Consider the following 217,977-nt stretch of genomic DNA (forward strand, 5'->3'; position numbering starts at 1 on the left):
TTGGCTTCCTCGGCGCGGGTCTTTTCTTCGGAATATTTTTCGGCGAGGTCGGCCAGTTCAATGGCCTGCCGTTCGAGCGCGGTCTGCGAACGTTTCAGGTCGATCACGGTGGCGCGCAGGCGCAGGTCGTTTTCGACCAGCTTCTGCTCGTGTTCCTTGATGCGGGTGATGTCGGTGCCGACCGAGACGTAACCGCCGTCCTTGGTGCGGCGTTCGCTGATATGCAGCCAGCTGCCGTCGTCGAGCTGCGCCTCGAAGGTGCGCGCGCCGGGCGACTGGGCGCCGGCCTCGTGCAGCCGGGTGCGGACCTCCGGCATGCTGCCGACCTCGATCACGGTTTCATAGGATGTGCCCGGGGTGACCGCCGAATCCGGCAGCCGGTGCAGGCGCTGGAAATGCGAGTTGCAGAGCACCAGGCGGTCGCCGGCGTCCCACAGCACGAAGGCTTCCGGGATGGTCTCGATCGCGTCGCGCAGCCGCAGGTCGGCCTCTACCGTCTTCTCGGCCAGGCTCTTTTGCTCGGTAATGTCGACGGCGATGCCGATCAGATGCAGGCCGGCATCACTGGCGCCCTGGCTGAGCTCGCAGCGGACCCGCAGCCAGATCCAGTGGCCGTCGGTGTGCTGCATGCGGAAGGTCTGGTCGATGTGGTCGATCTTCGAGGAAATAAGCTGATCGGCGATCGCGAACAGATCGATGTCGTCGGATTTCACCAGCGCGTTGACCTCGCCGAACGTCAAGAGGTCGCTGCGGGTATCCAGCCCCAGCAACGTGAACATCGACTGCGACCAGAAGATCCTGCCGCGCGACAGGTCCCAGTCCCACAGTCCGCAGCGTCCGCGATTGAGCGCGGTATCGATGCGGCCGCGCACGGCGTCATTGATGAGATCGCCTTCGCGCGCGCGGGTCGATTGCCAGTGGAACGCAAAACCCAGGATCAGCACGACGAAGCCTGTCGTGGCCGAGAGCGTAACCGACAGCGCCGCATCCGACCGCCAAAGCGATTCGACCCTTTCCTGGATGACAATGACCTGGCCGGGCAGCGATTTGACGACGTGCTGAACCGCCAGAGCGCTATTGCCGTTCGGCAGGGTAATATCGGTCACGGCTTGCTGCCCCGACGCGGTCAGCGGCAGCGCCGCACTGATGATGTCGAGAATGCTGCTGGTGTCGCCAAGAGCTGCTTCGCTCGGAACCCGGGCGAGAATCCGCTGGTCGGCGCCGATGACGATGACGTGCCGGCCAGCGGCGACGCCCCATGACGGAATGAGGCCGGGCAGCAGCAATTGCAGACGATAGAACGCGGTTGAGCGGTTCTCGCGGATTGAAGCGATGTGATCGAGGCGTTCGGCGAGAAGATCGGCGACCGCCGCCAGATCCCGCTCGATCGATGCGCGCTTTTGCCGGTTCTGATCGACCACCTGCACGAAGGCGCCGAGGCAAATGGTAATCAGGAAGGCGATGATCAGGGTGGGCACAGCGCGGCGAAGCGCGGGCTCCGCAATCAACAGCCTATGATAGGCCGGTTTCGCGATCGACTGCGCCAATCCCTTGATCGAATCGGATTGGACGCACGCGCCGGTCGCCGCGTGTGCGCGCGCCATGCCTTTAGCCCCTCGGAAGTCTATTGCACTCTGTCCGGAAGAACCCCAAGTCACTTCCGAATCACAGCGATTTGAATCCAGTTTTGCCGGGCTGTCGAGAGTCAACGATTCGTTAATGCAAATAAATCTTGTCCAACGAAGAAATCGGGACTGCAAAACACCGGCAAAGCGAGTCCGAAACGGGAACGCGCGGTGCGCAGGATTTTACTGCGCGTCCGGCGGTTCGGCGTGGCTGATGACGCGCTTGACGGTCGGGAACGCGCGGCGCAACGCGCGTTCGATCTCATCGACATTCTCGTGGACCCTGATCACGCTCATCGACGGCGCGGCGCGGCAATGGAAGTTAACGATTTCACCGGCGTCGGTGTTGCGCACCCGCACGCTGTGGATGTCATGGATCGCGCCGTCGGCGGCGAAGCGCGACAGCGCGGTCTTGATGGTCTCGACGCGGTCGGGCGCGGCATCGGCGCCGAGCGGCAATTCGGGTTCCAGCGGCTCGATATGAGTGTCGACCTCGACGTCCTCGCCGAACTCGTCGCGGATGTTCCGCTCCAGTTCGTGGGCGATATCGTGGGCCTCGTTGAGCGCCATATCGCCATCGACCTCGAGGTCGATGCTGACGGTGAGCCTGCCGCTGAGATCGTGCACGGTGACGTGGTGGACGGCCACGCCGGCATTGCGGGCGATCACCATGATGCGTTCGCGCACGCTCTCGTTGTCGCGCGCCACCGGCACCGCGGTGAAGGTCAGGTCGGCATCGCCGAGCGCCCGGGTCACCGCATCCTGAGCCTTTCGCTTGATCTCCTCGACGCGGTCGATCGGAAAAGTACGCGGCACCTGCACGATGGCGTCGATGAAGTGCGTCGCTCCGACCATCCGCACCCGCAGCCGTTCGACATCGATCACGCCGGGGACCGCGCTGATGGCGGCTGTGGCTTTCTCCGACACGCCTTCTGGCGCACGATCGACCAGGGTTTCCACCGTGGAGCGCGCCATCCTTAGGCCCAATAGCGCGATCGTCACGGCGACGCCGATGGCGGCGGCGGCGTCGCCCCAGGCATAGCCCAGTCCCGAAAGGGCAAGTCCGATGATGACGGCGATCGAGCCCAGCACGTCGGAGGCAAAATGCAGCGCATCGGCCGCCAAGGCCTGGCTTTTGGTGTCGTGCGCCGCGCGATGCAGCGCCCGGGCGCGCCAGAAATTCACCGCGATATCGATCAGCAGCACGATAAACGGGATTGCCGAGATCGTCGGCGGCGGCGCGCCTTCGCGCAGGCGGCTCCAGGATTCGACCAGAATGCCGCCTGCCAGTACATAGAGCAGTGCGATCACGCCCAGTGCAGAGACGCTCTCGAGCTTGCCATGGCCGTAATGATGTTCCTTGTCGGCAGGGCGGTCGGAAACCCGCACCACCATCCAGGTGATGACGGTTGCGACCACGTCGACCGAGGAGTGCAGGGCCTCCGAGATCAGCGCCAGACTGCCGATGGCGATACCGACCACGAATTTTGCGACCGCCATGCCGGTGCTGGCAACGACCGAAATGGCCGCGACGCGGGATTTGATGGTGTGATCGGGGTGATTCATGGGCGGCGGTTTAGCAGCCCGCCATGCGACATCAAAGTGCCGATCGGATACGCAATTGCCAATCGTTTGCAGCGGCGGCTGTTGCGAATTATTCCGACTAAAATAGTGTCCCACATGATCATCAAGTCCGATATGTTGGGCTTCATTGCCCGCCCAGGGGACATTTTTTGAGCGGTGAACGCGTGGAACGGCGGTTGGCGGCGGTACTGGCGGCGGATGTCGCCGGCTACAGCCGTTTGATGAGCCGCGATGAAGAAGGCACGCTGGCGAATCTGAAATCGTTCCGCAAGACGCTGGTCGATCCGCAAATCGCCGCGCATCGCGGCCGCATCGTCAAGACCACTGGCGACGGCATGCTGGTGGAGTTCGCCAGCGCGGTGGACGCGGCGCGATGTGCGTTTGAAGTCCAGCGCGGCATGGCCGGGCTGAATACCGATGTGCCGCAGGAGGTCCGGATCGAATTCCGGATCGGCATTCACGTCGGCGACATCATCATCGACGACGACGATATCTTCGGCGACGGCGTCAACATCGCGGCGCGGCTGGAAGGGATCGCGGAGCCGGGCGGGGTCTGCATTTCCGACGATGCGCAACGCCAGATCCGCGGCAAGGTCGATATCGGCTTCGACGACATGGGTCCGCAGACCCTGAAGAATATCGCCGAACCGATGCGGGCGTGGCGAATGCAAATCGATCCGCACTTGTCTTCGACGACGGCGGCAAAACCGCTGACCGAGGCCGCGCAACCCCTCGCGCTTCCCGACAAGCCCTCGATCGCCGTGCTGCCGTTCCAGAACATGTCGGGCGATCCGGAGCAGGAGTATTTCGCGGATGGAATGGTCGAGGACATCATCACAACGCTATCGCGGATTCGCTGGCTGTTCGTGATCGCCCGCAATTCGAGCTTCACCTACAAGGGTCAGGCCGTCGATGTGAAGCGGGTCGGCCGTGAACTCGGCGTGCGCTATGTGCTTGAGGGTTCGGTGCGCAAGGCCGGGACAAAATTGCGCATCACCGGCCAATTGATCGATGCCCTGACCGGCGCCCATCTCTGGGCGGACCGAATCGACGGTTCAATGGAGGACGTGTTCGACCTGCAGGACAAGGTCGCGCTCAGCGTCGCGGGCGTGATCGAGCCGGCACTGGAGGCGGCGGAGATCAGCCGATCCATCGCGCGGCCGACCGCCGATCTCAGCGCCTATGATTTTTACCTGCGTGCATTGCCGCTGACGCGGCTCTGGGGCGAGGAGGGGGCCGTCCAGGCGCTCGGCCTGCTTCGGCAGGCCATCGCGCGCGACCCGAATTATGGCCTCGCACTCGGGGCGGCGTCGTGGTGTCAGGCCCAGCTTCTCCTCGGTGGCTGGGCGACAGACCGCGAGAGCGTCCGGCGCGAGGGCATCGAATTCGGCCGCCGCGCCGTGCAGGCCACCCCCGACGATCCTAACGTGCTTGCGTGGGTAGCCGGAGCGTTTCACGGATTTGAGGAGTCGATCGATAGCGCCATCGCCCTGATCGACCGCTCGATCGCCCTCAATCCGAGCGGAGCTTCCAGCTGGTTCTGGAGCGGCTTTCTAAGGCTGTTCGCAGGATCGACCGATCTGGCGCTCGCTCACTTCGAGTCCTCGTTGCGGCTCGATCCTCGTACGCCGCTGCGGCCATTTCTCGATACCGGGGTCGGCGCGTGCTATTTCTTTCAGCATCGCTTCGAGGAAGCGGTCGCATTGCTGGCTCCTTCGTTGCGGCAGATACCCACTTACGTCACCACCGCCTGGGTTCTGATATCCTGTTATGCCCATATGGGGCGGCTGGACGAGGCACGCGAGGTCGTCGCCCACCTGCGCAAGGTCACCCCTTCCGTGATGCCGCGAAAGAAGCTCCTGCACGATCCCGGGCAACGCGAATTCTTCCTGGCGGGCCTGCGCCTTGCGGGGCTTGGCGAATGAGCACAACGCGCCGCCTCGCCGCCATCCTTGCCGCCGACGTGGTCGGTTATTCCCGCCTCGTCAGCGCCGATGAAGCCGGCGCGCTGGCGCGGCTGGCTACGCTACGGCGCGAAATTATCGAACCAACCATCGCCGGACATTCCGGTCGTCTGTTCAAGGTGATGGGCGATGGCTTTCTGGTCGAGTTTGCCAGCGCGGTTCAGGCTGTCACCTGCGCGATGGCGATTCAAAGGGAAACCGAAGCGGCGGCGGTTCCGCTCGACGACGCCAAAAAGATGCGGCTGCGGATCGGGATCCACGTCGGCGACGTGATGGTGGAAGGCGATGATCTGATGGGGGACGGCGTCAACATCGCCGCGCGGCTGGAGGGCATCGCGGCACCCGGCGGCATCTCCGTCTCCCGCGCCGTGCACGACCAGGTCCGCGACCGGATCGATGTCGGATTTGACGATAAGGGCGAAATCACGCTCAAGAATATCGGGCGGCCGGTGCAGGTGTTCGCGGTCGGCGGTGCAAAAGGCGCAACCGAAAAGCCGGCGGCTGAAGCGTCACCAATGCTCGCGCTTCCCGACAAGCCCTCGATCGCCGTGCTGCCGTTCCAGAACATGTCGGGCGATCCGGAGCAGGAGTATTTCGCCGACGGCATGGTGGAGGACATCATCACGGCGCTGTCGCGGTTCAAGTCGCTGTTCGTGATCGCGCGCAATTCAAGCTTTACCTATAAGGGCCGCGCCGTCGACATCAAACAGGTCGGGCGCGAACTCGGCGTTCGCTATGTGCTGGAAGGAAGCGTCAGGAAAGCGGGAAATCGCGTTCGCATTACCGGTCAGCTGATCGAGGCCACCACAGGCCGGCATCTGTGGGCGGACAAATTCGACGGCGCGCTGGAGGACGTGTTCGGCCTTCAAGATCAAATAACCACAAGCGTTGTGGGCTTGATCGCGCCGACACTGGAGCGGGCCGAGATCGAGCGAACAAAACAAAAGCCTACCGACCGACTGGACAGCTATGACTTCTACCTGCGCGGGATGGCGCTGGCGAACAGGGGGAGATCGCTGCCTGAGGCGCGCCAGTTTTTCAAAAAGGCTTTTGAGCTGGACCCGGAATATGGCGCCGCCTACGCGATGGCGGCCTGGACGCTCATGATGCAACAGACGATCAGCGGCGTGCCTCTATCCGCCGAAATGCGATCCGAAGGCATTCGGCTTGCCCATCAGGCATCGGCGGTCGGAAGCGACGATGCTTTTGCGCTGGCCCGATCCGGGCATGTCCTGACCTATCTCGGGCACGAATATGATCGGGGAGCGTCGCTGGTCGAGCAGGCGGTCGCGCTCAATCCGAATCTCGCCATGGCGTGGCACGCCAGGGGTTGGGTCTCTTTGATGTGCGGCGATGCGGAACGCTCCGTCGAGAGCTTCGAGCGGATGATCCGGTTGAGTCCGCTCGATCCATTGCGGATCGGGGCCTGGAACGGGTCTGCGTTCGCGTTTTTTCATCTGCGCCGGTACGAAGAGGGCTGCGCGGTGGCGATGAAATCAATCCAGTTCGCCGCCAACGCGCATACGCTCGGAGCATTGATCGTGAATTTGGCTGGCGCCGGACGTGAAGTTGAAGCGCGCGAAGCGGTCGCGCAACTCGTCAAATTGCAGCCTGATTTTCGCGCTTCGCATGTCCACGAAGCTTTTCCGATCCGCTCAGCCGACGAGCGCAACCGGATGGCCGCCGCACTTCGCGAAGCGGGCTTGCCGGACCAGCGCAAGATGGTTTTAAGTTGAATCGGTGCCCTTCACCTCTCCCCAGCGGGGAGAGGTCGATTTGCCAACGGGTCGGCGCGAAGCGCCGCCCGATGATAAACTCAGCAAATCGGGTGAGGGGGTGCTGCACCAACGATAGACCGTAACCCCTCACCCGGCGCTACGCGCCGACCTCTCCCGATGTGAGAGGTAAAGTTTCCGCTGCGTCGCAGATCAATCTAACTTCATCTCATCACGCTTTAGCGCGCAGGGCGGGCAAAGCCTCGGTCCCGCGCCCGAAATGAGATGGAAGCCCCAGGAAAAGATCGAGAAGATCATTGATGGGCTTCGGCTCGCGGGGCTTCCGGAATGACCGTCCGTAACGTCCCAGGCGTGAGGCTGCATCGTCAGGCTATTGCAGCCGGTCCAGACGAAGCCGCTGACGGTCGTCGGTAAGACGCCACGCCGCCAGATAGGATGCGGCCAACGCCGATAGTCCGCTGCCGCCCGACAACAGGAACATCAGGAGGATCTGATATTTGACGGCCTCGAGCGGATCGAGCCCCGCAAGAATCTGTCCCGTCATGATGCCCGGCAACGTCACGATTCCGGCGGCCGACATTTGATTGATGATGGGCAACAGGCCGCGCCGGATGGCCTCGCGCACCAGCGGCGCGATGGCTTCGCGGTAGCTTTCGCCGAGCGACAGTCGCGCTTCTATGGCTTGCCGCTCGCGCCGGACCGAGCCCAAAAAGCTGTCCAGCGACAGGCTGGCGGAATTCAGAACGCTGCCGAGAATGATGCCCGCCAGTGGGATCGCATAATGTGGATCGAACCAGGGCTGCGGCCGGATCGCCGTGGTCAACGCAAGAATCGACGTGACAAACGTGGCAAAGCCGACGCTGACAAACCCGATGACGATGTTTGAATGATCCCTGAACCGGCGTTCTGGCCGGGCCGCGACCTCGCGCGCGGCGACCAGCACCATGACGAGAACGAGCAGCAGCGTGGCCGCCGGGTTGTTCAGCGTAAAGATGAAACGGAGCACATAGCCCACCGCGACAAGCTGGACGACCATTCTTGCCGCGGCGAAGCCGATCTGCCGATGCAGCCGAAGCTTGAGCCAGATTGACAACGCCGCATCGAGAATGATCAGCGAGGCGGCGATGGAGATGTCAAACGGTGTCAGCAGTATCGGGTTCATGGCGTTTGCAGCTGTCCCGCCACCATGCGATAGCGCTGATCGCCCAGGCGTTCGGCCTGGTTTGGATCGTGCGTCACCAGCAGGATGGACGTCCCGGTTGCCTTTCGTTCACGCAGCAGCGCTTCTACCTTGATGACCGACTCCTCATCCAGGGGGCCCGTCGGTTCGTCCAGAAGCAGGACGGGCGGGGATTGCAGCAAGGCCCTGACAAGCGACAAGCGTTGCTTCTCACCGGTGGATAATTGCGCGACCGGTGCGTCCATGAGGTCGGGCCGAAGTCCAAGGCGGGCCGCCAGGGCTGCGACCTCGCTTCGCCTGTTGACGTCGAAATGTTCGATCACCCGGTCCGCCCACCAACCGGATTCTGCGGATACGTAGGTCGTCTGTCTTCGCCATTGCGGGGCGGGGATCGAGGTGCGCTCTGTTCCATTCAGCCAGACCTGGCCTTCGTTGGGATCGAGGTCGGCAATCATGCGAAGAAAGAGGCTCTTGCCGGATCCCGACGGGCCGGTGATGGCGGCGCACGCGCCCGTTCCGAGCTCCAGCTCGAACGGGCCGGCGAACGCCGTGCGGAGATCTTTTACAAGGAGCACCGTCGCCATCGAATTCCCTTGTCTTCAGCGGCGAGGACGCCTTGCCGATACGGTTGAGCTTGAACACCTTGTCGATCGACAATTGCGGATGCCTCGCAGTCCGCTACTCCACCTTCTCGATGGCGGCGCCCTCGATCACTTTTTTCCATTTTTCGGTCTCGGCGACGATCATCGCGCCAAAGGCCTCCGGCGTGCCAATCAGGGGATCGCCACCCAATTCGACCAGCCGCTTCTTCATTTCCGGTTCGGCCAGCACCGCATTGATATCCTGGTTCAGCTTCTCGATGATTTCTTTCGGCGTGTCCTTGGGCGCGCCCATGCCGAACAGCGCGCTGGCCTCATAGCCCGGCACGGTTTCGCCGACGGTCGGCGTGTCCGGCAACTGGGAAGACCGTGTCGCAGAGGTCACGGCCAGCACGCGCAAGGTGCCGGCGCGGACGTGCTGGATGATCGAGGGCATGCTGTCGAACATCACCTGGACCTGGCCGCCGAGCAGATCGTTGATCGCGGGTCCCGAGCCGCGGTAGGGCACGTGCTGCATCCTGGCATCAGTCATGGCCATGAACATTTCGCCGGACAGATGCACCGACGTGCCGTTGCCCGCTGAGGCCATGTTGACCTTGCCCGGGTTGGCCTTCACGTAGGCGATGAACTCGGCGACCGTCTTCGCCTCGACTTGCCCATTCACCGTCATCACGTTCGGCACCCGCATGAACGACGCGACCGGCGCGATATCGCGCGGGAAATTGAAATTCAGTTTGGAATAGAGGGAGGTGTTGATGAAGTTGGCGGGATTGACCAGCAGCACGGTGTAGCCATCGGGTTTGGCATTGATCACCGATTCGGTGGCGATGTTGCCGCCGGCGCCGGGCTTGTTCTCTATCAGGAATTGCTGGCCCAGCCGCTCCGACAGCCGCTGGCCGATCAACCGCGCAATGATGTCGTTGGAACCCCCGGGTGCGAAGCCGACAACCCAGTGTACCGGCCGCGTCGGATAGTCCAAGGCCGAAGCGCCGCCGATCGAAGTCATTGCCGAAACGCCAATCGCGATCAGACAAATAGCGGTGCGACGCAGAACCACGCAAGTCTCCCCAACGGACATTCTTGATGCGGTCCGCTCTTGTTGAATGGACAACCGCCCGCGTCATTACGGGCAAAGCCTGACGCGGTCAGCCTACAGCGTCACCACGATCTTGCCGAGATGCTTGTTGGCTTCCATGTGCTCGAACGCCTTGCCGATATCGTCGAAGGCAAACACCTTGTCGATCGGCAATTGCAGCTTTCGAGATTCAACCGCACCCCAGATATCCTTGCGGACTTCATCAAAAATCTCGCGGATTTCCTCGATCGAGCGGGTGCGGAAGGTGACGCCGATATAGTTGATGCGGCGCGCGGCGTGCAGGTCGAAGTTGAAATCGGCGTGGGTGCCGCCGAGCCGGCCGACATTGACGATGCGGCCCTTGACCCTGGTGGCCGCGAGATTTTGGCTCGCGACCTTGCCCGAGACCTGGTCGACGATCAGGTCGACGCCTTCGCCGCCGGTTGCTTCCAGGACTTGCTTGACCCAGCCGGGATCGCTGGAATCCACCGCCAGATCGGCGCCGAACTCCTTCAGGCGGCCACGGCGTCCCGCATCGGTCGATGAGCCGATCACGAGTTTGGCGCCCTTGAGTTTTGCGATCTGCAGCGCCATCAGGCCGACGCCGGAGCTTGCGCCCTGGATCAGGACGGTCTGGCCGGGCTGCAAGGCGCCGTTGGTCACGACCGCATTGTGCATGGTGGCCAGCGCGACGGGGAGGGTGGCCGCTTCCTCGAAGTTCATGTTGGAGGGTGCGCGAAACAGCCGGCCGTGATCGGCCAGGGTATATTCGGCGAATGCGGCGCCGCCGGAGCCCATCACCTTGTCGCCGATCTTGACGCCCTTGGCCTCGGGTCCGAGTCCGGCGATCTCGCCCGCCCATTCCATGCCCAGCACGGTGCCGGCGCCGCCGGCACTGCCATGCGCGTGACCCTTGGTCATCCCGAGGTCGGCGCGGTTGAGGCCGCAGGCGTGCACCTTCACCAGCACTTGCGTGCCCTTCGGCGCGGGTTTTGCCACGTCGCTGATTTCAGCGCCGTTGGCGCCGTAGACATAAGCCTTCATGGGATCATTTCCGGTTGGTTGTTGAAGCGAAGCCGCTTATTCCGCGGCCTGACGCCGCGCGCCCGACATCATGCCTTCGAGCCGGCTTCGAATGATGGCCTCCGCGTCGCGCATGATGCGCGACACCAGTTCGGCGCAGGTCGGAATGTCATGGATCAATCCCTGCACCTGCCCCGCGGACCAGATGCCTTCGTCGGCGTCGCCTGACGCGTAGACCATCTTGCCGCGGGCGCCGGCCACGAGATCGCGGACCTGCTCGAAGGTAGCACCCTCCTTCTCCAAGGCGACGACCTTGGTGCTGACCGCATTCTTGGCGACGCGCGAGGTGTTGCGCATGGTGCGGAAAATCAATTCGGTCTCGCGTTCGTCGTTGGCGACGATCTTCTTCTTGATCAACTGATGGATCGGGCTCTCCTTGGTGCACATGAAACGCGTGCCCATGTTGATGCCTTCGGCGCCGAGCGCCAGCGCTGCGACCAGGCCGCGGCCGTCGCCGAAGCCGCCCGAGGCGATCATCGGAATTTTCACTTTATCGGCGGCGACGGGAATCAGGATCAGGCCCGGCGTATCGTCCTCGCCGGGATGGCCGGCGCATTCAAAACCGTCGATCGAGATCGCGTCGACGCCCATGCGCTCGGCCGAGAGCGCATGGCGGACGCTGGTGCATTTGTGCACGACCACGATGCCGTGCTTCTTGAATTCGGTGACGTGTTCCTGCGGCTTGTTGCCGGCGGTCTCGACGATCTTGATGCCGCTTTCGATGATGGCCTGGCGATACTCCGCGTAGGGCGGCGGCTTGATCGAGGGAAGAATGGTCAGGTTGACGCCGAACGGCTTGTCGGTGAGCGAGCGGCAGCGCGCGATCTCTTTTGTCAGGTCCTCGGGCGTCGGCTGCGTCAGCGCCGTGATGAACCCGAGCGCGCCGGCGTTCGCAACGGCTGCGACCAGTTCGGCCCGGCCGACCCACTGCATTCCGCCCTGCACGATCGGGTGTTCGACCCCGACGAGTTCGGTAAACCGCGTTTTTATCATTGCCGTTCCCTGATGGTTTGCCCCGGCGCGTAGCGCGCGCACTATCCGTTTCGGATTTTCGCGGGGCAGGATGCCGTCGCGCCCGGCAAATGTCCACCGGGCGTACCGCCGATCAGGGCAACACGATCATGCAAAAACCGGGGTTTTTGCGGGGGCCGGCCGATGGTCACCATACAGTCCGGCGATTTTCGCGCGCTGGGCAACCAGCGCCAGCACGGCGTCCAGCGCCGGCGTCGGAATCCCGGTCAACAAGCCCATTTCCTGAACCACCGTCACCAATGGATCGATCTCCATCGGGCGTCCGTGTTCGAGATCCTGCAGCATCGAGGTCTTGTGGGCACCGACCTTGCGCGCGCCCTCGATCCGCCGCTCGACGTCGACGCGGAACTTGACGCCGAAGGTTTCGGCGATCGCCTGGGTTTCCAGCATGATCGCCTTCGAGAGCGCGCGCGTGGTCGGATCGGAACAGATCACGTCAAGCGTGGCATGGGTCAACGCGCTGATCGGATTGAGGCAGACGTTGCCCCACAGCTTGAGCCAGATCTCGTCGCGGATGCGCTCGAGCACCGGGGCCTGCAACCCTGCCGCGACGAACAAGGCGGAAAGCCGCTCGACGTCCGGACTGATCTCTCCCGACGGCTCGCCCAGGGGAAAGCGGTTGCCGTAGACATGGCGGATCACGCCGGGCGCCTCGATTTCGGTCGCGGGATAGACGATGCATCCGATTGCGCGCTGCGGCGTCAGCTCGCGCCACTGCCGGCCGCCGGGGTCGATGCTCTCCAGCGTCGCCCCCTCGTGGCGGCCGCCGTGCCGGTAGAAATACCAATAGGGAATCCCGTTGACCGCGGTGACGATGCGGGTTCGCGGGCCGAGCAGCGGCGCCATCGCCTCGATCGCGCCGGTGATGGAATGCGCCTTCAGGCAGACGATCACGACATCCTGCGGCCCGAGCTCGGCGGGGTTGTCGGTGCAGCGCGGCCGCACCACGCGTTCCTCGCCATCGATCAGTAATTTCAATCCGTTGGCGCGCATCGCGGCGAGATGGGCGCCGCGCGCGACGAGGCTGACATCGGCACCCGCGCGCACCAACTGCACTCCGAGATATCCGCCGATCGCGCCGGCGCCGTAGATGCAGATTTTCATGAAATCTCTCGAACGGAATGATGGAAAATTTCAGCGCAGCTCACCCGCCGGCTTTGAGCATTTCAAAGCCGGGACGATGACGGACAACCGGAAGCTTTTGTCAGGCGGCCGAGTCGGTTCGCGTCGCAGCGATCGCCTCGTTGTCGAACGCGGTCGAGATGTCGCGGATACTAACCACGCCGATCAGGCTGTAATTGTCGATCACAGGCAGATGGCGGATGTGTTTTTCGTTCATCAGGTGACGGGCGTGTTCGAGCGTATCGGCCGAACTGCAGGAGACCAGCTGCTGCACTGAAATCAACTGGGAGACTTTCAGATTGACGCCGGCCGCGCCGTGCTCGGCGATCGCGCGAACCACATCGCGTTCGGTAAACATGCCGACCGCGGTGTTGCCTTCGGTCCGGACGACGTCCTTGACCACAAGCGCGCTGATATTGCTGGCGCGCATCAGTTGGGCGGCAATGGCGACGGTTTCGTTCATTCGAACCGTTGCAACGCGGGCAGTTTTCTTGCGCAGGATGTCTCCGACTTGCATCGCAACCTCCTTCAGATGAGCCGCAGGGCGTCTTCAATGATGGTCACAGTGGTATACATTATGCCAATTGTCAACTTAAAATCGGAGTTATTCAACCGTGCGTCGATCGCAAAAAGCGGCAGTAATATTGACATTTTCGTACCTCCGGAAAAACCTGGCTGCCCAGATCCCGCTTGCATCCGGACGGGCGCAATCCGTCCTTGTATCTTGTATGCAGGCAGGTAGGCGGCAAAAAAAGAGGCGCAACGGCGTGCGCCTCTTTTCAACGAATGTGCGGGGGATATCAGGCGGCTTTGACGTCTCGCGCCCTGGCGTCGGTCATGGCTTCATTGCCGAGGATAAAGGCGCGCCGCATCGGTTTGATCACGAACAGGGCCAGCAGTGCGGCGGTGGCGTTGAGCGCAACCGCGATCGCGAACACCGCCTGCCAGCCGTAATTGGCCGCGACGATGCTCGCCAGCGGCACCAGCAGCGAGGCCGTTCCCTTCGCCGTGTACAGCATGCCGTTGTTGGTGGTGGCGAATTTCACGCCGAAGGTATCGCCGCTGGTGGCGGGAAACAGGCTGTAGATCTCGCCGAACACGCCGAAATATACCGCGGTCGCCAGCACGAAGACGATCGGAATGTGACCGTACACCGACAGCGTCAGCACCATCAGCGCGGCCGTTCCGAACGCGATGAACATGGTGTGTTCGCGGCCGATGGTGTCGGAGACCCAGCCGAAGAACGGCCGGCCGAAACCGTCAAAGATGCGGTCGAGCGAAATCGCAAAGGTCAACGCGGCCATCTGGAAGCCGAGAATGCCGACCGGTTCGTTGGCGATCTTGAAGTCGTGGGCAATCGGCGCGATCTGCGCCGCAGTCATCAGGCCGCCCGCCGCGACCATCACGAACACCAGATACATTATCCAGAAGATCGGGCTGCGCAGCACCTGGGGCGGGGTGAAGTCGATCTTGGTCTGCGGCAGGTTGAGCTGCTTCTTTTTCGCCGGCATCACGCGCGACGGTTTGCGCAGAAAAAATGCCAGGATGAAGACGATCACGCCTTGTCCAATGCCAAAGGTCAGGAACGCGTGCTGATAGCCGCTGGCCGCAATCATGTTCGCAATCGGCACCACGGTAATCGCGGCGCCGGCGCCGAAGCCGGCCGCGGTCGCGCCTGCGGCCAAGCCGCGGTGGTCTGGAAACCATTTCAAAGCGTTGCCGACGCAGGTTCCGTACACCGAGCCGGCGCCGATTCCGCCGACGATCGCAGCAATATAAAGAATCACCAGCGAATCGGCGTAGGAATTCAGCACCCAGGCAATCGCGATCATCACCCCGCCGAACGCGATCACGACGCTCGGGCCGTACTTGTCGACGAACCAGGCTTCGATCGGTACCAGCCAGGTTTCCGTGACCACGAAAAGCGTAAAGGCCAACTGGATCGCGGCTCTGCCCCAGTGATATTTGGCGTCGATCGGATCGACGAACAGCGTCCAGCCGTATTGCAGATTTGCGATCATCGCCATGCAGACGACACCCATCGCAAGTTGCATCCAGCGGAAATACGGGGCTTCTGCCGCAGCTGTTGGTTGTGTGGCGGTGGTGGTCATGGTTCCTCCCGAAGGCACGCTTCTGCTTAAACGATGAGCGTTACCGGTCGGGGTATTTTGGTATGTGATATGCCAGAGCGCAAGCCATTCTTTTGGCAGGAAGCGGGCCGGCACAAGATGTCGCAGTTGCCCCCGGTGAGGCGAGGGGCGGGTCAGATTTATGAGCGAAAAAAATGACCCCGGAAAATCGGGGCCATAGGGGTCGGTAGTTCTAGTTGCAGCTCCAACTCAGCCGCGGCGGAGATGTTCCGCTGCAGCGCATTGACAGCCTAAAGACCGGGATGGGGAGGCTCGCAGTTGCGGATGGCGATCATGGCGCTCGCCATCAGCAGACGATCGAGGGTGGCCATGAAGCGGCCAAACAGGGTGGCGGAAGGCGCAAAGCCGATCGAAGCAGTCTTGGACATCTTGTCCCCTTATCGCGGTTGAGTGGATCGCTGAGTTCTACTCTGTCTAGGCATGCCAGATACCAGCAACAATCCATTTGTTTGCATGGCAGCATATTCCGTATTGCAACGCAACATAAGGGCGCCGGTATGGCGTCAAACAAAAAGGCCGCCGGAAAACCGGCGGCCCACAGATGCAGGAAAGGGTGGTTGCTTATTCGGCGGCGACCTTCCGCGGCGGATCGAGCGCGCCGGAATCGCGGATCTCCGCGACCTGATGGTCGGTAAAGCCAAGAACCTGGCGCAGGATTTCGTCGGTATGTTCGCCGAGCAGCGGCGAGCGCAGCACTTCGGTGGGGCTGTCCGACAGTTTGATCGGATTGCCGACCGACAGATACTTGCCGCGTTTGGGATGATCGACCTCGACCACGGTGCCGGTGGCGCGCAGCGACTGATCTTCCGCCAGCTCCTTCATCGACAGGATCGGGCCGCAGGGAATGTCGTCCTTGTTGAGGATCTCCATCGCCTCGAATTTTGTCTTCGTCATCGTCCATTGCTCGATGCGGGCGAAGATCTCGTTCAGGCGCGACAGCCGGGCAGGCGGCTTGGCGTAATCCGGATGGGTCTTCCAGCCGGGCTCGCCGATGATGTCGCAAATCTTCTCCCAGACCGGCGCCTGGGTGATGAAGTAGATGTAGGCATTTGGATCGGTCTCCCAGCCCTTGCACTTCAGGATGCGGCCCGGCTGGCCGCCGCCGGAATCGTTGCCGGCGCGTGGCACGGCGTCGCCGAACGGAATGCCTTCACCGAACTGGCTGTACTCCTTGAGCGGACCATGGGCGAGGCGCTGCTGATCGCGCAGCTTGACGCGCGCCAGGTTCAAAACCCCGTCCTGCATCGCGGCGGTGACCTTTTGGCCCTTGCCGGTGACGGTGCGCTGATAGAGCGCGGTGACGATCCCGAGCGCCAGATGCAGCCCGGTGCCGCTGTCGCCGATCTGCGCGCCGGTGACCAGCGGCAAGCCGTCGCGGAAACCGGTGGTCGATGCCGCGCCGCCGGTGCACTGGGCGACGTTCTCATAGACCTTGCAGTCCTCGTAGGGACCAGGGCCGAAACCCTTGATCGAGGCAACGATCATTTTCGGATTGATCGCCTGAATCTTTTCCCAGGGAAAGCCCATGCGGTCGAGCACGCCGGGGCCGAAATTTTCCACCAGCACGTCGCAGCTCTTGATCAGGGCAGTGAGGACTTCCTTGCCCTTCGGGTTCTTGGTGTCGAGCGTGATCGAGCGCTTGTTGTGGTTGAGCATGGTGAAATACAGGCTGTCGACATTCGGCACATCCTGCAATTGACCGCGCGTGATGTCGCCGACGCCGGGGCGCTCGACCTTGATCACGTCGGCGCCGAACCATGCCAGCAACTGCGTGCAGGTCGGTCCTGACTGGACGTGGGTGAAATCGAGAATGCGAACGCCCTTCAGCGCCTTTGTCATGGTGGTGCTCCGTTAGAAACTATGTTGGTCGTCACGCCCACGAAGGCGGGCATCCAGTAATCGCTGCTGGTTCGGTCGGCGTACGGTCTTCATCTCACGATCGTTCGTTGGTCACCGGATTCCCCGCCTAAGCGGGGAATGACGCCTGGGGTACTTATTTCTTCTTCAGCATGCTTTGCGGGTTGAGGTTGCCGATGCGGCCGCTCTCGGAGCCCGCCGCCGGGTCGATCACCGCGTTGATGAGGGTCGGCTTGCCCGAGTCCATCGCCGCGTCCACGGCGCGCTTCAACTCGTCGGGCGTCGTCGCATTGACGCCGACGCCGCCGAACGCCTCCATCATCTTGTCGTAGCGCGAGTCCTTGACGAATACGGTGGTCGCGACATCGGCGCCGCCGGTCGGATTGACGTCGGTGCCGCGATAGATGCCGTTGTTGTTGAAGATCACGACGCAGACCGGCAGGTTGTAGCGGCAGATCGTCTCGACTTCCATGCCGGAGAAGCCAAAGGCGCTGTCGCCTTCGACCGCGAGCACCGGCTTGCCGGTCTCGATGGCGGCTGCGATCGCAAAACCCATGCCGATGCCCATCACGCCCCAGGTGCCGACGTCGAGGCGCTTGCGCGGCTTGTACATGTCGATGATGCCGCGGGCGAGATCGAGCGTGTTGGCGCCTTCGTTGACGAGAATGGCGTCCGGCCGCTCCTTGATGACGTTGCGCAGCGCGCCGAGGGCGCCGTGATAGTCCATCGGCGACTTGTTGTTCATTAGCCGCGGCGCCATCTTGGCGATGTTTTCTTCTCTCTTGTTATTGACGGTGCCGACCCAGTCGGCCGGCGCCGAAGGCCAGTTGCCGCCCATGCCCTCGAGCAGCGCGGCGACGCAGGAACCGATATCGCCGACCAGCGGAGCCGCGATCTCGACGTTTGAGTCCATCTCCCTGGGCTCGATGTCTATCTGGATGAATTTCTTCGGGGCCTCGCCCCATGTCTTGCCCTTGCCGTGCGACAGCAGCCAGTTGAGGCGGGCGCCGATCAGCATCACGACGTCGGCGTCCTTCAGCACCGTCGAGCGCGCCGCTCCCGCGCATTGCGGATGGGTGTCGGGCAACAGGCCCTTGGCCATGCTCATCGGCAGGAAGGGAATGCCGCTCTTCTCGACCAGCGCGCGGATATCGTCATCGGCCTGCGCGTAGGCCGCGCCCTTGCCGAGGATGATCAGCGGGCGTTTTGCACCTTTCAACACATCGAGCGCGCGCTTGACCGAAGCGGGCGCGGGAATCTGGGCAGGAGCGGGGTCGATGACCTTGACCAGCGACTTGGCACCAGCCGTGGCGTCCATCACCTGCGAGAAAAGTTTGCCCGGCAGATCGAGATAGACGCCGCCCGGGCGGCCCGAAACGGCGGCGCGGATCGCGCGCGCCAGGCCGATGCCGATGTCCGCCGCATGCAGGACGCGGAAGGCCGCCTTGCAGAGCGGCTTGGCGATCGCCAACTGGTCCATCTCTTCGTAGTCGCCCTGTTGCAGATCGACGATCTCGCGCTCGGACGAGCCGGAGATCAGGATCATCGGAAAGCAGTTGGTAGTGGCATTGGCCAGCGCCGTCAGGCCGTTGAGAAAGCCCGGGGCCGACACCGTGAGGCAGACGCCGGGCTTTTTGGTCAGGAAGCCGGCGATCGCCGCGGCATTGCCGGCGTTCTGCTCATGCCGGAACGAGATGACGCGGATGCCTTCAGCCTGTGCCATCCGGCCGAAGTCGGTGATCGGGATGCCGGGCACACCGTAGATCGTGTTGATGTCGTTGAGCTTGAGCGCGTCGATGACGAGATGAAAGCCATCCGTCAGATCCTGCTGTGCTTCTTCCGCGGTGGAGGTCTCGGTCTTGGCTGCGGTTTTCAGCATCGGTTAGTCTCCCTGATCGTTTCTTGATGAAGACGACTTCGTCGTCCTCTAAGTCGCCGTTCCCAGTGAACGGCCGGTTATTTAGAACAGCTCTTGGCCGTGGGCTTCCACATAAGCGGCCAGGCCGAGCGTGTGATCGCGCGCCCGCTTTTCCGCAAGCTCGGTATCGCGTTCCTCGAGTGCTTCGATGATCGCCATGTGCTCGGGCAACGACGTTGCGGTGCGGTCGACGCGTCCGATCGTCAGCTGCCGGTAGCCGCGCACGTGCAGCAGGATGTCGTTGGTCATATCGACCAGCACCGGCGACTCGCTGAGCGAGATCAGGGCCTGATGGAAAGCAATGTTGGCCTTCGAATATTCCTCGACGTGATCCTGCGGCAGGCGGTCCTTGCCGAAATTCCTGAAAAAGTCGCGCAGCGCGGAAATGTCCTTTTTGCGCGCGGTGGTCGTGATCAACCGCGCGGCCATGCTTTCGAGCGCGGCCCAGGCCCGGATCATGTCGACGATCTCGCTCTTGGTGCGGCGTACGACGATAATGCCGCGGCGCGGCACGGTCTTGACGAAACCGTCCTGCTCCAGCATCGCGATCGCCTCGCGGATTGGAGTCCGGCTGACGCCGAGGCGCTCCGATAGCGCCCGCTCGTCAAGCATCACTGGTTCGGGCGTCGCGTAGATGTCCATCTTGAGGATGGCTTCTTTCAAGGCCTCGTAGGCCTTGTTCTTGAAGCTTGTCTCCGGCACAATTCGGACGATTGCAATCTCTGCCTCGGCCATGATGGGCTGCGCCTCATTTGTTGCGTCAGGGGCACGACAAATTTCCCCTTGGGAGAAGTCACAATATCGAAATTATTTTTGGCATACCAAATGCCAGAATGTCAAGTTACGCATATTTTCAGTACTTCCATTCGATGGCGCGCCTTGACAACTTCGTTTCTGGCATACCAAATGCCATAATGCAGCCAAGCCAACGAACGCGGACCCGCGTTCGCCTTCACCGGGAATACCGATCGAGTATACGCAGATAATCGTGGTCCTGGTGGCCGCGCGCGTTGCCGCCGGATTAAAAACAGACGTCAAGGAGGAAAGCTAATGTCGAATTCTAAAGATGCGGTCCGCAAAATACTCGATCTCGTCAAAGCGGACAAACGCACAAGCCTGACGGCGCCGGAAGGCAAACTGGTGTGCGACGCGTACGGCATTCCGGTTCCTAAGGAGGGCGTGGCCAAATCCGCCGCCGAGGCCTCGAAGATCGCGACCGACATGGGCTTTCCGGTGGTCATGAAGATCGTCTCGCCGGATATCCTTCACAAGACCGAAGCCGGCGGCGTGATGGTCGGCGTCAAGACCGCCGCCGACGTCGAACAGAACTACGCGACCATTCTGGCCAACGCCAAGAAATACAAATCCGACGCCAAGATCGAGGGCATCCAGGTGCAGCAGATGCTGACCGGCGGCACCGAGGTCATCATCGGCTCCATCACCGATGGATCGTTCGGCAAGCTCGTGGCCTTCGGCCTTGGCGGCGTGCTGGTCGAGATCCTCAAGGACATCACCTTCCGTCTCGCGCCCGCCACCAAGGCTGACGCGTTGTCGATGCTCGACGGCATCCAGGCCCATGACATGCTCAAGGGTGTGCGCGGCGGCGACCCGGTCAGCCGCGACGCGCTGGCCGACATCATTGTCAAGGTATCGCAGCTGGTCAGCGATTTCCCGGAAATCGTCGAACTCGATCTCAACCCGGTATTCGCCACGAAGAAGGACGCGATCGCCGCCGACGTGCGCATCGTCGTCGACTACGATTACAAGCCGCGCCCGGCGCCGCGTCCGACCGAGGAAATCGTCACGGCGATGAACCGCATCATGCAACCGAAAGCGGTTGCCGTGATCGGCGCGTCCGCCGAGGACGGCAAGATCGGCAACTCCGTGATGAAGAACCTCATCAACGGTGGCTACAAGGGCGACATCTATCCGATCCACCCGAAGGCAGCCGAGATCCTGGGCTACAAGGCCTACAAGAGCGTCAAGGACGTTCCCGGCGTGATCGACACCGCTGTGTTCGCGATTCCGGCAAAATTCGTCGCCGGTGCGCTGGTCGAATGCGGCGAGAAGAAAATTCCCGGCGCCGTTCTGATTCCTTCCGGCTTTGCCGAAGCGGGCGCGCCCGAGTTGCAGGCCGAGATCGTCGAAATCGGCAAGAAGTACAATGTCCGGCTGATGGGGCCGAACATCTACGGCTTCTACTATACGCCCGCCAATCTCTGCGCCACGTTCTGCACCGCCTACGACGTCAAGGGCAGTGCCGCGCTGTCGTCGCAGTCCGGCGGCATCGGCATGGCGATCATCGGCTTCTCGCGCTCCGCCAAGATGGGCGTCTCCGCGATCGTCGGCCTCGGCAACAAGTCCGATATCGATGAGGACGATCTGCTGGCGTTCTTTGAGCAGGATCCGAACACGACGATCATCGCCCAGCATTGCGAAGACCTGAAAGACGGCCGCGCTTTCGCCGAAGCCGCCAAGCGCGTCTCCAAGAAGAAGCCGGTAGTGGTGCTCAAGGCGGGCCGCACCTCGGCCGGCGCCAAGGCCGCTTCCTCGCATACCGGCGCGCTCGCCGGCAACGACAAGATCTACGAGGACGTCCTGAAGCAGTCCGGCGTGATCCGCGCCCGCAGCTTGAGGCAGTTGCTCGAATTCGCGCGCGGCATTCCGGTATTGCCGACGCCGAAGGGCGAGAACGTGCTGATCATCACCGGCGCCGGCGGCTCGGGCGTGCTGCTTTCGGACTCGGTGATCGACAACGGTCTGTCGCTGATGGCGATGCCGCCGGATCTCGACGCCGCGTTCCGCAAGTTCATCCCGCCGTTCGGCGCCGCCGGAAACCCGGTCGACATCACCGGCGGCGAGCCGCCGATCACCTATGTCAACACCGTCAAGCTCGGTCTGTCCGACGAGCGCATCCATTCGCTGATCCTCGGCTACTGGCACACCATCGTCACGCCGCCGATGGTGTTCGCCCGCAACATGGTCGAGGTGAAGAAGGAGATGGAGGCCAAGGGCTTCGTGAAGCCGATCGTCGCCTCGCTCGCCGGCGACGTCGAGGTCGAGGAGGCCGCCGAATATCTCTACCAGAACGGCATCCCGGCCTATGCCTATTCGACCGAACTGCCGGTCGAGGTGCTCGGCGCCAAGTACAAATGGGCACGCGGCGCAGGCCTGCTGTAAGATTCTGCTCAACAAGGTTTCCAGAAATGCCGTCCGGTTCTCCGGGCGGCATTTTTCTTGCTGTCGGCGCGGGCATGGAAATCCCGAACGCCGTGATCACGTCGGTTCAGCGCGAGCGCGTGCCGTCGGTCACGCTGCAGGAGCGGGTGGTCGTGGGCGTCGAGCTTTGGCCGGTTCCGAGCTACAGCGAATATCGCTATGCTGTCGTCAACGACCGTCGGGTGATTGTCGAACCGAGGACGCGCCAGATCATCAAGATCATCGACTAACCAAGCAGCAGGCCTGGTCAAGCAATGGGCCTGGAAATTCATCCTCGCGGGACTTTTTCCCCCGCGGAGATTTTTCTGTCAGGTCGCGCCGGCGCTGGATCGGCGCGATCGCTGAATGACCCAATCCATGCCGGCCGCGACGGCGAGGCCTGCACAGGCCGCCAGCGCATCGACCACGAAATCCTCGAATCTGGCGTGCCTTCCCGGGGCCCAGAGCTGCAGGATTTCGATGATGCCGATCGTCACGACGGAGATCACGGTCGTGAGCAGCCGGTATCGAGTATAGGCAAAGCCAAACGCCAGACCGACCAGAACGAACGCGAACGCATGCTCGCCGTCCTGACCGAGGTCCGAATGCGGCCGGAATTGGGGCGGTCCCAGCGTCGCGAAGGTCACGGCAGCGGCCAACAGCCAGGCGAATATCCGTAAGATGGTTGTCATCGAGACGAGATAACACAATTCATCGGTCGGATATCCCTTTGATGCGAACTTGCCATGCCGTGTAGTTAATGAAGCCTGCTTGAGTTTATAACGGCTGCCGCGCGCCGAGGCCAACCATGAAGCGCTCCCTGATCTGGACGGGATCCCTGCGGGTGGTTCCCACTCCCGGCTTGTCGTCGATGCGAACCCCGATCAGCGTCGGCCCGGAAGCGGACAGGGACAGATCGACCAGACGCTCAAAATCCTCTTCGTCGGCCGCCCAGGCGCTGTTGGACAGGCCGCAGCCGGCGGCGATTGCAACGATATCGGAAACCGCGGCGGCGGGGGTCGGCTGTGCGCCGGTGATCTGGTAGACGCCGTTATCCATCACGACCATGGTGAGATTTTTCGGCTTCAGCGTCGCGATGGTCGATAGGCACCCCATCTGCATCAACAGCGAGCCGTCGCCCTCCAGCGCGAAAACGCGACGCTTGGGCTGGGCCAGGGCGACGCCGAGCGCAATCGGGAAAGCGAGGCCCATGCTGCCCAGCATATAGAAATTCTGCGGGCGATGGCCGGCAGCCCACAGGTCGAAATTGGTATTGCCGATGCCGCCGACCACGGCTTCGTCGTTCTTCAACTTGGCGACCAGCCGCGAGGTGAGATCGAACCGGTTCATCACCTTGGTGTTGCGGGCAGGGGTGTTTGCTGGCTGGTTCATGTGGTCGCTCACTTGTCGAACACTTTGCCGCCGGTCAACAGCGGCGACAGGATCAGCGCCACCGGCGCCTGCGTGGTGATGGCCTGCTTGATCGATCGGTCGACGATGAACTCGAACTCGTCGAGCCGGGTCGCGGTGTGATGCTCCATCGCCAGCGAGTCGAGCACCGGCCGCATGGTGCGGCAAACCAGCGACTGCCCGTAATTGAATTCACCGAGCGTGCCGCGTTCGGACACGAACATGATCAGCGGAATCTGGTAGGGGATCGCCAGCGAGGCCAGCACGTTGGCGAGCGTGGCGAAACCGGAAGTCTGCATCAGCACCGCCCCCTTCAGGCCGCCCATCCAGGCACCGGAGACGATCCCGACGGCTTCTTCCTCGCGCGCGGTCGGGAAGGTGGTGAAGAACGGATCGGCGTGAATATTCTTGATCAGCGTCGTCAGCACGCGGTCCGGCACATAGGGCACCAGTCGGATGTCGTTGCGCTTGAGCGCTTGCAGCACCACCTCGTGCCAGGCCTTCTCATTAGAAGCCTTCTCGGGAGCAGTCTTCTCGTCCAAGCTCCCCGGCGAGGTTTGTCCCTCGGCAGCCGCCATCGAATTCTCCCTTAACCCCGCGACATCCTTGGTTTGCGACGCGGTCGCGGCCACCTGTCGAGGCGCCGAAACTTGACGCGATCTCCGGGATTGTCAACATGCCCCGGCCGTACCCGTGATCTGCGCCGCGCGGCGGTGGCGAAGGTCTGCCGGCGTGCGATAAAGAAGCAACAAAGAATATCGGGGAGGAGACCATGGGCAGCTGGTTCCGGATGGTTGCCGCAGCGGTGGCGGCGTTTGCTGTCGGCGGTATCGCGCAGGCACAGTCGCCATTTCCATCGAAGCCCGTGCATATTTTCGTGCCCTATGCGGCCGGTGGCGCGGTGGACATCCTCGCCCGGACGCTCGGCGACGTGGTCTCCCGGCAATGGAATCAATCGGTCGTCATTGAAAACCGTCCCGGTGCGGGCGGCGTGCTCGCATCGCAGGCGCTCGCTGCCTCGGCGCCGGACGGATACACCTTGATCGTGGTCGCGAGCGGCCACCCCACCAACGCGTTCCTGTATGCAAAACTTCCCTACGACACCTTCAAGGACTTCACGCCAATTTCGCTGTTGGCGTCATCTCCCAATATCCTGCTGGTGAAAGCGGATTCCCCGTTCAGGACGGTTGCCGACGTGATTGCGCAGGCGCGCGCCAAACCCGGGAGCCTTTCCTTCGGGCACGCCGGCAACGGAACGTCGACACATCTGGCCGGAGAACTCTTGAAGAACCTCGCGAGGATCGATCTCAATGCGATTCCCTACAAGGGAGGCTTGCCTGCGATCAACGATCTCCTCGGCGGGCAGATCCCGATGTCGTTCAACAACGGTCCCGAGTCGGTCGGGCAGATCGCGGCCGGAACGGTCCGAGCGCTCGCCGTCACCACCGCATCGCGGACGCCGTTTCTGCCCGACGTCCCTGCGATGGCCGAGACCGTGCCGGGCTATGACACCGAAGTTTGGTGGGGGCTGCTCGGACCCGCCGGCATGCCGCCCGATCTGGTCGCAAAACTCTCGCATGATTTCGTCGCGGCCTTGAACACGGACGCCGTCAAGGAGCGCCTGAGTAAGCTCGGCGCATCGCCGATCGGCAGTTCGCCGCAGCAATTCGATGCCAAGATTCATTCCGACTACGAGAAATGGGGCCCGATCATCAAGGCCGCCGGCATGAAGGCCGAATGAGGCGATGGCAGCACCGATGATTCGGGCCTGCCTGCCGCCGCGAGAGGTCACCCGGCCGAAAGCACCGCCGCCGCCGCCCAACGCCTGCGATACCCACGCCCATGTGTTCGGGCCGGCGACGCGGTTTCCCTATGCCGAGGACCGCAGCTACACGCCGCCGGACGCGCCGCTCGAAAACTATTTGGGCATGCTCGACAGAATAGGCTTTGCCCGCGGCGTGCTGGTGCAGGGCAGCGCGCATGGCCGCGACAATTCAGCCATGCTCGATGCCCTGGCGCAACGGCCGGACCGCTTGCGCGGTGTAGCGGTGGCCGACGCCGACGTCGCGCCGGCTCTCTTGCGCGAATGGAATCGCCTCGGGGTTCGCGGGCTACGCTTCAATCATTTTTTCCGCGACGGGCAATTGCATTATCGCGGCGGCGTGCCGCTATCGGTAGCGCGGACGCTCGCGCCTGAAATCGCCGAACTCGGCTGGCATCTTCAACTCTGGATCGACGTGAAAGATTTGCCGGAGACGATTCCGGCTCTGAAATCGCTGGGCCTGCCGGTCGTGATCGACCACATGGGCCGCACCGATGCCCGCGCGGGCACTGGCACGGAAGGTTTCCAGAGCCTGCTGCGCGCGGTCGGCGACGGCTGGTGCTGGGCCAAGCTCTCCGGCGCCCACCGCCTCAGCCGCGCCGCGCCTGATTATCCCGATGCGCGGCCGTTTCATGAGGCGCTGGTCGGTGCCAATCCGGAACGGCTGGTGTGGGGCGGCGACTGGCCGCATCCGCGCGTCGAGGGCGAGATGCCCGATGCCGGCCATCTGTTCGAATTGTTTCAACGATGGACGCCGGATCAGGCGGCGCAGCACAAAATCCTCGTGGCCAATCCGGCAAAACTCTATGGATTTCCAAACTGAAGGTCGCAGCAACAATGTCCGTCAACAACAAGCGCGTGTTCTACGTCAAATATCTGCCGAACGAGATCTATGCCGAGATCCTGCGGGCACGGCCCGATGTGCGGCTCGACCGGCTCGAGAACGAAAGCGCCGACGAGGTCTCGGCGCCGATTCTGGCCGCGGCGCACGCCTATCAAATCGGCGCGGCGCGCGATGAACTCGCGAGCCGCTTCCACGTCGGCGAAGACCTGCTGGTCCGCGCGCCGAACCTGCTGATCGTCTCCAGCAACGGCGCCGGCTACGATCCCGTCGACGTCGAGGCCTGCACGGCAGCGGGGGTGCTGGTGGTCAACCAGTCCGGCGGCAATGCCCATTCGGTGGCCGAACACGCGCTGGCCATGCTGCTCACGCTGTCGAAACGAATCCTCGAGGCCGACCGCGCGCTGCGCCGCGAGGCGAATGTGAGCCGCAACGCCCTGATGGGCACCGAGGCGCAAGGCAAGACCATCGGCATTGTCGGGATCGGCAATGTCGGCCGCCGTATCGCCGCACTCTGCGAGGGCCTGCTCGGCATGAAGGTGCTGGCCTATGATCCCTATCTTTCGCAGGCTGAAATCGCGGCGCGGGGCGGTGAAAAAGTCGAACTGGACGATCTGTTGCGCCGTTCCGATTACGTCTCGATCTCCTGTCCGCTGGCCAAGGATAGCCGCGGCATGATCGGCGCGCGCCAATTCGCGCTGATGCAGCCGCATGCCTATTTCATCACGACGGCGCGGGGATTTATTCACGACGAAGCCGCGCTGGTCGAGGCGCTGCGCAACAGGCAGATCGCGGGTGCCGGCCTCGACGTCTGGGCCAAGGAACCGCCGCCGCCGGACCATCCGCTATTGCAGTTCGATAACGTGATCGCGAGCCCCCACACGGCGGGAGTCACCACGGAAGCGCGGATGAACATGGGCAGGATCGCCGCCGAGCAGATGCTCGAGGCGCTCGACGGCAAGCGGCCGCCGCGCATGATCAATCCCGAGGTTTGGCCCCGCTACGCCGCGCGCTTCGAGCGGACCTTTGGATTCGCCCCGGGATAGCGGCCAGACGACGTCGACAGGGTCGAAGGCAGAGCCAATGACCATGGTCATTATTATCATCCAGCACACGCCGCTCGGGCGCGGCTGATCCGCACGATCGCCGCGCTCGGAATTTTCGCAGAAAAGATTTCCATCGCGGTGGTGTGATCGCAGCAATAAATCCACCGTGGATTGGTGGTCAGACGATGGCGCCGTTGCTATTTTCGCGGGGGCCTCGACACGCTTCTCGGGCGGAGCCAATTGTTTCGCAAGCGCTTGTTGCTTGCCGGAACGATTGTTTTGCCGGCGCGAAGGAAGGTCCCGATGCAACGGTTGAGTTCACTGCTGCGCGCGACGCCGTCCCGGATCGGACGCTGCCTGGCCCTGATTGTCGCGATTGCGGTGGCCAGTCTGCCGGCCGCGGGCGCCTGACCCGCCGCACCTGTTACCGTCGGCGACGCCGGCCGCAGGGCTGCGCGCCGGCGATTTTTCCCGTCGAGATTTGCTTGCGGTCAAAATGATGTCCACCGACCATGCGAGGATATCAATCGATCTTTGAGGCTGCGGGGCGAGAGGAGGGATCCATGTCGCGATTTGTGGTTCGATTCATGAAGGACGTGCTCGGCGAAAACGGCCGAGAGGCGGAGGTCTGCCAGGGCATTCTGGAAGTTGATGCTCCAAACGAGGGCCACGCGGCGGAACTGGCCAAGAAAAGATTCTGCGAGGCGGGAGAGCTGCACCACTGGTCCCTGCACGCCGACCGTATCCAGATCAGGCAAGCCGATTTTCCGACCTGAAGATCGTCATGCAAATGACCGGCGCACGCCGCCGGTTCACGCGGCGATCGGCTCCTCGACCGGCAAGAACGACAGCCCAAGACTCTCGGCGACCGCCTTGTTGGTTATGCGGCCGCGGTGAACGTTCAGGCCCGCCCGCAGATGGGGGTTCTGCGTCACGGCCTTGAAGCCGTCGCGCGCGATCGCCAGGCCAAACGGCAGTGTCGCGTTGTTGAGGGCCTGGCTCGACGTCAGCGGAACCGCGCCGGGCATATTCGCCACGCAGTAATGGATGATCCCGTCGACCTGATAGGTCGGGTCGGCGTGCGTCGTCGGATGCGAGGTCTCGAAGCAGCCGCCCTGATCGATCGCGACATCGACGATCACCGAACCCTGCCGCATGGACTTCAGCATCGGCCGGGTGACCAGCTTTGGCGCGCTCGCCCCGGGAACCAGAACCGCGCCGATCACGACGTCGGCGGCAAACACCTCCTGTTCGACCGCCTCGATCGTGGAAAAGCGGGTCCGGACTCTTCCCTGGAAAAGTTCGTCGAGTTCGCGCAGCCTCGGAATCGACCGGTCCAGGATCGTGACTTCCGCACCGAGCCCGACCGCCATCCGCGCCGCGTGGGTGCCGACGACCCCGCCGCCGATCACTACGACCCGGGCGGGAACGACGCCCGGCACGCCGCCGAGCAGAAGGCCGCGGCCGCCCGCGCTGCGCTTCAGCGCCGAGCCCGCCGCTTCGATCGCAAGCCGTCCGGCGACCTCACTCATGGGAGCGAGCAGGGGCAGGCCGCCTTTCTCATCCGTGACCGTTTCATAGGCGATCGCGGTGCAGCCTGAGGCCATCAGGCCTCTGGCCTGCTCGGGGTCGGCCGCCAGATGAAGATAGGTGAAGAGTATCTGGCCCTCGCGCAGCTGCGACCATTCGCGGGGCTGGGGCTCCTTGACCTTCACGATCATGTCGGCAGTGGCAAAAACTTCGGCCGCGGTGCCGGCGATAACGGCGCCGGCCTTGCGGTAGGCGTCGTCGGTCGCTCCGATGCCTTCACCGGCCTTGGTCTCGACGACGACGCTGTGGCCGGCGGCGACATATTCTCGCACGGTACCGGGGGTGAGGCCGACGCGATATTCGTGGATTTTGATTTCCTTTGGAACTCCGACGCGCATCGCTGGGCACTCCCTTCTTTGAAACTGCCTTCCGAATCTACGCCAGATTCAGGTTTGAAACCTTGCGATTTCGGTGATTTGATGTGGCGTGTTGCTGAAAACCGGCATGATTTTCGACATTCGCGCAGGAATCAAAACCAATGAAGCTCGATCATATCGATACGACCATTCTGTCGGAACTCGCGCTCAACGCCCGCGCGAGCCAGGTCGAACTCGCCGAGCGTGTCGGCCTGTCGAGTACGGCAATCGCCCGCCGGCAGAAGGTGCTGGAGGAAGAGGGATTCATCCGCGGCTATCAGGCCGTTCTCGATCTGGCGCGGTTCGGACTTTCCACCACCGTTCTCGTCAGGGTGACCCTTGAAAGTCAGAACGAAGACGCGCTGAAATCGTTCGAGGCCGCCGTCGTCGATTGTCCATCGGTGGTTCGATGTTTCCTGATGTCGGGAAGCGACGACTACATCGTCATCGTCCTGGCGCGCGATATCGAGGACTTCGAACGTATTCATCGAACCGAGCTGTCGCGGTTGCCGCGGGTGGCGCGGATCCAATCGAGTTTTGCGATGCGCGAGGTCGTGAACCGCGCTGTGCCGCCGGTGATTTTCGGTTCATCGCGCAGGCGTGTGAAGACGTAGTAAGTGTGAGCCGCCGTCGCAATGCGCAGACGCGTGAAAGCGCACAAGATCTTCTGTATGATATTCGCATGACATCAGCAGATGGATCGTGAGGAATGCGTGCGCGAAGCGGATTGAGGTTGGACCATGCTTTCGCAAGACAACATTTCATCGACAACCCGGACCGGCGCGGAGCTTGTCACCGGCGGGGCATCCTTTCGGTTCTGGGCGCCGCGCGCCCTCGCGGTGTACCTCAACGGTATCTTTGGCGACCAGGTCTACGATCGACAGACCGAAGACCGCCTTCTGAAAAAAGATGCGTCGGGCTATTGGACCGGCTTTCAGATTGGCGCACAGGACGGCGATAGATACCGTTTCTGGGTGCAGGGCGAAGGATCGAGCGGATACAAGCGCGACCCGTACGCCCGCGAACTCGCTCCGGACGGCTTTCCAGACAGCTTCGGCATCCTGCGTGAGGCGAACAGTTTTCCCTGGCACGACGACGGTTTCGTGACGCCCGATTTTTCGGACATGATCGTCTACCAGCTGCACGTGGGCACCTACGCCATTCGCAACGTCGGGGTCTGTGCGAACTTTCTGGATGTCGCGCGCAAGGTTCCCTATCTCGCCGATCTCGGAATCAACGTGCTGCAGCCGCTTCCGATCGACGAGCAGGAGACCAGTCCCTCCATGGGCTATGGCGGCGCGGATTTGTTTTCACCGGACTTTCCCTATATCGCGGTCGCGGATCTGCCCGACTATCTCGCTGCGATCAACGGCTTGTTGGCCGCAAGGCAACGGACCCCGCTTGCGCTCAAGGATATTTCCTCCGGACCGGGACAATTGAAGGCGCTGGTCGACCTCTGCCATGTCTACGGCATCGCGGTGGTCTTCGACGTCGTTTATAACCACGCCGGCGGCTTCGACGTATCCGGGCAATTTGACGATCACTGCCTGTACTACGGGGATCGTGTTCCGAACAAAGGCAATAACAACGACAGCCTCTATTTCACCGATCAGGATCGCGGGACCGGCGGTCTCGCATTCGCGCTGTGGAACGCCGACGTCTCGCAATTTCTGTTCGACAACGCGATGTATCTTCTCCGGGAGTTTCACGCCGACGGGTTTCGCTACGACGAAATCAGCACGCTGCTGTCGACCAACCAGGGCAGCGGCTGGGAATTCTGCCGCGCGCTGACGACGAAACTGCGGAGTTTCAAGGATCGCATCCTGCAGAATGCCGAGTTCTGGCCGCGGGAATTTTCAGACATCCCGGCAACGGCGCTGCCGGTGATCGCTCCTTCAAGCACCGGCGGCCTCGGTTTTGACGTGGTGCAGCACGATTATCTGCGCAGTGTCGTTCGCAGCGCCGTGCAGGCGGCGTCGCGCGGAGCCGACGCCCCGGTCTCCGTATCCGCCATCGCCGCTGCGCTTTATCCGCCCACCTTCGACCACGCGTGGCGAGCCGTCACCTGCATCGAAAACCACGATCTCGTCCTGACGGGACGCAGCCCGCGTATCCCGGTGCTGGCCGATTCCTCCAATCCCCGCTCGTGGTATGCGCGCAGCCGCAGCCGGGTCGCCACCGCGCTGTTGCTGACTGCGCCGGGCATTCCCCACCTCTTCATGGGCCAGGAATTCCTCGAGCAGATGCCCTGGGACGTTCTGCCGAACGGTCCGAACCTGTTGTCGTGGGGGGCTCTCGTTACCGATCGGGCGATGGGCGATCATCTGCGCTTCACGCGCGACCTGATCCATCTGCGGCGAAACCTGCCCGCGCTGCGAGGCGACAACGTCCACGCATTCTACCAGTCGGACGGCGATCGCATCCTCGCCTATCACCGCTGGCTCGAGGGCACCGGACAAGACGTCATCGTCGTCGCGTCTTTCGCGGAAACTACGCGGCAGGGGTACGATCTCGGTTTCCCCGCCGCGGGATTTTGGGCGGAAGTGTTCAACAGCGACCTCTACGACCATTGGGTCAATCCATGGGTAGCTGGAAACGGGGGAGGCATCCATGCGGACGAGAAGCCCTTGCACGGCTTCGCAGCTTCCGCCTCGATTGTCATTCCGGCCAATAGCGTTGTGGTTTTTGCCCGAGGTCCGGCGAACTAGTGGGATTGAGCGTAGGGCGCGGCATCTATCAGCAGCACACCAAAAAGGAAGACCAGATAGAGCATCGAAAACACGAACAGGCGACGAGCAGGCCGCCTTTCCTTGTCATTGCTCCGACGTACCTGCCATGCGAGAAAAATCATGATCGCTCCAAGCATCGCCGCAGCCGCGCCATAGATGGCCCCGGCGAACCCCAGTGCCCAGGGTATCAGTGAGGTCGGAACCAGAACAACGCTATAGAGAAGAATCTGGCGCTTTGTTTCGGCCCTGCCGGCTACGACCGGCAACATCGGCACACCGGCGCGAGCATATTCTCCGGCAAGATTGAGCGACAGTGCCCAGAAGTGGGGTGGCGTCCAAAGGAAGATGATCAGGAACAGGATGAGCGGTTCGAGCCCGACATTTCCGGCGGCCGCAACCCAGCCGATCACCGGAGGGAGTGCGCCAGCCGCACCGCCAATGACGATATTTTGCGGTGTTCGGCGTTTGAGCCACATCGTGTAGACCACGACATAGAAGAAAATTGTGAAAGCAAGCAGTGCAGCCGCGGCCATGTTCAGCAAAGTGCCGAGGGCCAGAATGGCGCACAGGCCAAGCGTCAGTCCGAAAACCAGTGCTTCCGAGCGCGCTACACGGCCGCTCGGAATTGGACGCATGGCGGTACGCGCCATCACCGCATCGATGTCGGCGTCGTACCACATATTGAGGGCACCTGCGGCGCCAGCTCCGGCAGCTATGCAAAGAAGAGCAACGACACCGTTAAAGGGATCGATGCCGCCTGGTGCGACCATGAGGCCGACTAGTGCGGTAAAGACGACCAGCGACATGACGCGCGGTTTCGTCAGCGCGACATAGTCCCCGATGTTGGCATAGCTTCCGCGAAGGAGAATTGAACGGTTGATTTGCATGAGATTAATACCTCGGCTTGCAAGCGACACGGCGATGTCTTTCAGTCTGATACTCAAAAGCCGTCGGTTGTAGAACACTCTTGTCAGGCAGTTTCCGAAAGGCGGCAGACCGGATTTCGCCGACTGCGCCGCTACTGCACCTTCGCGAGCTTTCCTTCGGCAGGGACAATCCCGGCCCCCTTCTTTCCCGTAGAATCGAACTGTTTGAGGTAGGCGACGATATCGTCAATTTGCTTCGGATCTTTCAAGCCTGGAAAAGTCATTTTGGTACCAGGTATCTTGGCCCGCGGATCCCTAATGTATTCGCGGAAGGTTGCTTCATCCCAGGTGATACCGGAATTCTTGTTCGCGGTAGAATAGCTGTAGCCTTCGATCATCCCGGCCTTTCGCCCGAACAGCCCGTTGAGCACCGGGCCAACTGCGTTCTTCGCGTTCTCCCCAATTTGGTGACACGCCTTGCATTGGACGAAAATCTTCTCGCCCGAAGCCGCATCCTGGGCATACCCAGGGACGATTGCGAAGATTCCGGCTCCGAGTACGAGAACGGAACTGCGCATCCGTCGGTAGCTGTTCACGAGCACACCCTGAGTTGACTAGCCCAGCGAGTTGATGATTTCCCGATAAGCTGCTTCGGGAAACGCTTTCAGCGTGCGCGTCCGGATGTTTCCCATCATGCCCAGCTGCAGGCTGAAACGCGCCGCAACAGCGTCGTCCGGAGCTTCGAAGATCGCGACCATGTCATAGTCGCCCATGGTCAGGTAGAAGGATTTGAACTCGCCGCTCATCTCTTTGAGAGCTTTCTTCGCCGCGTCCAGACGACGTGGCGATTCCTTCGCCTTCAGAATGCCTTGCTCGGTCCAATTTGCAAGCATGACATAGGTGGTCATAGCCGTCCTCCTTCTGGTACGAGGCAATGGTAGCTACGCCGTCGGCGCGAAAAATATGACCCGGAGCAGATGCGTGTAGTCGGATTCGAACACCATGATTGCCACGAATACCAACACCAGCACCGGCGGCAACAGGATGGCATAGGCCAAGGCCAGCCGCTCCCAGGCCATGTGCATGAAGACGGCGACGATCAGACCAGCCTTCAACACCATGAAGAGCAGGATCAGCGACCATCTGAGATAGCCATGGAGGCCAAAATAGTCGACGAGATAGGAGCAGGTGCTGAGAACGAACAACCATCCCCAGACCACGAGATAAAGCTTGATCGGATGCTGCTGGCCCTTTGTGTGCGTGGTTGCTGATGCGGGTACGTCATGCACGTGAGCCTGCAGCGAATGTTGCTGTCCTTCCAAATGTACTGCGACGTTTGTCATGCGGCGACCTCACCAGAGATAAAAAAGGGCAAAGATGAACACCCACACAAGATCGACGAAGTGCCAGTACAGGCCGGTGATTTCGACGATCTCGTAATGCCCTTTCCGGCTCGTGAAAAAGCCGCGCCTTTCGACATCGAAATCTCCCCGCCAAACCTTTCGCGCGATGGCGATCAGGAAAATCACGCCGATCGTCACGTGCGTGCCATGGAAGCCGGTGATCATGAAGAAACTTGAACCAAACTGGGCCGCGCCCCAGGGGTTGCCCCAGGGCCGGACGCCCTCCATGATCAGCTTGGTCCATTCGAACGCCTGCATTCCGACGAACGTTGCGCCGAATGCCGCTGTGGCCAGCATCAAGGCCGCGGTTTTCACGCGATCGCGGCGATAACCGAAATTGACGGCCATCGCCATCGTCCCGCTGCTGCTGATCAAGATGAAGGTCATGATAGCGATCAGGATGAGCGGGATTTTCTTATCTCCGATCGTGAGGGCGAAGACTTCGCTGGGGTTGGGCCACGGCACGGTCGTGGACATTCGCGCCGTCATATACGACAGCAGGAAGCAGCTGAATATGAAGGTGTCGCTGAGGAGGAAGATCCACATCATGGCCTTGCCCCAGGAGACATTCTTGAAAGCGCGCTGATCCGAGGACCAGTCGGCGGCGATGCTTCGCCAGCCTGCAATCCGCGCAGGCGATTCTCCCGGGTTTGTAAGCGCCGTTTCTGCCATCTGGTCCTTGCCCTCCCTAGCTCAGCAACTGGCGACAGATGTCGACGAAATTGTCTGTCCAGCCCGTCAGCAGGCCGAGCAGGACCAGCCAGACCAACAGCAGGAAATGCCAATAGATAGCGCAGAGTTCCACGCTCAGGCGCACCTGGGCTACCTCAGTGCCGCGCCACACCCTGGCGGTCGTTCTGCCGAGGGCCACGAGACCGCCCATCAGATGCAGACCGTGCATCGCGGTGATCAGGTAGAAGAACGAATTGGCTGGATTGGACGCCACGAAATACCCCGCGACCCTCAGCTGTTGCCACGCCAGGAGCTGCCCAATCAGGAATGTGACGGCGGATGCTCCGCCTGCGCAAATGCCGATAATTACGCCGTCCATGTCGTTCCGGCGCGCGGCCAGGTACGCCCATTGCAGCGCGATACTGCTCGTGATCAGAACGCCCGTGTTGAACCACAGCAGCTTGGGCACCGGCAGCGACCGCCAGTCCACCATGTTCATGCGCATGGAGTAAGCGCTGATGAAGAGTGCGAACAACGAGCCGACGACCGCGAGAAACACGCCCAATCCGATTTTCGCCGGCGGCAGGGACGAAGGGCGCTCCTCGCGCCAATCGGCGATTACTCCTTCCTCCAGCCAGGGTTTGGCTCCCAGCCGTTGCTGCGAGAGCCACCATCCCGCGATCGCCGCTATTCCAGCCATGAACAGGATAATGGCGCTCACGGGTGGGCCCCCTGCGCCGATAATGTGGCCGGCGGTTCATTTTGCGGCACGAAATCCCTGATGGCGCCGGGTACGCTGTAATCGTAGGCCCAGCGATAGACGATCGGGAGCTCCTTGCCCCAATTGCCATGTCCCGGCGGAGTCTGCGGTGTTTGCCATTCCAGCGACGCGGCTCCCCAGGGATTGGAGCCAGCCTCTTTTCCTTTGAACACGCTCCAGATCAAATTGAACAGGAACACAAGCTGGGCGAAGCCGACAATCAGGGCTGCCACGCTCATGAACGCATTGAGGTCATGGGCGGATGCCGGGACGAAGGCCGTTTCGCCGATGTCGTGATAGCGGCGGGGCATGCCCAGCAGGCCCAGATAGTGCATGGGGAAGAAAATCGCATAGGCCCCGAGGAACGAGACCCAGAAGTGGAATCGTCCAAGCGCCTCATTGAGCATTCGTCCGGTGACTTTCGGATACCAATGATAGATGCCGCCGAACACGGCCATGATCGGCGCAATGCCCATCACCATATGAAAGTGGGCGACAACGAACATCGTGTCAGACAACGGAACGTCCACAACCACGTTGCCGAGAAACAGGCCGGTCAGGCCGCCGTTTACGAAGGTGATGATGAACGCAAGGGCGAACAGCATCGGGATCGTGAGATGAATGTCGCCGCGCCAAAGGGTTAGTACCCAGTTGTAAACCTTGATGGCGGTCGGGATGGCGATGATGAGCGTCGTGGTGGCGAAGAAGAACCCGAAATACGGGTTCATGCCGCTCACATACATGTGGTGCGCCCATACGACGAAGCTGAGGGCGCCGATTGCCACGATAGCCCAAACCATCATGCGATAGCCGAAGATGTTCTTCCGCGCGTGGACGCTGATCAGATCGGAAATGATGCCGAAGGCCGGCAAGGCGACGATGTAGACTTCGGGGTGGCCGAAGAACCAGAAAAGGTGCTGGAACAGGATCGGGCTGCCACCTCCATACTTCGTCAGCTGCCCCATCTCGACGAGTGTGGGCATGAAGAAGCTGGTTCCCAAAAGGCGATCGAGCAGCAGCATCACCGAGGCTACGAACAGCGCCGGGAAGGCCAGCAGCGCCATGACCGTGGCCGTGAAAATGCCCCACACCGTCAAGGGCAAACGCATCAAGGTCATGCCGCGCGTGCGCGCCTGCAGCACCGTCACCACGTAATTCAGCCCGCCCATGGTGAAGCCGATGATGAACAGGATCAGAGAGGCCAGCATGAGAATGATGCCCCAATCCTGCCCGGGGGTGCCGGAGAGAATCGCCTGAGGTGGGTACAGCGTCCAGCCGGCGCCGGTGGGCCCGCCGGGCACGAAAAAGGTCGAGACCAGCACCACGACCGCGAGCAGGTAGACCCAGTAGCTCAGCATGTTGACGTAGGGGAAAACCATGTCGCGGGCGCCGACCATCAGCGGGATGAGGTAATTTCCGAAACCTCCCAGAAACAGCGCGGTGAGAAGATAGATCACCATGATCATGCCGTGCATGGTGATAAACTGAAGATATTCGTTCGGATCGATAAACGAAAACGTGCCGGGGAACCCGAGTTGCAGGCGCATCAGCCATGACAGCACCAGCGCAACCATTCCGATGGACAACGCCGTGATCGAGTACTGGATGGCGATAACCTTGGCGTCCTGCGAAAAGACGTACCTCGTCCACCAGCTTTTCGCATGGTAGAGCTCGACCTCACCCACTTCGGCCGGCGGGACGCCTGCGACTGTGTCAAACGGGATATCGACCATCGGAATACCCTCCCTGGTCTCCTGTTCAGCGAAGAGTCCGCCTCACGATATGCAGCGTCTCCTCGTCGGTACTTTCATTCGCTTCCTGACTTGTAGGCCGCTTTCGCGACGTCGCGCTGCCCCGATAACTTGGCGAACGTCTTCTGCTGCTCCAGCCACGCGTGATATTCTTTCTCTTCCTCTACGATGACCTTGCTCCGCATCTGCGAATGTGCGGCACCACAGAGTTCCGCACAGAGAACCTCGAATGTTCCGGTGCGGGTGGGCGTGAACCAGTAATATGTAACTGAGCCCGGTATCATATCCATCTTCGCCCGGAACTCGGGCACATAGAAATCATGGAGGACGTCAATTGAGCGGAGCAACACCTTCACCGGTTTCCCAACCGGCAGGTGTAAATCGTCGTTTTGAATGACGACGTCGTCTTGCCCGCTGGGATCGTCGCGATTCAACCCCATAGGATTGTCGGAACTGATATTGCGGGCATCGGTAGTGCCGAGCCGGCCGTCCTTTCCGGGAAGCCGATAACTCCACATCCACTGTTGTCCCATGACCTCGATCTCGGTGGCACCGGCGGGAACCGTGACGAACTGGTGCCAGACTACCAGCCCGGGTGCCAACATGGCTGCGACGCCGATTGCAGTCCCGACGCTGAGCCACCATTCGAGCTTCTTGTTTTCGGGATTGTAGGCTGCCCGCCTTCCCTCCTTGTGCTGAAAGCGAAAGACGCAATAGGCCATGAACGCGACGACCGCGAAGAAAACCGCTCCGGTAATCCAGAACGTCAGGGTGATCGTGTCGTCGATGTAGCGCCAGTTTGAGGCGATCGGCGTCCACCACCACGGGCTGAAGAGGTGAAACAGCACCGAGGCGACAGCGACCAGGAGCAGTATAAGCGCTACAGCCATCCCTTATGCATCCTTGCCATTAAAGACAGCGGATACGAATTAAAGGGCGGAGCTCACACCTGCCGCGATGGCGGACTTCATCTTCGCCATCGTCGTGCCTCTTGCCTCGCCCATTCAACCGGTCGCGGGGGCGTTCAGAATCTTAGGATGGTCCCCGTCAAGCCTGCCGTCAATAGCTCAATAGAGGGCTAGGTCCCGCCCTGGTCTGGCGGGTGTAGTGCACAATCCGACGAGCATGCGCCGGCATCAATCGTGGTGATGCAATGCAACAAGCGGTGTGTGCAGGTGCACAATTGACCAACAGTACGTGCTATTTTGCTTCCATCGCGCTAAGTTCACTGCACCGGTCGCGACGGGTGTCGTCCGGCAAAGCTCCTTCTCGTTGAACTTGATTTGCCGGGCTCGATCGCGATTTTCGCGCAGGAGGCTGTTTGCGCGCGATTTGAGGGCGCGCCGTTTTCCCCTGCGACCACGAGCAAGGAGACCGGGCCATGGCCACACAGTATTTCGCAAGACCTAAACTGCAACTGTTCGGCGTCTCCAGCGCATTCGTCGTTCGCAAAATCGGCCTTTCCGACTTGAGCGACGCGCTGCGCCTGGGCTGGGAAGACTTCAAGGCCATACCAACTCACGCCGTTGTCTTGTGCGTAATTTATCCCATTCTCGGTCTTGTTCTGTTCAGACTGGCCCTTGGCCATTCCGTGCTGCCGCTGCTGTTTCCGCTGGCCGCCGGTTTTACGTTGATTGGTCCTTTTGCGGCGCTCGGTCTCTACGAGCTCAGCCGCCGCCGCGAGCGCGGCGAGGAGGCCGCTGCGTGGCACGCTATGCACGTGCTGCGCGCACCGTCTTTCGGCGCCATTCTCGGACTCGGCGCGCTCCTGCTCGCCCTGTTTGTGACCTGGATCGCAACCGCCGACGCTATCTACATTGCAACATTCGGCCACGCTGCGGCTGCAAGCATTCCTGATTTCGCAAGGCGCGTGCTGACAACGCCGGAAGGTTGGTCGCTCATCATCGTCGGCTGCGGCGTCGGCTTCCTGTTCGCCGTTGTGGCCCTGTGCATTAGTGTTGTGGCGTTTCCGTTGATGCTCGACCGGCATGCGTCTGCGATAGACGCGATCCGGGTGTCGCTGCGGGCAGTGAAGGAGAACCCGCTTCCGATGGCCGTATGGGGGCTGATTGTTGCGATACTGCTGGTGATCGGTTCGCTACCGTTCTTCGTCGGTCTCGCTGTCGTTCTGCCAGTGCTTGGTCATGCCACCTGGCATCTTTATCGGAAGGTGGTGGAGCCTGACCCGAATCCCCCACAAGAAGAGCCCCGCCCACCAATAGGTCATCGCTATGCGGCAGATTTCCCGGCCTCTCTCTTCCCGTGGAGTCATGAGCGCTAGACCAGCCTTGGCGGCCGCAAAGGCGGCGGCGGCAAGAAAGGCGTGGATGGCCGGGACAAGCCCGGCCATGACAAGTGAATCATTTGCAATCTCTTGGAAAAAGGCCTGAAAATGTCGGCAGAGCAGCGCGGCAACGCCGCGCTCGATCCACGAGGCCATGGGATGCGCCGTCAAGATTCGGACCGGCGCAGATACTAACGGGACACGTTATCGGCTTTGCCAACGTGGGTTTCGGACAGCAGTCCCGACAGACGTTCGGCGACGAGCTTCTGGCCAGCCGGCGTCCAGTGGCCGCCGTAGAGGGGGGAATAGGTTTCGGCTCCGTCGAAGGTGACGAAAGGAATCCGCTCGGCCTGCAGATGCTGAATGAGCTTGTCATCGCTTGTTTGAAGACCGACGACCAGTCTGGCCCCGTGGGCTTCGACGAATTCATGCATCTTGCTGACGATCCGCTCCGTTGGATCGGGCACGTATAATTGCGGATGACGTATTTCCACATAAGCGAATGCGGCCGCCCGGGCGAGCCACAAGTGACGCACCAGCCAGTTCTGCTTGATGTATAACTGGCGTGATGTGGGAACCGGCTGTCCGCGCAACACCAGCGCGCCATCCGCGGCGGTGGCGAAATAGGGTTTCTGGTAACCGTCGTATCGAACGTTGGTGCCGTTATCCAACCGGTCATTGTCCGTGCAAAATATCAGCACCACCACCGCGGGCTGGATCGTCGCCCATATCCGCCGAAGCAAAAGATATTCCTGGTCCGTGCCGTACCCCGAGACGCCGGCATTTACGATTGTAAAGCCGGAGAGCCGGCTCCTCAGCAAGTCGGTAAAGCGTTCATCGGCTTCGGCGTCGACGCCCCAGACAAACGAATCTCCCACGAACAAAATCGTCGGCCGGGCATCGCGCTCGTACTCGATGTCCCGGAAGCCGAGGCTGTTGTGCTGTGCATGGATCGTCCGCGCATTGGTAACCACGGAGCTTGAGTTGGGTATCGGCGCCCATCCCAATTCCGCGTCGTAGCGATAGGTCAGCGAACGCTCGCTTGCGCCTTCCCGCAATATGCGCAAGTCGACGATGCGAAGTATGATCTCGATCGCTGCAAGCGTCGCAAGCGTTATCAACAATGTTACACAGGTCGACCGCAGCGTCTGGCGAACCCGTTCACGCGTGATAGACTGCTTCATTCCGTACCTGCACAGCGGTGGATCAGTACCAATTGTGTGCGTGGCGGGCTCGTCAGTGTTGCGGGAACAATGCCATGGGGGCATTCTTCAAGCAAACTTATTACTGCGCCAATGAAATTTGAGCGCGCCGGCGCTCCCTGGAATACTGCACGCTATTTGGAGTTCGGGCATGACTGGTGGCACCCCCCGATGGAGAGCGACGCACGCGACTCACGAAGTGTTTTTCCGCGACGAAGAAGTGTCGGGCGGATCCAACCGTTCGTTCGGGGTCGTGATGGCTAGCGCGCTGGCGGCGGTGAGTTTGTTGAATGTCTGGCATTCGGGCCGGCTGTGGCCATGGACAGGCGGACTGGCCGCGCTGCTTCTGGCGGTGGCATGGCTTCGGCCCTCGATCCTTGGCCCGCTTAATTCGATATGGCTGCGGCTCGGACTGCTTCTTCACCGGGTGGTCAATCCGATCGTGATGGCGCTGCTGTTCTATGGCACGGTCTTGCCGACCGGCCTTGTCATGCGCTTGAAGGGAAGGGACCTGTTGCGGCTCAAACGAGAACCGGATGCGGTGAGTTACTGGATCGTGCGAGATCCTCCCGGGCCGTCGCCGGAGACCATGAAGGATCAATTCTAGAAGGCATTATAAGGACAGCACATGGAGTTGGTGGCCGAGCTTTGGCGGTTTATGCGGGTCCGCAAGAAATTCTGGCTGTTGCCGATCTTGATCATGATGGTGGTATTTGGCGGACTGGTCGTGCTCACCAAGGGCTCCGTGATCGCGCCTTTCATCTACACGCTCTTCTAGGCAACGCGGTGCGGATCCTCGGTATTTCCGCATTCTATCACGACAGCGCGGCCGCGCTGATCGATGAGGGGCGGATCGTCGCGGCGGCGCAGGAGGAGCGTTTCACCCGCCGCAAGCATGACGCCGCGTTTCCACACAACGCCATTGCCTATTGTCTTGCCGAAGCCGGAGTCAGCGCCGGCAGCCTTGACCACGTCGTGTTCTACGACAAGCCTTTCCTCAAATTCGAGCGATTGCTGGAAACCTATATCGCGATGGCGCCGCGCGGGTTTCGTTCCTTCAAGATGTCAATTCCGCTCTGGCTGCGGGAAAAGCTGTTTCAGAAAAGCCTGCTGCGCGGCGAGCTCGAGAAATTCTGCGGAGATTTCGACAAAAGCCGGCTGTTGTTTTGCGAGCATCATTTGAGCCACGCGGCCTCGGCGTTTTATCCGTCACCGTTCGACAGCGCCGCCGTGCTCACCATGGACGGGGTCGGCGAATGGGCCACCACCTCGGCGGCGATGGGCAACGCCAATCGCCTCGAAATATTCCAGGAAATCCATTTTCCGCATTCGCTCGGGCTGCTCTACTCCGCGCTGACCTACTATACCGGCTTCAAGGTCAACTCCGGCGAGTACAAGGTGATGGGGCTCGCACCTTACGGCGAGCCGAAATACGTCAAACTCATTCTGGACAATCTGATCGATCTCAAGCCGGATGGCTCGTTCCGGCTCGACATGTCCTACTTCGACTATTGCACCGGTTTCACCATGACCAACGATCGCTTTGCCGAATTGTTTGGCGCGCCGGTGCGAAATCCCGATCAATTGCTGACGCCGTTCCACATGGATGTCGCGGCCTCGATCCAGTCGGTGCTGGATGAGGCCGTGCTGCGGCTGGCGCGCAGCCTCGCCAAACAGTCCGGATCGCGAAACCTCTGCCTTGCCGGCGGCGTGGCGCTCAATTGCGTCGCCAACGGAAAGGTCCTGCGGGACGCCAGCTTCGACAACATCTGGATTCAGCCGGCCGCGGGCGACGCCGGTGGCGCGGTGGGAGCCGCGCTTGCGAGCTATCATCTTTTCAAGGACCAGCCACGCAAAACCAATGGCGCGGATGCAATGTTCGGCGCGTATCTCGGTCCGAGCTTCCCGCAGGAGGAGATCGAACGGAGAATGACCGCGTCGGGGGCAAGGTTCGCCGTGCTGGACGAAGCGGACATGATCGAGACGACGGCTCAGGCGATCGCCGGGCAAAAAGCGGTCGGCTGGTTTCAGGGCCGCATGGAATTCGGCCCGCGCTCGCTCGGCGCGCGCTCGATCCTGGGCGATCCGCGCTCGCCGGCAATGCAGAAGAACCTCAACCTGAAGGTCAAGTATCGAGAGAGCTTTCGGCCCTTCGCGCCAGCCGTGTTGCGCGAGGACGCCTCCGAGTGGTTCGACCTCGCTTGCGACAGCCCGTACATGCTGCTTGTCGCCGAGGTCCGGCAAGACAAGCGTCGTCACATGACGGCGGATGAACAGGCATTGTTTGGGATCGACAAGCTCAACGTATCGCGCTCGGAAATTCCAGCCGTGACGCATGTCGATTATTCGGCCCGCATCCAGACCGTGCACAGCGATACCAACCCGCTGTTCCACAAATTGCTCAGCCGGTTTAAGGCGCTGACGGGCTGTCCGATCCTGGTCAATACCAGCTTCAATGTTCGCGGCGAGCCGATCGTGTGTACACCCGAAGATGCGTTCCGCTGCTTTATGGGCAACGAACTTGACCTGCTCGTCGTCGGCAACTGCGTATTGCAGAAGACTGATCAGGATCCAGGTCTCAGGAGCGACTACAGCCTGTCACTGGATGCCGACTGACGCCGGAGCTTCGGCAACGCCTGTTTACTGCCTTCCCTGGCCGGACTGCAGTCGCAAAACCTAGCGAGAGGCCGGCGTCACGAGGTCGTCGATCCGCACCGGGAAACGGCGCACCCGAATTCCGGTCGCATGCCAGATCGCGTTGGCGATGGCGCCGGCCGAGCCAGTGACGCCGATTTCACCGACGCCCTTGATGCCGAGCGCGTTGACGTGGGGATCGTGCTCCTCGATCATCAGCGCCTCCAGGCTTGGCACGTCGGCGTTAACAGGGACGTGGTAGTCCGCAAGGTTGGGATTGAGCGTCCGGCCGGAGCGTCGGTCCATCATGGCGTGCTCGTGGAGTGCGAACGACACGCCCCAGATCATGCCCCCGTAGATCTGACTTCGCACCATGCGAGGATTGATCACGCGCCCAGCGGCGAAAGCACCGACCAGGCGGGTGACGCGGACCTGACCGAGATCGGGATCGACCTTGACCTCGGCGAAGACAGCGCCGTGCGCATGCATGGCGTAGACGGATTGCGCCGCCGGGTCGGCGGCGGCCTTGCCGCGGGCCTCGATCTCGGTGAGGCCGGCGCGGCCGAGAATATCGGCATAGCTGTCGCTGCGGCTTTCGTCGTCGCGGCGGAACAGACGGCCGTTGCGCGCGACCACCCCGGCATTGCCCGCACCGAACAGGGGCGAGCGCTCATCACCGGTGGCGAGATTCGCAAGTTTGGCGATGACGGCAGCGCCCGCATCGTGGAGGGCCATGCCGGCCGTGGCGGTGTGCGCCGAACCGCCGGCAATGCCCGCGTCCGGGAGATCGGAGGTTCCCGCCCTGAACTCGACCTGTTCGATGTCGAGCCCCAGCCCGTCGGCGGCAATCTGGGCGAGCGCTGTCCAGGCGCCCTGGCCCATGTCGTGGGCGCCCGTTTCCATCAGCCCGGATCCGTCGCCGCGCACAACCGCGCGGGCTTCGGCCTGGAACATCAGCGCCGGAAATGTCGCGGTGCCGATTCCCCAGCCGACGAGCAAGCCGGCCTCGTCGCGCAATTGTCGTGGCGCGAGCGGGCGTTTCGACCAGCCGAAGCGCTCGGCACCTTGCGCATAGCACTCGCGCAGGGCTTTGGACGAAAACGGCTTGCCGGAAATCGGCTCGACTTCGGCATAGTTCTTGATGCGGAAGGCGAGAGGATCCATCCCGCAAGCCGATGCCGCCTCGTCGATCGCGCTCTCCAGCGCGATCGATCCGGTGGCCTCGCCGGGCGCGCGCATGAACAAGGGCGTGCCGGTATCGATCCGGACCACCTCGTGCGAGCTGGCGATGGCGGGGCTTGCGTAAAGCGTATGCGAGGCGTCGGCCGCAGGCTCGAAGAAATCGTCGAAGGTGCTCGATGCGATTTTGGCGTGGTGATCGATCGCGGTGAGTAGCCCGTCGCCATCCACGCCGATGCGCAGCCTCTGGCGGGAAGGGGAGCGATGACCCACGGGACCGTACATGTGTTCACGGCGCAGCACGAGCTTGACCGGCCGCCCGACCAGTCGGGCCGCCATGATGCCGAGGACCTGCGGTCCCGACATCAGGCCTTTCGATCCGAAGCCGCCACCGAGGAAGGGGCTGCGAATATGAATTTTCTCCGGGGAGATGCCGAACAATCCCGCGATCCGCCCCTGCGCCATCACGAGTCCCTGGCTCGGCGTGTCGATCGACAGCGTGTCACCTTCCCATGCCGCGACGATGGCGTGAGGCTCCATGGCGTTATGATACTGGGCAGGTGTCTCGTAGGTCGCATCGATCCGCGTCGATGCCGCCGCGAGACCCGCCTCGACATCGCCGCGCCGCATTTCCGAGGGGTTGCCGATGCCGACGGCCGGCGGCACGAAACTTTCGCCGGCATCGAGACCGACGCGGGCCGGCAACAATTCGTACTGTGGCGACAGCAGCGCCGCGCCTTCCGTCGCAGCTTCCAGCGTCTCGGCGATGACCACCGCGATCGGCTGGTTCGCATAACGCACCCCGTCGTTCTGCAACAGATCGAGCCGGAACATGAAGGGGTTGGTTTTGGAGTCCGGGTCGTCCGCGAGCGGCGGCTTGTGCGTGGGCGTCATGACCTCGACGACGCCTGGGTGGCTCTTGGCAGCCTGTACATCAAGAAAAGTCACGCGACCGCGCGCGATGCTGCTGACCGCCATAACGGCATGGAGCATGCCGGGCGGGTGGTTGTCGGCCGCGTAGCGGGCTTCGCCCTTGACCTTGAGGACCCCGTCGCGGCGGGTCAGTGGCTGCCCGATATTCGAGCCGTGCCGCAAGTGGGCGGGAGCTTGGGTGAGGCGGATTTCAGGCGTCATGCAATGCTCCGAACTTCAGACGAGAAAGGGGAGGCCGGCAGCGCCGGGACGCGCGCTGGCGTTCCCGCCGCGGCGAGCGTCAGGGTGCGCACCAGGATGCGTCGCGCGAGCTCGATTTTGAATTGATTGTCGCCGGAGGGTTTGGCGTCAGCCAGGGCCGCCTCCGCAGCGCGGCGGAAGACGGCTGGACTGGGATTGCAGCCTGCCAGGATCTTCTCGGCCGAGCGGGCCCGCCATGGTTTGGCGGCGACTCCGCCGAGCGCGAACCGCGCATCCTGGATCGTGCCGTGTTCGATCCGCAACGCCGCGGCGGCCGACACGATGGCGAAGGCGAACGAGGTGCGTTCGCGGATTTTCAGATAGCGTTCATGCGCCGCGAACGCGCGGGCCTCGCCCGGCAGCCGCAGCGCGACAATCAGATCACCGGGCTCGAGCACAGTTTCCCGCTCGGGCGTATCGCCGGGCAGCCGATGCAACGCCTCGAGTGCAATTTCGCGCCGGCCGTTTCTGCCCTCGATTTCCACGACGGCGTCGAGGGCAACCAGCGGCACGCAAAAATCCGACGGATGGGTGGCGATGCAGGACTCGCTCCAGCCGAGGACGGCGTGCAATCGGTTCTCGCCGCCGCGCGCGTCGCAGCCTGTGCCCGGCACGCGTTTGTTGCAGGCGCTGGCGGTATCGTAGAAATATCCGCATCGCGTTCGCTGCAGCAGATTGCCGCCGACGGTGGCGGCGTTGCGAAGCTGGGCCGATGCGCCGGACAAAAGCGCTTCGGCAATCGCAGGATAGTTGCGCGCAAAATCCGCGTCATGCGCGAGATCGGCGTTGCGAACCAGCGCGCCGATGCGCGTGCCGCCATCGGGCAGATGTTCGATGCGGTCGAGCCCCGGCAGCCGCGAGACGTCGACGAGACGACCAGGGCCGGTGATTCCGCCCTTCATCAGGTCGAGCAGGTTGGTGCCGGCGGCGAGATAGGCCGCACCTGGTTCGGCCGCGGCGACGACGGCATCGGCGATCGTTGCGGGCCTGACGTAATCGAAGGTCTTCATGCGCTGCGCCTCCGGTCGGCCTCGGCGCGGCCTTTCTGTACGTCGAGCACGGCATCCGTGATCCCGGAATAAGCGCCGCACCGGCACAGGTTTCCGCTCATGCCTTCGCGCACGCGCTCCGGATCGTCGCCGGCTTGCCCTTCCCCGATCAGGCCAATCGCGCTCATGATCTGTCCGGGCGTGCAGAATCCGCACTGCAGGCCATCATGCGCGATGAACGCGGCCTGGACGGGATGCAGTTGATCGCCGCGAGAAACGCCCTCGATGGTGAGGATGTCAGCGCCGTCGTGGCTGAGCGCCAGGGCCATGCACGAATTGATCCGCCGGCCATCGACCAGGACCGTACACGCGCCGCACTGGCCGCGGTCGCATCCTTTTTTGGTTCCTGTCAGGTGCAGGCGCTCCCGGAGGAGATCGAGCAGCGTGACGCGCGGGTCTCCCAAATCGACGTCCCGCCGCACACCGTTAACTGTGAGGCTGATGGAGAAGTTCATGGATGGCTCCGATCAGTGCTATTCCAAAGGTGGGTGGTGACGGGCATATACGGAGGCATCCTCCGTTTTGCAAGTGACAAGGACGTTACAAGGATGGCTAACCAGTGAGATGACCGATCAGTTCGCAGAAACCGTTCGGAAACCCCGGGCCGATGCGGTCCGCAATCGCGAGCGCGTGCTGGAGGCGGCGAAGGCCGTGTTCAGCGCCGGTGGCCCGGACGCGAGTCTCGAGGCTGTGGCCAAACGCGCCGGTGTCGGGATCGGGACGCTTTACCGCCACTTCCCGACGCGCGAAGCGTTGTTCGAGGCGGTCTATCGGCGCGAGGTGGAACAGCTCGGCGAACTGGCGGAACAGTTGAAGAGCGACGCAGCGCCGGTCGACGCCTTGCGCCGGTGGCTGCGTTCCAACGTCGAGTTCGTCGCCACCAAGAAGGGCATGTCGGCGGCGCTGGCGCTGGCCGCTCATGGCTCGTCGGATCTTTCCACCTATTCGTTCGATCGCCTGACCAAAGCCGTCGGAGCCTTGCTGGACCGCGCCGTCGCGGCCGGCGAGATCCGCGCCGATATCAGCCCCGAAGACGTTCTGCGCGCGCTTGTCGGCATGTGCTACCTGCACGACCAGCCCGGCTGGCAGACGAGCGTCCTGCGACTGCTCGATGTTTTTGTCGACGGCCTGTGCGTGCAAGTCAACGGACCGGCTCCGTCCCGCGGTGACGCCACCGGCAGCGCGAAGGGGAGGGCGCAGCGTAGATCCCGTAAGAGTCGCACGTAATTTTAAAAGATGTCGATTGCTTGATAAAAACAGCGCGAACCCACCGGTAGTGACAGATCTTGCATGTCCCTGGATTCTCCGTCGCCCCGATGATGGACTGAACCTCTCGCGGCCATTCGACCGGATGCCTCGTTCGTTCGACCGGCGGTCCACTCTGCGTCATCGTCAACGTGTCATGCGCCTGCGCTGCGTCGTGGGTCGGCAGGAACACGGCACAACGCACCGCAATCCAGTGCCAGGCAATCGTCTTCAAATCCGGCCGTCGCCGGAAACAAAGTTGCCGTGTCCGCTGCCTATTTGTCGGTCCGGGTCGCGCCGGGAGTCCTTTGGATGATGCCTTTGCGGATCAGGCGGTCGATGCGAGGCACTTCAACGTGGTTTCCGTCCTGCTCGATCGCAGCTAGCGGTACCGGTGCCCCCATCTGGCCGATTTGGGAGATTATCTCGACGGACTTTGGAAGCTGCTGGCTCGCATCCGAAATTGAGGACGGGGAACTGTCGTTTGCCGGTCGCGTCAATGACCCATTGTTCATCCCCCAGATCGCTGCCTGTGTCCGATTTTGGACCCCGATCTTGCGAAGGATCGCCTTGACGTGAACCTTCACCGTTGCCTCGGCGATATCAATCTTCCGCGCTATGCATTTGTTGGAATCGCCCTCGATCAGGCAGCGCAGGATGGATTTCTCCCGCGCGGAAAGTTGCGGCGTGAGCATGTCCTGGGTCGTGACAAGGATCGCCTGGTTCTTTTCTTTGCGCAGCACCCCTTCGCCGAGGCGGTCGCCTTCCTGACCGAGAACGAATGACAGAAATGGTGGCGGGAAAATTGTTTCACCCATCATCACCAGTTCCATGGATTTGATGAATACATCGCACGTCATGACGTCGACGAAATAGCCGTTGGCGCCTGCCCGAAATGCAGAAACCAGTTCCCCCAGGCGATAGTGATCGGCCACGATCGCAATGCGCCCGCCCGGGTATTGGTCTCTCAAAATTTCGATTTGTTCGATGGCAACGTCAAAATCATTGCCGGTATGGACAACGAGAAACAGCGGTTGCTGTAGTTGGAGTTTGCTCGGGAGCAAATCATCGGCGCATGATACCGAGGCCAAGATACGAAAATTTGCCGAGTGCAGGATTTTAGCAAGTCCCTCCCTGAGTAAAATCTTTTTTCCAACAAGTATAGTTGCAAAAGATTGCTGCTTACGCATGGTGACCCTCCCAGCAAGGACGCACAAAAATAATGGACCGGCCCAATGAACTCGGCCCTCTCAATTTCTGATTTGTCGACGGATTGAGGACTCCTTCCTCTTGCGAAAGCCCCCAAATATTTTGGCTTCTTCAGCCGGTGGGCTTTCCTAAAATTGTCTAGTGGTCAAACTTCAACCCTCACGTGTGAGTATTGTGACGCTTTTTATTAATGTTAGTGTTTTATTTATGTTAGAATTAAATCCCCGATAACCCTATATACCGTTGGTTATAGGCGCTGATGCTGGCATGTTCGCCCAAGCCCGCGCTCCGATGCAAAAAATCCGCATTCTTTGATCGAGCCGCGCGAGCGAATCCACCAAGAGTTGTGAGAGCGCGCACCAAAAAAATGGCCAAACTCTGTGCAAGAAAGTTCCGGGAAAGACCCTCAAGGAGGATGCACCGTTCCGTGAAGTACCTGTGAAAGAGAGTCGACAAGCGGACAGACCAAAACCCCAACGACCCCGAACCTTGCTTATTATTCCTACACCGGGCTGCGGCTGATGACCTCGAAAAGATGGTGACTCCAGGAGAGTTGTAGAGGAAAGTACCGGTGGGCGCTTAGGGTTTGTAGAGTGAGGGAGAGATCGAAGGCGCGCGCATGGATTGTATCCGCGTGGTGATCGCAGACCGCCACCCAGTGGTTCTGCAAGGTTTGATCAGACTACTTGAAGCACAGAGTGGCTTCGAAGTTGTGGCGTGTTGCGGTGACGGTGCGAACTGCATCGAAGCGATTCGGAATTTGGTGCCGGATATCGCCATCCTGGACATCTCAATGCCTGGCCTGTCCGGGCTCGAGATCCTCTCCATCGCCAACGCCGAGAGTCTTGCCACGCGGCTGGTTTTTTTCGCTGCATCTGTTGACGAACACGAATTGGTCATGTCGGCCGCGGGCGGTGCCTACGGCGTCATTCTGAAAGACGTCGCGCCCGAGATGCTGGTGCAGTTCCTGCAGCAGATCGCGGCGGGCCAGCGGCTGTTGCCGCGGCTCTCCCCTGAACAAGCCGTACCTAGGGAGCAGGGGAACGTCGCTATCAGGGAGAATGCGCTGGCGGTGCTAACAGACCGCGAGCGCCAGATCATGCGTCTGGTGTCCGAAGGGTTGTCGAACAAGGCAATTGGGCGCCGGCTGAATATTGCCGATGGCACCATCAAAGTGCATCTCCATAACATCTATCAGAAGCTTGAAATCAACAACCGGACCGTGCTCGCCGCGCTGGCCATATCGCAGAATGATCGTCAGAGCGTCGCCCACGGGGATCAAGTCCCCGGACTCGCGGGGGTTGAGGAACGATCATAACAGAGCGAGGTTCGCTCCAGATTCGCCTTGCGCCGCGGCCGTTTTACCGACGCCGCTGCCGGCGCCTGCGCGGCCTCTTGGGGCATCAGGGTCGCAGGTAGCTCCAGCCTTGCTCTTGCAATTCCATGAGTCGGACCGCACCGGCTTTGACGACTCTCGCCTGCGGGATGAGTGGGATATCTTTGGCCTCAACTCTCATCATATTCTCGCGGGTGTTCCCACATGCAGAAAAGGCAAGCTGTGGCATGGTTTCGCTCATGGACTTGATGCGCGCTTTGACGGGAGAGGTGTCGTCTCGCAGCATGTGCAGTCCGGGTCCAAACGCGACCACTTCGATCTCAATCTTTTGGCCGAGATCGCTGTAATACTGAGCCACATTGCTCACGTTATTGAGCGCAAGATTCATAACGGCGGGATCATTGACGTCGACCTGCACAACCAACCGATGCGGTTGCTTTTGCTTGGCCGCGCTGCTGATTTTGGCAGGAGGACTGCCTTTGGCAGAAATGCTGACTGAGCTGCTCAACGCCAACGCAATGACGGCTGCTCCGGCGAAGATGGAAAATAATCTAATCATGCTTTTCCTTGAGGTACTGGAGGTACGGTCTCAAGTGCTCAAGCGTAGTCATGCACGACTATGCGGGTCAAGAACGTTCCACCAATTGAGCGTGCGATCTACTTAATCGCTTCGATTGGTACAGCTACTCCCTTTTGACTACCTCGATTGCGACATCGACAAACGAACGGTGAAGGCTGTGTCATGTGAAGACCCAACCTGAGTCATCGTGATGGGCTTGAAGGAAATCGAGGCGAAACCCAAGGATGGAAACCCGCTGCCTGGTGAACCAAAATACCGGTGACATGGCTGCTGGCCATCGGACAGCGTCCCGCGTTTCGTTTCAAACCGGGCGCGCGATTACTTTTTCCGCAACCTCTTGGCTGCTGCGTTTCAAAACGGTCAAGGACTTATGCAGTGTCGTTGCGCGTGCAGCGGCTACCGCGGAAGTGTGTATTCTGTGGCTTTGCATCACCCCGGCGCAGGCGCTCGAACAAGGTCAGCAGTGGGACAGGGCTGAAGCCCTTGCCCATCAGCTTAGTTCCGTGCGGGCGGAACTCGACGACGCGTGGGTCGCGGGTTCGGGAGCCGGGCAACCCACCGAAGCCGAGACCAAGCACAAACAGGCGCTTGATCAAGAGCGAGACAGGACAGACGCCCTGGCGCGTGAACTCAATTCCCTCCGCGCAAAACTCGACGCCGCCTGTATGGTAGGTTCGGAAGCGGTGCAAGCCGCCGAGGGGGACGTCAAGCAGGCGCTCGAACAGGAAAGGCGCAGAGCAGATGCGCTCGCGCGTGAACTTAGTTCCGTCCGGGCGGAACTCGACATCGCGCGGACCGTAGGCCAGGAAGCCGCGCAGACTGCCACGGCGCAGGCAGAGCAAATGCAGACGCTCAAACGGGAGCGAGACAGGGCAGAGGCCCTTGGGCGCGAACTCGCCTCGGTCCCGGCAGAGCTAGATACGGCGCGCGCCGCGGGTCTTGAGGCCGCGCAAACCGCTGAGGTGGCGAAGGTCGGACAGGAGCGGGCACTCAGGGAGGAACGCGACAAGACCGAGCGGCTTACCCGCGAGCTTGCCTCGGCGCGGAAAGAGGCCGAAGCGCGTTCCGCGCTTCTCGCTGCCGCTCACGCCGAGGTGTTGCAGGTGATGCAGACCAACGAAGCCGCCGCAGCTGAGCAGAAACTGGCTCTCGCCAGAGAGTGCTATCGTGCTGACCCCCTTGCGCGAGAGCTTGCCTTCGTCGGGAAGGAACCCGAAGCCGCCAAGCGGCAGATCGCCGCCTTGAACGAGCGCGCGCTCCTGTTGACCGTTGATAGCTCGCAGCGACGGATGGCCGTGCCTTCCTTCAGGACGGTCGTGGAAAAAACGCCTTCCCCGAAGCAGATTTCCGGCGAAGCCGTCGTGTCGATCTCGCAACGGTCGACCGCTTCGGAATTGCCGCGCCCGGAGCTGCAGGCGACCGCGTCTAAAGCCGCCCCGGATTTGGATCGGAAAGTCGCCACGAGGCCAGAGCGATCTACCTCGGAGAGCGCCGCTCGCAGCCCGGGCGCGGACGAACAGAGGCTGCTCGCCCGGGCGAACGCGTTGCTGCGGCAGGCCGATATTAGCAGCGCTCGCCCGTTGCTTGAACACGCTCTCGAGCATGGCAGCGCGCAAGCTGCCTTTATGCTGGCCGAGACTTACGACGCGCGCGTGCTGCAATCGTGGCGCGCACGCGGAATCGCCGCTGACCTTGCGAAGGCACGCGAATTGTATGAACGGGCGCAGGCAGGCGGCATCGAAGATGCGAAGGAGCGGATCCGAACCTTGCAATAGGTCGGTGCGTAGCTCTGCCAGCCCAACCAGGACGATGGAGATACTCATGTCACTGATGAAGTTTTCAACGATGGCATTCGCGGTGCTCGCCCTCCAACTGCCCGCCAATGCTCAATCCCCGCCGACGCGCACGACGGCGACTCCGACTGCGACGGCGGCCGCGGCGGCAAAGAAGGCCGATACAGCCGCGAAAGAACGCATCAATGCATGGACCGTCGGTCTGGCTGGTGGGTTCATCGAAGGCGCTCCGCTTCGCCTCGCCGCGGAGATCGCCCGCGTCGTGAACGAGGAAGACAAGCTTCACGTCCTCCCGATCGTGACGGGAGGGGCGACCGAAAATATCAACTCATTGCTATATCTCAGGGGTGTTGATGCGGCCATCATCAACACGGACGTTCTTGACGAATACAAGGCTCAGGTGCCGTATATCGAAAAGCGCCTTGTCTACATTCTCAACCTCTTTCCGTCCGAGTTGCACATCTTCGTCCGTCCCGAGATTCGGTCGCTCGAAGACCTCAGGGGTAAAAAGGTCAACTTTAACACGCAAGGCACGGCTGCCGCCTATTCCGGTCCACTGATCTTCAGCCGGTTGAATCTGAATGTCGAAAAGATGTTCATCCCGCACCAGTTGGCGCTGGAGCAATTGAAACGCGGAGAAATCTCGGCCGTCGTGTTTGTGACGTCCAAGCCCGTTGACGCCTTTCTGAAGGGACGCTGGGAAACAGGCTTCAAGTTTCTGCCGGTCGAATATAACGCCAAATTCGAGGACTATTATCTTCCATCATCGCTCGACGCGACGGACTATCCGAACCTGGTGGAGAAGGGTACACGAATCGCGACGATCGCCGTCCCCACCATCCTTGCGGCCTACAACTGGCCTCAACAGTCCGAGCGATACCGACGCGTGGCGCGTCTGGTAGATAACCTGTTCGGTCGCCTCGACAGATTGCAGTCCGCCGGTTTCGATCCGAAGTGGAGGGATGTCAACCTGCGCGCCAACGTGCCGAGCCTTGAGCGGTTCCGGCCGGCGCAGGAGTGGCTTGATCGTCCGCAAGCCCGAACAGCGGGGCCGGCACAATGAAGCGTATGGGCGCTCTCGCCTTGACCCTGCTCTCAAGCCTAAGCCAAGCCGTTTGCGCTCAATCCGGTCATGCCGTAGATGGCCTGAAGGCATGCTCGCAATTTGAGGACATGGAGCGGTTGAAGTGCGTCGACGAGCTGTTGCGGCAGATGGAAGAAACACCTGGTCACGCGCCGCCTCAAGGCCCGAACTGGATGGTCAGCGAGACGACATCGCCGGTGGACTATACGCCGCAGATCGCTGCGCTGACGACGGCGCCTGCGTCGTCGCAAGACGCCCCGTCGTCGTTTGCCATTTATTGTCGTGCCCGTCGCACCGAGCTGACCATTTCCACGACAGGCTCCTGGAAACAGGGCACGGGTAGTGAGGTGAAGGTCGTCTACCGGATCAACGAGGAACCGCCTGTGGAACAGCGCTGGAAGGTCGCGGAGATGGGGCGAAGTCTCGCCTTTCCAGGCGACGTCGTCGGTTTCCTGCGGTCAATGCCGGATGGCGGCCGGATTCTCATTAAAGTGTACGCCGGCCGCGCTACGCCATATGAAAACACGTTTCAATTGGTCGGCCTTGATCCCGTACGACGTAAAATCGCGGCGGCATGCAATTGGCCTCAGACCTGATCGTCGCGCATACTCGCGCATCCTCATGGTTGGCCGGCTGAGAGCGAACAAGCTCAGCTACCAGCAGGGGCTGGATGCGGATCCCGGCGCCCTCCAAAGGCTCCGACGGCGTTGATTTTTCCGATCAAGATCTGAACGCGCAATCACGGAAACTGCCGGTCATCAATTTTCCAATCGCAAATTGATCCCGGCCGTATGCGAATTCAACGGCGACCGAAAGGGCGGTTCCACAAGCCAGCGTTATCGAAGTTCCTCACGTGTTCCTTTGCTCTCCGACGTGGAACGAAAAACCGACGGGACGGTTGTGGGTTAAATTTCATCGTCTGTGAGGAACCCCAGATGGCACAATCACCTAAGCATCCCTCTCAAGAGCATCATCATAACGCCGCCGCTCATCACCACGCTGCAGCCCATCATCATCACCAGGCTGAGCATCATCATGCGCGCGGCGAGCACGAGGATGCTAAGCATCACGCGACGGCGGCTCAAGAGCATAGCGAACAAGCTCATAAACATACGACGACAGCGCACTCTCATTCTCACAAATAGAGCCTCTGATGGCGCAAACCCGTCGAGCAGAGGTTTGACGGCGGCGGTTGTCGTGTCGATATGAAAGCCGATGGCAGGGCGGTCGAAGGATGGTCTGCTTGGTCGTATTTGGGCGTCACGTCGAACGCCCAGAGTTCCTTGACGTGATACCCGGGGACCGACCCGTGCTCTCTCCCGAGATATTAGCAGCGGATGCTCGCTGGTGATCCAACTGAAGCCTCCGAGAAGGCCGAGGTTGCCGAAGGGTCAATTCAGCCACCGATGCAGAAGCAACGTCTGCAGTGAAGGCGAGGGCGCAGAGTAGGCCGTCGAAGCTGCTCCGAATTATCGCGCTTGTTTCGGCAGCCCGTTAGCCCGTATTCCTGACCGCTTCGGCAAGCATGGCGTAAAGCTGGCGCTTGGTGAATTCCTTGGGCTGAGTCACTGCCGCCTTGCGCGTGGACACCACCTTATCCACCGAACGGGCACGAGCTGCCAATAGCACCGGTCTTCGCTTCCGCACCGACACGATTTTTGGGTTGGCAGTCGGTGGCTTGTGACCGCGCTTCAGGCCCAGACGAGTTAGCTTGGCGCAAACCGAATTACGGCTATAGCCGAGACGGCGAGCGATCTGCGCAGCGCTCTGTCCTACGGACCATAGTTTCTTGAGCAGTGCTACGTCATTCGTATCCCAACTCATGACAGAAGCTTATACACCGACTGCCAACTACAGGCTAGTCGTACCGGTAGACGAGACCGACGTCCGCTTTGCTGCGCGTTGCGGACTGAAAGTGGGACATCCGAAAAGTGCCAACAAGAAACTCGGCTGCTGGCAGATCGCCTGGTTTTTCGCTCCGAGGTATCTGGCCCGTCGCGCCCCGGGCAGCGGTCTGCTATGAAGCGAGACATGCGGCAAGTGAGCGCCGAGGCCCCCATGACCGACCCGATCGACCGCGCCCCCTTCTACCACGACGGCATGCGCGAGCTGCAGGACCGCTACGACGGCCGCCGTGTCGCCGACGGCCTCGAGAAGCATCGCCTCCACTTCGAGTTCTGGGAGCAGGACCGCAAGCTCATCGAAGAGGCGCGATTCTTTTTCATCGCCACGAGTTATCGGGACAACGTCGATTGTTCTATGCGTTCGGGCGATCCCGGCTTCGTCAGGATCACCGGGCCCGACACGCTCGAGTACCCCGAATACGACGGCAACAACATGTACCGCACACTCGGCAACGTTCACCGGAACCCGAACGTCGGGCTGCTGTTCGTGCGCCTCGACGGCAAGACGTCTCGTACGCGCATCCGAGGCAAAGCAACGATCCACGACAGCGCGGAAACGCTTGCCGGGCATCATGGCGCGAAAGTCGTCGTGCGCGTGAAATGTGAGATCTTCCCAAACTGCCCGCGCTACATTCCAGACCTGATGGGCGCTTCCGTGGCTGTACCGGCGAATCCGTTCGTTCCTCGACCCGGGTACGAGCCGCCGCCGCCCGAATGGAAAAGCCGGGATTACCTCAAAGACGTGCTCTCGAAGCACGATCCGCATCGGAAACGCGAGGCATAGCGGGCGGCGCCCGCGTGTTGAAAGCGATCATCGTTTTGTTCATCCGTCAGCTAAGCCGCAGCGACCGCATCCCGCTTCCACGCCGAAAATAAGCGCGGGCCAACCCGGCTTCCCAGCCATTTTTCCAACCCTCGGACGGCTCCGCTATCCGCGGATCACCGCATTGGCCTTCTCGGCGGCGGCGGTCATTGCACTCTTCGCCGATTTCGCTCCGGAGACCACTTCATTGACGCCGATCATGAAGGCGTCCTGGAGGGGTCTCGATTGCGGATGGAAAAGGATCGCCTTGGCGCGGTCGACATCGGCATTTTGCAAGTTGGTCAGCGCCGCCGCGGCGGCTTGCGGGCCGAACGCCTTCTTGAAGCCCTCGCTCGACCAAGCCGAAAGGCGTGTCGTCGCCAGCCCCGTCGCGGCGGTCTGCAACGAGGTCGGCTTGCTTGTCGCCCACAGCAGGAACAAGAAAGCTGCCCGCTTGTTTCGCGATTTGGCGTTGATGCACGCCTGCCAGTGCGACATGAATGGAACGGAAGGGCGACCGTCGACATGGGGGAAGGCGGCGAAGGCTGCCTGTCGCGCAACGCGGCTCCTTGTCGGGTTGGAAATGTCCGTGGCAAGGACGCTGCTGTCGATCGCCATTGCCGTCCTGGCCTGAACGAAGTCGTCGAGCACATTGTACCATTCGTAGCTGCCGACGCCCACCGGCCCGGCCTGGCTGAGCAGCTGTCCGTACATCGCGACGGCCGCTATCGCCTCGGGGCTCGCGAAAACGGCCTTGTTGTCCTTCACCATGGCTCCGCCATATGAGAACACGAAACTCATGGCCGCCGGGGACGAGTTGCCGCCGGCCTGGGCCCGCATGGCGATCCCCGACATCTCGTTGGACTTGACCGCCTTGGCGGTGGTGAGCAGCTCGTCGAAAGTCTGTGGCACCGGCAGGTTCTTCGCTGCCAGGGCATCGCTGTTGATGAACAAGGTCACTGCCTCGGAGGTAATCGGAAAGGCGTAGCGTTCGCCATCCGACCACGCCGGAAAGGCCCGGGCGGTCTTGAGAAGATCGCTCTCGTCATACCATCCGAGATCAGTCAGCGACCTGTCGGAATAATGGCTGTTCAGCGGTTCGAGCCATCCCGCCGAGATACCCTGGCCATAGGTCAGGAACATGAAGACGTCAGGCGTCCTGCTGCCACCCGCGAGCTTGATCGGCAGGGCCCCCAGGAACGCGGTTTCCAGTTGGAAGTCGGTGACGACGTCGATACCGGTGAGCTTGGTGAACTGCGGCAAGAGCGGGGAAATCGCGTTCGACCAGGGATGGATCGCGCCCGCGAGGGTGATCGTCTGGCCCGAGAATTGTTTCCAGTCGATCGCGGCGCTGGCATACATCGCGGCGGCATCCTCCGCGAAGCTCCATTGCGGCAGCACTGCCATGCCCGATAGGGCCGCTCCGGCAGCGCCCAATCCCTTGACGAAGGCGCGCCGGCTAGGCGGCATTCGACCGTTCAGCGACTTTTCCCCCGGCGCCATCTCAGTGATCCCTGTGGGCAGTCAACCACAACACTGTAGACCGGATGCCCTAGCGAGACGACTGAACGGACTCCAGAGGCGGGCAACCTGCTCGCGTGAGGATGTCAGGGCTCCTGTCTCATCTAGGCCGATTTGTCCGCGTATCGTACTATTCTATCAATGTTCTGGCGTCCGCACCAGAACAAGTGCGGGTCGCGATAACATCTGAGGGCGAAAGGCCGATGCCATTCCCCGTGTCACACCGGTTCTCGCGGTGGCTTGCTCGCCCGCTGATCCTGGGGGGCGCGGTGGCTCTGATGCTGGTTGCGGCGAGCGGGTTCCTGGGCGTGCGGTATTGGCACGAGCGGCAGGCGGCAAGCGACGCGGTCGAGCACAGCCACCAGGTGCTCGATACGCTCGACCGGCTACGGGCAACCATCGCCGACCTGGAGATCGAAAGGCGGGAGTATCTGCTGACCCTCGACCCGGCATATCTCAAGCCCTACGGCATTTCTGACGAAAGCGTGCGACGGGAGGACGAGGCGCTTCAGAGTCTGGTCGCGAACGACCCGTTGCAAAGCCTTCGTGCCGCACATCTGGCGCTGACCGTTGCAGCAAAGCTGCGCGAGATCGACGACATCGTCCAGACGGCTCGCACGTCGAGGGTGGATCCGGCGCTGGCGATGATCGGCACCATGGGCGAGATCCGATCGCAAATCGATCAGATGGTGGATCACGAACGCTTCCTCCTTGCGAATTGGGAAACTCGCGCCGATGCGCTCGAACAGAGCAAGACCCGGCTGATCGCATTGGCCGTCGTCATTGTCATCGGTTTCGCCGCGGCGTCGTTGGCGCTCGCACGGCTCGAAGCGAGGCGGCGGCTGAAAGCGGCGGAGGAGAACGTCCAGCTCCATAGCGATCTTGAAGAGCGCGAGAAGAAGATCCGCCGCCTGGTGGAAGCCAACATCATCGGGATGATCATCTGGGATCTCGAAGGTCGCTTTCTTGAAACCAATGACGCGTTTCTGCGAATGACGGGATACGACCGGGAGGATCTTGCCTCGGGTCGCGTGAACAGGACGGACCTGACGCCGGCGGAATGGCTCGACCGCGACACACAGACCCTCGCAGAGCTCAACACGATTGGAACGGTCCAACCATTCGAGAAGGAGTTCTTCCGGAAAGACGGCAGCCGTTTGCCCGTGCTGATCGGCGGGGCATTGTTCGAACCGAATGGGAACCAAGGTGTCTCTTTCGTGCTCGATTTGACGGAGCGCAAGCGGGCGGAAGCCGAGGCTCGCGAAAGCGAGCGGCGCTACCGCGAGACCCTGATGGAGCTCGCGCACACCAATCGCGTCACGGCGATGGGGCAACTGACGGCCTCGATTGCCCATGAGGTCAACCAGCCGATCACCGCGGCGGTCATCAACGCCGAGGCAGCCTTGCGCTGGCTGGGCATTGAACCGCTCAACCTCGAGAAGATTCGCGAGGTTCTCGGCCTTGTCGTCGAGGATGGCACGCGAGCCGGCAATATCATCGGCGGGATCCGGGCCCTCATCAGGAAGGTGCCGCCGCGGCAGACTTGCCTGGATATCAACGAGGCGATCCGCGAGGTGATTGCTTTGACCCATGGAGAAGCGGTAAGGACCGGCGTCTCGGTGCGGACGGATCTGGCGGACGGCTTGCCGCTCATTTACGGCGATCGGGTCCAACTACAACAGGTGATCATGAACTTGGTCATCAACGCTATCGAAGCCATGAGCGGCGGCGCCGAGACGTCCCGCGACCTGCTGGTCAGCACTCGGCGAGCCGAGGCGGGCGGCGTGCACGTCGCAGTGCGAGACTCGGGTCCGGGACTGGATCCGGCGAGCAGTGACCACCTCTTCAAGGCATTCTACACGACCAAGTCCGGCGGCATGGGCATGGGGCTGGCGATTTGCCGCTCGATCATCGAGGCACACGAGGGACAACTGTGCGTGACCGCGAATGAACCGCGCGGCGCCGTCTTTCATTTCACCCTGCCGCTGCAACGCGGCGAGGCCCTTCCCGCCGGGCGCGCCGCAATGCCGGCGGAATGAGGTTGCAGGTCCGGCAGAGAAACGAGAGCCGGTTCTCGACTGGAAATAGACGCAAGGTCTTACCCACGATGTCATCGGCGATCAGTTTCGGCAAGCCGGTGCGGGCATGGCGCACTATCTCCGTGGCCTGCTCGCCGCTATAGGTCGGCGTCATCGGTTGCGGAATGGGCTATACTCCCGTCCGCTCGTGTGCGTTTGTGGATCGTTCCCATATTTGCTACTTGCCCTCCTGACTTACGACTTGGTCGTAAACCAGTGCCAAAATGAGGGGAAGGCAAGCCATGAGGCGAGGTTCGCGCTAAGTGGTTGAAAAGATCTATTCATGATGGATTTCAAGGGTTTGAAATTTTCCGTGGCACCCATGATGGACTGGACCGACCGGCATTGCCGCGTGTTCCACCGCCTGATGACGCGGCGCGCCCGGCTTTACACGGAGATGCTGACGACGGGCGCCATCATTCATGGCGATCGCGCGCGGTTGCTCGGCTTCGATGCAAGCGAGCATCCGGTGGCACTGCAACTCGGCGGCTCCGATCCCCGGGATCTCGCGACGGCGGCCAAAATCGGCGGGGATTTCGGCTACGACGAGATCAACCTCAATGTCGGCTGCCCGTCGGATCGGGTGAAGGACGGCCGCTTCGGCGCCTGCCTGATGGCAGAGCCGGCGCTGGTCGCCGCCTGCATCGATGCCATGAAGCGCGCGGTCAAAATCCCGGTCACGGTGAAGTGCCGGATCGGCATCGACGATCAGGATCCGGAAATCGCGCTGGATGCGTTGGCGCGCGGCGTGATCGCCGCCGGCGCCGACGCACTGATCGTTCATGCGCGCAAGGCCTGGCTCAATGGATTGTCGCCGAAGCAAAACCGCGACATCCCGCCGCTCGACTACGACAGGGTCTACCGGCTGAAGGCCGTGCTGCCGGATGTGCCCATCATCATCAATGGCGGCATCGCAAGCCTCGGCGAGGCCAAGGCGCATCTGCTTCGTGTCGACGGCGTGATGCTGGGGCGCGCGGCCTATCAGGAACCCTGGCGGTTGCTGGCGGCCGATCCCGAGCTGTTCGGCGAGGCGGCGCCGCACGCGGGCATGAAGGACGTGTTCGAGGCCATGGTCCCTTATATTGAAGACCAACTCGCGCAAGGTGTCCGCCTGCATTCGATGACGAGGCATTTCGTGGGCGCGTTTCATGGCGTGCCGGGCGCACGCGCCTTCCGCCGTCACCTCGCCGAGAACGGCGTCAGGCCCGGGGCGGGCGTGAATGTCCTGCGCGATGCGATGGCGCTGGTCGAGGATCGTGCGCCGGCCTCGATGGCGGCGTGAGGCTACGGATAGCCGTGCAGCATCAGCCGGTCGGCGTGCACTTCCCAGCTTTCCAGCCGATCCAGAAAGCTCATGCCGAGCAGATTGGTTTTCATCTGTCCGTGCGGCACCACCAGCGCCGGTACCGAACGCTCGACGAGCTTGCCGATGGCCAGGCGATCGAGCGTCAGACGGGCCGCTTTGGTGTGTCCGCCGGCGGTCTCGACGTCGACGTCATATTCGAGCAGCTCCAGCGGCAGTCCGGCCGCCTTGGCGGTCTCGTAGGTCAGCACGACCGAGGTCGCGCCGGTGTCGACGACCATCGGCGCGTTGACGCCGTTGATTTTGGCCTGCAGCGCGAATTCGCCGGTCTGCCCGCGTGAGATCTGCACCGCGCGGGCCGGCGTCTCGGCCCTCTTGCGCAGCATCTCCAAGACCGTGTCGCTGGCCCGCGCGATTCGTTCCGGATCGCCGTAGGCGACCACGGCGCCGGCCGTCGCCGCCAGCACGAGGAGAACGAGCAGAACGCGGCTCACAGCGAAGCCCTCGTGCGGATGGTCCGGCGGGTCAGTCCGGTTTTGCGGCAGCCGCCAGTTCCGGTAATCCGGCTTCCTTCATGCGCGCCGGCAACAGCGCCATCACGGCCAGCCGCTCGGCGCGGTCCATCCGGCCCCAGCGGGCGATCTCCGGAAGCGTGCGGCCGCAGCCGAAACAAAGGCTGGTTTTGGGATCGATCATACAGACTGCGATGCACGGCGTTTCTATGCTCATGATGGAATAGTGAAACGTATTCGGCGGTTTGCGCAAGCGCTCCGGTTACAGCCCGGTGCCGGCGCTCATGATCGGCTTGTTGCGGGCGCGGCGTTTTTCATCTGTTACAGGGGCGGCGGCTTCAGGTTGCAGCGGCGGAGCCTCTTCGGCCATCGGCGCCAGCGCCGACATCACACGCTCCGGCGGGAAAGTGACGATGACCTCGGTACCGATGCGAAGCTTCGATTTCAGCGTGAATGTGCCGCCGTGCATGTCGATCAGGCTTTTTGCAATCGGCAGGCCGAGGCCCGCACCCTGCTCGGCGGATTTGATCGAATTGGAGCCCTGACCGAACGATGCGAGCACGATCGGGATTTCATCCTCCGCAATGCCCGAGCCGGTATCCTTGACGCTGAGATATTGTCCGCCGGACGCGGTCCAGCCGACTTTCAGCCAGATCTCCCCGCCCTGCGGGGTGAACTTGATCGAGTTCGACAAGAGATTGAGCACGACCTGGCGTGTGGCGCGCTCATCGCCCCAGACCCTGGGCATGCCGTGCTCGAACACTTCGTGAATGGTGATGCCGCGGCTGGAGGCGCGCAGCTTCAGCAAATGGTGGCAGTCGGCGACGACATGCACCAGCGACACCGCCTCTTCGTTGAGCTCATACCTTCCGGCTTCGATCCGCGACAGGTCGAGAATTTCGTTGATCAGGTTAAGCAGATGTACGCCGGAGTTGTGAATATCGGCGGAATATTCCTTGTAGACCGGCACCGCGTGCGCGCCGAAGATTTCACTCTTCATCACCTCGGAAAATCCGAGGATCGCGTTCAGCGGCGTGCGCAATTCGTGACTCATCTGCGCCAGAAACCGCGATTTCGCGACGTTGGCCGATTCCGCGCGATGACGCGCTTCGTCCGATATCGATTTCGCCTGCTCGAGTTCGCCGATCAGCGCATCTTTCTCGGCGCGGGCCTCCAGCGTCGCCAGCGTTGTCGAATGCAGGCGATGGGCGAGCAGCGCGAAATAGCCCTCCGCGGCGAGCGCGAGCACCGCGAGGACATAATTGTCGAAGGTGCCGCCCAGCAAGAAATTCAGTGCAATCGCCGCGGTGACTGGCGCGGTTGTCGCCAGTGCGGCGATCGGAAGGCTGGCCGCCAGCATGCTCGATACCGCGATCACCAGCAGCATCAGGAACATCATCAGCGTGTTCGAGACCGTATCGAGGCCGGCGGGATGGATCAGGATCGCCGTCCAGCACAGGCCGTAGATCAGATCGAGCAATACAAATCGCGTCCGCCACCTGCGGGTTGAGGTCAACGAAGCCGGCTCGGCGAGGAACCTGCTGCAATAGCGGATGATGCCGGCATGAATGCAGAGCATGCCGCAGGTCCACGCGAGAGCCGAGGCCGGCTGCATGCAGAGGCCGAACAAAAGGCCGATCGCCACCACCAGCAGCATCACGACATACGATGCCGAGATCCGCGTTTGGGCATACTGCCGGAGTAGTTCGCGATCGAAAGCGGGGCGGGTTCCACTGGTCGACGTTAACCGGTCGCGGGCCTCGCGCACCCGCTGCGCGGCTGCACGGCGGGTGTTGAGCGGCACTGCAATCGGCGTCTCGGCCGGAAGCTGGACAACTTCAGGCTTTTCGGCGGGTTTACTCATCAAACAACACAAATCCTGCCCGCTGATCGCACGGGCTTTTGCATTGTCTATCTCTGGCGCTAAATCATTAAGAGCTGCCTTAAAGAGCTAAAGAATCACGTTAATGGGAGGTTAAATTAACCTCTTTCCACCGGGCTCGAAGGGTGACCGTTCGACCCGCCGCGGATGCCGCAGTCATGCAGCGGCAGCGATTTCGTTTCAGGGCGCCGGTTGAGGTTACAAAAAAGCCCCGGACCTTCGTCCGGGGCTTTTTTTCTCGGGACCAGGATCAGTACCTGGTGCTCAGTATTTTGCGATGACGGGACCACCAAAGCGGTAGTTCAGCCGGACCGTTCCCATGTCGACGTCCTGACGGATGTTGTCGCTGCGCGTGACGGCCGTATTGGTTGCCGGGAACGTCACATTGGGGTTGCCCATGAACAGGTGGTCGTATTCGGCGGCTACGGACCAGTTGGGCGCAAAGCTGACTTCAACACCCGTTCCCACCGCACCACCCCAGCGGGTGTCGGTCGTCTGATTAAACGGGACACCGGTTGCGGTGAAGAAGCTCGTGTATTTGTTGTCGGTGACCGCGGCGCCGCCCTTCACGTACAGCAGAACGTTGTTCCAGGCATAGCCGAGCTGGCCGGTGAAGAGGCCGATGCCGTCGACCTTGGTCTGGTTGGTGTAGGGAATCAGCGCCGTCAGGCTCGCATTGGATCCCTTCAGGTCAGCCCAATCACCCTGGGCTTCCACGCCGAACATCCAATTGGTGGTCTGCCAGCGATAACCGATCTGGCCGCCGGCCACGCCGCCCGTCGCGTTGTGACAGCCCTCCGGATTCGGCGTAATCGCACCACCTGCGACGCTGGTGATGGTCAGGCAGTCGTGGCTCGATGCGCCACCGCCGTTGAGACCCAAATAGAGGCCGCTCCAGTCGTAGACGGGCGCGACGAAAGCGGGTGCTTTGGTGTAAGTCCGCGCAGCAAGATCAGCGGCCGATGCGGTGCCTGTAAATCCGGCAATCGAAAGTAGTCCAGCCCCGACAACGGCAAAACGAAGCATTCCCAGTTCCCAGCTTGATCAAAAAAGCGCCGGCTGCTTCTCGCACGGAATTGGCGGGTGCGACAGGGTGACTCGGCTCAGGGTTGTACTTTGCCGGGCATGTGTTGCGGAAATATCGCACCCGTATCACCATTCTGGAGCAAGCCCCGATTGGCCTCCTCGACAATTTCGCATGGCATTCAATGCCCTGTGCCGGACTCGCGACGCACCCTGGATTTTGGAGATGATGGCCTCAAGGCCGAGCGAGAAAGTGTGCGTGGCGCACACTTTCAGCCGGCCTCGACCACCGGCTCAGCGCTCCAGCCGCGCCAGCAGGCTGGAGGTGTCCCAGCGCTTGCCGCCCATCTTTTCGACCTCCGCATAGAACGCGTCGACCAGCGCGGTGACGGGAAGGCTGGCGCCGTTGCGGCGGGATTCGGCCAGGCAAATCGAGAGGTCCTTGCGCATCCATTCCACTGCAAAGCCGAAGTCGAATTTGCCCTCGTTCATGGTCTTGTAGCGGTTCTCCATCTGCCAGGACTGCGCCGCGCCTTTCGAGATCACCGCGATCACCGCCTCGACGTCGAGGCCCGACTTCTTGGCGAAATGAATTCCCTCCGACAGGCCTTCGACCAGGCCCGCAATGCAGATCTGGTTGACCATCTTGGTCAGTTGGCCCGAGCCTGCGGGGCCGAGCCGCTGGCACATCCGGGCATAGGCCGCGATCACCGGCTCGGCCGCCGCATAGGCCTCTTCACTGCCGCCGCACATGACCGTCAACACCCCGTTTTCCGCGCCGGCCTGGCCGCCGGACACCGGCGCATCGACGAATTTGAAACCACGCTTGCTCGCCTCGGCGTCGAGCTCGCGCGCGATCTCCGCGGATGCGGTGGTGTGATCGACGAAGGTCGCGCCCTTTCTGACGCCCGCGAAGGCGCCATCGGCGCCAAGGGTGACGGCGCGCAGATCATTGTCGTTGCCGACACAGCACATCACGAAATCCTGGCCTTCGGCCGCGGCTTTCGGGGTCGCCGCGGTGCGCCCGCCGAACTTGTCGGCCCATTGCTTGGCCTTCGCCGCGGTCCGGTTGTACACCGTCACCTCGTGGCCACCTTTTTTCACCAGATGTCCTGCCATGGGAAAACCCATCACGCCGAGACCGAGAAAAGCAACTTTAGCCATGTTTGCAACCTTGGGGTTTCGCCGGCGTTGGATTGGCCGGACCGTGTTCGGAAGAGGGCGGTGGGCTGGTTCGGGCTCCGAAGCAGGTTCCGCTGAAGAGGTGGAGGCCGCACAATAAACCCTGCAGCCTGAAGGGCAACGGCTCCCTTGGCGGGCAGGCGGGTTTCGTCCCGGGATTAAGGCTTCGACGATCGAGATTCAAGACCGATACGTCGTCCGGCCGCGCGGGTCTGATGCGGCGCAAGAGTGGTATCCTTTCCCGCGGTATCGCTCTATGTGTCGGCTGCAGACCAGGATGCCAGGAGATACGCCGTGAGCGTGACGCAGCAGCAGGTTCTCGATGCTCTGGCCAGGGTGAAGTCGCCACGCGGCGTCGCCTTGACCAATGCCAATGTGCTGTCGCCGATCGTGGCCAACGACGGCAAGGTGTTCTTCTCGATCAACGTCGATGCCGCCGAGGCCCGCGCGTGGGAAAGCGTTCGGGCCGAGGCCGAGGCGGCTGTGCGCGCCATTCCGGGTGTCACCGTCGCCATGATCGCGCTCACAGCTGAACGGAAGGCCGGCGCCGCGGCGCCACCGCCGCCGCCGCATCGCCACGCCCACGGCGTGGCGCCGGTCTCATCGCACCGGCCGCCGCAGAGTCCGGCCTCGCCGATGTCGAAGCAGTCGGAAATTCCCGGCATTGCCGCGGTCATTGCGGTGGCCTCCGGCAAGGGCGGTGTCGGGAAGTCGACGACCGCGCTCAATCTGGCACTGGGCCTGCGCGATCTCGGTTTGCGCGTCGGCCTGCTCGACGCCGACATTTACGGTCCGTCGGTGCCGAGGCTGACCGGCATTCGCGAGAAGCCGCTGCTGAACGACGACAAGAAGATGATTCCGATCCAGCGCTTCGGCCTTGCGATCATGTCGATCGGTTTTCTGGTCGAGGAGGACACCGCGATGATCTGGCGCGGGCCGATGGTGATGTCGGCGATCACCCAGATGCTGCGCGATGTCGCGTGGGGCACGCTTGATATTCTCGTGGTCGATATGCCTCCCGGCACCGGCGATGCGCAACTGACGCTGGCGCAGAATGTGCCGCTCAAGGGCGCGGTCATTATTTCGACGCCGCAGGACCTTTCGCTGATCGACGCGCGGCGCGGGCTCGCCATGTTCAAGAAGGTCAATGTTCCCGTGCTCGGCATTGTCGAAAACATGAGCTATTTTCAGTGCCCGCATTGCGGCACGCGATCGGACATCTTCGGTCACGGCGGCGCGCGGCACGAGGCGGAGCGGCTCGGGGTGCCGTTTTTGGGCGAAATTCCGCTGCACATGTCGATTCGCGCCATGTCGGATTCGGGCACGCCGGTGGTGGAGAGCGAACCGGACGGACCGTATGCGGCGATCTATCGCGCCATCGGCGCCAAGGTCCGCGATCAGCTGCAGGGCGTCATCGCCGCGGCATGAGCCTTCTTCCGGGCCGTATGCGACTTTCGTTTAAACAGTGCTGTCATGCCTTCGTCGCGTTTTCGCGGCCGAACTTACGTGTTAAAGCCCCCCGCCAGAGCGCCTGCGGCCACGCGAAATCGCCACTCCGACAGAAATGCTCCAGCAATATGGGAAACGCCCCCTACAAGGAGATGTCTTAATGAAGCGTCGTGATTTTTTGAAAGTTTCCGCGGTAGGTGCCGCCGCCACCGCGGTTGCCTCGCCGGCAATCGCGCAATCCTCGCCCGAGATCAAGTGGCGCATGACGTCAAGTTTTCCGAAGTCGCTCGACACCATCTACGGCGGCGCCGTGGAGTTTTCGAAATACGTTGCGGAAATGACCGACAACAAGTTTCAGATTCAGGTCTTCTCCGCCGGTGAAATCGTTCCGGGTCTGCAGGCGCTCGATGCGACCTCCAACGGCACCATCGAGATGAGCCACACCGTCTCGTATTATTACGTCGGCAAGGATCCGACCTTCGCGATTTATGCTTCGGTGCCGTTCGGTCTCAATGCGCGCATGCAGAATTCCTGGTGGTATCAGGGCGGTGGCATGGAGCTCGGCAACGAGTTCTTCAAGAAGTTCGGCGTGATCGGTTTCCCCTGCGGCAACACCGGCACCCAGATGGGCGGCTGGTTTCGCAAGGAGATCAAGACCGTTGCCGATCTCTCCGGACTGAAGTTCCGGATCGGCGGCATCGCGGGGCAGGTCCTGCAAAAGGTCGGCGTGGTGCCGCAGCAGCTTGCCGGCGGCGACATCTATCCGGCGCTGGAAAAAGGCACCATCGACGCGGCCGAATGGGTCGGACCTTATGACGACGAGAAGCTCGGCTTCCAGAAGGTCGCCAAGTATTACTACTATCCCGGCTTCTGGGAGGGCGGTCCGACCGTGCACGCGTTCTGCAATCTCGAGAAGTGGAATTCGCTGCCGAAGAACTACCAGGCCATCATCACCAACGCGACGGCGAACGCCAACACCTGGATGGCGGCGCGCTACGACATGCAGAACCCGTCGGCATTGAAGCGTCTGGTCGCCGGCGGCACCCAGCTTCGTCCCTTTACCAATGAGGTGCTGGAAGCATGTCTGAAGGCGACCAACGAATTGTGGGGAGAGATTTCCGCGAAAAATCCCGACTTCAAGAAATCGATCGACGCGATGCAGGCCTACCGCTCCGACCAGTATCTGTGGTGGCAGGTTGCCGAATATACCTTCGACAGCTTCATGATCCGCTCGCGCACCCGCGGCTGATCCTCCTTTAAGGTGCAGATAAAGCCCGGTCTCTGTGAGGAGGCCGGGCTTTTTGCGTTGCGGTATCCCCAGTTCGGCATGGAAATCCCAAACCGGATGTTCCATGCTCAAGCCAAGCCTCGACACGAAGGCGGACACACATCGCAACACCCAGGGGAGGGATAAAATGAAACGACGAGACTTTATCAAGGTCACCGGCATAGGCGTGGCCGGTGCCGCGAGCATGGCCGCGCCGGCGATCGCGCAATCGATGCCGGAGCTCAAATGGCGGATGACGACAAGCTGGCCGAAATCGCTCGACACGCTGCATGGCGCCGCCGAGCAGATGGCGAAAGCGGTCGGCGAAGCCACCGACAATAAATTCCAGATCCAGACCTTTGCCGCCGGCGAAATCGTTCCGGGCCTGCAGGTCCTCGACGCCGTGCAGAACGGCACCGTCGAACTCGGTCACACCGCGTCCTACTATTACTTCGGCAAGGACCCGACTTTCACCTTCGGCTCATCGGTGCCGTTCGGTCCCAACATGCGCCTCAACCAGGCCTGGTACATGCTGGGCGGCGGCAAGGAAATCCTCAACGAGTTTTACAAGGGCTACAACGTCACCTCGCTGCTCGCCGGCAACACCGGGTGTCAGATGGGCGGCTGGTTCCGCAAGGAGATCAATACCGTCGACGACCTCAAGGGATTGAAATTCCGCATCGGTGGGTTTGCCGGGCGCGTGATGCAGAAGCTCGGCTGCGTGCCGCAGCAGCTGGCCGGCGGCGACATCTATCCCGCGCTGGAAAAAGGCACCATCGACGCGGCCGAATGGGTCGGTCCCTATGACGACGAGAAGCTCGGCCTCTACAAGGTCGCGCCGCATTACTATTATCCGGGATGGTGGGAGGGCGGACCCATGCTGCTCGCCATGGTCAATCTCGATAAGTGGAACGCGCTGCCGAAATACTATCAAAATGTCCTGGAGCAGGCCGGTCACTATGCCAACAACTGGATGATGGCGAAGTACGACGCCGTAAATCCCATGGCGCTGCGCAAACTGCTCGCCGGCGGCACCAAACTGCACGCCTTCTCGCCGCCGATCATGGAAGCTTCCTTCAAGGCGGCCAAGGAATTGCACAGCGAAGTCGCCGCGAGCAATCCGAATTTCAAGAAGGTCTATGACTCCATGACCGCTTTCTCGAACAACGGCTATCAGTGGTTCCAGGTCGCGGAAGTCGGCTACGACAGCTTCATGGCGCGTCATTCGCAGAGTTGATCAAAGCAACGAACCTCGTCATGCCCGGGCTTGTCCCGGGCATCCACGTCTTAGAGCAAGATGGTTTTAATTTGAATCGGTGCGCCCTTCACCTCTCCCCACCGGGGAGAGGTCGATTTGCGCAGCAAATCGGGTGAGGGGGTGCTGCACCAACGATAGACCGTAACCCCTCACCCGGCGCTACGCGCCGACCTCTCCCTATGGGAGAGGTAAAGTTTCGGCTGCGTCCTAGCTCAATCTAACCTCAGCTCATCACGCTTTAGCGGAAACAGCACGAAAGACGTGGATGGCCGGGACATCTAGCGCGAAGACGCGCTTCGCGCTTTTGCCCGGCCATGACAAAAAAAGAAACTGCGCTCATCCATCATCGCCGCCAATGAAAAACCCCGGAGCAAACGCTCCGAGGTTTTCTGATGACGATCGAAACGGCTGTTACGGCTTCGCCGGCGGACCGAAATCCAGCGGCGGCAGGTCGATCTGCGGCACCTCGATCTTGATCTTGTTGAGGTCGACATTGACGGGTTTGTCGAGCAACGCGGTGACCGTGACCGGGAAGGCGATCACCAGCACCACCATGATCACCTGCAAGCCGACCCAGGGCAGGGCGCCCCAGTAGATATCCGAGCTCTTGACTTCCTTCGGCGCGACGCCGCGCAGATAAAACAGCGCGAAGCCGAACGGCGGATGCATGAACGAGGTCTGCATGTTCACGCACAGCATGACGCCGAACCAGATCAGCGCGTAATCCGCTCCCACCACCGGCGCCAGGATTTTTTGCGCGATCGGCGCGATCATCGGCAGGATGATGAAGGCGATCTCGAAGAAGTCCAGGAAGAACGCCAGGAAGAAGATGAACAGGTTGATGAAGATCAGGAATCCCCAGACACCGCCGGGCAGGGAGGTCAGCAGATGCTCCAGCCATACGCCGCCCGAGACGCCCAGGAATACCACAGAGAAGCAGGTCGAGCCGATCAGGATGAACACCACCATGGTGGTGATCCGCATCGTGGTCTCGTAGCCCTGTTTGATCAGGTCGCGCAGCACCGGAATGCGGACGGCCTCAAGGCAAATCCACACCACCGCGAAATAGGTGACGGCGAAGGCCAGCTTGAAGATCAGTCCCTCGGTCATGAAAATGCCGACGATGGTGCCGATGCCGCCGGCGATCACGCCTGTTATCAGGACCTTGCGGCCCATGGTGCTGAAATCCTTGCTGTGGATCGCCGCCAGCACGATCGCGCCGACTGCGCCCATGGCGCCGGCCTCGGTCGGCGTCGCCAGACCCATCATCATGGTGCCGAGCACGACGAAGATCAGCACCGCCGAGGGGATGATGCCCATCAGGCATTTCTTCCAGAGCGGCCAGCCGGTCAGCGTCAATGCGGTCTTCGGCACCGCCGGCACGTGATCCGGCTTGAAGATGCCGAGCAGGAAGGTGTAGCCGGCGAACAGGAAGATCTGGAACACCGACGGTCCCCAGGCGCCGAGATACATGTCGCCGACCGATTTGCCGAGCTGGTCGGCCAGCACGATCAGCACCAGTGACGGCGGCACCAATTGGGTAATCGTGCCGGACGCCGCCAGCACGCCGGTGATGTAACGGATGTTGTAACCGTAGCGGATCATCACCGGCATCGAGATCAGCGCCATGGCGATGACCTGGGCCGCCACCGTGCCGGTGATGGCGCCGAGGATGAAGCCGACCAGGATCACCGAATAGCCGAGGCCGCCGCGGATCGGTCCGAACAGCTGGCCCATCGAGTCCAGCATATCTTCGGCCAGACCGCAGCGCTCCAGTATCGCGCCCATGAAGGTGAAGAAGGGAATCGCGAGCAGGAGTTCGTTGGAAAGAACGCTGCCGAACACCCGGCCCGGAATCGCCTGCAGGAAATTCATGTCGAAGAAGCCGAGATGAATGGCGAGGAATCCGAACGACAGTCCGACCGCCGCGAGCGTGAACGCCACGGGGAAGCCGATCAGCATCGCCAGAACCAGGCCGCCGAACATCATCGGCGGCATCATCTCCAGCGTAATCATTGGGTCGGCCTCTCGTACTTCGCATCGATCGTCACCTGGCCCTGGAGTGCCGCGATGCGCTTGATGACCTCCGAGACGCCTTGCAATGCCAGCATGACGAAGCCGGACGGGATCACGAACTTGATGGGCCAGCGGATCAGGCCGCCGGCATTACCCGACATTTCCCCGACTGCGTAGGCCTGATGGAAGAACGGCCAGGACAGGTAGGAAAGCAGCAGACAGGACGGAATCAGGAAGAACAGCGTGCCGATCAGATCGAGCCAGAGCTGGCCGCGCTCGGAGAGAAACAGATAGAAGATCTCGACCCGGACATGCTCGTTGCGCTTGAAGGTGTAGGACGCGCCGAACATCACCAGGATGGCGAACATGTACCACTGCAGCTCGAGCCAGCCATTCGAACTGTAGCCGAACGCGTAGCGGATCATGGCGTTGCCGGCGCTCACCAGACAGGCCGCCAGCACCAGGAAATTGCAGATGTAGCCTATCTTCTCGTTGACCTGGTCGATCGCGGCGCTCAGCGCCAGGAATGGACGCATCGTGTTCTCCCGGGCGGTCGCCATCAAAGCACGCCCATCATTTCAACGAGCATCGCTTCACCACCGCGCGCTGAACGCGTGGTGTCATGGCTCTTTTTCAGGAGCGATTGCAACGCTGGTCCTCCCCATTGCGCCTTTGCCGCCTTGACCGCGCACGTCGGGCGCAGCGGCTTATCCAGCCGCGCAGGCATAAAAGCAAGCGCACCATTTCAGCGCGCCGTGGCGCCGTCAATTGGAAAATGGGCAAATTGAGGCGGGTTCAAGCGGTTGCGTGGGCTTGGTAAATCAGGCGCCGCTAATCTCAGCCGCCGGTGACGCTCATATGGCGGCTGACGCTCGGGCGGTTGTGCCGGCGATCGATGATGAAGTCGTGGCCTTTCGGTTTGAGGCCGATGGCGCGGTCGATCGCCGCGCTGAGAAGTTCATTGTCGGCGGAGGCCCGCAATGGCCGGCGCAGGTCGGAGGCATCCTCGTGGCCGAGGCAGGTATGCAGCGTGCCGGTACAGGTGATGCGCACCCGGTTGCAGGCCTCGCAGAAATTGTGGGTCATCGGCGTGATGAAGCCGAGCTTGCCGTCGGTCTCGCTGACGCGAGCGTAGCGCGCCGGGCCGCCGGTGTTATCATCGAGGTCGGTCAGCGTGTACTGCTTGGCGAGCCGCGCGCGAAGCAGCGACAGCGGCACGTACTGGTCGATACGTCCTGCGCCGATGTCGCCCATCGGCATCACCTCGATCAGCGTCAGCGCCATGCCCTTGCCGTGCGCCCATTCCATCAACGCGGGAATTTCGTCCTCGTTCAGATTCTTCAGCGCGACCGCGTTGATCTTGACGGCGAGACCGGCCGCGCGCGCGGCCTCGATCCCGGCCAGCACCTTGTCGAGATCGCCCCAGCGGGTGATCGCCCTGAATTTCGCGGGATCGAGCGTGTCCATCGAGACGTTGATGCGGCGCACGCCGCAGTCGCGCAATTCGCCGGCGAACCGCGCCAGCTGCGAGCCGTTGGTCGTCAGCGTCAGTTCATTGAGCGCGCCGGTCCCGAGATGGCGCGAGAGCGAGCGCACCAGCGACATCACGTTGCGCCGGACCAGCGGCTCGCCGCCGGTCAGCCGCAGCTTTCGCACGCCCTTGGCGATGAACGCCGTACAAAGCCGGTCGAGTTCTTCGAGCGTGAGCAGATCGGCCTTGGGCAGAAACGTCATGTCCTCCGACATGCAATAGAAGCAGCGCAGGTCGCAGCGATCGGTGACCGATACCCGCAAATAGCTGATGGTCCGGCCGAACGGATCGGTCATCGGCCGGGACAGCGATGCGGGGAGACTCAACGGTCCGTTCATTCAATACGCCTTGTCGCTGCGGGGAGCCGTCATGAGCGGACGGCGCGGGTTCCGTAGTCGCAATCTAGGCACGATGCGACCCGCGCACAATCCGCGCCGTCTCGGCTGCAGCGCAAGTGATCAGTGGGCGGGCGGCGGCGCCGGCGGTGGTGCAGCGGCGGGCGCCTGCGCCCCCGGATCGGGGAACGGCGATCCACCCGCGGTAGCTGGCGCTGCGGCGGTGGTCTTGGCTGTTTTCGGTTTTTTCGGCCGCATCAATTTGTGGGCCGGCTTCGGCGGCGGGCCGACCGGCTGAAGTTCCGCGACCACCGGATTGGGATCCATCGAGGTTGTTGCGGGCGTGGTGAGGTCGCCGGGGACATGGACCACCTGCACCGCCACGGTCGCCGGCTGGAACTTGTTCAGGGAGTAGCTGACAGAGAAACCGCTGTCGGGCGCGGGCACGGTGACGGTGCAGGGCGTCTTGCAGCCTGGCCCCAGCGAGGTCTTGGCATCGGCGCCTGGCGGCACCGAATCGATCTGCACCTGCACGGTCGGCGGAGTCGGCTTGAAGTAATCCATGGAAAACGAGGAGCAACCGGCCAAGCTGGCCCCCGCTGCAACAATCACGATAACACGACGCATGACCCATCCGTCATTCTAGTGCGGCAAACTGCCACAATCCCCGAATCGACCATAGGAGCCTCAAGACGACCGCGCAACCGTGTGGTCCCGGATCGTTAATTGATGGTTAATAACCGGATAAGGCGATGCAAAATAGGTCAGCAAAATCAGATTGTTAGGCGGGGTCACGCTGCAGCATCAGGCTCTGCACCGCGGCCGGCAGCTCGCGCATGTGACTGACCAGCCGATCCGGCTTGAGGTCGGCGATCGGTACCTCGGTATAGCCAAATTCGACGCCGATCACCGGAATGCCCGCGCGGCGGGCGACGCCGATATCCGGGCCGGCATCCCCGACCATGATGGCCTGGGACAGCTGGCCGCCCGCGCGCGCGATGGTCTGCTGCAGGATCGCAGGATCCGGCTTCGAAACCCCGAAGGTGTCGGCGCCGCAAATCGCGGCAAAGCGTGCGCTCAAGCCGAGCTGGTCGAGCAGCCGCTTCGACAGCCATTCCAGCTTGTTGGTGCAGACCGCGAAGCGATATCCGAGTGCTGCGAGATCGTCGAGCGCGCTCTCCAGGCCGTCGAACGGGCGGGAGGCGTCGGCGATATGGGCTGCATAATAATCGATGAAGTCGCCGGTGAGCCGGGTGACGTCTTCAAAGCTCGCGGCGCGGCCCTCCAGCTCCAGGCCGCGTTCGATCAGCCGGCGGGCGCCGGCGCCGATCATGGCGCGCGCGGATTGCAACGGCACCGGGGGCAGGCCTTCGCGGTCGAGAACCCAGTTGAGGGCGTTGATTAGGTCGGGCGCGGTATCGACCAGCGTGCCGTCGAGATCGAATACAATGATGCGGGCTGAGATGCGGGCTGAGGTCATCGAAAATCGCTATCGGTCTGCGTGCCATCATGCAAGTAGGGATGAGCGGCATCTGCCGTGACCAAAGAGGCAGCGGGGGAAATCATGCGCGAACTTGCCGGCAAGACAGCTTTCGTGACGGGCGGGGCCGCCGGCATCGGATTCGCGCTCGGCCGGGCCTTTGCGGAAGCAGGCATGAACGTGATGCTCGCCGATATCGAGACCGACGCGCTGGCGGCCGCCGCAAAAAGCCTCGACGCGTTCGGGCCGAACGTGCGCAGCGTCATCTGCGACGTCGCCGATCCCATCAGCGTCGGGCGCGCGGCCGAGGCCTCGTACGCGGCGTTCGGAAAGGTCCATGTGGTCTGCAACAATGCCGGCGTCGCCGCCGCCGGTGGCATCGACAACATCTCGCTCGACAATTGGCGATGGGTGCTCGACGTCAACCTGATGGGCGTCATTCACGGCATCGCTGCCTTCCTGCCGCATATCCGTGGCCACGGCGAAGGCGGCCATTTCGTCAACACCGCGTCGATGGCCGGGATGAACGGCGGGGGCGGGCTCGGCTTCAGCCCCTACACGGCGAGCAAGTTTGCGGTGGTCGGTCTGTCGGAAGGTCTCGCGGGACAGCTCCATCCGTTCGGAATTGGCGTCAGCGTGCTCTGTCCGAGCTACGTGCGGACCGGCATTGGCGAGAGTGGCCGCAACCGGCCGCAGCGCTATGGCCCGACGCCAGCCCTGGATCCGGCCAGCCCGGCGGCCGCCATCGTCGCCGCGATCGCCGAGCAGCTGCAAGCCGGACTCGATCCGGCGGCCGTCGCCGCGCGGGTCCTCGACGCCATCAGGAACGACGAACTTTACGTATTCACCCACCCGAACATGCGTGAAGCGGTCGACGGGCGGTTCGCGGCGATCCGGGCGGCGATGGACAAGGTGACCGGCTGACCCGAACTCGCCGGGTCGCGGCACCGATAGCGCTGTTCCTGACCGGAAAACGACGCTAGATAGGCTCGTGATCTCCCGGGGAATTGTCGGCACGTGAACATGGACGAACTGAAACGGCAGGCTGCGGCGCGCGCGCTCGAATTCGTGCGCGACGGCATGAAACTCGGCCTCGGCACCGGCTCGACTGCGAAACATTTTGTCGAGCTGCTTGGCGAACGGGTGCGCGGCGGGCTTGATGTCGTGGGCGTGCCGACCTCGGAGGCAACCCGCGCCGATGCCGCGCGGTGCGGCATTCCCCTGACCACGCTCGATGACATTGACCGGCTCGATCTGACCGTCGATGGCGCCGACGAGATCGATCCTGCGCTCAATCTCATCAAGGGCGGCGGCGGAGCATTGCTGCGCGAAAAGATCGTGGCCGCGGCGTCTGATCGCATGATCGTGATCGCCGACGACTCCAAATGGGTCGAAGGTCTCGGCCGCTTCCCGTTGCCGGTGGAAGTGATCCCGTTCGGCCTGGCGGCGACACGGCGGGCCATCGGCACGGCATTTGCGGAATGCGGCATTTCCGGGCAAATGGTGGTCCGAAACGGCAAGGACGGCCACGTTTTTGTCACCGATGGTGGCCACTGGATTGTCGATGCCCATCTTGGTCGTATAACCGATGCTCCGCGCTTGGCCGGGTTGCTGAATTCGATACCGGGCGTCGTCGAGCACGGGCTGTTCATTGGTCTTGCCAGCATGGCAATGCTGGCGGGCGCCGGAGGAATTCGCGTTGTTGAACGGCCTTAAGGCCGGAAATCGAGGAGAATTAGAATGAATACCGTCTCAAGAATTTTGTCGGCCGCGGGTCTGGTGCTGGGCCTGGCGCTGGCCGGCATGCCGGCCACGGCGCAAACGCCGTCCGAGGTCAAGCCGGCTTCTCCCGCTGCCATCGCGGCGGCGAAGGAAATTCTGGCGATGAAGAATGCCAGCGCCATGTATGCCAACGCCGTTCCCAACATCGTTCAGCGCACCAAGGATTCGCTGTTGCAGAGCAATCTCAACTATCAAAAGGATCTCAACGAGGTCGCCGTGATCGTCGCCCAGAAGCTGGCCGGCCGCGAGAAGGAAATCGGCGACGGCATGGCGAAGCTTTACGCCGGCGAATTTACCGAGCAGGAGCTGAAAGACCTGGTCGCGTTCTACAAGTCGCCGCTGGGCCAGAAGCTGCTGACGACGGAGCCCAAGGCCATTCAAATGAGCATGGGATACATGAATCAATGGGCGCAGGGTTTTGCCGAAGTGGTCAACGGTGAATTCCGCGCCGAGATGCGCAAGCGCGGCAAGGAAATCTGATCCCGCAACCTGATTTCGATCGGGGCTGAGATGGCTGAGTTCGACGTCGACCTGTTTGTCATCGGAGGAGGTTCGGGCGGCGTGCGCGCCGCCCGGATCGCCGCCGGCCATGGCGCGCGCGTCACCATCGCCGAAGAATACCGCATGGGCGGCACCTGCGTGATCCGCGGCTGCGTGCCGAAGAAGCTGTTCGTGATCGGCTCGCACATCCACCACGAGATCGAGGATGCCGCCGGCTTCGGCTGGACCATCCCGCCCGTGAGTTTCGACTGGAACACGCTGGTCGCCAACAAGGACAAGGAGATCGCCCGGCTCGAGGGCATCTACACCGCCAATGCCGAGAAGGCCGGCGCGCTGGTGCTGAAAACCCGCGCCGTGTTCGAAGACGCCCACACCCTTCGCCTCGCCGACGGCAAGACCGTGACGGCGAAATACGTGCTGATCGCGACCGGCGGCGCGCCCAATCACGGGCCGGCGATTCCCGGCATCGAGCACGCGATTTCGTCCAACGAGGCGTTTCATTTGCGGCAATTGCCCAAGCGCGTGGTGATCCAGGGCGGCGGCTATATCGCGCTGGAGTTCGCCTGCATCTTTGCGGGATTCGGCACCGACGTCACCGTGCTCTATCGCGGCGACAATATCCTGCGCGGGTTCGACGAGGACGTCCGCGCCCATGTCCGCGCCGAGATGGAACGGCAGGGCATCACCATTCTCACCGGCTGCACCGTGCAAAAGATCGACCGGCACGGCAAGGAATTCACCACGCATCTGTCGAACGGCTCCAGCCTGGCGTCGGACCTCGTGATGTTCGCGATCGGCCGGCATCCCAACGTCGCCAATCTCGGCCTGGAAAACGCCGGCGTCGCCATCAATCCGAACAATGGCGGCATCGAGGTCGACGGCTGGTCGAAGACGTCGGTGCCATCAATCTACGCCATCGGCGACGTCACCCATCGCATCAATTTGACGCCGGTCGCGATCCGCGAGGGCCATGCCTTCGCCGATACCGTGTTCGGCAAGCGACCGGTCCAGGTCGATCACAGCAACATTCCGACCGCGGTGTTTTCGCAGCCCGAGATCGGCACCGTCGGCCTGACCGAATCCGAGGCCCGCGCCAAGTTCAGCCGCGTCGATATCTACAAGACCGATTTCCGCCCGATCAAATCGACGATGTCGGGCCGCGACACCCGCATCCTGATGAAGCTCGTGGTCGACGGCACGACCGATCGCGTGGTCGGCTGTCACATCGTCGGCGACACCGCCGCCGAAATCATCCAGGCCGTCGCCATCGCCGTGAAGATGAAGGCCACCAAGGCCGATTTCGACGCCACCTTCGCGCTGCATCCGACCGCCGCGGAAGAACTGGTGACGATGCGGACGCCGACGGCGCGGTATGTGCGGGAAGCGGCGGCGGAGTAGGGGCCTAAAGTGAAGCCAGGACAACTCAGAGCTAAAGTCGAAACCAAGGCAGAGTGAGATAGACGCAAGCGATCATCGAGAGCACAGGAATTACCCACACCCATCCCGACCACAAGTGTCGCACCGAACGTCCGGGTAACGACGCGGCAACAAGGCCTACCGTCAGTGCTCCGAGTGCAGCCGTCGCCGCCCATCCGTACCAGTATATCGCAGGAGCCAGAAAACCCATCGCGGGGTCGGCGACGTCTCGTGAGTGATGCGTACCTGCAAGCACGATGCCGAGCGACGGGAAAACAGTGAACAGAGCCAAATCCTTTGCGACGGCGACCACGTAGAGAATCGCGAATGTCGGCCCGAACGCAAATGCAAAGCGGCGAAACCAGTCGGATGACGTCATGAGCCGAAACCCATGATGTTGTTGGCGACGTGGCCGGTCAGAAAATTCCACCAGACGACGAAGGCAAGGATCGAAGTGAGCGCAGTACGCGTTTGAGCAGGCTCATCGCTATGCGGCCGACGCCAACAAACCAGGTAAGCGGGCAGCAGGGCAAGCCCGATGGCTGCGAAGTGCTCCTTGAGGTCGAAGAAGCCGAGGACATGCCAGTGACCCGCGCGCTCCAACTCGGGCCGCACGTCCACACGGAAATATAGGTACACGATCCCGCCCAGCAGCGTGGAGGCTGCATATAGAACGACCACGGCGTTAGCGAACGAGGCCGACGGCACGGAACGAAAGCGGCCGAAGAACGAACCGGGTCGGGCATCCGCCGATGCCCATGCCGCCAAGGTCTGGTGTGTTGTCGCGCCGAGCAGCGCCACCGCGACCAAGCCGTGAATGATCAGGAGAATTGTCGCCAGAACCTCACTCCCGCTAACGCCCGCTCCCTGTCACATGAAGAGTTCTTCAGATCCGAATGGCTCTGCCGACCATGGCCGGAAGCGGTTGAGGGTGAACTTCGTCTTTCGGCCGGGTTCGACATCGACGAAGACGTAGTTGTATTCCTCCTGTGGAGGCTGGCCCTTCCAGTAAAGATCGGGCGGATAGTCGGCGGGCAGCTTGATGGCCGTGCGACCGGGAAGGATGGGGTCCTGTTCAGCGCCACCACCGCCCAGCATCAGGTATTTAACCCCATCTACATCGTAGATTTCGGTGGTGTGGACGTGCCCGTTCAACACGACCACCTCCATGTCCTTGGCATACGACGCAATCAACTTGTGTGGATTGTCGGGAGCCGGGATAGGGCCCAGGCCCGAGCGCGCAAAAACCGGATAATGAAAGACGACAAAGGCCTTTCCAATGCCATTGGCCTTGGCCTCGTCCATCCACTTTTGAAGCTGTGTCATTTGCTCGGCATACTTTGGCCGATCGGCGTCCCACAGTGACGGCGAACGGTAGTCGTACTTGCCGCTCCAGAGATAGATGAAGCGCGTGCCTTTGAAGTCGAATTTGTAAATGAGGTTTTCCGGTGTGACGCCGAACTTCTTCAGATAGGGCAACGCCGAAAGAACGCCCTCGATCTTCGGATCAGCCCACACTTCATGATTACCCACACTCATGAAAAATCGCCCATCCAGACCGGCTGCGCGCATCTCGTCGTCCGGCGCGGGTAGCTTCTTCAACATTGTTTCGTTCACACGCTTCCAGTATGGGCTATCGCTGACGGTTAAGCCTTGATTGCCCCACCATACGGCGTCGCCGCTATTGACCACGAATTTGGCGCGACCGGATTGAACGTCCTTGACGATTTCACGGGTCACCCATTCGCCGCCCTGAAGCCGGAACATCGTTCGATGCACTCCGGGAAGCAGTTTTACGTCTTCAACGGATGCCTCGGTGACCCAACCTTTATCCAACGTCAGGGTCATGACTTCCGTCTTCGACGCGAACGGCATGATCACCTTGATCAGCTCTTTGGTGACCGGATCGAAGATCATCTTCACATCCCTCGCCACCACCGCTTCAGCGACCTTTTCTGGCATGACCAACCCGAACATTTCGACGAAGAATTTGTTCAGGTCCGGCTGCCCCTCTTTCAATGGAAGGTACATCATCGGTCGGGTATCGCCGACCGCAGCGAACGAAAAGCCGGCCCCGGTGGGAAGCGGCGCCTGCGCGCTCGCCGTCTGCACACTTGCTACGATCGGCACGGAGCCCGCGGGCAGCGCAGCGAGCGCTCCGAGTACAAGGCGACGGCTGGGGCTGTTGGGGTTGGATGATGGCATGATCATTGATCCTCTGATTGAAGAGAGGGAATGAGATGGTGCCGTCGTCGGCTTTGCGTCACGATGCTTGGTGCTTGAGTGCGCGCCTCATCGCTTTGTGAATTTGACCCCCGATCACTGGCAGGAGCTATGCGACTTCGGCATCCAGCAAGGGGAGGCAGCCGAAAAGTCGTTGTATAATAATAAACGTCCACTTGACCAACAATTCAATCCCTTGCCCACCGCAACTCTGCCGCGCGTCACCTTTCCTCATCCGGATGCACCCACCGATACGGCGTGATCTCCCGTGTCTCCGTCAGCTTGATCATGTGCACCGGCGGCGCATGGCGGCCTTTGCGGCAGGAGCGGCATTTCAGCGACGCTTCGAGTTTCCACAGCGGCGTATCGCGCGGCCGGCGGATGGCGTCGAGCGGCAGGCTCGCGCGGGTCTTGCACCTGTTGCATTCGACTTCGAGCCAGCCGAGACCGCCGTTAAGGCATTGGCCTGTTGTGGGCGAGGGCTGCGCCGGCCCGCCATAGCCTTCCATCCGCACCGACCAGGCTTCTGCCTCCGCGCGGTCGGCGGCGCGAACGGCTTTTTTGGCCTCTGCCCGCGCGCTTTCGGCACGGATCTTCGCGCCCCTGATCGCGCTGCCCCAGATGACTTCGCGAGATTTGGTGCTCATGGCCGGCGACTACAGCCGCCTTGCGGCGCGATGCAACGCCACTAGGATTAGCGGGGACAACACGCTTCTCCCACCAAGGCTTCGTCCAACCCGGGCTTCATCCGGACCCGGGCCTTCTTCGATGTGCAATTTGTATTCGATCGCCACGAATCAGGCAGCGATCCTGCGGCTGTTTCGCATTGTCGACCAATACCCGGGTAACCGGCCGCCGATGCTGCGTCCGAATACGCCGGCTCACCCCATCCGGTGCAAAGCGCAGAGCTTATTGCCGTCGGGATCGCGCAAATAGGCGATGTAGAATTTGGCGCCCGGGCCTTCGCGCACGCCCGGCGGGTCTTCGCACGTCTTTCCGCCATGGGCGATGCCGGCCGCGTGAAACGCGTCAGCCTGTTCGGGCGAGTTCGCGGCGAAACCGATGGTGCCGCCGTTGGCAGGGGTAGCAGGCTTGCCGTCGATCGGTTTCGACACCGAAAAAACCCCGGTGGGGGTTCGATAGAAAAAGCGATGACGGTCGACATGTGCGGGTGGAATACCGAGCGTCCCAAGCAAGGCGTCGTAGAACGACTTGGCCTTCTCCAGATCGTTGGTGCCGATCATGACGTGCGAAAACATGCTGTATTCCTCCCCGATTATTGCTGAGCGATCGAAGCCGTTCGGCGCGCGACATTCATACGGATTGACTGCTCACGGCGCTAGCCGTTGGGTGGGTCGGCGAGACACAATCCGCAGTTCACGAGGCTTCTGCTTCCTCGCGAACGGCTTTCCCGGGCGTATTCCCGAATTCCACTAAGCTTGACTCTTTGTTCACGTTTTGTACTTATGGTGCCTCTCCCAACCCGGAGGCTCCCATGGATAACAGACTCAACGAATTACGCCGTAAAATCAGTACTCTGCGCCTGGAAATGCTCGACATGGAAGCGTCGATCCGCGACCTCGTCAACGACGACCGGGACTGCACGGAATCCTCGCTCCGGCTGATGGGCATGCGACAGGAACTGACGGCGCTGGTCAGGGAATGGGCGCTGCTCGGCGGCGGGGACCGTTTGCCGACCATCCAGGAACGCTTGCGGGAAAACCATCGGCCGCTGCAAAAGCGGAAGGCCCGGCCAAAGCCGCAACCAAGGCCGCACGCAAAGCGAAAGGTCGAGAAGCGCCGCCTCGTTGCGCGGAGGTGACGGGGCCATCAAACCGACGCGACTGACCCTCTGCCGACACCAAATGGCGACCCTCGCAACTCCCTAGCTCCACATCCGTGGGCGGCGGGCCCACCAACGCGTCGCAGGCTTCGCAATGTTTGGTTGCGACTGGCCCTCTAACTGGCGGAGGCGGTCGATTTGCAATCTGAGGCTGGCTGGTAACTCCTGGTCTTCCCTTAATGACGTCCGCAGTCCTTCGCCAATCTGTCGAGTGATTGCGCGGCTATGCGAGTAGTCAATCATGATGGGGTTTCGCATGACGGATTCTCCGTTTCCGCGCACAAGCCCTCGACACCGATGTCGATGGCTTCCCGCTTCCACTCGGTGACACGAACCGCGCATTTCAATGCATGGTTGGCGATCCCGGAGGGAGCGGAGACCGTCGCCTTTGGCTATCCTGCGCGAGCGCTTGTTTTTGAACAGCGGGTCCGAATGGAACCTTTGGCTATCCGCGACATGCGCCGTCGTTGACGGCGGGCGACGGTCTCGCTCTCTTAAACCGCGCCGGGGGTTTTCGTTCCGATCTGGTTCACATGGCCGAGATATTTCCAGAAACAGGGGAACCGCAGGTTCCCAGTGGTGAGCCAGCTATTCGCTTATTTCGAAACGGCTGAACGCAAGCCATTGCGGGTGTTCCATTGGAGCGTTCGGGCAGCTTGTGTGTTTACTTCGGACGCCTGATAATGACGGACAGCGCACACAGGAAAAGCCATGACCGTAACGGCCCGAAATAACGTTCACGTCAAGGGAACGGGCGAGAAAGCGATGCTTTTTGCTCACGGCTTCGGCTGCGATCAGAACATGTGGCGCTTTGTGGCTCCGGCTTTCGAAGCCGAATTCAAGACCGTTTTATTCGACCATGTCGGCGCCGGCGGCTCCGACCTCTCGGCTTATGATCCCGTCAAGTATTCCACGCTGGCCGGCTATGCCGACGATGTCATCGAACTGGGACAGGAACTTGGGTTGCACGGCGCCGTGTTTGTCGGGCATTCCGTCAGCGCCATGATAGGCGTTCTCGCCTCCATCAAGGCCCCGGGGATGTTTTCCAGCCTCGTGCTGGTGGGGCCTTCCGCGCGATATATCGATGATGGGCAGTACAAGGGCGGCTTCAGTGAAGCGCAGATCGGCGAACTGCTCGAGTTTCTGGAAGCAAACCACATGGGGTGGTCGGCTCAAATGGCCCCCGCGATTATGGGAAACGCGGATCGGCCGGAACTTGGCGAGGAGCTGACCAATAGCTTCTGCCGGACCGACCCGGACATCGCCAGGGACTTCGCCCGCGTCACTTTCACGTCGGACAATCGAGCGGACCTCTCCAACGTGAAGACCCGGACGCTCATCCTGCAATGCAGTGAAGACATCATCGCCTCCACCGAGGTCGGTGAGTTCGTGCATCGTGCCATACCCGGCAGCAAGCTGGTCACTCTCGACGCAACCGGCCACTGTCCCAACCTGAGCGCGCCGGATGAAGTCATCTCCGCGGTGCGCGCCTTTGTCTGAATTGATGAAAAATCCACCGAGCGCCTCAATCATTGAGGACCTGGAGGATCTGTACGAGAATGCGCCCTGCGGCTATCTTTCGCTGGATCCCGGCGGCCGGATTTTCAAGGTCAACAAAACGCTTTGCAACTGGGTCGGCTATGCTCCCGAACACCTGTTGGGTAAGCGCTTGGGCGACTTGCTCAACATCGCAGGCCGCATGTTTTACGAAACGCATATCGCGCCGCTCCTGCGCATGCAGGGATTTTTCAACGAAGTCGCTCTGGACCTGGTCAGCCAAAATGGCGACCGCCTGCCGGTCATCGCCAACGCCACCGAACGCCGCGCGGCGGACGGGAGCGTCATCTCGACTCGCCTTACCCTGCTCAAGGCTACCGACCGCCGCCGCTACGAGCGGGAACTGCTCGATGCAAGGGACCAGAGCCGTTCATCGGAAGCCGCCACAAGGGCCATTCTGGAAGATGAGCGCAGGACATCTGAACTCCGCGAGCAGTTCATCGCCGTCCTTGGCCACGACCTGAGAAATCCCCTGGCTTCGATTAGCGCGGGCGCCCGGATATTGCTTCGGCAGGCAAAGGGCGAAACCGAAACCCAGGTGCTGCAAATGATGCAGACCACTGTCATGCGAATGTCCGGACTGATCGATAACGTTCTGGACTTTGCGCGAGGTCGATTAGGTGGCGGAATTACCCTGAGCCGGGACGCCAACAGACCGTTGCGACCCGTGCTGCAACACGTTGTGGACGAACTACGCACCGCGATGCCGGACCGCGTGATAGAAAGCGATCTGGAGATTGCCGACCCTGTCAACTGCGACCGTTCTCGAATTGGTCAAATGGTGTCGAACCTTCTCGGCAATGCTCTGACCCATGGCTCGCCCGATCAGCCCGTTAAAATGGTTGCGTCGACCGACAACGGAATGTTCGTGCTTTGGATTGCGAACGCAGGCGAGCCGATCCCGGATGCGGCGATGGTTAATCTGTTCCAGCCGTTTTTTCGGGGAACGGTCCGCGCCAGCCTTCAAGGGCTGGGCCTCGGTTTGCATATCGCGTCCGAGATAGCCAAGGCGCACGAAGGGGTGCTTACGGTTACCTCGACAGCGGAGGAGACGCGTTTCACGTTTCGGATGCCGCTGCGGGTGTAACGCCGCGGGCTGCGGCGACCGCCGTTGAAGCGCTTCAGCGCGCAGGGCGGCCGAGGGCACGGGCTTGAGCCCTTTTTCGTCAACATCCTGACACTTTCACTGGTCTTTCTCTTTCCGGGCTGGGGATTTCGCAAACGTATGGAGTCCTCCATTGATGTTGAAAACTATTTTTCCCGTCGCGTGTTTGTTGCTTTATTCCGTTCAGGCCGAAGCCCACCCTCGCCATTATCGTCATCAGCACGTTCGCTCCGCGGTGTCATTCGTCGCTGATAATCAAAGCAACGAAAGAACGGTCGGCGGTCGCCCGTCGGGATGCCCGCACGCGTTCTGCGGGTGCGAGGCGTCGCTGTACCGCTTTGGCCGGATCATTCCCCAGTTAAATCTCGCCGCCAATTGGCGCCGTTTCCCGCGCGCGGCCCCGGCGCCGGGGATGGCGGCGGTTCGATCGGGACACGTCATGATTTTGCAAGCGCAAGTCGCCGGCGATATCTGGAACGTGCATGACGGCAATTCCGGCGGTCACGTGACCCGCGAACACTCGCGCTCGATCGCCGGCTACACGATCGTCGATCCAGGCTCAGCCTCGTGAGCGAAGGCGGGCTTCGCCGTCTTCGAACAGCCGCGATGCTGATGGGCAGCATCGGGTGGTGCCAACGGGTCGCGCGAACGCGCGCCCGGGGCAGCGCTCAACCCACGTACTGATTTGCCCGACAGGCTGTTTTTCCAAACCGCTGTCCAGCCCCTTTTGAAAATATATTCTGTTTTTCCGAAGACCCAAATCACTTGTATATCCACCGCCGTTCCGTCCCACTCGAGGGGCGTATCGCGATCGTCACGGACGCGGGGCGTAATGCGGTGGACGCGGCAGCGTCAGGCACGACACGTGACGGCAGGGCGGGTCTTAGGAGGCCTGTGAGTTGTCAACGGCGTGCTGACGAACGGCGCTGATGCGGACGGCGAAATCGTGTGGTCCTGACACCCCGACGCTGGTGTCAAGTCTCGCGGAGGCGAAGTCGGCCCAACCGGGCGCGGACCAGCCATATCCGCAGATGACGGTGGCAAAAAAGCCGGTCACCGGGGAGAGCACGAGGATAAACCGTTAAAACCATTGCGTGCGGGAACGCCGGTGATTCCGGTGACCTCGCTGTGAATACTCGTGTGCATACTTACTACCCATGCGCACACGAGGCTGCGGGTGCACTGGAGCACCCGGCGTTCCCCACGCCCTCGTTTGGGCGGAAGATTTTTCAACGACTCGGGCGCACCGCGCGGCGAGATCGTGGAGGTGTGTCATGAGACCGTTCGTGTCACGCGATCGTCATTCCGGGGCGATGCGAAGCATCGAACCCGGAATCTCGAGATTCCCCGATGCGCAATTGCGCATCTGAGGTCTGGTGCCAACGCACCATCCCGGAATGACGACGTTACTCCTCACCTTCGATCCATTCCGCCGCGCCGCGCCACAGCGTGTCGCGATGCTCGGCGCGAAAAAAGCCGAGATGGCCGATTTTGGCGGCGCCGACATCGGCCGGCGCGATGGTCAGGATTTCCGGCTTGTTTGCGGTAAATCCCGAACACAGCAATTCGACCGCCGGTCGCGTCGCCCAGGGATCGTCGGCAAGGCAGATCGCGCGCAGCGCGCCCCGGTAGTGCGGAAAATTCTCCAATGCCCGAAGTTTGGGATCGTCGAACAGATAGCGCGGGCTCATCACCCAGCGCACCCATTGCTCGAAAACTCCCTTGGGCAGATCCTCACCCAAGCCGCTCCAGCCGGGCGCATAGCCCAACAGCCGGGTGAGGGGGACGCCGACGAAATTCAGCATGGCGTAGACACGGTAGCGTTCCGGCGAGGCCATCAGCTTCCAGGTGCCGGCTTGCGCCGCGATCAGCAGCGCGCGCGAGACCTCGGTGTTGTTGGCCAGAAGTCCCAGTGCCTGGCCGCCAAAGGAATGTCCGACATAGTTGAGCGGCAGGTGTTTGTAGCGCTCGCGCATCCAGGCCACCGCCGCGGTGACATCGAGCGCGGCCCAATCCGCCATGGTGGCGTTGAAGCCGGCAAGCGATCTCGGCTGGTTATAGCCGACCAGCGATTTCTGCCTGCTATCGCCGGTGCCGCGATAGTCATAAGTCAGGACCGCGCAGCCGCGATGCGCGAGATAGCCCGCCAGACCACGGTAGATCTTGCGCGGCACGGCGGTGGCCGAATTGATCAGGACGGCATGCCGCTTGGCCCCGCGGGGCAAGAACAGCGTCGCCCCGAGCAAATATCCGTCCGCCGCGGGAAAGGTGATGTCGTCGATGAAAACGTCGTCCAGCCCGGCCCCTGCCACCGCGATTTCCCCCGTGCGCTCGCGAGCGCCCCAGCAAATGCGAATTCGGCTTTTGCCGCAAGGGCTTGTCTTAAGGAGCGGAAATCCAACTGGCGGTCCGGCGGCAGCCTGTGTATAACCCGGCCCTTCGCTGCTGCCGATAAGTAGCGGTTTTTGCTCAGGAGTTAACGTCATGTCCGAGCGCTGGACACCCGACAGCTGGCGCACCAAACCGGTGCTGCAGATACCCGATTATCCCGATGCCAAGGCATTGGCCGATGTCGAGGCGCAGCTGGCGACGTTTCCCCCGCTGGTTTTTGCAGGTGAGGCCCGCAACCTGAAAAAGGCGCTTGCGCGTGTAGCCGCAGGCGAGGCCTTCCTGCTGCAGGGCGGCGACTGCGCCGAGAGCTTCGCCGAGCATGGCGCCAACAACATCCGGGATTTCTTCCGCGTGCTGCTGCAGATGGCGGTCGTGCTGACCTATGCCGGTGCGCTGCCGGTGGTCAAGGTCGGCCGCATCGCCGGACAATTCGCCAAGCCGCGCTCCTCGCCGATGGAAAAGCTCGACGGCGTCGAGCTGCCGAGCTACCGCGGCGATATCGTCAACGACATCGCGTTCACCGCGGCCTCGCGCACCCCCGATCCGCAGCGCCAGCTGATGGCGTACCGCCAGTCGGCGGCGACGCTCAATCTGCTGCGCGCCTTCGCCACCGGCGGCTTCGCCAATCTCGGCAGCGTGCACCAGTGGATGCTTGGTTTCCTCAAGGATTCCCAGCAGTCGCGCCGTTACAAGGAGCTGGCGGACCGCATCTCGGACGCATTGAATTTCATGCGCGCCTGCGGTCTCGATCTCGAAAGCCACCCCGAGCTGCGCGCCACCGATATCTACACCAGCCACGAGGCGCTGCTGCTCGGTTACGAGCAGGCCTTCACGCGGGTCGATTCCACCACCGGCGACTGGTACGCCACATCGGGCCACATGATCTGGATCGGCGACCGCACCCGCCAGCTCGATCACGGCCATGTCGAATATTTCCGCGGCATCAAGAACCCGATCGGTTTGAAATGCGGTCCCTCGCTGAAGACGGACGAATTGTTGCGGCTGATCGACGTGCTCAATCCGGACAATGAGCCCGGACGCCTGACGCTGATCAACCGCTCCGGTTCGGACAAGATCGGCGATCACCTGCCGCAGATGATCCGCGCCGTGCAGCGCGAAGGCCGGGTGGTGGTCTGGTCCTGCGATCCGATGCATGGCAACACCATCACCTCGACGTCCGGCTACAAGACCCGGCCGTTCGACCGGATCCTGTCGGAGGTGAAGTCGTTCTTCACCATCCATGCGGCGGAGGGCACCCATGCTGGCGGCGTCCATCTGGAAATGACCGGGCAGGACGTGACCGAATGCATCGGCGGCGCGCGCGCCATCACCGACGAGGATCTCAACGATCGCTATCACACGGTCTGCGATCCCCGCCTCAACGCCGAGCAGTCGATCGACATGGCCTTCCTGATCGCCGAATTGCTCAAGCAGGAACGCGCCGGCAAGGTCAAGCCGATGCCGGTTGCGGCGGGACTTTGAGTGCTGCGGTTCTGGCAGGCCACGATCAATACCCGTAACGGGCTTGCCTTCGCCATTCGCTCGGAGCAGGCAATCCGCGAGGAACTGGTCGCGCTGGCGCTTTCGCTTCCGGCGGCGTGGCTGGTCGGCGCGACCACGATGCGCCGCGTCGAACTCGTCGCCGCGGTGGTCCTGGTGCTGGTGATCGAACTGCTCAACACCGCGATCGAGAAGCTCGCCGACCGGCTGACCACCGACCATGATCCGCAGATCGGGCGCGTCAAGGACATGGGCTCCGCCGCCGTCGGCGTCGCGCTGGTCATGGCAGGCCTGTTCTGGCTGTTCGCCATCGCCGAACGCATGGGCGCGATCTGAAGCATGCAATTGCAGTTTGTCCGCACGCAGGGCACCATCGCGCCATGACCGAACCTGCCGCCCAGTTTACGATCACGCTGGCCCAGTTGAACCCGACGGTCGGCGACGTCGCCGGTAACGCCGCCAAGGCGCGCGCCGCGCGCGCGCGCGCTCGGGCCGACGGCGCCGATCTCGTGGTCTTCTCCGAATTGTTCATTGCCGGCTATCCGCCGGAAGACCTGGTGCTGAAGCCGGCATTCCAGGCGGCCTGCCGCGCCGCGATCGAAGAGCTGGCGCGCGATACCGCCGACGGCGGCCCGGCGGTCCTGATCGGCAGTCCCTGGGTGGAGGACGGCAAGCTCTACAATGCCTGCGCGTTGCTCGACGAGGGCCGGATCGCCGCGCTCCGCTTCAAGGCCAACCTGCCGAACTACGGCGTGTTCGATGAAAAGCGCCTGTTCGCGCGCGGGCCTGCGGCGGGCCCGGTGACGATCCGCGGCATCCGGGTCGGCGTTCCCATCTGCGAGGACATCTGGCTCGAGGAGTCCGAGGATTACGAAAACGTCGTCGAGTGTCTGGCGGAAACCGGCGCCGAAATTCTGATCGTGCCGAACGGTTCGCCTTATGCGCGCGACAAGAACGATCTGCGGCTGTCGATCGCGGTGGCGCGCGTCACCGAAAGCGGGCTGCCGCTGATTTATCTCAACGAGGTCGGCGGACAGGACGAGCTGGTTTTCGACGGCGCCTCGTTTGCGCTCAATGCCGATCTGTCGGTAGCAGCACAGCTTCCCGCGTTCGAAGACAGCATCACGACGTTGCGCTGGAGCAGGAGCGAAGCCGGCTGGCGCTGCGCCGGACCGGTGGCGCCGTTGGTCGAGGGCGACCAGGCCGACTACGCGGCCTGCGTGCTGGGACTGCGCGATTACGTCAGGAAAAACGGATTTCCCGGCGTGCTGCTGGGCATATCCGGCGGCATCGACTCGGCGCTGTGCGCGGCGATCGCGGTCGATGCGCTGGGCGCCGAGCGCGTCCGCGGCGTCATGCTGCCGTTCCGTTTCACCGCCCAGGTGTCGCTCGATGACGCCGCAAAGCTCGCGGCCGCGCTCGGTATCCGCTACGAAGTGCTGCCGATCGCGCAGGCCGTGAACGGCTTCGAAGAGATCCTGTCGGGTACGTTCGCCGGTCTGCCGCGCGATATCACCGAGGAGAACCTGCAGGCGCGCACCCGCGGCACGCTATTGATGGCGATCTCCAACAAGACGGGCGCGATGGTCGTGACCACCGGCAACAAGTCGGAAATGTCGGTAGGCTACGCCACGCTCTATGGCGACATGAACGGCGGCTTCAATCCGATCAAGGATATCTACAAGACTGAAGTGTTCCGGCTCTCGAGCCTGCGCAATTCGTGGAAGCCTGAGGGCGCGCTCGGCCCCTCGGGCGAGGTCATTCCGGTCAACATCATCACCCGGCCGCCGACCGCGGAATTGCGCGAAAACCAGACCGATCAGGATTCGCTGCCGCCCTACGAGATGCTGGACGCGATCCTCGAGCGCCTGGTTGAGCGCGAAGAACCACTGGCGTCGATCATATCAGCCGGCTTCGACCGCGAGGTGGTAACGCGGATCGATCGCCTGCTCAACATCGCCGAATACAAGCGACGGCAGGCCGCGCCGGGCGTCAAGGTGACGCAGAAGAATTTCGGGCGCGACCGCCGCTATCCCATCACCAACAAGTTTCGCGATACCGGAGAGCCGTCACAGCAACCCGATGAGACGCTGGTGTCACGCGCCAGCCGCGGATCGGCGGAAGCGTTCGAGGGATAGATCAGCGCGCGGGGATAAAGGTCGGACCCACCGAGCGGATCGGCTTGTTGTTCGGCGTGGCATCGCCCGGCGCGGCCGCGGTGGTTGCCGGCGCGTCCGGTGGTGCATCGGGCGGGGTGGCTACGGGGCCGGCGGGCGCGGCACCCTTCCTGGCCGGGGCGGCAGCCGTTTTCGCCGGCGCGCGCGACATTTTCTTCGCGCTTTCTTCGGTGACGATGATATCGCCCTGCTGTTCAGCCGCGGCCTTATCGTCGATGCTTTTCAGCGCGTCGGACCAGGTCTGTCCGGGAGCCTTGCAGGAACAGGATGGATTGAACTCCTGACGGTAGCGAAACGCGTTCGGCGACGCCGAATAGGGCTGACCGTTGATCGACACCGCCGAGCTCATGTCTTCGCCGGGGTTGCGATAGGTGAAGAGATTGGCGTCCGCCGCAGGGCAAAGCGCCTTGCAGGTCTTTTCATCGTCGGGGAACCGGGCCGGCACGGTGGCGAACGAGATCGGAAAATAAAAACCGTCGCAGCTGCGGACGCAAACCGTGCGGAAGGTGCCGGATTGCGGGCCGACGTCGGCGCCGGGTGCGCCGGGCGCACTTGGCACACCCGGATTGTTATTGCCGAACAAATTCTGCAGGAAGCTGCCCGGACCCGGGGCGACGTTGGCATATTGCGGCCCGCAATTATTCTGCGCGAGCGCGGTCAGCACCGAGCGGCGCTGATTGTCGCGATCGCCGCCAAAACCGCCGCTGCGCAGCCGCTCGAGGCTGTTGGTGATCTGGTCCAGATTGGCCCGCATCTGCTGAATCTGGTTGTTGACCGGACCGCATTGCGCGGACTGGCCCGAGAACAGCGAGAAAAACCCGGAACTGTCGCAGCCCATCCGCTTGGCCTGCGAGGTGACGCGGTCGAGTTCAGTTTGCTGCTTGGACGCGGCATCCTGGTAGCGGCGGATCTGGTCGTCCCTGGCCGGGTCGCCGCTGCCGCCACCGCGGTCGATGGTCGCCAACTGCGCTTCCAGCCGCGGGCACATCGGATTGACCGGTGCTCCCTGCTGCTGCGGCGGCGCATCCGGACTCATCTGCGCCCATGCGTCAACGCTCAGCGTGCTCACGCCAAGGAGCGCAGTAAAGGCCAGGATCCATCGTGAGAAGAAGGGGGTGATCAGCGTTTCCAGCATATCCGGCCGTTAGGACTATTCCGTGCAGGCCGAGAAACCGAATGCGCGGCCAACGCGGTTTCCCATAGCCGCTTCTCAGGGCAGCGTCACGTCGTTTCCGGGGCGCCGGTGTGGCAGTGCAGGCGGGAGCGGCTCAGCGCTGGCAGGTAATCGCAACGTATTCGTTGCAGCCGGCACGGTTGCAGTTGCTGCCAGTGGGAACCGAGCCGGTGATTTCATCGGGGTCGACGCGCCGATAGGACGAAGCCTGGACGAAATCGTGCGACTGGCAATAGGAGCGGGCGGCATGCGCGCCACATTTTTCGCCCTTGGCGAGGCACTGGTCGACGCCGTAACCGTCGGCCTGGTTGGCGATGATGAAAACACGGCTGTCGGCTGTGGCGGCCGATGCGGCGAAGAGGAAAACACAGGCCGAAAGCGCTGACATGGATCGCATACTGCACCGGTGAAGGAGGGACCGCCCGTAATCGTACGGATTGGGATAAACCCAAAACGTTAAGAATGATTAACCTTGGCTTGCCCCGGGGCCGTTTCGTGCCCCAAACCGGCTTTTTGAGGACACTTGACGCAATCCCCTCAACTGGCCCATGGTATCGGTGATGAACGGTCTCCTCGCCATTTGTGGCATTTGCCGCGAGATTATGAGCTAGCGATTCGCTGGCTGAGGCCGTCTTTTCTCACATGAGATCACTGGACGCCCGGCCGCAAGGGACGGGATATCCATGGACTTACGCCTCTACGATACGTTGACCAGGGAAAAGCGCAGCTTTGTGCCGCTCGATCCCGATAACGTGCGCATGTATGTCTGCGGGCCGACGGTCTATGACTTCGCCCATATCGGCAATGCGCGCCCGGTCATCGTGTTCGACGTGCTGTTCCGGCTGCTGCGGCATCGTTACGGCGAGGGTCACGTCACCTATGTCCGCAACATCACCGACGTCGACGACAAGATCAACGATCGCGCGGCACGAGATTTTCCCGGCCTGCCGCTGAACGAGGCGATCCGCAAGGTTACGGAGAAGACAGCCCAGCAGTTCGAGGCGGACGTGGCGGCGCTGGGCTGCCTGCCGCCGACATTCGAACCACGCGCGACCGATTTTGTGCTGCCGCGCGCCGATGGCAAGACGGATATGGTGACGCTGATCAAGCAATTGATCGCGCGCGGCCATGCCTATGAAGCAGGTGGCGAGGTTCTGTTCGATACACAGTCGATGCCGGACTATGGCGCGCTGTCAGGCCGCAAGCTTGATGAGCAACTGCCCGGTGCGCGCGTTGCCGTCGACGCCCACAAGAAAAATCCCGCTGACTTCGTACTGTGGAAGCAGTCGTCAAACGACGAGCCAGGTTGGGAGAGTCCGTGGGGCAGGGGACGGCCCGGCTGGCACATCGAATGCTCTACCATGAGCGCGGCCTATCTCGGCGATGTCTTCGATATCCATGGCGGCGGCCTCGATCTGATTTTCCCTCATCACGAGAACGAAATCGCTCAGTCGCGTTGCGCGCATGGCACGTCCGCGATGGCGAACTATTGGATGCACAACGGCTTTCTGGAAGTCGAAGGTGACAAGATGTCGAAATCGCTTGGCAACTTCGTGACGATTCACGAATTGCTCAGCGGCTGGCAAGGCTATGGCTGGCCAGGCGAAGCCTTGCGCTTCAACATGCTTCGCACGCACTACCGGCAGCCAATCGACTGGACGCTCGAAGGGCTGGATGAGTCTCACAAGACCTTGTGGACCTGGTACGAGGGGCTGGGGTCGGTCGAGCCGCTTTCGGATGTTTCGGCGGATGTCATAGCGGCGCTGTCCGATGATCTGAATACGCCGCAGATGATCTCGGCATTGCATGGTCTTCATCGATCCGGCAAGAAGCGTGAATTGCTTACCGCACTTGCCTTTTTGGGATTTTCTGGCGACCGCAACAAGATCGGCCGTGTAGCTGCCGCAGTGGGAACTGCGAGCGGGGCTTCGACGGCGCGAGGCGCCGGCGCAGCTATCGTAGCCGCCGACATTGAAAAGCTGATTGCTGATCGCAAAGAAGCCCGCGCACGAAAAGATTTCAAGGAGTCCGATCGGATCCGCGATGAACTCGCGGCGATGGGCGTCGTCTTAAAGGATGGGAAGGACGCCGACGGTAGTCCCACAACCAGTTGGGAGATCGCGCGATGACGGCTCAACGGGTTAAGCCCTCTCCATACATCGCAGATTTCCTTAGCTCCGAATTGCGCCTGATCATCGAAGTCGATGGCGGTCAGCACGCGGATTCCGTCCGAGATATCGAACGCGACAATTGGCTGGCGCAAAATAAATTCCGGGTGCCGCGCTTTTGGAATAACGGCGTGTTGCAGAACCTGGAGGGCGTCCTCACTTGTCTGGCAGAGCAAGTGGATAGAACCCCTTACCCGTCGTCTCGCTTCCGCGAGACGCCACCCTCTCCCGCAAGGGCAGAGGGGAAGAAGGCAGATCGCGCGATGAGCCGTAACGCGATGCACTGTAACAGGGAATGGTAGCGATGGGACAGGCGCTGCCCAAACCTGCTCTGCGGCCGTTTCTCAGGGAAGACACCCCGGTGCTGGCGGCGATCTTTGCTGCCGCGATCGAGGAACTGACCGGCGACGACTACAGCGAATCGCAGCAGCAAGCCTGGGCCAGCGCCGCCGATGACGAGGAACAATTCGGCAAGCGTCTGGCCGGCCAACTGACGCTGATCGCGACGCTGCGGAATTCACCGGTCGGCTTCGCCTCGCTCAAGGGGGCCGATCAGATCGACATGCTCTATGTTCACCCCAGCGCGGCCGGGCAGGGCGTGGCGTCGATGCTGTGCGAGGCACTGGAAAAGCTCGCCGGTGGCCGCGGCGCCAAAAATCTTACGGTCGATGCCAGCGACAACGCGGCCGAGTTCTTCTTGAAGCGCGGCTATGTCGCCATGCAGCGCAACACCGTGACCGTCAACGGCGAATGGCTTGCCAACACCACGATGCAGAAGACGCTGGCTAGCGGCACGTCGCCGGGAGTTCCGACATGACTCGCGAACGTCTCTATCTGTTCGACACCACGCTGCGCGACGGTGCGCAGACCAACGGCGTCGATTTCACGCTGCACGACAAGCAGCTGATCGCAGAGATGCTCGACGAACTCGGCATCGACTATGTCGAGGGCGGCTATCCCGGCGCCAATCCCACCGATACCGAATTCTTTGCCGCCCGGCCGAAGCTCGATCACGCCCGTTTTACGGCGTTCGGCATGACCCGGCGTCCGGGCCGTTCGGCCTCCAACGATCCGGGCCTTGCGGCGCTGCTGGAGGCCAAGGCCGACGCCATCTGTTTTGTCGCGAAATCGTCGGCCTATCAGGTCCGCGTCGCGCTGGAGACCACCAACGAGGAAAACCTGGCCTCGATCCGCGACAGCGTGACGGCGGCGAAGCAGGCCGGCCGCGAAGTCATGCTCGACTGCGAGCATTTCTTCGACGGCTACAAGGAAGATGCGGCGTTCGCACTGGCCTGCGCCAAGGCGGCTTACGATTCGGGCGCACGCTGGGTGGTGCTGTGCGACACCAATGGCGGTACCATGCCGCACGAAGTGGAAACCATCGTCGGCGAGGTCGTGAAGCACATTCCCGGCGATCACGTCGGCATCCACGCCCATAACGACACCGAGCAGGCGGTGGCCAATTCGCTGGCCGCGGTGCGGGCCGGGGTGCGGCAAATCCAGGGCACGCTGAACGGGCTCGGTGAGCGCTGTGGCAATGCCAATCTGTGCTCGCTGATTCCAACCCTGCGGCTCAAGCGCGAATTTTCCGATTGCTTCGACATCGCCGTGTCGCCGGACAAGATGGCGACCTTGATGAAGGTGTCGCGTACGCTCGACGATATGCTCAATCGCGCGGCGAACCGTCACGCGCCCTATGTCGGCGAAAGCGCCTTCGTCACCAAGACCGGCATCCATGCCTCCGCCGTGCTCAAGGATCCCCACACTTACGAGCATGTGCTGCCCGAAACGGTCGGCAATCATCGCAAGGTGCTGGTGTCCGATCAGGCCGGCCGCTCGAACGTCATCGCCGAACTGGAACGGGCCGGCATTCCCTACGAGAAGAACGACCCGAAACTGGTTCGGCTGGTCGAGGAATTGAAGGAGCGCGAGGCCTCCGGCTTTGCCTATGAGTCGGCCAACGCGTCGTTCGACCTGCTGGCGCGGCGCACGCTCGGCCGGGTGCCGGAATATTTCCGGATCGAACAATTCGATGTCAATGTCGAGCAGCGCTACAATGCCAACGGCCAGCGCGTCACGGTGGCGATGGCGGTGGTGAAGGTCGATGTCGACGGCGAGAAACTGATCTCGGCGGCCGAGGGCAACGGCCCCGTCAACGCGCTCGATGTCGCCTTGCGCAAGGATCTCGGCAAATACCAGAAATACATCGAGGGCCTGAAGCTGATCGATTACCGCGTGCGTATCCTCAACGGTGGCACCGAAGCGGTGACGCGCGTCTTGATCGAGAGCGAAGACGAGGAGGGTGAGCGCTGGACCACGATCGGCGTCTCGCCCAACATCATCGACGCCTCGTTTCAGGCGCTGATGGATTCGGTGATCTACAAGCTGGTGAAGTCAGGCGCGCCGGCGTGAGGGATGGACGGGTCATTCCGGGATGGTCCGAAGGACCAGACCCGGAATCTCGAGATTCCGGGTTCGCGTCTTCGACGCGCCCCGGAATGACGGTTCAACATCGGGCGGGATGCAACTCAGATGATCGACCACATCTCCGTCGGCGTCAGTGACCTCGAACGGTCCGCGCGCTTTTACGAAGCGGCGCTGGCGCCGCTTGGGCTGTCACGCCTGGTAACACGCCCCGCGACAATCGGTTTCGGCAAGAGCTATCCCGAGTTCTGGATCAATTTTCGTGCCGACATGACCCAGGTCGTTCCTGAAAGCGGCGTCCACATCTGCCTCCGCGCAAAGACGACTGCCGAAGTCGATGCCTTTCACGCGGCGGCGCTGGCGGCTGGCGGAAATTCCGAAAGCCCGCCGTCGCTGCGTCCGCATGATCGCGTGCGCTACTACGCGAGCTTTGTCAGGGATCCCGACGGCAATCGCATCGAGGCGGTGACGTTTCCGGCGGCTTCAAACTAGCGGTGCGACAGTCACAGCCGGCGGGCAATCTCCGGCACCAGTTTCTCTGTGCCTTCAGGCGCGCGGGCCGCGGCGGCGCGCAACCGCGGCAGGATATCCTCGACCCGTTCGGCTTTCAGGATATCGACCGCCAGAGACGGCCGAATGAATGCCGTGGCCCGCATATGCCCGAGCAGCGCGAGCAACGGTTCCCAGAAGCCGTCGATGTTGGCGAGCAGGACCGGCTTGGAGTGGCGGCCAAGCTGCTGCCAAGTCAGTTGCTCCACCAGTTCCTCCAGCGTGCCGATCCCGCCGGGGAGCGCCACGAAGGCGTCGGAACGCTCGAACATCAGCCGCTTGCGCTCGTGCATGTCGGGCGTGACGACGAGTTCCTGAACCCGCTTCAGCACGTTTTCGCGGGAGGTGAGAAAGTCGGGTATGATACCGGTCACGGTGCCGCCGTGATCGAGCACCGATGTGGCGATCGCGCCCATCAGCCCGATCGAGCCGCCGCCATAGACCAGGCGGATGCCGTTCTCGGCGAGCGCCTTTCCTAGCGCGATGGCGGCTTCAACGAAGCGGGGATTTGTGCCGGGGCCGGAGCCGCAATAGACACAGACGGTTTTGATTTTGTTCATGCTGGCCATGTGGCACTGCAGCGTAAGTGCGTCAACCCTAGCGGATTCGCCAAGGCAATGGAATCCATTCGTGAATCCCGGTAAATCGCTGAAGAATCGAGGGTGCATGCGGCGCTTAAAGGTTCTATATGACGCGCACGATGCGGAACCACATTAAAAACACGCGCGACAGCGAGCCGGCGACCCGGTTCGCTCTGGGTACTCCTTGATGGCTCACACCGATTCGTCTGGGGGGGCCGGCGAAGCGCTGTCTGGCTCGGGCAAATCCATCGAACGGGCGACCCTGATCGGGACGCTGGTGCATCTGTGGCCGTACATCTGGCCCGGCGATCGCGTCGATCTCAAGATGCGCGTGGTCTGGTCGGTGGTGCTGCTGCTGGTAGCCAAGGTGGCGACGCTGGCGGTGCCGTTTACGTTCAAATGGGCGATCGACGCCCTGACCGGCGCCGATACCGCCCCGGTGCAATCGTCGAACTGGACGCTGTGGCTGATCGCATCGCCCCTGATCATGACTGCAAGCTATGGCGCCTTGCGCGTGCTGATGGCGGTGCTGACCCAGTGGCGCGATGGCATCTTCGCGCGCGTCGCGATGCATGCGGTGCGCAAGCTCGCTTACCGCACCTTCGTCCACATGCACGAACTGTCGCTGCGCTTTCATCTGGAGCGCAAGACCGGAGGGCTGACGCGCGTGCTGGAGCGCGGCCGTCTCGGCATCGAGGTGATCGTACGGATGGTGATCCTGCAGCTGGTCCCGACCATCGTCGAGGTTTCGCTGCTGACGGCCGTGCTGCTGTGGAAGTTCGACTGGCGCTATGTGCTGGCGACCATGATCACCGTCGTGATCTTCATGTATTACACCTACATCGCGACCGAATGGCGGATCGAGATCCGCCGCAAGATGAACGAATCCGATACCGAGGCGAACACCAAGGCGATCGACTCGCTGCTGAACTACGAGACCGTCAAATATTTCAGTGCCGAGGAGCGCGAGGCCGCCCGCTACGACCGTTCGATGGAGGGTTACGAGCGTGCCAGCGTGAAGACCTACACCTCGCTCGCGGTGCTCAATACCGGGCAGGCCATCATCTTCACCGCCGGTCTCACCGCGACCATGCTGATGTGCGCGATCGGCGTCCGCAGCGGCAAGAATACGGTCGGCGATTTCGTCATGGTCAACGCCATGATGATCCAGCTTTACCAGCCGCTGAATTTCATGGGCATGGTCTACCGCGAGATCAAGCAGGCGGTGATCGACATCGAGAAGATGTTCGGCGTGCTGGCGCGGAATCCGGAGATCAAGGACCTTCCCGGCGCCACGCCGCTGATCGTGACGTCTGGCAAGGTGCGCTTCGACGACGTGCGATTTTCCTACGATCCCGAGCGGGCGATCCTCAAGGGCCTCAGTTTCGAGGTGCCTGCCGGCAAGACGGTTGCGATCGTCGGGCCTTCCGGCGCCGGCAAGTCGACCATTTCGCGGCTGCTGTTTCGGCTCTATGACGTCTCCGGCGGCAAGATCCTGATCGACGGTCAGGACATCCGGAACGTCACGCAGGCCTCGCTGCGGGCAGCGATCGGCATGGTGCCGCAGGACACTGTGTTGTTCAACGACACCATCCGTTACAACATCCGTTACGGCCGCTGGGATGCTACCGACGCCGAAGTCGAGCAGGCGGCGCAGCTCGCGCAAATCGATCGCTTCATCCGGATGTCGCCGAAGGGTTACGAGACCCAGGTCGGCGAGCGCGGCTTGAAATTATCGGGCGGCGAGAAGCAGCGGGTCGCGATCGCGCGGACGATTCTGAAGGGGCCGCCGATCCTGGTGCTCGACGAGGCGACATCGGCGCTCGACAGCCATACCGAGCATGAAATTCAGGAGGCGCTGGAGCGGATTTCGCGCAACCGCACATCGCTGGTGATCGCGCACCGGCTGTCCACCATCGTGGGCGCCGACGAAATCATCGTGCTGGATCAGGGCCGCATCGCCGAGCGTGGAACGCATTCGCAGCTTTTGGCAACCGGCGGGCTTTATGCCAGTATGTGGAACCGGCAGCGCGAGGCTCAAGAGGCGCGCGAGAGGCTGGCGCTGATTGCCGACGAGAACGAAACGCCGAACCGGGAGCCGCCACCGCTCGATGACGCGCTGGTAACTGACGGGCCGGCGACTGACGCGCTGGTAACTCCGGCCGCGGCGGAATGATTGCCCATCTCCTCTCCCGCCGCGGGAGAGGGCACAACAGATAGTGACCCCCCGATGTCCATTGCCCATTCCATCCGCGCGCAAATTCCGCCGATCCACCGGGAAGGCTATCCGTTTATCAGCGGCTTTGCGGTTGCGAGCCTGGTTCTGTTCTGGATCTGGACGCCGCTCGGCTGGATCGGTGCCTTGCTGACGGTCTGGTGCGCGCTGTTTTTCCGCGATCCGGTGCGGGTGACGCCGGTGCGCGAGGGCATCGTGGTGGCGCCGGCCGACGGGCGCATCTCGATGGTGACGCAGGTGTTGCCGCCGGTCGAACTCGGGCTCGGCGACCAGCCGCTGCCGCGTATCTCGATCTTCATGAGCGTATTCAACTGCCACGTGAACCGCAGTCCGGTGACGGGGCGAATCGACCGGATCGCGTACCGGCCGGGCACCTTCATCAATGCCGAGCTGGACAAGGCGAGCGAGGACAATGAGCGCAACTCGCTGGTGATCTCGACCCCGGACGGACGCATCGGGGTGATCCAGATCGCGGGGCTGGTGGCGCGGCGGATTGTCTCGTTCGTTCGCGAAGGGCAGTCAATCGGTGCCGGCGAGCGCTTCGGATTGATCCGGTTTGGATCGCGTCTCGACGTCTACCTGCCCGATGGCACCAAATCGCTGGTCGCAGAAGGCCAGACCGCGGTGGCCGGCGAGACCATTTTGGCCGATTTCAGGCTTGGCGATAACGGCCGGACCTACCGCGCCGATTAACCATTTGGCTGTCGAATCAACCGGCTGAGCACCGCAATGGCGGAGCGGGCCGGGGCTTGCTATATCTATGCGAGCCATGACGCCGATCGATCCGCAACATCCCGAACTTCGCCGCCGCCGGTTTCGCCCGATTCCGGTGCGGATGCTGGTGCCCAACGTCATCACCCTGCTTGCGATCTGCGCGGGATTGACCGCGATCCGGTTGTCGACCGAAGGGCGGATGGAACTGGCGGTAGCGGCGATCGTGTTCGCAGCCGTGCTCGATGGGCTGGACGGCCGGGTCGCGCGCATGATCAAGGGCCAGTCGAAATTCGGGGCGGAACTCGACAGCCTCGCCGATTTCGTCAATTTCGGCGTGGCGCCCGGCCTGATCCTCTATTTCTGGCAGCTGCATGAGCTGAACAATGGCGGCTGGATCGCCGCGATGGTGTTCGCGATCAGCGGCGGCCTGCGGCTGGCACGCTTCAACGCCACCATGGACGATCCGAACAAGCCCGCCTTTGCCGTGAATTACTTCACCGGCGTCCCGGCGCCGGCCGGCGCGATCACCGTGCTGCTTCCGATCTATCTCGCGTTCCTCGGCCTGCCGAACCCGCCGGCGATCCTGACCGCGCTCTATACGCTGCTGATCGCCTTCCTGATGGTGTCGCGGCTGCCGGTGTTTTCGGGCAAGACCGTACGCATGCGCGTGCCGCCGGAAATGGTGCTGCCGGTTTTCGTCTCGGTGGTTTTCTTCATTGCGCTGCTGATCGGCTATCCCTGGCATATTCTGTCGGCGGGTTCGGTGCTCTACCTCGCGAGCCTGCCGGCCGGATGGAAATCCTATCGCGACCACGCGCGCAAGGCTGCCGCGGCGGAGCTCACGCCGGCCGGCGTCGCGCCGGCAAATTCTCCGCCGTCGTACCCGCCGGTAGCCTCCGAGCCGGAACACGACGATCGGCCGACGCGGCTGAACTGAGCCGCCGGCTCGGCGCGTCGGCAACTGATCCCCGGATATCTGCCATGAGCGGCCGCCGAGTTGGGTTCGGTCCCAATCTCGGGTATAGGGCTGACCGTACACGGCCTTCAAAAAGGGCCGGTCCCTGAATTCTGGAGAGAACGCCGTGACGGATTCCGAAAAAGCGCCGCTGCCTGCCGCACTTCTAGAGGCGCTGGGGCGCTATGACACGCCCACGATCTGCAATGCGCTGGAAATCGTCGCGCCGGAACGGCGCCTGATCGGCTATACGACCAAGCCGCTGGTTTGTCCGTTCCCGGAGCTCCCGCCGATGGTCGGCTATGCCCGCACGGTGACGATCCGCTCCGTTCTGCAGTCCGCGCTTCCGGCAGCCGAGCAGTCGAAGCGCCGGATCGCCTATTACGAATATATGGGCACCGGCCACGGCCCGCGTATCACCGTGATCCAGGATATCGATGGTCCGGACGTGGGCTACGGTGCGTTCTGGGGCGAGGTCCAGAGTTCGGTGCACAAGGCGCTCGGCTGTCTCGGCGTCATCACCGACGGATCGATCCGCGACATCCCGCAATGGGCGCCCGGTTTCCAGGCCCTGGCCGGCTCGATCGGACCGTCCCACGCCTGGGTACATGCCGACAGTTTTGGCGGCGAAGTTCGCGTCGCCGGGATGACGGTGCGCTCCGGCGACCTCATTCATGCCGACTGTCACGGCGCGGTGGTCATTCCAACCGATATCGCAGCGAAAGTGCCTGACGCGGCCGAACTGTGCGGCCGCCGCGAGACACCGATTCTTGAGATCGCCCGCAGCCCGTCATTTACGCTTGAAAAGCTGAAAGAGGCGCTGGCGAAATCGGCAGAAATTCATTGACGGATCGAGAGGGGCGATCGCGATGAACATGGACGGCAAGACGGTGTTGGTCACGGGCTCGACCGACGGCGTCGGCCGCTATGTCGCCGCCAGACTCGCCGCCGCCGGCGCCAAGGTCCTGATCCATGGCCGTGACGGCGCGCGGGCAAAAACCCTGGCCGATGAGATACGCGGTCACGGCTTTGCTGAACCAATCTTCTATCAGGCCGATCTGTCTTCGCTGGCCGGTGCGCGGCAACTCGCCGAAGCGGTGACGGCCGGGCACAAGCGGCTCGACCTTTTCATCAGCAATGCCGGGATCGGATCGCGGTCGCCCGGGTCGGAGCGGCAGACCAGCGCGGACGGCTATGAACTGCGGTTTGCGGTGAATTACCTTTCCGGATTTCTGCTTGCCTACCTGCTGCTTCCCTTGTTGAAGGCAAGCGCGCCCTCGCGCATCGTGAATGTCGCTTCGCTCGGCCAGCATCCGCTCGATTTCGACGATGTGATGCTGACCAGGGGCTACAGCGGCTCGCGCGCCTACGCCCAGAGCAAGCTCGCCCAGATCATGTTCACCATCGATCTGGCGAGCCAGCTCGAGGGCACTGGCGTGACCGTGAATGCTCTGCATCCTGCGACTTACATGAACACCACGATGGTGCGCGAAGGCGGCATCACCCCGATCAGCACGGTCGAGCAGGGCGGCGACGCCATTTTGCATCTTGCGGTTGGCGACGATGTGGCGGCCAGCAGCGGGCTGTTCTTCAACGGCATGCGGCCGGCGCAAGCCAATCCGCAAGCCTATGACGCGGTCGCCCGCAACCGATTGCGCGCGCTCAGCCTCGAACTTGCCGGCCTGCCGCCCGACTGACGAAACCGGCGCGGCAACTCCTTCGAAGCGGCCCAACCACCTGTCCGGTGTCCTCTCGCCTTCATACGGGGCAAGCCGCGGCGACTATGGTTAGCAGATCGTTGCGATGGTGTCGGGGCGCCAATCAGCGGTCCATTAGCGCGTTTCGGCCACGACCTGCGACGAAGTGGGCAGTCCGTTCGCCGCGGTAGCCGGCGCTAAACGACTTAACCTTTACGCGTCTTTAATGGCGGGCGACGTAGGCTTCCTGTTGCGCGGTCCGGAATGGGCGGCGCCACCGTCCAGGATGGCCGGTCGTTCGCGTACGCGTTGGAGTTCCCCCATGGATATCATGACGAGCGTTGGGCTCGTGTCCGGCATGCTTGTCGTGACAGTAATGGTGCTCATGGGCGGCGATCTGCACATGTTCGTCAGCGAACATGCTGTCATCATCATCTTCGGCGGATCGATCGCCGCCACCATGATCCGGTTTCCGCTTAGCGCCATCCTGCATGGCCTGCCGCTCGGCGCAAAATTTGCGTTCACGATGAGCCGGCTTTCGGCGCGCGATCTGGTCGACGAGCTTGCCCGCATCGCGGAAATCGCGCGCAAGCAGGGACCTGTCGGGCTGGAAAAAGTCGAGACCGACGAACCGTTCCTCGCCAAGGGCATTCGATATGTCGCCGACGGCTACGATCTCGAATTCATCCGCGACAATCTCGAGCGCGACCGCGACAACTTCCTGATGCATCTCGACGAGGGCGGGAAAATCTACCGCGCTATCGGCGACTGCGCACCGGCGTTCGGCATGATCGGCACATTGATCGGCATGGTGCAGATGTTCGCCAACATGACCGATCCTTCGAAACTCGGCCCGTTCATGGCGACCGCCCTGCTGGCGACGCTCTACGGCGCGCTGGTCGCGAACCTGTTCTGCCTGCCGATTGCCGACAAGCTGCATGGCAAGCTGCTCGACGAGGAAACCAATCGCACCCTGATCATCGACGGCATTCTGATGATCCGGGATTCCAAGAGCCCGACGCTGGTCCGGGAAATGCTGCTGGCGTATCTGCCGGAAAAGCACCGCCACGAGGAAGGTGAGCCGGTACCGGCCTGATCGGCGGGTAGCGGCGGTCCGGGAAAACAGGCGATGGCCAAGAAAAAACGCGGCGATGCGCATGGAGGAGGGCACGGCTGGTTCGTGACCTTTGCCGACCTCATGGGTCTGATGATGAGCTTCTTCGTGATGCTCGTCGCGTTCTCCTCCATGGACAACAACAAGCTCAAAATCGTCGCGGGCTCGATGCGCGACGCCTTCGGTGTGCAGACCGAGGCGCGCTATTCCGGAATCATCGAATCCGATGGTCTGCCGACGCGGGCCAAGCTGAAGAACGCCGCGCATATTCCGCCGGAGGAATCATCGGCCACGCCGACCCCGGACGAAAAGGAGCGGAGCCTGACGGAAGGCGCCCGCCTGAAAGTCGATCGCGAGTTCGCGCTGGCCTCGGCCTCGTTGCGGCAGGCGTTGCAGGACATGCCGGAACTGACGGAAATCTCGAAACACATCATGTTTGAGGAAACCAGCCAGGGCCTCAATCTGGAAATCGTCGACCAGGACGGACGGTCGATGTTTGCCGATGGCTCTAAGGTTCCGTACGATCGTACGCGCCGGCTGATCGAGAAACTTGCGATTCCGCTCAAGGCGACGCCGCTGCGAATCTCCATCGTCGGCCATACCGCGGCAGGTTTCGTGCCGACGCGCAGCGATTATGGGGCGTTCGATCTGTCGGCCGATCGGGCCAATGCGGTGCGCCAGATCCTAGAGCGGGAAGGACTGCCGCCGGCCCACATTTTCGCGGTGTCCGGAAAGGCCGACGGCCAGCCGCTGTTTCCCGACGATCCCTCGCTGTCGGCGAACCGTCGCGTGACCATCACGCTGATGCGCGAAGATCCGCCGCTGCCGCCCGACCTGAAGCCATAACCCTCGCACTACTATATTACCGGGCGTCGTCCGAGCGAGGCCGCTTTGTGGGTAAGTTCGGCGGTTGACAGGCTATCCGGGAGCGTCGATAGCGACCGGGATCAGATCAGGCGACAGGACGTTTCTCCATCACCATGGCTGTCAGCGTCACATCCACCGAAGCCCATGAGGCACCGGTCAGCACCGGCTTTTGGGCCCTGACGCTGGGAAGCATCGGCGTGGTGTTTGGCGATATCGGGACCTCGCCGCTGTATGCGTTTCGCGAGGCTGTTGCCGGTGCCGCGCAGGGCCAGCCGATAACCCGGGTCATGGTGCTTGGGGTTTTGTCGCTGATCCTGTGGGCGCTCTTTATCGTGGTCACGGCAAAATACGTGCTGCTGCTGCTGCGCGCCGACAATAACGGCGAGGGCGGCACGCTTTCGCTGATGGCGCTCGGGCAACGCGCATTGGGTCGGAGAAGCTGGCCGCTGCTGGCGCTCGGCGTCATCGGCGCTTCGATGTTCATCGGCGACTCCATGATCACGCCGGCGATTTCGGTCCTGTCCGCGGTCGAAGGTCTCAAGCTCGCAACGCCGGCGCTCGAGCACTATGTGGTGCCGCTGACGGTTTTCATTTTGGTTGCGCTGTTCTCGATTCAAAGCAGCGGCACTGCGCGCGTCGCCTCGGCGTTCGGGCCGGTGATGGTTGTCTGGTTTGCGACTCTCGGCGTGATGGGCCTCGTTCATATCAGCGACGATCCGTCGGTGCTGGCCGCGATCAACCCCTGGTACGCGGTTCATTTCCTGCTTTCCCATGGCAAGATCGGAATGGTGACGCTGGGCGCGGTATTTCTCGCAGTGACCGGCGGCGAGGCGCTCTATGCAGATCTGGGCCACTTCGGACGCAAGCCGATCCAGGCGGGATGGCTTTACTTTGTGTTGCCCTCGCTTCTGATCAACTATTTCGGTCAGGGCGCGGTGGTGCTTTCCAATCCGGCGGCGATCGAAAATTCATTCTACCGGATGGTTCCGGAAATCCTGCTGCTGCCGCTGGTCGCGCTGTCGACCGCGGCGACGGTGATCGCAAGCCAGGCGGTAATTACGGGAGCCTATTCGTTGACCCGTCAGGCAGTGCAGCTCGGCCTGCTGCCGCGCTTCGAGGTCCGCTACACCTCGGAAGCCCATGCCGGGCAGATTTATCTGCCGCGCGTGAACAGGCTGTTGCTGATCGGCGTCTTGCTGCTGGTGCTGTTGTTCCGCACCTCGAGCGGACTGGCCTCCGCCTACGGCATCGCGGTCTCCACAACCATGGTCGCCGACGGCATCATGGGCTTCGTGGTGATCTGGAAGCTGTGGAATTGGCGCGCGGCCGCCGCGGCGGCGCTGATCGTGCCGTTTGTCGTCGTCGACATGACTTTCTTCAGTGCAAACCTCTTGAAGCTGCTCGAAGGCGCCTGGGTCCCGCTGCTGTTCGGTCTAGCGACGGCGATCATGATCTGGACCTGGCGCCGGGGTGCCGCAATCCTGGTCATCAAAACCCGGCGGATCGAAGTTCCGCTCACGGATCTGATCAAGAGCCTCGAAAAGCGCCCGCCTCACATCGTCAAGGGCACCGCGATCTTTCTGACCAGCGATCCGAGTTTCGTGCCGACGGCGCTGTTGCATAATCTCAAGCACAACAAGGTGCTGCACGAGCACAATGTGATTCTGACCATTGAAACCGCGCAGACTCCGCGCGTCGACCCCGCCGAGCGGGTCCGGATGGAAACCATCAGCGACAAATTTGCGACAGTGCGGCTGCGTTTCGGTTTCATGGAATCGCCGAACGTTCCCAAGGCGCTGGTGATCGCGCGCAAGCTCGGCTGGCAGTTCGATATCATGTCGACGTCGTTTTTCGTCTCGCGGCGCTCGCTGAAACCCTCTTCGCAGTCCGGAATGCCGCGCTGGCAGGACCACCTGTTCATCGCCATGAGCCGATCGGCCAATGACGCCACCGACTATTTCCAGATTCCGACCGGACGGGTGGTTGAAGTCGGTACCCAGGTTACTATTTAGCGGTTTTTGGCGGTTTATGCATTTTTGCATGCCGTAGACCCAAAATAGAGCTAGGCTATGCTCCAAGCGCAGGACTATAAGCCGCCTCGCTTTGCTATTTGTGTCAGTGAAGCATTTTGAGGCCTCAAGCTCCCATGACCAGTGACGCTGTAGCTTCCGCCGCGGAAATGCCGGCGGCCAATGGGCATGCCAATGCCCATTCGACCGCCGGCTTCAAGGCGCTCCTGATCGGCAGCATCGGCGTCGTCTACGGCGACATCGGCACCAGTCCGCTGTACGCGCTCCGCGAAGCCGTGATCGCCGCCAGCGGGCCTGCTGCGGGCGGCGTCACGCCGCAGGCGGTGCTCGGCGTCGTGTCGCTGATCCTGTGGGCGCTGATCATTGTGGTGACGCTGAAATATGTGCTGATCCTGCTGCGCGCGGATAACCATGGCGAGGGCGGAACGCTGGCGCTGATGGCGCTGGCGCAACGCGCGGTTAGCTATGGTGCCGGCGCCATCGTGCTGCTCGGGATCGTCAGCGGCGCGCTATTTTACGGCGACGCGGTGATCACGCCGGCGCTGTCGGTGCTGTCAGCCATCGAGGGTATCAAACTCGTCACCTCCGCGTTCGATCCGTACGTCGTGCCGCTGACGGTGCTGATCCTGCTGGTGTTGTTCGCCGCCCAGTCACGCGGCACCGCGCGCGTCGCGGCTTTCTTCGGGCCGGTGATGACTATCTGGTTCGGCGTCATCGCGATTGCGGCGATCCCCCCGATCATGCGACATCCCGAAGTTCTTTATGCGCTGAATCCCGTCCATGCCGTCGCGTTCATGCTTCATCACGGCATCATCGGATTCGTCACGCTCGGCGCGGTATTTCTCGCGGTCACCGGAGCCGAGGCGCTGTACGCCGACCTCGGGCATTTCGGCAAACGGCCGATCCAGACAGCGTGGCTTTTCATCGTGCTGCCGTCGCTGGCGCTGAATTATCTGGGGCAGGGCGCACTGGTCATCGCCAATCCCCGGGCGGTCGAGAACCCCTTCTTCCTGATGTTCCCGGACTGGGCCGTGTTGCCGATGGTCTGTCTCGCCACGGTGGCCACCGTGATTGCGAGCCAGGCGGTGATCACCGGCGCCTATTCGTTGACGCGCCAGGCCATTCAGCTGGGCTTGCTGCCGCGATTTGAAATTCGCCATACATCGGAATCCCATTCCGGCCAGATTTATATCCCGCGCATCAATATGCTGCTGCTCGTCAGCGTGGTGCTGCTGGTCCTGATGTTCCGTTCGTCAAGCGCGCTGGCGTCGGCCTATGGTATTTCCGTGACCGGGACCATGGTGGTGACCGCGATGATGGGTTTTGTCGTCATCTGGCGAGTCTGGAAATGGTCGCCGTTCGCGGCGGCGGCGCTGATTGCGCCGTTTCTGTTTCTCGACCTGACCTTTCTGGCAGCGAACCTGTTGAAAGTGTTCGAGGGCGGCTGGGTGCCGCTGGCGCTGGGATCCGTCGTGATGCTCCTGATGTACACTTGGCGGCGCGGCAGCAGGCTTTTGTTCGAGAAATCGCGCAAGCTGGAGTTTCCGCTGGCAGACCTGGTGTCGATGCTGGAAAAGCGGCCGCCGCAGCGGGTTTCCGGCACCGCAGTATTCCTGACCAGCGATCCCGTCAGCGCGCCGACGGCTCTGATGCACAGTCTCAAGCACTACAAGGTGCTGCACGAGAAGAACGTCATTCTCACCATCGAAACCGCGCCGACACCTCGGATCGACCCGGCCGAGCGGGTCAGGCTGGAACAGATCAGCGCGACCTTCACCAAGGTCACGCTGCGGTTCGGTTTCATGGAGTCGCCCAATGTGCCCAAGGCGCTGGCGATCGCGCGCAAGCTGGGCTGGCAGTTCGATATCATGTCGACGTCGTTCTTCCTGTCGCGGCGTGCGCTCAAGCCGGCCGCGCATTCCGGCATGCCGCGCTGGCAGGATCATCTTTTCATCGCGCTCAGCCGCACCGCCAACGATGCCACCGACTATTTCCAGATTCCGAGCGGGCGGGTGGTCGAAGTGGGAACGCAGGTTACCGTCTAGGCCGGACGCCTCTCAAACCACCTTGCGGTGCTTGATTTTCGCCGCGCCAGGGGTGAGGTTGGCACCGGCGACAGCCATGGAATATGCGTAAGTCAAAATGCTCTCGGGCATTGTGTAGGAGAAATCGAGTGGCGGATCAGGGTCATCAAGTCACAGATTTGACGCCGGAGGAGGTATCCAAGGGGATGGCCGACGGACGCTATCTTCTCGTCGACGTCCGTGAGCCGAACGAGGTTGCCGCGGAAGCCTATCCGGGCGCGGTGGTCGTTTCGCTGTCGAGTTTCGACCCGCAGGATATTCCGGATCCGCACGGCAAGCAGGTGGTTTTCGCCTGCCGCTCGGGGAAGCGATCGGTCACGGCGTCGCTGGCCGCCCAGGCCGCAGGTCTGGCCTACGACAAGCATCTTGCGGGCGGCATGCTGGCCTGGAAGGCTGCGGGATTGCCGACCAAGACCGGCGGCTGACCGTCCATGGCTTCCTGAACAAATGGCTTCCATGAACACGGTCTTTGCGGATCTTCCGGTCACGATCTTCGAGGCGATGTCGCAGCTGGCGCGCGACAACAACGCCATCAATCTCGGCCAGGGTTTCCCGGACGATCCCGGCCCCGAGGACATTCGCCGCGCGGCGGCCGACGCCGTCATGGACGGCTACAATCAATACCCCTCGATGATGGGCATCCCGGAATTGCGGCAGGCGATCGCTGCCCATTACGGGCGCTGGCATGGCCTCGCGCTCGATCCGATGGCCGAGGTGATGGTGACCTCCGGAGGCACCGAGGCGCTCACGTCAGCCATTCTGGCCGTGGTCGAGCCGGGCGACGAGGTGGTCGTGTTCCAGCCGGTCTACGACTCCTATTTGCCGATCATCCGCCAGGCCGGAGGCATCCCGCGGCTGGTGCGCCTCGAGCCGCCGCACTGGCGGCTGACCGAGGAGGCGCTGCGAGGCGTTTTCAACCACAAGACCAAGGCGGTGCTGTTCAACAATCCGCTCAATCCCGCCGCGGTGGTCTATCCGCGCGAGGACCTCGAACTGCTGGCGCGGTTCTGTCAGGAATTCGATACCATCGCGATCTGCGACGAGGTCTGGGAGCATGTGGTGTTCGACGGCCGCGAACATATTCCGCTGATTACCATTCCGGGAATGCGCGATCGCACCATCAAGGTCGGCTCCGCGGGCAAGATTTTTTCGCTGACCGGGTGGAAGATCGGCTTTGTCTGCGCGGCGCCGCCGCTGTTGCGGGTCGCCGCAAAGGTGCACCAGTTCCTCACCTTCACCACCGCGCCCAATCTCCAGGTCGCGGTCGCCTACGGCCTCGGCAAGCCGGCGGATTATTTCCATCGGATGCGCAAGGAATTGGCGCGCAGCCGCGACCGTCTCACGAGGGGACTCGAGCGCATCGGCTTCCCGGTGCTTCCCTCGCAGGGCACCTATTTCCTCACCGTCGACCTTTCCCCGCTCGGTCTCAACGAAACCGACGAGGCGTTCTGCAGGCGCATCGTGACCGATTACAAGGTTGCGGCGATTCCGGTGTCGGCCTTCTACGAAAAGGACGCCGTGACATCCGTCGTGCGGTTTTGTTTTGCCAAGAAGGATGCCACCCTCGACACCGCGCTGGAGCGTCTGTCGGACGCGGTGCACCGCCGCTAACAGGGTGACGATGATGCGGGGTTGGTGCTGCACGCAGATCCGGTTTATTGCCGCGATTGCTGCGATTCTCGCCTTGTCGTCGCCGCTCGCGCAGGCTCAGCAGCGCACCGTCAACTTCTACAACTGGTCGAACTATATCGCGCCGGGGGTGCTCGAAGACTTCACCAGGGAAACCGGCATCAAGGTGGTCTACGACACCTTCGATGCCAATGAGACGTTGGAGACGCGGTTACTGGCGGGGAAATCGGGTTACGATGTCGTCGTTCCCACCGCCTATTTCCTGCAGCGCCAGATCCAGGCGAATATTTTCCAGAAGCTGGACAAGTCCAGGCTTACGAACCTTGCCAATGCGTGGCCGGTGGTGACGAAACAGCTCGCCACTTACGACCCCGGCAATCAGTACGCCGCCAACTACATGTGGGGCACCACGGGCATCGGCTATAACGTCAAGGCGGTACAGAAAATTCTCGGTCCCGACGCCAGGATCGACAGCTGGGACATCGTCTTCAAGCCGGAAAACCTCGCCAAATTCAGGGATTGCGGCATACACATGCTGGATTCCGCCGACGATATTTTCCCCGCCGCGTTGAGCTATCTCGGGCTCGATCCCAATTCGACCAAGCAGGCCGACCTCGAAAAGGCCGCCGATCTCGTCAGCAAGATCAGGCCCTATGTTCGCAAGTTTCATTCGTCGGAATATCTGAGCGCGCTGGCCACCGGCGAGATTTGCCTGGTGGTGGGCTGGTCGGGCGACATCATGCAGGCGCGAAGCCGGGCCGCGGAAGCAAAAAACGGCATCGAGATCGGCTATGCCATTCCGAAAGAGGGCGCGCAGATGTTCTTCGACAATCTCGCGATTCCTGCCGATGCGAAGAATGTCGCGGAGGCCTACGAGCTGATCAATTATCTCTATCGGCCCGAGGTTGCGGCGAAGAACTCGGACTTCCTGTCCTATGCCAACGGCAACCTCGCGAGCCAGCAGCTGGTCGACCAGAAAATTTTCAACGACAGGAACATCTATCCGGATGACGCGACGCTGAAGAAGCTGTTCGTGATCACCGCGCGCGATCCGGCCACGCAGCGGATCATCAACCGGCTCTGGACGCGGGTGAAGACGGGACGGTAGGTCTCCTCCTCATCCTGAGGAGGCGCGCAAGCGCCGTCTCGAAGGATGGCCGCATCGGGGCTTTCATGGTTCGAGACGCGCCAACGGGTCCGCGCGAAGCGCGGCCCGATGATAAACTCCGGCGCGCTCCTCACCATGAGGATCGATACCTACCGCCAGCGGCGGTGCAGCCACAGCCACTGATCCGGATATTCGCGAATCCAGCCCTCGATGACCGACGTGATCGCCTGCATCGTACCTTGAACGTCGATTTGGCCCGAGGCGTCGCGCACCGGCTTTACCTCTTCGGAGAGCTCGGCGCGAAAGCGGTGGCCGGGCAGGCGGATGATCCGGACGCCATGAATCGGACACTCGATCTGCCGCAGCAGCCGCGCCAGCATCGGATTGGCCTTGGTCTTGCGGCCGAAGAACGTGACCTCGACGCCGTTGGTGAAATACTGGTCCACCAGCATGGCGACGTGCTGACCGTTTTGCAGCGCCTGCGCCAGCTTCAGCGGCGCGTCATGGCTGGCCGGGATCAGCGTGCCCATCTTCACCGCGCGCATCTCCTCGATGATGCGGTTGGCGGCAGCGATGTTCGGCCGCCGGTACAGCACGGCGGCGTCCAGCCCGTGCGCGACCGCCGCCAAAGCGGGCAGTTCCCAGTTGCCGAGATGGCTTGCGAAGATCAGCGCCGGCTTGCCGTCGAGCCGAAGCTGCGCAAACAGCTCGTGGGTACGCGGCTGGATTTCGATGCGGCTGTCCTCGGGATGCGCCGGATCGTGCTCCCAGATATGGTCGAGATGGGCGAATTCGGCACCGACGCGGCCGAGATTGTCCCAGACGCCCGCCAGAATGGTCTCGATCTCTTCGGGTGACTTTTCCGGGAAAGCGGCGGTCAGGTTGGCGCGGGCGATCCGCTGCTCGCGCAGCCGCGGTCCGATCAGCCGGGTGATCCGGCCGAACAGGTTGGCGGTCTTGATCGGATCGAAATAGCGGGTGGTGCGCAGCATTGCGATCGTCAATGCGCCGATCGCGGCTTCGCCGAGCGGCTTGGTCGCGTCGCGAATACGTGCCCGGGTGCGAAGCAGCAGACGGTGCATCAGAAACCAACGACGATTTTGCCGAACACCTGCCGGCTTTCCATGCGCTTGAGCGCGACCGCAACATCCTCGATCGGCACTTCGGTGTCGATCACCGGATGCATGCCGCCGGCCATTTTGTCGAGACTCTCCGCGATATTGCGTATCGTCGCACCGAACGAGCCGAAGATGCGATACTGCCGCTGGAATAATTGCATCAGGTTGAGCGTGGTGGTCGGCCCGGAGGTCGAGCCGCAGGTCACCAGCCGTCCGCCACGCTTCAGGGTAAGCAACGAGCCGTTGAACGTATCGGCGCCGACATGTTCGAACACGACATCGACGCCCTTTTTCCGGGTGATCTTGCGGGTCTCGTGCTCGAAACGATCCTTGCGGTAATTGATGACGTGGTCGGCGCCGAGCGCTTTCACGCCGTCGATCTTGGAATCATCGCCGACCGTCGTGATGACGGTGCAGCCGATTGCCTTGGCCATCATGATGGCGACGGTGCCGATGCCCGAGCCCCCGGCATGCACCAGCACGGTTTCACCGCCTTCCAGTTTCGCATTGTCGAACAGCATGTGCTGCACGGTAGAGAACGCGATCGGCGCGCAGGCGGCATCGCGGTCGCTGACGCCCTCCGGTACCGCAATCACCAGCCGTTCGGGCAGGTTCAAGAGTTCGCGCCCGAAACCGTCGACATGGAAGCCCATGATGCCGGCGACGTCCTCGCAAAGATTGTCGCGGCCCTCCTGGCAGGCGCGGCAGACGCCGCAGGTGAGGGCGCCATACATGACCACCTTCTGTCCCGGCTTGAAGCGCGTCACGGCTTCGCCAACGGCGGCAACCTCGCCAGAGGCTTCGGCGCCGACGATCAGCGGCAGCTTGCGCTTCGCAAACGCCATGCCGCGATAGCCCCAGACATCGATGTGATTGAGCGCCACCGCCTTCACCGCGATCTGTACCTCGCCGGGGCCCGGCGGCGGTGGTGCCGGCAGCTCCGCGATCACCAGCTGACGATCGGCAACAAGGGTGAGCGCACGCATGATGCCGTGTTTCCGGTAAGAAGGATTTCCGATCGCGTGCGTATCGCCGGTTCGTACGATGACGTCAATCGCCGACATTGGAAGGTGGTAAGCGGTTCAGACCGGTTCGCGCGTCAGAATCAGCGAGGCATTCTGGCCGCCGAAACCGAACGAATTCGACATCACGGCGGTGACGCGGGCGTCGCGGGCCGTGTTCCCTACCACGTCGAACAGGATCGCCGGATCCGGGGTGTCATAATTGATCGTCGGCGGAATACGCTGGTGCTCGAGCGTCAACAGCGAAAACACCGCTTCGACCGCGCCGGCCGCCGAGATGGTATGGCCGACCATCGATTTGTTCGACGACACCGGAATTTTCGTCGCGTGTTCGCCGAACACCGCTGACGTCGTCAGATATTCCATTTTGTCGTTTTCCGGCGTCGCGGTGCCGTGGGCGTTGATGTGGTCGATTTGTTCCGGCGTCATGCCGGCGTCTGCCAGGGTTTTCAGCATGCAGCCGATGATCGGCTTGCCGTCGGGACTCGATCGGGTTCGGTGGAACGAGTCGGTCAGTTCGCCGCAGCCGGCCAGCACCCCCAGGATCGGCGCGCCACGCGCGGTGGCGGCCTCGTAGCTTTCCAGCACCAGCGCCCCGGCACCTTCCGCCATGACGAAACCGTCGCGGTTCTTCGAGAAGGGCTTGGACGCCGCCTGAGGCGGTTCGTTCCGCGTCGACAGCGCGGACAGAAGGGAAAATCGGACCATCGCTTCCGGATTGACCGTACCCTCCGCTCCCACGCAGAGGGCAGCGTCAGCCTCGCCGCGGCGGATCGCTTCGACGCCGAGCTGGATCGCAGTTGCGCCGGATGCACAGGCGGTCGAAAGCGAAATCGGCGAACCCTTGGTGCCGAATTTCTCCGCCAGATGTCCCGCCACCGACCCGAACATGAACCGCCGATGATACTGGGTGAATCGCGCACCGCCGCTAACGCGCAGGAGGCCGTCGTAATCGACTTCTGCGTCCCCTCCGACCTCGCGTCCGAGTTCAAACCGCTGCGGCCACTCCACCTCGACCGGTGCGACTGCAAGAAACAGCGGTCCCGGGAAGTCGCCCTTGCTGCCAACGCCGGATTGCTCAAGCGCTTCTTCGGTCGCGAGTTCGGCGAGACGCTCGGTCAGGCCGGTCGAGGAGAACGGCTCGACGGTCAGGAAATCGACGGTGCCCGCCATGGTCGTCTTCAGGCCGTCGATCGGGAAACGCGTGACGGTCCGGATGCCGGATTCCCCGGCGGTCAGCTTCGCCCAGTTGTCGGACTTGCCGGCGCCGAGCGAAGTCACGATGCCCATGCCGGTGACGACGACGATCGGCCTTCCGAACTTGTCGCGTGGTGCTGTCATGTTCCCCCCCAACCAGTCAGACCGCCATGGTCACTTGATCGCCTCGACCAGCGCCATCCCTTCGCCGCGCCAGTGACCTGCGCCAACGACTACAATCTGGGCAGGCGGCTTGGACATTTCAATCTCCAGGCCGGTGGAATCGTTCGCGGGAAACAAGGCGCCGCGCGAGATCGACAGCGCCGCCAGGCCGAGGCCCAACGGAAACTGGGTTTCCATGGCGTGGCCGAACATCGTGCCGGTCGCCCGCACCGCAAAATCGGGGTGTTCCCCAAGGAAGGATCGTTCCTCTGATGTGGCCGGTTCGGCGCCGGTGGCGCCGGTGATAATGGCGCCGTCCCCCTCGAGCTTGCCGAGCTTCGACCACAAATTATCCAGCGTCACCTTGACGGCGCCCGCTTGCTTGCGCTGCGACCGATCGGCGACGACGTTGGTCAGGCGCGCAAAGGGCTTTGCGCCGCGGGCTATCGCGTGCGCCTTGGACTCGACGACAAGAAACGCGCCTGCGGAACCGAGCGCGAAGCCGGCGTTTTCCTGACGCGCCCAGACCGGGGCGAATTTGTGCTTGAGGTTGAAATCGCCGAACTCGTAGAGCACCAGAAGATCCTTGCGCTCGCCGTTTTGCGAGCCGCCGATCAGCACGATGTCGCTTTGGCCGGCGGAGATACGTGCGAGCGCGATCCTCGCGGCGTCGACGCCGGCGGCTTCCTCGCCCATGAAGGTGCGCGAGGTGCCGCAGACCCCGTGGACGATGGCAATATTGCCCGCGAGCAGGTTGGAGAGCTGCGCCAGGAACAGTGTCGGCCGCAGGTCGTTCATCAGCCGCTCGTTGAGAAACCCGGGCGCCGAATTGCCTTTTGCCGCGGCGTTGAGAATGCCGCTGTCCACCGCGAGATCGCGTTCGCCGCCTCCGGCGGCGACGATCATGTCCATCCGCGCCAGGATTTCCTTGTTACCCTTGATCCCGGCCGATTCCAGCGCCAGCCCGGCGGCATAGGTCCCGATCCGCTGCCAGGCCTCCATCTGGCGCTGGTCGCCCTTTTTGGGGATCTGGGCGTCGAGATTGACCGGCGCCCAGGGATGCACGATGTAGGGCGCGAAACCCTTCTCATCGACGTTGACGCGCCGCGCCGTGAGCGCGTCCCAGTTCGCGTCCAGCCCCTCGCCGAGCGAGGTGGCAAGCCCGATGCCGGTGATCCAGACTTCGGCCGAACCCGCGCTCGAGGATTTGGTCTCAGTCATGGGGGATCAGTTCTTGCGGAAATCCGATGCGCTTGGCCATGGCATCCATGAATACGCGCAAATCCGGATGGGGGAAGGGGATATGGCGGAACGTGATGGTGGCGTTGCTCCTGAGCTCGCCGCCGACGCTGACCTTAGCGGAGGTAATGGCAAAACCCGAGCCCTCGTGAACGACGCTGGCCTCTATCTTCAGGAGCTCGCCGGGGCTGACAAAACCCCGCATCTTGGCTTCCTTGACCGCGCCCAGGAACGGCATGCGCTCGAACTTCATCAGCGCCAGCAACAGCCAGCCCGACGTCTGCGCCATCGACTCGATCAGCAGCACGCCCGGCATGATCGGGTAGCCCGGAAAGTGGCCCTCGAAGATGGTATTCTGCTTCGGAACCTCGGCCTCGACCGTGATGGTGCGCTCGCCGAGATTGAGATCGGTGATGCGGTCAATCAGCTGGAAATATTCGAGGTGCATGGCGCGCTGTTACGCGCCTTTGGCGGCGACCAATTCGTCGATGCGCGCGCTGAGGTTTTTCAGGACAAAATACTGCTCGGTGGTCGCCTTGCCGTCGTTGACTTCCTGGGTCCACTTTTCCAGCGGCAGCTTGATCCCGAACGCCTTGTCGATCGCGAACGCGATGTCGAGAAAATCGAGGCTGTCGATCCCCAGATCGTCGATGGCGTGGCTCTCCGGCGTGATGGTGTCGCGCGGGATGTCGCAGGTTTCAGCGATAATCGTGGCGACCTGATCGAATGTGGAGGACATCACTAAACCTTTGATATATTGGAGATAAATTCCAGAATGGCACGGCAGGCGGGCGCTGCGCCCCGGGAATGCCCCATCCGCCATCCGGAGTCGAGTGCCCGTATATCGGAGCGCCGCCCCGAGTTCAATGGAGGCGGGCGGTGCCCGCCGGATTGGATTTATCGCCCGACCGGCAGCCCTGGCTTGAAACGGCTAGAAATACGGGGTCGAAATGCGGGCGCAATCCCGGCGCCCCATCAGCACGCAGTCCTGGGTCTTGCGCAGATCCGCAATGTTCTTGGCGAGCCATAATCCGACGGCCATCAGCGCGACGGTAAAAGCGAAGGCCGCAATGTTGGCCAGCATGCGATGACGAAAATCGTCCGGTCGCTCCCGGACGCGCTCATAGCGCGACAGGTCATTCGGTTCTTCCCCGGCGTCGTGCTGCGGACCCGGATGGCCCAGCTTTCCCGGCCGCCCCGGAGGAGGGGTGCGCGGCCGGAACTGGAGCACGCGATGCTCTTCTTCCGACACTTCCGACGTAATGGGCCGCTGGGTCTTCACGGCTGCCAACTCCGGGACACCTGATATTGTCTAGCACGCCCGCGACGCGTCTCACAGATAATGTTGACATGGGACGGATGCGATAATCTATCCCTCGAAAGTTTCATGGAACCTGCTGTAGTCGATTCTAAGCCGGCCATCCTCTGACGTGCCGAGGATGTCGACGTAGCGGTGCCCGAAGCGAATGTCGGAATGAACGTAGAACTTTCTTGCGTAGACGGTTTGCGCCGCAACGACATCGTATCCGGACACCACCACGATAAGCGAAACTTCCGAGGCGGCGAGGTCATCGGCCCCGAGCCCGTACAGCGGGCTTGCCTCGTCAATAATATGGTAGAGGGTCCAGCTCAGGGCCAGCGCCGGGTGCTCGTTTCGCGTCAGGGACAATTCGTAGAACCTTCGAAACGACTCGTCCTCCAGACTCACTTCGTCTCTGAGCAACCACAATTTGGCGGTGGCATTGCTGATGATGTTATGACGCTCGTTGACGAAGCGAACCATCAGGGTCGGCCTGCCCTCGTGAGTTGAAATGACAGGGTGGTCGGCGAACAGCAGCCGGGCATTCGGCCGCGAGAACCGGGCAAAGACCAGCCCGGTCATCAGCGCCATCGAAAAGATGCCAGTGAACAGCTCCACCGCGGCGATGAAATGCCCGTAATGGGTCTGCGGATGCATGTCGCCATAGCCGGCGGTCGAAAGTGTCTCGATGCTGAAATAGAGATAGTCGATGTAGGCGCCGCTAGGCACGCTCGAAATCGGCTGATTTCCGATCCAGTAGAACACGGCGAAAACTGCGTTGAAGACGATAAACACCAGCGCGGCGCCGCCGATGAAAGCCGGCCAGGACGCGGTCATGCAGCGGTGGCTGATGTCCGCCCAGAAATTGAGTCGTAGGCCCTCCGCGATGACTTCGCGACCACCAAGCCGGACCACCTGCGCCTTCGATGTTCGCTCGCTCCGGCTCCTGGCCATCTTTTTCGAATCTCGCAACGCTAATCGGGGCATTTGATCGCCGGCGCCATCATGGCATAATCGCCCCGATTTCAGCGGATTTTTTGGCGATCAGACAGAGGATTTCAAGTCATGGCGAACACGCGCGAACCGATCCTTCAGCCGATTCCGATCACCTCGCTGCGTCCGACACAGATGACGGTCGGAATGCGGGAAGTGAATGAAAAACGCAAGCGCTTGCGGGAGTATTGGGACACGCACAAGTCGACAAAAAAGCGCGGCGAGTTTTTGGGCAGACACATGGTCCCAGTGGTGCTGGGACCGGACCAACGCCACTATGTGGTCGATCACCACCATCTGGCGCGGGCGCTTCACGAAGAGAAGGTCGAGGATATTCTGGTGACCGTGATCGGCGATCTCTCCATGGTCGAGCGCGACGCATTCTGGGGCGTGATGGATAACAAGCGGTGGGTCTATCCGTACGACACCAAGGGCGAACGCCGGCACTTCAGGGATATTCCGAAATCGATCACCGCCCTCAAGGACGACCCGTTCCGCAGCCTCGCCGGCGAATTACGCCGCGTCGGCGGTTTTGCCAAGGATACCACGCCGTTCAGCGAATTCCTGTGGGCGGATTTCCTGCGCCGCCAAATGTCGCGCAAGGGCGTAGAGGACAATTTCGACAAGGCCATCGAGAAAGCGCTGGCGCTGGCGAAAAGCAAGGACGCGGTTTACCTGCCCGGCTGGTGCGGCGCCGTGTCCGACGATTGAGAATTAGCTCCGCCGGGAATCGGCGCGCGGAGCAGGGGCGGGGGATTTTGGCGCCGCCTCGTCCTTGCCGCCGAGCATACGATGCAGCCAGCGCTCGAGCCAGCGGCCGACGATCAGAAGTGTGAACGTAATGGCGAGAGCAACGGCGACTATCCGCCATTGCCCGATCCCGCAGGCGATGCCGACACAGGCGGCAAGCCAGGTGCAGGCGGCGCTGGTCAGTCCGTGGACCTGGAAATGGTGTTGGGCGCGCACAATCACGCCGGCGCCGAGAAAACCGATGCCGGTGAGGATTCCCTGAACGACCCGGCTGGCTTCGGTCGACATTTTCGCGGGGTCGTCGGCTTGGCCGGCCAGTACCACGACCGTTGCCGTGGCCAGGCCAACGATACCAAGCGTCTTCAAGCCGATCGGTTTGCCCTGAAGATCGCGATTGAGACCAATCAGGCCGCCCGCGAGCGTGGCGATGCCGAGACGCAGCACGATCTCCGGCCAATCCAGCAATGCGATGACCTCCGGCCTCGGGGTTCGCAACGATAGGCCAAGGCTCCCTTCGCCTCAATCGCCGAATCGCAGGGGCCGGCGAAGTTATTTCGGCAAACGCCCCATCATGTAGAACTCGTCGTTCGGGCGCATCGCGGTGACGTTGGCCATCCGGTTCGACAGCGCGAAGAATGCCGAAATCGCGGCGATATCCCAGATCTCGTCGTCGGAAAAACCATGGCCGGCGATCTCGGCAAAATCCGCGTCCGAAATCGTCTCTGCCGCGGTGCTCACCTTCATCGCGAAATCCAGCATCGCGCGCTGCCGCGGGGTGATATCCGCCTTGCGGTAATTGACGGCGATCTGGTCCGCGATCTGCGGATTCTTCGCCCGAATGCGCAGGATCGCGCCATGCGCGATCACGCAATAGTGGCACTGGTTGGCGCTCGAGGTCGCCACCACGATCATCTCGCGCTCGGCCTTGCTCAGGCCGCCGTCCTTGTCCATCAGCGCGTCGTGATAGGCAAAGAACGCGCGAAACTCGTCGGGCCGCCAGGCCAGCGTCAGAAACACGTTCGGCACGAAGCCGGATTTTTCCTGCACCGCCAGCAGGCGGGTGCGGATGTCGTCGGGCAGGCTGTCGATCGCGGGGATCGGGAAGCGTTTTGTGAGGGGCTCGGTCATGGCGCAGGTTCCGGCATCAGGCCGCGTGGTGCGGGTGGCCGGAAGCATAGTCGATGGCGGCGTCGGCTCCAATCCGTCCTGCGGGCTGCACGGTAATTTGGAGGGACTCAGCAATTGCCGGTGGCAATAGCCCATCGCATTTTCTCAAGTACGAACCCTAGTATTCGCCTGATACATGTGCGTTCGAATCGGTCCAGTCGTTGTGCTCCTGACCTGCCTTCTGCAGGTAAGCGACGATGTCGCGGCGAGACGGAGCGTCGAGCACGCGAACCGGCATGCGTGCGCCGGGAACGAATTTCTGAGGGTCGGCGAGCCACTGATCGAGATTATCCGCGGACCAGGTGAGACCGGCGCTCGTTAGTGCCGGCGAATAATGGTATCCGGGAGCCGAGCCGGCCCTGCGGCCGACCACCCCGCCAAGCACGGGACCGGCCTTGTTGCTGTCCATCGCGTGACATGCCGTGCAGCGTTCGGTGAAGAGTTGTTGGCCGTGGACGGGATCTGGCGCGGCATCGGCCAGGAAACGCGAAAGATTCTTGCTTTGTGACGGATTCACCGAGCGAAGAAACGTATAGCTGAGCGTGATCGTATCGACGTGGAGGTTGTCGGGATCCTTCGCAAAGGCCGGATCGACGAAAAAGACAACGGGCATCTCGATCTTCTGATGCGGGTCAAGCCGCTCTTCATTGAAGCAGAAGCATTGAATTTTATTGAAATAGATGCCGCTCGTCTCCGGCGTGACGTTGAACGTCGCGTGCCCGACGATCGACTCGTTGCTGAGATTCTCGGCGGTGAAGAATACGAGCTTTTGCTCGCCGAGGTGAACGGTCACCGAGCGCTGCTCCGGTTCGAACCGCCACGGCAAATCCGGCGCGACGTTGCTGTCGAACGCAACCGTCACAGTCTGATCGGAGGCGGCGGTCGGGTCGGAGTACGCCCGCTGCGTCGTCCCTCCATATCCGGTTGCGCCACAGAATACGCGATACAGTTCCGGCGCATAGGCCACCAGGCCGGACATCATGCCGAGCACGACGAAGCAGGGCAGGAGAACATTCAGATTTTTCCGGTAGCGCGGCTGCATTTCCACTTCTCACCTGGCCGCCCCCGGCATCTGCGGTGATCTAGACCGATGCGGCGCAGCCGTCCACCGGGCAATGAGAGCGAGCCTCGTGAAAACGATATGCCAACGGGCTTTCAGTGGCGTTCTGACGAGTTTGTGATCTCGTTCTTGTTGGCCGTTACGTCCGTAGAACCGTAGGGCGCAATAGCGAAACGTATTGCGGCGACTTGGCGAAGGCCGGCGGATTACGCTGCGCTAATCCGCCCTACCGACACTTATCGGAATGATAGGCGAAGTCGACTGAGCGTCTTCCCCCGGGTTGATAACGCAACTGATTTGCCCGTCAGGCTGTTTTGTGGCCAGCGTGTCAATCTCTGTCTGAAAAAATATTCTGGTTTTCCGAAATCGCAAATCACTTTATATCCGCGCCATCCTGTCCCGATCAGAGGGGCGTTGGCCATCGTCGTGAACGTTGGGGCGGGTTGCGGTGGACGCGGCAGCGTCGGGTGTGCAAGGGATCGCAGGGCGGGTTTCCCGTGAGCGACGACCGGCATGCTGACGAACGACGTTGCTCGCGGACGGCGAAGACGTGTGGTCCTGACGCCTCGACGCCGGCGTCAAGTTTGCGGAAGGCGAGTCGGCCCGACCGGGCGCGGAGGAGCCAGGTTTCCGCAGATGACGGTGACAAGAAAGCCGATCACCGGGGAGAGCGCGGTATAAGCCGTAAAACCATTGCGTGCGGGAATGCCGGGTGATTTCCAGTGGCTCGCTGTGAATACTCGTGTGCATACTTACTACCATAGCGCACACGAGGCTGCGGGTGCATCGGGCATCCGGCATTCCCCACGCCCTCTGTCTTCAGGGCGAAACGATCAGCAAACCTCGGACGCATCGCGCCGCGAGAATGCGAAGGTGTGGCTCTATGCCGGCGGCTTTGCTCTCTCACTCGTCATGCGCGGGCTTGACCCGCGCATCCATCAAAAAAGAGTTTCTTGTCTTGGGGCGATGGATTGCCGGGTCAAGCCCGGCAATGACGTGGGATAGGTCAGCGCCAACCGCCCTTGGTTCAGCCCCTCAGCGCAGTGGCTTCTTCAGCAGCGAAAAGCGGTCGGGATCGAGACCGAGCGACGGCTGCAGCATCGGCGCCTCCACCATGCGCGCGGCGGGGCGTTCATTGAGGGTGGGGTCGTTGGCGACGTCGCGATGCGAGGTGGCGCCGCGCCAGCGCTCCAGCACCGCGCCGACGAAATGCATGTCGTGGCCGGCGGCGACCGAGGGCGCCGTCGAAATCGTGGCTTCGCTGCGCGGCAATTGATGCGGCGGCACTTCCTTGAAGCGCAGGCGCGTCGGCAGCGCCACGCCCTCGCCGAACGCAAGCACTTCGCGGGTGCCGAGCGAGGGCACGAACGACAGCAGGTTGGCCGCGGCGTCCGAGACCGCCGAGCGCAGCAGCGCCTGGTCGCGGTCGTTGGCAAGCCGCATCGCGAACAGCGTGTTGCACTGGGAAATGATGGTGGCGTCGAGTTCGGCGGGCCGCTGGGTGACGAGGCCGAGATAGACGCCGTATTTGCGGCCTTCCTTGGCGATGCGCGACACCGCCTTGCGGGTCGGCCCGAAGCCGATGTTGCGGTCGGCGGAAGCGTAGCGATGCGCCTCTTCGCACACGAACAACAATGGCGAGACGCCGTCGCTCCACAGCCCGAAATCGAACGCCATGCGGCACAGCACCGACACCACGGAATCGACGACTTCGGCGGGGAAACCGGCCAGCTGCATGATGGTCATCGGCCGGCCGTTGGCCGGCAGCCGGAACAGGTAGCTGATGACTTCTGCCATGGTGTCGCCGCCGACATTGGCGTTGTCGAACATGAAGGTGTAACGCGGATCGTTGCGCACGGTCTCGATGCGCGACATCAGCTTGTGATAGATGATGCGCGACGAGCGGTTCTCGAGCTTGCCCATGCGCTCGTCGATCAGCGAAATCAGGTCGACCAGGCGATAGGGAACCGGGGTGTCCACGGTATAGCCGACCGCCTTGGGATCGGCCCGCTTCAGCCCGACCCGGTCAGTGTTCTGGTACTGGGTATAGATACCCTTCGCCACCGGAATGACTTCGGCGAGAATATCGAGTTCTTCGGGGACCCCGGGCCGGCCGCCGAACAGCACATCGACGATTTCCTCGAAATTGAACAGCCAGAACGGCAGCTTCAGGTTACGCGGGTTGAGCACCAGCGCGCGATCGCCGAAACAGCGGCCATACTCGTTGTGAACGTCGAGCAGGAAGATCCGCAGATTGGGCCGCGACCTGAGAATTTCGTTCAGCAGCAGCGACACGCCGCTGGATTTGCCGACGCCGGTCGAGCCAAGCACCGCGAAGTGTTTCGACAGCATCTCCTCGACGTCGACATAGGCGATGACGGACGGATCCTGCTGCAGGGTGCCGACATTGATCTGATCCGACCCGCTCGGCGCATAGACCGTGCGAAGCTCCTGATTGGTGATGAGGTCGACGGCGTCGCCGATGGTCGGATAGTTGGTGACGCCGCGCTGAAATTTGGGGCGATCCGGTACGCCGAGGATTTCGCCGAGCAGATCGACCCCGGCGCTGGCGAAGTAGTTATCGGAAGTCGGCAGGTCCTCGCTCGTCACGTCGGTGATCATGGCGACGATGATGGAATTGGCGCAGCGAATGCTGACGAAGCGGCCGACGGTTGCCCGCGCCGCGGAGAGGCCCATCTGGCTCGCCGCCAGAAGTCCGACCCGGGCGAGGGATCCGCGCACCGAAATCACACGTCCGAAGGATGTCACAGTGGTTGGGCCCGGCAGTTTGTGAAAATTTGTTTTCGGGCCTCACTATGCCGTCCGCGGTTGGAGAAACTGTTAAACCGGTCGGGTTCCGGGTGCGTTAAATCCGCGGCATCTTGGTCAGGATTGCGGATTGGTTGGCCGCTCTCGCTCGGCCTCATCGGCCGATTTTGCCGAGAAATCGGGGTTTTTGGCGCCCGTTATTGGCGCCGGGGTCGCGCGCTGCTTAACGCTTGGTTTACCAAAGTGGGAGGAGGGCATTTCGTGTGTGGCCTTTCCGGGAAGCACCCCCGGGGCAGGGTGGAACGCGATGAAAAGCACCGGCGAATGCGAAGTAAGGGGCGGCGAGTCCCTGCCTTTGCCTTTGGCGCGTAGTCCACATAGGTTCGACCTCCGGGAAATGTCTGCAAGCTTCAAGGGAATGCCATGGCAAAAACAGGTTTGGTGGTTTCGGCGCATCCGGGAGATTTCGTGTGGCGCGCCGGCGGCGCGATCGCGCTGCACGCCAAGAAAGGGTATCGGGTCAAGATCGTCTGCCTGGCGTTCGGCGAACGCGGCGAATCGCAATTTGCGTGGAAGCAGCCGGGGATGACGCTCGAGAAGGTCAAGGCCGGCCGCCGCGACGAGGCGGAGCGCGCCGCGGCGGCGCTTGGGGCCGAGATCGAGTTCTTCGATGCCGGCGACTATCCGCTGCGCCTGACGGATGCGCATATGGAGCGGCTGACCGACATCTACCGCGAGCTCAACCCGAGCTTTGTGCTGACGCATTCGCTCGAGGATCCCTACAACGTCGATCATCCGGCCGCCGCCGCCTATGCCCAGGAGGCCCGCATCGTCGCGCAGGCGATGGGCCACAAGCCGCAGGCCGATTACAGCTACGCGGCGCCGCCGGTGTTTTTGTTCGAGCCGCATCAGCCGGAGATGTGCAATTTCAAGCCGCAGGTCATCCTCAACATCGATGAGGTCTGGGATATCAAGCGCAAGACCTTCGAGATTTTGGCGGCGCAGAAACACCTGTGGGCCTATTACGAGCGGGTGGCGTTGCAACGGGGCATGCAGGGCGGGCGCAATTCGGGCAAGGCCATGACCTATGGCGAGGCCTATCAGCGGCTATTCCCAATGGCGATGGAGGAACTGGCATGAAGACGGTCGTTGTCCGCAATATCAACCGCGCCGACGCGGCGGTGGTCAAACGCCTCGGCGCGCTCGGCGTGGCGACGGTGCACGAAGCCTATGGCCGCTTTGGGCTGATGAAGCCCTATATGCGCCCGGTATGGGCCGGCGCCGAGGCAGCCGGTACCGCCGTCACCGTGTTGGCGCAGCCCGGCGACAACTGGATGATCCATGTCGCGGTCGAGCAGTGCCGGCCGGGCGACATCCTGGTGGTCGGCTGCACCGCCGACAATACCGACGGCATGTTCGGCGATCTGCTCGCGACCTCGCTGAAGGCGCGCGGCGTCACCGGGCTTGTCATCGATGCCGGCTGCCGCGATGTGAAGTCGCTGCGCGAGATGGGCTTTCCGGTGTGGTCGAAGGCAATTTCGGCCAAGGGCACGGTCAAGGCGACGCTGGGTGCGGTCAACGTTCCCGTGGTCTGCGCCGGGATCAACGTTCATCCCGGCGACGCCGTCATCGCCGATGACGACGGCGTCGTGGTCGTCGGCCGCAAGCAGGCCAGCGACGTCGCCGCCAAGGGCGAGAAGCGCCAGGCCGAGGAGGAGGGCAAGCGCCGGCAACTGGCTTCCGGCGTGCTCGGGCTCGACATGTACAAGATGCGCGAGCCGCTGGAAAAGGCCGGCCTGGTCTATGTCGATGATCCCGAGTCCGACTGAAGTGACGATACGCTTGCGCACATTGCTCGGCGACCATCCCTGTACTGCCGCGTTGAAAAACGGATCGCTCAAGTCAGATCTGGTCGCGTTCGATTTCGCGGAGTATTCGCCGACCAACAAGGGTTTCAAGCCGATGGTCCGCGACGGGGCCTTCGACGTCTCGGAAATGGCGATCGTCACCTACCTGATGGCCAGGAGTTTCGGCAAGCCGATGGTGCTGCTTCCGAACGTGGTGTTGGCGCGGTTTCAGCATGCGCATGCGCTCTACAATGCCAAACTGGGAACGTTAAGACCGGCCGATCTTAACGGCAAGCGCGTCGGCATCCGTTCCTTCACCACCACGACCGGTGCCTGGCTGCGCGGCATTCTCGCCAACGATTACGGCGTCGACCTCAACTCGATCAACTGGGTCACCTTCGAAGATGCCCATGTCGCGGAATTCAAGGATACGACCAAGAGAGCGCCCCCGGGCAAAGAGATCATCCAGATGCTGCTCGACGGCGAACTCGATGCCGTGCTTGGAGAGAAGGCCGATCGTCCCGGGCTGAAGCCGCTGTTTCCGGATGCGGCCAGCGAAGAGAAGTCATGGTTTGCCAAACACGGTGCGCTGCCGATCAACCATATGGTCGTCGTCAGCGAGACCCTGTCGCGCACGCAGCCCGAGGCGGTGCGGGAAGTGTTCAGGCTGCTGCAAGAGAGCGCAGCTCTCGCGCCGGCCGGCTCGCCCCGGTTCAGCCTTAAGGAAATGCGCCGCTCGCTGGAAATGATCATCGGCTATACGGCACAGCAGGGGCTGATTCCGTATGCCTGCGCGGTGGATGAGCTGTTCGACGATCTGACGCGGACGCTGCGCTAGAGGAGAAACGCCGAATGCCACCGGAGCCGATTTTCGACCTTGCCCATCTCGGCCATATGGAACTGCTGACGCCGAAACCCGACGAGAGCCTGAAGTTCTTTGTCGACGTCATGGGCATGACCGTTAGCGGCCGCCGGGGGGAATCCGTTTACCTGCGCGGCTGGGACGATTACGAACGTTATTCGCTGAAGCTGACGGCGTCGAACACCTCAGGGATGGAGCACATGGCGCTGCGGGCACGAAGCCCGCAGGCGCTCGAACGCCGCGTGGCGGCATTGAAGGGATCCGGATTCGAGATCGGCTGGACCGACGGCGATCTCGGCCATGGGCCGGCGTTTCGCTGCCGCGACCCCGATGGCCATATCGTCGAACTCTATTACGAGACCGAATGGTACGAGGCGCCGCCCGAACTGAAGCCGGCGCTGAAAAACCAGGCGCAGCGGTTTCCGGCGCGCGGCATCAATGTCCGCCGCCTCGATCACCTCAATTGTCTGGCGGTGGACATCAAGGCCAACCGTATCTTTTTCGAGACATATCTGGGCTGCCGGCTGACCGAGCAGATCGTGCTCAACGACGGCACTGAAGCCGCGATGTGGATGACGATGTCGAACAAGAGCTACGACTTTGCCTATTCGCACGATCACTCCAACACGCCTGGACGTTTCCATCACGTCACCTACGCGCTCGACAGCCGCGAGGACGTGTTGCGCGCCGCCGATATCTTTCTCGAAAACGGCGTCTATATCGAGACCGGGCCGCACAAGCATGCCATCCAGCAGACCTTCTTCCTCTATGTCTACGAACCCGGCGGCAACCGCGTCGAGGTCGCCAACGCTGGCGCCCGTCTCATCCTGGCGCCGGACTGGAAGCCGATCGTCTGGACCGAGGAAGAGCGCAAGAAGGGCCAGGCGTGGGGGCTGAAAACGATCGAGTCGTTTCATACCCACGGCACGCCGCCGGTTGCGGGCGGCTGAGCGTTTCAATGGCTTCCTGAGGAAGCCGCCGCCTGCTATCGTCGCCGGGTTCGAAACCTGTGCGGGACGACAATAAGCCTCGCATCAAGAACAATGGTCAATTGGGGAGGATATCATCATGAAGCGCTGGTCGGCATTTGGCGTCGCATTGCTTGTGGCGGGGTTTGCCGCTTTCTCGTACACGCCTCGGGCGTCCGCCGATGACGGGTGGATCACCCTGTTCGACGGCAAGAACCTCGACAACTTCAACATGATCGGTGACGCCAATTGGCGGATCGAGGACGGCGCCGTCGTTGCCGACAAGGGCAACGGCTTTCTGGTCACCAAGAACACCTATACCGATTATCAGATCAGGGCCGAATTCTGGATCGACAGCGACGCCAACAGCGGCATTTTCATCCGTTGCACCGATCCTGGCAAGGTGACCGGCGCCACCGCCTACGAGGTGAACATCTGGGATGCACGCCCCGACCCGAGCTACGGGACCGGCGCCATCGTCAACGTCGGCAAGGTCGATCCGATGCCGAAATCCGCGGGCAAATGGAACGTCTACGAGATCACGGCGAAGGGTTCTACCTTTACGGTGACGCTCAATGGACAAAAGACCGTCGACGGCGCGCAAGACGGCAAGTTTGCCAGCGGCCGGATCGCCCTGCAGCACGGCCTGGGGCTCAAGGACGACAAGGGCGTCGAGAGCGACAAGGGCGTGGTCAAGTTTCGCAAGGTGGAAATCAAGCCACTGTAGAACGGGTGGTTTGGTTTTTGGCGCGTCCCCCCATGACACGGCCCACGGCTGGCTCCGGCATAATCGGCCGGGCTGCCGGGGCAGGGGAATGCGCTTTGCTATTCCCGAAAGTCAGTGACACGGTAAAGGTGTGCCAGAATATCAAGCCAACTGAAACGAGAGTATAGTCGAACCGACGATTGGTTGCGTCATCGCCGTCTGAGCGGCCCGCTTCGCTCGGCTTCGGCTCTGAGAGCAGGGGTTTGTCTAGACATCGCTGGGGTATAGGATAAAGGAGTGGCATCCGGTATGGCGTTAGCCAAAGACCGGACCTGCCGTCCAGGAACGTTCGGCTACCACAGCGACGATGAACGCAAAGTCCACCGAAACTGCTGTTTCTCCCAAGGGCGAACGTCATCGGTTGACGGTCCTTTTCGCCGACTTGGTGGGATCCACCGTGTTGGGCAGGGAAATGGAGTCGGAGTACTTCTCCGAGCTCCTGGGCAAACTGCGCGCGATCTGGCATCGAGCTGCGGCCAAGCACGGCGGCCGCGTGATCAGAACGCAGGGTGACGGCGTCCTCGCAGTCTTCGGCTACCCAAGCTCCGGCGAGGACGACGGTCGGCGTGCCGCAGAGGCCGCCCTCGATATCCACGAATGGGTTGGGCAGGTGCAGCACGACGGCTTGTTGCCGGCTCGTCTGCCGTTGCGAATGCATTCGGGCATCCATGCCGGTACCTTGCTGCTGTCTGAAGGCGATATCGAATGGGGCCGGTTTGATCTGATCGGCGACGTGGTCAACACCGCGGCCCATCTGTCCCAGCATGCCGCACCCGGCCAGATCCTGGTCACCCTTGACGCCCTTGGACCCAACGCCAACTTCTTTGAACTTGGCGAAGGGCCCCGCGATGCCGGTCCGGAATTCGGGCTTCTCCAGGTGCATGCCGTGCTCGGACGCAGCTCGGCCACCCGGCGTTTCGAAGCCACCGCTCGCCGCGGCCTGACGCCCTTCATCGGCCGCGGCGAAGTCGCGACTTTTCTGACGGATTTCCTGAGTGCTGCATCCCCGGTCGCGCAACGCTGTGTGCTCGTCGTCAGTGGCCCCGGGCTCGGCAAGACGCGGCTGCTGGAGGAAGTGCTGCACCGGCATGAAGGCGGCGCCCTCACGCTGCTGCGCGGCAGCTGCGAAAGCTATCTCGGCGCCGAGGTCTTGCAGCCGTTTTTGCAGATCTTGCGGGCCTTCTTCGGAATCCAGGCGGACATGCCGGAAGACGAGGCCGCAACGGCCGCTGACACTGCGCTGCAGCCGTGGATTGCCGAACTCGGGCCGCGCGCCAAATCGATCCTTGCACTGGTGTCGGGCGGCGTCGAAGCAGGCGGCGGCCGCTTGACCGCCAGCGGCGTGGTCGGCGACCTCCTCGTCTTCTTTACGGCATTATCCGCGAAGACTGACCTGGTGCTGATTATCGACGACTGGCAATGGGCCGACGACGCCAGTCGCCAGTTGATGGAGGCGCTGCTGCAATTGAATGCAGGCCCGCGCGTCATCCTGGCCAGCCGGCCGCGCGACGACGGCGCTGAGTGGATTTCCGGCGCGCCCCATCTGTCGCTGGAGCCGTTTCAAGGAAGCGAGACCGATCTTGCCGTGCGACGCTGGGTGCCACATGCCGACCCGTTCCTGGTGGCGCGCATCCACGGCTATGCCGGCGGCGTGCCTTTGTTCATTGAGGAACTGTGCCATTCAGTTGCCGCCGGAAATCCGTCGTATTCGCTGGAAGGCCGCGGCACGCACGGATGGGTGGCCACGCTGGTGGCCTCCCGGCTGGCTCGCTTGCCGCCGGAGCAGGTAAACGTGGTGCGTGCCGCCGCGGTCATCGGCAACGCGGTGCCGAACTGGTTGCTGGCTTCGGCTTGCGACGGCGCGCCCGATCCGGCCACGATGCGAGCGCTGGCGGACGCGGATTTTCTTTATGCTGCGCCGGCGGCCGGCGGGCTTCGCTTCAAACACGGCATCACCAGGGATGCGGTCTATGAGGCCATCGGCCTGCGCGAACGCCAGGCATTGCACCAGCGCGTCGAAATCGCGCTGCTGGCGCGGTCCGGACAGACCGATCGCGAAGATACCCTCGAAGCCTTGGCCCACCATTCGCGCGGCGCCGGCCATTGGGAACATGCTGCGCATTATGCCGAGCGCGCCGGCGATAAGGCCATGGCTGCGTTTGCGCTGGATCGCGCGCGTGCGCAATATCAGGTCGCCATGGAAACGCTGGACCGCGTTTCGAATCGCACGCGCGAGCAGTCGCTGCGCTGGTGTCTGCTGGCCAACAAACTGGGCATGGTCAGCATATTCGATCCACTGTCGCTCAGCGACGACGTCACCATCTTCGAACGGGCGGTGGCGCTGGCGCGCTCGCTGGGCGATGCGAATGCGGTAACGCGTGGGCATTATTGGCTGGGCTACATGTGCTATGGCTTCGGACGCTTCCGAGAAGGCGAGTACCACGCGCGGCAGGCGTTGACGCTGGCGCGCGAGTCGGGCGACCAGCGCCTGGCGGCTCAGATCGAAGCTTCGCTGGGACAGATACTCGCCGCGACTTGTCAATACGACCAGGCGATCACCCTGTTGGACGCCGCCGTCTCGGCCAAGCAGCAGCGCAGCCGTCCTGGCGGCGGCATCGCCATCGGCTCGGCTTACGCGCTATCGTGCAAGGCGAGCGTGCTTGCCGATCGCGGCGAATTCGATGATGCGAACGTCTGCCTTGGGGAGGCGATGAGCTTGCTCGGCGAATCGACCCATCCGGTGGCGAATTCCGTGCGCAACTGGGTGGCCGTCTCTCTGGTTTGGCAGGGACGCTGGGAGGAAGCCGAGCGCGTCGCTGCCGAGAGCGCGCGAATTGCCGAGAATACGCAGGCCCTGTTGCTGTTGGTGGTTTGTCGCGCGGCGTCCGGCTTTGCACGCTGGGCGCGCGGGAACGCTGCCGGTCTGCAGCAACTGCGCGATGCCGTCCAATGGATTGAAGCGCGGGGTGGCCAGTTCTACACCTCGCTTTACTATGGTTGGCTGGTCGAAGCCTGTGCCGCGGAAGGGGACATCGCTGGCGCGCGACGATTCGCTGCACATGTGCTGCGCCGTGCACGCGAGGGAGAGCGGCTGGGCGAGGCGGCGACATGCCGAGCGATGGCGCGAATCGCGGCCGCGCGCGACGACGACTTTACTACCAGCCAGCGTTGGCTGCGGCGCGCTGAAAACTCCGCAAAATTGCGCGCTTCGCCCCGCGAGTCCGCATTGAACCAGATCGTGCGCGGAGAGATTCTCTCCCGACAGGGGCATGCCGAAGCAGCCTGCCGGACGATCGCCCAAGCCACCGCGGCGTTGCGCGCGATGGGCATGCACTGGCACGCGTCACAGGCAACCGCCGGGCTCGAAACCAGCGCATCACTCAGCCGACATTGAGGTCCTTCAGTTGCTCGGCAATCCGCGCCGCCAGCAGATCGAAGCCTTGCTCATTGGGGTGCAACTCGTCGCGCCATAGCTGCTGGTATTTATCGGCAGCTCCGAACTTTTCCGCCAGGGTTCCGGTCAGCTTGACGTAGAAGGCGCGGTTCGGATAGGCGGCTGCGACCTTTTTGACCGCGGCATTGAGCCGGTCGAACACGCGCTGCATGACCTCCCTCGCCAGAGTTAAATGGCCACTGTTGTGGATGAGGTCGTAGCCGCGAAGCTCGAAGATAGGCAGCAGCCACGGTCCTGACGTGGCGATGAGGAGTGTATCCCCTCTGCCATCGGGAATCGGATGATCGTATCCGTGGATGAGGATCGGGATGTCGGTGTTTGCGGCCAGCGTCTTGATGACCGTGTCGTAATAGCTGACCAGCGCGCCGTCAAAAAAGCTGGAAACCTCCGCTTCATCGAGGGGGTTCTCTCCAGATCCCGGCGGCTTTAACATCCTGTACAATGGCGGCGGAAGGCCGGACACCAGATCGTTGCCGCCCCCACCGATAAGGATGGCCTCTATATCAGGCTCATCGGCGAGATAGTTCGTCACGTCCTTTAGAAATGGCGCCCTGGCCATCTCGCCGAACGCCCTGCCGGCGGACACGAATTCAGAAGTACTGCTCGCGTTGTCCCTATAACCCAGCTTGAGAAGCGAATTGGTCAGGTTGGGCCTCACGACACCGAAGTCGCGCTCCCACTGATCGAAAAGCCAGGAATCGCCGATCGCCAGCAGCGGCGTTGCCGTCCTGCTCCGCCGCAGTCTGTTCCTGGCCTGGAGTTCAAAGTCATCGGCTTGCGCGAGCGGAATGGTACTTCGCAGCCTCACCTCGAAGTCTTCATCGGGAGGCGGCAACCTGCCATCCAGGGCGAGCGTCAGCGGGGCCGGTCCGGCCCGCAGCGGCAGCGGTGACTCCACCAGAGCGCTGAAGAAACCAAGCATCACGGCGAGGGCCGGGTCAGCTCCGGGACAGGCATGTGTCGGGTGGTCCTTCGCCCTGCGGTTGCCGCCGAAGGCGTGATGAAGGTCCGGGCGGCCCTCCTGCAGGTTTTGTTGCGTGGCGGAGATCGCACCGGCAACAACGATGTCGCCTGGATTGACGGCCACCTGATGCGGTCCTTGACCTATTGTGTGCGCGACTGTTGCGGTTCGCCACAATAGTTCGGGTGCGGTGCGCAACTGCATCGCTGGAATGAAGCTTGCGCCCAGACGATTGCAAGCATCCAGGAAGTCCGCTGCCTCGGTACCGCCAAGGCGCGCGCGCAATGACCACAGAGTGCCCTCGCGCAACCACTCGTTCAAGACCCGCATAATATTGCCGTTGACGGTCGGAACAAAACCAATCACGGCGCCGACAAGCGTGCGTGCGGCGAAATCGAGATCCTTGCCCGGTTGGGAGTCGAGTATCGCGCGTGCTATCGGCGCCTTGATTTGATCGCCCCGGCTGCGCAGGAGTTCGAGCGTCGCGCTTCGCAAAGCGAGACCGTGTGCTTCGCCGATTTCCTTCACGGTCGGACCCGGGCGCGGTTGGAAGAAGTAGCGCGAAGGGGCTTGAAAGTGACCCGGGTAGGTCGGCGGTTGGCCCACCTGCCAATCCCAGCGGTAGCCGCTGCGACGGAACAAATTGTCATCGTGCGTAAGCCCGTACCACTCCTCGCAGAAGTCGGCGAGCAGCGAGTCAGCCAGTTCGCGCACGTCCACCGTCAGGTCCCAGCTCGACTCTCCGTCGTGCGTTGCGTAGCCGATGGCTTCGTCGACCAGCTTTTGCAGAGCGGTCCTGGTCGATTCTCGGGCTTGCTTGAACGTTGATTGCCGATCGAGGGCCATGATGGCGTCATTGCACGCCGCAGAACCGCGCTCGTAGGCCCCGTCCTGACCAGCATCCAGCCCGAGATAGATTTCGCCGAAAGAATGCTTCATGCGGGGGAGATAACCACGGACCGACAGGTTGTGCCCGGGATCCAGCAGCACCTGATCAACCATGCTTCGCTCTGCCACCAGGACGGCAAACGGTGTTTGCAGCACGCCGCCGTGGCGCTCGCGAATCGCCGCCCAGATCGATGCGGTGGTGAAGTTGATGGCGGCATCAGGATCTTCGAGCGCGATTTTCCAGGCAGTGATGGCTTCGGCCTCGCCGAGGCGGTTTTCGATGTCGCGCAGCCGCGCGATTTCCCTTTCGCCCGCGTCCGCACTCCATATCACGGCCCGCTTGCAGCCCTGCGCCGCGGCTCGCTCCTGCAGGCTTGCAAGCGCCTTCCTGGAGGGCGCGAACAAATAGGTTCCCCACTCCAGGCGCACGAAGGGACGAGGCTCGTCGGTAAGCCGATCGGATCCGTCGAGCGGCATGCGGATCGTTTGCCCCTCGTGCTCGAACCGGAAATGGCGGCGCCGGCCGGGTTCGGCGACGCCGAACAGGGGATCGCTCTGGCCTGAATACGACCCCGAGCTATTTGCACCGTTTAGCCAACGTTGCACCAGTTCGAACTGCTCACCGAGATTGGCATTGTAGGCCATGAAGATCAGCCCGCGCTCCTGATCGAGGCTGTCCCTCAAAATCTCCGGGTCGGTCGTCCGGCGGAGATGTGGACCGTAGGACATGCCCCGGCGAACGAAGCGGGGCGGCCGGCTGCCGGCTTCGGGGTTCCTGATCCGCGGATTCGCGCGCCGGATGTGGGCATGAAACGGGCACAGCTCGCCATTCTTGTCCGCGTCGAAATGGAAGTCATTTGAATCCTTTGAAGGCGGGCCGAGGACCGCGGCCAGTGGCTGACCGGCTTTCGGGTGGCCGCCGGGCCAGCGGCCCATCATTTTGGCCATGAAGTCTTCGCGTGTCAGTGGCTGCCCTGCGGCCGCGGCTTGCGCCTGCGCGGCGTCCAAGGCTTCGTTAAGCGCCTCGACATCCTGCCGCAGCTTGCGCAGCGCCAAAAAGCTGCCGTCGTGGAGCAGTGACGGGATGAAGTCCCGCGCGTCCTTGTCCCCACCCGAGTTGTCGGACAGGTTTGGATAGCCGCATAAGATCTCGCCCAGATTGACGTGGTTGGAAAAGCGCTTGCCCGCGTTGCTCTCACTGAGTTCGGGGTTGGACGTGCCATCGACAAAGCCGAAGTGCTCCTCGACGTCACCAGCCGAATTCCGTTGCCGTTTCATCCATTGCAGGGACAGCGGCGTCACGCCGGGGTGGCTGGCAACCAGTTTTTGCATTGCGTCCATCAACTGCGCCCTCGACCTTGCCACATGTTCATGCGGGCCGCGCAGCCGAACCTGGACGACCGCGTGAACGGCACTGAGGTCGATGCGGGGGGCTGGGTCGTCTTCAGCAAGGTCGGGCGCGTCCACTCCGAGATGCCAGTTGAGCGCCGGCAGACGCCAGCGATGGGGATGGTTGATGCGCAAATCCCCCAGCAGGCCGGCGCGGCGTTCCATGCCTTGTACGAACTCGTCGGGAAGAAGGCGCACTTCGTCGTCCGACAGACCGGCGACGCGCAGGCCTTCGACCGTAAAGGAAATATTGGTGGCGATGTGTCCCGGCTCCAGCTCACGGGCCTCCGACGTGAAGGGCAGGACCTTCAACAACGCTGCCAGCGCCGCCGGCCCTTCGAAGCCGAGCAGAAGCAGGCATCCGTGATGCACGTCGGTGTAAGCGCTCACGATCCCACCCTGCACGTTGTCAGCGTCCAGCGGCGGCTCTGCGGGGGGCTCCAGCGGCAGTCCGCGCCTCACCTCCGGCAGGGGATAAGGATTCCGCATCACCCAGGCCAGCGCCTCGTCAAAGCGGTTCAGCGTGCGGAGGATGCCCATCTGGTAGGCGCCGTCTCCGACCATGTCGAGGAATTCCGGCAGAAGTTCTCGCGCCGCGCGATGCAGGACCTCACCGTCCTTGGTGCCGGGCGGAAACAGGTCGGCCAGCCGGTACAGGCCGACCAGGCTCTTGACGCCCTGACGGAACGGCTGCATCCCCGCGTACTGTTTTTTCAGCGGCTCACCGAATCCTGCGTTGGTGGGGTCGGTGCCGATCCCGCCGCCCTTGCCGAAAATGGACTGTCGCGCGATTTCCTCGGCCGCGGGAATTCTGATCCGCGTGACGCGCGAATCGGCGGCATCGCCGGCTTTGCGGCGGTACACCCGTTCCTGCATACGCAGGTAGCGGGTATCGTCCACGGTCAGGTCGGGCGTGGCATAGAGAAAGTAGGCCTCGCTCTGTGACCTTTTCAGCCATTTGCCCCATTGTTCGTAACTGTTCTCGTAACCGAGAACGTAATCCTCGGTGTTGCAGAAGACGAGGTCGAGCAGTCGCGACACCTTTTGCCAGATGACTCGTACATAGGATTCCCACGCGCCGTCGAACGTTGCCGTGAGCAGGACATTGTCCTCGGGTTCGAGGACGGCGATGCCGACCGAATGAATGACCCCCACGCGCTCTACGGCGTCGGACAATATGCGGGCCAACTCGTATTCGAAGCCGCCTGCGCGCCCGGCATGCAGCCCGCGCAGCACCAGCTTGACGCGGGTTTTGTAGGTCATGGTGTCGAGAGAAGGAATCAGCCCCTTCTTGATTGGCGCGACGACCCTGAAATCCGAAGTGCCGGCCAGATTGCCCGACTTGATCGTTAAATCGCGACGCATGGGTAGAGTCCCTCCTCAAAGCAAGCAGCCGATCATCTGCCGCACTACTTGCATGTCCACAATCTAACTCTGGCTTCTTTTGCCTTTTGATCGTGTGAAGTGGTTCACATTCGTGTCGTCTCTTTCGGCGCGATGAACAGACGTCTCCCGGCCGGCCGCCAGGTATCAGGCAATCACGACTTTGGCGGGCGCATATTCCCGTCTTATACCCCAAACAGCAAGGCGCCGGGATCGCCTTTCGGCGCAAGCGGTTGCCGGTCGGGGAGAGGCGGCGATCCGATTAGCGATATCGGGATCCGTTTAGCCCGCTGGCGGGCTTTCGCGGTATCATCTCATTCATGCGGTGAAGGTTCGCGCGGATATTCCTTGACCGCGTCCATCACGCGTGCCGAGTAGACCAGCGCCGCCCCCGCATTTACCGTGATTGCGACACCCAGCGCTTCCGCAATCTCCTCCCTGGTTGCGCCGCGACGAATGGCGGCTTCGGTATGGACCGTGATGCAGCCGTCACAGCGCGCCGTGACAGCGACCGCAAGGGCAATAAGCTCGCGGACTTTCGCTCCGAGCAAGTCCGTCTTCTGGCCCGCCGAGCTGAGCCCGATATATCCCTTGAGGGTGTCGGGGCTGAGCTGACCGATCTCTTTCACCCCGGTCGCCAGCTGTTTGCGATATTCATTCCAATCGAGCATCATTCGAGTGTCCTCCGCGGTAAGCGTGCTATTGAGAGATCATCGTCAATATCCGGCTTGACGACAAGAAAGAGGTCGTCAGGCGGCGATCCCCTGATACCTGAACTCCATCATCATGCCGGTCATCATGTGGTAGAGGTTGTGACAGTGGAACGCCCAACGACCGGGGTTGTCGGCGTCGAACGCGATCCGGACGCGCCCCGTCGTCGGCCCGACCAGCACGGTGTCGCGGACGGCTCCCTGGATCGGCCGGCCATCGATGGCGATCACCTGGAACACGTGGCCGTGCAGGTGGATCGGATGCGCCATCATCGTGCGGTTGACCAGATCGATCTCGACGCGTTGCCCCTTGCTCAGCATCAGCGGCGTGACCTGGGGCCAGTATTCGCCGTTCATGGACCATGCATAGGGCTTCATCCCGCCGCCGAGCGCGATCGTCCGGACAATATCCGCGGGGCGTGGCGGCAGCGGCTCCACCGCCGTAAGCCGGGCTTCCAGCGAATTGTCGACCGGCGGGGCGGCTTCGGCCGCATCTGCTATCCGTGAAATCGGTGCGCCTGCCGTAGCGAGGACGATTCCGGTCTGTCGATCCGCGCCTTCCAGCTGGGCAAGAATTGGAAACGCGCCGTCCCCTGGCAGATCGATAAGGATATCGAGGCGCTGGGCCATCGCGATGGGGAAGCGGCTGCCCGCGACGGGATGCACGGGGTGGCCGTCGGTCGCGACCACGCGGCCGACCAGCCCGCCGAGATCGACCCAGAACTGGCTTGAGGACGCGCCATTGATGACGCGGAGCCGGATCCGGCCGCCACGTTCGACGCGCACGACCTCCGGATCGGCGAGTGTTCGATCGTTGGCGAGGAAGGCATCGTAGTGCACGTCATTCAGATCCATCCGCATGTGGCCTTGCACCGACATGGCCATTCCCGGCATCGCCGCGCCGGGAGCGCCGCCAGCCATGCCGGCCATGCGCTGTGTCGGCGCATTGCTGCCGCTCTCGCGAGGGCCGCTCTCGACCGTTCGCGCCATGGCTTGCGCTGTGGCCGCGCTCGTGCCGGTGAGGCCGGCGAGCACCTCGTCCGGCGTTCGGAAGGTGAAGTCGTGCAGCATGAGAACGATTTCCTGCCGGTCTTCGCGAAGCTCAGCGACGTCATGCACGATGAGCGGCGCGGTCATCAGGCTTTGCTCCTGCATGTCGTGATGCGAATGCATCCAGTAGGTGCCGGGTATTGGAGCATAGTCATAGGTCTGGACCGCGCCGTTTGCGATCGGCGGCGTTTGCGGCCATGGGAAGCCGTCCTGCGTCCAGGGCGGGAGCTGTCCATGCCAATGGACGAGCGTTCGCGAGCCTGTCTCGTTAGCCAGCTCGACGTGGAACCGGTCGCCGGGGTCGAGGCGAATGCCCGGACGTCCATCAGGGCCGACGAGCCGGAAGACTCGGGCCGGCCGGCCGTTCACTTCGAGCGTGCGGGTTCCGGCGACGAGACGCTTCGGCGACGGGGAAGCGGCGCGCGCCCCGACGGGCAAGATGGGCAGCACCCCGGCGGCGAGCGCGGCGCCAAGAAAGTCGCGGCGGGAGAAGGGCTTGCTCATGGCTGTTTGGCGGCTTCGTCGGAGCCGTGACGACTGCTGCAATACAGCGTCGCGCCGCGGCAGAATTCCTCCGGTCTCGCGATGCCGAGGGCGGTCCCGATCGATCATAATGGCTATTTCCTCCTTGCGGGTGGCTGAATTGGAAATAGGCGCGGGCGGACGCCAGCGCATGGCCGCGCGGATCACTCGTGTGGCCGCGCGGATCAAAGTCGAGGCTCAGCGCATGCTCCTGGCGCACCCGGTCGATACCTTGAGCGGGCTGGCTCCGCTGCTGCGCGTGCGGCCGGAGCTGCAGCAGGTATGCCGGTTCGGCGCGCAATGGACCTCCGAGCACGCGGCCGAGTCCGACCGCAGGGGTGCGGTCCGTGCCGGTCAATGGCGCTGAATTTCGAACAGGCGGCAACCGATCTCGAGCCTGATGTCTCGAATCTGCGTGGAGGGTGATGATGTAGGTATCTGAAATTGTTTCGATTTACACGGCTGGCTGGGTTCTTGGATACATATCGAAGTCTCTGCCTGGCCCCGACGCAAGAGCCCGATCCGTACATCATCTGACTTCAAGCCGGCCCCGTTAAGAGGTAGGTATTTGAGCGGTGAATTGTCAGCCAGACCAAATGCTTGGCCCTCAGATTTTGTGTAAGCACACGACGTATTCATCTGTTTCTTAATCGGCAGGTTCCTTAGAATTCTCTGCGCAGCGCCGTACTGAAAAAGAGACGGCCTTGCGGCGGTCTCTTCTTCAATGCGCTCCAGCCTTAGGGTGCCGGCACGGCGCTCGCAGCCTTGCGGATCACATCGAGCACCACATCCGGCTTCGAGAGCATCGGGACATGGCTGGACGTGACTTCGATCGTCGCTGCCTTCATGCGCTTCGCTGCGAAGCGTTCCAGCTCGGGGTTAACGGTGCGGTCCTGGCTGGCGACGATGTACCAGCTCGGCTTGGTCTTCCATGCCGTGCCTTCGGCTTTCTGGTTGAACAGGTCCGCCACCGGCACGCCCTGCGTCGCGTAGACGAGCTTCTGCTCCGCCTCCGGCAAGTCTCCCGCGAAGCAGCCGATGCCGCTTGGCTTGAGCCACACACGCCCGTCCGTCACGTCGATGTGCTGGAACACATCGGTTTTCGCGAATTTGTCTTGCTGGCCCTGCGAGGTTTCGTCCGCATCCGGCGCGAGGGCCGCGATATAGACGAGCCCGGCCACGCGCGGATCAATCCCGGCATGCGTAATCAGCGTGCCGCCATATGAGTGACCCACGAGGATCGCCGGGCTGCGCACTCGCGCCAGGCACGCCCTCACGGCTGCGACGTCGGTTGCGAGCGAGTCGAGGCCGTGCTGGGACGCCATCACTTCGTGGCCTTCTGCCAGAAGCGTGGGGATCAGTTTGCTGAAGCATGAGCCGTCAGCCCAGAGGCCATGCGCGAAAACGATGCTTGGTTTTGTCAATGTAATCTCCTTTGGTTTGATAAGAGGGTTGGACTTGATTGCACTTGCGACGCGTCGTCTTCCTCAAGACGAATTCAGATTCTGATTGAGGAAGGTTTCGGTTCGCCTGTTTGCCAATGCAGCCGCCCGCGCGTCGTAGTGAAGGCCGTTGTGACGCGCGAAGGCGTGATGGCAATTCGGATAGCTGAAGATTTCTGCGCTGGGCACGTCGGCGAGTGCCGCTTTGATCTGGGCCTGCGCAATCTTGCTGATGAATTCGTCTTCCTCGGCCAAGTGCATCAGCAACGGCGCCGAGATACCCGGCGCTTCGCCGAGGTATTTTTCGGTGTCGCCGCCGTGATACGCGACCGCTGCGTCCGGGCGGTGACGGGCCGCGGTGAGGTAGGTCATCAGGCCGCCAAGGCAAAATCCCAAAAGGCCGACCTTGCCGGACGCGCCTTCCAGCTGCCTGGCCGCGCACATGGTCGCCACGACATCGCGCACGCCGACATTGCGATCATAGTGGGCATAAAGTTCTAGACCCTTCCGCCATTCGGCCTGCGACGACGTACCAAGATCGACGCCCCGATCCTGTCGCCAGAACAGCTCCGGGGCGATGGCAATGAAGCCTTTGCCGGCCAGTTCACAGCATGTGAGCCGGATGTCCTCGTTGACGCCGAAAACCTCATGGAGCACGATGACTACGGGGGCCAGGTCCGCGACCGGTCTTGCAACGTAGGCGCTGAACTCGCCGCCCTCGGTTTGAATATTGATTGCTTGGTTCATGGTGTCCCTCGAACGGTTGCAAGGGGACGGTACGGAAAACCACGCGCTGCCGTCAGAGATGAGAATGACAAAAAGCAGTGACAAATCGGCGCCGGGATTCTCTCCGGTGGAGATCGGCCTCGTTTGCGACGGCGGAACGGTTCGTGCCGGAATCTACGGGTTGACCGATCTCTTCAGCTATGCAGGCGATATCGCAGCGGCGCATACCTCTGCGAAGACAACGCCCGTGCGTCTCACCCATTGGCAGGCGACGGAAAGCCGGGATATCGGGTGCATCCATGACAGTGCCCCCGGTTCTCCCAACGCACCCGCTGTGCTGCTTATCCCCGGGAATACCGTGGCGCCGGCCAAGGACCTTTCGGACAGCCCTCTGGTCCCGTGGCTCCAGCAGAAGCACAGCCAAGGTACGGTCCTCGCGGCGGTCTGCGGCGGCGTCTTCCTCCTTGCAAGGACCGGCCTGCTGGCCGGACGACAAGCCACCACCCATTGGGCACTCACCGATCAATTCGTTGCGCAATTCCCCGACATACGAACGCAAACGGACAGCATGGTCATCGACTACGGTGATGTGCTGACCGGCGGGGGCGTACTCGCCTGGGCGGATGTCGGCCTCAGACTGGTCGAAAGGTTTCTGGGCCCATCCATCATGGTGGAAACAGCGCGCTACATGAATGTCGATCCGCCCGGGAGGGAACAGCGCTTCTACAGCGGATTCGAGCCGCGGACCAAGCATGGCGACGAACAGATATTGAAGGTTCAGCAGTGGTTGGCGGCGCACGAAAGCGCGGTGACGGTGGCGGATGCCGCGCGCCGTGCGGGACTTGAACCCCGAACATTTCTGCGGCGCTTCATTCAAGCCACAGGCATGCGGCCGAGCGAATATCAACAGCGCCTTCGCATCAGCCGTGCCCGAGAAATGCTGGAGTTCTCACGCAAGAGCGTCGACAACATCGCCTTGAATGTCGGCTATGAAGATGTCGGCGGATTTCGCCGCGTTTTCCGTAAAATAGTTGGCCTGACGCCATCCGACTATCGCCGTCGATTTTCTCGAGTCAGCAAAGCGGGGTAGGCACCTAGCGGCGCTTGCGGGCCGCGAAATCCTTCACGGTCACCCAAAGAGGTGCATGGTCATTCGCACCAGCACGTCCGCGTGCCGCACGATCGACGCCCGCGCACTCTAGCTTCCTGGCTAGATTAGAGCGTGCCGCGCGGTCGGTGCCGCTTCGTGCCTTTTGCCAGCGACACCTTCAGATATTGTGCGCATGTTTCAGCGCTCCGTGCAGCTGGCGCCGCTCGCATTCCTCGCCGATCTAAGGCTCGAGCTTGCGCGCCGCAAGCTGCGCGCCACCATGCTGCCGGTCGCAGGGATAGGAGACGAGGTCGGCTACAGGTCGGAAAGCGCCTTCAGCCGCTAGGAAAGAAGGTGGTTTGCGCTTTGCGTCACGAGCGGCTTCAACTCCAGTTTCAATCGTTGGCGCGGGAGTTGGCCTTGGCGGCTTGGGCGCTGGCTTGGGCGCCGGCATCGCAAGCAGGGGACGATCCCGCCAGCGGGTGAAATAACCTGTTCGGCAGCGGTGGCGCCGCGCGAAGCTGATCTCGTCGACTCGGTACCGCCCTCCTGTTTTCGGCAATCTGGCCAGTTGGCGGCTTGGCAAGCCAACCGATTGCCCGTCGGATTGCGGCAGATTGGCACGACGGGCAGTATTCCGCTTCACTGAGACCCCAAATCAATGGCCTAACTCCAGCCGTCCTGTTCCGACAAGAGGGGCGGTCGCGCGTCGTCACGAACGTGGGATGGGATGTGGTGGACGCGAGAGCGTCGGCGTGAATGGCGGTCGCAGGGCGAGTTGAACCTCGTGAGCGATTTGCAGGCGCGCAAGACGAACGACGTTTTAGCGTACGGCAAAACCGTGTGGTCCTGACACCCGTTGCTGGTGCCAAGTCGGCGGTGACAAATTCAACCCGACCGGGTTGAATTGTCGCTGAATCCGCCGACGACGGTGACAAGACGAATTCGTCGCCGGGGAGAGCACGGCATAAGCCGTAAAGCCGCTACGCAGGGGATGCTGGGTGCCTCCGCTGAGCCTGTATGCTCGTGCGCGCACCTCCACTCTCTTTGCGCACGAGACCGCGGGTGCAGCGCGCACCCGGCATTCCCTGCGCCCTCTGGTTTTCGAGGGCGAACCCGATCAAGACTCGGGCGCATCGCGCCGCGAGACAGCGAAGTCATGTCCCTGATGAAGTACAACGGCTGTGTGGCTGGGGAACTAGGATACGCTCAACCCACCTGCTATTGACGTGATACCTTGGATTTTTCGGCTCGGATGGCCCCCTTGTGGGATCATTGTGGGAGCGCGTCAAGTTAGATGAGTAACACTTCCAATTGCGTCCCCTAAAGCCCCGTGACGCCGCCCTACTCGAGGACGGGGGGTTCACTATTGGGGGTCCCCGGAGGAAACGGCGGAGGCGCTGCACGCAAAGCTGGCTATGGTTTGGGGGGAGGCGGTGGCGAGGAAATTCGAACGGGTCCCCTTTAGCCCACCGGAATTTTGCCCGTCGCTGGCCGGGCGATTTCAAAAATCGAGCTTAAAGGCCGCCGCCGCCGCCGAGGTAATAGCTGATGTGTGCGTGAACCAAAGGACCTAATTTGACGCCTTCGGGAGTTTCCATATCCCTATCCTGTCGTAGTCAGCCCATATCCCAGCCAACCAATGTCGTACATAGCCACGCAAAACGAAGGAATATCTTGCGTTTTCGCCATTCGGCAGTTTGTTGGCAACAAACGATAAATAGCTAGCAGATTCTCGTTCTGTGGTTGCCATTGCCTGCCTAGGAAGAGCAGTAACCACAACATTCGCAGTTCCGTTTCGAGCTTCTGCCTCGCCGATATTTTCTTGACTGATGAACTCATTCAAGACGGGATAAAAATGGTCATCACTAAAGTACTCACGAACATCGGCAAAACCTGACGCCTTATTATCGTGGACGTACAGACATTTAAAGTCGAGCGATCCACTTTTAACAGCACCGATGAGGCCTATGCGCTCCAACGTCTGGAGAGTCGGGATCAACTGATTGCTGCCAATTTCAACCAATGTAACTTTGGGCTCGTCAGCAAGAGTGTCGAAAACAGCCATTTGATCGTCAACCACTGTCAGATCGACGACACGCGTATCTTGCGGGAAGAACCTACCTAGTGCGTTACTACTGGACCCGCTTGCGTCAAAAACCCGGAAGGCAAGCTGGTTCGCCTTCCAATAGTCAACTAAGGTTTTGGAAACGGTCGTCGTCCCAATCTGACCTCTGATTCCACTAACAAAAACCAAAACCGGCTTTGCCAGATTCGCCTCTTTTTGCAACTCCTGCGGCTCGATCATTCCCTTCGCCGCAATTCCGTAAACTCTAACCGGACGGGCGATATTCTTTAGTGTCTGATCGCCAAGGTCAGCGAAAGAAAATGGCAACTTGTCGCGAACTTGGTCGTGTGCGGTACCCGAAACGCAAATGCCTCCTGATTCGGCGATACTTTCAAGGCGCGCGGCGATATTGACGCCGTCCCCGAAGACATCGTTCTCGTCGATGATGATGTCGCCCACGTGAATGCCGATCCGCAATTCGATTCTTTGGCTCTTCGGCACAGAAGCATTTTGTTTGGTCATGGCACGTTGGATATCAACAGCACCACGTACTGCATCCACTGCGCTGGCAAACTCAACCAGGATCCCGTCGCCCATGGTCTTGAATATCCGTCCGCGATGCCGGGCGAGCGTAGGATCAATGAGAGTCTTCCTGACCGCCTTCAACCGGGCCAGCGTACCTTCCTCGTCGATGCCCATTTGCAAGCTATACCCAGTGACATCAGCCGCGAGTATCGCCGCCAATCGCCGGTTCGCACGCTCAGCGGTCAAGAACTACTCTCCCGAATTGCTATTCAACTCCACGCATCAAAGCACATATAACGCTCGCTGAGGTTCTTCATTCACTCGAATCCAACAACAGGGACCTTGTAACACTGAAACAACTGGCAGTTCAGTCGGATCGAAGATGCTCGTGAGTCGGGCCACAGCGCAAGGCATGCAAAACGGAATCGCTGGGATTCCAAAACACCCCTCGTATAAATCCTAATCGTCCGGTTTGCTCAGGATTGCGGCTTTGCCGCTGCAATCTGTTTTTCTACGCCCTGAAGAAATCTATCCATCTCGCGCGCCACTTCGTCCGACATTATGTCCGAAAGCGCTGGATCAGACGTCCTTACCAGGGACTGCTTCGGAAGCGATTCCCGCAATGCCCTATGAACCTCCAGCACATCTTCAGGGCTCATTTTGGCGAGTGTATAAACATACGTATACAGCCGTCCTAGCAGCAATTTCATCGCTGCTACAGTGGCCACCACCCTAGCGGATTCCTCGTCCATCGCGGCCCCCATCTTTCGGCCAGCATATCAGGTGTCGTGGTTAGGACACTAGGCACAAACCCGCTTGTCTGCTCCGTATCAGCGCGTGGGGAAGTCCTCATTCTGTCCGCGCGAACGGCGCAATACACGAGCGGCAAACTCGACGTAATTCATCTCGCCGTTTGAAAACGGTTCCAACAGGTCCTTATGTCCCTCAAATCGCTGGCGCGCAGCCGCAGCAATGCTGGGAAGGTTTTGCGTGATGAATTTCAAGAGCCGTGCGTCGGGTTGGTTGGTTGTTCTTATATCATGATACCCGAGCATCGTCTTGTGGGCGACTTGCGCTGAGAGCGTAGCATCGGCGGCAGGAAACAGTTGGTTATACGTCTGATGGATGATCAGGCCACAATGCGACAGAACAGCGAAGGTGACGTATGGTATCCGACGAGCGATCAAGACCGGCACAGCATTGAGCGCAAGGCACTTTCGTAGCGTATCCTTGATTTCGTTTACGTGGGGATACATCCAATGACGGACGTTCTTGCACTCAATGCCAATTGGTCCCGCGTTAGCGGTCCTTAGGATAAAATCTAATCGCTCGTCTCCTTTTAGTGAGCGCGTCCCAATATGCTGCGTGGGCTCTTCTTTCTTGTACATCGTGCTGTCATCATGACCGTCAAGCTCTTTGAAACGACCCTCAAAATCAGCATTCGGGATTTCTGATAGTGCGCGGTAAGTCGCAATTTCAAGCGCCTGTCCAATCCGTCCTGCAATTGCAAGGTAGGGCTGGTAGACCGCTAAAAGTATCTGCAGCCGAGCTTCCCAAGCGGCTTTTGAGGTATTGGAGGCAAAAAACCAAGGTGAGCCCGCAGAGCTGGCAACACCAATGATACCTTCCTTCATCAGGCGCTTGCGGACGTCGGTTAGGACGTGCGGGTCTACTCGCTGACCATACGGGCCTGCGTCGGATATCTTTTGTTCGAGGGTTCGCTGGTTTGCGATGGTGGCGGTTGCCAGGACGCTCAGAAGGCGCTTCTCGGCGATTGCCTCTCGCTCGTCGCGGGACAGTTTGGCCACAGGGCACCGGAGAGGGGTTTATATATATTTAGAAGTAGTCCGGGCTGGCCCAGCAGATGAAAATGCATCTTCGGTTGCGCCGCTGAGCTATGCAATAGGGAATCCCTGTGATTCCAAAACGCCTCTACTCACGGCTACTCCCGCTGTTACAAATTGACCTAACGTCCGTTACATCAAATCGTGTTTAGGGGCTTTGGGTCATGGCTGAGGGAAAATTCATCTCCTATCTCCGCGTTTCCACCGATAAGCAGGGCAGGAGTGGCTTGGGCATCGAGGCCCAGCGCGAGGCGGTGGTGCGATATCTGAACGGCGGCGAATGGACGCTTTCGGCCGAGTACGTGGAAACCGAGAGCGGCAGGCGCTCCGACCGTCCCAAGCTCGCGACAGCGCTGTCCCACGCCAAGGCAATCGGCGCCAAGCTGGTGTTCGCGAAGCTGGACCGGCTCACCCGCAACGTGGACCTGCTGCGGTCGCTTGTGGCCAGCGGTGTCGACCTCGTGTTCTGTGACCTGCCTTCGGTCCCACCAGGACCCATGGGCCGCTTCCTGCTTACCCAGATGGCCGCTGTCGCCGAGCTTGAGGCGGGCCTGATCGGCGAGCGCACCAAGAACGCCTTGGCCGTCGCAAAGAAGCGGATTGTTCGCACAGGGCAGCGCGGCCGGCCGGACATCAAGCGCCTTGGCAACCCCAACGGTGCAAGAGCGCTGAAGGGCAAGCAGGTAGGCAACGCGGAAGCTGTGGCCAAACTCAAGGCCAGCGCCGCTCAGCGGGCAGGGGACCTGAAAGCCATCGTAGATGACATTAAGCGCTCCGGGATCACGAGCGTTCGCGGGATTGCCGAGGAACTACACGCGCGGGGCATCAGGGCTCCTCGTGGTGACACGTGGCACCCCACGGCCGTCTCGCGGCTGCTGAGCCGGCTCTCAACGTAGGAGCGGACACCGCGGTTCCCAGTGGTGGCGCGGCCTAGCGTCCGGTTTAATTTGGGTCCTCCGGATGGCCTACCTACGGTTTTCAAAATCGAGGCACTCCCGGCTTCAAGATTGCCGGCTTCGCTGGCCAGCCGCTGCCGAGCTAAGACGAGCCGTGTGTTCGCTGCACTGGTAGAGAAGGAGCGCTCGCTTATCTCGACGCGGACCCGTCAGGCCCTCGCGGCCAGCCTTCGAAACCGAGCTTAAAGGCGTCAGCCGCCGCCGAGGTTACGGCAGGGTGTTCGTTTTCCAGCGGGTGGCCTATGTGGTCCCAAGGTTCTCGCTGAGCACAGGCTTTTGATGTCCGCTCTAGAACCCTTTGCGGACGTCAATCGAGTATCGCGCCAAGTCCGAAAAGTGCCATTGTCGGAAGTCGGCGAGCTTCGTTCGATTCACATCGTGAGTAGGCTGCACAGGGCTAGCAAGTAGGTAGGTCCTGCAAAGCTGAGGAGGCGGCCTCGCGGAAGCCGACGCCCACACTGCCGACTGTAGACAAGACAGGCCGCCGATTTTGGGACGGGGAACCAAAAAACCGCCCCGGAGGGCGGTTTTCTCTGACAGTTACGTTGACCCTATCCGATCACCTTGATGAACATGCCCTTCTTGGTGTCCGACTTGATCGACATGAGGGCCTTTTCCTCGCGGTAGGCGTTCCACGCGTGAATGCAGGCTTGATAGAAGTTGCCGGGTTTCATCCGGAAGTACCTGTTCCTTTTTGGCTCCTTTTGCTCAATGAGCCAGCGGGAAAGCATCGTCGCCGGGGCGGACTTATCATCGGCGCCACCGCTGGCGACATCGTGCCAGAACGTTTGAGCGGCGGCTTTATTGGCGATAAAAGTTGCGTACATCGCGGCCGCGACCGCGGGGCTTTTCAGTTCACCCGCCTTTGTTTCGGTCAGCAGGTGATTGCCCCACTTGATGAATTCAAACAGTCCGGATTCGCCAAATAGATCATAGACGTTGTCTCCGTCCGGAGCGCCAGTCCCTTCTATATTTCGGCGCCACCACGCAACACCGTCCACAGCATTCTTGGCGAGCGGCCTCATCAGGTCGCGCAGTTCATCGTGTGAGCATTGATAAGCTCCTGCGACATCAGCCGATGAACGGCTTGATCTGCGATCATCGAACTGCCGGAACAGGAACGGCAATCCGTGGCCCCCTTCGACTTTGTAGTGGTCGAGATGAACGACCGCAACCTTGGCAACTTGTTCGAATTCGTCATCTCCGAGGTCGTCCAGTACCCAGCTGCTATGCTGACCGTTCACCCCCAAGGTCACGCCGTTGTATTCGGCTGTCGCCCAACAGAACGGAATGATCTGGCCTGCGAGAAATTTTTGACGCAGATTCTTGAGACGCGACTTATTCAGCTCGCGTTCGGTTGGCGATCTTTCGAGTCTGCGGAATTGTCTCACAAATTCTCTCGTCAACGCGAGCGTTTCGGATTTGACCAACTTGAAACGAACAGGTCGATCTGATTCGGATGATAGCGTTGACGTTTCTTCGCGAAGGGTCTCCTGGCCTGTGTCAAACATGATACTCTCCGATGGACTGAGACAAGAAAAGGGGGTGTGTTCGTAGTCCTTTCCAAACGCCCCTACTTGGCCCATTCGTCGAGCTGGCGTTGGAGCAGAGCGCCCAAACGTTTCAGATGACCGAAGGACACCGTGGCAACATTTTTTTTGCCCTCTGCTATAACGCCCTCGACCAGCGGGCCGAGTTTCTCGGTCAGCTCACTTACCCTGACCATTTTTTCCATGTTGAACATTCGATAGTAGAATTTGGTGCCTACCTGTTTCGACTCGCATCCGATGCGAGGCTTGGTGCCGTCTCTGCGAATGCGAAGAAACATTTTCTCGACATCGTCGGCGTTGGCGCCGATCAACTCGGCGATGGTCGCCGGATCGTGCCATTTGCCATCCGCGGCGATTCGCTTCATTTCCGCAAACAATTTGCGGCGCTCAAGGTTCTTCCCGGCGCGCGGAGTTTTCGTCAGCATGATGCTCTCGCCATCTTTTGCTCGGCGATCCGCCAGCGGCGGCGTTCGGCGTTCGCCTGGATTCGATCTTGTGACACGCCTCTGTTCCAGCGCTTGCCGCGGCAAAATCCAAGTTGGCGTGAGCAACTTGCAATTGCCGAACTACTGACATCATAATCGATGGCCATATCCGCGTACGGCTCGGTCGTCCTCAAACGTCTTACCAGTTCCTGGAAGCGATCTAGAGGCAAGCTCTCCCACCAACATGACCTTCGGTGCTCTCGACGAATTCCCGCGCGATGCGCAATCCCTATTATCCTGTGGAATGGCATTCGGAATTGTTGAGCTATGAGGTTGTATACGACACCGCGCCGGGCCGCCTTGACGATGCCAACTAATTGTTTAAGTGACGGCTCTCTAAGAATCCTAGTTGGGCGGCGGTGGATTCCGCGCGTTCTAGCTAGGTAACTGACTTCGCTCTCCGAGATGAGCCAGCGGTCGCCGATTTCATGGTAGGGCAGACCGTTTCGAACATCCTGCATAAGGAGTTCGATCTCGTCGACACCAAGGAATCCCTGACGTTTGCGCCATTCCGGGTCGCTGAAATTTTTGCGGCTTAAGGAGCGGCAGTGCTCGACGACCCGATATCTGAAATCGGGATCGGTAGCTATCAGCTCGCGGCATCGCTCGCTTGCCAACGCCAGATTACTGAGAGAACCTTTACGCCACCATTGCTTCATGGCAGAACCCGGTCGGCCCCAGCCTCGTCCAATCCTCGCGGTTCTGTCTGACGTCGTCAACCCTGGGGGATACCGACGCGCGGTTGCAGAAAAATCTCAACCCATTGCGGTCGGTGGGCGGTTCCCATCATTGAATTGTGGCGGATGGTGAAAAGGTATGACAATACGTCCTAGGTCGGCCCACCAAAATTTATTTTGCTCAACTCAAAGGTTTCTGGCCGGACAGCCGTCACATCGTGGCTGACTCAGGTCGGATAAACCCTCTTGTCTGCTCAGGGTCTTGGTTGCGTGATAACGCGCTGACGCGGGCGGGGAACGTCCACGATCCGGTCGGCGTAGTCCGACACGGCCGATCTGAGCAATTTTTTCCTGTTGGGCGATCAGGGGCCGCCTCCGAGTCGTGGCGGGGAATGCTGGGCATGGTCTGGCTCGGTATCGGCACGCAGTGGGGTCTCCACACTCACGCTCTGATCGCTGCCAGCAACGCCCTTGTACCGACGATATTCATGACCCGCGTCAGATTGTAGGCGAGTACGCTGAGCGCCATCTCGCTCGCGACCTTCGGCAGCGTCTTCATCAAGAAGTGCGTCGCGCCCATTCTCATCTTGAGCGTGCCGAAGGGATGCTCAACCGTCTCGCGCCGGCGGCGCATGGCCTGGGGATCTTGATCCAGCCGCTGCTGCACGATTTCGAGAACGTGCTCATGCTCCCATCGCGTGATGCGGCGTTCTTTGCCTGTGGTGCACTGATCCTTGATTGCGCAGGTCTTGCAGGCGTTCGTCCAGTACCGGCGCATCTTCTGCCCGTGTTCCTCATTGGCATAGTGGAATTTGAGCTTCTCGCCGGCGGGGCAACGATAGACATCCTCCTCCGGCACATAGACGAAGTCCTGCTTGCCGAAGCGGCCTTCCGACTTCGCGCCCGACGTCATCGGTTTGGGCAACGTCACGCAAATGCCTGCCTGCTCGCAGGCCAGGATCTCTTCGCCATTGAAGTAGCCGCGGTCGGCGACGGCTTCGAGTTTATCGACTTGCAGAACGGCCTTGGCTTCCCGCGCCACGTTCGCCAGTTGTGAGCGATCCGAGCCGATATTCGTCACATCGTGCGTCACGATCAGATGGTTCACGGTGTCGACCGCGACCTGCACATTGTAGCCGACGACGCCCGAGCCACGCCCACTTGTTGCCATCGAGCGGCTATCGGGATCAGTGAGCGAGATTTGGTGATCCGGCGAGGCCAACATTTGCTTCTCGTAGGCTGCGAGTTTGCCCATTTCCTCTTTCAGCTTGTCGAGCTTCTCCTTGAGCCGCGTCGTCTTGAGCACCAGCACTTCGGACGGTTCCTGCCTATCCGCCGTATCGAGCTGGGAGAGATACCGCGCCACACTCTCCTCGAGTTGCGCGCGCCGGCGATCGATCTTCCCCCGGGTAAAATTGCGATCTCGATTATTGACCGCTTTGAACTTGCTGCCGTCGATCGCGACGCTCGCCTTCGCCAACAGACCCATCTGGCGACAGAGATTGACGAAGCTCGCGCATGCCCTGCGGATCGCCGGGCCATTGTCCTTGCGGAAATCGGCAATCACCTTGTCATCGGGAACGAGCCGACCGAGTAGCCATATGACTTCCAGGTTTCGGCCGGCTTCGCGCTCAAGCCGGCGGCTCGACTGCACTCGGTTGAGATAGCCGTAGATGTAAAGCTTCAGAAGAACCGAGGGGTGGTAGGCAGGCCGGCCTGTCGCTGCAGGCTCGACGCCTTCGAAACCGAGATCGGCCAGATCGAGCCCGTCGACAAAGCAATCCACCACACGAACGCAATTGCTCTCCTCGACCCACTCATCGAGGCATTCCGGCAACAACGTCGATTGTCCGCGATCGGCACCCTCAACGAAGCGCTTCATGATTGCCCCCGGCAAATCGCCAAGCGAATCATAGCAGACAGTTCGTTTTCACGCAGCCAGGGTCATTCGCGTCGTTTTGATTACCTGACAGCCACATCCGCTCTACCCCGAACAACGGACATTGGCGACCGGGCCGGCATGTCGGAAAAAGCGCGACTTCCGAACCATCTCCGAGGCGCCCCAAAGTGAACCTCGCGCATCCGGCAGGGCTGGCGTATCGTTTATTGGACAATCAATAGGAGGTAGCAACAGTGACACCTAGCGAAGCACTGAAACACATCCTCACACTCGTCGTAGCATCGACCAAATTGAAAGACGACACGCAGCGCAAGGTGTTGTTACGGAGCGTCGTGGTGGTCGCTCAGAAGGGTCTCGGCGTGGCACCGGATGGTGTGGCCGAATGCGCGCCTAACGTCCTGACGTTTCCCACGCGGTAGGCTAACGGGCGGTCTCGCGCGGTGGCGGCTGGCCGAGAAGGAGCGCGCGCTCATCTCGACGCGGACCCGGCAGGCCCTCACGGCCGCCAAGGCTCGCGGGGTGACCCTTGGTAACCCCAAGCTCTCGGTGGCCCGTAAGAGTGCGGTGCAGGCGGTGACGGCGGAGGCCGACAGGTACGCTGCCAATGTACTGCCCATTATCCGAGAGGCAAAGAAGGCTGGCGCAACGACACTTAGGGAAATCGCCACTGCACTGAATGCACGCGGTGTTGCAACGGCTCGCGGTGGGCAATGGCATGCCAGGTCCGTGAGCAACGTCCTTGAGCGCGCTCAGTAGATCAAAGGGGGACCGACAATGGTTACGCTTTTGGCATTCATCACGGTGGTTTCGGTGGCACTAGAAGCAACGATGGTCGCATTGGTGTTCATGGCGGCAGCGTTCTGGCACGCAGGGCACTGAGCGCAAGCGTGTTTCGCTGAAGATTTTACGGGTCCCCTGCTCGCCACCGGGCCCCTTTTTGACCGAACCCGGCTCCCTCGGCTTCAAAATTCGCGAGTAAAGCGGCTTGCCGGCACCGAGGTAACACGGGCGGTGAGCGCCAACAGAGCTGCGTGGGTCCTCCTATGGGTTTCCAATCCGTCGCCAATGCTTTTTAGGCTTGGCACCACCTTTGCTCTATGCCGGGAAGCGCCGCTAAGGCGTCCCAGAATAGACCAGCGGCACCGAGCGCCTGTCGGATCAGGCGTGCCTTGGTGTGTCGTCGAGGAACGAAGTGGGGCTATCAGCGGCGATGCTTTTGAACCATGGCCACGGCAGCTCGGCGGATCTTTTGTGACCAGTCAGACCGCCTCGGGTGTCTTTCGGATCAGTGCTACGTGGATTGCCTTCTCGAACTCAGAGACGGCAACCCCGCTCTTGTCGGCTCGGTACCCGCGTTCGTCTCAGCGAAATTGCTCCACGCATCCAAAAACAAGGCGCTGGCACACTTCCATCAAAGATGATAGTTAGACCAAATACAACTAATGGTATGAAGATGGAAACAGAACTGATAGTTGTTGGATTTAGATCAGCTGAGCGACTTTTAGTTGCTGGGGGAGGTATTGTAGCGCTCGTGTTGGGCTATCGTCTGTTTGCTCAAACAGAAAGCCACGACGCGGCGATGGAGGCCCGAGTAGGGAAAAGCTATTTGCTGCGGCTTCAAAGGGTCGGTCCAGGAATTTTCTTTGCGTTATTCGGCAGTGCGCTACTCGCTGTGGTGATGTATTCCAACGTGGACATCAGCTTCCCAACTGTTCAAAAGACCTCCACCACTCCGGCTACCGTAAGCAACGTCCACTTCGGTGCAGAGACGTATGGCAGTGCAACGCCTCAGACGAGAGCACTTTTGTACGCGCGGTCTCTTCAAATTCTTGCTGATGCCGCGTCGTTTGGCAACGCGCCCAGTAATGTAGAGGCCCAAAAATCTGTCTCGGATGCAATTCAAGCTACGAACCAGCTTAAAGAGATTTTTGTTGATCAAGTATTAGGGGCCGGTTCTTTCCGCCTCTGGCAAACAGCTCAGTCCATGGAAAAACTGGAAGCCGGATACAAGCAGAAACTTTCCGAAGCTCAGCGCAATACAATTGCATCTGTAGACCGCATCCTGCAAACGGGAGCACCTTGATGCAAAGGTGTCTGGCTGCAGCGGCAATCTTTGTGATCTCTGTTCAGAGCTGTTGTGCCCAAGGAGCCGATCCCTTTTATGATTGGCTTAAGGTGCAGGTAGCCTCCATTGCATCCGACCTAAAGGCCAAAATTGAGCCGGAATACAAGGAGGTCGCATCGCAGATTTACTTTCACGTCGACCAGTACGGATTAGCAAACGCAGGGGCGTTGATTGATCCTCAACGACACCAGCGCGAGGTAGTTGTGTTTCGCGGGTTGGGCGGAATGCTTGAGCTAGTCTCCCTTGCGCTAGCCTACGGGAGCGATCCACCCCAGTGCGGATACGCATTCATCGATAAGACATACCAAGACTTCTACAATAATTCTGCCCGCTCCGCGCGAAACTTGCAGCCTACCGACGTAGTCCCACCGAGCGTTTTTTGGCAAACAATGCCGGAGTGCCAAAAGGCAATCACCGATATTTTAAGTCGAAAACCTGACCTAGACGAGCAATATCGATACTACTTCGGGTCTTCGGTGCTCCTTCTTCTACTGCACGAAACGGCCCATCACGTGCTTGGACACGTCGAGCATCCGATTTCAGTTTCGCCCGAAACACCCGAATACATCTCCCAAGCTAGGTATCGAGAGGACGAAGCTGATCTGTGGGCTATTCAACGTATGAACAATATGAAACTGGCCATTCTCAATGCTGTGCCGCTATTTCTCCATAGTGTGCTGGCGGAAGCTCCTTTGGACGCGGAGTATCTAAATATGCAAACTCACTCTCCGGGCACCGCGCGAGTTCGTCGCCTTCTGGAGGCGGCCGCTACTCAGAACCCGGAGCCATACGCGAGCCAAATTCGCAGCATGAAGTCACTGTTTCCAGACCATTGAACCTCCTTCGGCCAACGCCTTCGCAAAGTCGAATATTCAGGTTCAAACATTTTAAATCGCTCATCGTCCGCTTGGAGCGAAAACAGTCCTTGCACCGCATGTAGCGCTCAAGCTCGTGGATTGGTGTTGTTTTGGGCCTGCGGACCACATCGAGCGCAACGGTCTGGTTCGTGTCACAACCGAGACACCGAACTTCAAGATACAGGTAATCAGCGTCTAGCGCGTCACCCAGCGTCGGCGATGGCTGCGCAGGTCCCGGAAGCCGAGCATGCGGTAATTCCACGCCTCGCACGCCAGCCGATCAGCCTCCTTGCGAGCCTCCTTGGCACGCTCGGCTGACATGAGGATCGTGGTGCCGTAAATGGGCTCGCGGGACTTGGTGGACATGCCGCATGATTGCGCCAGGATGGCCTCCTTGGGAAGCCGCTAGGGTTTGGAGGACGGCCGCACGGAGCTACACCTCGTCGTGGGTGTGCATAAGTTTTACGGCGGATACTCGAGGTGAGGCACAGCTCAATGACTTGCCACTTGACCCGTCTTAACACCAGAGGGCCGCGTTTTCCGGCGCTTGCGCGGAGCGGGCTTTTGGGGGCGTGGCAAGCAGGAGGCGCAAAAGCACCTCGGTACGATCAAAGGCGGCTGGTGTATCGGCGGTCTTGTACTCCGACATGACGTCCGCAAGGATATGCGCGGCCATGATCGTGTGCTGCGATGGATCTTTACCTTCGGCCAGTCGCTTGCGCTTTCTAGGGTCGTAATCTGGCAGCCACGTGCCGGCACCCTTCATGAAGCTGCGAGGCCAAGCGCCAAAGCCCGTCTTGTGGCCTCGATAGCGCCGTGCTGCATACTCAATGACGTCGCGGATGTGTAACACGGTCGGGTAGGACACGCCGATTCTTGGCTGCAGCTCCGTGAGCGGAGGCGGCTTAAGCTTTCGGTCTTTGCCTTTTCCATAGGCCGGCCCCTCGTAACTGAACTCGTGCGCCGCGCGGACCCAAGTGCTCAGAGGAATCCTTTGCCGCTCAAGGGCCGTCCCCACGGTGACGGTGAATTGGTGGCGGCGAGGTTTGCACTGGTAGAGACCATCGCGGTGGCTGTGTTTCTCTCCGCCGATTTTGAACACGTCGGGACCACGGGCATCGCAGCGTGGGCAGGCGGGGCCATCGGGCCACCTTAGGCGCTCTAGTAGTTCCCTTGCTGCGGTGTCGTCGTCGAAAGGAGAGGGCATGTGGAGTCTTGTGTGGGGCCGCCAATAACCCGTTTTGTTAGCTTCACACAAGAACCCACATTATCGGGCGGTGTGGCCTTTGAAATGATTGATAATTTTCGTGCAGATCAATGACTTACTGGCTTTTTCACGCCCACTTCCACAGGAGAAGGCGCTGGTGCGGGCGGGCGAGCCGCTGCCCCTGTTTTGTTAGCTTCACACGATGGTATGCGATTTCGACCCCTGTTCTCTAATGATTTCAAAGGGTTTACCAGTGTTTCACCCGCACCTTAACACGGAAGGCGCGCCCTCAACCGTTGAAGCCATAAGCAATGCTGGAGTGCAGGTCAGGTTGGCTCTGTTTCCGGCTGAGAAATCAAAGGGCCAGATTTCGGCACCCCTTTGCTGAAAGATCAACGTCTTATCCCTCTCGGCACTGCCACTACAAGACAGAAGGCGCTCCGCTTCGAGAGGACCGTCCCCCTGATGGACGGCAACCGCCACCACCAACTGCCCGCGACTACAAGCACGCGCCCCCACGATGGGCGCACAAGTGCTCGCAGGTTCAACAGCCGCTAAGCCGTCAACCTCCCGCACGTCTGCCAAGACTGAGTAGGGGAGCCGGTCGGCTTGTGCTCGCAACATCTTCATTGATCGACCAAACAAACGACCTCACCACCGCAGCGGCGACGCTGCAATCACCACCATCACCACCGTCCTCACCACCGCAGGCCCCAAACTTCAAACAGGTGCGCCGTTATCTCCGCACCGTCCAGCAACGCGAAGCTCTCGGCCAATTCATCAAGGCAGGCTGGAGGCCCGCTGAACTCGCCGAGTGCGCCCGCGGCATGTACCTCGTGCCAGGACAGACGAAACCGACTGCCGCAAGCTACCGCTTCGTCCTTGAGAGGGGCGCAGACCACGACTGGGCCAAGGAAGCCTTAGCGACCATGCGCGCGCCCGACTACGTCATGCCACCCTTCGATAGGCCTGAGCCTAAGCACTACGAGTGGGACGACCCTGACAACCCCAAGTACAGCGAAGAGGTTAGGTCAGCAGCTTACACTCTCGCGCGGGGCTGCATGGCTCACTACGACGACGGAAAGCACCGGCCACGGCGCGGGCCTGACGCCCCGATACGCAAAGCCCTTCTGAGAAGTTGTTTTCGCGAGCTTTATGCAAACAACGCTTTCGGCTTGCGAGATGGCGCGCTGTGATAGCCGCCCCTGAGCATCATCCTCAGGCGACGTTTGACCCAACGCGGGCATGCGGGCAATCTACTGAGCCTGATTTGGTCGTGTCGCGCTGTACGGCCAAATCGAGAAGGCCGGCTTGTAATGAAGGGATAGCTGGGCGACGCTTGGCTCTCTGAGGAAGGGATATATGACCGCAAACGAAAAGCTTATCGTCGCCTTCACGGATGAAGCTGGCAGCCGAGGTTATGTGAGGAAACTGACGCATTCTTCAGACCACGAAATCAGCCTTCTCTGTTCACTGCTTATCCCTGGCGAGCATGTCGAAATCGTCAGGGATTTGTTTAAGGGGCCCTTTGACAAATTCTGTTCTGCAATGCCGGCGAATGCAAAGTGCCACATCACCGATGCGTTCGAACCCGGCCGTGAAGCCTGGCGCGCTGTTGCGGAAGCCGTCCGCGTAGAAGTCTTCACGATCATGAAGGACCATGGAGTCTTTCTGACTTTTTCGGCGCGGCGTTTAAAAATCCCCAGAGAGATGCATCATTTGTTGGAGAATCTGAAGGGCGAAGCCAAGAAGAACAGCCGGTCAGACTTTGTGGTCCGCAATTCCAATCGCCCGAGTACAAGTCAGATAGATGATGACGTGATGATAAATCTTGCGCTCATGGCTGAAGCGTTCGCTGAGAAATTCAAACGTGAGCTCGTAGATTTTCATTTCGACGAGATTGATAAAGCCGTGGCTGATAGATACCAAGCGGCGATAGCGACGACCCAAAGTATTGAGAATGTTAAAAAGGAAGTAGAGGCCCGTAACCGAAAAACGGGAGAAACGGCGACCAAGACAGTCGAAATATCGATACCCCTCAAGGGCCTCAATACGAAAGCCTTGGGCAAGATCGTCGTAGCTGGAAAACTAGATCCGATCATCTTCGCTACGGACGTAGTGACGAATTCGCTGTGGCGACATTTGCAAGGACTTCCTCCTAATGTTCCTTTGAACGAACTGTCGAGCGTCAAGAATTGGGAATGCCCTGAGCTAACGTTCGTTTCCCCTGGAAATTCCATATTCGACAAGGTTTGAACTCGTTCGCCGGCTGCCGCGGTGCGCTTGATAATCGCGGGGTCGCCATCAAAGGGTTAGCGACGGACGGTGGGAGAGAATAGATCGTACCCAGATGTGAGCGACGGCACGTCCGCAGTTGGCAAAAGCAGACACCGGCATTCTAAGCGCCCCCGCAGGGACGCAAGCTGATAGCTGGTGAAAAATGCTTTCCGCTCTGTTGCCCGTTGGCTCAGGGGTGCCCCGGCAATCGCCCTACGGCCGAAGGTTTGCCCGTGGCGATCCTCGCGCGGCCTTAGGTGACACGGGTATGCCGGAGGACCCCTCAGGCTGGATACACCGAGATTAATCAACACCGACCTCACACAGAAAGCCCTTTAGGGATTCTCAGGAGCCTCTGTGGTGAGTTTTCATAAATTCAGCTGGAGAAGTGGCCCTGTGCCGGCTTGGAATCCCCTGAGCTTCCTATGGGCTCCTAAGGCTGGTTTGCCACTAAACAGACCGTTTCCTCTAAACCCTTTGCTACGTTATTGCGCCCCTAAGGTCACCCTTGGGACGCCCTTAGCCCAGCTCGGCCGCCTGTGTGGCCCTTAGCTGTAAACTCAAAGAATGGGGGTCAGACCTCTATGGGGTATCTTCTTTAGAGGTTCACCCCCCATTTCCCTACTCTGGAACCTAACCCTACATGACCGACCTTATCGGCATGCACGAGCGATACGCTCTCGTGCCGCCGCAGACCTTTGTCGACCGTCTCACTGACCAGTGGACCACAGCATACGGCAATGTGCCTAGTGTCCCTCTTCAGAAACTCTGGGCCACCATGGCCAACACCTATCAAGAAGCAATCTTGGCCACCGCAACCGGTGTGAAGTCGCTCTGGCGTATCCTGTGGCCCCCAACCGGCTCAGGGAAAACCTTAGGTGCCAAGGTGTACGCTGCACTCCAAGCTGAGCAGAACGCGACCACAGCGGGCCTGCGGGAGCCCATAGGTATCCTTATCGTTACCCGCCTTATCGCCCAAGCCGATGAGATGGTGGCCGCAATCAACGCTCTCGCCGGCCGGCAAGTTGCCGTGGCTGACCACACCGAACACCGTGCCAGTGCCGAGCAACTCAACGAAAGCGACGTAGTTGTAATCACCCATCAGGCCTACGTAAACGCCACGCAAACCCTCACCAGCACCCGTGATGGCAAGTGGCGGCGCTTGACGAACTGGAAAGCCGGCCCGCGTCTCCTAACCATTATCGACGAGGCGCTGTGTAATGTAATCGAAGAAAGTCAGGTCAAGGTAGATCGCCTCGGCCAAGCCATCGGGTTCATTCCGCATGATCTACGGGCCAGCCACGTTGCCGAGGTCGAGGCGCTTGAGAAACTCTATGAAGCCTTGGGACACCATGAGGGCGTCAGTGCGGGCTTCGGTGGTGGCGCGTGTATGGCTTGGGGGCCGGAAGGATCATCTTCCGTCAAGTCCGTGGACCTGAGCGCCTTACGAGCCGCGATGCTTAAGCTTCCCTATGACGCCTACATCGGCAAGGCGGACGCGAACGAGCGCAAACGCATAGCCACCCAGATTAACAAGACCCTAGCTGCTGCAGCGGCGGTGTTGGATCAGTACGCCTACTTTGCGTTGAAGGGTAAAGAGCCAACGCTCAATTCTTCCGCGCTGTTGGTACCGCTCGATGCTCCTGGTCCCGTCGTGTTGGACGCCACCGCCCGCGAAGACTTCATCTACAAGCTCATGGAGGACAGGGCAGCAATCATCCCAACGCCCTGCGGTGTGCGCAACTATGGCAGTGTGACGCTGAACGTCGCTTGGACACGGGCAGGGGTTGGCAAGGGCACCATGGTGGAGCATGCAAAGACACGCTTCCCGCGCCTCATTCAGGACCTGACGCAACATCTCGGTCCAGAGCGAAAGGTGTTCTTCTGCGTTCACAAATCTGTTGAGCACGAACTGCCTGATGCCTGCGAGCTGCCCTTTGCGAAGGTCGCCAAGGCCCACTGGGGCGCTGTGGACGGAAGCAACGCCTACGCTGACTGCGACGTGGCGGTGATCTTCGGCCTTCCGTTTCGCGACGCGGTGACCTGGCCAACTAACGTGTTCTTCGCGCTTCAAGGTGTCCAAGGTGATGATTGGCTCGATAATCCAACTTGGAATGGGCACGTGAACCTACGTGAGCACATGATGCGCCGGCAGCTATCTGCGTCCATCATACAGGCCATCAACCGGATATGTTGCCGTCACGTGACCGATGACCGTGGTGGATGCCCGCCAGCTGACGTGTTTATCGTGCTTCCTTCAGGCGAGAGGGGAGAGGACATTCTGGCTGCTATCCGGCGTGAGATGCCGGGGATCAACGTTGTTGATTGGCCATTCGACCCAGATGGCCCCAAGGCCCGCCGGCGTGGCGCAGGGACACCTCACGGGCGCCTGTTGACCTACATGGAAAACCGCGCTCCAGGCCGCACTTCAATGCAGGTGATTGCCCGAGAGCTGGGTCTCAAGCAGAGCGCCAAGAAGGACCTACAGAAGAACCTTCGTAGCGAGAACCACCCGACAACGCTGGCCCTCAAGGCGATTGGCGTTACTTACGAGGCCACCACCGGCAAAGGCAGGGGCGGAAGCAGCTACCTCGTGAAGGCGGCATAGGACGCCGCAGGTAAAACGTAGGCCGTACACAGGTATTCCTTAGGAGGAGCCCGTGTGCGGCCTTTTTTGCTCATTTTCTGACCGGTCGTCTACTCTCACGCGACAATTGACGGCTCACTGGTCTCCGTTGGAGGAGAACTGCCCTTAAGTTCCTGCGGGGCGTCGGTGCGGCTGATCTTCACTTCCGGCCATTCGACGCAGGCAATGGCATCGGCAAGCATGCGCAATGGCAATCCCTTGAGGTAATTCTGCTGGTCAATACTCTGTCCTTCGTGCCCGAGCAGTTCATTCCTCACGTCGAGTGAAATGTTGGCTGCTGACAGTTTGGTCGTCACGCCCCCTCGGAATGAATGGTAGTCCAGCTTTTTCTGGTAGACGCCGATGTCTTTGCGATACTGCGTCCACCACTTCGTGAAAAAGTAGCCGAACTTCTTGTCTGGTCCACCGGGCCGAAGCTGCGGAAAAATCCGCTCCGTAGGTTCGGGGGCGATGCTCGTCACGTATTGAAGGAATCCCAACTCTTGAATGAACGGATGGACGGGCACGCGTCGCTTCGACTGCTCATTCTTTAATTGCTTTTCGCCTTCGTCGTTGATGTCCATGTACCAGATGCCATCCTCGCATCGGACATCGCTGCGGTGAAGTTGCGCGAACTCCTCCAGCCGATTTCCATGATAGAGACCTAACAGTGGAAGCCAGTACTTGTCGTCGCGAATAATCAATGAACCGGGCCGTGAGCGCCGATCCTTCGATAAACACCCGGTCCACACGGGAGAGCTAAACAGCCGAGAGAGCGGTTCTCCTTCCCACATGTCACGTCCGTGCCGGGCTCGTCCCTTGGTCGGAAACTCAAAGCCATAAGCGGGATTTTCTCCCACGTATTCTCCACGCCGCTTCAGGTGGGCGAAGAAGACGCCGAGCGCAGAGAAGTGGCGTTTAATGGTCGTCATGGTCAGGCGCGGGATGTCCTGTCCCTTCGTCTGCTCGGCGATCTGTTTAAGCGTCAGGTTCGCCCATTCCTTGCTCTTTGAGTACAGTTGCGGGAGGGCCCTGAGTAAGTCGTAGAACTTGGTCAGATCGGTCTTGGTGTAAGCCGCAACGGGCTTGTCGCCGCAGCACTCCTCAAACATTCGATAGGTGGTTTTGTTCTGCGCTAGGGTTTGTCCGCGCCAACCCTTGTCCTTCTGGGCGTAATCCAGAAAATTCGGTAGGGCTTCGGTAAGCGTTGGTCCAACCGGGGCCTCAACTGTTGCCCCGCTGCTCGCACTATCCCGCAGGGGTACCTCGCCGAGGGAAGAGAAGTTGCCGAGCGTTCGCTGCCGCACTGTTTCCCACAGCTGTACGTTGGCCTGAAAAAGGCCGTGAGCAAACGCATTTCGGTATTGCTCTGGGATGTTGTTATCCTCCATCAAATCGTCGATTAGAGGGCGCTGGTGGTCGTACAACCTCCCGGCCAGCTCACCGCGAGCCTGATCAAGTTGACCGTCAACCCACTCAAGGTCCAAGCTCGCGTCTGACCTACCCGGCTCGGGAAAAGCGTAGACTGGGGCGTGCGGCGTTTCTATTCGCCGCTGCATATCGCCGGCTAATCGTCGCTCCAGGTAATTGCGCAGGATAGGCGTAAGGTCGATCTTGTCGTCTGTCGTCACGTCTTCAGTGAGCCTTCGAAACTCTTGGTCCAACTCGGTTGCTAGGCACTCGGCCACGCGGAACATACGCGTGCGCAACGAGAGAGCAACCTCACGATTTGGGGATTTTGGGATGCGACGCCGGTAGTAGTACACGCCGCGCTTTTTCGTAATGTGGGAGCATTGTGGGAGCATTTTGACCGTGTCTCGGCATGAGAGCGATGCCGGACCGAAAAAAATCAAGATGCTCAAGGCAGTAGCGCCGTGGTGGCTGGGGAACTAGGATTCGAACCTAGACAAACAGAGTCAGAGTCTGTTGTGCTACCGTTACACCATTCCCCACCGAAGTAGTTGATTTCATTCGGCTTTTTCCGAATTTCTTGCAAGGGTCAATATCTTTCTTGCAAAACCAGCCACTCGCGACGTGGCTATAGCTGCCTGCGGGTTCACGGTCTAGTCCCCTTTGCCGACGATCTGGAGGCGCTTGCGACCGTCCTCGGCGACCTTCATCTGGTCCCGGAATCGCATGTAGTGGCCGACGTTCTGAGGGGTCATGCCGATGTCGTTGGCGATCTGGTCGACCTCATAGCCCTGCTCGGCACGGGCCAGGATGCCGGTGCCGCGCAGGCCATGGATGGTCGGGTGGTCGGCCTCTTCGGGGTCGATATCCCATTCGTACTTCTTGACCTGTGCGGTGACCCACTCCTTCCAGCGTTTGCAAATGACGCGGCCTTCCTCCGTTTCGGCGTACCAGCGACCCAAGCGAGCGCGGAGGCTGTCGGGCGTGTAGGGCCCGGCCTTCGGCGAATAAAGGTACAGATCCTCGCGGAAGCGCTCGATGGGTTTCAGCCACCGGCTGTTCGTGAACGTCACCGGCGTTTCCGCCCAGCGATCGAGTTCTAGCGCGTCGGCCGTTGTGAGCGGGATAAGGAAGGCGCGGCGGCGCTTGCGCGTCTTTTTCGGCCGGCACCAGATGCCGTTGCCGTCATCACGGTGTTCGGGGCCCATCCTGACCATGTCGCTCACGCGCTGGCACGTCATGATGCCGAGCCGCATCATCCGCACCAGGTCGGGCGTCGCGTGCAGGCGAAAGTATTCGACGACCCACGATGGCCATGGCACATGGCCGCGGTCCGGTATCTCGAGGTCCTTGATCTTCTCAAACGGGTTGAGCTTGACGATGCCGAGCGGGATACCCCAATCCCAGATGGTGCCACCCACCGAGAGCATCTGGTTCGCCATCACCGGCGTTTCCTTCATCGCATCGCGCAGCGTCTGGACGGCGATCGGCTCAAGGCCGCGCGCCGACAGCAGACCCCATCCCTCGCGGTCCTCGAAACGGCGCATATGAACTTCGTAGTTTGATTTCGTGCCATCGGAGTTCCGCTTGAACTCGTCGCTGTCGCGATACTGAGCGATCAGGTTGCCGATCGACCCGACGGGGCAGGGCGCCGTGCCGGCTTTCTTCAGCCGCTCAAGCTCGCGCGAGAACGCCACCAAATCCTTCTCAGGGTCCGGCAGCTTGATGCGGTCACTCTGGCGCTTGGTGCCGCGTCCGGGGTTCCAGTAATAATACTTGTAGGCTTTGCCCTTGTACCACTTGATGGATACTTCGACGCCTTCAGGCAGCTGCACGCCCGCTTCCCTTTTTCTTGGCAATGAACTGCACTCCCTTGAGGTAGTCGGCGACGTTTGCGGTACCGGCAGCCTCCACTCGGCCAGAGAGTTTACGGTCAACATCCTCCCAGCGCCAGCGCGGCGCTCCGTTGGGGAAGCCGTCGCACGGAGGGGGTAGGCGGCCTTCCTTGACCCACTGGTCCCAGGTGTCGGCAGAGATTTGCAGCTCCGCGGCGCCGGTCTCCCGGCTAACATAGGCAGGTGTCCTGTCGCCGCGCAGCAGGTTTTCAGACTTACGAACAGTCAAAGCCGGTCTCCTTGTCGATCCCGGCAGGGGCGCCTGCGAAGCGCCTCGTCGGGGACGGGTGTTTGAATTACTCTACGTCGTCGTACTCGGTCGGGTCGAACGTCGATCCGAACAGCTTGCCTGCGGCGTTGTAGAGGGTGTTGGTGTTATCCGCGGACTGGAACCCGAACCACTCCTGCAGGGCCTTGATGGCAGGCTTGGCGTTTTTCAGCGTCGACCGCAGATCATCCAGATCTCTGCCCAGCTTATCGGCGCGATCCTCCTCGCGCCGGAAGGCGTCGACGTAGGGCGTCAGCCGCTTGACCTCGGTCTCGGCCTCCTCGGCGCGCAGCATGGCACCCAACTCCGGACAGCCCATGACGTCATCCGCGCGAGAGCATCCGGGGAAACCGCTATTGCACTTAAACAATTCCTCGGCGGGCAGCGAGCAATAGACGCAAGGATCTTTCGAGCGCGCCAGCGCGGCGCGCAGCCGGACGTTCTCGGCCTCTGTCTCCTGGCGAGCGTCCTTCAAACCGCGCGCGTAGCCCTTCTCCTCCTCGGATCGGAGCGCCCGATAGTGATCGGCGCCCAGCGCGTAGAACTCGCGGTAGCTGGCAGTATCTTCGCGGTGATATTGCTCCAGCTGCTCTTCCTGGCGGCGCACGATGCCCAGCAGGCCGCCTTCGAGGGCATTCAGCTTGCAGCCGGGGATCTCCATCTCGCTGATGCCGAAATGCTCGCGGGCGGCGGCCTCGTCGGTGAAGACCTCGTCGCAATGAAAGCAGCGCCACGGCATCACGGATAGGCCGGGCAGGGGCGAATGCTTCGGCTTCTGCGCCTGCTTGGCGCGGATGGCCTCGATCTTGGTCCAGACGCGGGCGAGTTCGGTCTCGCCAGCCGCGTCGACGTCCATATCGTTGGCGCTCGCCAGCGCGTGAAGGGTGACCAGCGTGCCGCCCAGTTCCTGCATCGGTTCGCCCACCGGGCGATCGAACACGTAGTAGACCAGCTGATACGCTTCGCTCGCCGTGCAGCCGAGCGACTGCACCAACTCCAGCGCCTCTTCAAGGAAGCGATGGTTGCGTTCGACGCGATCGCGGCAAACCTCCATCGAGAAGCACGCCCGCATCCATTCCCGAACTCGATTCTGATAGGTCGCTGTCAAAATCCTCTCCACTTGTTGATAGGGCTCGACGCCTTGTTCTGCGGCGGTGCCTTTTGGAATCCTTGTCCCTTGATGGGCGATCGCTTCGACGGCTTGAGGCCATAGGCGGCTTTCAGCTTGCGGTCCGCGGTCGACATGATCTTGTTGTCGACCTTGTCCTTGCTCTTTTTGCAGACCGTGCAGCGCACCTGGCAGTTCTCGGCCGTCGGCTCGCCGCCGAGGCCGTCGGGGTCCATGTGCTCGTAGAAGGTGCCGCCGGGGCGCAGCTCGTTGCCGCAGCCCTCGCATTGCGGGACGCCGGGGATGTTGGCGACGCCCTCAACGCTGCATCCCTTGCAGCAGCGGCGGAATGCCGCCTTGCGGACGCTCTGCGGAAACTCAGTGCGCTCGTCACCGCGAAGGCTCGTCACTGGCGCAGCTCCGCCACCTTGACCCCGCCGCCGACGAAGGCAAGGAAGCCGCCGTCGTAGCAGTAGAGGCCAGCCTCCTTGGCTATCTTGAAGGCGCGATACTTCGCTGCCGACGGCGTCGGAGCCTGAACCGTGACCGTGGAGCCAGCGCATTCGACCTTATAGTATTTGATGTCGAGCGAGAGTTGTTTGGCGCGCTTCATTGCTTGAACTCCACGCCGTTCTGGACGCCCCATGCTTCGATGAAGGCCAGCAATTCGTTCATGTCCCTTGAGTTCATTTTCGATGAACGGCCCTCGTAGGGAATGAAGGTCGAGCCATCGAGGGAGGGCATGAACTCGACCTCCTGGCCGCAGGCATGCATCATCAGGACCTTCCATTGCTCCTTGGCGTAGAAGCGGCCTTGGTGCTGGTACTGCTCGGCGACCTCGCCGAGCATCGCCCACATCTTTTTGCGCTGGTCGTCGGTGGCGGGCTCGTATCGCATCTCGACCATCGTGCCGATCTTCGCCTCGTCGATCATGCGATGGAGGAAGGCACGGTCGCTGTCGTTGGTGATGAGGATGCCGGTCACACAAGCACCCATCGATCGCCGTCCAGCTTGATACGGCAGAAGTGACCGGAGACCAGCTCGCCGCTGCTGACGGGCCTGCCGTCTTGGTGGTAGACCGGAAGGCCGTTCAGGGTAGTCGGGCCGAAGTTGATGTCGTGACGCAATGGAACGATGCCGGGATAGCGGCTGGTGAACTTGAAGAGCGGCTCCGGCAGCGGCTCCATCACCTTGACCGGCATCAGGCTTGACGCCCGCGCGATCGCGGGCGCCGCGATCAGGCCGGCGAGAACCTTGAGGACTGAGCGGCGAGGGAGGATCAGACTGCTCACAGCGTCACCTCCGTCTCATCGATCATCTGCAGCATGCCGTCGACCCTATCGAGCAGGCCTGCGGCCAAAAGATCCTTCGGAGCGGCTTGCAGGTCGCGCCGCGCGAATTGCAGCGCCACCCGCAAGGCGCCTGACTCCGTCTGGGTCAGACGCTTGCCGTTGATCGTGATCTCGGCTTCATTCAGCTGGCGCGGCACGGGGTCATCTCAGCAGCTGCAGGAGAAGTATTCCGGGCGCTCCGTCACCTTGAACCCGGTGAGGGCCTCAAGATGGTCCCAGAACTCCGAAGGGATCTCACCATGCGCATCAGTGCCGTAGACGCCGAAGTGGCCGTCTTCGATTGAGATGCTGTAGTAGCTGTCCTCCTCATCCGCCCATGCGCCGCCGTTGAGCGCGGCTTTAATCAGATTGTCGTAAGAAGGGCCGTCACTGTTTTCGCAGAAGTTGCGCAGCCATGCTTCGGAGGCGGCCTTCTTGTCGGCGACGGCCTTGGCCACGTCTACATCGAACGCCGGATGCTTCCACAGGTGCTTCAGGCCGGTGACCGTGTTCGGGTACAGGAACATCCAGAACATGCCGCCTGACCCAATCGGCGACCTCAGAAACGGGTCAGCGATACCGATCATCCGCTCGGCCGGCACCTTGGCTGACACAATGCCGCGCTCGGCATTGCCATCGACAAACCCGATGTGCTGGCCAGGATAGATCGTCTCAAAGCAGTACACTGGCGCGACCGCGACATGGATCGCGTCTCGATCCGTCGGTCCTTGCAGCAGCCTGCCGATGGTCTGCTGTGTTTCTTCCTTACTCATGCTGCACCTCGCATCGCCCGCTCCGCTTCGGTCGCAACCCGCCAGCGGTGCGCCGACATGCCGGAAGCGTTGACGCCGCGGCCGTCGTTGACGATCAGACCCTCCTTGCGAAGCTCAGACACGCGCGGGCGCATGGACACGATGGTCTCCCCCAAGGCCTCCGCGATCTGGTCGGCGGTCCTGCCGGGGTTTCTACTGATGTAGCTGTAGGCCCTAGCGCGCAGCACCACGGCGCGCGATTCGAACTCTTCAGCCGCGTCTTTCGACGTGTCGTTCTCTTTGTACCCGAGTCCCTTCGGGTAGGGCTTCTTAGCCATAGTCTTGGTCTCCTTGGTGGATGCCGTCTGCGAAACGGCGGTTGTTAAGAATGGCGTCCTTCGTAACGTGCGACACAGATCAAGATGGCCAGCAGCACGGCGTTCGCGGCGAGGATCTTCAGGTTGGTGGCAGTCGACAGCGCGGTGAAGGCGGTAAGCAGGACAGACAGCACTGCCAGCCAGGTCGACAAACATGCGAGAAACGCGAGCTTCATCTTTAGTCTCCGAGAATTGGTTGGGAGGCTTTGCCGCGCCTCCCGGTGCGGGTTATTTGAATGTGAGCTTTGTGCTAGCGTCCCAATTGCCGTCGCCACGGTCCAGAACGCCAACAAAGTCTCCGTCGTCGGTGTGCGCGACGATCGACCCTTTTGTTTTGCAATAGCCGTCGAACTTGTTGGCATCCATGATCGCGACGGACGGACCCGCCGGAATCGTGAAATCGTTCTGATGCTTCCAGCTTCCGATGCCGAGCATCGTCCAGCTGTCGCATGTGATCGATGTGATCTCCGACGGCAGGTAGCTGAGGACAACAACCCACTGCGTTCCGGACAGATGATCCAGCCGGGTCTTGATCTGGAACGGCTTGTTCGGAGCGGGGGTCTGAGCGGCGGCCGGGGCCATCCACCCGATTGCTGCGGCCACAGCGGCGGCAATCAAAAACATACGCTTCATAGTTTGGGTCTCCTTTGAATGCCGGTAACCGACCGGCGCGGTGTTGAGACGCCGACGTCGTCAAAAAGGAATATCGTCGTCCATGTCGTTGTTGGCGAAGCTCGACTGGCGTGAGCCTGCCCCCGACGACTGGCGAGTGCCGCTACCGAAGTCGCCGCCGCCGTCGTCATCCGAGCGGCGATTGCCGCCGCCATTGCCGCCGCCATTGCCGTCGCTGAGCATGGTGAGCGTCGAGTTGAAGCCTTGCAGGATGACCTCGGTCGAATATTTTTCGACGCCGCTCTGGTCGGTCCATTTGCGCGTCTGCAACGCGCCCTGGACGTAAACCTTGGAGCCCTTCTTGAGGTACTTCTCGGCGATCCCCGCCAGACCCTCGTTAAAAATTACGACGCGATGCCACTCGGTCTTTTCCTTGCGCTCGCCGGTCTGCTTGTCGCGCCAACTCTCCGACGTTGCGATCGACAGGTTGGCAATCGGCTTGCCGCCTTGCGTGCGACGGATCTCCGGGTCTTTGCCCAGATTGCCGATCAACTGCACCATGTTCAAACTTCCAGCCACAATGGTCTCCTTGCTTCTCGGACCTGCGAAGTCCGTTTCCAAAAATAATCCCCGGCCTTACGAGCACCCGGAGTTGCCGCCAAACCGTCCCCGTGCGCCCGGGTGCGGGAGTGAATTGTGCGCGCGATGACAACCTTGGCCGGTGAAAGCAATCCCTCCCCGAGGGGAGACGAAATGGGGCCCGGAGGTCATCTTCCCGTTGTTCGAGCCGCGCGCTGCCCGTCGTTGCGTCTGCCCCACTTCGGATTGTTAAGACTTCTTCTTCAACTCAGCGACCTTGGCCTTGACGGCCGTCTCCAGCCTGTCGCGCGTCTCCGGCGAGACGTTCGCCTTGTTGCGCATGTTCTTCTCGCGCGCCCAGCGCGCGCGAGGCTCTTCCGGATCGATCTGCTCCGCGATCCACTTCGTGGCGTAGGCGTCGTACTCGGCATCGTTCGCAGGATCTTTCGGTCCATTGGTAGTGGAGGGCGCCGAGGCGTTGCTGGGTACGTTTCCGCCGTCTCCCTTCTCGGCGCCCTCCGTCGCGCCTGCCGTGGCGTGGGGGCCAGTCTCGGCAGGTTGCGATCCTTGCGCCTGCTGCTTGTCGGCAGCGGGCGCGTTTGTCTTGGTCTCGGCGTCGTCCGTGGCGGCGGCGCCTTCGGTCGTGGTGCTGGCGAAATTGTTGAGCACTTCTCCAGTCTCGCTGTCGGTCTTCGTCTCCTTCGGCGGGAAGGTCTCGTCGGCGGTCGCCATGCCATCGTTGATGGCCTGCAACTCGGCGATGGTCTTGGCGACGTCGGTGGCAAGCCAGCTTGCCAGCGGGCGACCGCGCACTGCTTCGACACGGCTGATATCGATATTCAGCTCCTTGAGACGCTCGGCGACCTTTTCCTTGTAGAAGGGCAACTTCTTGCCGACCTTCTCGATGATGGCATCTTTGGCCTCCTGCCAAGCGAAGGTCGTGTAGAGTTCGAGCGCGTTGGTGATGACGTTGCGGATGGCCTTCGACGTCCCGATCTGGAACGCTATATCCTCCTGGCGACCGGAGTCGCCCCTGACGGACCCCTGATTTTTGCGCTGCTGGAACGGGCGCGTCAGCGAGTAGCCAGTTTCGAGGTCCATGAAGCGGGCGTGGAATACCCAGTGGCTGCCGACGTCCAGCACCCGGCAGTCAACATCGCAGTTGCCGAACAGGCGCGAGACCGAGTTGGCACACTTGATCGTGGGCCCCTCGATGTAGTCAGTGCCCCACGTCTCCTTGCCGGTTTCAGGGTCCTTGATCTTCGCGCGGACGGGAAAGCGGTAGTAGAAATTCTCGCCGGCTGCGGCTGCTTCAATCCTGATCTGCTTGAAGATATTTTCGGGGTCGCGTTTGATCTTCATCGGCTGCGCGCCGAACACGCGGTCGGCGGGCATCGTGCTGGCGGCAGCGACGGGCAGGTTGTTGGCGACGGGGCTAGTGCCCGCGAACGCCTCCAAATCGGCCACGCGACTCCGTTGATCGACAAAATTCATTTTTGGTCTCCTTGTGATCCGAGCCTGCGAAGCCCGGCTGTTGTTCAGGTCATTAGCGGCTTGGTGTCGGAATAGATGCGAACGCCCTTGAGCGGGCGGTCACCCTTGTGTGTCCGCACATAGCGGCCGATGGCCGCCGCGATATCGGTGGCGGGAATGCAGGAGCGCAGCACCGGGTCCGAGAGATCGACATCGTCGACATTGATGATCTCGAACTTCCAGACCTCGGTGAGCGTGGACAGACCAGTTCCGGTCCGCGTCCTCGCCAGATCGGCAGGCTTGGCCGTGGCGGCCTGCTGAGCCTTCATGGCGTCGGCGCTTTTCTGGATCGCCGTCGTGCGCAGCGTGGTTTCTTCGATGCGCGCGGCGGACGCGCGATCGTCGTATCCAGCCGTCGGGGGCGCATCTCCCACGAAGGTCTCGGCGAGGCGGGTCTGTTCGGCCTCGACGCGCTCCTGTTCGGCCAGGCGCGCGGCTTCCGCGGCGACACGTGCAGCTTCCGCCGTCGCGCGGGCCTCCTCCTCGCGTCGGGCGCGCTCCTCCGCTTCCACCTTTTTCAGGAAACGGTGGGCGCGCCCCTCAACATCGGTCTGCCATCCTTCGAGAATGGATTTGAGGGTGTTGAAGTGCGAGTCGGTGATGCGACAGGCGTCAAGATATGGTTCTTTGGCCTCGACCCTGACAGCCTCAACCCGCTTGTAGCCGCCCGCAAACCGCTTCACGGCCGAGCGCATGATCTCCAGGTCTTCCGTGTCCTCGCAGACCGGCGGGCAGGCGTTGTATAGCTTCTTGATCTCGGCGACCGCCGTATCGAGATAGGCAAAGTCGCGCTTGAGCATGTCGGCGGTCAGCACCGCAGGCCGGTTGTGACCTGCGCTTGCTTCCGCAGCGGTGAGGGGCTTGTTCATCGCACCTTCACCTCACGGATGGAGCGGAACGAATAGGCCGCGCGAAACGCTTCCTTGACGTTGGTGACCTTGCAGGAAATTTTCCGGCCGCCGGCAATCAGCGCGAAGCTGCTATCGCCGAGCTTGAACATGATCTCGGTCGAGATGGCATCGCGCCGCTTCTCGCGGACGGTGATTTCCTCGCCGAGCCGCTTGCGCTCGTCGATCAGCGTCGGCAGCAGGTTGTCGCTCGACAGATCGAGCGTGGCACCGTTCTCGGCGGGGAAGAGCTTGCGCACCACATCGTGGTCCTTGGTCGGATCGACCGCAGGCTGAATGCCCGCATCGAAGCCAGCCCAGAACTGCCGGACGGTGGCGAGGATCTTCTGCTCGGCATCGGCGTGACGCGCGACCGGGATCAGGTGGAGTTCGGCCGTGAAACTGTCCACCACAAGCGCTGCCAGCACCGGGTGAATTTCCTCGCCGTTGAATGCGGCCTCGGCCAGCATCGTCTCCGACAGGGTTTGCAGCTGATAGCCGAGCGGCACGGTGGGGGCGGTGCCCTCGCGGTCGCCGCCGAGCCAGTCGGCAATGAACACCGGCTTCGCAACGACCTTGCCCTGGATCAGGACCAAACCCTTGCGAGCAGGGTCGATGGCGAGCGCATCCGGCGTGGCGCCGAAGCGCAGCGCTGGCGCGCGCAAATAGACCTTGGCCGCACGCAGCTGCCATTCGGGACGCTCGTCGGTGATGGCCTCCCAGATAGCTTTTTCAAACCACCGTCCCCGACGGAGGATGGGGCTGTCACCGTTCGGCGGGATATGGCCCTTTTTCTCGGCCCAAACCGCCATCGCGCTGCGATATCCGACGCCGCAAACCGAGGCGACGTCGGAGGCAGTGAGGTCGGCGGCGCGCATGCGCAGCCACGACGCGCGGTCGGTAACCGGATGACGCTCGACGGTTCCGAGCGTGATTTTCTCGACGACGGGGGCGGTGATGGAACTAAGCGAACGAAAGGTGCCTACTTCAGGCTCAACTGTAATCATGCAAGACGCTCCTGACCCTGTGTCGAGATGAGCGGGCGCCTGCGAAGCGCCCGCGCAATGCTCGATCAATGGGGTTCACTGTTGGTGGTGGACGACTGGGGTGGTCTCAGTGCCCGGAGAAATGCACCTATTCAGTGCAGTCGTCAAGAGTGTCTTGCACGGGAAATGATTTTTTTTGGTGCAATCTCTCTCGCGCATGTGTGCGCGTAGTGCAACAGTAATTTTTTGAATCTGTTGAAAGGAGGTCTATCGGAATAAGTAGTTATATTAGGGGGGCCTTAAGGCCCCCTAATAACTACTGTTTATATATACCTTCTTTAAGTAATAACCAATTGCAAGTTGCATGCCAAAGCATCGATGTCCCAAATGTCCCGTCGATGTCCCATAGCGATGTCCCACCCGATTCCGCGCAGGGAACCGGGTGCAAAACGCCAGCCGGCGAATCGATTTATTCTTCGAAGGGAGGAAGATCCTGGCCGGGCGGCTCGAATCTAAGAACCTCGCAGACCCAGTCGATCTCGACGTCGTAGACGGTCTGCTTGTGAAGTGATTCGAGGTGGTGGAAGCCGCGGCGGGCGCTGGGGACGACCCTGCGCCACCACGTCTCCCCATTCAGAACGTGGGCCAGGAATTTGGTATTCTGCTCTTGCCGCTCAAGCATGCCTTGGGTGACGTGCTCGCGCGCGTCGTCGTCGTACAGGATCATCCACCCCTCGAAGCCGGGCATAGAATCCTTGCCCAGTTCAAGCGCCCGCAGGCCGGGGCTTGCGTCCGCCAAGCCGATTCGCCGCTGCGGCGATTCGGTGAAGTTGACCCGCATCTCGCTGTCGATCACCCCTACGACGGGGACCGGCTTCACGGCCCAGCTGTAGCTGTCGGGGGCGTTGCTGAAACCGAGGAACTTGGCGGGGACGCGAAGCACTTCGCCGATCCGGTCGGCCCATTCCGGCGTGAGTTTCATCTTGCCGGTCTCGAGCTTCTGGATGGTCTGGTGCTTGGTGTCGAGCGCCTTGGCCACCTCCTGCAGCGTCCAATCCTTTTTCTCGCGATAGAATCGCAAAGAGTTGCCGCTCGGCCATTTACGGTTCCGTTGGCTCGGATTGTGTGACTCCATGGGCCTCTGCACTACGGTATCCATATCGCGGGAACCTTTAATCGCGAACGTGACGGCACTTGTTTAAAACGCTGTCTGGTCAATTAAATTCTAGTTGCGGCTGTTCATTTTTGGGTGACGTCAACAGGTACCAAATCGGTGCATGGGAGTCACTTTTAGAAATCGGTGCACAGGACGGCTTGACAATGCACTGAACCGGTGCAATTTAGGTCCCGCGTATCCGCCATCTCCCATCGAAGAAGCACCCGAGGGGTCATGACGCTCGAAGATTATCTCAAAGAAAAATACCCGGACATGAAGCCGTACGCCGCCGACGCAGCCTTCGCCCGCAAGATCGAGACCTCGCGGCAGAACATCACGCGGTACCGGCTCTACGAACACTTCCCGACGCCGAAGATGATCGCGCGCATCCGCACCGAGTCCAAGGGGCTCGTTGACGCCAACGACCACATGCCGCCGGAACTCCGGGCCGGCTATCGTGGCGCGAAGAAGGCGCGCGCATGACGACGGTATCAGAACACGTCGAGGTCTCTGAATACCTGGGCGGTGCAGCTGTTGATCAGCGTCACCGCCAGATTGATCCCGTGCACCAGCATGGCGGTCTTCAGCGAGAAGGAGAAGATTTCTCCGGTCTTGCTTTTCAGCGAAACGAGCACCTCGTCGGCACCCACATATTCGCAGCTTGTTGGCTGCAGCTCGCCGAGATGTTCCGCGACCGGAACTTGTTCTTGTTGTTCTCCGCCGAGATTGCACGACCGATCCGCCGAGAGGTCCGTCACTTCGGCGCACGCAGAACTCGCACTCATACCAGCTTTTCCTTGGATAAGTTCCTGCGCCACGTTCGCAGATCGCGGCGGTCGCAGGCAAGGTTTTTTCACGGCAAATTTTACTCATCAATCCAGTCTTTCGGGAACTGTGTCCACAATGCAGCACTCGGCTTCTTGTGCTGCATTGTGAGCGTTTGTTTCCAATCACGTCAAACCCCCGGTGCGCTTTGTAGCGGCAGTAGCGCGCCTCCGTTCCAGGAGAAATCATGCCCTACCTAAACATGACGTTGCATCTTTCGGAAAGAACTACCTCGTCGCTGACCTCTGACAATTCTTCGGAGAGGGCAGCGGCGCTGGCGAAGCGTTGCTCACAGCCGTGTCCCCCAGGCGATCAGGTGAAAGCGGCCATCGGCCGCGCCGCCGACAGGACCGGTCTCCCCATCAGCAGAACTCGAGATATTTGGTATGGCGATGCACGACGGATCGAAGCATGGGAAATGGAACGGCTTGTTGCAGCCGCAGACGCTGCTGAGGTGGATACTGCTGTGGCAGGCATTGAGGCAGCTCGTCGGTGCCTGCAGGCGCTGCCTTCTTCGCTTTCTTGTGAGGCGATTGCTTCGCTTGATCGAACGATCAGCATCCTTGGTCGCGGTCCTGACGCGCCGCGCCGACGCAATACCGACAGATTGTGATCGCTAGCCGTGACGGTCGTGTGGGATGACGAGATGCTCGCGTTTGTCCGCAAGCGCGCGGACGAGAAGGCAACCGCGCGCGAGATCGCCAACGATCTCTGTGCGCTGGGCCATGCAGTCACGCGCAACGCCGTGATCGGCAAGTGCCATCGCGCCGAGATCGAACTCAAAACGGAAAGCGGCGGACAGCGCTTGAACCGGGGCACTTCCAGCCCCGCGCGGAAGTGCGCGCCTCGCAGGCGCAGACCGAGACCCGTCCTCGTCGCCGACGGGTCGATCGCCGCGCGCTTTGTTGAAACCAAATCCGAAAACCCAATCGCAATTACTGAACTCAAGGAAAGCACTTGCCGCTGGCCGATGGGAGGTTTCGCAGACCGCCCACCGTACCTGTACTGCGGCGACCCGGTGATGTCGGAGGGCTGCGCTTATTGCGCGGGGCACTTCGGCCTCTCGATCCGGAACAAGGAGACCAACGATGTCGCAACAAAACGGACCGACGCCGCAGCGTAGAAGCATCTGGAGCCGCATTGCCGGCTGCATCAGCTGGGACGTTGCTGCAGCCCTGTTTGGCGCCTGCATGGCCTACGAGCTTGGGCACGCGCAGGGCTTCAAGGAAGGCGTGGCGCAGATGTGGGGAGCCGAGATGGCCATCCTGCATATGCTCGTCGACAAGAACCACAACGACGATGACGCAGTCACGAGTGATCTGTGATGACGAAACCCAGCGTGATCACGTTCGATCCGGCAACGGCATGCGGCTGCGCGGTCGGCCCCATCGGCGGCAAGCCCGATCTTAGAAGCATAAAGCTTGATCGTCACGGTGACCGCCCCATCGACGTTTTCGGTCAGGCGGCGAGCTTGGTGCATGGGCTGATCGCCGAGCATGACCCGGTGCTGATCGCGGTCGAGGAGCCGTTCTACAAGAACGGCGAGTCGAGATACGAGACCACGGTGCTGTTGCACGGTCTTTACGGCGCCATCACCGGCGCTGCTCGTTGCCGCAACATCACGGTTTGGTCGGTCGCAGTGTCGACCTGGCGGGCCAAGGCGCTCGGCACGTCCAAGTTCGGTTCTCGCAACAACGCCAAGAAGGCGATGATGACGCTCTGCGCTCAGCTTGGCTGGCCTGCGGTCGACGACAACGCCGCTGACGCTGGCGGCATCTGGATGTGGGCGACAGCGAAGTACGCGCCCTTCGGCGTGCTGCCGGTCGCGTGAGGTCACAAATGGCAAACGACACAAGCCGCGCCACGGACAAGACGCCCATCACCACCCACGCGATGTGGCAGGTGGCCTACGACGATTTCGTCCACGCCGACATCATGGCGAGGGCGGCGCGAGAAGATCCGAACGCCTCGCGCGACGTGGTCGCGCGGTGGGAGCGGGTGCGCCGCATCCGCATGGCGACGGCAAATGCGCTTGAGTTTCTGATCACCAACGAGAGCGATATCGACGCCGTTATCGCCGGACGGAAGAAGCGAGGGGGATGATGAGAACAAACACTCCGATCCATACCGACGGCGATGGCCGGTGGTGCATCTCGTCCCCGGCGGGGCGCGAGATCGCGGTGGGGCACGCCTTCGATGAAAACCGTGGTTACCGGGTGACCTTAAAGTTCTCGGACTCGGCTGGCTGGAACTCGCTTTCGGTGGAGGCGGCAAGGGTGGTGGTGGCGGACATGCGCGGACAGAACGTCCGCAACAGAGACGCCATCGTTCTCGCTGCCGACATCGAGCGGTGGGCCAATCACTGCGAGAGACTGAATGCGGGCTGGCTGTTCATGGGTAGTCCGGCCGGCGGCTTCGACGCTCTGGCGCACGGCAGCGCCTGAGCTTCAACCATTGGGGTGGGCATGGGGACTGAAGCGAATGCGCCGGCGGCGCGCAAATCAAACGCGACCTTGAAGGTCAGGCTCGGGGCAGGCGTCTCGATTGATCTTCGGGCGGAGGCCAAGCGGCGCGGTGTTGAGTACGACGAGTTCGCAGCAGAGATCATCGATGCTGTCGTTAATAACAAGCTCTATGCAGCTGTACTGGATCAATAATGGAAGATTGGGGTCGATATATCGAGGCGGTGGCCGACGCTCTGCTCGGCAAGCCGACGTCACGCAAAAGCGGAGAGCTGCGCTACGGCAAGCGGGGCTCACTCAAGGTCAACATCGAGACCGGGTTCTGGGATGATTTCGAGGCCGGCGACGGCGGCGGAACACTTGCGCTCATCAAGCGCGAGAAGGGGATGGAAGGCAAAGAGGCGATCGACTGGATGCGCGATACACTGGGGCTTGATATCGAGGATCGTCGTCCGCAGCAGCAGGGGCGCGCATCGAGCGCGCAGTCCGAACGCGAGCCGGATCGCAGGCCCGATCCCAAGCCGGCAGCGCCCAAAGCGAAGCCTAAGCTGGTCAAGACCTACGACTACACGGCCGAGAGCGGCGAGTTGTTGTTCCAGGTCTGCCGCATGGAGCCGAAGAACTTCCTGCAGCGCCGCCCGGCACGCCCCGACGACGATCCGTCCGACGTCAGGGGCGAATGGGTGTGGAAGCGCGACGGCATCACGCAGGTGCCGTATCGGCTGACCGAGTTGATCGAGGCCGTCGCGGACGAGCGCACGATCTTCGTTGTCGAGGGCGAGAAGGACGTCGACAATCTGGCCGATCTGGGCGTTCCCGCCACCTGTAATGCGGGCGGCGCCGGCAAGTGGCCGGATGAACTGACGCCGTACTTCAAGGATGCGGACGTCGTCATCATTCGCGACAACGACCCGCAGGCCAAGAACCCTCAGACCGGCGAGTTGCGCTGGCATCCCGACGGTCGCCCGGTATTGCCGGGGCAGGATCACGGCATGATGGTTGCGGGCAAGCTGCGCGGCACCGCCAAGCGCGTTCGCATCCTCGATCTGCCGAACTTGCCGCTGAAGGGCGACACGACCGACTGGCTCGAGGCCGGCGGAACGTCGAGCGAGCTTTACCAGCTGGTCGGTTCGATCGCGAAGCTGTACGAGCCCAAGCCCTTTGTCTCCAAATTTGGAGCCGTTATGTGGGGCGCGCCGCGCGCCACGCGCACGCCCTACCAGTATGTGATCAAGGGGCTGATCCCGCGCAAAGAGACGGTGCTGATCTACGGGGCCAGTCAGTCCGGCAAGAGCTTCTTCACCCAGGACCTCGCGATGGCGGTGGCGCGCGGAGGGGACTATCTCGGCCGCAAGGTGCGGCGCGGTCTGGTCGTCTACTGTGCCGCCGAGGCCGGCGCCGGCTTCGTCTATAATCGCTTCGCCGGCTACGCCGCGGGCAAAGGCATCTCCGAGGACGAATACCTTCCGTTCATCTGTCTCACCAAAAAGTTCGACCTGTTCGGCAATGAGCAGCAGGTCATTGAACTGATCGCCGAGATCAAGGTGCTGGTGGCGAACTGGAACGAGATGTTCCCCGACGACCAGCTCGAACTCGAAGCCGTGGTGATCGACACGTTAAACAAGACCACGCCGGGCATGGACGAGATCAACGGCAAGGAAGTCGGCCTTGTGATGTCGCGGCTCGATCGTATCCGCGAGGAGTGCGATTGCGGGCTCTGGCTTGTCCACCACATGAACGCCGGCGGCACGGGTCCACGCGGTCATACCTCGCTGTATGCGGCGTTCGAGACCGCCATCAAGATCGGGCGCTACGATCACACTGCCAAGGACGCGCCGGCCAAAATCGCGGATGGCAACAAGCTGCGCGATCGCCGCTTCACCCAGATCACCAAGCAGCGCGAAGGCGAGGACGGCGAGATCACGGACTTCTTCCTGCGCGGCGTCATCGCCGGGTACGACGAGGACAACGCCCCGATCCCGGGGGCGGTCGTCGAATGGATCGATGCTGATCCAGCGGCCAGGGTCAAGCAGGCCGAAGAAGAGGCTGGCATCAACATGACCGACCAGAACCGCAACACCTATCGCGCGCTGCGTCGCGCGCTTGAGGAGTTCGGTGTCGCGCCGCCGCCACGGCTTGGTCTGCCGAAGTCTGTCGACCGTGTCGTCGAGGCCCAGCGCTGGAGCCAGATCTATCGGGAGAATTTTGCGGCGGATGCATCGGATGACGCTGTCAGGAAGGCGATCCAGCGCGGCAACAATTTCATGATCGATAAAGGCATCATGGCGCGCTCCAATCCCTTTGTCTGGATCACCGGGAAGAGAATCCGGGGTGTGCCGAAGCGGCCCGATCCGGTCGATCGCGAGGAGGAGGCCACCCCTCCCAGTGAGGAGAGCAGCCGCGTCTCGACATACTTCGATCAGGGCGAGCCGGAGTTCGGTGACGATGCGGAGATGGGTGACATGCCCGTCGTCGACGGACCCGCGATGCAGCCCCCGTTCGATGCGACACAGATTGGAGGGCCTGCCGAATGAAGAACCAAGATCACATACCGCAGCAAACCATCGTCGACCCGGCAAAGGTCCGTCCCCGGCAGGGGGCGGCACACGGGGAGGCCGTGTGGCACCACGAGATGGTCGGCGGTCGCCTCGTCGAGGCCGCAGCCACCGTGCGGCGCATGCCGATGCGGATTTGGCCGAAGCAGTTCGGCACCGCGTGGCCGCACTTCGAGGCGATGACGGCCGGCGAATTGCAGGCGCTCAAGAACGAGCTTCAGCAGGCCGGTCAGCTTGAGGCATGGGAGCGCGAGCAGAACCGCATTCGCATCCCGCCGTCGGGGGCGGAGATCGAGCGCTGCGAGCAGGCCCTCGGCTGGATACCTCGTTATCTGTCCCACGACACCGAAACCGCGCAGGCCGTCGGCTTCTGGGCCAGCAAGACGTTCGACTTCAACGAGGATCAGATCCCCGGCTTCGTTCGCAGCGGGTTGCGGGAAATCTCGCGCGGCCTGCGCCGCGATCGCGTGCCGGTGAGAGCATGATTGAACCCCCGCAGGAGTCCTAGACCAACCACCCAAGAGGCGTTCGCAGCGTCTCTTCCAACATAACCAAGGAGACCAAACGTGATCAGAGAATTTATTATTGGCGTGTCGATGATCGACATCCATCGCCGGCTTCGTCGCGAGGGCATGAAGCTCATTCGCCTGGAGCCGCGCACGCTGCCGCAGGGCGGCGGCATCGAGGCCTACGTCGCGCTCTACGTCAAGGCGTGAGGTGGTCAAAAATGGCACCCCCACTCAAGACCCATTGCAAGCGCGGGCATCCCTTCACGGCCACCAATACGAAGCTGAATAAACTGTCGTCGGGATACACGGTGCGCCAATGCAAGCGCTGCCGTAGCGAGTTCGAGAAGCTGCGGTATCACAACAATCCGAAGCGGCAGGCGGCGGTGCGCGCCCGCAGGAACGTGAGCTACTACGAGGCCCGCCCATGACGCCGGTCCGCACGCTCACGGTGATCGAGGGGCGACCGCAGAGGTCGTTCGCCAAGCAGTGCCACAAATGCAGCTACAGGGCGGCGGTGCCCGTCAACACAATGAAGCGACCCGGCGCCGAGAGCGCCGAGAGACAGATCATCACTCGCAAGTTCGAGGCGCTCGGCTGGGAGATCGGCAAGAAGGACATCTGCCCGAGCTGCGTCCGCAACGCGAACCACCCACAAAAGAAGGAAACTGAAGTGCAGAACCAGCAGGTCAAGCCAGAGGTGGCGGTAGCGTCGCAAGAACCGCGCCAGCCCACCCGCGACGAGCGTCGCATCATCTTTGACAAGCTGAACAACGTCTATGTCGACGAGCGCACCGGCTACAGCCCGGGGTGGACCGACAAGAAGGTGTCGGTTGATCTCGGTGTGCCGCAAGCGTGGGTCGAGAAAATCCGCGACGAGAATTTCGGGTCCATCGGCTCCAACTCGGCGATCGACGAAGCCGTCGCGCGCGGGCAGAGGTTTCTGGATCAGGCGGTCGAGATGTTGAAGATCTTCGATCAGAAGCTGGTTGCGCGAGACAAGCTGGATCTGGAAATCCGCGAGCTGTGCAAGCCGATCGAAAGTCTCCGTGAGGAGCGCTCGAAGCTGGACAGCATGATCCGCGATCTGGCGAAGGCGGTGCGCCCATGATGACCTTGATCAGATTTGTCCCGCTGTTGTTTGTTCTGGCGGTGGCGCCGATCTCGAGCGCGCAGGCGCGGGGGCATCACCACTATCGGCACCATCATCGTGCCCTGCGCAGGCGCGCGGTGACGGAAGGGGCTGTCGTCGTCGGCACACGCCCGACCGGCTGTCCGCACGCCTTCTGCGGCTGCGAGGCGAGCCTGTTCCTGTTCCACAAGATCGTCCCGGCATTGAACCTGGCCTACAACTGGCTGCGCAAATTCCCTCGCGCTGAGCCGGCGCCTTATCGGGCTGCAGCCAGGTCCGGTCATGTGTTCGTGCTGCTGCGCCATGTGGTCGGCGATCTGTGGTTCGTCCACGACGGCAACTCCGGCCATCACCTGATCCGCGAGCATGTTCGCTCGATCCGCGGCTTTGTGATCGTCGACCCCAGCGGGAACCCGTCATGATGGCGATGCAGCAGATCGCGAAGCTGAACCGGGGCGAGCAAGTGTTGACCTACCAGCTCGTACCGATCGCGCCACGCAAGCCCGTCGTCGGCGAGCTTCGCTACATCGTGCCGCTCGTCCCCAATCCTGCCGAGCCGCTGGCGCAAATGTTTCCGCTGCGCCCGCAACGGATCGCATGGACCGGCAAGGAATGGGTGCTGGCATGAATTTCTGCAAGCGAGGCCACGCGCTGACGCCAGAGAACAGCCGGCAGGAAAAATCAAAAGAGTGCAGGGGCGGTTTCAGGATCAGGTGCAAGACCTGCATCCGGCTGAACTACCGGCGGAGGTATCGGGACGACGAGGATTTCCGCAAGCGAGCGCTCGCCTACTCGCGCTGGTTCAGCCGCGGCCACCCTGAAGGGAAGCAGTGGTCTGAGATCAAGGCGCAATATGCGGGAGATCCCGCATGACCGAGGCGCTGTCGCGCCGCGAGCGCTATTTCCTGTCGCTCCTCGCCCCCGACGGGGCGACGATTAGTGTCGGCCTTTCGGTCGGAGAGTCGTTGTACCTCAAGGGGCTTGTGACGCTGGCGAAGTGGAAAAGATACGGCATAACGGAAGCGGGGCGAGCGGCCCTAGCTGGCGTTGCCTATGCGGCAAACGGTGCGGGGCGGCCCAATGCCCCGCCCCGGAAAACGCCCATGGGAACCCGCCCCAAGGGCAGGGGAACCGGGGGCGGAACCGGGCAGGGGAACCGGGGGCTAACCGGGCAGGGGCAGGGGCAATTGACCCTGATTTGAGGGCCATACGGCGGGGCAGAAACGGCCCTAGGAGCGGCGTTTAGGGGTAGGCGCCTAAGCCTATACCGAAAGGCCTAACCCTAGGCCTTTTGGCGGCCCTTTGGGCCTGATAGGGCCGAAACGGCCCTATTTGCCGGAGGTGCCTAAATACCGTTACCCGAGCAAAGGAAAAGCCCCCGGCAAGGGCCGAAACTGGACCTTGTCGGGGGCGGGTTGTTGCTATCGGAACAGAAGCGAAGCCGCTCGTTCCCATGGGTGACGATCGCGGACGATCTTGGCTTCCGTTTGCGCGCGGCCGTTGCCGCGCATTTGCATATCTCGGATCGTGACCCGGATCAGCGGCGGGCTTTCGCCGGCCGCTTCGTTGAGCCAAACGATCATGTGGCCATTGTTGAGTCGCTGGTAGACGGCTCTCGCATCAACATCCCAGCTGCTGCGCCCGTAGAAGCCAGGTCCATCGTACCCGCTCAGCCACCGATCCCAGTGATCTCTGTGGGTGTTGTAACCGCCTTTGGTGAGGCGATCCGACTCCGGCATCGTGGCCGGCAGGCGCCGCACGGCGAGCAGCATCTCGTGGATCGAATAAGAGCGTATCGCCATCATCGCACCACGCATTCTTCAATGACGTGCCACTCCTCGCCGCGCTCGCTCATCTTCTCCCAATAGCGGGAGACAAGCTCGTCGTCGGCGGGGCGGGTCTCGGCTCCGAACTCATGATCCCACCATTCGTCGCAGTGGTCATGGACCGCGCCGTCCGCGGCCGCCCGCGACGGGTGCGCGGTGACGGTGGTTCCATGCTTGTGGTCGATCACCAGCACCCAAACTCTGGTGTTAGTTTTTTGCACCAATTCGGTGTCAGTAGTCATAGATTTGGTCTCCGTGTTTGTGATAATGAGTCGCTGCTCCGATTGATGGACGCTGGGATGGTCTCCTTGCAGCCAACCTCTCGGGCACGAGGCGGGAGCTGCGAACTCCCGCCTCACCTTTTTTAGCGCCGCAGTCTCTCCGTGATAGAGAGTATGGCGTTGTAGTCGTCGGCGTCCGGCGGCTTCGAATCGTTGTAGCGCGGAGGCGTGCCTCCGAGCGCCCGATCGTAGGCGTCGATCTCTGCGGTCACCTCGCCGGCGATCTGCTCGATCTGTAACAGATGCCGGATACGGAAAAAGGCAAGCAACAGTTTCATCGCGCTGTCTCCTCCGTCAGCATGGCGGACAGTGTGCGGAAGCGATCAGCGGCTTTGTTCTGATCCTCGACGAAGGCCAGGAGCGCCGTTGACAGATGGTAGCGCAGGGTCTTGGTTGACGCTTCGCTGCGGTCCATCAACAGGTCACCGGGCTTGCCGTCCTCCGAGGTGACGGCCATCTGGAGGAAGTCCGCCAACACCGTTAGCCGATAGAAATTCAACGCGGCGTTTAGGATGTCTGCCTTCTGGCCGTCCGCCAGATCGGGTCTCTTGCACAGGCCTGATACTGCGATATTGACGGCGAGGGTTGCGCGCGTGGCGGCCGACATCTTCGGTACCCTCTCCTTCAAGAGGTTGATGAAGGCGTCGGCGTCGAGCTTGGAGAAGTCTGCAGTTGCGTGTTCCATAGTCGTGGTCTCCTTGTGAATGCCGGCTGCGAACCGGCGGTCGAGGTGGGTGGATTTATCGGTCGTCGCGATGCACGATGACGACCTTCTCCGATTTGGGCGCCGTGCAGGCCCAGATCAGGGCGGCGATCCAGCCGAGGATCGTCCATCCCAAGAGCAGGTTGGTCATGAAGATCGCGAGCGTCTGACGATGCCGGCGGATCAGGCTGATGGATGTCGGTATGAAGTAGAGCGACAGGATGACGAGGAGCCCGATCAGAGCGGCTCCGTTATCAGAGGTATTGTTCATTGGTGGTCTCCTTGTGAATGCCGGCTGCGAACCGGCGGGTGGGTGGCTTGGTTTAGATGAAAAGTCGGCGCCGCACTGGCGGCAGCGATATCGCGATCGCCTTTTCGATGGCGCCCAAGGCTTCGTCGCCCGGGGAGCCGTTCGGGTGCAGTAGCCGGGCGCAACGGATCAGGTACGCCGCGGCATGTTCCTCGCAACAAAAGCGAGGGATCTCAGACCTGCGAATGGTGACCGAGATGACGGTATCGGTGCTTTCGCAATTGCCCCAATGGCACATGAACTCACGGGGCATACGGTACCTCCTCGACCTTCACGACCTTCATCGCGACGACCTCGGCCTTGTCCATTAGGCAGTCGCCGCAACTGACGGCAGGGTCGGGGACGCGATCCTCGCGGACGACGTCCGATAACTTGTTGCAGGATGGGCAGACGACGTGGAAGAGATATCGCCGCTTCATTGTTCGGTCTCCTTGGATTGGCGCCGCTGCGAACGGCGGTTGAGTTGTTCTTCGGCCCACGCGAGCGCTCCTTCGTAGAACTCGCGGGGGAGGTCGCCGTCACTGTCGCCGACAGCGCCGGCGAGTTTGGCGTGCAGGGCCTCGATGATGGCTTCGAGGCGGCGGGTGCTGAGTGAAGCCATCAGACGATCACCTTCCTCACGCGGAAGGTTGCCTTTGGCGAGCGCTTGCGCATGAGCGCAGCGCCAGCCTCCGCCTCGTCCTCATCGCGATAGGCCTGCATGACGTACCATCTATCGAGGTCGGGCGGCTGTATCTCAACCGCCCATGGCCTCCGCTTGCTGAGGTTTGCCATCACTTCGCCTCCCATTGCATGGCGGCGAAGGCGAGGTCCTCGACCAGATCGCGATACGCGGCCGGGTCGGTGCCGGTGCAGTCGAGACGGTTGATCTCGGCGAGTATCTCGGCTCGCACCAGCGCCTCCTGTAGCGTCTGGCCGAGCCGGGGCCAGCCATGTCCCCATTGCCTCTCGACGTATCTGGCAGCCTCCTTGATCCGTCGCTGGACGTCGCGCTTCATCGGCTTACTGAGGTTTGCCATCAGATCACGACGCACAGATCGCGCCGATCATCCAGTGGGTTTTGTCGCCGCGCTTGAACCGCACGGCGCGTGCCTCCTCCCACTTGCGGCAGTTCGCGTCGAGATAGTCGTTGGCCGATTTCGCGTCGGCGAACTCGTCGCCGGCGACGAACATCAGGCCGGAGGCCATGCCGAAGCCGCCGGAGTAGGAGTGCCCGTTCTCGTAACGGTCTTGGTCCTGGGCCTCCGCGAACTTTTGCTTGACCGCCTCGCGGTCCAGTTTGCCGTCAAGCGTCATCGTCTCAAAATTTGCACCCATGGTGCTGGTCTCCTTGATTGGGGTTGATGCCCTCTGCGAAAGGGCGGTTAGCGATCCGGGTTCTCTAGCTCGTTGGTGAGGCTTCCGAGCCAAACAGGAGTTGCTGCAGCAACGACGACCGCATCCACGATGCGGGCATCGAAGTGTAGGCAGATTTTTGCGGCGGCCACGCCGATTAGAAAGCGGGCCACCGGCAATACCATCGCTATCAGTGTCCGTGGTGCCATGTCCTGCCACCATCATGCGAGTGATGCCCGCCAGCCAGCGCCTTGGCGTCGACACGGCGACCTGCGAGCTGTTCGGCGCGGGCGAGTTGCTGTTTCGCCATCGCCGATCCGGTGGACATGATGCGCCGGTAGACGCAAGCGTCGGTGACGCCCCTGCGATTGACAGCGGCATCGAGGCCCTCGAACGCGATCGCGCCAGTCGGACCGACCTTCGGCTTGACGCGGCCGTTGACGATCGCCTGCGCGACGAGGTCGATGACCTTCTTGATCTCCTCCTTTCGTTCGGTGAGGGTTTGGGTGGGGGTACTTTTCCAAGTGTCGCACGCCATGTTGGTCTCTCCTTGATGAATGGGAAATGGGATCGGCGGCCGAAGCCGCCGATCTGTTACGTGGATCAGTCCATCTCGAACTGTGGCACCTGCACGGCCGGAGCCGCCGGCGCGAGTGACTCTCCGAGGTCGATCTCCGGAGCGTCGGTTACCGGAACCCCATCCGAGTCCCGGATTATGTCGTTCTCATACGCGGGCACCTCCTCCATCTCGATCGGAGCCAGGTCAAGCATGCGACCCTCGTGGATGGGGGCAGCGACCTCCGTCGCCTCGTCGAGGTCAAGGAAGCTGGTCCGGGCGGCTGTGATCTTCTGGATCGACAACAGGTCGATCTCGGCCGCGCTTTGCTCGCCGGCCTTTTTGATCGTGGTAGCCGCGGAGCGAGCAACCTTGATCGCATCCTTGACGCGCTCGGCCATTTCAGGGGAGAGCATGGAGCCAAGCTCGCGCGCCCGGTCGGCCGCGTCCCGGATCGCCTTGGGGTCGAACTTGCTGATGCCAGCTTCCATCGCGGCGAGCAGCTCGCGGACCTCGGCGTTGATGGCTCGCACCGCCTTGACGTCGTCGCTTTCGATCTTGCCGGCAACAACCTCGAAGCTGAGGCGAGTGGTCGCGGCTCGACGATTGAACTCGTCGGCGAGCGCGCGAGCCTCGTCCACCGATTGGTTCAATGCCGCATAGTTGTCTTCCGGGCAGAGCAGACCGAACGAGATCGGCGCGCAGGTTTTGGTGACGGTGGCGCGCATCTTGCTCCTCAGTTGCGTCGCCTCCTTCAACTCTGCGGCGTTAGCGATCACACGCTCGGTCTCCCATCTGCCTTTCAGGCTGCCGTCAGCGTCTTCGGTGTCGGCCTCGAGGATCGTCTTGGAATACTTGACGTTGCCGGTGATACCGGTGCGCATAATCACAACGTAACCCGGGCGGATGGTGGTGGTTCGGATCGTCATAGTGGTGGTCTCCTTGGTGAATGCGGCCTGCGAAGCCGCGTTGGGGTGGTGGTCGGTATTGCCGCGGCGGTTATCCGCCGCGGGTAGTCATTGCCAGACTTGCAGGCGGCGGCGCCGCCAGCGCGCGACAGACAGAGCAAGCTTTTCTGTCGCGCATGAGATCGGAATGAACCGGGCGTCCTTGGCGATGCGCCAGTAGCCATTCCGATCGCGATACTCGGCGGTCCAGCCGCCGAGCGAGTTCTGATACGCCCGGATCATGGGCGGTCAGATATCGAGGACGCGGCCGCCGGCAGCGGCGGCACGCTTGGGCATCGCCACGACCGTTTTTTCTTCGGCCGAGGCGTTACGCACTCCCTTTTCCTTGACCCAGTCGTTCAGCTTGGAGAGCTTCTCGGCTTGGCTTCTGGACAGGGGTGTCACCTTGGTGGCGACGCGGACCAGGTCGTCAACGGTGATCGCCCGCGCACCGTCCGCGAATGCCTTGAACAGCGCATCCGGCACGATGGCGGCGATCTCCGATCCGGTGAACTGGTCGGTCGCCGCGATCACGTCCGCGATCCCGTTGGGGTCGAGGTCTGTGATACTGCGGCCATGCGCTTTCAGCGCCGCCCGCAACACGCCCAGACGCTCCACCTTGTTTGGCAGGCCAACGAACCAGAACTCGTCGAACCTACCCTTGCGGAGTAGCTCCGGCGGCAGGCTCGACACATCGTTCGCGGTGGCGATCACGAACGACTCGCCCTTGCGCTCCTGCATCCACTGCAGGAACGAGCCGAGTTGATCGGAGGAGACACCGCCATCCGCACCGCCTTGGGTGGCGCCGGCAAGCGCCTTCTCGATCTCGTCGATCAGCACCACGCAGCGACCGATCGCCTCGATGGTGCTTTGGGCCTTGCGCATGTTGGCCTCAGACTCGCCGACGAACTTGCCTTTGAGCGCGCCCAAATCCCACTTGAGCAGGGGGATGCCGCCGTAGGCGGTGGCGATCGCCTTCGAGGTCAGCGTCTTGCCGCAGCCGGGGATGCCAACGAGGAAGCACCCCTTCGGCGGCGGCAGGCCGTAGTCGCGCGCCTTCGGGCTGTAGGCGAGGTTTCTCTCCATCAGCCACTCTTTCAGGTTCTCCAGACCGCCGACGTCGTCGAGGCCGCCAGCGAGCGGGTCGAGCCACTCCAAGTTACCTTCGCGGGCGATCACGCGCTTTTTCTCCTTGGAGATCGTCGCCGGGTCGATCTTGCGCGTCTGCACCAGCGATTTGGCGAAGCAGGCCTGCGCCTCTTCACCGGAGAGGCCGATAGCGGCGTCGACGGCAGAATCGCGCACGCCGTTGGGCGCCGCTAACGCGCGGATCGGTTTGGTCTTGTCCGGTATCGGCTTGCCGTCCGCATCGAAGATCTTCTTCTTGGTATCGGGGTCGATCTTGTAATCGAACTCCCGCAACGAATTGATCGAAGCGTCGAGCAGGGCCGCGATCTCGTCGCGGTCCGGCATCGGCCATTCCATGACGGTGGCATGGTTTGCCAGTTCCGGCGGAACGTCGCGGGACGGCGACAGCACGATCAGAACCTGAGCACCCTCGGGCAGCATCCCGGGCAACGAGCGCGCCAGATTACGCACCTGACGGCAGGTCACCATGCCGGGAGGTCCGATCAGCCACGGCGGCAGATCGCGCATGATCCACGCGCCGCGGTCGGCTTGGTCCGCGGCGCGCTTGGCAATCAGGGCGAGCGCAACGTCGATGCTTTTCCCGTTGTCCTCGCCAAGGTTAGCGAGGTCGCCGTTCAGTTCGGTGAACCCCTGACCGCAATCCCACATGCGCGGGACGAAGCCAGCCGCAGCGGCCGCCTGCACCAGATAACTCTCGGCTCTGCCTTCCTCGCGCGTCACGATCCATAGGAGCGGATTACGGGCGCGGGCGAGGGCGGCAATGTCGGCCGCCAGTTCCTCGCTCTTGGTCTTGGGCCGCGTCGTTGCGGTCGCCTTCACTTCGGCTTTGGTCTCGACCTTCGGTGCCGCCTTCTCCTTTTTCTTGGCGGGCGGCGCTGCCGCGATCTCGATCGGCATGTCGCCATCGACCGTCGCCATCACCTTGTCGTACGCCTCGACGGCTCCCGTCAGGTCGAACGTATCCGGCGTTGCGCGCTCCAGCATGGGCAGACTGCCCCACGGTATGGGTCCGAACTGCGACATGAACCCGTCGTCGCCGACAGACTTGACCTCGACGAGTTGGACATTGCTGCCCATACGCATTTCCAGCCGGTCGCCCGGCTTAATATCTTCACGGTTTAACATTGATGGTCTCCTTGTAGAGGGCGCTGCGAACGCCCGGTTGGGATTGTATCAGATCACTTCGACGGTGATCCGTAGTTTTTTATTGCCCGTCGCGGTACCGCCGCGGCGGAGGCCATTGTGCTCGCCGATGAATTTCTTGAGCAGCGCATGCCCCTTCTCCTCATCCCAGCTATGCAGCCGGACGAAGGTGGTCTCGGGGCCCGGAATCTCTCCGGTCAGAGACTGGCCGCCGTCCGTAGTCTCGACGGCGGGCTTGCCCTCCATCACCAGCTTCACGGTGTCCCACCCCATGACGCGGCGGGCGTTGGCGACAAGATCCTCGAACTGTTCGCGGCTGAGGAACTCGGTCGCGGACTGGTCGGCGCTGCCGATTTCCAAGACCAGTTCCGGCCTGCTCTTGCGACCGTGTCGCCTTGGCAGCGGCCCGACGGTGACGCGACGGCGGTCGCTTTCTTCCTCGCCTCTGTGTCTCCGCTCGAGAAACACGGCGTATTGTTCTGACATGGTGTTGGTCTCCTGTTTTGGTTTGGGGTTAGCGCCAGGTCCAGCCGATCGTCATCAACGAACCAACGACGAGGCCGATCAGCAGGAAGAGGAGGTCGCGTTCAAAGCGGTCGAGCATCAATTGCGCGGACCCTTCGGTAGTTTGGTGAAGCGGACGACCTTGAACTTTTCAGGGTCGCCGTCGTCCCGCGGCGTGGTGTAGAACTCGCCGTGGATGCAGTCGCGCGCCTCGCGGAGCGCGACGTATTGAGGGCAGGGCTTGTCCATGCGGACGGTGACGACGAAGGAGTGGAGTTTCTGCTTCATCACAGGTACTCGCAGGCACACGCATCGAGTTCCTCCGACTCCTCCGGAGAGATGGCGGCGCCGCACTCAGGGCATTCGTCATCGCACCCGCAGGACCACTCGTCGGTCCACGACACGTCGCAGTCGTCGCAATGGTAGGAGTTGCGGACCGCAGGCATGCAATTCGGCTCACACTCGAACTGGTGCTCGCATCCGGGTTTCTTGGTGAGCATGGTTCACTCCATCATGTCGGCGATGAACTGTATCCGCTCGGGATACATTTTATGCAGGCGAAGCAGCCGGACGATATCCGGCCGCGTGTAGAAGCCCGGCTTCACGCCGTGGCGGTTCGTCGGCACGAAAGTCGGGGCGGCGCTCGGGGTGCCGTCGACCTCCAGCTGGGTGATCCAGACGTCGCCGTCATCGTCGCCGAGTTGATCCAGGTCGCACCCCATCTGATCGGCGCGCGCCTTTCGGGCGCGAAGCAGATCGGCCTCCCACGTCTCCGGCTTGGCGTCTTGGGGCTGTTCGATCCATGCGAACAGATCGTTGACGAGTCCGGCGGCGACCTTGTCGGCACCCGCCTTGGTGGCGTGCGCGGTCATCGGTCGGCCGGGGACATGGAAGTGGTCGCCTTGAACGATAAAGACCTTAGCCATTGGACACCTCACATTCTGAATCGAGGATCGTGCAGCCATCCGGAGACACGCCGGGGTCGAACAGCATCCGCAGCGCGGCGCTGACATCGCCGTCGGGGACGATGTTGCTGGCGTCCTCGTCAGTTTCGTTTGGGTTTTCGTCGAGGTAACGCTGTCTGGCGGCGCCAATCAGCGCGACCTCGTTGTCGATCGTGACGAAGATCGACACTTCGGCAGTGGTCGTCATGTTTGGTCTCCTTGATGTTGGGCCTGCGAAGCCCGGTTGGTGGATTAGTTGGTCTCGGGGACGTACTCGCCCTTCGCTTCGGCGATCAGGCATCCGATCTCGTTGAAGAGATCGGTTTGCCATTCGGCGCTCCTGTCCTTGAAAAGAGTCTCTGCTTCCATCTTGGCGTGGATGCCATCTAGCGTCGAAAGCATCTTGCCGTTCAGTTTTTGCAGACGGGCGATCTCGGCGGCATTGCGGACGATGTTGGCGGCCTCATTGACGAGAGCGATGGACTCTCCCGACAACATCACGCCGAGCGAGCGAGCTTTCTCGGCAGCGGCCTGCACGTCCGGCTCCTTCGGCTTGTCGAACAAAGGCGCGCCGCACTGGTAGCAGTACCCGGTTTCCGTCGGTTGGTCCCACGCGAGACCCTTGGCACGGCATGACGCGCAGCACCCTTGACCGTCTCCATCCTTGATCGTGAGCGGCGGGACCTTGTCGCTCTCGAAGCGAGCAAGGTCGTCGATGACCTCGCGAAGGTATTCGCCGCTCGACTCGCGCCCGCGCAGCTCTTTGAGATTGAGCGTCGGCTCGTATCCCTGTGCAGAGGCGGAGCACTCCTCGACGTGGGTGCCTGGCTTCCAAATCTGGATGCCGGAGTCCCACTCGTATCCGGCGTCGAAGTGCAGCCAGAACGGCAGGTCGTTCTCCACACAGAAGTCGATAACTGTGGCGGGGTTGCCGCAGTTGACCTGACCTTGCAGGATCAGGCTCTCGTTCTTGTTGGCGACGTCGCGAACCTGATTTTCATCATCAGGGCCGATGGCCATTTCGGAAAAGTCATCCTCGATCGTCGCGAGTAGATCGTCGATTTTGCTGGCTGGTATCGGGCCGCCGATATGCATCGTGGTCCATGTCATCTCAGTCATGATGGTCTCCTTGTGATGGGCCTGCGAAGCCCGGTTAGCGTTTGTAGATCGTGAGGACGGTGGTGTTGATGTTCGTCCCGCTCTCGCTGAACGAGCCGACGGGGAGGTCGTCCCATCGGCCGCCATACGACGCGCTCTCGCCGAGATCATCGAGCAGCCCGTGGTCGTAGCGAGCCGTCGCCGGCAGGATCGCGATCAGCTTTCCTTCCGGTTTCAAAAACTCATAGGCGTGACGGACGTGCTTGGCGTAGTGCTTGCCGTAGAACGGTGGGTTCATCACCACCATATCGAAGTCGCCCGTCGGCACCGTCTCAAGGAAGTTCTTGAGCAGGACGGTGTGGCCCTTGGCCTTGCACTCGGCCGCACGCTTCGGATCGACCTCGATGCCGTAGGGGTTGGCGCCGGCATCGCGCAGCGCATCCATGAACCGCCCGCAGCCGCAGGACGGTTCGAGCACGCGCTGGCCCTCAAGCCGGTAGTCTCCGATCTTGTAAAGGATCTCCTTCACCACCTTCACCGGCGTCGGGTAGTATTGCAGGTCCTTAGAGACCGCCGTGCTCTGTTTTTTCTTCGGCTCGTCGTCGGCGGTGTCAGGCAGCACGTCGCCGTAGAACTCGGCGAGCGCCATGTTGATATCGCGCAACTCCTTCGGCTCGAAGAACAGGTGGCCGTTGCCATTGCCGAAGGTGCGCAGCCGGACGCCGCGCCCGACGATCGGGAACGGCTTGTCCCACGTCCGGTCGGCGGCCAGCTCGCTGTCCACGAGGAGGGCGTCCTCGTTCTTGCAGAGCGCTTCGATCTCGCGATGATCGATCAGCGGCTTGCCTTGGTAGACGGCAAGCGCGTTGAGGACGCTCTTGAGTTTGTCGCGGCCGTAGGAGCCGTAGCTGCCGACGTAGCTGAGGATGACGCGCTTCGGCAGGCCCTTGACGCCGACCTTGACCTTGTCGTGGCTTTTGTAGGCGTCGTCCAGGCCGCAGAACACTTCGGCGAGGCCGCGCAGGATGTTGCCGCGCGGATCGAGCAAGAACTTGCCGAAGGTGCCGCGGATGTTGTCGAGCGTGAACGGCGGCGGGGAGGCGATGGCTTGCTCCCATAGCCGCTTGTCGGTCGGGCTGGCGAGGCGCGCGATATCGAGCCCGCCGTAGACGTGCATCCACGCCGACTTGAGCAGTCCAGTCTCGAGGTCGCGCGCATAGACGTGACCGGTATCGATGCTGACATCGCCGAACTGACCGGCTACCGTCACTGCCATCTTGAGGTCGTTGCCGGCTTTTTCAAAAGCCTTCACCGCATCGGGGATGGCGGCCTTCTTGGCGTCGTATTCCGCAACCACGTCGGCGAGGCTGCGCTGTAGGGCGATCTCACCCTCGATTTTGACATGAGCGTTCATTGAGTTGGTCTCCTTGTGTGTGAACGTGGTGTGGGCGGCGCCTGCGAAGCGCCGCCTTGCTGGCTGGCCTGCGTGGGGAGTTACTTGCGTTCGAGGGTGCCGCGCTTCATCAAGAGCGGGGCGTACTGTCGGCAGTAGGCTTGCTTGTCGCGCCGCAGCAGATCGGCGATGGCGTCGCTGGTATGGTTCACGAACCGGGTGACCTCTGGGATCAGCAGGTTGCGGTCGTAATCTTGGTGCGTGCCCATTTTGATGGCGGCGCCGGTGGCGGCCGCAATGTCCGCGCCGATGCCGATCTGATCGGCGATCGCGTCGCCCGAACCGTTTACGGTCGTGTAGCCGTCACAAGAGACTGCGACGATCAGCGTGTTCAAGATGATGACAACGTAGCTCTGCTCCTCCGGTGACAGATCGGCCGCGCGGGCCGGTGACGTCATGACGGAGAGGGCGAGGGCGGCGGCGACGATAGATTTCATGGGTGTGGTCTCCTTGATGATGGGGAAGGGGGCGCCGCCTGCGAAGCGGCGCCCGGATTGTCAGACGTTGACGGCGTGGAAGTTGGCCGCGCCCTTCAATTTTTTGAAGCCGGGAGGGGATCGGTCGCCCTTGCCGATCCTCATTGAGACGGCAGCGCCCTTGCCGGTTGCCGTCACGTCAGCGCAGTACGCATCGAATGCCGCAGCCGCATCTGCTGCGCGTTTGATCTCGACCGTTCTCGACGGAACCGGCGCGCCGTTTCCGCTCAGCATGATTGAGACTTGCAAAGACCCGCGCTCGCTGCGCTCGGCCGGGTAACTCGACAGGATCAGTTTAGCCATGGTGGTGGTCTCCTTGATTTTGGTGGGGTGGTGGAAAGCCGCGCGGCGGTCTGCGAAACCGCCGCGCGGGTCGTTGGTGGTTACTTGCCGCCGTAGCGGCGCCGCAGGCCGAGCGAGTGCTCGACGTGCTTGACCAGCTGCTCCTCGTCGACGCCGTAGCATTCGAGGAAGTCGGCGACCTCGTCGGGGAACTCGCGAACAATGTCGCTCATGCCCATGCGCGAGGCCCGATCCAGATCAACCGTGCGGCCGGAACGGATATCGCTGAGCCAGTCACGATCATCCTTGTTCCAGTCGAGCGGGTGCGGATCGTCGGTGTCGATCAGCGGATTGCGCGATACGATCAGCAAATTGGTATCGAGGTTGATCAGCCGCTCCCGCAGGTCGAGCAGGAACTCCATGTCCAGCGTCTCCTTCGGCGAGTGGCAATGCTCCATTCCAACCGAAATGTTGGTGCATTCCGGGATCAGGTGCGTGTAGTTGGCGGTGTCGGTGAAGATTCCGCCGTCATCCAGCGTGAAGCCGCCGCCGAGCAAGCCAGCCAGCTGGGAAGCGAACAGATCGGAGCAGCATCGCCCGAACTGATGGGTGATGACCGAGGTCGTCCCCTTGCGATCAAACGCGATCGCAATCTGGATGCCTTCGAGCAGATCGTTTCGCTTGTCGGCAATGTGGCGAGAGCCGTGACCGCCGATCTCCTCCTCGCGGTGGAAGATGTAGAGGCCGGGCTTGCCGGCCAGGATCATCTCGCGCATCAGCCAGACGCCCGCGGTGCAGTCAGCACCGAGGCAGTTCGACTCGCGTTCGCTCTTGGCAAGCTTGACGAGGCCTTTGGCACAGACGACGTTCTGGATACCTGTCGTCCGGTGCACCGTGTCGGTATGGCTCGACCACATGACGTTGGTCTCGCCGATCCGGATGTAGAGGTTGCCGTAGTCATCCTGCTTTAGGCCGAGCGGGAGCAACCACTTCTTGATGAAGTTGCTCTCGGTCCTGCTGCCCGCCGGGCGGCGGTAGCTTATCATGCGCGCCAGCGCATCGAGGCCGGCGACGAGGCGAGGGGCGGGCGCCGCTGCGGGGGCGGATATGGTGGTGGTTTCGAGGTACATGGATGGTCTCCTTGATGATTGGGTGTTTCAGCGCGCTGCGAACGCGGGGGTCCAGGTCGTGATTGGCATCTCGAGTTGGTCGGGATGGTGGATGGTGGGGGACGGCTTGCGCGGCAGCGGCTCGTCGGCAGCGGCTTCCGCCGCATTGGCCTCTTCGGTGTCGAAACCTACGGTGCGGCCGTCGGGCAGATCGACGGTGGCATCGTCGGCGTACCAGTTGCCGGTGACGTCGCACTTGGTCGCATAACTACGGCGCTCATCTTCGCACCAGTTCTTGGTCCCGTTGAGGGTGATGACCTCGAAGAGATCGTCCGCCGGATAGTTCTTGCCGTTGCTGTCGCAGATGCCGCCGTCGTTTTGGAACTTCCATTCCGACCAGTAATCGCCGTCGGCCATTGACACCGCGTCGTCTTCCGGCACGCTGATGCCTTCGTCCGAGCAGAAAATGGCGTGACGCTCTTCGCAATGGCGACACCACGTCGCTTCGAATCGGCGCGAGGTATTGACGCTGCAGGTCTCGTCCTCGTCCACACGCTCCTCGCAACGGTCGCAGGAAATTCTGTTGCCGTCGGGCGGGCAGATGCCGGTCGGATCGGAGTCGGAGCAGCTGTAGCGGCCATGATGGCGGAGGATCAGGTGCGTTTTCCCGACGTCGAAATCGCCGACGGAGTCGACGTAGGGGCAAACCCAGCCGCCGCCTTCCTCAATCTTGAGCAGGCGCGCGCCTTCGAGGTCGCCTTCCTTGTAGCCGAGGGCTTTCAGAAGGGGCTTTAACCGCGCTTCGTCGCCATAGAAACGGGTGAAGATCTTCTTGGCCGGCCAGACGACGCTGCGGGCGGTGATGCGCTTGTCGAAGTGCGATGCGTCGTCCCGCTCAAGGTAGGCAACAGCCAGGTCGCCGGCCGCGTAGACCCGAACCGGGTGGATGCTGCTTTCGTAATCCTCCGCATCGTGCGACATGCAGCTATCCGGACCGTCGAGGTAGACCCGTTCGATCTCGTCTTCGGTGTCGGCGAACCGAACCTCGTTGCTTTCGGTTTCGGCGGCCAGTTCGGTTGCCAGCCGCGCGATCACGTCGTCGGACAGTACGTCATCGAAGAATCGTTTCAGGTAGGCGCCAGCGCGCATGCGGGTCTGGCGATCTGCCGCGCCCTTCTCCGCGTCCTCGGTGAAGGCGACATAGCCGCCCTTTTCCATTGACAGGTGCAGGAAGTGTTCGCTGTTGTAACGCTCGCGGAACCAGACCGCGTTGGTCCACGGCACCGGCAGGTAGGTGCCATCTTCCATGCGCCCACGTTCTCGCTCGCGCCATTCGGAGCCGTCGACGATGGGGCGGGGCTGGTGCTTCTGCCCGGTTTCGGTGGTGAGGCTGACGGCCGCGACGGCCGCCATCTCTCCCGTGGGCCAGCGAGTCGGGCCCTCGATCGATCCGACGAATTGCTTGGTGACGATGTTCAGAACCTGGAAGTGCATAGGTTGGTCTCCTTGAAGTGCCGCCCTGCGAAGGCGGCGTTGGGTTTCAGACATGCAGCATCCGTCCGCGGCGCCTGCGAAGCGCCGCGGTCGGCAGGTCTTGAGTTGTCGGGGCTCAGGTCAGCGGGGGAGTGTGCCTAACCGCATCACGCGCCGCCAAAAAGCAGAGCACGAAGGCGACCCACGAGCCGTCCCATATGAACAAGCCGGCAGCGACCGCCGACCAGCACCAGTTCGATATGCGCGCCGGCATCAGGGTGAGGATGAACAGCGTGAGCAGCCACACCACCCAGAGAGGTCCATTCACTGGCCGCCCTCCGTCTCGACGTCGATGGCGTTGCGCCCGCTGACGCGGACGGTCGTGACCGGCGTGTAGGTGGTGTTGGCGCGGATGAACTGCGGTGACAGTTTCGCCCGCGCCTTTTTCATGTTGAGGTTGGCGCGCTCGCTCTCGCTCACGGTGACGCGGTAGAAGGTGCCTTCGTAGGCGCCTTCACCCTGCGCCACGATCTGCTCATGCAGCGGCTTGAGTTTGGTCTCCAGTTCCGCGATCTGGGCCTTGAGCAGGCCGTAGTCGTCGATCAGGGGCCCGATGTTGCTCATTGCGGCGCCTCCTGATCGGATAGCACCGCGAAGGAGTGGATCTTCGGATCGCCGTACTCGTCGAGGATGCCGATTGTGCTGGTAGCCGTCTCGATCAGCGTGTCGAGAGCATCGCACAGCGACTCCGCGTCGGTGATGCTATCATCGTAGCGCACCGACAGTTTTAGCTCCGCGATCCTCATGGCACCACCACGACCTGACCGGCTTGCGTCACGCCGCCGAACCTCTCGACCAGCAGAGCGAAAGCGCCGGCCGCGAACTCCAGACCGGAGAAGCTATCGAACATCGCGACCTCGCCGGGGGCGTCGATGACGACGGCGAACGAGGTGTTGACCGACATGGGTTGGACGATCGTCTGCCGTTCGATCAGGCGCACCGTCACCCCGTCCTCGGGGCCGGTGTATCGGTAGAGTGTCTTCATGGTTGTTGGTCTCCTTGGTTGCCCCGCTGCGAACGGGGGTTGGGTGAAAGTGTTACCACCGCCATTCGGTCGGCAGTGCTTGATAGCGCTTGTCGAGAATCTCCTCGGCGTACAGCGCCAGCTTGATCTTCCCGCTGGAACGCAAGTCCATCGCGTGGGCCTTTTGCGAGGCATAGCGAGAGAGCGCCAGCAGATGCTTGGCCAGCTCGCGCAACTCACTCTGATCCAAGCAGTCGAGGTTTGGGACGTTGATCGTGTCGGCCATGCTCACCCCCACTGCGCTGCCATCGCTGTCGCGACTTTCGGAAAGAACTTGCTACGCTCCTTCCAGCGCGCGGGGCCGGGCGCCGCCTTGTGGACGCGGTCCTCGGGCTTTGCGCCCTTGGGCAGCTTGAGCGCGATCCGGCATTGCTCCCACGTCTCGAAGGTCGGGATGAGCGGCTTCATGTCGTCCCCGACGATCCAGAAGCAGGTGCGCTTGGTTTCTGGGTCGCCGAACATCCACGGCTGGATCGATTGCGCCGGCTCGCGATAGTTCTTGATCTTGGCCTTGCCGTAGCCGTGCATCACCGGGTTCTCCAGAACCTTGCGGGGGATCTTCGCGTTCAGGAGCGTCGAGAACAGCGCAGCGCCCTGATCCAGCTTCATCCACATGAACTCCAGGCGCTCCCTGCGGTTCATGCGAGCGTAGGCCGCGATCTCCCTCGCCGTGTAGTGCTCCGCGGTGAGTTTGCCCGGAGGCTCTTTCAACCAGCGGACGCCGCTGTTGCATAGCCGGGTACACGGCGGATGCGCGACCATCAGGAAGTCCCAATCGTCGTCGAGGACGTCGCGGACGTCGCCCTGAATGTGTTTGTTGTTGCGGTCGGCCGCCGGCAGCAGGTCGCATGACCATGCGTCGTGACCTCGTGCGGCGAACGCGCGCCGCACCACGCCTGAGAACTCGCAGGCGACGAGGACTTTCATCGACTTCCTCATCGCGAGGACTCCCCCAGCCACACGACAGGGAAGCCGTCGGCCTCGGCAGCGTCTTGGAGCGCGTCGAGGAAATTTATCAGCCCGTCGACGGCGGGGTTGCCGTCAATCCGTAGCAACGCGAGCTTCTGCTGTGCCAGCAAAGCCCAGTCGGTCTTTGCCAGCACGTCATGTATCTTGGTCGTCATGATTTGGTCTCCTTGATTGAAACGGCTCTGCGAAAGCCGGGTGGGTTGGATCAGGCCTTGTCGGCGATGACGATGGTGCCCTTGGAGTAGGACACCTCGACATGGGTGCCGGTGAAGGTCGCAGCGACCTTGGCGCCGGTGATATCGATGATCGGCTTCTCACCCTTGCCGCTGACGGTGCCGCGCTCGGACACGCCGTGCTTCGCGAACATGGTCTCGGAGCAGACGATGATCGTGAGCACTCCCTTGTGCCACATGCGGGTGAAGCGCGTGCCCACGGTGAAGCCGTGGTCGACGAGGCGCTTGCCCTCGATCCAGATGCGGGTGCGCTCGCCGGCGCGGGTGGTGCCGAGCTTAGTGGTGAAGCTGACGGTCGGGCGTGACATGGTTGGTCTCCTTGGTTGAGGTCTGCGAAGGCTTGTTGTGATATTTTAGCTCTCGGTGCCGCATGCAGATGCGACACTCCTTGGTTCCGTCGGGGCGGTGATAGGTATTGGCCTTGGTGCGCGGGTGGCCGTTGCGGCACTGCTTCTGCGCAGGCGTCTCCCGCTCCCGCTTGGCGTGATATCGAAGCGCGCAGCAGAGGCGACAGACGTTCGAGCCTCGCGCGTCGATAAAGCTGGATTTGGCGTTTCGCGGGTGTCCACGCTTGCAGGCCGCGTCCAGCCTCGGGGCGCCGCGCGGGCGCCCCGTCGGTTTGTATTTGCCGCTCCTACCCATTGCCTGCCATCATCCAGCCCGCGACGGCGAAGCTGAGGATGACGGTCGCGCCGACCGCCAGTTCGATATGCGATGGGAATTTCGGGGCGACGTACTCGGCGACGGGGTGGCCATAGTCGTCGATGGCAGCGGCCGCGACAGCGAGCGCGCAGGCCAGCAGGATCGCGACAACGGTGATGAAGTGCAGCATGGGTGTGGTCTCCTTGGTTGAAATCCGTCTGCGAAACGGGCGAGGGTGAATATCAGCCGACCATCAGAATGATCGGCTTGCGGGTGATGGCGAAGCTGAGCGAGTAGAGTTCGGCTTCGCTGTAGCGCCAGAACTTGCGCGTGGTGGCGAACACATAATGCGTTCCGGAATCATCGCCCCGGAACAGCACCTTGTAGTAGGGCTTTGGCTTTGCCACCGCTCACAACTCCCACTCGCCGCCTTCGTCACCTTCGTCGATGACCTTCGGGCACTTCTGGCCTTTGCGCTTCGGCTTGAAGTTGGCGCACAGGCCGCCAAAGCCGGGCTGGTAGTCAGCATCGGGGCCCAATGCGATCTTCAGGTGGTCGGCCAGCGCGCGGGCCAGCTCGTTCGCCAGCACCTCGAACTGGTCCACGTAGCGCTGCCTGCCGGGCAGCTTGCTGTTCGTTGCTGCGTCCAGCATGTTGTTGATGTCGAGTACCTTCATGATTGGTCTCCTTGATTGAGCCGTCTGCGAAACGGCGGTGGTTAGTGGGCGTGGACGAAGTTCTCTTTGCTCCAGCGCACGAAGTGACGCTCCTCGCGTCGCTCCATCGCGCGCCGGGCTTCCTTGAATGGGCAGTGCGGCACCGTGCCGTGGACGCGCCACGGCTCTGCCATCTCCTGCGGGGTACGGTTGGTCTGGCGCCACTCTGCAAACAGTTGCGCAACCGCCGAGTGGGGCCGCCACGAGCGGCGGATGTGTCGCATTTCTGAGAACCGCATGGCGTTCACTCCGCTGCTTGCTGCATCGTGGGCGCGCGGGCGGCAATGATCCGCTCGGCGTCCTTTCGCTGCTGCCATGAAAGCGAAAGGCCCGCGTGGTAGCGGGCCACGATCTCGTCGTTGGTGAACTCGATCAGGTCGAGGTCTGCGAAGTGCGCGTTGTATCTTGCGCTTTGCATCGATGGTCTCCTTGGTTGGATGGAAACGAGGACGCGCTCGCTGCGAACGAGCGCGCCCCGTCGGTGGCGGGTTAATCAGATGTGGCAGTCGACGACGGCGAGGCAGGTATCGTCCGGCAGGCCGTCGATCAGGTCAGAGAACTGCTGGTCCCATGTGTCAGCGTCCTTCTCGTCGGAGACGCAGCCCCACCAGCCCATCGAGCCGCGCTCGTACCACTGACCGTCCTTGACGACGGCGAAGGTCTGCAACGCGCGGCGTCGCGCCCGGAGGGCAACGTCCTCCGGCGACATGCGGAACATCTTGAGGTCAGCATCGCTGTCGAAGAACGAGAGCATCTCGGCGGCCTTGAGGTCGACGATCACCGGCTGCGAGTGGAAGGCCTTGCGCACAGGTTCCCATCGATCGCCGCCGGCGGTGACGACGGCGTTATCCGTCGGCATCGCCTCGAAGCGGGCGCGAACCTCCTCCCACGTCTCGAACGGGCGACCGGCAATGATCGCTGCCGCCTTGGCGTGGGTTTCCAGTGTGGACTTCTCGGCCTCGTCGCGCATGGCGTCGAAGTCGATCTGGCGCTTGCGGGCGACGTCGCAGTAGCCGACCCGTTCCGGCTCGTTCTTGTTCGTCCATGAGCGTTCGCCCATCTGGACGCCGTCGATCAGCGCCTTGGTGCTGTCGGGGATCGGAAGGCGTCGCTCGGTCAGGACCTGGACGTGACGCATGGCCTCGCAGACGTCGCCGCGCAGGCGGATCATGTCGCTCCACCGGCCGCCGATCTGCCACCAGTCCCATTTCTTTTTCGGGTTGGTCTTGTTGAAGAACCGGTCATCCCGCTCGAATGCGCCGAAATAGTCCGTGGCGCACTCGGCCATGGTCTTGTAGCCGACGCCGTGCTTGCGCGCTTCATCAGCCGCCATCTCCTGCTCGACCGCGCCGGCCGGAAGTTCGAACTCCTTGCGGGTGTCCCAGCTTGCCTTCTTCTCCGGCTCCTTCGTATAGAACCGCTGATCGTACCGACTGTGGACGCTGCCGTCCGCCAGCACGACGACCTGCCTCGGTTTGTTGAACTCCTCCTTGACCTCGTCGGTGACGTCGACGTCGATGACGTATTGGTCATCGGTGCCGGTGCACTCGTACTCGTGCCACGGCTGGAGGATCGGGGTGAGGGTTTCCCGATCGAGCGCCTTGTCCGAGATAACGAGAACGGTGAAGTGACTCATAGTGGTGGTCTCCTTGGTCGATTGAGGACTGCGATCCTCGTGGCGCGATGCGGAAGTGCATCGTGGAGCGCCGCGTGCGGCGCTCGTCGATGAACTCAAGCATGGTAGGAGGTGAAGCAGGTCTTGCTGCAGAACAGTCCGGGGTGGGTGAACTTGCGGCCGCCGTCGGTCTCGGTGGAGTACCGAAACATGGTGTTCTTGTCGGCGGTCTTGCCGCGATACGATCCGCACCAGTCGCAGGAGTGCGCTGGAGCGAGGACGCTTTCGCGGTGAAGTTCTTGCCGCGCGAAGGGATCGCGGGAGATCAGGCGGGTCATTGGCCCCTCCCTTCGCGATTGAGGCGGGCGACCTCGCGGCGGTAAACGGAGATGCCGGACTCGGGCATCGACAGCTTCGCGCCGCTCGGCGTCGGCAGGTATCCGACATAGCCGCGCATGTTGAACCAAAGCTGGTCCACGATCTTGCCGTTGAGGATCACGTCGTAGCGCTTCGTGGTCTCCAGCATCTGGCAACCGCGGCGCGTCTCTTTCAGTTCAAGCTTGAATGGCATGGTTGGTCTCCTTGGTTTGAAAACGAAAGAGCGCGCTCGCTGCGAACGGCGCGCCCGTCGGGGATGGGTTGGTTTCAGCTATGGGTGTAGCCGTCGGGCTCGATGCCGAGCCACATGCCCCATCGGTGGATCATGATGCAGCCGTAGCCGCCGTGCACGGTCTTGCGGAAATTCCGGTACTGGATCGACGGCACCTTGACGACGCGATGGGGATTGCGGACCGCGAAGTCAGCGAACTTTTCGGCGTCGTAAGGGTGGCCCTCGAAGTGGCGACGATCTTGCTCCTGCAGCCGGATCGTCGGTGTCAGCCAGCTTGGGAAGTCGCGGAGGAAGATTCGGAACAGCGCCTCGCGCTGCGCTCGGGTGGTGACGATCATGGTGGTGGTCTCCTTGAATGCCGTCTGCGAAACGGCGGTGGGTTAGTGGTTGATGGTCTCGGAAGCGTCCAGCACTTCCAGCACCTTGGCGGCGCCGATCTGGTCGATCTTGGTGGCGACGAGCATCTCGGCCGCCTCGCGGTCGGTCAGCTTGGCGTGATGGCCTTTCGCCACCATGTAGCGGACCTTCACGTCATTGAGCCGGCCGAACACCATGCCGGAGGCATAGTGCGTGAGGGTGTCGGCCTCCTTGCCGAGACGGCTTTGCTGCAACACGAACTTGACCTTGCGGTCGCCGATCGTGAGCCATGCGACGCGCCCGGTGCGTTCGGACAGCGTGATCTTATGGCCCCGGGGGCGTTTCCCCGGCACCTTGAAGGTGATGGTTGGCATGGTGCATTCCCTCAAAAGCCGCTGGCGAGTTGATGGGCTTCGGCGTCGGTCTTGCCGTCAAGTTTGTGCTTGGCGTAGGAGCGTTGCCATTTGACCCAGCTGCGGAGTTCGGCCGCCTCCGCCTCCTTGCAAGCAGACGCGAACACGAACAGCTCGTCGTCACGGCGCGGCTCCCACGCGCTTTGCGCGGCGAACATGCGGACCTTGGAGATCGCATCGCTCATGGTCATTGGCCTGGAGCCGAGCCCGTTCATCCACAGCGTCTTGCCGTGATGCTCGGTCGCCTTGCCGGGCTCGATGATCTGGTAGCACCACTCGCCGACCGGGCTCGCGGCCACGATCAGGGTGAGGCCCCATCGGAACTCGATGTGCGGCGCCTGCGCATTGCACAGGAAGTCGATCTTGTTCGAGAGGTCGAGTTTGGCCTCGTTCTTGTTCGGGCCTTCGCCGACGACGCAGCCGCGGCTTGTTGTGACGGTCTTGGGTTTACGCATGGTGGTCTCCTTGTGATGCGCTCGCTGCGAACGAGCGCGGGTTTCAGATGATCGAGCCGTAGCCTTTGCAGTCCGGACACTTGTCCCAGACCGGCGTGATGCCGTCGTCGCCTTTGCAGGTCTCGATGCCGTTGGATGCGACGTTGCCGAAATGCGTGGCGCAGGTCGGGCAGCCGTGGGTGTCGTTCCAGATCGTGGTCGCCTCGTCCTCGACGGCGATCAGCGCCGCGCCGTAAGCTTCGGCAGCCTGCTTGGGCGTCTCGAACTTTTCGTCGAGCAGGTCGATGACGTGGGTGGTAGTGGTCTGATCGACGCCTTCGACGATCGACGTCACTGACAGGGCGGTGAAGAAAGATCCTTCGACGGACAAATCCTCGCCCCACACCCAGCTGCCGGGGTTATCCTCACCGGCATAGAGCAGCGCGCCGACCGACGCGCCGCAGTCGGTGTACTTGTAGGCTTTGCGGGCGAGCTGCCCGACGTTGTCGGCGTCGTTCGCCTCAAGGATGGCGCGAAGGTTCTCTTGCGCGGCTTGCCCCATGGCTTTGAGCTCTTCGCCGCGTTCGTATTCGATTTCGTTCATGGTGGACTCCTTGGTTTGCCGATTGACGGCGGGCATGGGTGAATGAACCCGGGGCAGGCCCCCGGGGGCGGGGCAATAGAACCGGGGCAGGCCCGGGGGCAGGCCTAGAACCCGGGCAGGGAATAGAGGCCCGGGGGCAGGCCCGGGCAGGGGCAGGGAATAGAGGCCCGGGCAGGGGCAGGGGCCTAGGAACCGGGGCAGGGGCAGGCCCCTAGGCCCGGGCAGGCCCCTAGGCCATAGGCCCGGGCAGGCCCGGGGGGCAGGAATAGGGCCGAAACGGCCCTATTAGAACCCAAGCCCGAAACCAAACGAGGAGCGCCGCATAGCCCCTTGCGCGCGGCGACTCGAGATGCGGTCGCGGATCGATCCGGCGTCGGCGAGGCCGCGCTCATGCAAATCGGTCAGCGTCTTGAGCGCGTCGGCGCGCGCCCGGGTGACGTAGACGGTCAGGGTCCGCTTGACGTGCGGCCCGAGTCCGACGGTCACGACCTGGCCCTCGGCGTTCACGCCATAGGTCCGCGCCTGCGCTCCCGTCCGGTGGCGGCTGCCGGGGTTGCGAATGTGCAGCGTGGTGACGACCCATCCGAAGCGCTCGGTCTCGTACAGGGTCAGGGTGTGCAGCACGTCGAACGGCTGCGGCTTGCGCCAGTCGTATTTCTTGGGGTGCTTCGGATATGCGGTGTCGGTCTCCTTGAGGCCGAAGGGCAGGGCGGGCTTGGTCGGCTTGCCGGTGGGGAACTTCATGGGTGGTCTCCTTGCGATGAATGTTGAAATGGAAGGCGCGCCCCGCTGCGAACGGGGCGCGCGCTGTCAGTCTCTCCGTGTGCCCAACGTCACCATTGGGCATTCGCTCAGCGTAGTTCTGAGGCGCGGTCTCCTGTAGAGAGGCTGAAAGGTTGTCAGCGCGGATCGTAGAGCGGCTTGCTGTTGGGCTTCCACTCGGCGCCCGGCCAGACGCGGCCGTTGTAACTGACGTGGGCAATGATCTTGCCGGCGTCGTCGATGATCGTGCCGCCGGTGAACGGCGCGAGACTCGAGCCGCAACCGGCGCCGAGGTCTCCGGTGTCGATGAAGCGACGCACCCTCTCGGATGCGTCGGCGTAGCTGGCGACCTTGACGGCGCGACTGCGGGTGAGATGAACTCGCATCGGTCAGCCCTCCATCCCGCAAGCGCGGTAGAAGAGGCTGGGCTTGAATTTGCCATTTGCGACGGCGCATTCGATTGCGAAGCGGCGCACGGTGTCGCGCCACTGGTCGAGTTGCTTCCGATCTTGCGTGTTGGGCTTGCCCTGCTTCAGCACGGCGGCGATGAACTGGAAGTGAGATTGGCTGATGGACATGCTCGCCTCCCTCACTGCACGTTGACGCGAGGATGATCGGCGAGGCCGCGCCGCGTCAGGAACTCCTGATCGACAACGTAGCGGGTGTAGGGCTGCGGGCGATCTTCGACGTATTCGCGGAAGCGGCGGAGTTCATCTTGGCGGATCAGCTTGAGGATTTGCTTGCGTGACATGGTGGTCTCCTTTGGTTGGGGCCGCTGCGAACGGCCGGTGAAAAACAGGTGATGGGTTTGGTCGGGATCAGGCGGAGAACACGACGGTTTCGCCGTCGATGGTGTGTGGCACCTTGCGGGTGACGAGTGCGGTGGCTGCGTCCAGCGGGAGCTTCCACGTCGCTGCGACGACGTTGGCGAGGTTCTTGCGATCCTTCGGGAAGCTGGCGCCGTTGATCGCCCAAGCGATCAGGCCGGGAGCGTAGACGAACGGCGACGATTGGAGGCGATAGGTCTTGGTGGCGGGGTAGCTCTGGATGAAGGTCTTGGCGGCGCGCTTGCTGCGGGTGTCGGCGAGGACAGCGGAAATTGCAGTCTTGGACATGGTGGTCTCCTTGGACTGATGCGGAAGTGCATCGTGACGCGGCGACATGCGCCGCGCTGCGATGGGCTCCGATCAGTCGCGTACCGGCCAGCCGCGCTCGGCGGCGAGCTTCTTGGCTTGGTCGATGACATCCATCGAGGGCAGGCGTCCTTCGAGGCATACGCAGAGCGCGACGCCGGCAGCCGGCGTATGCAGGTGGCCGCGCTCTTTCGTGACGGCGACGGGCCGTGTGTCGGCGATGCCGACAACCTTCTCCTTCTCGATCACGAGAATGTCCCCGGTCTCGACCGGGTACTCGCCGTCGAAGGCGAAGTGAATGCCGGTCTGACAGGCATCGTAGGCGTCGCCGCTGGTGGGGAATGTGTGGGTGCTCATGGTGACGGTCTCCTTGGGTTGACGTTCTGCGAAAACGATGGGTGAGGGGATCAGACGTATTCGATGGCGACGACGACGCCGGTGGTCATGAAGATTTCGGCGGCGTGGGCGCAGGCGATCTCCATGTCGGGGACGACCTCGCCGGCGACGACCAGCTTGATCGCCTTGCGCTCGGCCATGTCGATGCCGGTGCCGATCGCGTCGAGCAGGTTGGTCGCGTAGTAGGCGCTGGTCTCGGTCTTGGCGCCCTTGAAGTTGACGATGTACTCGCCGTCGACCGACTTGATGGTCATGCCGTGCTTGGCCAGGATCGCGCGGGCTTGGTGGATCGTGTAGTTGGTTCTGGTTCCAGCCATGGTGGTCTCCTTGGGTGATGCGGAAGTGCATCGTGGGACGGCGACATGCGCCGTCCGTCGATGAACTCGGATCAGTCGATGGTCTTGAAGCCGTGGCGGGCGGCCGCCGTCACGTCGCCGGTCTTGGCCATGCCGGACAGGTGCAGGCCGAACACCGCAGTGAAGCGGCCGTCGCGATTGCAGACGACCAGCGGCATCATCTGGTCGAGGCCCGTGGTCGCGAGTGCCTTCATCAGGTTCGCTTCGGTGGCGTAGCTCTTGGCGTTGTCGATATCGAGTATGCTCATGGCGGTCACTCTCACTTGCCGTTGCGGTAGCGCTGGAGTTCGAGCTTGCGGATCAGGGCGATGATTTGCTTGCGTGACATGGTGTGGTCTCCTTGATGGTTGGTGGTGGAATGAAAAGGCCCCGCTGCGAACGGGGCCTGTCGGGGATGGGATGGGGATTGGATCAGCCGCGGCCGCGACCGCACTTCATCTTGCGCTTGCCGCCCTTGGCCTTGCCCTTTGTCGAGCGATAGCCCTTGCCGCTGTCCATCTCGCTCGCCCAGATCGCGTCATCGACCCGCACATGCTGCCTTTCGATGGCGTCAAACACGCGATAGCAGGCGTCAGAGAACTCGAGGTCCAGGTCGCGCAGCCTATCGAGTGCGGCGTCCCGGGCGTCGATATCCTTGTAAGTCTCGCAGGGCATCGCCTTGATGGCGCGGGCGGCGGCGAGGGAAGCGACCTCGCCGGCCTTCGTGGCTGCGCGGAAGGCGGCGTTCATCTTGGTTTCGGCTTTCTTGGCGGTGGCAATGATGGTCTGGACGTTCATGGGTGGTCTCCTTGAGTTGCAGGCATGAAAAAGGCCCGCTGCGAATGGGGCCGGTGATGGTCGGTGGTGGTGGGGTCAGCGGCGCAGGCTGGCGGGTCCGCCTTTGCCCTTGGGCGCCTCGCGCCAAACGTCGGGGTACTTGGCCATGATCGCTTTCTTGTTCTGGTAGAAGCCCTCGCAGGCGACGCGAAAGAACTCGACGCCGTCGCGGCAGAAGATCACGAAGGCGGTGTCGGGGATGGACCGGAACGATCCGGCGGTGCGGTAGCAGGCGTCCTCGCCAGCCATCGGGATGCTGTCCTTCGAGGTGACGAGTCTGCCGCGGTTCCAGATTTGGCAGATGGCAGTGAACTTGCTCATGGTGGTCTCCTTGTGTGAGGTAGGGTGGAAGATCAGGGTGATGGTGGATCAGCAGAGCGCGGAAGCAACGCAGTGCGCGTTTTCCCAGACGTTGCGGCAATCGGCGAGGCGGAGTTGATCCGCGATCACCTTGCGGATGTGCGTCTTGCTGTGCGTCTTGGGGCAGCACTTTTTGTAGAAGTTGTTTTTGAGCAGCGCCTGTTCGACGTTATCGATGCGGCGCTTGCTGATGGCGGTGGTCTTGGTAGCCATGGTGGTCTCCTTGGTTTGGGTTGCTTAGATCGGAGCGTCGCTATGCGGCGCTCCGAGCTAAGCCCGCGCCCATGCTGCGACATGGGCGGGGTTAGCTGGCCGCGCGGCTTAATGGAGCCGCGCGATCTCAGTGCATCTCTCTTCCTGTTCGGTACTGCGGCCCGGTATTCGGCAATCCTGCGCGGCTACTACGGTCACGATGGACATTCGCCGGCGGCGTCTATGGCGCGCTCTTGGATGTTAGCCTATTGGCGCGGCCCGCCTTGCTAGAGCGGCGCGTCAAAACCTTATCGGCATTCGCGAGGGGAAAAGAGGCAAACAACATAGCCCTTGAACCATTTGCTTTGACGCCGCGCGATTGCGCGGGGCGGAAGAGTTGGCGGGATATGCCTTGGGTTATGAGAGGATAGGAGCGCGGGAGATACTGGAGTCGCATTGTTGACTAAGCGATGAGTCGCTATGCAGCTAATGGGACCGTCGGCAGGGTTCCTTACCGGGCTTTCGCTTAGCCCCTCCGACAACAAAATTGGACAGCGCGCGCAATGCGCTGTTGCGACCACTTTTCGGCCGCGTCCTTTATCCTTTCTACTTGTCAAACAGCCCGCCCCTGCAAGCGGCCCCCGCTACTACGGCCCAATGGGCATTGGCGGGAACCTTGGGGCTTTGGGGCCGGAGGCTTGCGCGCCCCCGGTCCCGGCCCCCGGGGAGGCGGGTAAACCCGCCCCCGACGGGGAGACATATATATGCACCTAACCGGTGCAAAGGAAAAGCGCTATTTTTGCCCCGCTAACCCGTTGAAATATAACGATTTTTGCCCCGGAAAAAGGGGCCGAAACGGCCCAAACGGCCCAAATGCCCCCGAATCTGCCCTGCCGGGGGCGGGTTAGAAGCCCCTAGGGGGCGAGTTGACCGGGGCAGGGGGAAAGGCCCGCCCAAAGGCCTAGCCCGCGCGGGGAGCGGCCCTAGCCCGCCCCATGGGGCAAGCGAATGCGGGGGCAGGGGAAAGAGCAGGGGCAGGGAACGGCGCAAAGCCGGAACCATGCCCGGGATAGAACCGGGCATAACCGGGCAGGATGTCGCCGTGATCCGGCGGGACATCGCGGACCGGCGATTCTCTCTGACGCCAGCAATCGCAATAACCCGTTCTTTATCAGCCGCTTAACATGATTCCCGTAGGCTGTCCCACGGAGGCGGAATGTCCCAAATGTCCCAAATGTCCCGCCAATGTCCCATGCGGGATGTCCCATCGTGGAGCCCGATCTGTGGCTTTCGGGACTCACCTCTGGAACCGAAAATCAGGTAGGAGACGATCTCGCATGACGACCAACCCAGACACCCCACGCGGCCCATCCGTCCGCCTGACCGAGGACATCCTCCAGAACGGGGGACTGACCTGCATCTGGCTCGACCGCATCGCCGGCCAGGATCAGCACACGCGGCTCGCGCTGCGCTCCACCGCCGTCGGCCGACGCTCCAAGGGCGAGAGGATCTGGTTCCGCAGCGGGCGCGAGGCCGAGAAGGTCAAGACGGCGATCCTGTCCCGGTGCTTCGAGGCGGTGCGCAACAGGGACAGCCTCTACATCAAACGCCCGCTGGATCAGGTGCTTGAGCTGGTGGGCAAGACCGCTTTCTCGCTCGGGATCACGCCGATCAGCGACGCCGACCTGGCTGTCACCTTTGACAGCATCAACCGCAGGATCGACGCCGCGATCGCCCGCATGCAGCGGGACGGCAGCATGAAGCGGATCAACCGCGAATACGCCGAACTGCGCAAATCGGGCGGGACATCGGGCGGGACAAGGGACGGGACAAACGGGACATCCGGGACATTACCCCTACCTCCGTACAGCGAATGGCTTGTCGGACGGCTCGGAAACGAGATTTCCAGTTGCACTGATTTGGTGCATCTCACGCGATTGTGATCGTTGCAAGTAATCCAATGATACCAGCGGTTACTTCAGCTTTTCCGACAATGCACCAATCTCTCGCCAAAAATAACGCTTGAAAAACTCATCGAAAACATGGCCTACACACGCGCAGACGCGGCCACCACTGTGTCGAGAGCTAGGGCGATAGCCCGAAGCGACTCTCTCAGACCTTCAGGGGTGGTGTGGTCTACTCCTTAAAAGATACTCATAGCCCCGCCCCCGACGGGTTGATGTAGCGCGCCTCAAGCGCGCGCACACGCAGACCACTTCCCCATTGAGAGGCAAGACCCGGTTGGTCTCGCGTCCGTCTGCCTCTCATACGCACGGAGCCGGGCCGGTTGGCCCTCCAGTTGACGGCTCGGCTCCAGTGCGCTGCCCCGACGCCCGAAACGGCAAATCGGGGTCAAAACCATTAGCGACTTTGTCGCTGCCCCCAGAAGCCTAACCCCACATCGTTGATCGGACCCCACCCGATGACATCGAAGACACCCGTCGGCGATCAGCCGTTTTCGTTCACTGTCGATCCGCAGCCCGTCGACTACGGCACCATCGGCAACATCCGGTTCTCGCCTTCGCATGTCGGCGCCGCCTTCGAGGTGCCGCATGTTGCGATCGCCGAAAGGCTGCACGCCGCCGGCATCATCCCGCCGACGACGGACGAGATCGTTGCTGCTGCCGTCGCTGACAACGCTCGCCGTGACAAGCAGCCCGCCTCCGACGAGGCGCTGCGCGATCACTTCGCGGGGCAGGCGCTGCCGACCACCCTCGGATGGGCGATCAAGATGGGCGGTCACACTCCAGCCGTGGCGGCTGATCTCGCCTACGACGTCGCCGACGCCATGATGGCCGAGCGCGCCCGCAGGAGCGCGCGGTGATGCCGAAGCATCCGTCCGAAACCAAAACCGACTGGTTGAAGCGGCTGGCGCGGGTCGCGTTCGATCAATGCCAGACGCCGCCCTACTTCGACGGCATGTTCGCGATCTCGACCGGCGTCATCAAGGTCGATCGCAAGATGTACCCGACGCAGGTCTACCTGCGGATCAAGACCGGCAACGATGAGAACCGGGTGTCGACCCAGATCGACATGACCTGGAAGGAAGTCGAGAGGCTTCACGACCAGCTTGGCGCAGCCCTCAAGCAGCGCGCGGCGCTCAAGAAAAAACTCGAGCCCTATCGCGACGGGTACGTGGCGCCGTGACCATGCACATCCAGTTCGAGGGTCTGGCCGACTACCCGTTCTACGCGGTCGCCGTCTGCCCGAACGAGAACGATAACTGGTTCTGCGCCGGACAGTCCCGTGCGGCAGCACTTGCCGCATTCGAGGTCGGCCTCAAGCAGTTTCCCAAGCCGGCCTATCGCGTCGTGGCCAGGTTCGACCCCGAGCGGCTGAAGAAGGATCTCGCGCTCTTCGCGATGCCGAGCCCGTCAGGGTGCGCGCATTGAGCGCCAGCGAGCTGGAGCAACTGCGCGATCGCGTCGCGATGCTTGAGGACATCCTCGGCGTCGGCCAGTCGATGGTGGCGCGGCTTCGCGCTGCATTCGACATGCAGCCGGCCGAGGGCCGCGTGCTCGGCATGCTGCTGAACCGGCAGCTGATCACCAAGGACGCGATCTACAACATGCTCTACGGGCACAAGCCCGAGTGCGACCAGCCGGTCTGGAAGTCGATCGACGTGGTGATCCACAAGGTGCGCAAGAAGCTGCGCGCCCACGACATCGAGTTCGTCTGCATCATCGGCGAGGGCTACACGATGAAGCCCGAGCACAAGCTCAAGGTCCGCGAGCATCTCGGTCTGTATGAGGGCGAGGGCGATCAGCCCAAGCAGCCGGCACCCTTCGAGAACACAGACTTCCCGACCATTGCGCTCGCAAGGCCGCCGCGGGTCACCAAGGTCTACCGGTGACGGTCTGATGCCATACGAGAATCCTCCCCCTGCCGATCTTGCCCTGCAACTGGACGAGATCGACCGCCTCATCGACGACCTTCGCTTCAAGCAGTTCGAGACGCTGCTCAAGCTCGCCGAGAACCAGATCAAAAGGGGTGTCGATCCCCTTGAGGCGATCGGTCGCGTTCGCAAGACGCTCAGAACGCTCAGCAACTTCAGCTGAGCGCAGGTCTACCCAGAGAACCAGAGGCTTCCATGAGCTATTACGAGCACCAGCCGTCGGAAGATCTGCCCCAGCCCGACGACACGACGCACGACGTCACCTGGCTGCGACGTGTGGCGGTGGTATTCCTGATCGCGGTGCTGGCCTGCATCGCCCTTGCCGTCTTCGTCACGCACAAGACCATTCCCAACCGGCCGCAGGTAGCGGTCGTGGCGACACCGTCGCCTGAAATCAACACCGCAGAGAGCGAAGGGAAGGCGGCTACCTCGATCGAGGACAACGCGGCGCCTTCCCACTCTGTGCTCGACGAAGACTGGCACCCGTACCTCAAGGGTACGCTGGACGCTCCCGCGCCAGAGGCGCCCGTCGCCGACGAGGCGCCAGCGCCCGTCGCCAACGAAGTCACCGCGCCGGAGTTTCAACAGTCGGGACCGGAAACGACCCCGGCTGTTGAAACCGCACCCGTCGCGGACGCTGCTCTGCCTCGCGCAACCGCTGCCGACGAGGCGCAACACGCGCACGATCATCCGGCGCACCGGCGGCGCCATCACTACCATCGCCCCCACCACCACTACCATCATCAGCCTCAGCCTCAGCCTCGGCGCCACGTCTCGGCCTGCCCGGACTACGCGATCGACTACTACGATCCGTTCGCGGCGCTGTTCCATGGCATCGAGTGTCTCATCGAAGAGATGATCCAATAGGGCTTGGGAGCGTCGCGCGTCTCCGACGGCCTCAAAGCCTTGGAGTGTTCCGTCGGGCCTTCCGAGGCCTAGCGGGAGCCCTCGCCGGGTGCCGTGGGGGCCACCTGGAGCGAAAACAGCGGCACTAATTCGATATCGTCCACCACCTGAAAGCATCCCCACATGCTTCCCAAATCTGCACCGCAGCGGCAGGTCTACTACACCCGCAAGCAGTTGCGCTGGTTCAAGCGCGGTCAGAAGACGCAAGCCTACTACGCTGGCGCTCACGCTGATCCCGGCAAGCTCGAAGGCCCCGAGGCCGACAAGGCTCTCGCGGCGCGCGACAAGCGCGCTCGCAAGAACGCCAAGCGCGCCGACGACGCCATGCATGCTGCCATCTGCGAGCGTCAGGCGCGCGAGGCTCTGGACGGCGGCCTTCCGCGCGGCCTGTGGAGCGCCGGCGTCTACAGCCACGTCTTCGGCGGGCCGGTCGCATGAACGGCCAGCCCACACTGGTCCGCGTCGAGCAGCATCAGCTTGCGTCGAGGAACATCGACGGCGCGCTGATGTATCCCGGCACGTGGAAGTTCACCTGGGTCAAGGCGCCCCACATGCCGTGGGTGCTGGTTCGGATGGAGCAGGCGTGATGGACATCGCCAAGCGCATCCGCGCCGTGAACTATTACACCGAGGTTGATGGTTACCGTCGGCCCGACGGCTTCATCATCGAGGTCCTCAACGACAACTGCGAGTGGGTCGGCCTGCCGGTCGTCGACAGGATGCGTGAGCCCGGGGCGTTCTACGACGTCAAGCGCTTCGCTCGGCCGGCGCCGAAGAAGGCCAAGGCGCGCAAGCCCAAGGCATCCAAGAAGGCTCGCCGCCGATGAACTTTTACCACTTCCTCCTCGCCGCGTTTGCGATCTACGCGATGTTTAGCGCGGCTGACGCGCTGCATCGCATCGCCGCTGCTGTCGAGACTATCGCGGGCGAGGACGAATGAGCGTCCGAACCATCCCCGCCCAGCACCTGATCGTTTGCGATCGGTGCGGTGGCGAGGCCACGATCTCGGATATTAGGCTCGTCCCGGACGAGTGGATCACGATCGAAAAGACACGCAACGGCGGCACGCTTAACTACTACGCTCTGTGCCCGGGTTGCGTGCCGGCCTTCAATGATCTCTTCAAGAAGCCGTCGGCGACGGGGCGTCGCACGCTGGCTTCGACGGAGATCGAGCGGTGACCCGCGACTTCAAGCTCGGCGACCGCGTCCGCGACGGCGGCCTGCAAGGCGTCATCACCGAGATCAGGTTCGATGCGCCCCCGTCCGGCGTTCGACACTACGCGGTGATCGACACCGGCGATGGCGTGCGCCACTGGCGCTATCTCGGCGAGATCGAACTCGCCACCGACGCGGCGCCCGTCTCCTACGAGCTTCAGGGCTCCGGGTATGATCCCGGCGCCTGCGGCTATGAGCTGCAAGGTCGGAAGTCAGCGCCATGACCAGCAAGCAGATCGTCAACCTGCGCGTCGGCCAGATGGTCCGCACCAAGCACATGCCGGACCGCTTCTGGAAGATCACCAAGGTCTACGTCCCCACCGGGGGCGGGCGCGTGCTCGAACTCGAAGGCGCGCTCTGGATCGGGCCCAGCCAGGTCGAAGAGGTTCTGCCCTCATGATGAGTGCCGCATTGATGCACGACGCTCTCAAGTCTGCCGACATGATCGACGAGCGCGATCTCCCGAAGCATCGGCCGACGCCCGAGATGATTGCCGACGCGCACCGTCGCAACGCTGCTCCGCGGCCCATCGTCTCGTGGCTGATGGGTGATCCGGCGCCGGGACAGAGCGCGCTCGACAAGCGCAACAGCGCCGTGTGATTTTTTTCGGCGACGGGCTTGCGGCAGGACTCGCGCCTTGCTATCTCGCCTCTCGATGATCGGCGCCTTGATGTGCCGCACATTCCGACTAAACGAGGGGCGCTTCTGTCGGGGGCGTCCCTCGATTTGTTTCTGGCGGAAGCACTCAAAAGAGTCGTAAGTCTGCGGCTATGGCCCGCAGCGCCAGTTCGCCGAGATAGGCTGGATGAGATGACCAACCCGATCGCCAAAGTCGTGCACTGCCCGACATGCGGCGCGCCTCCCGGGCGC

259 protein-coding genes, 1 tRNA gene and 4 pseudogenes (2 of these 264 only partly in view) are annotated in these 217,977 nt (G+C 61.8%); 106 read left to right on the forward strand and 158 right to left on the reverse strand.

Annotation, left to right across the window (positions count from 1 at the left end; all coding sequences use genetic code 11):
* Together B5527_RS13290 and B5527_RS13295 are read right to left on the reverse strand one after the other, a co-directional pair.
* A protein-coding gene (locus B5527_RS13290; protein ID WP_079601699.1) for a PAS domain-containing sensor histidine kinase crosses the window boundary here: on the reverse strand, positions 1–1,604 show its 5' portion. The gene continues 721 nt to the left of window position 1, outside the view; the window shows 1,604 of its 2,325 coding nt (coding positions 1–1,604); the start codon lies at positions 1,602–1,604; its stop codon lies off the left edge, out of view.
* A 204-nt stretch (positions 1,605–1,808) separates the two neighbouring features.
* Positions 1,809–3,191 (reverse strand): cation diffusion facilitator family transporter, encoded by a 1,383-nt coding sequence (locus tag B5527_RS13295; protein ID WP_079601700.1) that lies wholly within the window; start codon positions 3,189–3,191, stop codon positions 1,809–1,811.
* Positions 3,192–3,358: 167 nt separating this feature from the next.
* Between B5527_RS13295 and B5527_RS13300 the strand changes: the two genes are divergently transcribed.
* Positions 3,359–5,134, forward strand: a complete 1,776-nt coding sequence (locus B5527_RS13300; protein WP_245332600.1) for an adenylate/guanylate cyclase domain-containing protein — start codon at positions 3,359–3,361, stop codon at positions 5,132–5,134.
* Complete coding sequence (locus B5527_RS13305; protein WP_079601701.1) at positions 5,131–6,909, forward strand: adenylate/guanylate cyclase domain-containing protein; 1,779 nt, start codon at positions 5,131–5,133, stop codon at positions 6,907–6,909. Before B5527_RS13300 ends, B5527_RS13305 begins: the two co-directional genes overlap by 4 nt.
* Before the next feature lie 370 nt (positions 6,910–7,279).
* Here B5527_RS13305 and B5527_RS13310 read toward each other — a convergent pair whose 3' ends face one another.
* The 12 genes from B5527_RS13310 to B5527_RS13360 form a co-directional block, all read right to left on the reverse strand.
* On the reverse strand, positions 7,280–8,071 hold the full coding sequence (locus B5527_RS13310; protein ID WP_079601702.1) for an ABC transporter permease: 792 nt from the start codon (positions 8,069–8,071) through the stop codon (positions 7,280–7,282).
* Entirely contained in the window at positions 8,068–8,673 is a 606-nt protein-coding gene (locus B5527_RS13315) for an ABC transporter ATP-binding protein (protein WP_079601703.1), read from the reverse strand. The genes B5527_RS13310 and B5527_RS13315 overlap by 4 nt, the downstream gene beginning before the upstream one ends.
* Before the next feature lie 94 nt (positions 8,674–8,767).
* On the reverse strand, positions 8,768–9,745 hold the full coding sequence (locus B5527_RS13320; protein ID WP_079601704.1) for a Bug family tripartite tricarboxylate transporter substrate binding protein: 978 nt from the start codon (positions 9,743–9,745) through the stop codon (positions 8,768–8,770).
* Positions 9,746–9,838: 93 nt separating this feature from the next.
* Positions 9,839–10,807 carry a zinc-binding dehydrogenase gene (locus B5527_RS13325; protein ID WP_079601705.1) on the reverse strand — a complete coding sequence of 323 codons (969 nt, stop codon included), beginning with the start codon at positions 10,805–10,807 and terminating at the stop codon, positions 9,839–9,841.
* A gap of 36 nt (positions 10,808–10,843) precedes the next feature.
* Positions 10,844–11,839, reverse strand: coding sequence for an NAD(P)H-dependent flavin oxidoreductase (locus B5527_RS13330; protein ID WP_079601706.1), 996 nt, complete (start codon positions 11,837–11,839; stop codon positions 10,844–10,846).
* A gap of 126 nt (positions 11,840–11,965) precedes the next feature.
* Positions 11,966–12,982 carry a 2-dehydropantoate 2-reductase gene (locus B5527_RS13335; protein ID WP_079601707.1) on the reverse strand — a complete coding sequence of 339 codons (1,017 nt, stop codon included), beginning with the start codon at positions 12,980–12,982 and terminating at the stop codon, positions 11,966–11,968.
* Between the two features lie 100 nt (positions 12,983–13,082).
* Positions 13,083–13,517, reverse strand: coding sequence for a CBS domain-containing protein (locus tag B5527_RS13340; RefSeq protein WP_079601708.1), 435 nt, complete (start codon positions 13,515–13,517; stop codon positions 13,083–13,085).
* 283 nt (positions 13,518–13,800) lie between these two features.
* The gene (gene oxlT / locus B5527_RS13345; RefSeq protein ID WP_079601709.1) at positions 13,801–15,111 is read right to left on the reverse strand and encodes an oxalate/formate MFS antiporter; all 1,311 of its coding nucleotides are present in this window, start codon (positions 15,109–15,111) and stop codon (positions 13,801–13,803) included.
* A 269-nt stretch (positions 15,112–15,380) separates the two neighbouring features.
* Positions 15,381–15,518: a hypothetical protein gene (locus B5527_RS45305; RefSeq protein ID WP_172842554.1), complete on the reverse strand. Its 138-nt coding sequence runs from the start codon at positions 15,516–15,518 to the stop codon at positions 15,381–15,383.
* 193 nt (positions 15,519–15,711) lie between these two features.
* Positions 15,712–16,989: a formyl-CoA transferase gene (frc, locus tag B5527_RS13350; protein WP_079601710.1), complete on the reverse strand. Its 1,278-nt coding sequence runs from the start codon at positions 16,987–16,989 to the stop codon at positions 15,712–15,714.
* Positions 16,990–17,143: 154 nt separating this feature from the next.
* Complete coding sequence (oxc, locus tag B5527_RS13355) at positions 17,144–18,886, reverse strand: oxalyl-CoA decarboxylase (RefSeq protein ID WP_079601711.1); 1,743 nt, start codon at positions 18,884–18,886, stop codon at positions 17,144–17,146.
* Between the two features lie 81 nt (positions 18,887–18,967).
* A complete protein-coding gene (locus B5527_RS13360) occupies positions 18,968–19,660 on the reverse strand; it encodes a GntR family transcriptional regulator (protein WP_079601712.1) in 693 nt (230 codons plus the stop codon).
* Between the two features lie 315 nt (positions 19,661–19,975).
* Here B5527_RS13360 and B5527_RS13365 point away from each other — a divergent pair, with 315 nt between their 5' ends.
* Both B5527_RS13365 and B5527_RS13370 read left to right on the forward strand, forming a co-directional pair.
* Positions 19,976–22,105, forward strand: a complete 2,130-nt coding sequence (locus tag B5527_RS13365; protein ID WP_079601713.1) for an acetate--CoA ligase family protein — start codon at positions 19,976–19,978, stop codon at positions 22,103–22,105.
* Positions 22,078–22,374 carry a DUF1236 domain-containing protein gene (locus tag B5527_RS13370; RefSeq protein WP_079601714.1) on the forward strand — a complete coding sequence of 99 codons (297 nt, stop codon included), beginning with the start codon at positions 22,078–22,080 and terminating at the stop codon, positions 22,372–22,374. Before B5527_RS13365 ends, B5527_RS13370 begins: the two co-directional genes overlap by 28 nt.
* Positions 22,375–22,452: 78 nt before the next feature.
* Here B5527_RS13370 and B5527_RS13375 read toward each other — a convergent pair whose 3' ends face one another.
* The 3 genes from B5527_RS13375 to B5527_RS13385 all read right to left on the reverse strand — a co-directional run bounded on the left by B5527_RS13375 (position 22,453) and on the right by B5527_RS13385 (position 24,111).
* Entirely contained in the window at positions 22,453–22,815 is a 363-nt protein-coding gene (locus B5527_RS13375; protein WP_079607258.1) for a VanZ family protein, read from the reverse strand.
* 85 nt (positions 22,816–22,900) lie between these two features.
* Positions 22,901–23,515 carry a thiamine pyrophosphate-dependent enzyme gene (locus B5527_RS13380; RefSeq protein WP_079601715.1) on the reverse strand — a complete coding sequence of 205 codons (615 nt, stop codon included), beginning with the start codon at positions 23,513–23,515 and terminating at the stop codon, positions 22,901–22,903.
* Positions 23,516–23,523: 8 nt separating this feature from the next.
* Entirely contained in the window at positions 23,524–24,111 is a 588-nt protein-coding gene (locus B5527_RS13385; protein ID WP_079607259.1) for a thiamine pyrophosphate-binding protein, read from the reverse strand.
* A gap of 194 nt (positions 24,112–24,305) precedes the next feature.
* Here B5527_RS13385 and B5527_RS13390 point away from each other — a divergent pair, with 194 nt between their 5' ends.
* The 5 genes from B5527_RS13390 to B5527_RS13410 all read left to right on the forward strand — a co-directional run bounded on the left by B5527_RS13390 (position 24,306) and on the right by B5527_RS13410 (position 28,018).
* A complete protein-coding gene (locus tag B5527_RS13390; RefSeq protein WP_079601716.1) occupies positions 24,306–25,274 on the forward strand; it encodes a Bug family tripartite tricarboxylate transporter substrate binding protein in 969 nt (322 codons plus the stop codon).
* 4 nt (positions 25,275–25,278) lie between these two features.
* Positions 25,279–26,178, forward strand: a complete 900-nt coding sequence (locus B5527_RS13395) for an amidohydrolase family protein (protein ID WP_245332601.1) — start codon at positions 25,279–25,281, stop codon at positions 26,176–26,178.
* Positions 26,179–26,192: 14 nt separating this feature from the next.
* On the forward strand, positions 26,193–27,242 hold the full coding sequence (locus tag B5527_RS13400) for a hydroxyacid dehydrogenase (RefSeq protein ID WP_079601717.1): 1,050 nt from the start codon (positions 26,193–26,195) through the stop codon (positions 27,240–27,242).
* 240 nt (positions 27,243–27,482) lie between these two features.
* Positions 27,483–27,653: a hypothetical protein gene (locus B5527_RS13405; protein WP_154072203.1), complete on the forward strand. Its 171-nt coding sequence runs from the start codon at positions 27,483–27,485 to the stop codon at positions 27,651–27,653.
* A 152-nt stretch (positions 27,654–27,805) separates the two neighbouring features.
* Complete coding sequence (locus tag B5527_RS13410) at positions 27,806–28,018, forward strand: hypothetical protein (RefSeq protein ID WP_079601719.1); 213 nt, start codon at positions 27,806–27,808, stop codon at positions 28,016–28,018.
* Between the two features lie 36 nt (positions 28,019–28,054).
* Here the strand turns inward: B5527_RS13410 and ald are convergent, their stop codons facing one another.
* Positions 28,055–29,170 carry an alanine dehydrogenase gene (ald, locus tag B5527_RS13415; RefSeq protein ID WP_079601720.1) on the reverse strand — a complete coding sequence of 372 codons (1,116 nt, stop codon included), beginning with the start codon at positions 29,168–29,170 and terminating at the stop codon, positions 28,055–28,057.
* A gap of 140 nt (positions 29,171–29,310) precedes the next feature.
* Between ald and B5527_RS13420 the strand changes: the two genes are divergently transcribed.
* Positions 29,311–29,802, forward strand: a complete 492-nt coding sequence (locus B5527_RS13420) for an Lrp/AsnC family transcriptional regulator (protein ID WP_079601721.1) — start codon at positions 29,311–29,313, stop codon at positions 29,800–29,802.
* Between the two features lie 126 nt (positions 29,803–29,928).
* Positions 29,929–31,896, forward strand: coding sequence for an alpha amylase C-terminal domain-containing protein (locus B5527_RS13425; protein WP_079601722.1), 1,968 nt, complete (start codon positions 29,929–29,931; stop codon positions 31,894–31,896).
* Here the strand turns inward: B5527_RS13425 and B5527_RS13430 are convergent.
* The 8 genes from B5527_RS13430 to coxB all read right to left on the reverse strand — a co-directional run bounded on the left by B5527_RS13430 (position 31,893) and on the right by coxB (position 38,259).
* Positions 31,893–32,804 carry a heme o synthase gene (locus B5527_RS13430; protein WP_079601723.1) on the reverse strand — a complete coding sequence of 304 codons (912 nt, stop codon included), beginning with the start codon at positions 32,802–32,804 and terminating at the stop codon, positions 31,893–31,895. The genes B5527_RS13425 and B5527_RS13430 overlap by 4 nt on opposite strands.
* A gap of 131 nt (positions 32,805–32,935) precedes the next feature.
* Entirely contained in the window at positions 32,936–33,361 is a 426-nt protein-coding gene (locus tag B5527_RS13435; protein ID WP_079601724.1) for a c-type cytochrome, read from the reverse strand.
* Positions 33,362–33,397: 36 nt separating this feature from the next.
* A complete protein-coding gene (locus B5527_RS13440; RefSeq protein ID WP_079601725.1) occupies positions 33,398–33,691 on the reverse strand; it encodes a GYD domain-containing protein in 294 nt (97 codons plus the stop codon).
* Positions 33,692–33,724: 33 nt separating this feature from the next.
* A complete protein-coding gene (locus B5527_RS13445; RefSeq protein WP_079601726.1) occupies positions 33,725–34,126 on the reverse strand; it encodes a cytochrome C oxidase subunit IV family protein in 402 nt (133 codons plus the stop codon).
* A gap of 9 nt (positions 34,127–34,135) precedes the next feature.
* Positions 34,136–34,858, reverse strand: coding sequence for a heme-copper oxidase subunit III family protein (locus B5527_RS13450; RefSeq protein WP_079601727.1), 723 nt, complete (start codon positions 34,856–34,858; stop codon positions 34,136–34,138).
* Positions 34,859–34,874: 16 nt separating this feature from the next.
* The gene (locus B5527_RS13455; protein WP_079601728.1) at positions 34,875–35,579 is read right to left on the reverse strand and encodes a cytochrome c oxidase subunit 3; all 705 of its coding nucleotides are present in this window, start codon (positions 35,577–35,579) and stop codon (positions 34,875–34,877) included.
* Positions 35,576–37,351: a cytochrome c oxidase subunit I gene (gene ctaD, locus B5527_RS13460; RefSeq protein WP_079601729.1), complete on the reverse strand. Its 1,776-nt coding sequence runs from the start codon at positions 37,349–37,351 to the stop codon at positions 35,576–35,578. The genes B5527_RS13455 and ctaD overlap by 4 nt, the downstream gene beginning before the upstream one ends.
* A gap of 74 nt (positions 37,352–37,425) precedes the next feature.
* On the reverse strand, positions 37,426–38,259 hold the full coding sequence (gene coxB, locus B5527_RS13465; protein WP_079601730.1) for a cytochrome c oxidase subunit II: 834 nt from the start codon (positions 38,257–38,259) through the stop codon (positions 37,426–37,428).
* 491 nt (positions 38,260–38,750) lie between these two features.
* Here coxB and B5527_RS13470 point away from each other — a divergent pair, with 491 nt between their 5' ends.
* On the forward strand, positions 38,751–39,650 hold the full coding sequence (locus B5527_RS13470; protein ID WP_079601731.1) for a DUF2189 domain-containing protein: 900 nt from the start codon (positions 38,751–38,753) through the stop codon (positions 39,648–39,650).
* 194 nt (positions 39,651–39,844) lie between these two features.
* On the opposite strand, the gene B5527_RS13475 is transcribed toward B5527_RS13470, so the two are convergent.
* On the reverse strand, positions 39,845–40,837 hold the full coding sequence (locus tag B5527_RS13475; protein ID WP_079601732.1) for an SGNH/GDSL hydrolase family protein: 993 nt from the start codon (positions 40,835–40,837) through the stop codon (positions 39,845–39,847).
* 169 nt (positions 40,838–41,006) lie between these two features.
* Here B5527_RS13475 and B5527_RS13480 point away from each other — a divergent pair, with 169 nt between their 5' ends.
* Genes B5527_RS13480 through B5527_RS13485 form a run of 3 tightly spaced genes read left to right on the forward strand, consistent with a single transcriptional unit; the run spans position 41,007 to position 43,471 of the window.
* On the forward strand, positions 41,007–41,462 hold the full coding sequence (locus tag B5527_RS13480; protein ID WP_079601733.1) for a hypothetical protein: 456 nt from the start codon (positions 41,007–41,009) through the stop codon (positions 41,460–41,462).
* Between the two features lie 21 nt (positions 41,463–41,483).
* The gene (locus B5527_RS45310; protein ID WP_172842555.1) at positions 41,484–41,633 is read left to right on the forward strand and encodes a DUF5989 family protein; all 150 of its coding nucleotides are present in this window, start codon (positions 41,484–41,486) and stop codon (positions 41,631–41,633) included.
* Positions 41,634–41,641: 8 nt separating this feature from the next.
* Positions 41,642–43,471 carry a carbamoyltransferase family protein gene (locus B5527_RS13485; RefSeq protein WP_079601734.1) on the forward strand — a complete coding sequence of 610 codons (1,830 nt, stop codon included), beginning with the start codon at positions 41,642–41,644 and terminating at the stop codon, positions 43,469–43,471.
* Between the two features lie 60 nt (positions 43,472–43,531).
* Here the strand turns inward: B5527_RS13485 and B5527_RS13490 are convergent, their stop codons facing one another.
* From B5527_RS13490 to B5527_RS13500, 3 genes are read right to left on the reverse strand one after another with little or no spacing between them, the layout of a single operon-like run.
* Positions 43,532–45,802, reverse strand: a complete 2,271-nt coding sequence (locus tag B5527_RS13490; RefSeq protein WP_079601735.1) for a xanthine dehydrogenase family protein molybdopterin-binding subunit — start codon at positions 45,800–45,802, stop codon at positions 43,532–43,534.
* Positions 45,799–46,851, reverse strand: a complete 1,053-nt coding sequence (locus B5527_RS13495) for an FAD binding domain-containing protein (RefSeq protein ID WP_079601736.1) — start codon at positions 46,849–46,851, stop codon at positions 45,799–45,801. The genes B5527_RS13490 and B5527_RS13495 overlap by 4 nt, the downstream gene beginning before the upstream one ends.
* Complete coding sequence (locus B5527_RS13500) at positions 46,848–47,345, reverse strand: (2Fe-2S)-binding protein (protein WP_079601737.1); 498 nt, start codon at positions 47,343–47,345, stop codon at positions 46,848–46,850. Before B5527_RS13500 ends, B5527_RS13495 begins: the two co-directional genes overlap by 4 nt.
* Before the next feature lie 109 nt (positions 47,346–47,454).
* Between B5527_RS13500 and B5527_RS13505 the strand changes: the two genes are divergently transcribed.
* Positions 47,455–48,117, forward strand: coding sequence for a TetR/AcrR family transcriptional regulator (locus B5527_RS13505; RefSeq protein WP_079601738.1), 663 nt, complete (start codon positions 47,455–47,457; stop codon positions 48,115–48,117).
* A gap of 293 nt (positions 48,118–48,410) precedes the next feature.
* On the opposite strand, the gene B5527_RS13510 is transcribed toward B5527_RS13505, so the two are convergent.
* A complete protein-coding gene (locus B5527_RS13510) occupies positions 48,411–49,325 on the reverse strand; it encodes a LuxR C-terminal-related transcriptional regulator (protein ID WP_079601739.1) in 915 nt (304 codons plus the stop codon).
* Between the two features lie 638 nt (positions 49,326–49,963).
* On the opposite strand from B5527_RS13510, the gene B5527_RS13515 reads away from it, so the two are divergent.
* The gene (locus tag B5527_RS13515) at positions 49,964–50,662 is read left to right on the forward strand and encodes a LuxR C-terminal-related transcriptional regulator (RefSeq protein WP_079601740.1); all 699 of its coding nucleotides are present in this window, start codon (positions 49,964–49,966) and stop codon (positions 50,660–50,662) included.
* Positions 50,663–50,747: 85 nt separating this feature from the next.
* On the opposite strand, the gene B5527_RS13520 is transcribed toward B5527_RS13515, so the two are convergent.
* Positions 50,748–51,239, reverse strand: coding sequence for a DsrE family protein (locus B5527_RS13520; protein WP_079601741.1), 492 nt, complete (start codon positions 51,237–51,239; stop codon positions 50,748–50,750).
* 245 nt (positions 51,240–51,484) lie between these two features.
* On the opposite strand from B5527_RS13520, the gene B5527_RS13525 reads away from it, so the two are divergent.
* Genes B5527_RS13525 through B5527_RS13535 form a run of 3 tightly spaced genes read left to right on the forward strand, consistent with a single transcriptional unit; the run spans position 51,485 to position 54,733 of the window.
* On the forward strand, positions 51,485–53,035 hold the full coding sequence (locus B5527_RS13525; RefSeq protein ID WP_079601742.1) for a hypothetical protein: 1,551 nt from the start codon (positions 51,485–51,487) through the stop codon (positions 53,033–53,035).
* Between the two features lie 46 nt (positions 53,036–53,081).
* On the forward strand, positions 53,082–54,116 hold the full coding sequence (locus tag B5527_RS13530; protein ID WP_079607261.1) for a TAXI family TRAP transporter solute-binding subunit: 1,035 nt from the start codon (positions 53,082–53,084) through the stop codon (positions 54,114–54,116).
* A gap of 5 nt (positions 54,117–54,121) precedes the next feature.
* The gene (locus B5527_RS13535) at positions 54,122–54,733 is read left to right on the forward strand and encodes a type VI secretion system-associated protein TagO (protein WP_172842556.1); all 612 of its coding nucleotides are present in this window, start codon (positions 54,122–54,124) and stop codon (positions 54,731–54,733) included.
* Positions 54,734–55,081: 348 nt separating this feature from the next.
* On the opposite strand, the gene B5527_RS43805 is transcribed toward B5527_RS13535, so the two are convergent.
* On the reverse strand, positions 55,082–55,228 hold the full coding sequence (locus B5527_RS43805) for a hypothetical protein (protein WP_154072204.1): 147 nt from the start codon (positions 55,226–55,228) through the stop codon (positions 55,082–55,084).
* Between the two features lie 403 nt (positions 55,229–55,631).
* The gene (locus tag B5527_RS13545) at positions 55,632–55,961 is read right to left on the reverse strand and encodes a GcrA family cell cycle regulator (RefSeq protein ID WP_079601745.1); all 330 of its coding nucleotides are present in this window, start codon (positions 55,959–55,961) and stop codon (positions 55,632–55,634) included.
* A gap of 234 nt (positions 55,962–56,195) precedes the next feature.
* Between B5527_RS13545 and B5527_RS13550 the strand changes: the two genes are divergently transcribed.
* Positions 56,196–56,825, forward strand: coding sequence for a pyridoxamine 5'-phosphate oxidase family protein (locus B5527_RS13550; RefSeq protein WP_172842557.1), 630 nt, complete (start codon positions 56,196–56,198; stop codon positions 56,823–56,825).
* Between the two features lie 144 nt (positions 56,826–56,969).
* Here the strand turns inward: B5527_RS13550 and B5527_RS13555 are convergent, their stop codons facing one another.
* Positions 56,970–58,346: an ABC transporter substrate-binding protein gene (locus B5527_RS13555; RefSeq protein ID WP_079601747.1), complete on the reverse strand. Its 1,377-nt coding sequence runs from the start codon at positions 58,344–58,346 to the stop codon at positions 56,970–56,972.
* A gap of 296 nt (positions 58,347–58,642) precedes the next feature.
* Here B5527_RS13555 and B5527_RS46265 point away from each other — a divergent pair.
* The 3 genes and pseudogenes from B5527_RS46265 to dusA all read left to right on the forward strand — a co-directional run.
* Positions 58,643–59,020, forward strand: a pseudogene (locus tag B5527_RS46265) (CHASE3 domain-containing protein); the annotation flags it as partial.
* A gap of 138 nt (positions 59,021–59,158) precedes the next feature.
* A pseudogene (locus B5527_RS46270) lies at positions 59,159–60,403 on the forward strand (sensor histidine kinase); the annotation flags it as partial.
* A 361-nt stretch (positions 60,404–60,764) separates the two neighbouring features.
* Positions 60,765–61,724, forward strand: coding sequence for a tRNA dihydrouridine(20/20a) synthase DusA (dusA, locus tag B5527_RS13565; RefSeq protein ID WP_425305096.1), 960 nt, complete (start codon positions 60,765–60,767; stop codon positions 61,722–61,724).
* Positions 61,725–61,726: 2 nt separating this feature from the next.
* On the opposite strand, the gene B5527_RS13570 is transcribed toward dusA, so the two are convergent.
* The 5 genes from B5527_RS13570 to B5527_RS13590 all read right to left on the reverse strand — a co-directional run bounded on the left by B5527_RS13570 (position 61,727) and on the right by B5527_RS13590 (position 66,326).
* Entirely contained in the window at positions 61,727–62,239 is a 513-nt protein-coding gene (locus B5527_RS13570; protein WP_079601749.1) for a TIGR02281 family clan AA aspartic protease, read from the reverse strand.
* A gap of 31 nt (positions 62,240–62,270) precedes the next feature.
* Positions 62,271–62,474, reverse strand: coding sequence for a DUF1289 domain-containing protein (locus B5527_RS13575; protein WP_079607263.1), 204 nt, complete (start codon positions 62,472–62,474; stop codon positions 62,271–62,273).
* 45 nt (positions 62,475–62,519) lie between these two features.
* The gene (locus B5527_RS13580; RefSeq protein ID WP_079601750.1) at positions 62,520–64,121 is read right to left on the reverse strand and encodes a sensor histidine kinase; all 1,602 of its coding nucleotides are present in this window, start codon (positions 64,119–64,121) and stop codon (positions 62,520–62,522) included.
* Positions 64,122–64,403: 282 nt separating this feature from the next.
* Positions 64,404–65,165 (reverse strand): outer membrane protein, encoded by a 762-nt coding sequence (locus B5527_RS13585; RefSeq protein WP_079601751.1) that lies wholly within the window; start codon positions 65,163–65,165, stop codon positions 64,404–64,406.
* 291 nt (positions 65,166–65,456) lie between these two features.
* Complete coding sequence (locus B5527_RS13590) at positions 65,457–66,326, reverse strand: NAD(P)-dependent oxidoreductase (protein WP_079601752.1); 870 nt, start codon at positions 66,324–66,326, stop codon at positions 65,457–65,459.
* A 312-nt stretch (positions 66,327–66,638) separates the two neighbouring features.
* Between B5527_RS13590 and B5527_RS13595 the strand changes: the two genes are divergently transcribed.
* The 3 genes from B5527_RS13595 (at position 66,639) to B5527_RS13605 (ending at position 70,297) form a co-directional block, all read left to right on the forward strand.
* Positions 66,639–67,772 carry an Mrp/NBP35 family ATP-binding protein gene (locus B5527_RS13595; protein WP_079601753.1) on the forward strand — a complete coding sequence of 378 codons (1,134 nt, stop codon included), beginning with the start codon at positions 66,639–66,641 and terminating at the stop codon, positions 67,770–67,772.
* A 181-nt stretch (positions 67,773–67,953) separates the two neighbouring features.
* Entirely contained in the window at positions 67,954–69,042 is a 1,089-nt protein-coding gene (locus B5527_RS13600; protein ID WP_079601754.1) for a TRAP transporter substrate-binding protein, read from the forward strand.
* Positions 69,043–69,208: 166 nt separating this feature from the next.
* On the forward strand, positions 69,209–70,297 hold the full coding sequence (locus tag B5527_RS13605) for a TRAP transporter substrate-binding protein (protein ID WP_079601755.1): 1,089 nt from the start codon (positions 69,209–69,211) through the stop codon (positions 70,295–70,297).
* Between the two features lie 432 nt (positions 70,298–70,729).
* Here the strand turns inward: B5527_RS13605 and B5527_RS13610 are convergent, their stop codons facing one another.
* From B5527_RS13610 to B5527_RS13630, 6 genes are all read right to left on the reverse strand, one after another.
* Positions 70,730–72,334, reverse strand: coding sequence for a TRAP transporter large permease (locus tag B5527_RS13610; protein ID WP_079601756.1), 1,605 nt, complete (start codon positions 72,332–72,334; stop codon positions 70,730–70,732).
* Entirely contained in the window at positions 72,331–72,870 is a 540-nt protein-coding gene (locus B5527_RS13615; RefSeq protein WP_079607264.1) for a TRAP transporter small permease subunit, read from the reverse strand. Before B5527_RS13615 ends, B5527_RS13610 begins: the two co-directional genes overlap by 4 nt.
* A 23-nt stretch (positions 72,871–72,893) precedes the next feature.
* Positions 72,894–73,061 carry a hypothetical protein gene (locus B5527_RS43810; RefSeq protein WP_154072206.1) on the reverse strand — a complete coding sequence of 56 codons (168 nt, stop codon included), beginning with the start codon at positions 73,059–73,061 and terminating at the stop codon, positions 72,894–72,896.
* 110 nt (positions 73,062–73,171) lie between these two features.
* Positions 73,172–74,203 carry a GTP 3',8-cyclase MoaA gene (gene moaA / locus B5527_RS13620; RefSeq protein WP_079601757.1) on the reverse strand — a complete coding sequence of 344 codons (1,032 nt, stop codon included), beginning with the start codon at positions 74,201–74,203 and terminating at the stop codon, positions 73,172–73,174.
* A gap of 120 nt (positions 74,204–74,323) precedes the next feature.
* Positions 74,324–74,827, reverse strand: coding sequence for a hypothetical protein (locus B5527_RS13625; protein ID WP_079601758.1), 504 nt, complete (start codon positions 74,825–74,827; stop codon positions 74,324–74,326).
* A gap of 154 nt (positions 74,828–74,981) precedes the next feature.
* Positions 74,982–75,680 carry an HAD family hydrolase gene (locus B5527_RS13630; RefSeq protein WP_079601759.1) on the reverse strand — a complete coding sequence of 233 codons (699 nt, stop codon included), beginning with the start codon at positions 75,678–75,680 and terminating at the stop codon, positions 74,982–74,984.
* Between the two features lie 84 nt (positions 75,681–75,764).
* Between B5527_RS13630 and B5527_RS13635 the strand changes: the two genes are divergently transcribed.
* The 4 genes from B5527_RS13635 (at position 75,765) to gor (ending at position 79,361) form a co-directional block, all read left to right on the forward strand.
* The gene (locus B5527_RS13635) at positions 75,765–76,604 is read left to right on the forward strand and encodes an SDR family NAD(P)-dependent oxidoreductase (RefSeq protein ID WP_079601760.1); all 840 of its coding nucleotides are present in this window, start codon (positions 75,765–75,767) and stop codon (positions 76,602–76,604) included.
* A 93-nt stretch (positions 76,605–76,697) separates the two neighbouring features.
* Positions 76,698–77,396 carry a ribose-5-phosphate isomerase RpiA gene (gene rpiA / locus B5527_RS13640; protein WP_079601761.1) on the forward strand — a complete coding sequence of 233 codons (699 nt, stop codon included), beginning with the start codon at positions 76,698–76,700 and terminating at the stop codon, positions 77,394–77,396.
* Between the two features lie 24 nt (positions 77,397–77,420).
* Entirely contained in the window at positions 77,421–77,942 is a 522-nt protein-coding gene (locus B5527_RS13645) for a DUF2059 domain-containing protein (RefSeq protein ID WP_079601762.1), read from the forward strand.
* Between the two features lie 30 nt (positions 77,943–77,972).
* A complete protein-coding gene (gor, locus tag B5527_RS13650; RefSeq protein ID WP_079601764.1) occupies positions 77,973–79,361 on the forward strand; it encodes a glutathione-disulfide reductase in 1,389 nt (462 codons plus the stop codon).
* Between the two features lie 31 nt (positions 79,362–79,392).
* Here the strand turns inward: gor and B5527_RS13655 are convergent, their stop codons facing one another.
* The 4 genes from B5527_RS13655 to B5527_RS13670 form a co-directional block, all read right to left on the reverse strand.
* Positions 79,393–79,758, reverse strand: coding sequence for a hypothetical protein (locus B5527_RS13655; RefSeq protein WP_079601765.1), 366 nt, complete (start codon positions 79,756–79,758; stop codon positions 79,393–79,395).
* Entirely contained in the window at positions 79,755–80,180 is a 426-nt protein-coding gene (locus B5527_RS13660; protein WP_154072207.1) for a hypothetical protein, read from the reverse strand. Before B5527_RS13660 ends, B5527_RS13655 begins: the two co-directional genes overlap by 4 nt.
* Before the next feature lie 69 nt (positions 80,181–80,249).
* The gene (locus B5527_RS13665; protein WP_245332602.1) at positions 80,250–81,584 is read right to left on the reverse strand and encodes a metallophosphoesterase family protein; all 1,335 of its coding nucleotides are present in this window, start codon (positions 81,582–81,584) and stop codon (positions 80,250–80,252) included.
* 239 nt (positions 81,585–81,823) lie between these two features.
* Positions 81,824–82,249, reverse strand: a complete 426-nt coding sequence (locus B5527_RS13670; RefSeq protein ID WP_079601767.1) for a hypothetical protein — start codon at positions 82,247–82,249, stop codon at positions 81,824–81,826.
* Between the two features lie 121 nt (positions 82,250–82,370).
* Between B5527_RS13670 and B5527_RS46275 the strand changes: the two are divergent.
* Positions 82,371–82,496, forward strand: a pseudogene (locus B5527_RS46275) (SOS response-associated peptidase); the annotation flags it as partial.
* Here B5527_RS46275 and B5527_RS13675 read toward each other — a convergent pair.
* A complete protein-coding gene (locus tag B5527_RS13675) occupies positions 82,484–82,861 on the reverse strand; it encodes a VOC family protein (RefSeq protein ID WP_079601768.1) in 378 nt (125 codons plus the stop codon). The pseudogene B5527_RS46275 and the gene B5527_RS13675 sit on opposite strands and share 13 nt — an antisense overlap.
* A gap of 236 nt (positions 82,862–83,097) precedes the next feature.
* On the opposite strand from B5527_RS13675, the gene B5527_RS13680 reads away from it, so the two are divergent.
* From B5527_RS13680 to B5527_RS47595, 5 genes are all read left to right on the forward strand, one after another.
* On the forward strand, positions 83,098–83,424 hold the full coding sequence (locus B5527_RS13680; protein ID WP_154072208.1) for a hypothetical protein: 327 nt from the start codon (positions 83,098–83,100) through the stop codon (positions 83,422–83,424).
* A gap of 732 nt (positions 83,425–84,156) precedes the next feature.
* Positions 84,157–84,945: an alpha/beta fold hydrolase gene (locus tag B5527_RS13685; protein ID WP_079601771.1), complete on the forward strand. Its 789-nt coding sequence runs from the start codon at positions 84,157–84,159 to the stop codon at positions 84,943–84,945.
* Positions 84,946–84,949: 4 nt separating this feature from the next.
* Complete coding sequence (locus tag B5527_RS13690; protein WP_079601773.1) at positions 84,950–86,089, forward strand: PAS domain-containing sensor histidine kinase; 1,140 nt, start codon at positions 84,950–84,952, stop codon at positions 86,087–86,089.
* Positions 86,090–86,113: 24 nt separating this feature from the next.
* Positions 86,114–86,359 carry a hypothetical protein gene (locus B5527_RS45315; protein WP_172842423.1) on the forward strand — a complete coding sequence of 82 codons (246 nt, stop codon included), beginning with the start codon at positions 86,114–86,116 and terminating at the stop codon, positions 86,357–86,359.
* The gene (locus B5527_RS47595; protein WP_079601774.1) at positions 86,244–86,678 is read left to right on the forward strand and encodes a hypothetical protein; all 435 of its coding nucleotides are present in this window, start codon (positions 86,244–86,246) and stop codon (positions 86,676–86,678) included. Before B5527_RS45315 ends, B5527_RS47595 begins: the two co-directional genes overlap by 116 nt.
* A gap of 835 nt (positions 86,679–87,513) precedes the next feature.
* Here B5527_RS47595 and B5527_RS13700 read toward each other — a convergent pair.
* Positions 87,514–88,419 (reverse strand): alpha/beta hydrolase family protein, encoded by a 906-nt coding sequence (locus B5527_RS13700; protein WP_245332603.1) that lies wholly within the window; start codon positions 88,417–88,419, stop codon positions 87,514–87,516.
* Between the two features lie 172 nt (positions 88,420–88,591).
* Between B5527_RS13700 and B5527_RS13705 the strand changes: the two genes are divergently transcribed.
* From B5527_RS13705 to B5527_RS13715, 3 genes are read left to right on the forward strand one after another with little or no spacing between them, the layout of a single operon-like run.
* Positions 88,592–89,980 (forward strand): class II 3-deoxy-7-phosphoheptulonate synthase, encoded by a 1,389-nt coding sequence (locus B5527_RS13705; protein ID WP_079601776.1) that lies wholly within the window; start codon positions 88,592–88,594, stop codon positions 89,978–89,980.
* Complete coding sequence (locus tag B5527_RS13710) at positions 89,981–90,334, forward strand: diacylglycerol kinase (protein ID WP_079601777.1); 354 nt, start codon at positions 89,981–89,983, stop codon at positions 90,332–90,334.
* A 44-nt stretch (positions 90,335–90,378) separates the two neighbouring features.
* Positions 90,379–92,136: an NAD+ synthase gene (locus B5527_RS13715; RefSeq protein ID WP_079601779.1), complete on the forward strand. Its 1,758-nt coding sequence runs from the start codon at positions 90,379–90,381 to the stop codon at positions 92,134–92,136.
* A gap of 1 nt (position 92,137) precedes the next feature.
* Here B5527_RS13715 and B5527_RS13720 read toward each other — a convergent pair whose 3' ends face one another.
* Positions 92,138–93,310 (reverse strand): DUF2865 domain-containing protein, encoded by a 1,173-nt coding sequence (locus B5527_RS13720; protein ID WP_079601780.1) that lies wholly within the window; start codon positions 93,308–93,310, stop codon positions 92,138–92,140.
* Positions 93,311–93,443: 133 nt separating this feature from the next.
* A complete protein-coding gene (locus tag B5527_RS13725; protein WP_079601782.1) occupies positions 93,444–93,746 on the reverse strand; it encodes a hypothetical protein in 303 nt (100 codons plus the stop codon).
* A 286-nt stretch (positions 93,747–94,032) separates the two neighbouring features.
* Between B5527_RS13725 and cysS the strand changes: the two genes are divergently transcribed.
* The 5 genes from cysS (at position 94,033) to B5527_RS13750 (ending at position 98,433) form a co-directional block, all read left to right on the forward strand.
* The gene (gene cysS, locus B5527_RS13730) at positions 94,033–95,478 is read left to right on the forward strand and encodes a cysteine--tRNA ligase (RefSeq protein ID WP_079601783.1); all 1,446 of its coding nucleotides are present in this window, start codon (positions 94,033–94,035) and stop codon (positions 95,476–95,478) included.
* Positions 95,475–95,819, forward strand: coding sequence for an endonuclease domain-containing protein (locus B5527_RS13735; RefSeq protein ID WP_079601785.1), 345 nt, complete (start codon positions 95,475–95,477; stop codon positions 95,817–95,819). Before cysS ends, B5527_RS13735 begins: the two co-directional genes overlap by 4 nt.
* A gap of 2 nt (positions 95,820–95,821) precedes the next feature.
* Positions 95,822–96,334: a GNAT family N-acetyltransferase gene (locus B5527_RS13740; protein WP_079601786.1), complete on the forward strand. Its 513-nt coding sequence runs from the start codon at positions 95,822–95,824 to the stop codon at positions 96,332–96,334.
* Entirely contained in the window at positions 96,331–97,929 is a 1,599-nt protein-coding gene (gene cimA, locus B5527_RS13745; protein ID WP_079601788.1) for a citramalate synthase, read from the forward strand. The genes B5527_RS13740 and cimA overlap by 4 nt, the downstream gene beginning before the upstream one ends.
* 120 nt (positions 97,930–98,049) lie before the next feature.
* Entirely contained in the window at positions 98,050–98,433 is a 384-nt protein-coding gene (locus B5527_RS13750; protein ID WP_079601789.1) for a VOC family protein, read from the forward strand.
* Positions 98,434–98,444: 11 nt separating this feature from the next.
* Here B5527_RS13750 and B5527_RS13755 read toward each other — a convergent pair whose 3' ends face one another.
* Complete coding sequence (locus B5527_RS13755; RefSeq protein WP_079607267.1) at positions 98,445–99,050, reverse strand: TIGR00730 family Rossman fold protein; 606 nt, start codon at positions 99,048–99,050, stop codon at positions 98,445–98,447.
* A 208-nt stretch (positions 99,051–99,258) separates the two neighbouring features.
* Here B5527_RS13755 and B5527_RS13760 point away from each other — a divergent pair, with 208 nt between their 5' ends.
* The 12 genes from B5527_RS13760 (at position 99,259) to B5527_RS13815 (ending at position 113,505) form a co-directional block, all read left to right on the forward strand.
* Complete coding sequence (locus B5527_RS13760; protein ID WP_079601791.1) at positions 99,259–101,247, forward strand: ABCB family ABC transporter ATP-binding protein/permease; 1,989 nt, start codon at positions 99,259–99,261, stop codon at positions 101,245–101,247.
* 54 nt (positions 101,248–101,301) lie between these two features.
* Complete coding sequence (locus B5527_RS13765; RefSeq protein WP_079601792.1) at positions 101,302–102,000, forward strand: phosphatidylserine decarboxylase; 699 nt, start codon at positions 101,302–101,304, stop codon at positions 101,998–102,000.
* Between the two features lie 76 nt (positions 102,001–102,076).
* A complete protein-coding gene (gene pssA / locus B5527_RS13770) occupies positions 102,077–102,958 on the forward strand; it encodes a CDP-diacylglycerol--serine O-phosphatidyltransferase (RefSeq protein ID WP_079601794.1) in 882 nt (293 codons plus the stop codon).
* A 145-nt stretch (positions 102,959–103,103) separates the two neighbouring features.
* A complete protein-coding gene (locus tag B5527_RS13775) occupies positions 103,104–103,823 on the forward strand; it encodes an RraA family protein (protein WP_079601795.1) in 720 nt (239 codons plus the stop codon).
* A 22-nt stretch (positions 103,824–103,845) separates the two neighbouring features.
* Positions 103,846–104,673: an SDR family NAD(P)-dependent oxidoreductase gene (locus B5527_RS13780; protein ID WP_079601797.1), complete on the forward strand. Its 828-nt coding sequence runs from the start codon at positions 103,846–103,848 to the stop codon at positions 104,671–104,673.
* A 322-nt stretch (positions 104,674–104,995) separates the two neighbouring features.
* Positions 104,996–105,769: a motility protein A gene (locus B5527_RS13785; protein WP_079601798.1), complete on the forward strand. Its 774-nt coding sequence runs from the start codon at positions 104,996–104,998 to the stop codon at positions 105,767–105,769.
* Positions 105,770–105,802: 33 nt separating this feature from the next.
* Positions 105,803–106,633, forward strand: a complete 831-nt coding sequence (locus tag B5527_RS13790) for an OmpA/MotB family protein (protein WP_079601800.1) — start codon at positions 105,803–105,805, stop codon at positions 106,631–106,633.
* Between the two features lie 134 nt (positions 106,634–106,767).
* Positions 106,768–108,666, forward strand: a complete 1,899-nt coding sequence (locus tag B5527_RS13795; protein WP_079601801.1) for a potassium transporter Kup — start codon at positions 106,768–106,770, stop codon at positions 108,664–108,666.
* 134 nt (positions 108,667–108,800) lie between these two features.
* Positions 108,801–110,729, forward strand: a complete 1,929-nt coding sequence (locus B5527_RS13800; RefSeq protein ID WP_079601803.1) for a potassium transporter Kup — start codon at positions 108,801–108,803, stop codon at positions 110,727–110,729.
* Positions 110,730–110,812: 83 nt separating this feature from the next.
* Positions 110,813–111,193, forward strand: coding sequence for a rhodanese-like domain-containing protein (locus B5527_RS13805; protein ID WP_079601805.1), 381 nt, complete (start codon positions 110,813–110,815; stop codon positions 111,191–111,193).
* Positions 111,194–111,215: 22 nt separating this feature from the next.
* Complete coding sequence (locus tag B5527_RS13810; RefSeq protein WP_079601807.1) at positions 111,216–112,379, forward strand: aminotransferase; 1,164 nt, start codon at positions 111,216–111,218, stop codon at positions 112,377–112,379.
* Between the two features lie 13 nt (positions 112,380–112,392).
* Entirely contained in the window at positions 112,393–113,505 is a 1,113-nt protein-coding gene (locus B5527_RS13815) for a polyamine ABC transporter substrate-binding protein (protein ID WP_425305097.1), read from the forward strand.
* 149 nt (positions 113,506–113,654) lie between these two features.
* Here the strand turns inward: B5527_RS13815 and B5527_RS13820 are convergent, their stop codons facing one another.
* The 8 genes from B5527_RS13820 to B5527_RS13855 all read right to left on the reverse strand — a co-directional run bounded on the left by B5527_RS13820 (position 113,655) and on the right by B5527_RS13855 (position 120,497).
* Positions 113,655–114,587, reverse strand: a complete 933-nt coding sequence (locus B5527_RS13820; protein ID WP_079601810.1) for a lipid A biosynthesis lauroyl acyltransferase — start codon at positions 114,585–114,587, stop codon at positions 113,655–113,657.
* Positions 114,587–115,609, reverse strand: a complete 1,023-nt coding sequence (locus B5527_RS13825) for a zinc-binding dehydrogenase (RefSeq protein WP_079607268.1) — start codon at positions 115,607–115,609, stop codon at positions 114,587–114,589. Before B5527_RS13825 ends, B5527_RS13820 begins: the two co-directional genes overlap by 1 nt.
* 96 nt (positions 115,610–115,705) lie before the next feature.
* Positions 115,706–116,986 carry a beta-ketoacyl-ACP synthase gene (locus tag B5527_RS13830; protein WP_079601811.1) on the reverse strand — a complete coding sequence of 427 codons (1,281 nt, stop codon included), beginning with the start codon at positions 116,984–116,986 and terminating at the stop codon, positions 115,706–115,708.
* Between the two features lie 30 nt (positions 116,987–117,016).
* The gene (locus B5527_RS13835; protein WP_079601813.1) at positions 117,017–118,225 is read right to left on the reverse strand and encodes a beta-ketoacyl-ACP synthase; all 1,209 of its coding nucleotides are present in this window, start codon (positions 118,223–118,225) and stop codon (positions 117,017–117,019) included.
* Complete coding sequence (locus tag B5527_RS13840) at positions 118,218–118,691, reverse strand: 3-hydroxyacyl-ACP dehydratase FabZ family protein (protein ID WP_079601814.1); 474 nt, start codon at positions 118,689–118,691, stop codon at positions 118,218–118,220. The genes B5527_RS13835 and B5527_RS13840 overlap by 8 nt, the downstream gene beginning before the upstream one ends.
* 9 nt (positions 118,692–118,700) lie before the next feature.
* Positions 118,701–118,982, reverse strand: coding sequence for an acyl carrier protein (locus tag B5527_RS13845; protein WP_002711294.1), 282 nt, complete (start codon positions 118,980–118,982; stop codon positions 118,701–118,703).
* Positions 118,983–119,174: 192 nt separating this feature from the next.
* Complete coding sequence (locus tag B5527_RS13850) at positions 119,175–119,525, reverse strand: hypothetical protein (RefSeq protein ID WP_079607269.1); 351 nt, start codon at positions 119,523–119,525, stop codon at positions 119,175–119,177.
* An 87-nt stretch (positions 119,526–119,612) separates the two neighbouring features.
* Complete coding sequence (locus B5527_RS13855) at positions 119,613–120,497, reverse strand: ion channel (protein WP_079601816.1); 885 nt, start codon at positions 120,495–120,497, stop codon at positions 119,613–119,615.
* A gap of 111 nt (positions 120,498–120,608) precedes the next feature.
* Here B5527_RS13855 and B5527_RS13860 point away from each other — a divergent pair, with 111 nt between their 5' ends.
* Positions 120,609–121,247 (forward strand): ParB-like protein, encoded by a 639-nt coding sequence (locus B5527_RS13860; protein WP_079601817.1) that lies wholly within the window; start codon positions 120,609–120,611, stop codon positions 121,245–121,247.
* A gap of 3 nt (positions 121,248–121,250) precedes the next feature.
* On the opposite strand, the gene B5527_RS13865 is transcribed toward B5527_RS13860, so the two are convergent.
* From B5527_RS13865 to B5527_RS13880, 4 genes are all read right to left on the reverse strand, one after another.
* Positions 121,251–121,757: an MgtC/SapB family protein gene (locus tag B5527_RS13865; protein WP_154072863.1), complete on the reverse strand. Its 507-nt coding sequence runs from the start codon at positions 121,755–121,757 to the stop codon at positions 121,251–121,253.
* A gap of 78 nt (positions 121,758–121,835) precedes the next feature.
* Positions 121,836–122,414 (reverse strand): peroxidase-related enzyme, encoded by a 579-nt coding sequence (locus B5527_RS13870; RefSeq protein ID WP_079607271.1) that lies wholly within the window; start codon positions 122,412–122,414, stop codon positions 121,836–121,838.
* Between the two features lie 157 nt (positions 122,415–122,571).
* Positions 122,572–123,495 carry a cytochrome c oxidase assembly protein gene (locus B5527_RS13875; RefSeq protein WP_079607272.1) on the reverse strand — a complete coding sequence of 308 codons (924 nt, stop codon included), beginning with the start codon at positions 123,493–123,495 and terminating at the stop codon, positions 122,572–122,574.
* A 1,053-nt stretch (positions 123,496–124,548) separates the two neighbouring features.
* A complete protein-coding gene (locus tag B5527_RS13880) occupies positions 124,549–126,282 on the reverse strand; it encodes an ATP-binding protein (protein WP_079601819.1) in 1,734 nt (577 codons plus the stop codon).
* 423 nt (positions 126,283–126,705) lie between these two features.
* On the opposite strand from B5527_RS13880, the gene B5527_RS13885 reads away from it, so the two are divergent.
* The 6 genes from B5527_RS13885 to B5527_RS13910 all read left to right on the forward strand — a co-directional run bounded on the left by B5527_RS13885 (position 126,706) and on the right by B5527_RS13910 (position 134,119).
* A complete protein-coding gene (locus B5527_RS13885; RefSeq protein WP_079601820.1) occupies positions 126,706–127,422 on the forward strand; it encodes a PIG-L deacetylase family protein in 717 nt (238 codons plus the stop codon).
* The gene (locus B5527_RS13890) at positions 127,419–128,111 is read left to right on the forward strand and encodes a 4-carboxy-4-hydroxy-2-oxoadipate aldolase/oxaloacetate decarboxylase (RefSeq protein ID WP_079601822.1); all 693 of its coding nucleotides are present in this window, start codon (positions 127,419–127,421) and stop codon (positions 128,109–128,111) included. The genes B5527_RS13885 and B5527_RS13890 overlap by 4 nt, the downstream gene beginning before the upstream one ends.
* Position 128,112: 1 nt before the next feature.
* Positions 128,113–128,967, forward strand: coding sequence for a hypothetical protein (locus tag B5527_RS13895; protein WP_245332605.1), 855 nt, complete (start codon positions 128,113–128,115; stop codon positions 128,965–128,967).
* 14 nt (positions 128,968–128,981) lie between these two features.
* Positions 128,982–129,941 carry a catechol 2,3-dioxygenase gene (locus B5527_RS13900; protein WP_079601825.1) on the forward strand — a complete coding sequence of 320 codons (960 nt, stop codon included), beginning with the start codon at positions 128,982–128,984 and terminating at the stop codon, positions 129,939–129,941.
* A gap of 118 nt (positions 129,942–130,059) precedes the next feature.
* Positions 130,060–130,686 carry a 3-keto-disaccharide hydrolase gene (locus B5527_RS13905; protein WP_079601826.1) on the forward strand — a complete coding sequence of 209 codons (627 nt, stop codon included), beginning with the start codon at positions 130,060–130,062 and terminating at the stop codon, positions 130,684–130,686.
* Positions 130,687–131,032: 346 nt separating this feature from the next.
* Positions 131,033–134,119, forward strand: a complete 3,087-nt coding sequence (locus tag B5527_RS13910; RefSeq protein ID WP_079601828.1) for an ATP-binding protein — start codon at positions 131,033–131,035, stop codon at positions 134,117–134,119.
* Here B5527_RS13910 and B5527_RS13915 read toward each other — a convergent pair.
* The 3 genes from B5527_RS13915 to B5527_RS13925 all read right to left on the reverse strand — a co-directional run bounded on the left by B5527_RS13915 (position 134,106) and on the right by B5527_RS13925 (position 141,250).
* On the reverse strand, positions 134,106–138,782 hold the full coding sequence (locus tag B5527_RS13915; protein ID WP_079601829.1) for a Dyp-type peroxidase domain-containing protein: 4,677 nt from the start codon (positions 138,780–138,782) through the stop codon (positions 134,106–134,108). The genes B5527_RS13910 and B5527_RS13915 overlap by 14 nt on opposite strands.
* A 332-nt stretch (positions 138,783–139,114) precedes the next feature.
* Positions 139,115–139,471 carry a carboxymuconolactone decarboxylase family protein gene (locus B5527_RS13920; protein ID WP_079607273.1) on the reverse strand — a complete coding sequence of 119 codons (357 nt, stop codon included), beginning with the start codon at positions 139,469–139,471 and terminating at the stop codon, positions 139,115–139,117.
* A gap of 78 nt (positions 139,472–139,549) precedes the next feature.
* Positions 139,550–141,250, reverse strand: a complete 1,701-nt coding sequence (locus B5527_RS13925) for a multicopper oxidase family protein (protein ID WP_245332607.1) — start codon at positions 141,248–141,250, stop codon at positions 139,550–139,552.
* Here B5527_RS13925 and B5527_RS13930 point away from each other — a divergent pair.
* A complete protein-coding gene (locus B5527_RS13930) occupies positions 141,234–141,449 on the forward strand; it encodes a hypothetical protein (protein WP_079601831.1) in 216 nt (71 codons plus the stop codon). The genes B5527_RS13925 and B5527_RS13930 overlap by 17 nt on opposite strands.
* 370 nt (positions 141,450–141,819) lie before the next feature.
* Here B5527_RS13930 and B5527_RS13935 read toward each other — a convergent pair whose 3' ends face one another.
* Both B5527_RS13935 and B5527_RS13940 read right to left on the reverse strand, forming a co-directional pair.
* On the reverse strand, positions 141,820–142,506 hold the full coding sequence (locus B5527_RS13935; RefSeq protein ID WP_079601832.1) for an alpha/beta fold hydrolase: 687 nt from the start codon (positions 142,504–142,506) through the stop codon (positions 141,820–141,822).
* A 63-nt stretch (positions 142,507–142,569) separates the two neighbouring features.
* On the reverse strand, positions 142,570–143,271 hold the full coding sequence (locus B5527_RS13940; protein WP_079601834.1) for a dienelactone hydrolase family protein: 702 nt from the start codon (positions 143,269–143,271) through the stop codon (positions 142,570–142,572).
* Here B5527_RS13940 and B5527_RS13945 point away from each other — a divergent pair.
* Both B5527_RS13945 and B5527_RS13950 read left to right on the forward strand, forming a co-directional pair.
* Entirely contained in the window at positions 143,255–144,340 is a 1,086-nt protein-coding gene (locus B5527_RS13945) for a GlxA family transcriptional regulator (protein ID WP_245332608.1), read from the forward strand. The genes B5527_RS13940 and B5527_RS13945 overlap by 17 nt on opposite strands.
* Positions 144,341–144,503: 163 nt before the next feature.
* On the forward strand, positions 144,504–144,686 hold the full coding sequence (locus B5527_RS13950) for a helix-turn-helix domain-containing protein (RefSeq protein ID WP_276329331.1): 183 nt from the start codon (positions 144,504–144,506) through the stop codon (positions 144,684–144,686).
* Positions 144,687–145,913: 1,227 nt separating this feature from the next.
* Here the strand turns inward: B5527_RS13950 and B5527_RS47345 are convergent.
* The 3 genes from B5527_RS47345 to B5527_RS13965 form a co-directional block, all read right to left on the reverse strand.
* On the reverse strand, positions 145,914–147,179 hold the full coding sequence (locus B5527_RS47345; RefSeq protein WP_338065103.1) for an adenylate/guanylate cyclase domain-containing protein: 1,266 nt from the start codon (positions 147,177–147,179) through the stop codon (positions 145,914–145,916).
* 230 nt (positions 147,180–147,409) lie between these two features.
* Entirely contained in the window at positions 147,410–147,685 is a 276-nt protein-coding gene (locus B5527_RS13960) for a hypothetical protein (protein WP_154072211.1), read from the reverse strand.
* Positions 147,686–147,763: 78 nt separating this feature from the next.
* The gene (locus B5527_RS13965) at positions 147,764–148,741 is read right to left on the reverse strand and encodes a hypothetical protein (RefSeq protein WP_079601838.1); all 978 of its coding nucleotides are present in this window, start codon (positions 148,739–148,741) and stop codon (positions 147,764–147,766) included.
* A gap of 200 nt (positions 148,742–148,941) precedes the next feature.
* Between B5527_RS13965 and B5527_RS13970 the strand changes: the two genes are divergently transcribed.
* On the forward strand, positions 148,942–149,673 hold the full coding sequence (locus tag B5527_RS13970) for a recombinase family protein (protein ID WP_079601840.1): 732 nt from the start codon (positions 148,942–148,944) through the stop codon (positions 149,671–149,673).
* A 611-nt stretch (positions 149,674–150,284) separates the two neighbouring features.
* Here B5527_RS13970 and B5527_RS13975 read toward each other — a convergent pair.
* The 4 genes from B5527_RS13975 to B5527_RS13985 form a co-directional block, all read right to left on the reverse strand.
* The gene (locus tag B5527_RS13975; RefSeq protein ID WP_154072212.1) at positions 150,285–151,244 is read right to left on the reverse strand and encodes a hypothetical protein; all 960 of its coding nucleotides are present in this window, start codon (positions 151,242–151,244) and stop codon (positions 150,285–150,287) included.
* A gap of 62 nt (positions 151,245–151,306) precedes the next feature.
* Positions 151,307–151,708 carry a hypothetical protein gene (locus tag B5527_RS13980; protein WP_154072213.1) on the reverse strand — a complete coding sequence of 134 codons (402 nt, stop codon included), beginning with the start codon at positions 151,706–151,708 and terminating at the stop codon, positions 151,307–151,309.
* A complete protein-coding gene (locus B5527_RS43815) occupies positions 151,702–152,427 on the reverse strand; it encodes a hypothetical protein (protein ID WP_154072214.1) in 726 nt (241 codons plus the stop codon). Before B5527_RS43815 ends, B5527_RS13980 begins: the two co-directional genes overlap by 7 nt.
* A 460-nt stretch (positions 152,428–152,887) precedes the next feature.
* Complete coding sequence (locus B5527_RS13985; RefSeq protein ID WP_079600895.1) at positions 152,888–154,327, reverse strand: IS1182 family transposase; 1,440 nt, start codon at positions 154,325–154,327, stop codon at positions 152,888–152,890.
* A gap of 251 nt (positions 154,328–154,578) precedes the next feature.
* On the opposite strand from B5527_RS13985, the gene B5527_RS43820 reads away from it, so the two are divergent.
* The 4 genes from B5527_RS43820 (at position 154,579) to B5527_RS14000 (ending at position 157,306) form a co-directional block, all read left to right on the forward strand.
* Positions 154,579–154,764: a hypothetical protein gene (locus tag B5527_RS43820; protein WP_154072215.1), complete on the forward strand. Its 186-nt coding sequence runs from the start codon at positions 154,579–154,581 to the stop codon at positions 154,762–154,764.
* Positions 154,765–154,909: 145 nt separating this feature from the next.
* The gene (locus B5527_RS46290) at positions 154,910–155,101 is read left to right on the forward strand and encodes a recombinase-like helix-turn-helix domain-containing protein (RefSeq protein ID WP_338065127.1); all 192 of its coding nucleotides are present in this window, start codon (positions 154,910–154,912) and stop codon (positions 155,099–155,101) included.
* A gap of 697 nt (positions 155,102–155,798) precedes the next feature.
* Entirely contained in the window at positions 155,799–156,428 is a 630-nt protein-coding gene (locus B5527_RS13995) for a hypothetical protein (protein WP_154072216.1), read from the forward strand.
* Positions 156,428–157,306 carry a hypothetical protein gene (locus B5527_RS14000; protein WP_079601845.1) on the forward strand — a complete coding sequence of 293 codons (879 nt, stop codon included), beginning with the start codon at positions 156,428–156,430 and terminating at the stop codon, positions 157,304–157,306. Before B5527_RS13995 ends, B5527_RS14000 begins: the two co-directional genes overlap by 1 nt.
* A 76-nt stretch (positions 157,307–157,382) precedes the next feature.
* Here the strand turns inward: B5527_RS14000 and B5527_RS14005 are convergent.
* Both B5527_RS14005 and B5527_RS14010 read right to left on the reverse strand, forming a co-directional pair.
* Positions 157,383–157,693 (reverse strand): annotated as a pseudogene (locus B5527_RS14005) (hypothetical protein); the annotation flags it as partial.
* Positions 157,694–157,844: 151 nt separating this feature from the next.
* The gene (locus B5527_RS14010) at positions 157,845–158,534 is read right to left on the reverse strand and encodes a transposase (RefSeq protein ID WP_079601846.1); all 690 of its coding nucleotides are present in this window, start codon (positions 158,532–158,534) and stop codon (positions 157,845–157,847) included.
* A 611-nt stretch (positions 158,535–159,145) separates the two neighbouring features.
* Here B5527_RS14010 and B5527_RS14020 point away from each other — a divergent pair.
* The 3 genes from B5527_RS14020 to B5527_RS14030 all read left to right on the forward strand — a co-directional run bounded on the left by B5527_RS14020 (position 159,146) and on the right by B5527_RS14030 (position 163,419).
* Entirely contained in the window at positions 159,146–159,730 is a 585-nt protein-coding gene (locus B5527_RS14020; RefSeq protein ID WP_154072217.1) for a hypothetical protein, read from the forward strand.
* 166 nt (positions 159,731–159,896) lie between these two features.
* Entirely contained in the window at positions 159,897–160,790 is an 894-nt protein-coding gene (locus tag B5527_RS14025; protein WP_079601849.1) for a hypothetical protein, read from the forward strand.
* 664 nt (positions 160,791–161,454) lie between these two features.
* A complete protein-coding gene (locus B5527_RS14030; RefSeq protein WP_079601850.1) occupies positions 161,455–163,419 on the forward strand; it encodes a hypothetical protein in 1,965 nt (654 codons plus the stop codon).
* A gap of 95 nt (positions 163,420–163,514) precedes the next feature.
* Here B5527_RS14030 and B5527_RS14035 read toward each other — a convergent pair whose 3' ends face one another.
* The 19 genes from B5527_RS14035 to B5527_RS14120 all read right to left on the reverse strand — a co-directional run bounded on the left by B5527_RS14035 (position 163,515) and on the right by B5527_RS14120 (position 176,334).
* Positions 163,515–165,299 (reverse strand): site-specific integrase, encoded by a 1,785-nt coding sequence (locus B5527_RS14035; protein ID WP_154072218.1) that lies wholly within the window; start codon positions 165,297–165,299, stop codon positions 163,515–163,517.
* Between the two features lie 16 nt (positions 165,300–165,315).
* Positions 165,316–165,389: transfer RNA gene (locus B5527_RS14040), tRNA-Gln, on the reverse strand.
* Between the two features lie 111 nt (positions 165,390–165,500).
* Positions 165,501–166,682: a hypothetical protein gene (locus B5527_RS14045; protein ID WP_079601852.1), complete on the reverse strand. Its 1,182-nt coding sequence runs from the start codon at positions 166,680–166,682 to the stop codon at positions 165,501–165,503.
* Positions 166,669–166,971, reverse strand: coding sequence for a helix-turn-helix transcriptional regulator (locus B5527_RS14050; protein ID WP_079601853.1), 303 nt, complete (start codon positions 166,969–166,971; stop codon positions 166,669–166,671). Before B5527_RS14050 ends, B5527_RS14045 begins: the two co-directional genes overlap by 14 nt.
* Before the next feature lie 67 nt (positions 166,972–167,038).
* Positions 167,039–168,004: a hypothetical protein gene (locus B5527_RS45715; RefSeq protein WP_197689302.1), complete on the reverse strand. Its 966-nt coding sequence runs from the start codon at positions 168,002–168,004 to the stop codon at positions 167,039–167,041.
* A 110-nt stretch (positions 168,005–168,114) separates the two neighbouring features.
* Positions 168,115–168,528, reverse strand: coding sequence for a hypothetical protein (locus B5527_RS14060; protein ID WP_079601854.1), 414 nt, complete (start codon positions 168,526–168,528; stop codon positions 168,115–168,117).
* A complete protein-coding gene (locus tag B5527_RS14065) occupies positions 168,525–168,731 on the reverse strand; it encodes a hypothetical protein (protein ID WP_079601855.1) in 207 nt (68 codons plus the stop codon). Before B5527_RS14065 ends, B5527_RS14060 begins: the two co-directional genes overlap by 4 nt.
* On the reverse strand, positions 168,728–169,114 hold the full coding sequence (locus tag B5527_RS14070; protein WP_079601856.1) for a recombination protein NinB: 387 nt from the start codon (positions 169,112–169,114) through the stop codon (positions 168,728–168,730). Before B5527_RS14070 ends, B5527_RS14065 begins: the two co-directional genes overlap by 4 nt.
* Positions 169,099–169,410, reverse strand: coding sequence for a hypothetical protein (locus tag B5527_RS14075; protein ID WP_079601857.1), 312 nt, complete (start codon positions 169,408–169,410; stop codon positions 169,099–169,101). Before B5527_RS14075 ends, B5527_RS14070 begins: the two co-directional genes overlap by 16 nt.
* Entirely contained in the window at positions 169,407–169,607 is a 201-nt protein-coding gene (locus B5527_RS14080) for a hypothetical protein (RefSeq protein WP_079601858.1), read from the reverse strand. Before B5527_RS14080 ends, B5527_RS14075 begins: the two co-directional genes overlap by 4 nt.
* A 9-nt stretch (positions 169,608–169,616) precedes the next feature.
* A complete protein-coding gene (locus tag B5527_RS14085; protein ID WP_079601859.1) occupies positions 169,617–170,222 on the reverse strand; it encodes a hypothetical protein in 606 nt (201 codons plus the stop codon).
* Complete coding sequence (locus B5527_RS14090; RefSeq protein WP_079601860.1) at positions 170,219–170,539, reverse strand: hypothetical protein; 321 nt, start codon at positions 170,537–170,539, stop codon at positions 170,219–170,221. Before B5527_RS14090 ends, B5527_RS14085 begins: the two co-directional genes overlap by 4 nt.
* A 44-nt stretch (positions 170,540–170,583) precedes the next feature.
* Positions 170,584–170,754 carry a hypothetical protein gene (locus tag B5527_RS43825; RefSeq protein ID WP_154072219.1) on the reverse strand — a complete coding sequence of 57 codons (171 nt, stop codon included), beginning with the start codon at positions 170,752–170,754 and terminating at the stop codon, positions 170,584–170,586.
* Positions 170,755–170,806: 52 nt separating this feature from the next.
* Entirely contained in the window at positions 170,807–171,211 is a 405-nt protein-coding gene (locus tag B5527_RS14095) for a hypothetical protein (RefSeq protein WP_079601862.1), read from the reverse strand.
* A 60-nt stretch (positions 171,212–171,271) separates the two neighbouring features.
* Positions 171,272–171,769 (reverse strand): single-stranded DNA-binding protein, encoded by a 498-nt coding sequence (locus tag B5527_RS14100; protein ID WP_079607277.1) that lies wholly within the window; start codon positions 171,767–171,769, stop codon positions 171,272–171,274.
* Positions 171,770–172,018: 249 nt separating this feature from the next.
* A complete protein-coding gene (locus tag B5527_RS14105) occupies positions 172,019–173,263 on the reverse strand; it encodes a hypothetical protein (protein WP_079601863.1) in 1,245 nt (414 codons plus the stop codon).
* Positions 173,264–173,307: 44 nt separating this feature from the next.
* Positions 173,308–174,171, reverse strand: coding sequence for a hypothetical protein (locus B5527_RS14110; protein WP_079601865.1), 864 nt, complete (start codon positions 174,169–174,171; stop codon positions 173,308–173,310).
* Positions 174,168–175,196, reverse strand: a complete 1,029-nt coding sequence (locus tag B5527_RS14115) for a YqaJ viral recombinase family protein (RefSeq protein ID WP_079601866.1) — start codon at positions 175,194–175,196, stop codon at positions 174,168–174,170. Before B5527_RS14115 ends, B5527_RS14110 begins: the two co-directional genes overlap by 4 nt.
* A gap of 448 nt (positions 175,197–175,644) precedes the next feature.
* Positions 175,645–176,334, reverse strand: a complete 690-nt coding sequence (locus tag B5527_RS14120) for a helix-turn-helix domain-containing protein (RefSeq protein ID WP_079601867.1) — start codon at positions 176,332–176,334, stop codon at positions 175,645–175,647.
* A 231-nt stretch (positions 176,335–176,565) separates the two neighbouring features.
* Between B5527_RS14120 and B5527_RS14125 the strand changes: the two genes are divergently transcribed.
* Positions 176,566–176,814, forward strand: a complete 249-nt coding sequence (locus B5527_RS14125; protein WP_079601868.1) for a hypothetical protein — start codon at positions 176,566–176,568, stop codon at positions 176,812–176,814.
* Positions 176,815–176,822: 8 nt separating this feature from the next.
* On the opposite strand, the gene B5527_RS14130 is transcribed toward B5527_RS14125, so the two are convergent.
* The gene (locus B5527_RS14130) at positions 176,823–177,149 is read right to left on the reverse strand and encodes a hypothetical protein (protein ID WP_154072220.1); all 327 of its coding nucleotides are present in this window, start codon (positions 177,147–177,149) and stop codon (positions 176,823–176,825) included.
* Between the two features lie 194 nt (positions 177,150–177,343).
* Here B5527_RS14130 and B5527_RS43830 point away from each other — a divergent pair, with 194 nt between their 5' ends.
* From B5527_RS43830 to B5527_RS14200, 15 genes are all read left to right on the forward strand, one after another.
* The gene (locus B5527_RS43830; protein ID WP_154072221.1) at positions 177,344–177,769 is read left to right on the forward strand and encodes a hypothetical protein; all 426 of its coding nucleotides are present in this window, start codon (positions 177,344–177,346) and stop codon (positions 177,767–177,769) included.
* A gap of 33 nt (positions 177,770–177,802) precedes the next feature.
* Positions 177,803–178,279: a GcrA family cell cycle regulator gene (locus B5527_RS14140; RefSeq protein ID WP_154072222.1), complete on the forward strand. Its 477-nt coding sequence runs from the start codon at positions 177,803–177,805 to the stop codon at positions 178,277–178,279.
* Positions 178,245–178,481 carry a hypothetical protein gene (locus B5527_RS43835; protein ID WP_154072223.1) on the forward strand — a complete coding sequence of 79 codons (237 nt, stop codon included), beginning with the start codon at positions 178,245–178,247 and terminating at the stop codon, positions 178,479–178,481. Before B5527_RS14140 ends, B5527_RS43835 begins: the two co-directional genes overlap by 35 nt.
* On the forward strand, positions 178,481–178,987 hold the full coding sequence (locus B5527_RS14145) for a hypothetical protein (RefSeq protein WP_079601872.1): 507 nt from the start codon (positions 178,481–178,483) through the stop codon (positions 178,985–178,987). Before B5527_RS43835 ends, B5527_RS14145 begins: the two co-directional genes overlap by 1 nt.
* Before the next feature lie 8 nt (positions 178,988–178,995).
* On the forward strand, positions 178,996–179,259 hold the full coding sequence (locus B5527_RS14150) for a hypothetical protein (protein ID WP_079601873.1): 264 nt from the start codon (positions 178,996–178,998) through the stop codon (positions 179,257–179,259).
* Positions 179,259–179,600, forward strand: coding sequence for a hypothetical protein (locus B5527_RS14155; protein WP_154072224.1), 342 nt, complete (start codon positions 179,259–179,261; stop codon positions 179,598–179,600). Before B5527_RS14150 ends, B5527_RS14155 begins: the two co-directional genes overlap by 1 nt.
* 21 nt (positions 179,601–179,621) lie before the next feature.
* Entirely contained in the window at positions 179,622–179,813 is a 192-nt protein-coding gene (locus B5527_RS14160; RefSeq protein WP_079601875.1) for a hypothetical protein, read from the forward strand.
* Positions 179,813–182,152 (forward strand): AAA family ATPase, encoded by a 2,340-nt coding sequence (locus B5527_RS14165; protein WP_079601876.1) that lies wholly within the window; start codon positions 179,813–179,815, stop codon positions 182,150–182,152. Before B5527_RS14160 ends, B5527_RS14165 begins: the two co-directional genes overlap by 1 nt.
* The gene (locus B5527_RS14170) at positions 182,149–182,658 is read left to right on the forward strand and encodes a hypothetical protein (protein WP_079601877.1); all 510 of its coding nucleotides are present in this window, start codon (positions 182,149–182,151) and stop codon (positions 182,656–182,658) included. Before B5527_RS14165 ends, B5527_RS14170 begins: the two co-directional genes overlap by 4 nt.
* A gap of 81 nt (positions 182,659–182,739) precedes the next feature.
* Complete coding sequence (locus B5527_RS43840) at positions 182,740–182,889, forward strand: hypothetical protein (RefSeq protein ID WP_154072225.1); 150 nt, start codon at positions 182,740–182,742, stop codon at positions 182,887–182,889.
* 11 nt (positions 182,890–182,900) lie between these two features.
* On the forward strand, positions 182,901–183,110 hold the full coding sequence (locus B5527_RS14175) for a hypothetical protein (protein WP_079601878.1): 210 nt from the start codon (positions 182,901–182,903) through the stop codon (positions 183,108–183,110).
* Positions 183,107–183,790, forward strand: coding sequence for a hypothetical protein (locus tag B5527_RS14180; RefSeq protein ID WP_079601879.1), 684 nt, complete (start codon positions 183,107–183,109; stop codon positions 183,788–183,790). Before B5527_RS14175 ends, B5527_RS14180 begins: the two co-directional genes overlap by 4 nt.
* Entirely contained in the window at positions 183,787–184,233 is a 447-nt protein-coding gene (locus B5527_RS14185) for a hypothetical protein (protein WP_245332609.1), read from the forward strand. The genes B5527_RS14180 and B5527_RS14185 overlap by 4 nt, the downstream gene beginning before the upstream one ends.
* Complete coding sequence (locus B5527_RS14190) at positions 184,230–184,439, forward strand: hypothetical protein (protein ID WP_154072226.1); 210 nt, start codon at positions 184,230–184,232, stop codon at positions 184,437–184,439. The genes B5527_RS14185 and B5527_RS14190 overlap by 4 nt, the downstream gene beginning before the upstream one ends.
* A gap of 241 nt (positions 184,440–184,680) precedes the next feature.
* Positions 184,681–185,013, forward strand: a complete 333-nt coding sequence (locus tag B5527_RS14200; RefSeq protein ID WP_079601882.1) for a hypothetical protein — start codon at positions 184,681–184,683, stop codon at positions 185,011–185,013.
* 219 nt (positions 185,014–185,232) lie between these two features.
* Here the strand turns inward: B5527_RS14200 and B5527_RS14205 are convergent, their stop codons facing one another.
* The 57 genes from B5527_RS14205 to B5527_RS14455 all read right to left on the reverse strand — a co-directional run bounded on the left by B5527_RS14205 (position 185,233) and on the right by B5527_RS14455 (position 211,113).
* Positions 185,233–185,583, reverse strand: coding sequence for a hypothetical protein (locus B5527_RS14205; RefSeq protein ID WP_154072227.1), 351 nt, complete (start codon positions 185,581–185,583; stop codon positions 185,233–185,235).
* A gap of 29 nt (positions 185,584–185,612) precedes the next feature.
* Positions 185,613–185,879, reverse strand: coding sequence for a hypothetical protein (locus tag B5527_RS14210; protein WP_154072228.1), 267 nt, complete (start codon positions 185,877–185,879; stop codon positions 185,613–185,615).
* 122 nt (positions 185,880–186,001) lie between these two features.
* Complete coding sequence (locus tag B5527_RS14215; protein ID WP_079601885.1) at positions 186,002–186,196, reverse strand: hypothetical protein; 195 nt, start codon at positions 186,194–186,196, stop codon at positions 186,002–186,004.
* On the reverse strand, positions 186,193–186,603 hold the full coding sequence (locus B5527_RS14220; RefSeq protein WP_079601887.1) for a hypothetical protein: 411 nt from the start codon (positions 186,601–186,603) through the stop codon (positions 186,193–186,195). Before B5527_RS14220 ends, B5527_RS14215 begins: the two co-directional genes overlap by 4 nt.
* A 55-nt stretch (positions 186,604–186,658) precedes the next feature.
* Positions 186,659–186,892: a superinfection immunity protein gene (locus B5527_RS14225; RefSeq protein WP_079601888.1), complete on the reverse strand. Its 234-nt coding sequence runs from the start codon at positions 186,890–186,892 to the stop codon at positions 186,659–186,661.
* Between the two features lie 52 nt (positions 186,893–186,944).
* Positions 186,945–187,184, reverse strand: coding sequence for a hypothetical protein (locus tag B5527_RS14230; protein WP_154072229.1), 240 nt, complete (start codon positions 187,182–187,184; stop codon positions 186,945–186,947).
* Complete coding sequence (locus B5527_RS43845; RefSeq protein ID WP_154072230.1) at positions 187,174–187,350, reverse strand: hypothetical protein; 177 nt, start codon at positions 187,348–187,350, stop codon at positions 187,174–187,176. Before B5527_RS43845 ends, B5527_RS14230 begins: the two co-directional genes overlap by 11 nt.
* Positions 187,347–187,532, reverse strand: a complete 186-nt coding sequence (locus B5527_RS14235) for a hypothetical protein (RefSeq protein ID WP_079601890.1) — start codon at positions 187,530–187,532, stop codon at positions 187,347–187,349. Before B5527_RS14235 ends, B5527_RS43845 begins: the two co-directional genes overlap by 4 nt.
* Positions 187,532–187,705, reverse strand: coding sequence for a hypothetical protein (locus tag B5527_RS43850; RefSeq protein ID WP_154072231.1), 174 nt, complete (start codon positions 187,703–187,705; stop codon positions 187,532–187,534). Before B5527_RS43850 ends, B5527_RS14235 begins: the two co-directional genes overlap by 1 nt.
* A complete protein-coding gene (locus B5527_RS14240; RefSeq protein WP_079601892.1) occupies positions 187,705–187,950 on the reverse strand; it encodes a hypothetical protein in 246 nt (81 codons plus the stop codon). The genes B5527_RS43850 and B5527_RS14240 overlap by 1 nt, the downstream gene beginning before the upstream one ends.
* Positions 187,951–187,954: 4 nt before the next feature.
* The gene (locus tag B5527_RS14245) at positions 187,955–188,248 is read right to left on the reverse strand and encodes a hypothetical protein (RefSeq protein ID WP_079601893.1); all 294 of its coding nucleotides are present in this window, start codon (positions 188,246–188,248) and stop codon (positions 187,955–187,957) included.
* A gap of 208 nt (positions 188,249–188,456) precedes the next feature.
* The gene (locus B5527_RS14250; protein WP_079601894.1) at positions 188,457–188,804 is read right to left on the reverse strand and encodes a hypothetical protein; all 348 of its coding nucleotides are present in this window, start codon (positions 188,802–188,804) and stop codon (positions 188,457–188,459) included.
* 65 nt (positions 188,805–188,869) lie between these two features.
* Positions 188,870–189,751, reverse strand: coding sequence for a hypothetical protein (locus tag B5527_RS14255; protein WP_079601896.1), 882 nt, complete (start codon positions 189,749–189,751; stop codon positions 188,870–188,872).
* 87 nt (positions 189,752–189,838) lie between these two features.
* Positions 189,839–190,012 (reverse strand): hypothetical protein, encoded by a 174-nt coding sequence (locus tag B5527_RS43855; protein ID WP_154072232.1) that lies wholly within the window; start codon positions 190,010–190,012, stop codon positions 189,839–189,841.
* 6 nt (positions 190,013–190,018) lie between these two features.
* Positions 190,019–192,043 (reverse strand): AAA family ATPase, encoded by a 2,025-nt coding sequence (locus B5527_RS14260; protein ID WP_079601897.1) that lies wholly within the window; start codon positions 192,041–192,043, stop codon positions 190,019–190,021.
* Between the two features lie 48 nt (positions 192,044–192,091).
* On the reverse strand, positions 192,092–192,547 hold the full coding sequence (locus B5527_RS14265) for a hypothetical protein (protein WP_079601899.1): 456 nt from the start codon (positions 192,545–192,547) through the stop codon (positions 192,092–192,094).
* A 117-nt stretch (positions 192,548–192,664) separates the two neighbouring features.
* Entirely contained in the window at positions 192,665–192,853 is a 189-nt protein-coding gene (locus B5527_RS14270) for a hypothetical protein (protein WP_079601901.1), read from the reverse strand.
* On the reverse strand, positions 192,853–193,065 hold the full coding sequence (locus B5527_RS14275; protein WP_079601902.1) for a hypothetical protein: 213 nt from the start codon (positions 193,063–193,065) through the stop codon (positions 192,853–192,855). Before B5527_RS14275 ends, B5527_RS14270 begins: the two co-directional genes overlap by 1 nt.
* A 3-nt stretch (positions 193,066–193,068) precedes the next feature.
* Positions 193,069–193,491 carry a hypothetical protein gene (locus tag B5527_RS14280; RefSeq protein ID WP_079601904.1) on the reverse strand — a complete coding sequence of 141 codons (423 nt, stop codon included), beginning with the start codon at positions 193,489–193,491 and terminating at the stop codon, positions 193,069–193,071.
* On the reverse strand, positions 193,484–193,717 hold the full coding sequence (locus B5527_RS14285) for a hypothetical protein (protein ID WP_079601905.1): 234 nt from the start codon (positions 193,715–193,717) through the stop codon (positions 193,484–193,486). The genes B5527_RS14280 and B5527_RS14285 overlap by 8 nt, the downstream gene beginning before the upstream one ends.
* Before the next feature lie 44 nt (positions 193,718–193,761).
* Positions 193,762–194,619 (reverse strand): hypothetical protein, encoded by an 858-nt coding sequence (locus tag B5527_RS14290; protein WP_079601907.1) that lies wholly within the window; start codon positions 194,617–194,619, stop codon positions 193,762–193,764.
* 43 nt (positions 194,620–194,662) lie between these two features.
* A complete protein-coding gene (locus tag B5527_RS14295; protein ID WP_079601908.1) occupies positions 194,663–196,021 on the reverse strand; it encodes a DUF4942 domain-containing protein in 1,359 nt (452 codons plus the stop codon).
* A gap of 80 nt (positions 196,022–196,101) precedes the next feature.
* Positions 196,102–196,497, reverse strand: coding sequence for a hypothetical protein (locus B5527_RS14300; protein ID WP_079601910.1), 396 nt, complete (start codon positions 196,495–196,497; stop codon positions 196,102–196,104).
* A gap of 60 nt (positions 196,498–196,557) precedes the next feature.
* The gene (locus tag B5527_RS14305) at positions 196,558–196,839 is read right to left on the reverse strand and encodes a hypothetical protein (RefSeq protein WP_079601912.1); all 282 of its coding nucleotides are present in this window, start codon (positions 196,837–196,839) and stop codon (positions 196,558–196,560) included.
* 80 nt (positions 196,840–196,919) lie between these two features.
* Positions 196,920–197,948, reverse strand: a complete 1,029-nt coding sequence (locus tag B5527_RS14310; protein ID WP_079601913.1) for a hypothetical protein — start codon at positions 197,946–197,948, stop codon at positions 196,920–196,922.
* Between the two features lie 27 nt (positions 197,949–197,975).
* The gene (locus B5527_RS14315; RefSeq protein ID WP_079601915.1) at positions 197,976–199,421 is read right to left on the reverse strand and encodes a hypothetical protein; all 1,446 of its coding nucleotides are present in this window, start codon (positions 199,419–199,421) and stop codon (positions 197,976–197,978) included.
* A gap of 115 nt (positions 199,422–199,536) precedes the next feature.
* Positions 199,537–199,728: a hypothetical protein gene (locus tag B5527_RS14320; protein WP_079601916.1), complete on the reverse strand. Its 192-nt coding sequence runs from the start codon at positions 199,726–199,728 to the stop codon at positions 199,537–199,539.
* Positions 199,725–200,024, reverse strand: coding sequence for a hypothetical protein (locus tag B5527_RS14325; protein WP_079601918.1), 300 nt, complete (start codon positions 200,022–200,024; stop codon positions 199,725–199,727). Before B5527_RS14325 ends, B5527_RS14320 begins: the two co-directional genes overlap by 4 nt.
* Entirely contained in the window at positions 200,021–200,206 is a 186-nt protein-coding gene (locus B5527_RS14330; RefSeq protein WP_079601920.1) for a hypothetical protein, read from the reverse strand. The genes B5527_RS14325 and B5527_RS14330 overlap by 4 nt, the downstream gene beginning before the upstream one ends.
* Positions 200,203–200,445, reverse strand: a complete 243-nt coding sequence (locus B5527_RS14335) for a hypothetical protein (protein WP_079601921.1) — start codon at positions 200,443–200,445, stop codon at positions 200,203–200,205. Before B5527_RS14335 ends, B5527_RS14330 begins: the two co-directional genes overlap by 4 nt.
* A 52-nt stretch (positions 200,446–200,497) precedes the next feature.
* Positions 200,498–200,710, reverse strand: coding sequence for a hypothetical protein (locus B5527_RS14340; RefSeq protein ID WP_079601923.1), 213 nt, complete (start codon positions 200,708–200,710; stop codon positions 200,498–200,500).
* 2 nt (positions 200,711–200,712) lie between these two features.
* Complete coding sequence (locus B5527_RS14345; RefSeq protein WP_154072233.1) at positions 200,713–201,411, reverse strand: hypothetical protein; 699 nt, start codon at positions 201,409–201,411, stop codon at positions 200,713–200,715.
* Between the two features lie 8 nt (positions 201,412–201,419).
* On the reverse strand, positions 201,420–201,608 hold the full coding sequence (locus B5527_RS14350) for a hypothetical protein (protein WP_079601927.1): 189 nt from the start codon (positions 201,606–201,608) through the stop codon (positions 201,420–201,422).
* Positions 201,609–201,658: 50 nt separating this feature from the next.
* Positions 201,659–201,994 (reverse strand): hypothetical protein, encoded by a 336-nt coding sequence (locus B5527_RS14355; protein WP_079601929.1) that lies wholly within the window; start codon positions 201,992–201,994, stop codon positions 201,659–201,661.
* A gap of 326 nt (positions 201,995–202,320) precedes the next feature.
* The gene (locus tag B5527_RS14360; RefSeq protein WP_079601931.1) at positions 202,321–202,518 is read right to left on the reverse strand and encodes a hypothetical protein; all 198 of its coding nucleotides are present in this window, start codon (positions 202,516–202,518) and stop codon (positions 202,321–202,323) included.
* Positions 202,519–202,570: 52 nt separating this feature from the next.
* Positions 202,571–202,735, reverse strand: coding sequence for a hypothetical protein (locus tag B5527_RS43860; protein WP_154072234.1), 165 nt, complete (start codon positions 202,733–202,735; stop codon positions 202,571–202,573).
* Positions 202,736–202,738: 3 nt separating this feature from the next.
* Positions 202,739–203,005, reverse strand: coding sequence for a hypothetical protein (locus B5527_RS14365; RefSeq protein ID WP_079601933.1), 267 nt, complete (start codon positions 203,003–203,005; stop codon positions 202,739–202,741).
* Between the two features lie 41 nt (positions 203,006–203,046).
* Positions 203,047–203,283: a hypothetical protein gene (locus tag B5527_RS14370; RefSeq protein WP_154072235.1), complete on the reverse strand. Its 237-nt coding sequence runs from the start codon at positions 203,281–203,283 to the stop codon at positions 203,047–203,049.
* A gap of 5 nt (positions 203,284–203,288) precedes the next feature.
* On the reverse strand, positions 203,289–203,462 hold the full coding sequence (locus tag B5527_RS43865) for a hypothetical protein (RefSeq protein WP_154072236.1): 174 nt from the start codon (positions 203,460–203,462) through the stop codon (positions 203,289–203,291).
* Positions 203,463–203,537: 75 nt separating this feature from the next.
* Positions 203,538–204,680 (reverse strand): hypothetical protein, encoded by a 1,143-nt coding sequence (locus B5527_RS14375; RefSeq protein WP_079601936.1) that lies wholly within the window; start codon positions 204,678–204,680, stop codon positions 203,538–203,540.
* A gap of 95 nt (positions 204,681–204,775) precedes the next feature.
* A complete protein-coding gene (locus B5527_RS14380) occupies positions 204,776–204,997 on the reverse strand; it encodes a hypothetical protein (protein ID WP_079601938.1) in 222 nt (73 codons plus the stop codon).
* The gene (locus tag B5527_RS14385; RefSeq protein WP_079601939.1) at positions 204,994–205,230 is read right to left on the reverse strand and encodes a hypothetical protein; all 237 of its coding nucleotides are present in this window, start codon (positions 205,228–205,230) and stop codon (positions 204,994–204,996) included. The genes B5527_RS14380 and B5527_RS14385 overlap by 4 nt, the downstream gene beginning before the upstream one ends.
* A 74-nt stretch (positions 205,231–205,304) precedes the next feature.
* The gene (locus tag B5527_RS14390; protein ID WP_079601941.1) at positions 205,305–205,607 is read right to left on the reverse strand and encodes a hypothetical protein; all 303 of its coding nucleotides are present in this window, start codon (positions 205,605–205,607) and stop codon (positions 205,305–205,307) included.
* A gap of 42 nt (positions 205,608–205,649) precedes the next feature.
* Entirely contained in the window at positions 205,650–206,000 is a 351-nt protein-coding gene (locus tag B5527_RS14395; protein ID WP_079601943.1) for a hypothetical protein, read from the reverse strand.
* Positions 206,001–206,011: 11 nt separating this feature from the next.
* Positions 206,012–206,494, reverse strand: a complete 483-nt coding sequence (locus B5527_RS14400) for a hypothetical protein (RefSeq protein ID WP_079601945.1) — start codon at positions 206,492–206,494, stop codon at positions 206,012–206,014.
* Positions 206,495–206,537: 43 nt separating this feature from the next.
* Positions 206,538–207,077 carry a hypothetical protein gene (locus B5527_RS14405; protein ID WP_154072237.1) on the reverse strand — a complete coding sequence of 180 codons (540 nt, stop codon included), beginning with the start codon at positions 207,075–207,077 and terminating at the stop codon, positions 206,538–206,540.
* Positions 207,078–207,362: 285 nt separating this feature from the next.
* On the reverse strand, positions 207,363–207,821 hold the full coding sequence (locus B5527_RS14410; protein WP_079601948.1) for a hypothetical protein: 459 nt from the start codon (positions 207,819–207,821) through the stop codon (positions 207,363–207,365).
* A gap of 155 nt (positions 207,822–207,976) precedes the next feature.
* The gene (locus tag B5527_RS14415) at positions 207,977–208,225 is read right to left on the reverse strand and encodes a hypothetical protein (RefSeq protein ID WP_079601950.1); all 249 of its coding nucleotides are present in this window, start codon (positions 208,223–208,225) and stop codon (positions 207,977–207,979) included.
* A 3-nt stretch (positions 208,226–208,228) separates the two neighbouring features.
* The gene (locus B5527_RS14420; RefSeq protein WP_079601952.1) at positions 208,229–208,417 is read right to left on the reverse strand and encodes a hypothetical protein; all 189 of its coding nucleotides are present in this window, start codon (positions 208,415–208,417) and stop codon (positions 208,229–208,231) included.
* Positions 208,418–208,428: 11 nt separating this feature from the next.
* A complete protein-coding gene (locus B5527_RS43870; RefSeq protein WP_154072238.1) occupies positions 208,429–208,590 on the reverse strand; it encodes a hypothetical protein in 162 nt (53 codons plus the stop codon).
* A 67-nt stretch (positions 208,591–208,657) separates the two neighbouring features.
* Positions 208,658–208,954 carry a hypothetical protein gene (locus B5527_RS14425; RefSeq protein ID WP_154072239.1) on the reverse strand — a complete coding sequence of 99 codons (297 nt, stop codon included), beginning with the start codon at positions 208,952–208,954 and terminating at the stop codon, positions 208,658–208,660.
* A gap of 72 nt (positions 208,955–209,026) precedes the next feature.
* The gene (locus tag B5527_RS14430) at positions 209,027–209,329 is read right to left on the reverse strand and encodes a hypothetical protein (protein WP_079601955.1); all 303 of its coding nucleotides are present in this window, start codon (positions 209,327–209,329) and stop codon (positions 209,027–209,029) included.
* A 50-nt stretch (positions 209,330–209,379) separates the two neighbouring features.
* On the reverse strand, positions 209,380–209,685 hold the full coding sequence (locus B5527_RS14435) for a hypothetical protein (RefSeq protein ID WP_079601957.1): 306 nt from the start codon (positions 209,683–209,685) through the stop codon (positions 209,380–209,382).
* Positions 209,686–209,756: 71 nt separating this feature from the next.
* A complete protein-coding gene (locus B5527_RS14440) occupies positions 209,757–209,972 on the reverse strand; it encodes a hypothetical protein (RefSeq protein WP_079601959.1) in 216 nt (71 codons plus the stop codon).
* A 163-nt stretch (positions 209,973–210,135) separates the two neighbouring features.
* Positions 210,136–210,501 (reverse strand): hypothetical protein, encoded by a 366-nt coding sequence (locus B5527_RS14445; protein WP_079601961.1) that lies wholly within the window; start codon positions 210,499–210,501, stop codon positions 210,136–210,138.
* Positions 210,502–210,576: 75 nt separating this feature from the next.
* A complete protein-coding gene (locus B5527_RS14450) occupies positions 210,577–210,861 on the reverse strand; it encodes a hypothetical protein (protein WP_079601962.1) in 285 nt (94 codons plus the stop codon).
* Between the two features lie 48 nt (positions 210,862–210,909).
* Positions 210,910–211,113, reverse strand: coding sequence for a hypothetical protein (locus B5527_RS14455; protein WP_079601964.1), 204 nt, complete (start codon positions 211,111–211,113; stop codon positions 210,910–210,912).
* Positions 211,114–212,429: 1,316 nt separating this feature from the next.
* On the opposite strand from B5527_RS14455, the gene B5527_RS14460 reads away from it, so the two are divergent.
* The 15 genes from B5527_RS14460 to B5527_RS47600 form a co-directional block, all read left to right on the forward strand.
* Positions 212,430–213,035, forward strand: a complete 606-nt coding sequence (locus B5527_RS14460) for a hypothetical protein (RefSeq protein WP_079601965.1) — start codon at positions 212,430–212,432, stop codon at positions 213,033–213,035.
* Positions 213,036–213,514: 479 nt separating this feature from the next.
* Positions 213,515–213,916, forward strand: a complete 402-nt coding sequence (locus B5527_RS14465; RefSeq protein ID WP_079601967.1) for a hypothetical protein — start codon at positions 213,515–213,517, stop codon at positions 213,914–213,916.
* Complete coding sequence (locus B5527_RS14470) at positions 213,916–214,239, forward strand: hypothetical protein (protein WP_079601969.1); 324 nt, start codon at positions 213,916–213,918, stop codon at positions 214,237–214,239. Before B5527_RS14465 ends, B5527_RS14470 begins: the two co-directional genes overlap by 1 nt.
* 2 nt (positions 214,240–214,241) lie before the next feature.
* On the forward strand, positions 214,242–214,484 hold the full coding sequence (locus tag B5527_RS14475) for a hypothetical protein (RefSeq protein WP_079601971.1): 243 nt from the start codon (positions 214,242–214,244) through the stop codon (positions 214,482–214,484).
* Positions 214,481–214,945 (forward strand): helix-turn-helix domain-containing protein, encoded by a 465-nt coding sequence (locus B5527_RS14480; protein WP_154072240.1) that lies wholly within the window; start codon positions 214,481–214,483, stop codon positions 214,943–214,945. The genes B5527_RS14475 and B5527_RS14480 overlap by 4 nt, the downstream gene beginning before the upstream one ends.
* Before the next feature lie 7 nt (positions 214,946–214,952).
* Positions 214,953–215,150: a hypothetical protein gene (locus B5527_RS14485; RefSeq protein ID WP_079601975.1), complete on the forward strand. Its 198-nt coding sequence runs from the start codon at positions 214,953–214,955 to the stop codon at positions 215,148–215,150.
* 32 nt (positions 215,151–215,182) lie between these two features.
* Positions 215,183–215,854: a hypothetical protein gene (locus B5527_RS14490; protein ID WP_079601976.1), complete on the forward strand. Its 672-nt coding sequence runs from the start codon at positions 215,183–215,185 to the stop codon at positions 215,852–215,854.
* Between the two features lie 162 nt (positions 215,855–216,016).
* Entirely contained in the window at positions 216,017–216,331 is a 315-nt protein-coding gene (locus B5527_RS14495; RefSeq protein WP_079601977.1) for a hypothetical protein, read from the forward strand.
* Positions 216,328–216,480, forward strand: a complete 153-nt coding sequence (locus tag B5527_RS43875; protein ID WP_154072241.1) for a hypothetical protein — start codon at positions 216,328–216,330, stop codon at positions 216,478–216,480. Before B5527_RS14495 ends, B5527_RS43875 begins: the two co-directional genes overlap by 4 nt.
* Positions 216,480–216,719 carry a hypothetical protein gene (locus B5527_RS14500; RefSeq protein WP_079601979.1) on the forward strand — a complete coding sequence of 80 codons (240 nt, stop codon included), beginning with the start codon at positions 216,480–216,482 and terminating at the stop codon, positions 216,717–216,719. Before B5527_RS43875 ends, B5527_RS14500 begins: the two co-directional genes overlap by 1 nt.
* 109 nt (positions 216,720–216,828) lie before the next feature.
* Complete coding sequence (locus B5527_RS14505; protein WP_079601980.1) at positions 216,829–217,071, forward strand: hypothetical protein; 243 nt, start codon at positions 216,829–216,831, stop codon at positions 217,069–217,071.
* Positions 217,068–217,331, forward strand: coding sequence for a hypothetical protein (locus tag B5527_RS14510; protein WP_079601981.1), 264 nt, complete (start codon positions 217,068–217,070; stop codon positions 217,329–217,331). The genes B5527_RS14505 and B5527_RS14510 overlap by 4 nt, the downstream gene beginning before the upstream one ends.
* Entirely contained in the window at positions 217,328–217,507 is a 180-nt protein-coding gene (locus B5527_RS14515) for a hypothetical protein (protein ID WP_079601982.1), read from the forward strand. The genes B5527_RS14510 and B5527_RS14515 overlap by 4 nt, the downstream gene beginning before the upstream one ends.
* On the forward strand, positions 217,504–217,707 hold the full coding sequence (locus B5527_RS14520) for a hypothetical protein (RefSeq protein ID WP_154072242.1): 204 nt from the start codon (positions 217,504–217,506) through the stop codon (positions 217,705–217,707). Before B5527_RS14515 ends, B5527_RS14520 begins: the two co-directional genes overlap by 4 nt.
* Positions 217,708–217,779: 72 nt before the next feature.
* Positions 217,780–217,977, forward strand: partial view of a zinc finger domain-containing protein gene (locus B5527_RS47600; RefSeq protein WP_425305098.1) — the 5' portion only. It continues 126 nt past the right edge of the window; only the first 198 of its 324 coding nucleotides appear in the window; its start codon is at positions 217,780–217,782; its stop codon lies beyond the right edge, outside the window.

Origin of the sequence: Bradyrhizobium erythrophlei, from assembly GCF_900129425.1 — a bacterium.
Lineage (GTDB): Bacteria > Pseudomonadota > Alphaproteobacteria > Rhizobiales > Xanthobacteraceae > Bradyrhizobium > Bradyrhizobium erythrophlei_C.

Excerpts from the sequence above, each read along its gene's own strand:
- B5527_RS14245 (WP_079601893.1), bottom strand. The coding sequence starts at position 188,248 with ATGGGTGCAAATTTTGAGACGATGACGCTTGACGGCAAACTGGACCGC.
- B5527_RS14310 (WP_079601913.1), bottom strand. The coding sequence starts at position 197,948 with ATGTACCTCGAAACCACCACCATATCCGCCCCCGCAGCGGCGCCCGCC.
- B5527_RS43850 (WP_154072231.1), bottom strand. The coding sequence starts at position 187,705 with ATGGCAAACCTCAGCAAGCGGAGGCCATGGGCGGTTGAGATACAGCCG.
- B5527_RS14430 (WP_079601955.1), bottom strand. The coding sequence starts at position 209,329 with ATGAGCACCCACACATTCCCCACCAGCGGCGACGCCTACGATGCCTGT.
- B5527_RS13835 (WP_079601813.1), bottom strand. The coding sequence starts at position 118,225 with ATGACTGAGACCAAATCCTCGAGCGCGGGTTCGGCCGAAGTCTGGATC.
- B5527_RS13735 (WP_079601785.1), top strand. The coding sequence starts at position 95,475 with ATGACGGCTCAACGGGTTAAGCCCTCTCCATACATCGCAGATTTCCTT.
- B5527_RS13410 (WP_079601719.1), top strand. The coding sequence starts at position 27,806 with ATGTCGCGATTTGTGGTTCGATTCATGAAGGACGTGCTCGGCGAAAAC.
- B5527_RS14280 (WP_079601904.1), bottom strand. The coding sequence starts at position 193,491 with ATGGCTAAGGTCTTTATCGTTCAAGGCGACCACTTCCATGTCCCCGGC.
- B5527_RS14265 (WP_079601899.1), bottom strand. The coding sequence starts at position 192,547 with ATGTCAGAACAATACGCCGTGTTTCTCGAGCGGAGACACAGAGGCGAG.
- B5527_RS43855 (WP_154072232.1), bottom strand. The coding sequence starts at position 190,012 with ATGATCCGGGCGTATCAGAACTCGCTCGGCGGCTGGACCGCCGAGTAT.
- B5527_RS14390 (WP_079601941.1), bottom strand. The coding sequence starts at position 205,607 with ATGATCGTCACCACCCGAGCGCAGCGCGAGGCGCTGTTCCGAATCTTC.
- B5527_RS13900 (WP_079601825.1), top strand. The coding sequence starts at position 128,982 with ATGCCACCGGAGCCGATTTTCGACCTTGCCCATCTCGGCCATATGGAA.
- B5527_RS13330 (WP_079601706.1), bottom strand. The coding sequence starts at position 11,839 with ATGATAAAAACGCGGTTTACCGAACTCGTCGGGGTCGAACACCCGATC.
- B5527_RS13940 (WP_079601834.1), bottom strand. The coding sequence starts at position 143,271 with ATGAACCAAGCAATCAATATTCAAACCGAGGGCGGCGAGTTCAGCGCC.
- B5527_RS13930 (WP_079601831.1), top strand. The coding sequence starts at position 141,234 with ATGGCCGCGCGGATCACTCGTGTGGCCGCGCGGATCAAAGTCGAGGCT.
- B5527_RS14090 (WP_079601860.1), bottom strand. The coding sequence starts at position 170,539 with ATGGCTAAGAAGCCCTACCCGAAGGGACTCGGGTACAAAGAGAACGAC.
- B5527_RS13420 (WP_079601721.1), top strand. The coding sequence starts at position 29,311 with ATGAAGCTCGATCATATCGATACGACCATTCTGTCGGAACTCGCGCTC.
- B5527_RS14220 (WP_079601887.1), bottom strand. The coding sequence starts at position 186,603 with ATGGAACACGCAACTGCAGACTTCTCCAAGCTCGACGCCGACGCCTTC.
- B5527_RS13600 (WP_079601754.1), top strand. The coding sequence starts at position 67,954 with ATGAAGCGTCGTGATTTTTTGAAAGTTTCCGCGGTAGGTGCCGCCGCC.
- B5527_RS13315 (WP_079601703.1), bottom strand. The coding sequence starts at position 8,673 with ATGGCGACGGTGCTCCTTGTAAAAGATCTCCGCACGGCGTTCGCCGGC.
- B5527_RS14235 (WP_079601890.1), bottom strand. The coding sequence starts at position 187,532 with ATGGCTTCACTCAGCACCCGCCGCCTCGAAGCCATCATCGAGGCCCTG.
- B5527_RS14000 (WP_079601845.1), top strand. The coding sequence starts at position 156,428 with ATGCAAAGGTGTCTGGCTGCAGCGGCAATCTTTGTGATCTCTGTTCAG.
- B5527_RS14435 (WP_079601957.1), bottom strand. The coding sequence starts at position 209,685 with ATGGCTGGAACCAGAACCAACTACACGATCCACCAAGCCCGCGCGATC.
- B5527_RS13870 (WP_079607271.1), bottom strand. The coding sequence starts at position 122,414 with ATGACCGAGCCCCTCACAAAACGCTTCCCGATCCCCGCGATCGACAGC.
- B5527_RS14260 (WP_079601897.1), bottom strand. The coding sequence starts at position 192,043 with ATGTTAAACCGTGAAGATATTAAGCCGGGCGACCGGCTGGAAATGCGT.
- B5527_RS13610 (WP_079601756.1), bottom strand. The coding sequence starts at position 72,334 with ATGATTACGCTGGAGATGATGCCGCCGATGATGTTCGGCGGCCTGGTT.
- B5527_RS13435 (WP_079601724.1), bottom strand. The coding sequence starts at position 33,361 with ATGCGCAGTTCCGTTCTCGTACTCGGAGCCGGAATCTTCGCAATCGTC.
- B5527_RS13475 (WP_079601732.1), bottom strand. The coding sequence starts at position 40,837 with ATGAAGCAGTCTATCACGCGTGAACGGGTTCGCCAGACGCTGCGGTCG.
- B5527_RS45305 (WP_172842554.1), bottom strand. The coding sequence starts at position 15,518 with ATGTCCAAGACTGCTTCGATCGGCTTTGCGCCTTCCGCCACCCTGTTT.
- B5527_RS14030 (WP_079601850.1), top strand. The coding sequence starts at position 161,455 with ATGACCGACCTTATCGGCATGCACGAGCGATACGCTCTCGTGCCGCCG.
- B5527_RS13980 (WP_154072213.1), bottom strand. The coding sequence starts at position 151,708 with ATGCTGACGAAAACTCCGCGCGCCGGGAAGAACCTTGAGCGCCGCAAA.
- B5527_RS14290 (WP_079601907.1), bottom strand. The coding sequence starts at position 194,619 with ATGACATGGACCACGATGCATATCGGCGGCCCGATACCAGCCAGCAAA.
- B5527_RS13365 (WP_079601713.1), top strand. The coding sequence starts at position 19,976 with ATGTCGAATTCTAAAGATGCGGTCCGCAAAATACTCGATCTCGTCAAA.
- B5527_RS14490 (WP_079601976.1), top strand. The coding sequence starts at position 215,183 with ATGAGCTATTACGAGCACCAGCCGTCGGAAGATCTGCCCCAGCCCGAC.
- B5527_RS13760 (WP_079601791.1), top strand. The coding sequence starts at position 99,259 with ATGGCTCACACCGATTCGTCTGGGGGGGCCGGCGAAGCGCTGTCTGGC.
- B5527_RS13820 (WP_079601810.1), bottom strand. The coding sequence starts at position 114,587 with ATGCACCGTCTGCTGCTTCGCACCCGGGCACGTATTCGCGACGCGACC.
- B5527_RS14475 (WP_079601971.1), top strand. The coding sequence starts at position 214,242 with ATGCACATCCAGTTCGAGGGTCTGGCCGACTACCCGTTCTACGCGGTC.
- B5527_RS13310 (WP_079601702.1), bottom strand. The coding sequence starts at position 8,071 with ATGAACCCGATACTGCTGACACCGTTTGACATCTCCATCGCCGCCTCG.
- B5527_RS14340 (WP_079601923.1), bottom strand. The coding sequence starts at position 200,710 with ATGGCCGACACGATCAACGTCCCAAACCTCGACTGCTTGGATCAGAGT.
- B5527_RS14140 (WP_154072222.1), top strand. The coding sequence starts at position 177,803 with ATGCTCGCGTTTGTCCGCAAGCGCGCGGACGAGAAGGCAACCGCGCGC.
- B5527_RS14215 (WP_079601885.1), bottom strand. The coding sequence starts at position 186,196 with ATGAAACTGTTGCTTGCCTTTTTCCGTATCCGGCATCTGTTACAGATC.
- B5527_RS14515 (WP_079601982.1), top strand. The coding sequence starts at position 217,328 with ATGACCAGCAAGCAGATCGTCAACCTGCGCGTCGGCCAGATGGTCCGC.
- B5527_RS13295 (WP_079601700.1), bottom strand. The coding sequence starts at position 3,191 with ATGAATCACCCCGATCACACCATCAAATCCCGCGTCGCGGCCATTTCG.
- B5527_RS14175 (WP_079601878.1), top strand. The coding sequence starts at position 182,901 with ATGGCACCCCCACTCAAGACCCATTGCAAGCGCGGGCATCCCTTCACG.
- B5527_RS14425 (WP_154072239.1), bottom strand. The coding sequence starts at position 208,954 with ATGTCCAAGACTGCAATTTCCGCTGTCCTCGCCGACACCCGCAGCAAG.
- B5527_RS13545 (WP_079601745.1), bottom strand. The coding sequence starts at position 55,961 with ATGAGTTGGGATACGAATGACGTAGCACTGCTCAAGAAACTATGGTCC.
- B5527_RS13800 (WP_079601803.1), top strand. The coding sequence starts at position 108,801 with ATGACCAGTGACGCTGTAGCTTCCGCCGCGGAAATGCCGGCGGCCAAT.
- B5527_RS13645 (WP_079601762.1), top strand. The coding sequence starts at position 77,421 with ATGAATACCGTCTCAAGAATTTTGTCGGCCGCGGGTCTGGTGCTGGGC.
- B5527_RS13970 (WP_079601840.1), top strand. The coding sequence starts at position 148,942 with ATGGCTGAGGGAAAATTCATCTCCTATCTCCGCGTTTCCACCGATAAG.
- gor (WP_079601764.1), top strand. The coding sequence starts at position 77,973 with ATGGCTGAGTTCGACGTCGACCTGTTTGTCATCGGAGGAGGTTCGGGC.
- B5527_RS14180 (WP_079601879.1), top strand. The coding sequence starts at position 183,107 with ATGACGCCGGTCCGCACGCTCACGGTGATCGAGGGGCGACCGCAGAGG.
- B5527_RS13720 (WP_079601780.1), bottom strand. The coding sequence starts at position 93,310 with ATGCTGGAAACGCTGATCACCCCCTTCTTCTCACGATGGATCCTGGCC.
- B5527_RS14270 (WP_079601901.1), bottom strand. The coding sequence starts at position 192,853 with ATGAAGCAGAAACTCCACTCCTTCGTCGTCACCGTCCGCATGGACAAG.
- coxB (WP_079601730.1), bottom strand. The coding sequence starts at position 38,259 with ATGGCTGTAGCGCTTATACTGCTCCTGGTCGCTGTCGCCTCGGTGCTG.
- B5527_RS14380 (WP_079601938.1), bottom strand. The coding sequence starts at position 204,997 with ATGACCCGCCTGATCTCCCGCGATCCCTTCGCGCGGCAAGAACTTCAC.
- B5527_RS14325 (WP_079601918.1), bottom strand. The coding sequence starts at position 200,024 with ATGAGCAACATCGGGCCCCTGATCGACGACTACGGCCTGCTCAAGGCC.
- B5527_RS13815 (WP_425305097.1), top strand. The coding sequence starts at position 112,393 with ATGCGGGGTTGGTGCTGCACGCAGATCCGGTTTATTGCCGCGATTGCT.
- B5527_RS13845 (WP_002711294.1), bottom strand. The coding sequence starts at position 118,982 with ATGTCCTCCACATTCGATCAGGTCGCCACGATTATCGCTGAAACCTGC.
- B5527_RS13740 (WP_079601786.1), top strand. The coding sequence starts at position 95,822 with ATGGGACAGGCGCTGCCCAAACCTGCTCTGCGGCCGTTTCTCAGGGAA.
- B5527_RS14315 (WP_079601915.1), bottom strand. The coding sequence starts at position 199,421 with ATGCACTTCCAGGTTCTGAACATCGTCACCAAGCAATTCGTCGGATCG.
- B5527_RS43830 (WP_154072221.1), top strand. The coding sequence starts at position 177,344 with ATGCCCTACCTAAACATGACGTTGCATCTTTCGGAAAGAACTACCTCG.
- B5527_RS13915 (WP_079601829.1), bottom strand. The coding sequence starts at position 138,782 with ATGCGTCGCGATTTAACGATCAAGTCGGGCAATCTGGCCGGCACTTCG.
- B5527_RS14495 (WP_079601977.1), top strand. The coding sequence starts at position 216,017 with ATGCTTCCCAAATCTGCACCGCAGCGGCAGGTCTACTACACCCGCAAG.
- B5527_RS14375 (WP_079601936.1), bottom strand. The coding sequence starts at position 204,680 with ATGAGTCACTTCACCGTTCTCGTTATCTCGGACAAGGCGCTCGATCGG.
- B5527_RS13400 (WP_079601717.1), top strand. The coding sequence starts at position 26,193 with ATGTCCGTCAACAACAAGCGCGTGTTCTACGTCAAATATCTGCCGAAC.
- B5527_RS14300 (WP_079601910.1), bottom strand. The coding sequence starts at position 196,497 with ATGAAATCTATCGTCGCCGCCGCCCTCGCCCTCTCCGTCATGACGTCA.
- B5527_RS13675 (WP_079601768.1), bottom strand. The coding sequence starts at position 82,861 with ATGTTTTCGCACGTCATGATCGGCACCAACGATCTGGAGAAGGCCAAG.
- B5527_RS13335 (WP_079601707.1), bottom strand. The coding sequence starts at position 12,982 with ATGAAAATCTGCATCTACGGCGCCGGCGCGATCGGCGGATATCTCGGA.
- B5527_RS14185 (WP_245332609.1), top strand. The coding sequence starts at position 183,787 with ATGATGACCTTGATCAGATTTGTCCCGCTGTTGTTTGTTCTGGCGGTG.
- B5527_RS13960 (WP_154072211.1), bottom strand. The coding sequence starts at position 147,685 with ATGGACGAGGAATCCGCTAGGGTGGTGGCCACTGTAGCAGCGATGAAA.
- B5527_RS13790 (WP_079601800.1), top strand. The coding sequence starts at position 105,803 with ATGGCCAAGAAAAAACGCGGCGATGCGCATGGAGGAGGGCACGGCTGG.
- B5527_RS13425 (WP_079601722.1), top strand. The coding sequence starts at position 29,929 with ATGCTTTCGCAAGACAACATTTCATCGACAACCCGGACCGGCGCGGAG.
- B5527_RS13305 (WP_079601701.1), top strand. The coding sequence starts at position 5,131 with ATGAGCACAACGCGCCGCCTCGCCGCCATCCTTGCCGCCGACGTGGTC.
- B5527_RS47595 (WP_079601774.1), top strand. The coding sequence starts at position 86,244 with ATGTTGAAAACTATTTTTCCCGTCGCGTGTTTGTTGCTTTATTCCGTT.
- dusA (WP_425305096.1), top strand. The coding sequence starts at position 60,765 with ATGATGGACTGGACCGACCGGCATTGCCGCGTGTTCCACCGCCTGATG.
- B5527_RS14150 (WP_079601873.1), top strand. The coding sequence starts at position 178,996 with ATGGCAAACGACACAAGCCGCGCCACGGACAAGACGCCCATCACCACC.
- B5527_RS13755 (WP_079607267.1), bottom strand. The coding sequence starts at position 99,050 with ATGAACAAAATCAAAACCGTCTGTGTCTATTGCGGCTCCGGCCCCGGC.
- B5527_RS13885 (WP_079601820.1), top strand. The coding sequence starts at position 126,706 with ATGGCAAAAACAGGTTTGGTGGTTTCGGCGCATCCGGGAGATTTCGTG.
- B5527_RS14465 (WP_079601967.1), top strand. The coding sequence starts at position 213,515 with ATGACATCGAAGACACCCGTCGGCGATCAGCCGTTTTCGTTCACTGTC.
- B5527_RS43865 (WP_154072236.1), bottom strand. The coding sequence starts at position 203,462 with ATGCAAAGCGCAAGATACAACGCGCACTTCGCAGACCTCGACCTGATC.
- B5527_RS14210 (WP_154072228.1), bottom strand. The coding sequence starts at position 185,879 with ATGACTACTGACACCGAATTGGTGCAAAAAACTAACACCAGAGTTTGG.
- B5527_RS14255 (WP_079601896.1), bottom strand. The coding sequence starts at position 189,751 with ATGACGATCCGAACCACCACCATCCGCCCGGGTTACGTTGTGATTATG.
- B5527_RS14165 (WP_079601876.1), top strand. The coding sequence starts at position 179,813 with ATGGAAGATTGGGGTCGATATATCGAGGCGGTGGCCGACGCTCTGCTC.
- B5527_RS13590 (WP_079601752.1), bottom strand. The coding sequence starts at position 66,326 with ATGGCTAAAGTTGCTTTTCTCGGTCTCGGCGTGATGGGTTTTCCCATG.
- B5527_RS13905 (WP_079601826.1), top strand. The coding sequence starts at position 130,060 with ATGAAGCGCTGGTCGGCATTTGGCGTCGCATTGCTTGTGGCGGGGTTT.
- B5527_RS14410 (WP_079601948.1), bottom strand. The coding sequence starts at position 207,821 with ATGAAGTTCCCCACCGGCAAGCCGACCAAGCCCGCCCTGCCCTTCGGC.
- B5527_RS45310 (WP_172842555.1), top strand. The coding sequence starts at position 41,484 with ATGGAGTTGGTGGCCGAGCTTTGGCGGTTTATGCGGGTCCGCAAGAAA.
- B5527_RS14250 (WP_079601894.1), bottom strand. The coding sequence starts at position 188,804 with ATGGCGTGCGACACTTGGAAAAGTACCCCCACCCAAACCCTCACCGAA.
- B5527_RS14155 (WP_154072224.1), top strand. The coding sequence starts at position 179,259 with ATGAGAACAAACACTCCGATCCATACCGACGGCGATGGCCGGTGGTGC.
- ctaD (WP_079601729.1), bottom strand. The coding sequence starts at position 37,351 with ATGGTCGATATCCCGTTTGACACAGTCGCAGGCGTCCCGCCGGCCGAA.
- B5527_RS14200 (WP_079601882.1), top strand. The coding sequence starts at position 184,681 with ATGACCGAGGCGCTGTCGCGCCGCGAGCGCTATTTCCTGTCGCTCCTC.
- B5527_RS13750 (WP_079601789.1), top strand. The coding sequence starts at position 98,050 with ATGATCGACCACATCTCCGTCGGCGTCAGTGACCTCGAACGGTCCGCG.
- B5527_RS13765 (WP_079601792.1), top strand. The coding sequence starts at position 101,302 with ATGTCCATTGCCCATTCCATCCGCGCGCAAATTCCGCCGATCCACCGG.
- B5527_RS13715 (WP_079601779.1), top strand. The coding sequence starts at position 90,379 with ATGACCGAACCTGCCGCCCAGTTTACGATCACGCTGGCCCAGTTGAAC.
- B5527_RS13725 (WP_079601782.1), bottom strand. The coding sequence starts at position 93,746 with ATGCGATCCATGTCAGCGCTTTCGGCCTGTGTTTTCCTCTTCGCCGCA.
- B5527_RS14415 (WP_079601950.1), bottom strand. The coding sequence starts at position 208,225 with ATGCGAGTTCATCTCACCCGCAGTCGCGCCGTCAAGGTCGCCAGCTAC.
- B5527_RS14240 (WP_079601892.1), bottom strand. The coding sequence starts at position 187,950 with ATGGCAAACCTCAGTAAGCCGATGAAGCGCGACGTCCAGCGACGGATC.
- B5527_RS43870 (WP_154072238.1), bottom strand. The coding sequence starts at position 208,590 with ATGTCACGCAAGCAAATCCTCAAGCTGATCCGCCAAGATGAACTCCGC.
- B5527_RS13495 (WP_079601736.1), bottom strand. The coding sequence starts at position 46,851 with ATGAAGACCTTCGATTACGTCAGGCCCGCAACGATCGCCGATGCCGTC.
- B5527_RS13995 (WP_154072216.1), top strand. The coding sequence starts at position 155,799 with ATGGAAACAGAACTGATAGTTGTTGGATTTAGATCAGCTGAGCGACTT.
- B5527_RS13375 (WP_079607258.1), bottom strand. The coding sequence starts at position 22,815 with ATGACAACCATCTTACGGATATTCGCCTGGCTGTTGGCCGCTGCCGTG.
- B5527_RS14370 (WP_154072235.1), bottom strand. The coding sequence starts at position 203,283 with ATGCGGTTCTCAGAAATGCGACACATCCGCCGCTCGTGGCGGCCCCAC.
- B5527_RS13430 (WP_079601723.1), bottom strand. The coding sequence starts at position 32,804 with ATGCAAATCAACCGTTCAATTCTCCTTCGCGGAAGCTATGCCAACATC.
- B5527_RS13630 (WP_079601759.1), bottom strand. The coding sequence starts at position 75,680 with ATGACCTCAGCCCGCATCTCAGCCCGCATCATTGTATTCGATCTCGAC.
- B5527_RS13325 (WP_079601705.1), bottom strand. The coding sequence starts at position 10,807 with ATGAAGGCTTATGTCTACGGCGCCAACGGCGCTGAAATCAGCGACGTG.
- B5527_RS14445 (WP_079601961.1), bottom strand. The coding sequence starts at position 210,501 with ATGAACGTCCAGACCATCATTGCCACCGCCAAGAAAGCCGAAACCAAG.
- B5527_RS43845 (WP_154072230.1), bottom strand. The coding sequence starts at position 187,350 with ATGAAGCGGCGATATCTCTTCCACGTCGTCTGCCCATCCTGCAACAAG.
- B5527_RS13450 (WP_079601727.1), bottom strand. The coding sequence starts at position 34,858 with ATGGCAGAAACGGCGCTTACAAACCCGGGAGAATCGCCTGCGCGGATT.
- B5527_RS13985 (WP_079600895.1), bottom strand. The coding sequence starts at position 154,327 with ATGAAGCGCTTCGTTGAGGGTGCCGATCGCGGACAATCGACGTTGTTG.
- B5527_RS14120 (WP_079601867.1), bottom strand. The coding sequence starts at position 176,334 with ATGGATACCGTAGTGCAGAGGCCCATGGAGTCACACAATCCGAGCCAA.
- B5527_RS13575 (WP_079607263.1), bottom strand. The coding sequence starts at position 62,474 with ATGAGCATAGAAACGCCGTGCATCGCAGTCTGTATGATCGATCCCAAA.
- B5527_RS13360 (WP_079601712.1), bottom strand. The coding sequence starts at position 19,660 with ATGGCCGAGGCAGAGATTGCAATCGTCCGAATTGTGCCGGAGACAAGC.
- B5527_RS13380 (WP_079601715.1), bottom strand. The coding sequence starts at position 23,515 with ATGAACCAGCCAGCAAACACCCCTGCCCGCAACACCAAGGTGATGAAC.
- B5527_RS13670 (WP_079601767.1), bottom strand. The coding sequence starts at position 82,249 with ATGAGCACCAAATCTCGCGAAGTCATCTGGGGCAGCGCGATCAGGGGC.
- B5527_RS14125 (WP_079601868.1), top strand. The coding sequence starts at position 176,566 with ATGACGCTCGAAGATTATCTCAAAGAAAAATACCCGGACATGAAGCCG.
- B5527_RS13830 (WP_079601811.1), bottom strand. The coding sequence starts at position 116,986 with ATGACAGCACCACGCGACAAGTTCGGAAGGCCGATCGTCGTCGTCACC.
- B5527_RS14360 (WP_079601931.1), bottom strand. The coding sequence starts at position 202,518 with ATGCTGCACTTCATCACCGTTGTCGCGATCCTGCTGGCCTGCGCGCTC.
- B5527_RS14230 (WP_154072229.1), bottom strand. The coding sequence starts at position 187,184 with ATGCCCCGTGAGTTCATGTGCCATTGGGGCAATTGCGAAAGCACCGAT.
- B5527_RS13340 (WP_079601708.1), bottom strand. The coding sequence starts at position 13,517 with ATGCAAGTCGGAGACATCCTGCGCAAGAAAACTGCCCGCGTTGCAACG.
- B5527_RS13525 (WP_079601742.1), top strand. The coding sequence starts at position 51,485 with ATGGAAACCCGCTGCCTGGTGAACCAAAATACCGGTGACATGGCTGCT.
- B5527_RS14225 (WP_079601888.1), bottom strand. The coding sequence starts at position 186,892 with ATGAACAATACCTCTGATAACGGAGCCGCTCTGATCGGGCTCCTCGTC.
- B5527_RS14400 (WP_079601945.1), bottom strand. The coding sequence starts at position 206,494 with ATGCGTAAACCCAAGACCGTCACAACAAGCCGCGGCTGCGTCGTCGGC.
- B5527_RS43835 (WP_154072223.1), top strand. The coding sequence starts at position 178,245 with ATGTCGCAACAAAACGGACCGACGCCGCAGCGTAGAAGCATCTGGAGC.
- B5527_RS14105 (WP_079601863.1), bottom strand. The coding sequence starts at position 173,263 with ATGAATTTTGTCGATCAACGGAGTCGCGTGGCCGATTTGGAGGCGTTC.
- B5527_RS13690 (WP_079601773.1), top strand. The coding sequence starts at position 84,950 with ATGAAAAATCCACCGAGCGCCTCAATCATTGAGGACCTGGAGGATCTG.
- B5527_RS43810 (WP_154072206.1), bottom strand. The coding sequence starts at position 73,061 with ATGCCTGCGCGGCTGGATAAGCCGCTGCGCCCGACGTGCGCGGTCAAG.
- B5527_RS14455 (WP_079601964.1), bottom strand. The coding sequence starts at position 211,113 with ATGGCTACCAAGACCACCGCCATCAGCAAGCGCCGCATCGATAACGTC.
- B5527_RS13860 (WP_079601817.1), top strand. The coding sequence starts at position 120,609 with ATGGCGAACACGCGCGAACCGATCCTTCAGCCGATTCCGATCACCTCG.
- B5527_RS13505 (WP_079601738.1), top strand. The coding sequence starts at position 47,455 with ATGACCGATCAGTTCGCAGAAACCGTTCGGAAACCCCGGGCCGATGCG.
- B5527_RS13855 (WP_079601816.1), bottom strand. The coding sequence starts at position 120,497 with ATGGCCAGGAGCCGGAGCGAGCGAACATCGAAGGCGCAGGTGGTCCGG.
- B5527_RS13655 (WP_079601765.1), bottom strand. The coding sequence starts at position 79,758 with ATGACGTCATCCGACTGGTTTCGCCGCTTTGCATTTGCGTTCGGGCCG.
- B5527_RS14440 (WP_079601959.1), bottom strand. The coding sequence starts at position 209,972 with ATGAGCATACTCGATATCGACAACGCCAAGAGCTACGCCACCGAAGCG.
- B5527_RS14190 (WP_154072226.1), top strand. The coding sequence starts at position 184,230 with ATGATGGCGATGCAGCAGATCGCGAAGCTGAACCGGGGCGAGCAAGTG.
- ald (WP_079601720.1), bottom strand. The coding sequence starts at position 29,170 with ATGCGCGTCGGAGTTCCAAAGGAAATCAAAATCCACGAATATCGCGTC.
- B5527_RS13685 (WP_079601771.1), top strand. The coding sequence starts at position 84,157 with ATGACCGTAACGGCCCGAAATAACGTTCACGTCAAGGGAACGGGCGAG.
- B5527_RS14350 (WP_079601927.1), bottom strand. The coding sequence starts at position 201,608 with ATGACGACCAAGATACATGACGTGCTGGCAAAGACCGACTGGGCTTTG.
- B5527_RS14010 (WP_079601846.1), bottom strand. The coding sequence starts at position 158,534 with ATGCCCTCTCCTTTCGACGACGACACCGCAGCAAGGGAACTACTAGAG.
- B5527_RS14335 (WP_079601921.1), bottom strand. The coding sequence starts at position 200,445 with ATGAAGACACTCTACCGATACACCGGCCCCGAGGACGGGGTGACGGTG.
- B5527_RS13530 (WP_079607261.1), top strand. The coding sequence starts at position 53,082 with ATGTCACTGATGAAGTTTTCAACGATGGCATTCGCGGTGCTCGCCCTC.
- B5527_RS14160 (WP_079601875.1), top strand. The coding sequence starts at position 179,622 with ATGGGGACTGAAGCGAATGCGCCGGCGGCGCGCAAATCAAACGCGACC.
- cimA (WP_079601788.1), top strand. The coding sequence starts at position 96,331 with ATGACTCGCGAACGTCTCTATCTGTTCGACACCACGCTGCGCGACGGT.
- B5527_RS14305 (WP_079601912.1), bottom strand. The coding sequence starts at position 196,839 with ATGGCTAAACTGATCCTGTCGAGTTACCCGGCCGAGCGCAGCGAGCGC.
- frc (WP_079601710.1), bottom strand. The coding sequence starts at position 16,989 with ATGACAAAGGCGCTGAAGGGCGTTCGCATTCTCGATTTCACCCACGTC.
- B5527_RS14110 (WP_079601865.1), bottom strand. The coding sequence starts at position 174,171 with ATGAACAAGCCCCTCACCGCTGCGGAAGCAAGCGCAGGTCACAACCGG.
- B5527_RS13920 (WP_079607273.1), bottom strand. The coding sequence starts at position 139,471 with ATGCTCGATTGGAATGAATATCGCAAACAGCTGGCGACCGGGGTGAAA.
- B5527_RS13370 (WP_079601714.1), top strand. The coding sequence starts at position 22,078 with ATGGGCACGCGGCGCAGGCCTGCTGTAAGATTCTGCTCAACAAGGTTT.
- B5527_RS13825 (WP_079607268.1), bottom strand. The coding sequence starts at position 115,609 with ATGCGTGCGCTCACCCTTGTTGCCGATCGTCAGCTGGTGATCGCGGAG.
- B5527_RS13705 (WP_079601776.1), top strand. The coding sequence starts at position 88,592 with ATGTCCGAGCGCTGGACACCCGACAGCTGGCGCACCAAACCGGTGCTG.
- B5527_RS13515 (WP_079601740.1), top strand. The coding sequence starts at position 49,964 with ATGGATTGTATCCGCGTGGTGATCGCAGACCGCCACCCAGTGGTTCTG.
- B5527_RS13490 (WP_079601735.1), bottom strand. The coding sequence starts at position 45,802 with ATGACGCCTGAAATCCGCCTCACCCAAGCTCCCGCCCACTTGCGGCAC.
- B5527_RS14450 (WP_079601962.1), bottom strand. The coding sequence starts at position 210,861 with ATGAGCAAGTTCACTGCCATCTGCCAAATCTGGAACCGCGGCAGACTC.
- B5527_RS13680 (WP_154072208.1), top strand. The coding sequence starts at position 83,098 with ATGGATAACAGACTCAACGAATTACGCCGTAAAATCAGTACTCTGCGC.
- oxlT (WP_079601709.1), bottom strand. The coding sequence starts at position 15,111 with ATGACCACCACCGCCACACAACCAACAGCTGCGGCAGAAGCCCCGTAT.
- B5527_RS13480 (WP_079601733.1), top strand. The coding sequence starts at position 41,007 with ATGACTGGTGGCACCCCCCGATGGAGAGCGACGCACGCGACTCACGAA.
- B5527_RS14405 (WP_154072237.1), bottom strand. The coding sequence starts at position 207,077 with ATGAACGAAATCGAATACGAACGCGGCGAAGAGCTCAAAGCCATGGGG.
- B5527_RS14285 (WP_079601905.1), bottom strand. The coding sequence starts at position 193,717 with ATGACGACCACTGCCGAAGTGTCGATCTTCGTCACGATCGACAACGAG.
- B5527_RS14115 (WP_079601866.1), bottom strand. The coding sequence starts at position 175,196 with ATGATTACAGTTGAGCCTGAAGTAGGCACCTTTCGTTCGCTTAGTTCC.
- B5527_RS13390 (WP_079601716.1), top strand. The coding sequence starts at position 24,306 with ATGGGCAGCTGGTTCCGGATGGTTGCCGCAGCGGTGGCGGCGTTTGCT.
- B5527_RS13615 (WP_079607264.1), bottom strand. The coding sequence starts at position 72,870 with ATGCGTCCATTCCTGGCGCTGAGCGCCGCGATCGACCAGGTCAACGAG.
- B5527_RS13910 (WP_079601828.1), top strand. The coding sequence starts at position 131,033 with ATGAACGCAAAGTCCACCGAAACTGCTGTTTCTCCCAAGGGCGAACGT.
- B5527_RS14085 (WP_079601859.1), bottom strand. The coding sequence starts at position 170,222 with ATGAGTAAGGAAGAAACACAGCAGACCATCGGCAGGCTGCTGCAAGGA.
- B5527_RS13580 (WP_079601750.1), bottom strand. The coding sequence starts at position 64,121 with ATGAGTAAACCCGCCGAAAAGCCTGAAGTTGTCCAGCTTCCGGCCGAG.
- B5527_RS14505 (WP_079601980.1), top strand. The coding sequence starts at position 216,829 with ATGAGCGTCCGAACCATCCCCGCCCAGCACCTGATCGTTTGCGATCGG.
- B5527_RS43815 (WP_154072214.1), bottom strand. The coding sequence starts at position 152,427 with ATGAAGCAATGGTGGCGTAAAGGTTCTCTCAGTAATCTGGCGTTGGCA.
- B5527_RS13840 (WP_079601814.1), bottom strand. The coding sequence starts at position 118,691 with ATGCACCTCGAATATTTCCAGCTGATTGACCGCATCACCGATCTCAAT.
- B5527_RS14500 (WP_079601979.1), top strand. The coding sequence starts at position 216,480 with ATGGACATCGCCAAGCGCATCCGCGCCGTGAACTATTACACCGAGGTT.
- B5527_RS14385 (WP_079601939.1), bottom strand. The coding sequence starts at position 205,230 with ATGCCATTCAAGCTTGAACTGAAAGAGACGCGCCGCGGTTGCCAGATG.
- B5527_RS13635 (WP_079601760.1), top strand. The coding sequence starts at position 75,765 with ATGCGCGAACTTGCCGGCAAGACAGCTTTCGTGACGGGCGGGGCCGCC.
- moaA (WP_079601757.1), bottom strand. The coding sequence starts at position 74,203 with ATGAACGGACCGTTGAGTCTCCCCGCATCGCTGTCCCGGCCGATGACC.
- B5527_RS14145 (WP_079601872.1), top strand. The coding sequence starts at position 178,481 with ATGACGAAACCCAGCGTGATCACGTTCGATCCGGCAACGGCATGCGGC.
- B5527_RS13875 (WP_079607272.1), bottom strand. The coding sequence starts at position 123,495 with ATGCAGCCGCGCTACCGGAAAAATCTGAATGTTCTCCTGCCCTGCTTC.
- B5527_RS13510 (WP_079601739.1), bottom strand. The coding sequence starts at position 49,325 with ATGCGTAAGCAGCAATCTTTTGCAACTATACTTGTTGGAAAAAAGATT.
- B5527_RS13445 (WP_079601726.1), bottom strand. The coding sequence starts at position 34,126 with ATGACAAACGTCGCAGTACATTTGGAAGGACAGCAACATTCGCTGCAG.
- B5527_RS43875 (WP_154072241.1), top strand. The coding sequence starts at position 216,328 with ATGAACGGCCAGCCCACACTGGTCCGCGTCGAGCAGCATCAGCTTGCG.
- B5527_RS13890 (WP_079601822.1), top strand. The coding sequence starts at position 127,419 with ATGAAGACGGTCGTTGTCCGCAATATCAACCGCGCCGACGCGGCGGTG.
- B5527_RS14520 (WP_154072242.1), top strand. The coding sequence starts at position 217,504 with ATGATGAGTGCCGCATTGATGCACGACGCTCTCAAGTCTGCCGACATG.
- B5527_RS13975 (WP_154072212.1), bottom strand. The coding sequence starts at position 151,244 with ATGTTTGACACAGGCCAGGAGACCCTTCGCGAAGAAACGTCAACGCTA.
- B5527_RS14470 (WP_079601969.1), top strand. The coding sequence starts at position 213,916 with ATGCCGAAGCATCCGTCCGAAACCAAAACCGACTGGTTGAAGCGGCTG.
- B5527_RS14295 (WP_079601908.1), bottom strand. The coding sequence starts at position 196,021 with ATGAACGCTCATGTCAAAATCGAGGGTGAGATCGCCCTACAGCGCAGC.
- B5527_RS13385 (WP_079607259.1), bottom strand. The coding sequence starts at position 24,111 with ATGGCGGCTGCCGAGGGACAAACCTCGCCGGGGAGCTTGGACGAGAAG.
- B5527_RS14065 (WP_079601855.1), bottom strand. The coding sequence starts at position 168,731 with ATGAAGCGCGCCAAACAACTCTCGCTCGACATCAAATACTATAAGGTC.
- B5527_RS13395 (WP_245332601.1), top strand. The coding sequence starts at position 25,279 with ATGGCAGCACCGATGATTCGGGCCTGCCTGCCGCCGCGAGAGGTCACC.
- B5527_RS14420 (WP_079601952.1), bottom strand. The coding sequence starts at position 208,417 with ATGTCCATCAGCCAATCTCACTTCCAGTTCATCGCCGCCGTGCTGAAG.
- oxc (WP_079601711.1), bottom strand. The coding sequence starts at position 18,886 with ATGCTGAAAACCGCAGCCAAGACCGAGACCTCCACCGCGGAAGAAGCA.
- B5527_RS13795 (WP_079601801.1), top strand. The coding sequence starts at position 106,768 with ATGGCTGTCAGCGTCACATCCACCGAAGCCCATGAGGCACCGGTCAGC.
- cysS (WP_079601783.1), top strand. The coding sequence starts at position 94,033 with ATGGACTTACGCCTCTACGATACGTTGACCAGGGAAAAGCGCAGCTTT.
- B5527_RS14025 (WP_079601849.1), top strand. The coding sequence starts at position 159,897 with ATGACCGCAAACGAAAAGCTTATCGTCGCCTTCACGGATGAAGCTGGC.
- B5527_RS13605 (WP_079601755.1), top strand. The coding sequence starts at position 69,209 with ATGAAACGACGAGACTTTATCAAGGTCACCGGCATAGGCGTGGCCGGT.
- B5527_RS14485 (WP_079601975.1), top strand. The coding sequence starts at position 214,953 with ATGCCATACGAGAATCCTCCCCCTGCCGATCTTGCCCTGCAACTGGAC.
- B5527_RS13535 (WP_172842556.1), top strand. The coding sequence starts at position 54,122 with ATGGGCGCTCTCGCCTTGACCCTGCTCTCAAGCCTAAGCCAAGCCGTT.
- B5527_RS13785 (WP_079601798.1), top strand. The coding sequence starts at position 104,996 with ATGGATATCATGACGAGCGTTGGGCTCGTGTCCGGCATGCTTGTCGTG.
- B5527_RS13555 (WP_079601747.1), bottom strand. The coding sequence starts at position 58,346 with ATGGCGCCGGGGGAAAAGTCGCTGAACGGTCGAATGCCGCCTAGCCGG.
- B5527_RS13780 (WP_079601797.1), top strand. The coding sequence starts at position 103,846 with ATGAACATGGACGGCAAGACGGTGTTGGTCACGGGCTCGACCGACGGC.
- B5527_RS13810 (WP_079601807.1), top strand. The coding sequence starts at position 111,216 with ATGGCTTCCATGAACACGGTCTTTGCGGATCTTCCGGTCACGATCTTC.
- B5527_RS14205 (WP_154072227.1), bottom strand. The coding sequence starts at position 185,583 with ATGCTGCTCGCCGTGCGGCGCCTGCCGGCCACGATGCCGGAGTCGGAT.
- B5527_RS13550 (WP_172842557.1), top strand. The coding sequence starts at position 56,196 with ATGACCGACCCGATCGACCGCGCCCCCTTCTACCACGACGGCATGCGC.
- B5527_RS13665 (WP_245332602.1), bottom strand. The coding sequence starts at position 81,584 with ATGCCATCATCCAACCCCAACAGCCCCAGCCGTCGCCTTGTACTCGGA.
- B5527_RS14070 (WP_079601856.1), bottom strand. The coding sequence starts at position 169,114 with ATGGGTGCTTGTGTGACCGGCATCCTCATCACCAACGACAGCGACCGT.
- B5527_RS13805 (WP_079601805.1), top strand. The coding sequence starts at position 110,813 with ATGCGTAAGTCAAAATGCTCTCGGGCATTGTGTAGGAGAAATCGAGTG.
- B5527_RS13585 (WP_079601751.1), bottom strand. The coding sequence starts at position 65,165 with ATGCTTCGTTTTGCCGTTGTCGGGGCTGGACTACTTTCGATTGCCGGA.
- B5527_RS14365 (WP_079601933.1), bottom strand. The coding sequence starts at position 203,005 with ATGAAGGTACTCGACATCAACAACATGCTGGACGCAGCAACGAACAGC.
- pssA (WP_079601794.1), top strand. The coding sequence starts at position 102,077 with ATGACGCCGATCGATCCGCAACATCCCGAACTTCGCCGCCGCCGGTTT.
- B5527_RS13500 (WP_079601737.1), bottom strand. The coding sequence starts at position 47,345 with ATGAACTTCTCCATCAGCCTCACAGTTAACGGTGTGCGGCGGGACGTC.
- B5527_RS43805 (WP_154072204.1), bottom strand. The coding sequence starts at position 55,228 with ATGCTCTTGAGCCGCCGTCGCGTGATGCTTAGCATCCTCGTGCTCGCC.
- B5527_RS14095 (WP_079601862.1), bottom strand. The coding sequence starts at position 171,211 with ATGAAGCGTATGTTTTTGATTGCCGCCGCTGTGGCCGCAGCAATCGGG.
- B5527_RS14275 (WP_079601902.1), bottom strand. The coding sequence starts at position 193,065 with ATGCTCACCAAGAAACCCGGATGCGAGCACCAGTTCGAGTGTGAGCCG.
- B5527_RS43825 (WP_154072219.1), bottom strand. The coding sequence starts at position 170,754 with ATGAAGCTCGCGTTTCTCGCATGTTTGTCGACCTGGCTGGCAGTGCTG.
- B5527_RS14460 (WP_079601965.1), top strand. The coding sequence starts at position 212,430 with ATGACGACCAACCCAGACACCCCACGCGGCCCATCCGTCCGCCTGACC.
- B5527_RS14345 (WP_154072233.1), bottom strand. The coding sequence starts at position 201,411 with ATGAAAGTCCTCGTCGCCTGCGAGTTCTCAGGCGTGGTGCGGCGCGCG.
- B5527_RS14330 (WP_079601920.1), bottom strand. The coding sequence starts at position 200,206 with ATGAGGATCGCGGAGCTAAAACTGTCGGTGCGCTACGATGATAGCATC.
- B5527_RS14395 (WP_079601943.1), bottom strand. The coding sequence starts at position 206,000 with ATGCCAACCATCACCTTCAAGGTGCCGGGGAAACGCCCCCGGGGCCAT.
- B5527_RS13625 (WP_079601758.1), bottom strand. The coding sequence starts at position 74,827 with ATGCGTCGTGTTATCGTGATTGTTGCAGCGGGGGCCAGCTTGGCCGGT.
- B5527_RS13440 (WP_079601725.1), bottom strand. The coding sequence starts at position 33,691 with ATGACCACCTATGTCATGCTTGCAAATTGGACCGAGCAAGGCATTCTG.
- B5527_RS14355 (WP_079601929.1), bottom strand. The coding sequence starts at position 201,994 with ATGTCACGCCCGACCGTCAGCTTCACCACTAAGCTCGGCACCACCCGC.
- B5527_RS13520 (WP_079601741.1), bottom strand. The coding sequence starts at position 51,239 with ATGATTAGATTATTTTCCATCTTCGCCGGAGCAGCCGTCATTGCGTTG.
- B5527_RS13470 (WP_079601731.1), top strand. The coding sequence starts at position 38,751 with ATGGCCACACAGTATTTCGCAAGACCTAAACTGCAACTGTTCGGCGTC.
- B5527_RS14170 (WP_079601877.1), top strand. The coding sequence starts at position 182,149 with ATGAAGAACCAAGATCACATACCGCAGCAAACCATCGTCGACCCGGCA.